Genomic DNA, 230,686 nt, shown 5'->3' with positions numbered 1-230,686 from the left:
AGATCATTCGGAGATCCATTCGGTTCCCGTGTCCTGTAAGGCTCCAAATCTTTTCCAAGTGTCTCTAGTATTTGGTTTTTCGATTCGCATTTCATATTGAACATAATATTCGAGACTTGCATCCATTTAACAGAGTGGTTAATGAAATAAATAAAGGCAGCAACAGCACTCAACATAAACAGAACCGTCATCGTCGGAATCGCAAAGTAATAATTGGTCACTTGCTGATCAAGCAGAAAAAACGAAAAAAGAATAAATACAAACACCAAATTAAAAATCCCCATTACATGTTGGGTACGCTTATCAGAAATAAACGTTGTCAGCATCCGCGGTGTAAACTGCCCAGAAAAATTCGTCAGGACAACTAAAATCGAGTTTAATGTAAATGCATTTAGCGTAATGATTCCAGCTACGAGTGAGCTGACGATTTGCCGCGTCAATTCATAGTCTGCCTGAAAAAAGTGGGGAACCGCTCCACCTAAAGACAGCTCCATGTCAAGCCAATAAGCAATTGCAACTAAGCAGACGCCTACGATTGCATACAACAAGCAAATGACCCAAACATTTGCTTTTATCTCGTAGCGAAATTGACGTATGGACAAATTTTTGAATTTTTTTAGCATGCGCGGAAAAAGGTGCAGAAAATGCATTTGTTTTTTCCTTTCATCTAGTTGATTATAGCAAGACAATGTCCTTTACCCCTGTTCGCCCCATATCAAACTAGCGAGAAGGCGCTTGATGGAGTCAAGAGGCAGAAAAGGACAACAAACAAAACGCCTTGAAAAGGCAAAGGCGTTTTGTTTGTCAACCGTGTTTTTGTTATAACCCAGCTTCATATTGCAGTCGCTTGGAGAGCTCTCTAAACTGTTCTTCATCAAAACCAGGTGCGTATTCTTCAGGCACAGGGTCTAAATCAGGAATCTTACCGCCTTCTGGTGTCCCATCGACGACTTCTAATTCACCTGGAGGGCCAATCGGTGTCGGGCCAGACCAAATGCGGTTAAGCAATTGATAATCATCATCGCTGAAACGATATAGCTTACGGTGCACGCCCATTGCTTCGTATTTATGGGCGTGGTCGAATTTGCTATTATCCAAGTCTGGGACAGGCAGCAATTTCGTCATGTTGACGCCTGTGACTTCTTCGAGCGCCCGTGCATAAGCAACCGCGTGGACACTTCCTCGTACGAGCAAATAACCGATTAACTCCCGTGCGGTTTCATTCTCTGTCATTTGATAAACACGCATTTTATGGGTGCGGGCGCCGCATTCCAAATAAAAATTGTGGAGGAGGTCATTGACTAAGTTGCCACTCGAAAATACATTGTCGCCTGTCCATGGTTTGCCGCTTGAATCTGTCGGCAGCGCATTTTGACCGCCAAGCAAAAAGTTAAATTTGTTGCCGATGCCTTGAACTTCTTTAAGCGGGGCATGGTCGGGATTGGTGCTGCCATTGCCAACAGACCCGTCCAAACAGAGGTTGATTGTATTGGCGACAAGCTCTACATGGCCAAATTCTTCTGCTGTAATGCTCGCAATCAACTCATAAAAAGGGCGAAGCTTTTTTTTGCTGCGGAAATTAAACGATTGGAACATATAGTTGTTCAGCGTCGACATTTCGCCAAAGCGGCCGCCTAACAATTCTTGCACCACGCCAGCTGATTCTGGATCAGGTTCATTTAGTTCAGGCAAATCAATTTGCAGTTTATCAATACGCTTAAACAATGATATCCCTCCCGGCGAATATGGTAGTGTTCTTGGACTACCTACCCGGTACAGAAAATTTTAAACAGAAATGGCTCTTTGGAAATGACAAAAAAAAGCGTCCGGCAATGCGTATTGCCAGACGCGGGAGCCCCTAAGTCACTGCACATACTTCCCATAATCAGGAACAGCGATGCGTTCAAATTGCTGGTCAAGGACAGCGAGGCTGTCGCGAAGCTCTTGGCCGAAAAGAGGCAATCCATGGCCAGGAACGAGGACGGCTGGATCTAATGACCGGAGCTTTTGGACGGAGCGATGTGCCGCTGTCCAATCGGTGGTCCAGTAGCGGGGCGGACCTTGAATTTGTTGATTTTGGGTGATGACGTCAAATAACTCGTCTTGCTTCACAGTAATAATCGCATCTGCTGATAGCAAAGCTTTGTCCCGCTCACGGAAAAAGGCAACTTGACCAGGGGAATGCCCAGGTACGTGTAGCCATGTCCATTCATTCTCAAGGCCGTCGAAATCAAGTTTGTCTGGGAGTGGCTTAACATAGTCGTCAAGCTGGATCGGTTCATTTGGAAAGAAGCGGGATAGCTTGGCTACTAACCCTCCTTCGACAGTGGCATCCGGTTTCGGATAAGCTTTTTCGCCTGTTACATAAGGCAGCTCGTCGGGATGAATGTAGATAGGGACATCCCAATTTTGTGCTAAATCAAAAGCGCCGCCTACGTGGTCAAAATGGCCATGTGTTAATAGAATCGCTGATGGCGGGTTGCTTTCGCCAAACTGCTTGATGAGCGCCTCTGTAATCATGTCGCTTTTTCCAGGCATGCCTGTATCAATTAACACCCAGCCATGTGCTTTTGTAGGGTCGCCGATAAAACAAACATTGACAATTTGTGTTGTTAAACAGAAAAGTTTTTCCGTCACTTTTTGCATAAGCCCGCTCGTTGCCGAAGTCATCGGCAGTTTGATCGTATTCGGGGCAGTATGATTCCAGTCAACGATATCCATTGCTTTCCCTCCACAATTGTGATGCCTCTAGTGTGTACAAGAAAACAAAAACCATGTATCAGACTGGAGGTAAACCCAGCGTATCTAGTCATGGTCTGCCCACCAAAAATCGTTGCTCACTTGGATGTGCCCCATCACTCCTCGTTTGTTGAGTGATGGGGCACATTCCTTACAATTTAAAAATCGTTTTAATGTTGCCGTCTTCTTTTTGGTCAAATATCCGATAAGCGTCTGGGGCATCTTCAATGCCCATTCGATGCGTAATGATATCAGTTGGGTCAATCGTTCCTCTTTCAATCATGGTGTAAAGGGTGGGCATTAAATGGACAACAGGAGCTTGCCCCATTTTTAAAGAAACATTGCGTGTGAAAAAATCATTAATTGGGAATTGATTGGCTTCGGAGCCGTATACGCCGGTAATTTGCACCGTCCCGAATTTCCGTACAGCTTCGCTGGCAGTTACAATTGGCTGGATTGTCCCGAATTGGTTGTCCCCGCTAGAGCCAAATGTTTCTCCTGGTGGAACGGTGCCATCCATGCCTACGCAATCAATGACAACGTCGGCGCCGCCCTCTGTGTCTTCATAGAGCTGTTTGCCTATGTCAGGCGTATTGCTGAAGTTATAGGTTTCCACTAAGTTGGTCCGTTTTCCATGTTCAAGGCGGTGTGCGACTTGGTCAACAGCAATAACACGTTTGGCGCCATGAAGCCAAGCAAATTTTTGTGCCATTAAGCCAATCGGCCCACAACCTAAAATAATAACCGTATCGCCTGTCGAAACCCCAGCATGTTTGACGCTCCAATAAGCAGTAGGGATCACATCCGATAATAAAACAACTTGCTCGTCATCCAATTCACTCTCGGCCGGTAGCTTAAACGACGTAAAATCGCCATAAGGCACGCGCAAATACTCGGCTTGCCCGCCTGGATAATTTCCAAACTGCTCAGCAAAACCAAATAAACCGCCTGCATCCGAATGAGGGTTTCCGTTAGAGTTGTCGCACTGGCTTTCCATTTGGTGTTGGCAAAAGAAACATTCTCCGCAGCTGACGTTAAAAGGAATGACGACGCGGTCGCCCTTTTTTAACGACTTGACCATTGGCCCGACTTCCTCGACGATGCCCATCGGTTCATGGCCCACTACATAATCGGTTTCAGGCACGATGCCGCCGTGATACAAATGCAAATCCGATCCGCAAATACCACTTGCGGTAATTCTTACGATAATGTCTGTGTCTTGTTGAATGGAAGGTGCAGGTACTTCCTTTGGTTCCATCTGCATTTTGCCTTGAAAGGTAACTGCTTTCATCTGTGAATGCCCCTCCTTGTTTAGTATGTAAGGGGCTATTCCTTCTCTAACGGAGATTAAAACTTCCTTGGACAATCTAATAATAAAAGCGCCGCTGCAACACGATGCAGCGGCGCTTTTATTATAGGGTTACGATTTTCCTTTTCGCATGTTGAGCATTTGAAAAATAAAAACGACTAAAGCAACAATTAGCAACAGGTTAATGAGACCTCCGCCAATGTCAGCAATCAAGCCTAGCAGCCACAATACTAAAATAATGACAATAATGGTCCACAGCATCTTTTTCACTCCCATTTTTAACGTGTTTCGTTTTTTTAATCTTTCCCTAATCGGTCATTGTTAAACATCGAAAGGGCGGTGTGGAACGAAGAGGCTATGGTATAGTGAAAATAGTTATGAGTAAAGGAGTGGCACAAATGGGAGGACTAGCAGGAAAACATGTGGCCTTAACTGCTTCGCGGAAAACGGAAGAAATGGAGGCGCTTTTACATAAGCAGGGGGCAACGAGTGCCGTCCGTTCGTTGCAAGGCACGGTCATTCAAGATCAAGAAACCGTGACAGAAGCGATAATCTCAGGGCTTGCTACACAGCCCGATTGGTTTATTTTTACGACTGGCATCGGTGTCCAGACGCTGCTCGCTTTTGCAGAGGAAGCAGGGGTAAAAGAGGCATTTATAAAGCAAGTTCGTTCTGCTCGCATTGCTGTGCGAGGCTACAAAGCGAAAAACGCGTTGTTGAAAGAAAATATACCTATGGATGTCGTGTCAGAGGATGGGACGACCGCACAATTAGTTGAGCAATTAAAGGAAATCGACTGGAACGGCCAAAAAGTTATTGTTCAGCAGTACGGTCTGCCTTCGCCAACGTTGGAACAGTTTTTAAAAGAGGGAAAGGCGATGGTGTCCGCATGGCTTCCCTATATCCACTATGCTCCGAAAGGAGAAACGATTGACTTGTTTTTAGAGGAGTTGCTCGAGAAAAAAGAATACGATGCCGTCTGCTTTACAACGGCATTACAAGCAAAGGCGCTATTTGCCAGAGCCAGTGAAACAGGAAGGCACGAGCAGCTTTTGCATATGTTTGCTGGACCGACAGTTGCATGCGCCGTTGGCAAAGTCACAGCCGAAGCTCTGTCAGAAGAAGGGGTCAGGCGTGTAATTTATCCTAAAAAAGAACGGATGGGCGCGATGATCATTGAACTAGGCAAGTTTTTAGAAGCGTGATGGTTGTGTATATGTTAAAGGGGGAGGACTATGTACGGGGATATTAAAGCCAGCATTGCTGCTGCTTATAACGAACATGTCCAAGAACGTGAAAAAGCCGTTATGGCAGGCTGGAAAATACAAGAACGAGAACGTTTTATGCAGCAATTAGCGAGCGAACATAAACAGGCATTGCTTGAGATTGGCTCTGGTCCCGGACACGATGGGCTGTTTTTCCAAACGCATGGAATGGACGTTTTTTGCGCAGATCTGTCTGAAGCCTCTGTTCGTCTTTGCAAAGCGAAAGGGCTTAAAGCTGAAGCGATGAGCTTTGAGCAGCTTAAGTTTGCTGACTGTTGCTTTGACGCCGTTTGGGCGATGAATTGTTTGCTCCATGTTCCAAAGCAAGAATTGCCCGCAATTTTGCTGGAAGTAAAGCGTGTGATGAAAAAGGATGCGTTGTTTTATGTAGGTGTTTACGGTGGTGAAGACTTTGAAGGTGTTTGGGAAGAGGACCATTATCAGCCAAAGCGGTTTTTTTCTTTTTATGAAGCTCAAGCGCTAAAAAACATACTTGCACGCTTTTTTTCTGTAGCAAGCTTCTCGGTTGTCACGCCTGAGATCATTGGCGGAAAGCTAGAATTTCAAGCGTTTGTCCTCCGTAAATAATAAGGTATAGCAGAAAATGAATAAAGTACGGTTTTGACCAGCTGTTCATGGCTGGTCTTTTTTGGGTAAAAAACAGGTTTACAAAAACAGGTGTTTACTGTATAGTTGATCACACGACTAATCAACCGATCAACAATAGGAGGAACGAGAATGTGAAGTCCATTTTTGATGATTCGAAGCCGATTTTTCAGCAAATATCAGAAATGATTGCCGACGATATTGTTGACGGCCAACTGCAAGAGGGAGATCAACTTCCTTCAACGACGGCCCTTTCTCAATTTTATCGCATCAACCGGGCGACTGCGCAAAAAGGATTGGCGGCGTTAGTGGACGGAGGATATGTATATAAACAACGTGGAGTTGGCATGTTCGTCGCAGAAGGAGCACGCGACAAACTTCTAGCTGAGCGTAAGCTTGACTTTCACCAACAGTACGTGCGCCCGATGCTGGAGGAAGCAAGGCGAATCCATTTACCAAAAAAAGAGATCATACGCTTGATTGAGGAGGATTATGATGATTGAAATGAACAATGTACACTTTTCCTATGGGGAGACCAAGGCGCTACAGAATGTAACAATCAACGAGAAAGAGCCGATTATTATTGGGCTTTGGGGCCGCAATGGCGCCGGGAAAACAACATTAATGAAGCTTCTGGCGGGATTAGAAAAGCCAGAGAGCGGCACGGTGCTTGTCAACGGAATTGCGCCTTACAATTATAGTGGGTCAATGAGGCATGTGGCCTATATGCATGAAAACCATCCGTTTTCAGAATTATGGAATGTCAGCGATGCTTTACGATTCGCTTCGTATTTTTATCAAAACTGGGACGGGGAATTAGCGAATGAACTAGTTGATTTATTTGAACTGCCACGCCACAAAAAAATCCGCAAGTTTTCAAAAGGGATGCAGACGTTGACGAAAATTGTCATCGGCTTGGCCTCAAAAACCCCTGTCACAATTATGGATGAACCAACGAATGGGCTAGATGCTGACATGCGAAAGCTTTTCTATGAAGTTTTGTTAGAAACGTATGAAGACCATCCACGGATGTTTCTGTTATCTACCCACCATATCGATGAATTAAAGCCTTTGTGCGAAAAAATCGCGATTGTCGATCAGAAAACGGTCATTCGTTATGAAGAAACCGAAATGTTAACGGTGCAAGGCATTTTGTTGACTGGGGAGAGAGCGGCCATTGAGGAACTAACAGCAGGATATAACATTTTAGAGGAACGCACTCTTGGAAATGTCGTGAATGTCATGCTTGATGATTCCTTTTCTGAAACATGGGCAGAGCGGGCAAAAGCAGCTCATGTGAATATTGAAAAGGCATCGCTTCAAGATTATCTTGTTTCTTTAACAAAAAATCAAAAGAAGGAAGTGCAGCAATGAACGCATTGAAAGGTCCTTTTCGTTTAATGTTTGAAGACATGCGAATGCAGTTTTATATTTTGACGAGTATAACTGTTGCATTGTGGTTGTTTTTTCTGGTGTTAGGAATGAGTGTAGACACATTTATGGGCACGTTGTTTGGCCCTTATTATGGCTTGTTTGCGATTTATCCGTTTTTAGTTTACAACAAAGGCTATGTTTACACGCTTGCACTCGGGGGGACAAGAAAGCAGTTTTTGTTTAGTATGCTAGCTGCCTCTGGCTTGTTTATTGTCATTTGCATGGCTGTGTTAAATGGTATTTACCAATTAAATGCGTTTTTGCTTAACCAAGGAGTAATCAATACACCCCTCTTTCATATGGGCGAATTAGTTGGTTCTGCCAATCCGTTGCTTTATTTCTGGGTTGATCTCCTTTGGTGTGTGTTTCTGTTTGGCGTTAGCTTTGGTATAAACTCTGTCTGGTTTTATTTTGGAACGGTGCGTTTTTTGTTAGGCTTAACTGGAGTTGCACTAGTTGTCATTACCTATTTGGCGTTTGCTGACCTTCGCACGTTGTTTACTTGGATTGTTGAAAACCATCTTGTCTTTTTACATGTTATTGGCGCAATTGGCTTCGCAGCTGCCGCTCTTTCCTATGTGATTATGAAAAATGGCCCACTTGAACGAGGCGGTGAGAGAAACTTCTTCTTTAAAAACAAAACCGTTCAAGACTAACGAGCTCGTATAGTGCAAAACATAAAATCCAAAGCGATTTGGCGAGTGCCTGCTTTGGATTTTATGTTCTCAACATGACAGCGATCAGGCTTTATGTTCGTAAAAAAAATGAAACCTATTCTCTTGTGGTTGCGTAAAGTTAATGGATGTCAAGCAGGTTAGCGGCACAATTGCACAATTCACGGAGCTCCTTAACGGTAGCCATTGTTGCCAACATGCCTTGAAAAATGATTTTCTTAGGCTCTTTTTTATCCAATTCAGCCTGCAATACAGATAGGGCGTCGAGGACTTCTTGCTTTTTTTCCTCTGAGATGTGCAAAGTCGGCAATCGTTTTCGAATCGCTGAAAGTGTTTGCTTAACTTGCTCCTTGGTGCTGCCTGAACAGGGCCAGTCTAACTGTTGAAGACTCTGTTCGGAGACGAACGGCTCTTCGCCCCCAGCAACCAGCCCTTCTGCCAAGTTATCGAGCCGCCTTAGCAAATAAGTTGCTGCCTTTTTAGGGCTAAGGGGATGTTTTGTAAGAAGCAGAAGCTTAAAAAGCGAATGACTCAGTCCTTCAAACAGCAGGATTAGGTCAGGAATATAGCGCTCCGCTTCCTGTCCGTAGATCGATAACAATGACCGCTTTTGCCAATTGTAGTGCTCGAGCTTTTTCTCGTACACAAACTGTCGCACCTCGTGGCTAATGGGCAGCACTTGTTCTTGAAAATGCATGATAATAAACTCTTTATGCTTCGAAACCTCGGCAAACAAAAATTCAATTTGTGTTTGAAATGCCCGCCTTGGCGTTAACTTTTTTTGTTCAATCCGGTCCAATAAAGTCGACATCTTTTCGTAATAGTAGCGGTAAATGTCGATAAGCAGCTTGTCTTTTGACTCAAAATGCAAATAAAAAGCACCTTTTGATATACCAGCCTCAGATGCGATTTCTTGAATAGACGTCGAAAAGTAGCCCTTTTCGGCAAATAAGTGAATCGCCGTTTCGATAATCGTTGTTTTTTTCTCGTTCATTCCTATTCCCATCCTCTCGGAGTTGCCATTATCGTAACAGATTAGATGGCCACAAAGCAATCAAAAATGACTGCTCAGTCATAAAAGGGGAATTCAAGCTGTGGTTCTGTAAATTTTTTTGTGTAAAATTGTTGGCACAGTTGTATTTTGACGTTTAATCAACTAAGATTAAGTGTATAAAATTGACCGGTCAGTCATGAGGCGACTGCAACATTTAGGAGGGGGAACATGAAACGAAAATATACATTGCTTATCGGCGGCCTCTGGACGAATCAAGCCACTACATATGTTCGAGAAATAACGAGAACACCACCCTATTCTTTAGAAGAAATTGTTTCACGTCTAAAATCAATCGGTGTCGACGCATCCGTTTGTGAAAGGCCGTTATAGAATAAGGGAGTGCAATTAGAGAGAAGGGGAGAATACGCTACATGAAATCGATTATTCAGTTTTCGATGAGTAATAAGTTTGCCGTCTGGCTGTTGACAGTTATGCTCATTGTCTTCGGTTTGTATGCAGGGATGACAATGAACAGGGAAGTGATCCCAGACATTGATGCACCAGTTGTTACGGTATCAGGCGCTTATCCTGGCGCTACGCCAGAAGAAGTTGCCAATGAGGTATCCATCCCGATTGAACAAGCGGTAGAAAATTTGGACGGCGTATCGGCCGTGAACTCGTCTTCTTTTGAAAACTTCGCTTCGATTCAAATTGAGTATGAATTTAGCAAGGAAATGGATGAGGCTGAAGCAGAGGCAAAAGAGGCGATTGAGCAACTTGAATTTGCAGATGGGGTTGAAGAACCAACTGTATCCCGTATCAACTTTGGTGCTTTTCCTATTTTAACGTTGAGCGTTTCTGAAGAAGGCGCATCGTTGACGGAGCTAACTGAGCGTGTTGAGCAGGACATCATTCCTGAGCTAGAGGGTTTACCTGGAATTGAATCTGTAACCGCTGCAGGCCAAGAAACAAAAGAAGTGCAGATTACTTTTGATGAAGAGGCACTTGCCGAACATGGCCTAGATGAAGAAACCGTTACACAATTGTTGGAAGCATCATCGATGCGATTCCCGTTGGGGCTTTATACATTTTCAGGTGAAGAACAGTCCGTTGTCATCGACGGCAAGGTGACTACACTTGATGACTTGCGGAATTTGCAGCTTCCGTCCATCCCTGCTGGTGGTGGGGCGCCAGAAATGGGGCAATTGCCTGAAGGCGGCATGCCTGAAAGTGAAATGCCACAAATGCCAGAGGGCGAAATGCCTGACGGAAGCGGGCCGATTGAAGGGCAACAAGGCATGGAAGGCGGAGAACTGACTGGAGAAATGCCTGAGCTTGCGCTTGAAACGATTGCGCTTGAAGATGTAGCTGACATTGAAGTTGTCAATGAGTCGAATTCGATTTCAAGAACGAACGGCCAAACGGCCATTGGGATCGAAATTGTTAAAGCTGGAGATGCCAACACAGTCGCAGTAGCGGACGAAGTAAAAGAAGCGATTGCTTCTTTTGAAGAAGACGGATTGTCACTATCCATTACAACAGACCAAGCGGAACCGATTGAAGAATCCGTTGCAACGATGGTAAACAAAGCGTTGTTTGGCGCGCTGTTTGCAGTCGCTATCATTCTGTTGTTTTTGCGGAATATCCGTACGACAGTCATTTCCGTTATTTCCATTCCAGTTTCGCTATTTATTGCTTTAATTGTGCTTCAGCAGTTGGACATTACTTTGAATATCATGACTCTTGGTGCGATGACCGTTGCCATTGGTCGGGTTATTGATGACTCCATTGTTGTTGTTGAAAATATTTTTAGGCGTATGGGATCAAAAGAAGAAAAACTGTCTGGCCGTGCATTAATCCAAGATGCAACGAAAGAAGTGTTTAAGCCAATTCTGTCCTCCACGATTGTCACAGCGGTTGTGTTCCTGCCGCTCGGGCTTGTCGAAGGAATGGTTGGAGAGTTGTTCCTTCCGTTTGGCTTAACGGTTATTTTCGCTTTATTTGCCTCTTTGCTTGTTGCTATTACAGTTGTGCCGATGATGGCAAATTCGCTCTTTAAAAATGGCGCACCTGAAAAACATAAAAAGCAAGAAGAAAAGCCAGGCAAGTTGGCATCTGGCTACCGGCGTCTACTGGAAGCGGCTCTTAACCATAAAATCATCACTTCGCTTATCGCTGTTGCCCTGTTAGTAGGCAGCTTGTTCCTTACACCTTTTGTCGGTGTAAGCTTTCTGCCAGAGGAAGAAGAGAAGCTTGTTTTTGCCACTTATTCGCCTAATGCAGGGACAACGTTTGAAGATGCAGAAAACGACGTCAATGCAGCCGAGGAAGTGCTCCTTGACAGAGAGGGAATTGACGTATTCCAACTTTCCCTTGGGGCGCAAAGCTCATCGATGGCCATGATGCAGGCAGGAGTTAATTCGGCGATTTTCTACATTCAATATGAAGATGATTTTGAAGGCTTTACACAAGAAAAAGAAGCCGTTGTCGAGGCGTTAGAAGAAGTAACGGAAAACGGCACATGGACTGGGCAAGACATTGCGACTGGAGGCGTAGGGTCAAGTGAATTTTCGGTAACGGTGTTTGGTGATTCGGAAGAAGACATTGAGCCGGCAGTTGAAGACATCAAAGCGCTTCTGGAGGAGCATGATGACTTGGCCGATCCTGAAACGTCTATTGCTGACCGTTACCAAGAGTACACGCTGAAAGTCGATCAAGAACGATTGAGTGAACTAGGCTTGACAACAGCACAGCTTGGCATGGCTCTGTACCAGGTCGATGACCATAACGCCGTAACGACAGTGGAAGCAGATGGGGAAGAGCTTGATGTGGTCATTGCGACAAATGAGGAAGAGTATGGCTCCCTTGAAGAACTAACAGATGTTGAAGTGGAAACGCAACTTGGTACACAAGTAGCGATTGCCGATCTGGTCTCAGTTGAAGAAGGTACATCTTCATCAACGATTACAAGAAGGGATGGGCAGATTTATGCGGAAGCATCGGCAAAAATTTTGTCTGATGATGTAGCTGGCGTCTCCACAACTGTTTTAAATGAAATTGAGAAATTAGAGCTTCCTGAAGGGGTTGACGTCCAAGTTGGAGGCGTAACCGCTGATATCGAAGAATCATTTACACAGTTAGGAATTGCCATGCTTGTAGCGATTGCGATCGTTTACTTTGTGTTAGTCGTAACTTTTGGCGGTGGACTTGCACCATTTGCGATTTTATTCTCACTGCCATTTATCGTGATTGGCGCCCTTGTTGGCTTGTTTGTGACAGGGGAAACCATTAGCATTTCAGTGTTGATTGGAATATTGATGTTAATTGGCATTGTCGTCACCAATGCAATCGTTCTGATTGACCGTGTAATCCATAAGGAAAAAGAAGGCCTTTCCACGAGAGACGCACTTTTGGAAGCCGGAACCGTTCGGCTGCGTCCAATTTTGATGACTGCCCTCGTTACGATTGGCGCGTTGATTCCACTTGCAATCGGTGCTGAAGGAGGCGGGCTCATTTCGAAAGGGCTAGGCATTACCGTCATTGGCGGTTTGACAAGCTCAACTTTGCTCACTTTGGTCATCGTTCCGATTGTTTACGAATTGTTAATGAAAATGCGCCGGAAACTTTTGCGCAAGTAGCACGATCGCCCTCTGGCTTATAAGCCAGAGGGTTTTTTCATCATGGTGCTTTTCCATATCATTCCTCGGATAGGCGTTTTTGCTGTTTGGCATTCTATAAGTACAAACCCAAGGAGGTGAAACGATATGGCAGACAACAGAAGCTCAAACAACTTGCTTGTTCCTGGTGTGGAACAAGCGCTTGACCAAATGAAGTATGAAATCGCGAGCGAGTTTGGCGTAAACCTTGGTGCTGATACCACTTCTCGTGCAAACGGTTCAGTAGGTGGAGAAATCACAAAACGCCTTGTGCAAATGGCTGAACAACAAATCGGTGGCAAGCAATTTTAATTCAATACACATGGCGTAGGCGGCTTACTAGCCGCCTTTTTATATAAGCATGACAAATGGATAAATAAGGATAAAAATACTCATACATAGTTCTTTAGCAAATGGTCATTCTAGTGTTATAGGGAGGTGAAACAACAATGGCAAACAACAGAAGTTCAAACAACTTGGTTGTACCTGGTGCTGAGCAAGCCCTTGAACAAATGAAAAACGAAATCGCAAGCGAATTTGGTGTAAACCTTGGCGCTGACACGACTTCCCGTGCAAACGGTTCTGTAGGCGGTGAAATCACAAAACGCCTCGTTCAAATGGCAGAGCAGCAAATGGGCGGACAACAACGTTAAACCCTATATGATGGCTTGAAAGGCGGCTTCATGCCGCCTTTCCTTTTTTCTTGGAGAAAAAAAGAAGGATAACGGTTTCCTGTTTGACACACACTGTTAAAAGAACCGATCTATGGAGGGATAGTGTGGGAGAACTACTTCAAACAAGTGTAGAACTGGCAATTGGCCTAGTTGCATTACTAATTTTAACAAGAGTGATGGGAAAAACATCGTTTGCGCAAATTACCCCATTTGATTTTATTTCAGCCCTCATTTTGGGGGAACTTGTAGGGAATGCCATCTATGATGAGAAAGTCAAAATTGGCGCGATTCTGTTCTCCATTTTTATATGGGGGCTTCTGCTTTATATTATAGAATGGCTCACACAGCAGTTTCGGAAGTCGCGAAAACTTCTTGAAGGCAGCCCATCCATTATTATTCAAAATGGCCATTTAAATCGCGCCGAGATGAAAAAGAATAAACTTGATATGAACCAACTTCAGCATTTGTTGCGTAAACAACAAGCTTTTTCCGTCAGAGAGGTCGAACACGCTATTTTAGAGACCGATGGAACCATTAGTGTTTTAAAGAAATCACAGTACGACCTACCAACTTACGAAGACTTAAACGTTCCTCAAAAACCGGTTTATTTGCCGGTAACGTTTATTAATGATGGCGCCGTTGACTGGGAAAACCTTCATAAAGCTGGCTTTAACGAAAACTGGCTCAAAAAACAGCTTGACCAGCAGCAGATCGACAAATTCGAGGACGTTTTTTATATGGAATGGAAGCAAGACGAGGGCGTTTATATTGAAAAAATGTAAGAATGAGAACATCGGTGTTCCATTCGCTTTAAAAACACATAACTACAAGCAAACGCCAATTGCCCTTATAAACACCGGCCACGCCACAAGTACAAAGCCCTTTTAGCGGACGTCTGTTTAGTTGTTGTCCACACTTAGGTAAGTACGGCAACTTGGCTTTTCATTTGACAGAAATGTGAAGATGGTTCAGGTCCCTTGCGTAACCAGCAAGACTGTACTATGATGAAAGCGATTTACATCATGTGCAGGATGAAAGGTTATCCGAGGTGAACTTATGACCAATAAACTATACTTGTCTGTATTGTCTTTTGCAGCACTTTTACTTTTGTCATCCTGTGGATGGATCTACCAGATTGGCGGAGCGCAAAGCGAATTTGACGCCACCGAAGCAGATTTGGAAGTTGCCGATTTTGCTTATACTAATCAAAATGGGGAGGAAGTATCGCTAAGCGATTTTGAAGGGGACTATTGGTTGGCTGACATGATTTTCACGTCTTGTCCGACCGTTTGTCCAATTATGACCCCTAATATGCGAGAGTTGCAAGATATGGCAATTGCCGAAAACTTGGATTTGTCGTTTGTTTCATTTTCAATTGACCCAGAGAACGATACGGTTGAGCATTTAAAAGGGTATACGGAAAACATTGGTGTAAACGATGCGTACTGGGATTTCCTAACAGGTTATGATTTAGAGGAGATTCAAGCATTTGCTTTGGATTCGTTTAAAGCACCTGTTGAAAAAACAGAAGACGATTTTCTGCATAGCACCCGGTTTTTTCTAATCGATGGGGAAGGGAAAGTTGTTCGGATCTATGATGGGTTGGCTTCTGACTTAAGTGACATTAAAGCAGACATCCAACGGACAGTGAAGTAACGGGATAAGAGGAAGGAAAGGCGATCGGGAAGTCGATTTCGCCTTTTTTTATGTTGGCTGGGTTTTCCGTTTTTTAACCACGACGCTTATTTATAGTATAGTAAATTGATAATATATACTTGAATAGTATGTTTTGTGAAGCTACTATATGATGTAAGGAGGGTGGTTATGGATTTAAGAAGCATTAAGACCTTTCAAACGATTATCAAGCATGGCAGCTTTCAAAAAGCTGCAGAAGAGCTGTCCTACGCACAATCGACGATTACGATGCAAATGAAAAAGCTGGAAAGTGAGCTAGGAGTGGTTCTTATTGAACGTGGAAAGCCGTTTCAATTAACAGAGGCTGGACGTCTCCTCGCTTTACAAGGTGATTTGCTCCTTCAAGAATTTGAACGATTACAAGAACGGATGGATGCATTAGTAAAAGGAGAAGCTGGGCATATCCGGGTTGGTGCAATGGAACCAGCAGCTAGCTATCGCTTGCCTTACGCCCTCGCACCGTTTTACAAAAAGTTTCCGAGGGTAAATGTCAGCGTCCAAATAGAAAGCAGCAGAAAGCTAATCGAGATGGTTGAGGCCGATGAGCTTGACTTGGCCATTTGTACAGCCGCGAATGTGCCGACGACAGTTGGCTTTTTGCCGCTATTTCCTGAAGAGGTCGCCATATTAATGCCAGATGCCCATCCCCTTGCTAATGAGAAGGACATTTCATTGCCCCAGTTGGAAAACGAGCCAATGTTAATTACAACAGCTGCGTGTCCATTCAGGAGAAACATTGAAAAGCAAATGCGGGATCGTGGACTGCGGCCAACTTATCGAATGGAGATAAGCAATATGTTGGCGCTAAAGCATTATGTTCAAGCCGGATATGGGATAGCAGCGGTTCCTATCCGTTGTGTGATGCCTCCTCCAAAAGGAACAGTCTTGAAGGCGATCCGCCTGTTTGAGGAAGATTTGTTAGTCGGTCTTGCGGAAAATAAAACAAAACCGTTTGGCAGAGTAGCGACATCGCTTAAAAGCATTCTTCAAAAAAACCTCCGATATGAAAAGGAACCAATTCAAAAATAATGAATAGAAACTTCATTTTTTTCAATTATACAAAAGCGTTATCTTTCGTTATAGTATTATTAATCCGATAGGTTCACTTTAATTTAAAGGGGGGATTGTGTGGGTAAGACTGTATTTATATATGGAGGAAACAGCAAACAGTCCAGGTTGATCGGTTTATGGCAAAAGGCTTCTTCTGTTTTCGCTGAGTACGGCGAAAAAGTGGAAACAATCTTTGTTCATGAGTTGCCTGGAAATGACTTATTGGCGGCAAACCCTAAAAGCGAAGCGGTACAACAGGCGAAGCAGAAGGTGGAACAAGCGAGCACCATTGTTGTGTTTACTCCGATTTATAAAGCGTCATTTAGTGGGATTTTAAAAACGTTCCTTGATTTGTTGCCTCAAAAAGCATGTTCCGAAAAAATCGTTTTGCCGATAGCTATTGGCGGTACTTTTGGCCATCTTCTTGCAATTGACTACGCACTTAAGCCTGTTTTAGCGGCCTTAGGCGCGACCACCATTCTTAGCGGTGTTTTTGTGCTCGATCAAGACGTAAAACAAGAAGAATCAGGCACATATGTGTTAATGGAACAAGCGAATGAACGACTCGAACAACAAGTGCGTCTCGCTCAAAAAACGGCGCAGTCGGCCTTTATAACCAACTAAATTTATGAGAAAAGAAGGAAACGTTATGAGCAATAAGATGAAGCTTGGAGTGTTTTTAATGGGGGCTGGCCACCACATTGGTGCTTGGCGCCACCCTAAAGCAGCAGCTGATGCCTACGAAAGCATCGACTTTTATAAACAAGTGGCTCTGTTAGCTGAAAAAGGGAAGCTTGATATGTTGTTCATTAGTGATGCCCTGTCTTTGACAGAAAAAAGCCATCCGTCTGAGTTGGTGCGATTCGAACCGCTTACGCTCGTGTCTGCCCTGGCAATGACGACAGCTAAAATTGGATTGGCCGCTACCGCAAGCACGACTTATAATGAACCGTTTCATATCGCCCGCAAGTTTGCATCAATCGACCATTTAAGTAATGGCCGTTCTGCTTGGAACATTGTTACCTCTTATTACGAAGAGGAAGCGCACAACTTCGGCGATTTGCCTCACCCGCCACATGCCGAGCGTTACGAACGAGCAGCTGAATTCGTCGAAGTGGCCAAAAAACTGTGGCGTAGCTGGGAAAGAGGGGCAGTCATCCGAAATCAACAAACAGGGGTTTACTTTGACGCAAACAAAGTCCATGCCGTCAATCATAAAGGCAAATATTTTTCAGTCAAAGGCCCCTTAAATGCATCGGCGCTGCCGCAAGGGGAGCCTGTTCTCATTCAAGCCGGTTCCTCTACTTATGGCACTAAGTTTGCAGCTCAATACGCAGAGGTTGTCTTTACAGCGCAACAGCATTTAAAAGGGGCGAAGCGATTCTACCGTAACGTAAAAGAGCAAGTCGCCGCCGCCGGGCGGCCGCCTGAAGAGGTTCTCGTGATGCCAGGCATTTCGCCGATAACAGCCAACTCAAAAGAAGAAGCGGAGGCGATTTACGAAGAGTTGCAGTCGCTGTTGGATGAGGAAACGAGTTTGGCTTTTTTATCAGACTACTTAGGTAAAGTATCTTTTTCGAGAAACCAGCTTCACCAACCGTTATCGATTGCTGACTTGCCACCTACAAATGGCAACCAAAGCAGGCGTGACCTAATTGTCGAGCTTGCTAGCCGCGAGCAATTGACTGTTTTGCAATTGGCACGGCGTGTTGCTGGGGCAAGAGGGCACCATATTGTTTGCGGTTCCCCTACACAAATTGCAGATGTCATGGAAACATGGTTTCGGGAAAAAGCAGCAGACGGCTTTAATTTGATGTTTCCTTATTACCCAGGCTTAATGGAAACATTTATCGAACAGGTTATTCCCATTTTGCAACAACGAGGGCTGTTCCGCCTTGATTATGAAGGGGAAACATTACGGTCTCATCTCGGTTTACATGAACATCAAGTTTAAAAGGAGGAGGAGCTATGAAAATCGCTTTTGTTTTAAATGAATCAGAAGACATTGTCCCGATTACAGAAGGGATCGTTCTGCGTGTTTATGATAGCTTGTCGAAGAGCTACAACGATTACTCTAATCCAGCTTTAGAACGAAAAGAGGGGAAACGGTCCGCTGCACTCCAATTTGCTATTAAACAGGGCGCCCATGCGTTGGCAGCTCCGCCTGAAACATTATGCGAACAGTCATACAAGTTTGCGCGTAAAGAGCAGCTATCGTTTATTTCTTTGCCTGGCCCGGTCCCATTCAACCAAATCATCAGCCAACCATTTGCCTTGACGGACCAGCTGCCCAAAAAAGAAATTATCCCAAGTGTTTAACAGAGGAAAGGGGTTTATAACGGATATGGCAACCGAATTGCAACACGGTGCGGCAATTGAGATCGATCAGCTCTACAAGCAATTTGGCAAAAAAAACGTTCTTCAAGGCATAGATGCAACCATACATGGGGGCGAATTTGTTGCTGTAGTAGGGAAAAGCGGCTGCGGCAAGAGCACATTGTTGCGGCACGTGGCGGGGCTTGAAACGGCGACTTCAGGAGAAGTGAGGCAGAATGGAGAACGGATCGACGGCATCAATCAGCAAGCATGTCTCATGTTCCAAGACTCGCGCCTTTTGCCGTGGCAAAATGTGCTAACCAATGTTGGCGTTGGGCTCCGCCTCGAAGGAGAGTGGCAACGGCAAGCAGCGGCGCTTCTCAAAGATGTCGGCTTGGATGGTCGGGGCAATGACTGGCCGGCTGTACTATCTGGTGGGCAAAAACAACGCGTTGCCCTAGCCCGTGCCCTTGCAGGCGGACCGAAACTGCTGTTGCTCGACGAACCTCTTGGAGCCTTAGACGCACTGACCCGAATGGAGATGCAGCAGTTGGTTGAAAGACTGTGGCTTATACATCGATTTACAGCGTTGCTCGTCACCCACGATGTCAGCGAAGCAGTCATGCTTGCTGATCGGATCATCGTGATTGAGGAGGGGAGAATTGTGATGACGAAAGACGTTTCATTGCCACGTCCCCGTGTACCAACGGCGCCAGGTTTTGCTGACATTCAGGAAACGATCTTAAATGAATTATTAGGCATTCAGGCGGAGAAACCGCTTTTGCAGCAAACGAATTAAAGGGGATGAGGAATTGGTTGAGTTTATTACAATGGCACCCACTTCAGGAGATGGCACTAGCATTTCCACTGGGAATGCTGGCTGGACAACGGCAAAAGGGACAACGCAGCGTGAGCCTTCTTTTTCCTATATAAAGGCAATTGCCGAAGCAGCTGAAGCTGGCGGCTTTACGTCGCTATTGCTTCCAACAGGCGCTGGCTGTTTAGATTCAGTAGCGGTAGCTGCTAATTTGATTAACTGCACCCAATCATTGAAATTTTTATTTGCCGTTCGACCTGGCGTCATGTCGCCAACGACGTTTGCTAAGCAATTTGCCACAATCGACAATTGGTCGGAAGGCAGGGCGCAAGTGAATATTGTCACAGGCGGTTCGCCAAAAGAACTGGCTGGCTATGGCGATTTTTTGCCTCATGATGACCGTTATCGTCGTACAGAAGAATATATCCATGTGTTGAAGCGTCTATTTTCAGAAAAAGAAGTTAGTCACGCAGGAGAATTTTATGAGTTAAAAAACGCTACGTTGTTTCCAGCATTAAAGCAAACAGGCAGTCCAAAAATTTTCTTTGGCGGGGCCTCGGAAACGGGAAAACAAGTAGCGGCAAATGTCGCTGATGTATATATGATGTGGGGCGAGCCGCTTGAAATAGCACGGGAGCGAATTAACGATATGAAAGCGCGTTACGCAAGAGCGGGCAGACAAGCAAGCTACAGCATTTCTTTTCAAGTTGTGCTCGGAAAAACGGAAGCAGAAGCATGGGCAAACGCGAATGCGCTCGTTCAACATTTAGCACCAGAAGCCCTTGAACAAAAACAGCAGGACAGGGCAAAAGGCGATTCTGTCGGTGTTAATCGCCTTCATGATTTGATGGAAGCGAGCCGTAAAGACAATTTTGTCATTGGCCCTAATTTGTGGGCAGGATTGACACAAGTACTGTCCGGCAATTCCATTGCCCTTGTCGGCACGGCAGATCAAATTGCTGACCGTGTTGTTGAATTTGTCAGTCTTGGCTTCGACAAAGTCCTTTTGCGCGGTTTTCCCCATTTGGAAGTGATAACGGAAATTGGCGCAGACGTGATCCCGCGTGTAAATGAGCGCCTATCCCACGCCGTACCACATTAAAGGGGGTGACATTGTTGAGAAAGATGGCAGTTTTTGGACTTTCGTTTGGGGTGGCGGTAGTGTTGGCGGCGTGCAATGACCCTGGCGCGGCAGCGGAGAAAGGCGAAACGGTGACAATTGGCTACCAGAAAGGAGCGTTAACGCTGTCTCTTAAAGAAGATGAGGCGTTCGCGAGGACAATGGCTGATTTGGGTTATTCCCTTGAATGGGCAGAATTTAATACAGGCAGCTCTACACTTGAAGCATTAGGGAGTGGGAGCACAGACCTTGCCAATGCCGGGGATACGCCTTCCATTTATGCCATTGCCAACAGGCAGCCGATCGATTACATTGCCGCTACGGATAATGCCCCTTACAGTGAAGGCATTTTAGTCCGCCCCGATTCAGGCATCGATCGCGTGGAAGATTTAGATGGGAAGCGGATCGCCTTTAACCGAGCATCAATCTCCCAATATTTGTTGTATAAAGCATTAGACTCGGTTGGGCTGACTTTTGCAGATATAGAGCCTGTGTATCTAGGGCCAGCCGATGCAAATTTGGCTTTTGAACAAGGGAATGTAGATGCATGGGTCACATGGGATCCGTATTTAGCTGTCTCTGAAGAAAAAGGCAATCATGTCATTGCGACGGCGGACGGCCTTGCTTCCTATCGATCCTTTTACTTTGCCAACAGTGATTTTGCCGATCAACATCCAGAAGCGGTACTGGCGTATGTCGAGGCTTTGCAACGGGTAGGGACTACGATTGAAAGCGACGCAAGCGAGGCGGCAGCGATTATGGAAAAAGCGACTGGATTGCCGCAAGATACGTGGATTGGCATTTTAAACCGTCTCGATCATGTTCCTGACTTTATTGATGAGGAGGCAGTATTTGACCTCCAAGAACAGGCGGATGATTTAATGGCCATCGGTTTGCTAGAAGATGAAGTGTCCATTGTTGATTATGTCTGGGATCGAGAGGAGGAAAGTGAATGAACAGTTGGCGACAATGGTACCAAGATGGAGTAGCGCCATGGATTGTGCCCCTCTTGTTACTCCTTTCTTGGCAGTTTATGAGCGTTTACGGTTTGTTCTCCCATTTACTTGCAAGCCCTTTGGAGGTCGTCCAAGCAGCGTGGCGGATGATTGCGAATGGGGAACTGGTTAGCCACATGGCAACCAGTTTTTATCGAGCGTTGGCAGGCTTTATCATAGGAGGCGGGCTTGGCCTTTTGCTTGGCATTGCCAATGGCTTATCCCCATTTTCAAGAAAGTATTTAGATAGTACCATCCAAATGTTGCGGAATGTGCCAAACCTTGCACTAATTCCACTTGTCGTCATTTACATGGGGGTAGGCGAAAGTGCCAAAATCTTTCTTGTGGCCGTCGGTGTGTTGTTCCCTGTATACATTAACACGTTCCATGGCATTCGCTCGATTGACCAAAATATGCTAGAAATGAGCAAAATGTATGGATTATCAAAATGGAAGTTATTCACTAAAGTGATTTTTCCTGGAGCACTGCCATCCATTTTAGTTGGCATTCGTTACGCTTTAGGCGTGATGTGGGTAACACTTATTGTTGCCGAAACGATTGCCGCCACTTCAGGAATCGGTTATATGTCGATGAACGCAAGAGAGTTTATGCAAGTGGATGTCATCATTTTAGCCATTCTCCTTTATGCGCTTTTAGGGAAGCTGGCAGATACGTTGGCAACGTTTGCCGAAAAGCGGCTGCTGCGCTGGAACCCAGCTTACCGTTGACCCATTTGACTAAAAATGGGTCTATCACACAAAGAGAAAAACGTCCAAAGTTTAAAACCAACAAGCAGCTCGTTTTTAATCAAAACAAGCTGCTTGTTTCGTTGGGCGTTTATGTGTTTATATTACTCCTTGTGCGATCATCGCATCGGCTACTTTAACAAAGCCAGCAATATTAGCGCCCACTACTAGGTTGCCAGGAGCATCGTTCTCTTTTGCCGCTTCTATACAATCTCTGTAAATGGTCTTCATAATGTCTTGGAGCTTCGCGTCGACTTCTTCGAACGTCCAAGAAAGCCGGGCGCTGTTTTGCGCCATTTCTAAAGCAGAGACAGAAACGCCGCCTGCGTTCGCCGCTTTTGCTGGAGCAAACAGAACACCATGTTCGTGAAACACGTTTACCGCTTCTAGCGTTGAAGGCATATTGGCTCCTTCGCCAATTGCTTTTACGCCGTTGGAGACTAAAACGGTCGCCGCGTTTTCGTCAATTTCATTTTGCGTGGCACAAGGAAGAGCAATATCACAAGGCACAGACCAAATGTCTGAGCAACCTTGGAAAAAGTGAGCTTGTGGGTGTTCGTTTACGTATTCGCTAATCCGTTTTTTCTCGCTTTCCTTCAAACGTTTGACCGTTTCCAAGTTAATGCCGCGTTTGTCGTAAATATAGCCTTCTGAGTCGCTACAGGCGACCACTTTCGCGCCAAGATGCATGGCTTTTTCCATCGCATAGATCGATACATTCCCTGACCCTGACACGACAACGGTGCTTCCTGCGAAACTATGGCCTTTTTCTTTAAGCATCTCTTCGACGAAATAAACCGTTCCATAACCTGTCGCTTCTTTTCTGGCAAGACTTCCGCCGTAAGCGATGTCTTTTCCGGTCAGGACGCCTGCTTCAAAACGACCGCGCATTTTTTTATATTGACCAAACATATAACCAATTTCCTTGGCACCTACACCAATGTCTCCTGCCGGAACATCGGTATCTGGTCCAATGTATTTGCTCAGTTCAGACATGAAACTTTGCGTAAAGCGCATGATTTCGCCATCGCTTTTTCCTTTTGGATCGAAGTCTGAACCGCCTTTTCCGCCACCGATCGGTTGGCCTGTCAGTGCATTTTTGAAGATTTGTTCAAACCCGAGGAATTTAATGATGCTTGTATTGACGGAAGGGTGAAACCGCAACCCGCCTTTATACGGGCCTAAAGCACTGTTGAACTGTACTCGGAAACCACGATTTACTTGGACATTTCCTTGGTCATCGACCCACGGAACGCGAAAAGAGATCATTCTTTCTGGCTCCACGATTCGTTCAAGTATAGCTTGTCTAATATACTGTGGGCGCTTAGCAAGGACAGGCAATAACGAGTCCAACACTTCCTTGACTGCTTGATGAAACTCGTTTTCATATGGGTTCCGCTGTTTTACTGTTTCGTAGACGTGTTGAACATATTCGTGCACGTCACTCGTATACGTTCCTTTCTCTTTTTCCAATACGTTCATTGATATGGCCTCCCCATTCAGTCTGAATCCAATCTATGGAAATGAAATCGTTTTCAAGGTCTTGGCATAGAAGACTGCCCTTTTGAAACAGGATTCGCTATCTGCTATCAAGTATTTTATAATTAAGTGAATCATCTAATCAATATTAATAACTGATGGATTTAATGCCTTTTTTAGATGAATGAAAGGGAGAGCTGCGATGGAAATCAGACAGTTGCTATATTTTATGGAAGTAGCGAAACGGGAGCATGTCACCGAAGCTGCAGCGGCCTTGCATGTCGCACAGTCTGCCGTCAGTAGACAGATCTTTAATTTAGAAAGCGAATTAGGCGTCGATTTGTTTATTCGAGAAGGCCGGAGGGTGAAATTGACACCAATCGGTAAAATTTTTTTAGAGCGAATTAAACATGCTATGAATGTGATTGATGATGCTAAACGGGAAGTTCAGGAGTATCTCGATCCGAAAAAGGGAACAATTCGCGTTGCTTTCCCTATCAGTTTGGCTGCTTATACATTGCCGACAGCGATCTATGCGTTTCGAAAGCAGTACCCAGAAGCGAAATTCCAGCTCAAACAGGGGCTTTATCGTGAATTAATAGACGGGGTTATTAAAGGGGATTACAATATGGCGCTGATTGGCCCAGTGCCGATGGAAGAAAAGAAAATCACCCCTCGAATTTTGTTTGCAGAAAGGATTGTCGCTCTTTTACCAATACACCATCCATTAGCGAAAAGCGCCGAAATCAATTTGCTTGATTTAAAAAATGATCCGTTTGTTTTGTTGCCAGAAGGGTTTGTTTTTCGGGACCTTGTCATTAATGCCTGTTCCGAAATAGGCTTCGTCCCGCAAATTGCTTTTGAAGGAGACGACATTGATGCGTTAAAAGGCTTAGTGTCGGCTGGTCTTGGCGTCACATTAATGCCGGAAGTCACACTCGTTGACAATACGCCGCGCTCAACTGTAAAAATCCCGTTAAGTGAACCGAATGTCACGCGAACCGTTGGAGTCATTACACCGACGGAGCGAGGGCTGTTGCCAACCGAAGAGTTGTTTTATGAATTTTTGCAGGAGTTTTTTACGAAGCTGAATCATTTTAAAGATTGAATGCTTGTTTTTTTGCCCCCAAAGTCCACGTTTATGGGAATATAGGTGTCCACAGTTGGATAGTAAAAAAAATAGGTTGAAAAAAAGACAATTAAATTATAATATGAACATATAATCATATATAGGGGGTATGGAGATGGAAAGCAACTATGTTGATTTAGATGAAGAAACGTTGTTTATAGTCTCGCAAACATTCAAAGCGCTTGGCGACCCAACACGGATACGAATCTTGCATTTGCTTGCTGAAAAAGAATGTGCTGTTGGCGAGATTGTAGAAGCGTTGGCGCTTGGCCAATCAAATGTGTCCCATCAGCTTCGTTTTCTTAAGAATTTGCGGTTGGTAAAGTCGCGGCGAGTAGGAACGGCCATGTATTATTCGCCAGAAGACGAGCATGTAATGGAAATACTAGAAAAGACGATCCAACATGCCAAACATGATTAGGAGGGGTTAGGATGGGACATTCCCATGATCACGGCCATTCTCATGGAGTTGGCCATAGCCACATTCACACGAACAATAAAAAAGTGCTACTGATTGCTTTTGTGCTTATTACCCTGTTTATGATTGTTGAAGTTATTGGCGGCATCCTCACAAATAGCTTGGCGCTTTTGGCTGATGCTGGCCATATGTTAAGCGATGCGGTTGCCTTAGGGCTTGCACTAGCCGCATTCAAATACGGGGAACGAGCAGCGAGCAACTCGAAAACATATGGCTACAAGCGCTTTGAAATTTTGGCAGCATTTATAAATGGCTTAACATTGATTGGCATTTCCGGTTATATCATCTACGAAGCAATAACACGCTTTGCCGAGCCACCAGAAGTGGCAAGTGTTGGTATGCTTGTTGTTGCTGTTTGCGGTTTGCTTATCAACATGATTGTCGCTTGGATTCTTATGCGCGGTTCTGATGTGAAAGGAAATCTGAATATGCGTGGCGCATTTCTCCACGTACTTGGTGATTTGCTCGGTTCTGTTGGCGCAATTGCCGCCGGCCTCCTGATGCTTTTTTTCGGCTGGTCAATAGCAGACCCAATTGCCAGCCTGCTTGTAGCGGCGTTGATTTTAGTCAGTGGCTTCAGAGTGACGAGGGATTCGGTCCATGTGCTTATGGAAGGCAAACCGGCATCTGTGGATGTTGACGAGGTGAAAAACGAATTGCAATCGCTGCCTGGCGTTTTAAGCATCCACGATTTGCATACATGGTCGATTACGTCTGATTTTCCAGCATTGACGGCACATGTAGTCGTTGGACACGGTATTGACCGCGACGACTTGTTGAAAACAGCAAAGCGTCTTCTCCATGACCGTTTCGGGATCCACCATACAACGCTTCAACTGGAAGGCGAAGAAAAGCAATGCAACCACTCGTGTAATTAATGGGAAGAAGGGGAGAATTTACGGACGAAATCTGCCAAAATGTAAAATTTGTTCGGATATTTATCTAAGCGCCCGTCATTTGTGTTACAATAGGAACGAATTATACCATGAATCTGTATGTGACTGGCGCGAAGTGGATAACCACAAGGGAGCATACGGATCAAAGCCGTGCGCCTGGGCAAAGGAAGAATAGGAAGTCTTCCTTATATGTTCCGAATAAAGAAAGGATGGTTTTAGGTGGCAGAGCCTATGATTTTGGATGGAAATGACGTTTCTAAACGAATAAAAGACAAACTAGCATTGCAAGTCGCAGCCTTAGAACAAAAAGGGGTACGCCCGTGCCTTGCGACCATTCTTGTTGGCGATGATCCCGCTTCTGCAACGTATGTACGGATGAAAGGCAATGCCTGCAAACGCCTCGGCATTGAATCGAAAAAAATCGAGCTTCCTAAAGAGACAACGACGAAGGAATTGCTTGCCGTCATCCGCGAGTTAAACAACGACAGCAGCGTCCACGGGATTTTACTGCAACATCCAGTCCCAAGCCAAATTGATGAACGTGCTGCATTTGATGAAATTGCGATCGAAAAAGATGTTGACGGCGTCACAACGCTAGGCTTTGCCCAAAATGCGTTTGGTTTTGCCCATTATCCCTCTTGCACACCGGCTGCGATTCTCGCTATTCTTGACCATTACCAGTTGCCAATCGAAGGCAAACATGCTGTTGTCGTTGGCCGCAGCCCGATTCTTGGAAAACCGGTTTCGCAAATGTTGTTGAACCGCAATGCAACGGTGACCATTTGCCATTCGCGCACGGAAAACGTAAGTGATTTTGTCGAGAAGGCTGACATCGTGGTTGCAGCTGTCGGCAAGCCCAACTTTATTCAAGGAGAATGGATAAAATCAGGGGCTGTTGTCCTCGATGCCGGTTACAATAAAGGCAATATTGGCGACTGTGAGTATGACGGATGCGCCCAACGCGCTTCAGCGATCACGCCTGTACCTGGCGGTGTAGGCCCTGTAACGATTTCAATGTTGCTGAAACATACGGTTGAGGCGGCTGAGCGATCTGTCTAACTTCATATAAACGGCAAACAAGCTCGAACTTGTATGCCAGCTGATGTATCGGTCATTTACACGAAAAGAACGCCCGTTGCGGGAAACGCAACGGGCGTTCAGACGATAGATAAAGTTCGAATGATGCCGCAATTGCCCTACGGTGCCTCACTGACAACGATGCCACATGCAATCCGATCACCAGCATCGCCGGTAGCTTCCGTATCTGCATCAGGGCCGCCTTCCTCTTCACCTTCGGCTACATAGCGTTCAGGAATGTGGCCAAAGTTGTCAGGATCGGCATGGACGATGACAGCCCGTTCATCTGCCAAATTAGTTGGAGTAAAGCGGTCGGTCGTAAACGATAAAAAGGCACTGCCATCTTCGCTTACATAGAGAGGTGGCATGTCGCCACTATGACCGCTATGCGCCCCGTCTTCATCATGGAAATGCCCACCTGCTGATTGAAAAGGCCCTTCGTTGTTATCCGCGTCACAGGCTGCTTCTTCATGGACGTGAAAGCCGTGGTATCCTGGAGGAAGCCCATCAACAGTCACATCGACCCTTGTTTTGTTTTCGCCTTGTTCAAAAAAAGACACATCGCCCACACGGCTTCCTTGCTCGTCGTTTAATTCAGCAAAGGCGTCGGCTTGTTCTTGCCCGCCATTGTCAGGAGCCATGCCATTGTCCCCTTCTTCTGGCAAGTCAATCTGGTCATTTCCGCACGCCACCAGCATTCCTGCTGCTGCGCATACCCCTACTGCTTTACGGAACTGCATGTTTTCGTCCCCCTCCTTGGAATGTTCATGTGCTACAGGACTATATCACAAATTCCTCTTTTTAAAACGTCGAAAACAAAAATGAGATCAGCCAATATCAGCATGGGCTTTTAAGGCTTGTTCGGCAATCATCCAAACGTGTTTTTTTAACTCGGTCGGGGAAATCATTTTCACCTTGTTTCCGAAGCCAACAATATAGGCTGCTGCCTCCTCTTTTGTATCAAAAGACAGCCTAGCAGTTAGCCAGCCGTCTTCGCCTGATTCATAGAGGTCGAGCACACGGACATAACGGCCTGAGTTGTGCAACATATCTTTTTGTTCATAGGCAATGAGAAGGTTAACTTCATAGGAAGGCAGTGTTCGAATAAACGCGTTTTTTGAGTCATGCCAGTAGCGGGCCAAATCGAAGTTTTCTGGCCGTTCAAACCGCTTTGGCAAAAGCTGCGCCGAACGAATCCGCGACGCCCTAAATGTTTTCAGTTCTTGTTGTTCAGCTGCGATCAAGTACCAAGTGCTGCCTTTGGCGACGAGCCCTAAAGGCTCCACTTCACGTTCTGATGCAGCAGACCCGTATTTTTCATAAGAGATAGACAGGGCGCGCTGTTCCCACAGCCCTTGGTTAAGCAAACTGAATGCCTCGACGGTTTCTTTTTTGCCACGCCAAGTGCTAGCGTCAATGTAGATGCGGTTTTGTGCGTCGGCAAAGTCAACAGAGGCGGCAGAGGATAAAGAAGCCAGCAATTTTTCGCGCGCTTCTTGCCAGTTTTTTGTGTAGCCTAAGTCGCCAAGCAAGTCGATTGGTGGGGAAAGAAACAGCGTTTTTACTTCCTCTTTTGTTAGACCAGTCAACTGTGTTCTGTAACCATCTAGAAGCTTCCAGCCTCCCGTTTTTCCACGCTCCGCATAAACAGGAATGCCTGCACTGCTTAATGCATCCATATCGCGGTGGACCGTCCGCTCTGAAACGCCAAGTTCCTCGGCTAATGCTTTTGTCGAAATGATTTTTCGGTTTTGCAACAACAATACGATTGATAAGAGTCTTTCAGCTCTCATTTCAACCACGCCTTTTTCTTTTTTATATATGACATTAGGTGTCAACTTTAGTGGATATAGTAAACATACATGAGGAAGGAGGAATATGCAAATGAATGCTCTATCAAACAAAGTAGCGCTCGTAGCTGGCGGTACGCGAGGGGCAGGGCGTGGGATTGCCATTGAGCTTGGCGCAGCCGGTGCAATCGTTTATGTGACTGGCCGGACAACAAGGACAGAAACGTCGGAATACAACCGGCCTGAGACGATTGAAGAGACAGCTGAACTAGTAACAAAAGCTGGTGGCAAAGGGATTGCTGTCCAAACCGATCACTTGGTGCCAGAGCAAGTGGAAGCGTTAGCGAATAAAATCAAGTCAGACCACGGCAAATTAGATATTCTTGTGAATGATATTTGGGGTGGGGAGTTACTGACGGAATGGCATGTTCCTATTTGGGAGCTGTCGCTTGAAAAAGGGTTTCGTCTGTTGCGACTAGCCATTGATACTCATTTAATCACAAACCATTATTTGCTCCCGTTGTTAATTAAACAAAAGGGCGGGCTTGTGGTCGAAGTAACAGACGGAACGAAAGCCTACAACGATACTCATTACCGCCTCTCGATGTTTTATGACTTGGCCAAAAGTTCCATTATCCGCATAGCCGAGGGTCTTGCTCACGAGCTTGCTCCGCACCATTGTACGGCTGTATCGCTCACTCCAGGATGGCTCCGATCAGAAATGATGCTTGAGGTGTTTGGTGTCACGGAAGAAACGTGGCGCGACGGCCTGAAAACAGATCCTCATTTCGCCATTTCAGAAACACCCCGTTTTATCGGCAGGGCGATCACGGCCCTCGCTGCCGATGGAGACAGGCACCGTTGGAATGGCAAGTCGCTTTCAAGTGGGGAATTAGCAAAAGTCTATCACTTTACCGATGTCGATGGCTCACAGCCAGATTGTTTTCGCTATTTGCTCGAAGTCCAAGAAGCTGGAAAGCCAGCAGATGTGAGCGGTTATCGTTAACCGTGTCATGGAAGCAAAGTTGTCCAGCGTTGCCGTTAGAGTGGACATTGGGTCAACTTAGGTATAAGCGGATTGACTTTTATGATTGTTTTCAATATAATCAAAAGAAATTTCATACGAAATTCAATGACGAGAACGAGTAGTGATGGGTCCCTTATCTCCAGAGAGTTGGCGTTTGCTGAGAGCCAATGGTAAGGCCATGATGAAAATCCTCTCCGAGAAGCAAAGCTGAACATGTTTTTAAGCTTTGACGGCATTCAACCGATATCCTGGACGCGTATGATGGTACGTAGTGAATCGATTTTAGCGATGTTTTTGCATGGCTTGTATGAGTGTATAATAATGGTATACAACTCGGTCCTACGTCAGGACCGAGTTTTTTTATTTTGAAAAAGAGGTGAGAACGGCATGAAGGAAAAGGTGGTTGAACAGGAACGACGGCTACGAAAGCGATGGACAAAAGAGGGAACATTCCAGAAATCAGTGGCTAACCGCGAAGGCCACAAAACATTTGTCTTTTATGAAGGGCCGCCAACTGCAAATGGACTGCCACACGCGGGCCATGCATTAGGAAGGACAGTTAAGGACTTCATTGCTCGTTATAAAACGATGCGAGGTTATCAAGTGTTGCGGAAAGCTGGCTGGGATACACATGGGTTGCCAGTAGAATTGGAAGTGGAAAAACAATTGAACATTCGCGGCAAAGATGAGATTGAAGCTTATGGAGTAGAAAACTTTATTCGCAAATGCAAGGAGAGCGTGTTTTCATACGAGCGCGAGTGGCGCCAATTTACGGAAGCCCTTGGCTACTGGGTGGACATGGATGACCCTTATATTACGTTAACAAATGATTATATCGAGTCCGTTTGGCATATTTTAGCTGCCATCCATAAAAAAGGGCTGTTGTACAAAGGACACCGGGTTGTTCCTTATTGCCCCCATTGTGAGACGTCACTTAGCTCTCATGAAGTCGCTCAAGGGTATAAACAAGTAATGGACTTATCGGCAACAGCCAAGTTTCCAATAAAGGGCAGAGAAAATCACTATTTGCTTGGTTGGACAACAACACCGTGGACACTGCCAGGAAATGTCGCAATTGCCGTTCATCCAGAACAAGAGTATGTGCAAGCAAGAAAAGGGAACGACGTGTATATTGTTGCCGCAGCACGTGCAAAGGCCGTACTTGGCAATGATTTTGATGTACAGAAACGCATATTAGGAGAAGAACTTGTTGGAACCGCCTATGAAGCGCCTTTTGCTGAAGCGGAAATTGAGAAAGGCCATCAAGTCATTGCCGCAAGTTTTGTGACAGAAGAAAGCGGAACAGGCTTAGTCCATATTGCCCCTGGTTACGGTGAGGAAGATTACAATGCCGTTTTGGAAAATGGCCTTGACTTCATTCATGTCGTCGATGAAAAAGGACGATATAAACAAGAATTTGGGCCGCTTGCAGGGCGGTTTGTGAAAGACGCAGACGTAGACATCATTAAAATGCTGGCCGCGAAGGGACGGTTGTATGCAAAAGAAAAATACGAGCACAGTTATCCCCACTGTTGGCGTTGTGACAGTCCGTTGCTCTATTACGCGATGGAAGGGTGGTTTATCCGCACAACGGCTGTAAAAGAACAAATGCAAGCAAATAACCAAGGAGTGGAATGGTATCCTGGCCATATAAAAGATGGGCGCTTTGGCCATTTCCTAGAGAACATGGTCGATTGGAACATCGGCCGAAATCGTTTTTGGGGCACGCCTTTAAATGTGTGGGTTTGCCAAACGTGTGGCCGCGAAAAAGCGCCTGGCTCACTACAAGAGCTGCGTCAATGGGCTATTACAGAGTTAGGAGAAGGGTTTGAACTCCATAAACCATATGTCGATGACGTTCAATTTGCTTGTACTTGCGGGGGACAAATGGAACGGACAAAAAAAGTGATCGATGTGTGGTTTGATAGTGGGGCGATGCCATTTGCCCAGTACCACTATCCTTTTGAGAATCAAGACTGTTATCACAAGCAGTTTCCGGCTGATGTTGTGATTGAAGGTGTAGATCAAACACGGGGCTGGTTTTACAGTCTTCTCGCTGTTTCCACTCTCTATAAAGGCGTTGCTCCGTACAAGCGAGTGTTGTCATTAGGTCACATTTTAGATGAACATGGCCAGAAGATGTCGAAAAGCAAAGGCAACGTTCTTCATCCTCTTGAGTTAATTGAGGAATATGGTGCAGATGCGTTGCGCTGGGCTTTGCTTGCCGATAGCGCTCCATGGCACAACAAACGGTTTTCGAAGCAGACTGTCAGCCAAGCAAAATCAAAAGTAATCGATACGTTGCGCCATGCACACGCTTTTTTCAACTTGTATGCAGAAATAGACGGTTTTGACCCAGATAAACATTGGTGTAAAGCTGATTCGTTGCTTGATTGTTGGATTGTATCTAGGCTGCATTCGCTCATAAAAGAAGTAACCTGCAGTTTAGAGACTTATGATTTAACAAAAGGGGCGCGTTTAACGGCAACTTTCCTTGATGAAATGAGCAACTGGTATATCCGTCGAACGCGCCAGCGGTTTTGGGCGAGCGGGATGAATGAAGACAAAAAGGCAGCTTACTCTACTTTGTATCATGTGCTTACAAAAACAGCTCAACTTATTGCCCCATTTGCCCCTTTTGTAGCAGATGAGGTATACAGCGAGTTGAAAGGGGACAGCGTCCATTTATCGGACTACCCGCAAGCTGACGACTCGCTAATCGATCAAGAGATGGAAGATGAAATGGCATGGGTGTTGCAAATTGTTGAAAGAGCCCGTTTTGCCCGCAATAAAGCAGCATTAAAAACAAAGCAACCGCTACAAACACTGGTCGTAATGGAAACGTCTGTATCCGTGTCACCCAAACTAGAGAAGTATGGGCCCATCATTCAAGAAGAAACAAACGTAAAAGAAGTGGTCTTTCATAAACAGACGAGCGGCTTAATGTCGATCCATTTAAACTTGAACTTTGCTGTAGCTGGACCGAAATTTGGGAAGAACATTGCTTTCGTGAAGCAGCAACTTGATCGGTTAACAGATGCTGAAAAGGCACGTTTTCTAGAAAAAGGAGAATGTCGTTTACAAGATGGGACGTTGCTAGAGCATGGAGATGTTCACATTGAAAGGCGGGCGCAAGAAGGTTATGTATTGGCTGAAGGAAACGACTTTACGGTGTTGCTTGATACAAGGATGACCACTGAATTGCTAGAAGAAGGGTTTGTCCGCGAACTGGTGCGCGCCGTGCAAGCATACCGTAAGGAGTTAGGTTTTTCTGTGAATCAACGTATCGATTTGTATTTAGACGTTCAGCCACCTGAACAAGCGATATTAGAGAAGTTCAAAGGCTTGCTCGATAAAGGCATTGTGTTGCGACAGGTTTATTTTGAGAGCAAGGAAGGGATGAAACCGTTAGACGTGGAAGGCCGCCCAATTGGGTTGTATATTGGAAGCTAAAAAACAGCACATGCAGCGATTGCATGTGCTGGGTGTCTTTTTTTAATTCACGGCTTGAATGCCATCGTTGCGTTAACGGCGTTTTTCCAGCCTTTGTATAACGCATCTCGCTCATCGGCGTTCATTTTTGGTTCAAATGACCGGTCCATATTCCATTTGCGGGCGATATCTTCTTTGCTTTTCCAGACGCCAACAGCGAGGCCAGCTAGATAGGCAGCACCAAGCGCCGTCGTCTCTGTAACGGAAGGAATTTCAACGGGTGCATCAAGGAGATCGCTTTGGAATTGCATTAAAAAGTCATTAGCAACAGCGCCTCCATCGGCACGAAGCTTTTTCGATTCCATGCCAGCGTCTTGTTCCATTGCTGCCATCACATCTTTTGTCTGATAAGCAAGTGATTCCAGCGTGGCACGGACAATATGAGCACGCTCTGTGCCACGGGTTAACCCAAACATGGCGCCTCTTGCTTCGCTGTCCCAATATGGGGTACCTAGGCCAACAAATGCAGGGACTAAGTAGACACCATCAGCGGACGTTACTCGTGTCGCTAACGCTTCACTTTGCGGGGCATTTTCAATAATTTTAAGGCCATCCCGTAACCATTGAATTGCCGAACCGGCAACAAATACACTGCCTTCAAGGGCGTACTCAACTTTTCCATCAATTCCCCATGCCAGTGTTGTCAAAAGCCCGTTTTTCGACTCAACCGCTTGTTCTCCTGTATTCATCAAAATAAAACAGCCAGTGCCGTAAGTGTTTTTAACCATTCCTTTTTCAAAACACGCTTGCCCGAACAAAGCCGCATGCTGGTCACCGGCGACGCCAGCAATTGGCACATTTTCCCCAAAGAAATGGTAGTCAACGGTTGTGGCGTATACTTCAGAAGAGGAGCGGACTTCCGGCAGCATTTGCTTTGGAACATCGAGCAGTTCGAGCAGGTCGTCGTCCCATTTCAACTCGTGGATATTGTACATAAGCGTCCGAGCTGCATTTGTATAATCGGTCACATGAGCTTTGCCGCCGCTTAGTTTCCAAATGAGCCATGAATCAATTGTGCCAAACAACAGGTCGCCTTTTTCAGCTTTTTCTCTTGCGCCATCTACATGGTCAAGAATCCATTTTACTTTTGTGCCAGAGAAATAAGGATCAAGCAATAAGCCCGTTTTTTTACGGAATGTCTCGTTCAACCCTTTTTCCCGCAAATCAGCGCAAATCTTTTCAGTTTGCCGTGATTGCCAAACCAAAGCATTGTATATCGGTTTTCCTGTGTGTTTATCCCATACGACTGTTGTTTCCCGTTGGTTTGTAATGCCAATTCCAGCCACATCTTTTGGCTCAACATCGGACTCGGAAAAGACTTCAGCGATGACGGCAAGAACGGATGTCCAAATTTCATTGGCATTATGCTCTACCCAGCCTGGATTTGGGAAGTATTGGGTGAATTCCCGTTGCGCCGTTTTTTTGATTTCTCCTTGGCTGTCAAATAAAATCGCGCGTGAACTAGTTGTTCCTTGATCGATGGATAAAATGTATGGGTTTTTCATCAATATCGTCTCCTTTGTTTAGAAAATAAGGGTATAAAAAACAGCGCCAACAATACCGCCAACAAATGGCCCGAGAATGGGCACCCATGCATAAGTCCAATCGGATGGCCCTTTTTTGTTAATTGGCAATAAAGCGTGGGCAAGGCGTGGCCCTAGGTCACGTGCTGGGTTAATGGCATAGCCAGTCGTGCCCCCGAGGGAAAGGCCAATCGCAATGATGAGCAAGCCAACGACAATTGGATTCAATCCTTCGCTGAATGTGTTGGCGCCAATAGCCAATAACCCGAATACCAATACAGCAGTGCCAATTAATTCGCTTAAGAAATTGGCTGGGAGGTGGCGAATCGCCGGACCAGTTGCAAATACGCCCAGTTTAACTCCTGCATCTTCCGTTGCCTTCCAGTGTGGATAATAATGAAGAAAGACAATAACGGCACCAAGAAAGGCTCCGGCTAACTGTCCGATTATATAGCCAGGTACTTGCGCCCAAGGAAACTGTCCGATGGCAGCAAATCCAAGCGTGACAGCAGGGTTCAAATGGGCGTCACTCACAGTGCCGGCCACATAAACGCCAAGCGCTACTGCAAAGCCCCAGCCTACCGAAATCGCAATCCAGCCTGCCCCTTCTCCTTTTGATTGTTTTAGCGTCACACCGGCGACAACGCCAGCACCAAAAATGATAAGAACCATAGTGCCGATAAGCTCTGCCATGATTTCTGCCATTTTTCGTACCTCCTTCATAGTGTCAAGCCGAAAGCCAAATTGGAAGAAACGAAACTGCATTTGCATAAAAAAGAGCAGCCTTAATCACAGGGTCGCGCAGGACGCTGTTATAAGGCTGCCTCTCATTTGCTCATCAGCTCTCACTTTAACTTGTCCCCGCATTATATCCTGTTTTAACAAATTTGTAAACGGATACATCGACAATTGGGAAAATCTACACAATGACTCTTTAAAATCGTATTCGCTCTTACAAAGGGTAGAACTATTTTTAGCTTTGGAATGCCTTTTTATTAGCCTATTGATGAGCGATGAAAGGTGAAAATGCCGTGTGGGAAAGGACGGAAAGAACGGATATAAGGTAGGGCTAGTGTCCTCGTCTGTACGTCTATTGAACAAGCGAGCCTGTGTAATGTTTAGACAACGTCGCCAATCTCAATGGTCATCTGTACTGCCTAATAGGAGGAAAAACGGCTAGGCGATAATGAATAGGAATTATACATTGACAAATGGAAAAGGAAGCGTTTACACTATTACCGAAACCGGTTTCGTTTGCGTTCTCTTAATGATTCGTACGTGAATGATTATGGTATGATAATGTCAGGCACGCTTTGGGCAACAGCTCCGCTCATTGCGATCTTTTTACTATTCAACCGTTTCTTTATTAATAGCTTGACGCAAGGCGCTGTGAAAGGATAGAGTCGTTTGAAAGAGAACCATGCAATTACGATTAGAGACATTGCTAAAAAAGCCGGTGTTTCCCAAGCGACCATTTCAAAAATCCTAAATGATTACCCTGATGTGAGTCAGAAAACAAAAGAACGGGTTTTTCGAATTATGGAAGAAGCAGGATACCGGCCTTCCCACTCTGCGCGCACATTGGCGCAAAAAACGTCAAAGCTCATTGGCGTTGTTTATGCAGGGCGGATAAATGCAGATTTTGACCACCCATTTTTTATTGAAGTGCTCAACGCGTTTAAACGGACGATTGGCATGCACGGGTACGACTTGTTGTTTTTTTCCGATGAAACATTCCAAAAGGAAGAAAATTTCTATGCCAGATGCCTTTATTATAAAGTGGATGGCTGCATTATTATTGCTGGGGAAGATGTCCAGCAATCGATTGAGGATTTAACAAAAAGTGAAATTCCCTGTATCGGTGTGGACATTCAATTAGATGGGCCAAAGTCAGGCTACGTGATGACCGATAACAAAAAAATTTCCCAATCGGTTGTCGACTATTTCTATTTGCAAGGCCACCGTGATATCGCTTACATTGGAGGGGCAAACGAATCGGCTGTTTCGAATATTCGGCTAAAAGGGTTTCGCGAAAGCATTCATGAATACGGGCTGACGCTCCGCCCAGAATGGGTAATTGAAGGGGATTTCTTTGAACAAAGTGGGTATGAGGCAGGTTTGTCCTTGTTTAAGGGAAACGCTCAGAAACCGACAGCTGTTTTTTCTTCCTCTGATTTGATGGCATTTGGCTTTATGAGGGCTATGCAAGAACTAGGAGTATCGATACCAGGCGATGTCTCGCTTGTTGGCTGTGACGACCAGCTAGCCGCAAGATACGTGCAGCCGCCACTTACAACGGTCCGCCAAAATAAAGAGAAAATAGGGAGACTCGCTGCGTTGATGTTGCTTGATTTTATTGCCGGCAGGGCAAGTACAGCCCGGATTTTAGTCGAACCTGAGTTAATTGGTCGTGAAACAACCGCTTCTCTTTTGCTGTAACGTAACATTCGTTTCATTTGTCGCTAGAATCGCGATCGAAAAAGAGTAGTGGTTTGTTTTTTTGGTCGATAACGAAACCGATTTCGTTTGCAATAATTCTAGGAGGCGTCATATGAAGAAACAATGGTCCGCAGTGGTATTGGGCATGTTGCTCATGGCTCCGATCGAGCAAATATCTGCTCAATCTGTCGTCGAGGAAGTGGGGAAAGGGAGCTATTCACTCGAATATCCACCGATTGATTTCGATTCAATTGCTGATCCAGGCTACGCTGAGCAACAACAAGAACCTCCTGAGCACATTTACCGTACGGAAAACGTGAACGGGCCAATGCCAACGAACCGTTGGTGGAGCTCTCTTTCAGTTGATCGGTTTTCAAACAACCACTATCCTCATCCGTTTAGCGTCAAGCATCAAGAAAATGGTTTAAATGTGTTTTATGATGCGCCTCATAATGTCGTTGTCCATGAAAATGCCGAGGCTGGCACGTGGCATATTACAGGCGCGATCTCAACGGACTTTACTATTGGCCATTCGGCTACCGCTTCGTTTGAAGATGCCAAAGTCGATGACTTTAGCGATTGGTATGTGAGTGGGTTGTTGCAAGACGGCGATGCCATGCTTCGCCTCACTTATGGCGTCGGTTCCCCCTATATATTTGCCGAGTATGAAGGGGGGCATGCGGAGATCGATTTCCCAATTGAGCCGCAGGTTTGGGCCAATCAAGGCAATGTCATTGGTTTTTCCACCCATGACAATAAGCATTATGCTGTCTATGCGCCAGATGGATTTGACTGGCAACTGCAAGGAAATAAATGGGAAAATGACGCGTCGTTTATCTCTGTGGCGAAACTGCCGGGAGCAACCGATGAGCTCCTCCACACATTTGAAGAATATGCCTTTTCCGTTGTACGTGACTCAAGGGCAGAATATAGCGTTGACCATGATACTGGGGAAGTCCGCACTGTTTATTCAGTAGAAACCGAAGCAAAGGTCCCAGGAGCGAAAGAAGGCACCATTTTTGCTTTATACCCCCATCAATACCGCCATTTAGCAGCAACTTCAGAAGGACAATTGTTGGAGCAAACGATTTTTACGATTCGCGGGGATATGAAACTGCTCCCAGGCAACGAATTTGAAACAACCCTTCAATATACAGGCGTATTGCCGAGCCTGCCAAATGTCGGGACCGATACGGATCGCCTGCACGGATATTTGCAAGAAGCACAAGCCGATTACCCAACAGGCCAAGATACGTATGAACTTGGCAAGTATTTAGGGAAGCTAGCTAACCTTGCGCCAATTGCCGACCAAGTAGGTGACGAAGCCCTTGGCGATTCTTTTCGAGATGAACTGCGAGTGCAGCTGGAAGATTGGCTTGTGGCCACCGACGAGGATGGACGGTTAAAGAGCAAGAATCTTTTCTACTATAACGAAAATTGGGGAACGTTGCTTGGGTATCATGCCGCCCATGGATCAGCGGTACGGATCAATGACCACCATTTCCATTACGGCTATTTTGTGAAAGCAGCTGCTGAAATTGCCCGGGTCGATCCAGAATGGGCAAACGATGAAGAGTGGGGCGCCATGATCGATTTGTTGATCCGTGACTTTGCTGGGGGGCGCGATGATGACATGTTTCCATACTTGCGCATGTTTGACCCTTACTCTGGGCACTCCTGGGCAGACGGCCTAGCCACGTTTGACTCAGGCAATAACCAAGAATCATCTTCTGAAGCCATGCATGCTTGGACCAATTTAATTTTATGGGCTGAGGCAACAAATGATTCGGAATTGCTTGACCGCGCTATTTACTTGTATACAACGGAAATGAGCGCCATTAATGAATACTTCTTTGATGTCTATGACGAAATCCATCCGGAAGCATACAAACCTGAAATTGTGACGATCAACTGGGGTGGCAAGATGGACCATGCGACATGGTGGCATTCTGGCATGGTCGAAAAATACGCGATCAATTGGCTCCCCCTGCATGGCGGCGCCTTATACTTAGGCCATCATCCTGATTATGTCGAGCGTGCCTATCAAGAATTGTATACGCGCAATGGCTCAACGGATTGGAACTTGTGGGCGAATATGGTGTGGGCGTATCGTGCTTTAACCAATCCAAGCGATGCCGTCTCGCAAATGAACGCCAAAATCGATGATTATGGCGAGTTTAATCCAGGGGATGAACGAATTATCGAAAGAGGCAGCACGAAAGCACAGACGTACCAATGGGTTACTAGCTTGCATGCCCTTGGCCAGGTGGACCCTACCGTACAAGCCGATACGCCAACATATGCTGTCTTTACCAAAAATGGCGAGCGTATATATGTCGCCTACAACTATCGTGATGTACCAACAACAGTGACGTTTACTGACGGCCACACCGCCCAAGTCGAGGCAAACAGCTTTTACACGAACGCCACCGATGTGGGGCCTCCGATTGAACAGCCAAACCCTGGCCCTAATCCAGAACCTAACGAGCCTGGGAACGGAGACCAACATGAGCATGACCATTATTCTGTTACAGTTGCACAAGATCATAACCAGACGGTCATTGCTTTTTCACCAACGGCACCAGCTCGTTACGTTGACTTTCATTATCGTTTAAATGGCGGCGACCAGCAAAATGTCCGCATGAATGAAGGAAACGGACAATGGCACTATTCCATTCAAGGTGTAAGCGGAGGAGATGAACTAACGTACCGGTTTACGTATGAACGAGAAGGGCCTCAATACGAGACAGAGTGGTACACATTTAGGCCATAGCGTGTAAATGCCAAGCTAGCCTGTTAACCGGAGCGACCAAACGGCGGTTAACAGGCTTTTTTTGTAAAACAAACGTGATTAGTATCGGTATGTTTGCGGTTGAGGGTGTTCTGTATAGTAATGCTTGTATGAGGCGGTTCCTTTCGGATGCTGCCCTTTCTCGTTGCACCATGTCGGCGGCCCTAGAATGACCGATTCCTGAATCGGTGCCACTACGTTTTCATAGGCGTTGCCATTGACGCAATAAGCAAGCTCCATCATGCTGCCCGGCGTAAAGCGAAGGAAATCAGAACCGTAGACAATATCAGGTGTCGGTTTATCAAAAATCGTCAGTAAATGAGTTCCATCTGTTAAAGCGACAATCCAATGAAACCACCCTTTTGGCAAGACGACCGCTTGCCCAGGAACAAGCTCGTATGTAAGCAGCTTTTGGGAGAATGGATTAAAAACGGATGCCTGTACTTTGCCGCAAATGACAAATACAAGCTCTGAGGCGTTCGTATGCCAATGTGGCGTGATGACAATGCCTGTGCTCATATGGACATTAAAAAATCCCGTGGGGATGGCGGGAAGTTGGGCAGCAAACAACTGAGTAATATAGTTTTGTGGATCTCGTTGGTAATTAAGTGTTCTTGTGGAGTCGCCTGCTAAATTCAATGAAGGTGACTGCAACACGGACGTATTCATGTACACTCCTCCCTTTTTTGTCATTGTATGCATAGAGGGAAAAGGTTAGCACACTTAGAGTTTGTTCCCACCGTGATCCTAGCTAAGTTAAACGCTTATTTCATTCACTCAAGAAAAGGCTTCTTGGCAAATGCCAAGAAGCCCTAAAGATTGCTTACGTTTCGACAGCAGTGATGTCATCGCAACAAATGGTTACGATTCTTGATTTTTTGTGGCAGTCACAATTTGCTAAGAACACTAAGTTTTTGCGGACATCAACAAACTCGCCACGGACGCAGCCTCCGCCTTTTAGAAAGACAACGACAAATTGGCCACGGGCAATGTGTTTAAAGAAAGAATGGCAATCGCATTTGTCCCTGTCATGTCGGTCGTGTCGCTCGTGTCGCTCATGTCGATCATGCTTATCGCACTTATCGTGCCTGTCACACTTATCGCACTTGTCGTGTCTGTCGTCCCTATCGTGCTTTTTGTGTTTCTTGTGTTTATGGGAAAAATCTTCAAAGTTGCTTGAGTAGCTGTAAAAGCTCATGTTTTATTCCCCCTTTCTGTTCTATGCTAGTACTATATGTACGATTCCGTTGTTTGCATAGGCAAGGCAAGCAGTACATTCGCACGTTTTGCCATAAACAAACAAATGCTGATAGATAGAAGTCTAATGGGGTTTTTGCCGAATGGCTCGATTCTTATCTAGTATGTGTTCATTTGCTTTCACACTGTGTGATTCCATACAGTGTTTTTTTCTGTCTCGTAAATGGGTGTCCTTAAAAAGTTGATTCGTGTCTCAGCCTCTAGTCGCAGACGAAGTTCAATCTGCCGCTCGTTTTGCCAAACGGCGCAACTGTCTACAATAAATGTATGGACGACAGAACTTACACCAAAGGAGGTGAACGACATTGACAAAACGTGGATGGATGGTCGTTGCAGCCATTGTGCTTGCAATCATAGTGCTATCATCGCTAGGGGCGATCATTGGCCTAGGCGCAGGCGCAGTATTGGCATACTTTGGTTGGCGCCAAGCTGCCCTAAACAACCAAACAATTATGAAAGTGCTCTGGTGGGTGATTTTGCTAATTGGCGTATGCCTTGCGGTTGGCAGCTTGCCAGGAATCATCGGTGTCGGTGCTCTTTATTTGCTAGTCAAGCTTTATGAGAAATGGAAAGAAATGAAGGAATATGATTTCGAGGTTTAATATAGAAAACAAAGGAGAGTTAAACGACATGTCTTTTCTAAAACAGCTAAAAGAACAAGTGCAAGCTGACATTGAACATGTGCTTGATCGTAACGACAAGCCTTTTCAAACAGATGATGGCAAGTATGAAGCTGAATCAAAAAAACTCGACAAGCAGTTGAAATTATGGAAACAATCGATTGAAAAGCAGCGTAAACTAGAACGTTACTTTTACCAAGAGTGGCAAGACGCCAAAAAGATGGCCAGCAAACGGGCGGAGCAATTAGAAATCGCTGAAACTGCCGGGGTGGAAGAATTAATCGCTCAAGCACAAAGTGAATTGGCAGCTTATCAAGAACTTGCAAGTGAATACAGTGATTCCTACGAAGAGCAAAAAGAAAGAGTGAAAAAATTAGAAGCACGAGGCCGGGAGTTGGAATTTCTCCGCAAAAAAATCCGCCGCATGCAGCTTGATTTTATTGCTCGCACGGAAGAAGCCAAGCTTGAAAAAAATGCGGCAAAATGGACGTATTATGCAGAGGAGAACGGCGATCTTGATGGGTATGAAGAAGACGAGAACGAGCAAACTGAAGAGAGTGAAGCGGCAGCACTGAAGAAACAACCTAGTTTTGATGCGCAAATTGAGGAATTAAAGCAGCAATTAGATAAAAAAAGCGATGTTGCACCGTAAAGCCTTATAGTATAATAGAGGTTGTCGACCAACGAAAGACGCGAACGAATGTCTACCGTCTTATAGCGTCATAAAACGAGCCCGCCTATATTTAGCAGGCGGGCCATTTTTTAGAAGGGAGAGCAAAGAAATGAAAAAGAATCGAACGGACATTATTGCTTATATATTCTTTGCCTTGCTGGTTGCTGCCCTTCTAGAATTGGTATTAAGTGTTGGACCACTCATTATGCTAATCATTGCAGCAGGCTTTATTTATTATGGGCAAAAGCGAATGAGCCGCAGAAAAGGGCGTTTTGCTTTTTATATCGGGATCATCATGTTTGTGTTCACGTTGTTCTCCTCTACGTTTTTTATCATTACACTATACGGCTTGCTCTTTTATTCACTTTATTTGTTTTGGGGAAAAATGCGTAAACCGCGACGGGTGAATGTCAACATTGGCGATCAACCAACGGGTGAAGCTGTGCGGCAAAAAAAAGCGCTGTTTTTTAAAAACTTGATCTTTGGCGATCAGCGTGCTGAAGATCAAGTTTTTAGCAGTGATAATATTAATATTCTTTCGGGCATTGGTACTACGAATGTCCATTTTGAAAATACCGTGTTGCCAGTAGGAGACACGATTGTGATCGTTCGCGGGTTTATCGGCCGTATTCAGCTGTATGTCCCTTATGATGCAGGCGTATCTGTTGAGCATTCCGCTATCTTCGGGCAAACGGTTGTATTTGACCACGAAGAAACGGGCTTTAACCAAAATGTCGTCATTAAAAATAGCCAATATGATGAGGCGCCGCGGAAGCTGCGGATTTACACATCCCTTGTCGCAGGAGATATTGAGGTGATTTACCGATGAAATCAATGCAAAAGGTAGGCGTCCTTACATTCTGCATCTTGGCTGTTTGTGCTGGGTTTATTAGCTGGTACTTTGTTACAATCGGGCTATTTCATTGGGAGTCATTTGTAAAAATTGACCCTATTTTTTACAATGTTCCCCCTGTATTGTGGCTTGTTGCTATTTTTACGTTGATTGCGATCCTTGTTTACGTTGTTGCTATGCTCATTTGGAAGCGGGGAATGAATGATATTCGCGGGGCATTGCAACAATTAAGTGATGGCCATATGGAAAAAGGGCGAGAACAAGCTGGTCAGATGTCTGCCGATTTTAAAGAGGCGAGCAGTTTGATTATTGACATGGAACGACGGATGAGCAAGCAGGCAGATCGCTCACAAAAATTGATGGAACAATGGGCTGAAAAAGAAAGCCAGTTAAAAAGCGAAATCGTATCACAAGAACGAAATAGGATCGCCCGTGAACTCCATGATTCGGTCTCGCAACAATTGTATGCGGCATCGATGCTCTTGTCGGCGGCTGTAAATGGGAAAAACCAAGATATAGAAGCACTGCAAAAACGGTGCGAGCAAATTGAAAAAGTGGTGAATGACGCCCAAAATGACATGCGCGCTTTGCTATTGCAACTACGGCCTATCCAATTGGAAGACCAATCCTTTAAAGAAGGCGTCGAACAGCTCGTAGACAGCCTTGCCGAAAAGCATCCGCTATCATTTTCTGTACGGATTGCCGACGCTCCCCTTTCACCAGGCATTGAGGATCAGCTCTTCCGTATTTCCCAAGAAGCGATTGCCAACGCCTTGCGGCATGCTGAGGCAAAAGAAATTAGCTTGTACTACGACAAGTTTGACCAATTTGCGCTTTTAAAGATTACAGACGATGGGGTAGGCTTTGACCGCAAAGAACACACAGGTGGCTATGGCCTAAACAGCATTGAAGAACGAGCGGAAGAAATTGGCGCGACAACGCGGATTGTTAGCGTTCCAGGCCAGGGCACAAGCGTCGAGGTCAAGGTGCCGATCGTAAAAGGAGGAGAAGAGGATGATCCAAGTGCTAATCGTTGATGACCATGAAACGGTGAGGATGGGGGTTTCGGCGTTCTTGTCGACCCAGGAAGACCTCCATGTCGCTGGAGAGGCGGCCAATGGCGAGGAAGGCGTTAAGTTGGCGCTTCAGTTAAAGCCAGATGTCATTTTAATGGATCTCGTTATGGATGGAATGGACGGGATCGAAGCCACCAAACAGATCAAAGCAAACTGGCCTCAGGCAAAAATCGTCGTAGTGACAAGTTTTGTGGACAGTGACAAGCTCCGTCCTGTACTGGAGGCAGGTGCTACGAGCTACGTGTTAAAAACGTCTAGTGCGATGCAAATTGCCGAAGCGATCCGAAAAACATACAATGGCGAGTCGGTGCTTGATGCCAAAGTACAAGGGCAAATGATCTCAGCTTTTACCGCCAATGTCCCGTTACACCAAGCCCTGACAAAACGGGAATTGGAAATTTTAAAGCTCATGTCGGAAGGGAAGACCAACCAACAAATTAGTGAAGAGCTTTACATAACGATTAAAACGGTCAAAACCCATGTTAGTCATATATTGGCCAAGTTAGAAGTGGAAGATAGGACGCAAGCTGTGATCTATGCGCTAAAAGAAAAATTGTTCGGCTCATAAAGCCTTGTCTACTGATGACCAAGGCTGAGCGAACCGTTCTTTTTTACTAGACTTCGGTGTGTGTTCTCATGAGACAGCATCGATAAGTGAAGAAGCACTAGACGATAATAACAAACTGGGATGAGGCTAACCGATCAATGGTTAGCTTTTTGCTTTTAACCGCTGTACTGCCGCCAACAGGCAAAACGCGAACACAATAATAGACGCAACCCAATAAAAGGCGAAAACCATATTTCCTGATTCTGTTGCTATGTAGATGCTTGTTGGAATCGTTCGTGTGACGCCTTCGATACTGCCGGCAAACATCATGGTAGCGCCGAACTCGCCAAGTGCTCTTGCAAGGCCGAGCATTCCCCCTGACACGACTGTTTTGCAAGATAAGGGAAACGTTACATTCCAAAAAACTTGCCATTCGCTTGCCCCCATTTGCCGGGCTGCCTCTTCTAAGTCGCTATCGACTGCTTCAAAGCCGTTGACGAACGTTTGATAAATTAACGGGAACGCGACAACGGCAGCAGCTATGACAGCTGCTAAATAAGTAAAGACGATGGGCTGGCCAAATAGTGATTCAAACCATGCGCCGATAAAGCTGCGGCGCCCAAACAAAACAAGCAGCAAAAAGCCAATCACTGTAGGCGGCAAGACGAGGGGCAGCATCAATGCTGTCTCTAAGGCAAGCTTGCCTGGAAAACGCCTTTTTTTAAGGAAAGCAGCTGCCACGAGCGCAGTCACAAAAGCAAGTGCTCCCGCCACTAATACGACACGAACGGAAACGAAAATCGGTGTCCAAAATGCTTCTGCAGCCATTAGGAAGCTCCTAAAAAGCCGAAGTCCTCGAAGACGGCGAGTGCTTCATCTGTTTGCAGCCATTCATAAAAATGGCGAGCTTTTTCATTGTCGTTGATGAGCCCGACTGGGTAATAGATCGGTTCGTGTGAGTGTTCAGGAGCTTCTGCCACAATCGTCACTTGATCCGATGTTTCCGCATCCGTTTGATAGACGAGGCCAGCATCGGCATTCCCGGTTTCAACATAGGTAAGCACTTGGCGGACATCGCTGCCAAAAATGAAGGATTCTTCGAGTTGATCCCACATTCCTAACGTTTCTAACGATTGTTTCGCATATTGACCGGCAGGGACTGTTTCCGTTTGTCCGATGGCAAGGCTCCGCAATTGAGCGCTCGTTAGGTCATCCCATTCGCTAAGGCTGTCGGCAACTTCAGGTGCAGCTACAAGGACGAGCTTGTTTTCAAGTAGATTCACTGAGTCAACAAGGTTGTCGGCATTGGCTACTTGTTCCATATCTGCAACAGAAGCCGACAGAAACACGTCCGCTGGTGCGCCTTCATTGATTTGCTGCCGCAGCTTTCCAGACGAACCATAGTTCATCACAAGTGTTTCCCCTGTTTGTTCTTCATACATAGACTCTAATTTTGTTAATGCATCCGTCAAACTCGCTGCCGCCATCACATGAATCCCATCATCTGCTTCCGGGCTTGTTCCAGAAGGGGTACAGCCTGCTAAAATCATAAATAACAGCGCACAGGCACAAGTAGGCAGTTGTCGTTTCATCATCGTTTCTCCTATCCGCTCATTCGAGTATCCTTTTTGATAAAAAGGCTAAGGCAATGCTTGGCGAAAGTCAATCCAAACGGCCTTGGGAACGATAGTAACAAAACGAACTAAAACGAATCTTATCCATATAAATTTGTAACATTCTTTTATCGAGTTATTGACGGTATTTTCACACACACTTAAACTAAAGATAAAATTGAATATTTTCCATAAAAAGTAAATAAAAAGGTGGCTAAAGGAATATGAACGTAAAGAGGTGTGAGGAGGTGCACTATTTTGTATTGTTCCGTAAAAGGGGAGGGAAAACGATAGGGCTGAACGGCTGTTTAAGGCCAAGTGTTTAAAATGGTGTGGAACATTTCTTTATGACAATGCTGCTGGCCGCTAGATTATTCGTACAAGTTTTTGAAAGCGGTGCCAAATGGCGGCGATTTCATCCATTATTGATAAAGTGAGGCTGAAAAACATGGAACGAGAAGTAAAAGTGTATACAGATTTACAACGAGGAACGATTAGCAAGCATATTTATGGCCATTTTTCAGAGCATTTAGGCCGTTGTATTTACGAAGGCCTCTGGGTTGGTGAGGACTCCTCCATCCCAAATACAGACGGAATTCGCACTGATGTGCTTGAAGCCTTGAAAGAGCTCAATATTCCGGTGTTGCGGTGGCCTGGGGGATGCTTTGCCGATGAATACCATTGGAAGGACGGCATCGGCCCAAGAGAAAGCCGCAAACGGATGGTCAACACCCATTGGGGCGGTGTCATTGAAAACAATCACTTTGGCACCCATGAATTTTTGCGGTTGTGTGAACTGCTCGGGGCTGAACCTTATATTTGCGGAAATGTTGGCAGCGGAACGGTCCAAGAAATGCAAGAATGGGTTGAATACATGACATTTGACGGCGAATCGCCAATGGCAAATTGGCGTGCAGAGAATGGCAAAAAGGAGCCGTGGCGTTTAACGTACTTTGGCGTTGGAAACGAAAACTGGGGCTGTGGCGGTCATATGAGAGCCGAATATTACGCTGACCTTTATCGTCGTTATCAAACGTATGTTAGGAATTACGGCAACAACAAGCTTTATAAAATTGCCGGTGGAGCCAATGTTGACGATTACCACTGGACGGAAGTGTTAATGCGGGAAGCGAGCCAGTTAATGGACGGGTTAAGCTTGCATTACTATACGGTGCCTGGTGATAACTGGAATGAAAAAGGCGCAGCCTTAGATAAGCATGAGTCGCAATGGTTTAAAACATTGAAAAAAGCCTTTCGTATGGATGATTTGCTGACGAGGCACTCAGCAATCATGGATCAATACGACCCCGAAAAGCGCGTAGGCTTAATCGTAGATGAATGGGGAACGTGGTTCGATGTAGAACCAGGGACAAATCCAGGTTTTTTATACCAGCAAAACACGATTCGTGATGCGTTGGTGGCGGGCGTCCATTTCCACATCTTCCACGAGCATAACGACCGCGTCCACATGGCAAATATCGCGCAAATGGTCAATGTGCTCCAAGCGATGGTTTTAACCGAAGGAGAGCGAATGCTACGCACGCCAACTTACCATGTGTTTCATATGTATAAAGTCCATCAAGATGCGACGAGGCTAGAAGTCAAAACAGATGCCGGTTTGTATCGCTACGATGAGCAAGAGCTGCCAGCCATTACAGCTACAGCCTCAAAAGATAGCAACGGAGCCATTCATATTAGTATTTGCCACCTTGATCCAAACCATGCTGCATCACTAGCGCTCAAACTTGAAGGAATAGAGAAGCCGCTGTCTGCTGCTAACGTTTCTGGCGAACTGCTAACAGCAAATGAGTTAAATGCGCATAACACATTTGAACAACCGAATAAAGTCGAGCCTGTGGCGTATGGGCCGACATCTGTCAGTGGACAGGAACTGAAGCTAGATGTTCCTCCTTCTTCTGTTTTGCGAGTAACAATCAGGCCGTAAATCTTTATAAATCAGGGCTTCCAATAAAGGGAAGCCCCTGATTTGAAAAAAGGCTATGAACATGCATGAAAGGGGGAGCCAATGATGAATGAACCGCCTTGTAAAGGCTGTATGGCAAGTGTGCGATTAACCGCAAGTGAATTGGAGCGGCTTATTGCAGAATATGGCGAGCGGGAAAACGAGCCTTTGGCCACAACAGCGGAGTATTTCCGGCGCCTCAGCCAATGCGGCCAATGTTCAGCGTTAGTGTACGAAACAACGTGCCGGCATAGTGGAATGTTGATCCAGTACGTTGCCAGGCTTCAAAACAAAGGTTGTCCCCATCCAGACGGCGGAAAATGGTAAGTTTTCACGTTCAATATGAAATTTCGTAATGAAGTCAGAAACGAAACGGTGCCGACCAATTTATTTGAGGAGGACTGCAAGTGAGAATGGGCAAACAGCGATTGTTCAGTAGCTTGCTAGCGTTTATGTTCATCTTGGCGATTGCCACTCCTGCACAAGCAGGTGACAGCCGACAGAACCAGGTGTTTCACAAACAACGACTAATAAGCGGTGCACCGACGTTTACAGAAGCGTCTGTCCATGACCCTTCCGTCATTCAAGCAGACGGGATGTATTATGTATTTGGTTCTCATTTGGCTTCAGCGAAAACAAGTGATTTACTGAATTGGCAGCAAATCTCCACTCATGTCCACAATGGCAATCCGTTAATCCCAAATGTTTATGAGGAACTAGCAGAAGCATTTGAATGGGCAAACAGCGATACGCTCTGGGCGGCCGATGTGATCCAGCTTGAAGATGGCCGTTATTATATGTATTACAATGCGTGCCAAGGGGACGCCCCAAGGTCTGCATTAGGGGTTGCCGTGGCCGATGACATTGAAGGGCCTTATAAAAATTTGGGCGTGTTTTTGAAGTCAGGAATGTGGGGAGAAGAAAGCCCAAACGGAACCATTTACGATGCCAATGTTCACCCAAATGCGATTGACCCCCACACATTCTTCGATCATGAAGGGAAGCTTTGGATGGTCTATGGCTCTTACTCGGGGGGAATTTTTATTTTGGAAATGGACGCGGACACGGGATTTCCGCTGCCTGGGCAAGGGTACGGCACTCACTTAACAGGCGGGAACCATAGCCGGATTGAGGCCCCTTACATCCATTATGACCACACAACTGGCTATTATTATCTGTATTTGACTTTTGGCGGGCTAGATGCGACGGGTGGCTATAATATGCGTGTAGCACGAGCAAAACAGCCGACGGGGCCTTATGTCGATGCAGAAGGGCGTTTCATGAGCGACGCGAAAGGGGCACCAGGCACATTTTTTGATGATGCTTCGATTGAGCCATTTGGCGCCAAACAAATGGGCAATTTCTTCTTTAAACGTGAGCCAGGTGAAATAGGTTCAAGTTTGGGAACAGGCTACGTTTCCCCTGGGCACAATTCTGTTTTCTATGATGAAGAAAAAGGAAAGGTCTTTCTCTTTTTCCATACCCGTTTCCCTGGGCGGGGAGAAGTACACGAAATTCGTGTACACCAAATGGTGATGAATGAAAAAGGTTGGCCAGTCATAGCTCCTTACCGTTATACAGGGGAATCATTGGCTAAAATAGAAGACGAAGACGTAGTTGGTGACTACAAGTTCATTAATCATGGCAAGGAGATCACGGCTGACATCAAGGAGTCCACAACCATCCGTTTAGAGACGAACAAGCAACTTTCAGGCGCTGTGACAGGAACGTGGGAAAAAACAGGCGATTACGATGTAGAGTTGCGAATCAATGGCGCTACCTATAACGGCGTTTTCATCCGCCAATGGGACCCAGTGTCCAATAGGGAAATGCTGACCTTTACGGCCTTATCTGATGAAGGTGTCGCGATTTGGGGCAGTCAAATCGAAAGAGATCGTTGATTCTCTTGCATGACCTCATCCCGACACCTAAGTGCTCGAAAAACCTGTTGCTGTCGCTTAACTCTAGGACTTACCTAGAGTTTTGCGACAGCGTTTTTGTGATCCGCTTTTCGATTTCTACGACAGTGAACACAAACAAACCCATTAAAATTGGAATCGCCCACTGCCCGACGGTTAGTGGCGTTGTTTGGAAGACCGTATTCATAAACGGAATGTACGTTAAGGCAAGCTGCAATAGAAGCAAGAGAAAGGCGACAGCGAATGCAACTTTGTTTTGAAAGAAGCTGCGATTGAAGGCAAAGTCCAATTCGCTGCGGCAGTTAAACATGTAAAAAAGTTGCGCCATGACAAACATTTGCAAAATAATCGTTTGTAGCGTGCTGCCTTCGTAGCCTCTCGTTTGCATAAAATGATTCATCCAAAGCGTGCCAATGCCAATCATGGCCGAAACGGCTGTAATCCGGAAAAGATAATAGGGGGAAAGCAACTTTGCTTTTGGATTTCGAGGCGGGCGTTGCATAGCGCCTCGTTCTAGTTGTTCAAAAGCAAGGCCAAGGGAAACGGTAATAGCGACAACCATATTGACCCAAAGGATTTGTACAGGGGTAAGCGGCATCGACATACCGAGAAAAATGCTCGCGACAATTAAAATCCCCCCTGCTCCATTCGTCGGCAAAATGAAGAGAATCGTTTTTTTGACATTGTCGTAGACGCGGCGTCCTTCTTCAACAGCATGGACAATCGTTTGGAAATTGTCGTCGGCAAGAACCATCTTTGCTGCATCCTTTGTCACTTCTGTGCCTTTGATGCCCATCGCTACCCCAATATCAGCCCGCTTTAAGGCAGCAGCATCATTGACGCCGTCTCCTGTCATTGCGCAAATATGCCCTTGCTTTTGCAGCGATTTGACAAGCCGTAATTTATTCTCCGGGCTTGTCCGCGCAAATATGTGGGTGTTCGTAGCCGCTTCGTCTAGTTCTTCATCACTCATTTGATCCAACTCTTTGCCTGTAAGGGCTTTTGCCCCGTCGCCGATGCCAAGTTGTTTGCCGATTGCTTTGGCCGTGTCTCCATGGTCACCTGTGATCATTTTGACTTGAATGCCTGCTTTTTTACATGCCTGGACGGCGGCTATTGCTTCTTCTCTTGGCGGATCGACAATACCGGCCAAACCTAAAAACGTCACTCCTTTAGCTAAATCATGATGGCCGATGGAGTCTGCCTGAGCAGGCATTTCTTTGTATCCTGCAGCAAGTACGCGCTCGCCAGAATTGGCACGGGCAGACATTTGTTTTTCCCAATGAACCCGGTCAAACGGAACGTCGCTGTTTTGTTCGGCCATGGCGAAAATTTGATCAGGAGCGCCTTTTACAAAGAGCACGCGCTTGCCGTTTGTTTCTGCTAATACGGCCATATATTTGTACTCAGAATCAAAGGGGATTTTCGAAACAACTGTATAACGAGGCAAGTCCAATGTCGTTTTACGTACAAGTGTTAAAAAACACCCGTCCGTTGGGTCGCCGTCAATTGTCCACTGCCCATCGTCGTCTTGGCGCAAACTGGCGTCGTTGCATGTTTGGACGCAAGCAAGAAAGCGCTCTAGCACAGGGCTCGCTTCATTGCCTGTCTCAGCGTTAGGGACAATCTTGCCTTCAGGGGCGTAGCCCGTTCCTGTCACCGAGTAACTGCCTGTGGTCGTTTCTACGGTTGTTACCGTCATTTCATTTTTTGTTAACGTCCCCGTCTTATCAGAACAGATGACAGACACAGAGCCTAGCGTTTCAACAGAAGGAAGGCTGCGTATAATCGCGTTTCGTCTAGCCATCCGTTTGACGCCGACAGCTAGAATGATTGATAAAATCGCAGGCAACCCCTCTGGAATCGCGGCGACTGCCAAGGCAATGACCGATAAGAGCAATTCCCCAGCAGCAAAGCCGCGGAATAGGTAGCCGAATAAAAACATGACGACGGCGATGCCAACGACAAAAAGAGCAATTGTTTTTCCAAACGCGGCGATTTGGCGCAAGAGCGGTGTCTGTGTGTATTCAACAGCAGCCATTGCTTCATTGATTTTTCCGAGCTCCGTTGCCGGGCCAGTCGCCGTGACAATGCCGACGCCACTTCCCGCGGCGACGGACGTGCCCGAGAATACCATATTGGTGCGGTCGTTTAACACAGTATCCGTATCAAGAACATCTGTTTGTTTATCAACAGCCGTCGATTCGCCTGTGAGCGCCGACTCCTCAACACGAAGGTTGTGTGCTTCTATTAAACGGATATCGGCTGGCACTTTATCGCCAGCGCTTAAGACAACGACATCGCCGACAACGACTTCCGCCGCTTCCATTTCAAGGCGCTCGCCGTTGCGGCGGACGTTCGCGCTTAAGCTAAGCATCGCTTTAATGCCAGATAGCGCTTTTTCCGCTTGGCTCTCTTGAATATAGCCAATAAAAGCATTAATGATCGTAACAAGGAGGATGACGCTTGTATCGATGTAATGGCCGAGCAAAGCAGTAATAAGGGCGGCGGCAAGAAGAACATAAATTAACACATCGTTAAAATGCAGGATAAACTTTTTCAGTTCTGAGTCTTTCTTTCTCTCTGGCAATTCATTGCGTCCATTTTCATGCAAGCGCCGATTTGCTTCTTTTGTTTCTAACCCAGTCGTTTGATTTGTATGTAACGCACTTTCTACATTGTCAATTGTCGTCGCATGCCATTGATTCTCCATTCGCTTCACCTCCCTAGTATTATGTAACGGCTGTCTTTTTTCATGCATGAGCAGGTAGGACAAAAACGCGTTTGGCAATGAGTTTGATCCAACTTATAGACTATTGGACTTTTTCTTATCGGATAAACGATTTTTCCTTATAATAGACAAAACGGTATGGGGAGGAAAAAGCGATGATTCGATTGTTAACACAAGACGATAAAGCACATTGTTTAACATTTTTAAAACAGCAAGCGGCCGAAAACTTATTTATCATTGGCGATATAGAGGCGTTTGGCTTTGAAACCGATTTCCAGCGTCTGTGGGGGGAATTTGATGAAACAGGCAAGCTAAACGCGGTTTTGCTAAAATACTATGAATCGTACATTCCTTATGGGAAAGAGCCGTTTGCGGCAGAAGCTTTCGCAAACATTATGATCAATGACGACTCGTTTAAACGGATGTCTGGGTTGAAATCTGTTTGTGAGGAAGTGGCAACTTATTTGCCTGCGTATAAACAAAAACGGCAAATGTATTATGCGAAATGCACACGTGTCGAATACAGCGAAGCGGATATTCCGGTTAAACTGGAAAAAGCGACGCCTGACGATGCAGAAGCCTTACAAACATTTTTAGATCAAATTCCTGAGTTTGCTGACTCTTTGCCTACGAATGTAGAGACAAAGCGCCAACATTTACAAACTGGTTTTGCAAGAGCGATTTATGTGAAAGACCAAGGGAAGATCGTCTCTAGCGCATCAACGACTGCGGAAAATTCCGCTTCAGCCATGATTGTTGGCGTGGCAACATTAAAGACGCACAAACAAAAAGGCTTTGCGAGTGCTTGCGTTGCCAGGCTTTGTAGCGACTTGATCGCTGAAGGCAAGGAGCCGTGCTTGTTCTATGACAATCCAGCTGCAGGCGCTATCTATAAGCGAATTGGTTTTTCTGACATTGGCTTGTGGATGATGTATGCTTATTGAACACAGGGAGATGCCGATAAAAAGGCTCGTTAACGGAACATGCAGCGAAGCGCTGCATTCGAAACAGTGCTATGTCAAAAGCACTGTTTTTTATGATTGTCCAAACTAGGCGCTTGTTTTCCGCAATTTTGTCGGATTTCAATAATGGCGCTCGAGATTTGTAGATGGTATGATATAGGGATGTGAAGACTATAAATATAGCGCACTGACAAACAGGCCAGAACATTGTTTTAAAGCTTGGCTGACGCGTTTTTGCTAAAAGTGCAGCTAATTTACCATCAAGGAGTACAAGCTATGAAGGCTGTTTTTCAATTGCTGAAAGAGCAATACGACAACAAACATCTTATTTTCCGCCTCGCTGCATTTGAGCAGAGGAGCAAGTTCCAGCTTCATTACTTAGGGGCGCTCTGGCAACTGTTTAGCCCACTCATGCAAGTCGTTGTCTTTTTCGTGATCTTTGGTTTAGGGATTCGCCAAGGGAAAGATGTGGGGGACACGCCGTTTTTTGTTTGGCTTTTATGCGGTTTAATCCCATGGTTTTTTATTAGTCCTACTGTACTGCAAGCGTCAAATAGCATACACAAAAAAATCAATATGGTGTCAAAAATGAAGTTTCCTGTCAGCGTGCTGCCGTCAATTGTTATTGTCGGTAATTCGATTAGCTTTTTTGTCATGCTTGGCGTTCTTGGCATTGTATTGGTGATTTACTCGGTTTTTTCGGGTGCTTATTTGTTGCAGCTGCCTTATTACTTGTTGTGCTTATACGCGTTCCTATATGTATTTACTTTGTTTAGTGCTACGATAGCGACGGTCATCCGTGATTACTATAATTTTTTACAAGCAGGCATGCGGATGCTGTTTTTCTTGTCGCCAATTGTTTGGGTGCCGGCGTCGATGCCAGAGAAGTTGTTGGCAATTTTGCAGATGAATCCATTTTATTACATTATGACAGGGTTCCGGGACACCTTTATCGGTGGGCGCTGGTTTTATGAAGATTTGACGTATATGGCCTTTTTCTGGTCTGGAATTTTGTTAATTGGCTTCATCGGTTCCCATGTGTTCTATAAATTTAAAAACAGCTTTGTTGACTATTTATAAAGGGGGCAGGCAAATATGAACCCGAAAATGATATTAACGGGCGTATCGAAGAAATATACGCTTTATCGGAACAACACCGAGAAGTTAAAGGCGATGTTCTTTCCGAAAACCCGTGAGCAGCACCGTGACTTCTATGCCCTCAAAGATATAAACCTTGAAGTCTATGAAGGCGAGACAATCGGTGTCATCGGCATAAATGGGTCAGGAAAATCGACGATATCCAACATTTTAGCTAGCGTCATCCCCCCAACGGAAGGCGAAATGACGGTGAATGGTGAAACATCATTGATCGCCATTAATGTCGGCTTAAACAAAAATTTGAATGGCTACGAAAACATTGAGCAAAAATGTTTAATGCATGGTTTCAGCAAAAAAGAAATTGAAGAGCTGATGCCAGCAATCGAAGAATTTGCCGATATTGGCGATTTTATTGACCAGCCAGTTAAAAGTTATTCGTCAGGGATGAAATCCCGTTTAGGGTTTGCCATTTCTGCTCATACAAACCCCGATATATTAATTGTCGATGAAGCATTGTCCGTTGGCGACAAAACGTTTTACCAAAAATGCAAAGACAAAATTGATGAGTTTAAAGCGCAAAACAAAACGATCGTGTTTATTAGCCACAATATAAAAGAGATCAAAAATCTCTCTGACCGGGTGTTATGGCTTCATAATGGCGAAGTCCGGGAGTTCGGCGACAAAAACGAAGTCATTAAACAGTACGAAGACTACATTAACTGGTTTAATAAGCTCTCCAAAGAAGAAAAAGAAGCACACAAGCAAGAATTGAAAGAAATGCGCTCCCTTGCCCCATCCTTATACGAGGAGCAAGAAAACGGAAAAGCAGGTTCTGGCGGCGATGGAACACAACCAATTGTACAGCCAAAGAGGGACAAACAAGCAGTCAAGAGCGCTGTTTGGTTTTTTAGCCAGCTTGTCGTGTTCGCAGTCATCTTTTTAACTGCTGCTTATTTTCTTGTGGTGCCTCAACTGACGGATGGTTCAGGCAGTGAGGAGTTGGAACAAGTAGCGGTTGGCGCTGAAGTGCAAGCAGGGACCAGCATGGGCGATATAGACAATTCCGATGTAAGTCTATGATCTTGTGCTCACACACGCCATCCTTTTACTAGAACGAAGTTGTCAATAATGGCACGACTACAGCCTGGACACTATATTTAGTGTTATAATGTGAGTTGTAATCTAAATATGGGGTGGTAGTGACGTGAATAGCAATGATTTTCAAAACTGGGTAGCGAACTATTATGAGAAACGAGGCTGGGCTGATTTCGGCATCTTTATTCGCATGGGGTTTTTAGCGGAAGAGACAGGAGAGCTTGCCCGTGCAATCCGAGCGCTGGAAATTGGCCGTGACAGGCCAGATGAAACAGTTGCGACCATGGAAGAGAACCGCCGCCAGCTTGCTGAGGAATTAGGGGATGTGCTTGGCAATATTAGCATGATTGCCAGCCATTACGACCTTACGTTGGAAGATGTATTCGCGGCTCATCAAAAAAAGCTAAGCAGACGCTACGCGCAAAGTTTGTAACAAAAAAAGGAGGGGGCCCCTCCTTTTTTTCGTACAGATAAAGTCCTTGCTAGCGGTCCACTGCAGCTTCAATGAGCAATATAATTGCGGTAATGACATGAAAGAGCCAGCCCAGAAACGGGATCCAGCCAATCACCGATGTCGCTATGCCAAAGATATGCCCTGCTTTGCCACGGTTCGAGGCAACGGCCAACAGAAGGCCGACAATATGAAAGACAAGCATGAACCATAAAGGCGAGTAACCTGACAATAGGATAAACAGTCCACCAAAAAAGGGGATGGCCAAAAGGCCTTCAAATACCCCGCCAAGACCTTTCATTACACGGCTTACCATACGTTCACCTCATCACGTAATTGTTCCACTGGTAGTATAGCACGTTATTCAACAAACGACTCACTAGATTTACGATTCGCCTATTCGCTTTTAACGTTCGCATTTAGTAAAATGAAAAAAGATCGTTATTTATTAGGAAGGAAGAGGCTTTCATGGAATCTTCAGCACAACAATTTTTACATCAGTTGCTATCCACGCCCTCCCCATCAGGGCTAGAAGCAGAAATTCAAAAGAAATGGCTTACCTATGTTGCGCCATTTGCTGATGCGTGTTATACGGACGAAGCTGGAAATGCAATTGCCGCGCTGAACACTGGGGCGCCATTTAATGTCCTGCTGGCAGGGCATTGCGATGAAATTGGCTTCTTAGTCAAAGCGATTGATGAAAATGGTTTTGTATACGTTGAAAAACTAGGGGGAATTAGCCATAAACCAGCACTTGGCATGGAAGTGACGATACTTGGCAGCAATGGCAACGTCACGGGCGTGTTTGGCACCAATGCAGAACACCATGGCGGCGCGGGCGATAACTTTTCATTCGATGACCTTTTCATTGATTGCGGGGCTACTTCGGCTGAAGAAATAAAAACCTATGTGCAAATTGGCGATTATGCCGTCTATAGCCATGGGGCGATGGATTTGCTTGGTGATCGCTTAAGCGCAAGGGGCCTGGATAACCGGAGCGGTGCCTTTATGGTTGCCGAAATATTGCGGCGCCTCCAACAAAAACGCCCTCAGGTCGGCGTGTATGCTGTCAGCACAGTTAACGAGGAAACCAATTTGGGCGGTGCTTACTTCGCCGCAGCAGGGATTAAGCCTAATCTCGCCATCGCCCTTGACGTCACTTTTGCGACGGACTATCCGACAGTGAATGCCAAAAAATACGGCGATGTGAAAGTCGGCGGCGGGCCAGTGTTGGCAAAAGGAGCGCCCATTAATCGCAACATCAATGCGCTGCTTGAACGTACAGCCAAAAAGGCAGGCATTGATGTCCAATACGAGCTGACCCCTAGAAACACAGGCACCGATGCTGACCGCATGCGCTTGACAGGCGAGGGTGTGCCGATTGCGCTCGTATCGTTGCCACTCCGGTATATGCACGCTCCCCGTGAAGTCGTTTCGAAACAAGATATGGAACAAGAAATTGAGTTGCTGGTTCAGTTTATTGCAAACTTAACGGGCAAAGAAGAACTGCGCCCAGTCGTTTGGCCGGCAACCTAGCAAAAAAAGAGGCGGACGCCTCTTTTTTTTGTTTTTGCTAAAACGAATGGCGCTTTTTCTGTTTATGCCAGTAAACGTACATAGCAAGTGGCCACCATAAAACGGCAAAAATCACAAACACCGCCCAAGGGGTAAGGGGTGTTGTCAACACATTGACGGCTACGAAAAACACAATGAGCAAGGCAGAGCCAGCCAGTGAGAAGGCGAATGGTTTTTTGTAGAGAGCGATGGACATCGGCCACCAAATAAGAGCAAAGATCGGGTAAATGGCCCAAATGGCTTCAGGTGTCGTGATCCAGTTCATAGCAATGAAAAAAACAGATGAAAGGAGCGTTCCCAGGACCCCGTAAGCAAGCGGGCGGCGGGCAACGCCTATAGACAAAGGCCACCATAGGAGGATGAATGCCGGGAAAAGAGCCCACGGAAAGCCGGTTTCCCAAAACATATTAAGGAGAATGTAATATAGGATCATGGAACTTGACGCCATGCTTGCGAAAAAGAGCGAGCGGCTCGCTTGGCCAAAAAAGGCGGAAAGGGGCCACCATAATAATGGGAAACAAATATACAAGATCCAAGGATAATCGGGCGTTTGTACCCAATTGACAAAACTTAAATAAACGATGAATGCAGTCGCCATTGTGAAGGCATAAAGCTTATAACCCAGTTTTCTATCTAGCATAATGCTGAGCGAGCTTAATAACAGTAGTCCGGCTGGATACAGGGCCCACCAATCTCCAGGGGTGGTCAAGAAATTAATAAGAAACAGAACGCCAATAAACACATGAGCCGCCAAATTAAAAAGAACGATCATTGGTGCCCGCCTTTCTGTTTGCGCCAATGGAAAAAGAGTGAGAGCGGCCACCACAGCACGGCAAACGTAGGGTAAACGAACCAGATGACAGTAGGGGTATAGTAATAATTAATGAAAGCGAACAGTGCAATAAGCAAGGCGCTTCCCCACAAAGAGAATTCAAGATTTAAGCGCGCTCGCGACTTTTTTAGCCAATGTGGAGCCGGTTTGCTTTCTTCTTCCTGAAAGGCTTGCTCGATTTCGGAAATATCGCCAAACTCCACAATCGCTTTATTGATGGCATCTTCTTGTGATTTTCCTTCCCGAATGAGGTCGTCGACTTTTTCTTCTAGATTTTCGATAATTTCTTCTTTCATTAACAAAGTTTCCTCGTTTTCTGGCACATCGCGGAATAAATGGTCAACGTGGTTGCGGATTGTTTTCATCACTAAACTCCCTTCAAAAATAGGTCAATGACTGACTTTAGTTCATTCCATTCCACCGTTATTTCGCGCAAATACGCTTTGCCTAACGTTGTTATGGAATAATATTTGCGCTTGCCTCCATGAGAGCGGGCGCCATAATAAGATACAATCAATTCTTTTTTCTCCAGCCGTTGGAAGACGGCGTAAAGCGTAGCTTCTTTTACTTCAAAGCGGCCATCGGTTTTACGGGCGATCTCTTTTGAAATTTCGTAGCCGTAACTATCCTTCGTTGCTAATAGGCTAAGCACGATTGAGTCGATATGGCCCCTCAATACATCACTGCGCATTTAGTTGGATCACCTCTTTTTAGCGAATCAATAAAAATGAAAATTACTCTTCTTCATAGAGTACTATCTGATGGAGTAATCGTACTATTAATTGCTCTGTCTGTCAAAGTAATTTTTTATAAAGAAAAACTTTTTTATAGGCACTTTTATATTTTCACTTGAAAAAGCGCTTACAAAACGTTAGAATGCAATTAAGTTTACTACTAAATCGGTTTAGTAAAGGAGGAATTGAATGGCCAGCGTCACAATGGCAGACGTAGCAAAGCTTGCAGGTGTATCAAAAAGCACCGTATCGCAATTTCTCAACAAACGCTACCACTATATGAGCGAAGAAACAAAGAGCCGAATCGAACAGGCGATTCATGAGTTAGGCTATAGCCCAAATGCGGTGGCGAGAAGTTTGCGGCAGAAAAAAACGCAAACGATTGGCGTCATTGTCGCCAATATACTCCATAGTTTTTCTACTGAAGTGATTCGTGCGATTGAAGATACATGTCATGCCTATGATGTCCATGTCATTGTCTGCAATGCAGATAACGACCCCCAGAAAGAGAAAAAGTACGTGGAGATGTTGCGGGCAAAGCAAGTTGATGGGTTGATCGTTTTTCCTACAAGCGACAATAAGGAGTTATTTAATGGACTCGTCGCTGCTCATTTTCCTCTTGTATTTATCGATAGACTCATTCACGGTGTCCCTGTAAATGCTGTGCTTGCCGATAATGAAGAAGCGATGCGTTTGGCAGTCAATGCATTAGCAGAAAGTGGTCGCCGCCGAATTGGTTTAGTGCTCCCACCGCTTTTAGAGGAAATTACCCCGCGAATGGAACGGCGGGACGGCTTTATGAAGGCAATTAGTGAAGCAGGGCTCGAATATGAGGAAGCGTATGTTGCGGCGGGGCAAGTAGAGGAAGCCCCCCATTTTCTTGCCGACATGCTGGCACTGCCAACTCCGCCTGAAGCCGTTATTGCCGGAAATGATCTAGTTTTGTATGAATTGCTGCGCTCGATCAAACAACAAAAAATCGATGTTCCTGAACAAATTGCACTAATTGGGATTGACGATGTGACGTTTGCTGACTTTTTTAATCCATCCATTACGACTGTAGCTCAGCCGACATTTGCGATGGGCCATAAAGCTGCTGAGCTACTGCTGCAAGAAATCAATGGAGGCAAAAAACATTCAGAAATTCGCACTCACCGCTTTCAGCCAACCTTAAAGTGCAGGCAATCTTGTTAATGAAGGAGAGTGGGCATTTGTGAGAAAACAGCTGTTTTTGTTGGCGACAGCCACCTTATTGCTTAGTGGCTGTGGAGCCGTAAAAGAGACGGCGGACAACGATCCAGGTGATCCGAAAAAGCTAATATTGGCGACGCAACTAGATGCGAATAGCCCATACGCAGTCGGTTTTCAAGCGTTTAAAGAAGCAGTTGAGGAAAAGACGGGAGGCGCTGTGACTGCAGAACTTCATACGAATGGCTCGCTAGGCGGCAATGAGGATATGCTGTTGCAAAGCATTGCCACAGGCGGGGTTGATATGGCTGTAATTTCGCCTGGGTTTATGACACAAGTATTGCGTGAAGTCGACTTATTTTCGCTGCCGTATTTGTTCACGAGCTATGAACATTGGGAGCGCGTTGTTGACGGCGAGATTGGCGTAGAAATGAGCGAGTTGATTGAAAGGGACACAAACTTGCAAGTGCTCGGCTATTGGACAGCGGGAGTACGACAATACTATGGGCCAGCACCACTTGCTCATATAGACGATTTGCGCAATGTTAGCATTCGAACGCAAGACTCGCCTGCAATCCAGGATAGTTGGACAGCATTAGGGGCACTGCCGACAAGTGTGGCCTGGGATGAGATGTACCAAGCATTGCAAAACCGGGTTGTCGATGCCTCGGAAAATGATTTTACAAATATTTATCAATCGAGCCATCATGAAGTGACGCCTTACTTGACGTTAACGAACCATGATTATACGACACGTTTCTTTTTAACATCGGACATTGTAATGGAGCGCTTCTCTAAAGAAGAGCAACAGGCGATCTATGAAGCGGCAGAGGAAGCGACTGTTGCTGCCCGCCACGCAGATAAGGAACTGGCAAAACAGTCCCTTGAGCGGCTGGAGGAGGAGGGGGCAATTGTCCAGGAAATCGACACCGACCCATTGATTGAACAGACAGAAGAAGTAAGAGAGAAAGCAGCAGCGCAATTAGGCGCGACCGAACTTTATGAAAGAATCCGCTCCTTGGCGGATTAGAAGGAGGGCGCAAATCATGAAGGCGTTTTTAAATAGTCTAGAATGGGTGCTGATGCGTGCTGCGGCGGTGTTCTTTGTCGGCTTTGTCGTGTGCATATTTTTACAGCTGCTATCGCGTTACGTACCGGGGATCACGATTTTATGGGCAGCGGAAATTGCTACATATGCATTTATTTGGACGGTATTTTTAGGTGCTGCTGTCATGGTCCGCCATCAAGAACATTTTAAAATTGATTATTTGTATGAAAAACTTGCCGGCTTGCCGTTGCTTTTAACCAAATTGGTCAGCCACGTGTTGATTGGTGCTTTCGGTGCTGCTATGGTCGTTTACGGCTCTAAGCTGACGCACTTGTTTTGGGAGTGGACAGTAAACACGCTGCCGGAGCTACAGCAAGGATACTTGTGGCTTGTCCTTCCTGTATCTGGATTTGCGATGTTGGCCTTTGCCATTGGCAATGCTGTGGAAGACATTGGCGCCCATTCTTTAAAAAAGGAAAGTGATGCGGCATGATCGGCCTCTTTTTAGTGCTGTTGTTTATTGTGCTCTTGTTTTTAGGGGTACCCATTGCGTTTACGCTTGGGATTGTCGCTTTTGTAGGCATCTGGCTTCTCGATGTCATGCCGTTGCAAATTGTTGTACAGACGATGTTTGCTGGTGTGGAATCGTTTATTCTACTGGCAGTGCCTCTCTTTATTTTAGCGGCAAACATTATGAACCAAGGGCAAATTTCAGAGCGTTTAATCCAATTGGCGGTTTCAATGGTCGGCCACATTCGCGGCGGTCTCGCTCAAGCTAATATTGTGGTGTCGATGTTTTTTGGCGGCATCTCTGGTTCTGCACAGGCAGACACAGCTGGCATCGGAAAAATTTTGATTCCAAGCATGATGAAGGAAGGCTATAGCAAGTCAACCGCCGTCGGTACAACAGCGGCATCTTCCACAATGGGCTTGCTGATTCCGCCAAGCATCCCAATGGTCGTGTATGGCAGTGTGACAAGTGTTTCTGTCGGGCAAATGTTTATCGGCGGCATTATTCCTGGCCTTTTAATGGGCGTGGCGATGATGGCTCTTGTTGCCTTCGTTTCTCATAGGCAAAACTATCCCCGCCATGAGCGTGTTAAACTGGCTGAAATTGGCCGGCAATTTCTAAAGTGCGTGCCGCCTTTATTGACGCCTTTGATTATTTTAGGGGGAATCGTCGGTGGGTTTGTTACGCCGACAGAAGCGGCCATTATTGCCTGCTTGTATGCGCTCATTTTAGCGATGTTCGTCTACAAAACCATTAAATGGAAGGACATGCCGGAAATTATATTTGATACGATCCGTCTAAGTTCTCTTACGCTGTTTGCGTTGGCGACAGCAAGCGCTCTTGGGCGGTTATTTAGCTACTACCGTGTACCTGATGCGATTGCCGGATTTTTTGATTCGACATTTTCAAGTGCCAGCCTGTTCTTGCTTGCGGTCATTTTATTGTTTCTCTTTGTCGGCATGTTTTTAGATGCCATTCCAGCAATGATTTTGTTTGTGCCAATCGTCCTTCCAGCGTCACAAACACTTGGCATCGATCCGATTCATTTTGGGATTGTCATCGTGATGTGCTTGGCCGTTGGCATGATTACGCCGCCTTATGGCCTATGTATGCTGTTGGCAAGTTCAATAGCGAAATTGTCTGTTAGCCGTTCAGTAGTTGCTTTATTGCCTTATGTAGCGGTCATCCTTGTGGCGATTTTAATTGTTGCGTTTGTGCCGGCTGTGGCGTTATGGCTGCCAAGTTTTTTAAATGAATACTAGGAGGAAGAACAAATGGACTCATTTAAAGAGACGGCCCAAGCATGCGTAGAGGAAATAAGTACGGTTATTTCCTGCACAAAGGAAGAAGAGCTGGCGGCGATTGCCCAAGGGTTTAAACACGCACGGCGCATCTTTATTAGCGGCGACGGCCGGTCTGGCCTAATGGGCAAAGCAATTGCTATGCGTTTAATGCATGGAGGCTACGAGGTGTACGTCGTCGGCGAAACGATTACACCAAGCATTGGTGAAGGCGATGTCCTGCTTCTCGTTTCTGGCTCGGCCTCAGGAGTCGCAGCTAGGCAGGTTATAAAAAAAGCAAAGCAAGCTGGCGCCAAGGTGATGCTTGTAACTGCAAACCGGGAAACAGAATTCGGCGATCTTTGCGAAACATGTTTGTTTGTACCGGCAGCAACAAAACAGCGAAAGCCCGACGAACCAAAAACGATTCAGCCTTTAGGTAACCAATTTGACCAAAGCATCCATCTGTTATTAGATGCCATTGTTGTTAAGCTGACAAAAGAAAAACAGGCAGAAATGAAAGCGCGTCACGCCAATTTGGAATAGGAGGGAGCGTCTTATTTGGATCAGCTGAAAAGAATGGCGGCGGAAGCTGCAGCAGAGTATGTGAAAGATGGCATGAAGATCGGGCTAGGTTCAGGTTCAACGGTGTTTGAATTTGTCCGTGTGTTAGGAGAAAAAGCAAAAGAAGGGCTGAACATACAAGCTGTGGCGGCCTCACGGAAAACGGAAGCACTTGCTAAAGCATGTGGCATACACATCATCGATTTTCCAACAAAGGAAAAGCTAGAGGTCGCTTTTGACGGAGCTGATGAAATTGCCCCTGGCCTTATGTTATTAAAAGGGGGCGGCGGGTCGCTTTTACGAGAAAAACTGGTAGCGGCAGCAGCGAAGCGTCTCGTCGTACTTGCCGATGAAAGCAAGCTTGTAGAGGAGTTGGGCGCTTTCAAACTACCAGTCGAGATCATTCCATTTGGGTGGGAAACAACAGCCCTGCGGATTGAAGCGCTAGGCGGTGTAGCGAGTTTGCGGCAAACGGGCCAAAGCCCATTTGTTTCAGATAACCATAATTGGATACTTGACTGTGATTTTGGCAACATTCGCGATCCTTATAGCTTGCATGAAAAGGTGAAAAAACTTGTCGGCGTCGTAGAAACAGGCCTATTTTTGGACATGGCTTGCGAAGCCATTGTAGCAAGCAAAAACGGTATCCATCATATAACAAAAGGAGACGAATTCAATGTTTGATGTCATTACACTAGGAGATGCAATGATCTCTTTTAGCCCAAATGCGACTGGGCCACTAAAATTTGTCCACTCGTTCGAGCGCCGTGTCGGCGGAGCTGAATTAAATGTGGCAATTGGCTGTTCACGACTAGGCTTAAAAACAGGCTGGATTAGCCGGCTTGGGAAAGATGAATTTGGCCAGCATATTCAAACATTTGCCCGAGGCGAAGGGGTAGACGTCAGCGAAACGAAATTAGTCGACGGCTATGCCACATCGCTTAACTTTAAAGAAATCATGGCAAACGGAGCGGGACGCACTCTTTATTATCGCAATCCGTCGCCAACAGAGACATTAAAGCCTGAGGATTTAAACCCGAGCTATTTCCAACAAGCGAAAATTCTCCATTTAACAGGGATTTACCCAGCAGTTGCCACTGGCAATATGGCAGTGACAAAGCAAGCAATCAAGCTTGCCAAAGAAAATGGCGTAAAAGTTGCGTTTGACCCCAATATTCGCCTGCGCCTTTGGAGCAAAGAGGAAGCGCGACTTGCTCTGTACCCGCTTTTGCAAGAAGTTGACATTCTCCTCACAGGCGATGAAGAGATGGAGATTATTCTCGGAACAAGCGACCCAGCTGAGATTATCGCTGAAACGACGAAGCTTGGGATAGACTTAGTAGCAATTAAACGAGGAGAGAATGGCTCGGTCGGCAGTTATCAAGGCAAAGTCGTCGAGGCAGCACCAGTGCAGGCGGCAAAAGTCGTCGACACAGTTGGCGCTGGAGACGGCTTTGATGCTGGACTGTTGTATGGGTATCTCCAAGGTTGGCCTCTTGAACGGATGCTGGCATTTGCTAACACAATAGGTTCGATGGTCGTCAGCATTGTCGGGGACAACGAAGGCTTGCCTTATTTAGAAGAAGTGCAAGCGCAGCTCGGCGAGCTTGAACGAATTGAACGCTAGTATGGAGGAAAGGGGAATCGACATGAAGTTGCAGCTTGCGCTCGACCGCCTTGATTGGGAAACGTGTTTTGCGCTAGTAGAAGATACAAGTGACGCTATTGATATAATTGAAATAGGCACTGGCGTTATCAAAGAATACGGCATGGAAATCGTAAGGCAAATGCGCAAAGCGTTCCCCCGCCACACGTTGCTTGCTGACATGAAAATTTGCGATGCCGGGAAACACGAGGCACGACAAGCGTTTGCAGCAGGCGCCGATATCGCAACGGTCATGGCATTCGCTCCAGCTGCCACCATTGCGGAGACGCTTTCAGTAGCCAGCCAAGAAGGCAAAGAAATGATGGTTGACCTCCTAGGCGTTGACAAAACCGAGCAAGTGAAGGCATTGAAAGAACAAGGCGTTTCATTTGTCGGGCTTCATCTCGGCAAGGACGAACAGCAGCATAAACAGCTTGGACAAGGGCTGTTTCAGTTAGTCGAAGGAACTGGACTAAAAACGGCTATTGCCGGTGGTGTTACCGTTGAATCGTTGCCAGTGATTCTCCCATACCGGCCAGACGTCATCATTGTCGGCAGCGGGGTCACTAAAGCCGAAAAGCCAAAGGAAGCGGCGATGCACATCAAAAAACGAATAGCGTCATCGGGGTAACGTTCTTCTTGACGATTGGATTGGCGTTACGTGCACACAATAGCTGGATTTCTTTCTAGGATGTTAAGAGCCGCTTTACACATCGTTCCCATTGTTGAACGAGTGTAGGCGGCTTTGTTTAACAAATCAGCATGATTTGCAATGCCGATATCAGCTAACGCTTCTTGAAAATAGCCGAGTTCTGCTTGATGGCTAGTTGGGCAATCTGCAGCTAATATCAGATGGCAGCGGGCAAACGTGGCAATGATCCAAAAAATGGCCTCACGGTGGTGGCCTTCGTCAATCAGTTTTTCTGTGCCATCTACTGCCAGTGGGCGTGCTTCTAGTGAAATGTCAGAGCTAAAAAAGAAAGCTGTTTTTTTCAGCTTTACCGTCATGTCAAACGTATGGGCCAGTGCCGTTAAATGGCGCTTGGCCTGTTTGGCATCCATGTGTTGGCAACCTAATTGGTGAAGCAAATACTCATATACGTCCTCCAGTTGGTAAGACGTGAGCACATCTTTTGCCGCTAAGTAACGAAGCCGTACAGTAGGGTTGCGTAAGGCGGCGACAAGAAAAAGATGGGCGACGACACCAGTCGGGAAAAGCCAGTTCATGACAAGCTCGTGAAACGGTTTTTCAACGTGAAGTTGTTCTAGCCCTCTCTCCGATTTTGAACGGACATCGGCAAGGCGGCGCTTGACCCATTGTTCTTGGCAAAAGTGGCGTGCGACTTCCTTTTGCAAAGGCTTGAGAAACCCTTCTTGGTCAACAATAATCGTGTCGTTCTGAAAGGCATGGGCGATATGGTAGTGTGACAAAACGGCTTCAACCGATGACAGCGCCTTTTCAGGAATAAAAGAAACTTCTAGTAAAACGCCTTTATAGCGAAATTTGCCGATTTTTAAAGGAGGCTCCTCAAAAGACGTGACGACCATGATGTCTAAATCTGAGTGAGGCGCCAAGTACGAATTATCTGCCTGTTCAGCGGCGGAACCACTAAAATAAGCTCCTTTGAACCACTTTTTTCCCTCGGCATACGTCCATACCCATTCATGAGCAATTTCCTTGGCTTTCCATACCTTCATCAAGCATTCCTCCCTTTCTGACTGCTAGGCTTCGCGAGAAAGTCATTTTTTCCTCTATGAGAGTTAAAACATACTCTCCCCGGCGGCATGTAAGTTGTTGTTTGCGACAGTCACACATTCTATATGCCTCTTCATTTGCCTCCCTTTATTTTTAAAATAGAATAACATCTTAATGATAATTATTATCATAAGAAAATCTTTATAATTATATGCTATACTTAGTTTGTAACGAATATAAAGCTGTTTTTAAGGACTTAAATGAAATAGAGAAAACGATATTAATTCTCAATTAGTTAAAATAATTGAAAAGAGAGGGGATTACAATGGCTGCCACTACAGAGAGACTTGTGATCAACAACCGGAGGAACCGGTTTGGGAAATGGAAGGACCATGCTGAACTACTTGCAGCACTTGTATCAGGTGTGCTGATTGTTGTTGGCTGGCTCCTTGAGAGCTACGGTCTGGCCGCTGCTGCTATTCCTGTATATTGCGGCGCTTTTATGATCGGCGGTTATGCAAAGGCAAGGGAAGGCATGGAAGAGACGTTTAAACACAAACAATTGAACGTGGAAATGTTGATGGTATTCGCAGCGGTTGGCGCAGCTATAATCGGTTACTGGGCAGAAGGAGCGATCTTGATTTTTATTTTTGCTTTAAGCGGTGCTCTAGAGACATATACAATGGACAAAAGCCATAAAGAAATTTCGGCGTTGATGAAATTGCAGCCAGAGGAAGCTGTCCTGCTTGAAAGCGGCCAAGAAACGATTGTGCCAGCCGCGAAGTTGCGAATTGGCGATTCGATTTTAATTCGGCCAGGGGAACGTGTACCAGCGGACGGAAACATCATAGAAGGAATGACTGCTTTAAATGAAGCGGCTATTACAGGGGAAGCAATCCCTGTTACGAAAGCAGTCGGGCAAGAGGTGTTTGCTGGAACATTGAATGTGCAAGGCTCGGTGGTCGTAATGATAACCAAACCGATGGAAGAAACAATGGTTCAAAAAATTATTCGCATGGTACAGACGGCGAAAGAAGAAAAATCGCCTTCGCAACTATTTATTGAGCGCTTTGAAGGCCTCTATGTGAAAGTGGTGTTAATCGCAGTGGCGCTTGTGGCGCTGTTGCCACCCTTGCTATTTGACTGGACTTGGCTGAATGCATGGTATCGAGCAATGATTTTGCTTGTGGTTGCCTCGCCTTGTGCGCTCGTCGCTTCTATTATGCCAGCGGTTTTATCGGCGATTTCGGCTAATGCGAAACGGGGCATTTTGTTTAAAGGCGGTGTCCATGTGGAGCATGCCGGCAAAATCAAAGCAATTGCATTTGATAAAACAGGAACGTTGACAAAAGGGAAACCAGAAGTATGTGATTTTATTTTACGAGAAGGCGCTAATAAAGATGATGTCCTCCTTCATGCGGTTTCAATCGAGCACCATTCTACCCACCCGTTGGCAGAAGCAATTGTTGCTTATGCGAAGGAAAAGGGCAGTACGAGGCTGTTAAATCCTATCCAAGTGCAAGATACGCCTGGAGTTGGCGTGAAAGGCCGATTTGATGATGGAGAATGGCGGGTAGGCCAGGCTGCATTTGTAGGCGAACAGGAAGCAGAACATTTTCAAAATGGCGTAGCGAAGAAGCTAGCGGCTGAAGGAAAAACGGTTGTGTTCATTCAAGACACTAACGGCATTGTCGGTGTGCTGGCGCTCAGGGATGAAATCCGCCCAGAAACGCTTGCTGCCATGAAAGCATTACAAAAACAGGGAATTCAACTTGTGATGTTGACAGGTGATGGAGAGGAAACGGCGCAGGCAATTGCAGAACAAAGCGGGGTGGACCGTTATGTGTCCCGTTGTATGCCAGACAAGAAAGCGGAGGAAATTAAACGTATACGTCAAGAAATAGGAACTGTTGCTATGGTAGGGGACGGCATTAACGATGCCCCTGCTTTAGCAGCGGCTGATTTAGGAGTCGCGATGGGCGGCGGCAGCGATGTAGCGTTAGAAACAGCTGATATGGTCTTAATGAAGAATGAATTGCCCAACATCGCTGACGCCATCAAACGGTCAAAAAAAATGAACCGTATTGTGAAGCAAAACATTGTTTTTTCGATTGCCGTTGTCCTTTTGCTCGTGCTTTCCAACTTTATGCAAGTGTTGGATTTGCCACTCGGTGTCATCGGCCACGAAGGAAGTACGATTTTAGTTATTTTAAATGGGCTTCGTTTGCTAAACGGGTAAAGGCGGCTGAGTTTTAAGCTGAAAAGAAGGGGTCGTATTGGGAGGGAAAAGCCGGTTCGCATAGAGAACCGGCTTTTGTGATGACGATGTACGCATCCAAACGTTGCACAATTTGTGCCCGTAAAGTTGTGATGAAAGCGCATACTTTTTAGGTTGCAACGATGATAGAATGGACGTTGAAAGGAGGGGCTGCATTGACACTTAATGGTCGAAGCCAGCAAATACTCAATGAAATCGCAAGCAATCGCCGAGTCACAAGCGCAACGATCGCCAAGAAATACGGACTTACCCGCAGGCAGATCAGCTACGCGATTGAAAAAATCAATGAGTGGCTGCAAAGGGAGCATATCCCTGAAATCGAGCGGACAAGGCAAGGCCATTTTATTGTTGATCAATCCGTTTTTTCAAAGATTACGGGGAAACAAGATTGCCTGCTTTCAGATGGACAAGGGTTTTTAACCGAGGAGCAGCGCGTCCACTTTATTTTATTAATGCTGTTAGCAAAAAAGGAAGAGCTGTCACTGCTCCATTTTCATTCCCAGTTAGGTTACAGCAAAAACACCATTTTAAATGACTTGAAAAAAGTGCAGGAGTTTGTAACGCCATTCCAATTGGTGGTTCGCTATTCGCGGAAATACGGTTACTTGTTGGAAGGCAAAGAACTGCAAATCCGCAAATTGCTGATTCACTTAACGGAAGTGGTCGTGCAAACACAGACAGGCAGACGGCAACTTGAAATCGGTACAGACATTGGAAAACATGAAATCAGCGAAGTCCATGCCTGCATTGAAAAAGTCGAACAGAAGCTAGGCATCCAATTTACAGATGAAAAACTGATGGCAATGCCTTATATTTTAACGCTCGTTTTAAAGCGAATTAGCATCGGACATGTGTTGCCGCCGTTTCCAATCGAATACGATGAACTCTCAGATACGAAAGAGTACCAGGCTACAGAGGAAATTTTCCGCCATCTAAAAGTCGTGCCAAAGCAGGAGCGGCTATTTATAACGCTTTACTTGCTGACGACAAGCCGTTATTGGACTGAATGGGTAAATGCGGAAGAGGAGCTGCCTGATTTAATGCCAGCATTGGCCGATGTGTTAAGGCTATTTGAAAAGAGCGCCTGTATTTATTTGCAGGAACGGGACTTGCTGTTGAAAAAGTTGATTCAGCATATTAAGCCCGCGTACTACCGCATGAAATATGAGTTGACAGCCGTCGAAGCCGCCAAACCAATCCTGCCTGACGAATATAAGGAATTGCACCATCTAGTCAAGCGTAGCCTTGGGCCGTTGGAACGGCAATTAGGGAAGCGGATGCCAGAGGCAGAGAAAATGTATGTGACGATGTTAATCGGCTCCTGGATGATGAGGCAAGGGGAGAGCATTAATAAAAAAATAAAAGCGATCGTTGTCTGTCCGCAAGGTGTTTCGGTGTCTGGCTTTATGTTAAAGGAGTTAAGCGAGCTTTTTCCTGAGTTTGTATTTTTGGATTCTTTATCGGTTCGTGAATTCCAAACGTGTGATTTGGCGTTTGATCTGGTGTTCTCGCAAACGCCTCTTGAAACAAACAAAAGGCTTTATATGACTAGCTCATTGTTAAGGAAAGAAGACAGGGCAAGACTACGGCGCCAAGTAATGGAGGACGTTTACGGCTATGCACCTGTTGAGTTCAATGTCAACGCAGTGATTGAGATTGTCCGAAACCATGCCTTGATTACAGATGAAAGCGGGCTGCAAAAACAATTGCAGCAATATTTCTTTCCTAATCGTGAAGAGCGAATGCCTGATGGCAAGGCAGAGGAAAAGCAGAATCTCCAATCGTTCATCAAACCAGATTCGATCACGTTTGCCCCTGAAGCCCCTTCATGGGAAGAGGCGTTGTCTTTAGCTGCCCAACCTTTGCTCGATCAAGGGAAAATTGAACAGAGATATGTGGAGGCGCTAATGTCAAATAAAGAACGGGACCCATACATCATTATTGGCCCCCACATCGCCATTCCCCATGCTTCCCCTGAGGAAGGCGCAATTGAGGCAGGGATGAGCTTACTGCATTTGCGAAAACCAGTTCTTTTTTCAGACGGTGAGTGGGTTCATGTCATGGTTGTGATTGCAGCCATTGATAAGCACCAACATATCCGAGCATTAAGGCAGTTGATTAAGCTTGCTGGTTCAAAAGAAGCGCGAGAGCGGCTGATCGCAGCAAAAACAGAGACAGAAATAATGGAGCTCGTATCTTTTTATTCAAAGGATTAGGAGAATAAGCAAATGGAGGTCACCATGCTAGTCGATGAGAGTACCATTTTAATCAATGTGCATGCGAAACATAAAGAAGAGGTTCTACAGCTCATGTCGGACAACCTCGTCGCCCACGGATTTGTAAACAAAAGTTTCACCGGCGCGGTGATAGCGAGAGAGCATGAGTTTCCCACAGGTTTGCCGATGGATGGGATGGCAGTAGCCATTCCCCATACGGATATTGAACATGTGCGCCAAAAGACGATTAGCATTGCCCAGTTAAACGAACCTGTAGAATTTGGCGTAATGGGCGGAACGGCTTCAGAAAGAGTAGCCGTGAAACTTGTCTTTATGTTGGCAATGGAAGAAGCCCATTCCCAGTTAACGATTTTGCAGCAACTGATGAAGTTATTTCAAAACAACAAAGCAATGACACAATTAGCGTATGCAACATCGAAACGAGAAATCAAAACGGTCGTTCTTGATCATTTAGGAACAGAAGCTAAAGGAGGAAGATGTTGATGAAAACAAAAAAAGTTCTAGTTGCTTGTGGTGCAGGAATTGCGACATCGACAGTGGTAAATAGCGCGATTGAAGAAATGGCAAAAGAGAACGGCTTAAAGGTCAACTTAGTGCAGATCAAGATTTCGGAAGTAGGCAGCCATAAGGATACTGCTGACTTGCTAGTAACAACAGCGATGACGCAAGCAGATTTTCCTTTCCCTGTGATCAATGCCCGCTCTTTTTTAACAGGCATCGGCACGGAGCAAACAAAAAAAGAAATTTTAGAAGCGCTTAAAGCTTAAGCGAAACTGAGTGTTTTCAAAAGAGGAGGAACGTCATGGATGGGTTTGTCAACTTTATTCAAGGGTTCTTAGATTTAGGCGCGACCGTTATTTTGCCCGTTGCTATCTTTTTATTAGGGTTGTTGTTTGGGCAAAAACCAGGTAAAGCGTTTCGGTCTGGATTAACGATTGGCATTGCCTTCGTCGGCATTTTTCTAGTCGTCGACTTGCTCGTCAACAATCTAGGGCCGGCTGCACAAGGGATGGTTGACCGGCTAGGTGTGGAACTGAATGTCATTGATGTAGGCTGGCCGGCATCTTCATCGATTGCTTGGGCTTCCATGGTGGCTGCTTTTATTATTCCGTTAGGTCTTTTGGTCAATGTGCTTATGCTTGTGACAAAAACGACAAAGACAATGAACGTCGATATATGGAATTTCTGGCACTATACGTTTACAGCAGCCATGGTATATGTGGCAACGTCCAATTTGTTTTTGTCTTTGCTGGCAGCCGTGATTTTTCAAGTTATCTGTTTAAAGATTGCCGATTGGACGGCGCCGATGGTGAGCGAATTTTATGACTTGCCTGGGGTCTCCATTGCCACAGGTAGCACGATTTCCTATGCACCAGGCATCTTTTTAGTAAAAGGGCTGCAAAAGCTCCCAGGCGTCAATAAATGGAACGCTGACCCAGCGACAATTGAAAAACGGTTTGGCATTTTAGGAGAATCGATGTTCATAGGCTTAGTTCTCGGTGCTGCCATTGGCTTGCTTGCTGGCTATGGCATTGGCGATGTGATTGATATTGGCATTGCTATGGCTGCAGTAATGGTGCTAATGCCGCGAATGGTTAAAATTTTAATGGAAGGGCTCTTGCCGATATCGGAATCGGCCCGCGAATGGCTGAATAAACGTTTTGGCGACCGGGAAATTTATATCGGTCTTGACGCAGCCGTCGCACTCGGGCATCCGTCTGTTATTTCAACTGCTCTTATTTTAGTGCCCATTACAGTCGCTTTAGCAATCATTCTTCCTGGCAATGCGCTTTTGCCTTTTGGCGATTTGGCTACAATTCCGTTTATTGTTGCGTTTATTGTTGGCGCTGCACGGGGCAATATCGTCCATTCAGTCATCGTAGGAACGATTATGATTGCGATTTCGCTTTATCTGGCCACAGATGTTGCCCCATTATTTACGCAAATGGCAATGGAAGGGAACTTTACAATGCCGGAAGATTCGGCACAAATATCAAGCATTGACCAAGGAGGCAACCTGATTAACTGGATAATCATTCGTTTATTCGGTATATTCAATTAATTTTACGAAAAGTAGGAGGGCTAGAATTGAAAGCATTAGTGAAAACAGCACCTGGATTTGGACATGTTGAACTCCAAAACAAGCCCGAACCTGCTCCAGGGGAAAAGCAAGTCAAAATTAAAGTCAAATATGCGGGCATTTGTGGGTCCGATATCCATACGTATGAAGGCCATTATAAAGTGGCCTTCCCGGTAACACTTGGCCATGAATTTGCAGGAGAAATTGTTGAAGTCGGGCCTGGCGTTCAGTCTTTTAAAGTAGGGGATCGGGTCACCTCTGAAACCACTTTCTCCATTTGTGGGCAATGTCCCTATTGCCAAACGAAAGACTACAACCTTTGCAGCGAGCGCAAAGGGCTTGGTACCCAGCAAGATGGCGGGTTCGCTGAGTATGTACTTGCCCGGGAAGAGAGTTTGCATCTTTTGCCAGACAATGTTGATTTTCGTTCAGCAGCGATGACAGAACCGTTAGCCTGCACGCACCATGCGCTAGCGAAAACAACAATCAACGCAGGCGATTTGTGTGTTGTCATTGGTCCTGGTCCGATTGGCTTGCTCGCTGCCCAAGCCGCGAAAAGCAAAGGTGCAAAAGTCATGATAACCGGCCTCAATCATGACAAGGTTCGCCTTGAGAAGGCGCGTGCCCTTGGGATTGATTATGTTGTCAATGGCGAAGAAACGGATGTCGGCGAAGTCGTAAATGAACTGACAAACGGCTACGGAGCCGATGTGGTGCTTGAATGTTCAGGCGCCGTAAAAGCAGCCAATCAAGGGCTAAAGTTATTGCGGAAAAAGGGGCAGTATAGCCAAGTCGGCATTTTTGCTGCATCAGAAATTCCCTTTGACCTCGAAACAATTATTCAGAAAGAAATACACGTCATTGGCAGCAGAAGTCAGAAGCCAGCTGATTGGGAACCTTCTCTGATGCTATTAAAAACAGGCAATGTCAACGCTCGTGATCTGGTCACCCATGAATACGAGCTTCATCAATGGGAGGAAGCTTATCAAGCGATAAAAAGCGGAGAAGCGATAAAAGTGCTTTTAAAACCAGAGTAAAGCAGAACTGCAACGGAGGGACAGAATGGTTGAACATTTGCTAGATTTTATGCTTGGACCGCTTAGAGGACTGGGGCGCTTTTACTTTGAACACCAACTCATCTTTAATACGCTTATTGTGGCTGTAGCGTTCGCTAACATCATCCGTCATAGAAAAAAGCCACAGCATAACGAGTAAAGCGATTTAGGAGGAAAGCGAGTGGAGGCTTTAAATTTATATGGTGCTGGCGACATCCGTTTTGAGCAATCGCCAAAGCCAACGATCATGAATGACAATGAAGTCATCGTCCGTGTAGAAACGGCAGGGATTTGCGGATCAGACTTATCCCGTTATAAAAAACTAGGGCCTTATATTCCCGGGACGACGTTTGGCCATGAATGTTCAGGTACGATTGAGGAAGTAGGCAGCAATGTCAGCCATTTAAAGGAGGGAATGCGAGTCGCCGTATGCCCTGCTCTCCCATGCGGCGACTGCACCCAATGTCGGCAAGGGGCTTATTCACGGTGCCCGTCGCTAACCGTTATCGGAGCTGTCCAGCCAGGGGCGTTTGCAGAATATGTGAAGTTGCCTGCTGAAAATGTCCTCCCATTGCCGAATGAAATTGATGCTGATACGGCAGCGTTCATTGAGCCGGCTGCTGTTGTGGCACACGGTTTTTACAAGACGGCGATTGAACCAGGAGCAGATGTGGCCATTATCGGCTGCGGAAGCATCGGCTTGCTTGCCATTCAATGGGCAAAATTGTTTGGTGCCAGATATGTATACGCAATTGATATCGATGAACAAAAATTAAAAGTGGCTAAAGAACTTGGCGCCGACCAGCGAGTGAATCCACTTGATGGCCCAGTGCATGAACAAATTCACGATTTCACTGCTGGAGAAGGGGTAGATGTGGCGATTGAAGCAGCGGGGACTCCGGTTACTTCTGCCCAAGCATTAGCATTGCCGAAGAAAGGCGGAGAAGTTGTTTTTCTTGGGATTCCATACGGGGACGTGACAATCGAGCGTTTTTACTTTGAAAAAATTGTACGGAACGAATTGCGTATCCATGGTTCTTGGAATGGGTTGTCCGCCCCATTTCCGGGCAAAGAATGGAAAACGGCGATTCATTCTTTGCAAACAGGAGCATTGCAAGTAAAGCCACTCATTACACACCGGTTGCCTTTATCCGATGGGCCATTTGTTTTTAAGGAAATGGCCAGCGGTTCCCCAGGGTATATAAAAACGTTGCTTTATCCAGGGAAAACAGGGCAAAAAGAACGAGCCATCACTCATCTGAAATAGCGTTTGTTCGCCAAAGTATGTCAAGACGGTTCGATTTCCCAGGAAATAAAGGCGAATTTTTAGAGATAAACAGTTTTGATGATGAACGAATGTAATGGCGTTGGAGTTAAGCCCTGGCTCTTATGCCTGTTAACAATTTTTTTCTTATTTTCATGTGGGCAGTTGACAGATTGGCTTTCATATGACATGATAACGTCAAATACGAAGAAAGGAAAAGGTACCTCAGCCAATGAAGCAGTAATTCTATCTACAAACAGTAATTAAACATCCATTGAACGAGCGTTTATGTCCGCTCCATGAATATGGCGATTAATTATGTTTAGAGATGGGATTCGTCTGCTTTTTTGATAGAGGTGCACGTATACTGCGATTTTTTCTGCCCGTATAGGCAAAAGTAGGTCGACGTATGCGCACATTCCTGCGGACGGACTCTCTCTAGCATATAGAGGGGGTTTTTTTATGTTGTTAATGAAAGCAAAAGAGATTAAGAAAAGCGTTGGTGCACGGGAACTGTTGAATATTAAGGGGCTCTATCTTTATAAAGGCGACCGTGTCGGGCTTGTCGGAAACAATGGCGCAGGCAAGTCGACGCTTTTGCGCATACTGGCCGGCGAGGGAAAGGCTGATTTGGCGACTGTGGAAACGTATGGCTCAGTCGCTTATGTGCCCCAGCTAGAAAACGAAAATGAGGCAGTGGCAGGAGAGTTGGCCAGCAAATGGCATGTCCCAGATGGAAGCGTCCAAACAATGAGTGGCGGGGAACAAACACGCAAAAAAATTGCCGCTGCTTTAGCATCCGATCCGCATATTTTTATTGCCGATGAGCCAACGAGCCATTTGGATATAGACGGAATCGAACAACTGGAGAAGGAGTTAACGGCTTTTAATGGTGCAGTGCTGTTAACTTCCCATGATAAAGTATTGGTTAATAAAGTGTGTACGACCATTTGGGAACTGGAAGATGGCTGCCTCACTGTATATGAGGGAAATTACGATCATTATCTTAAGCAAAAACAGGCCAACAAGCAAAAAGCACACAAAGAATACGAAGCATATGTCCAAGAAAAGAACAGGCTGGAGCAGGCAGCCAAACAGATCCAAGCAAAGTCTGCGAAAATTAAGAAAGCACCGAGCAGGATGGGCAATTCAGAAGCACGGTTGCATAAACGGAGTTCAGGTGTTCAGAAAGCAAAGCTAAACCGCGCTGCTGAAGCAATGCGGACGAGAATCGAGCAGCTTGAAGTGAAAGAAAAGCCGAAGGAGGTTGAGCCAATTCGTTTTGATATGGCCCAATTTCCTACTCTTCATAGCAAACGAGCGGTCCAATTCCAAGGCTGCCCTGTACAAATCGGCGCCAACATTCTAAAAGCAAACGTTCATGGAGAAGTGCCGACAGGGGCTAGGTTGGCGATTATTGGACCGAACGGATCGGGAAAAACAACGCTTGCCCGGCAAATTGTTGACCGCAGCGGCGGCTTGCATGTAGCAGCCCCAGCTAAGGTCGGATTTTTTCAACAGCAGCAAGAAAACTTGCACGAAGGAAAAACCGTTTTAGAAAATATGATCGAAGACAGCCCGTATACACAAACGTTTATCCGCACAGTCTTGTCAAGGTTGGCATTTTCCAGGGACGAAGTCGATAAGAAAGCGGCTGTGTTGAGCGGCGGTGAGCGAGTAAGGGCTTCCCTTGCCAAAGTCTTCCTTTCAAATTGCAATGTCCTTGTCCTTGATGAACCAACGAACTACTTGGATATCGCGACAAAGGACTCACTGTTAGAAGTGCTGAAGGCCTACCCTGGGACCATTTGTTTTGTTACCCATGAACGAGCACTGATTGACGATCTCGCGACCCATATCCTTTCCTTCGCTGACGAGGAACCGACCGTAAAAATGGTAGCGCAAGATGGAAAAGAGCATAAACGAGACGGTGCTGAAGAGGTGAAAGCAGCGCTATTGGCAGTTGAACTGAAGCTGTCGGAAACGCTCGGCCGCCTTTCGACAGCAGTCGATGAACACGAAAAGCAGGAACTGGACCAAACCTTTCAGCAGTTGCTTGCTGAAAAAAGGCGGCTTTTGCAGTGAGGAATCACAAGTTCACTCAAAACCGCTAAAAACAGAATAAGACATTTAAACTAAAATACAGGAAAGATCGAAACTGGGTGAACCAATGAACGGTTTGCCCGGTTTTATGTAGAAAAGGACCAGTCTAACTTCAAATTAAAACGTTGATAGGGTGCTAAGGAAGATCAATGATTGAATAAGTGGATTCTACGGCTTTTCATTATATGTAGAGAGGTTGCTCTTCAACCGAAATGTAGTGGTTTTTCATCGCCGTTTCAGCTGTTCATTTTGAACAGCTGAATGTTCGCTCGTTAGTTAGCTTCAGCCAAGAGGAGTCTAGCGGATGTTTTACGGCTGGCGGGCGGCAAAAACTATGCTACAATACGTGATAAGTGCCCACGATGTTCGCTACTCGCGGTGTACTTATTTTAACTGTAAGGCGGGACAACCGATGTATTCTTTTGTGCTTCTGCTCGTATTGATCGCCGTTTTGTGGTATGCCTATCAGAAAAACAAAGAAACGTTCAAACAGCTTTCAATTGGGCAAACTGCCGGTGTTTTCGTTGCGTATGGCGCTGCGGTCGCTATCATTGTGGCTGCGCTCTATTATGTGGTGCAGCCAGTAACGGAGCCGATTGCCAATGAGCTGCTAAAGCTAGCTGCTCGCTTTGGGTTGCTCATTATTGTATTGTTTGTTTGCATGTTTTTCCTAGAAAAAGTACTTAAAAAGATTACGAATGGCGCCTTTCCACCAAAAAGGAGATAAGCTACGTTCTACACGATTCATTCGTACATCGTAGGAAGGAAGAGTCGATTCCCCTCATTAAGGGGGCTGGCTTCCAAGTCTTGAGCAACCATAGCCCTTGCCAAGCAGCAATTAGGCTATGGTTGTGGTTCGTTAGACGATTACGGCGACCGCAATTCGTCTTCTGTTACCCATTTATGGTTTTGAACTGTTTCGCCATCTGCCTCAAAATCAACCATATAAACCGTTGTCTGTTCACTCGAATCAATGACTGCCTCGGCTCCAGCCATCCCTTCCATATGATCTGCGTTTAGCACGACAGTATCGCCAGGGGCATAAGCCTCATCTTCATAACCTTCCACCTCTTCGTGTATGACCCATTTATGGTTTTCGACAGGAGCTTCCCCCGTCGTTGGCGTATACGATACAGCATAAGCCGTTGTTGTATAGGCGCCGACAATGGTCGCTTCCGTTCCTTTCATTCCTGGCATATGGTTGGCTTCCATCGTTGCTTTGCTCCCGACTGGATAGGAAGGATTGTCTGCTTCCTTTAAGCCTTTAGGTACTTCACCAGAACTTGAATGATCCCCATGGTGGTGCTCGCTGTTGTGGTCGCCTGTCTCTTCATGAGCTGGTTGTTCAGGCTCTGGGTTGTCCGAACCAGCACCGCAACCTGCCAAACTAACGGCCAGTGCAGTACTTGTTATTAGTAATCGTTTCCTCATCAAAATGCCTCCTTTTCCATTCTCTTTTCATATTATACCCTAGTGGGGTATGTAAAAAACACCCTTTTTTCAGAGAGATCCTGTTTTAGATAGAGGCGGAAGTAGAGAAAGTGGAAAAAGAAGCTCGCCCCATTTTGAGGCATAAGCTTCCTTCAAACCATTTGTTGAAATGGGGATAGTTTAACTCACGGTATTTTCCAAAATCGTAATCCGCCCGTTTGTTCCGTCTACTTCTACTTCTGCTCCGATTGGCACACTGGCTTTGTAGTAACCATGTCCTGATTGAAGATTCGTGACAAGTGGTTTGCCTAAAGGCACAAGAAAACCGGAAATCAATTCGTCATAGCTTGTGTTGTAGGCGATCGGGCAGCTCGTGCATGTGCCCATAATAATCGCTTCGCAATCAGCGAATTTGCCAGCAGCTTCGAGGTGTGCCAAATAGCGGTAGACAGTATTGACTGGTTCATGCGTATCTTCTAAAAAAATGACTTTTCCGGCTGTATCAATTTCATAAGGCGTGCCAAGGCTGTCAACAAAAGAGGTGAGGTTGCCACCAACAAGCGGGCCTCTTCCTCTTCCATTAACGAGGCCGTTAAGCGGGAAGCCAGGTGGGTTTTCTAGAAGGCGTGGGCTTGATGGCATCATGGTTGACGAGAAGAACTGGTTGAAATTGTAGTCAGGCGTGCCGTTGTGAAAATCAAGCAAAAGCAAACTATGGAAGCCAATCAAGTCTGTTTCCTGGTAAAGCACGTTTAATAAAATCGTAATGTCGCTATAGCCTGAAATGATTTTTGGATTGGCGCGTATGGTATCAAAATCAAGGTATGGAAAAATGCCAGCAACGCCTACGCCGCCTCGTGTCGGCAAAATCCATTTAATCGAAGGGTCTTCGATCATCGTCATAAAATCACTGGCGCGGTCTTGTGGCGGACCAGCTAAAAATCCGGTACGGGCATAGACATGTTCGCCGAGCACAGGCTGGAAGCCGAGCCCCCTTAAGTAAGCAACATTCGCATTTATCGCATCAGCAGAGCGGGGGCTACCAAGAGCAACGATCCCAACTGCATCCCCTTGCTGTAAACGCGGTGGTTTTTGGGCCATAGTATACCTCCTTTGCGGCGTCCTTGCTTTTGCATGTATATGTAGAGGAGGCCTGCACAAAGAACAGCAAATCACGACCATTTACATTCCAATAAGCAAAAGCCCTGCACACTGATTAGTGCAGGGCTCAAGCGCACACGTTCATTTGTCTCGTGTATGCTTTGCAAATGTTGCTCAACAACTTCCTTTGAGCACAACATGTTCTGTATTTAGGCTGAGTCGATTTTAACGAGTGCGGATTTTCTCGATTTCGTCAGCGACAAATTGTACATGTGGGCCAATAATGACTTGAATATTATGGTTGGATACGACATTAATGCCAGGAATGCCGGTGCGTTTAATTTTTGTTTGGTCGACTTGAGCCATATTTTTGACTTCGACACGTAAGCGGGTGACACAGTTCTCAATTGAGACAACATTACGATCACCGCCTAGTCCATCATAGATCATGGCCGCCATCGCTGTATACTTGCTCTTGTCTTGAGCGTTTTCAGTATCCTCTGGCACTTTTTCTTCATCGTTCTCCTCTTCACGCCCAGGCGTCATCAAGTTAAATTTGACAATCGTAAAGCGGAATAGCGCGTAATAAACGACAGCAAAGCCAAGTCCTTGCACAAGCAGCATCCATGGCTGGTTCGCTAGCGGCAGCCTTGAGCTTAAAATAAAGTCAATTAGTCCGGCGCTAAAGCCGAATCCAGCTGTCCACTGAAAATAAGCGGCAATGGCCAACGATAAGCCGGTAAGCACCGCGTGGATTACATAAAGAACAGGTGCTACAAACATAAACGCGAATTCAAATGGCTCGGTCACACCTGTGAAAAACGAAGCAAATCCTGCAGCGAGTAGCAACGACGCTGTTTGTTTTTTGCGTTTCGTTTTCGCCGTATGGTACATTGCTAGCGCTGCGGCTGGAAGACCAAACATCATAACTGGAAAAAAGCCAGCTTGGTACATGCCTGTAATGCCTTTTTCACCGCTTCCAGACCAGAAATTCGCAATGTCATTGATGCCAGCAACGTCAAACCAAAAGACGGAATTTAAGGCATGGTGAAGACCAGTTGGGATGAGAAGGCGGTTAAAAAATCCATATACACCAGCGCCTACATAGTGCAAGTTGCTAATCCACGTTCCAAATGTGACAAGGCCAGAGTAAACAAATGGCCAAACGATAAAAAGAACGGCGGAAATGACCAACATAAAAGCTGCCGTCATAATCGGCACGAGCCGTTTTCCGCTGAAAAAAGCAAATGCGGCCGGAAGTTGGACATGGCTGAAACGGTTATACATCATAGCAGCGACAATACCGGATAAAATCCCAATAAATTGCGTCTGAATCGAACCAAACGCAGCATTTACATTTTCTGGGTCCGTGCTTGTCAGCAATGCAACTGAATCGGTAGACAACAAGTGGGTTACAACGAGGAAAGCAACGAGCCCGCTTAGTGCAGCTGATCCATCACGCTCCTTTGCCATGCCTAGGGCCACACCGATTGCAAACAAAAGGCCCATGCTCGGCCCGCTAACAAGAGATTCGCCTGCTGCAATCAAAAAGGCAGCGACCGGATTGCCTTCTCCCCAACCGCTCGGGTCCATCCAATAGCCGATTCCCATTAATATCGCAGCTGCAGGCAGCACGGCAACTGGCAACATCAATGAGCGCCCAATGCGCTGTAAGTAATTCATCATCAACGATCCATCCTTTTTTAAAGTAGTGTTTGTTGCAACCGTCTTTTCAACATCCTGATGGCAATAAGGAATGGCGGAGGTAGCACATGGAAACGTAATGGCTTAACGCCCTCTGCCAGCATGAACGGAATGATCGCCATAAAAAAATCCAAACAGCAGCATAAAACATGCTGCCATTTGGATAATGCCTGGTTTTTCCCAGTAACACGCCAATTGTCTATTACGTTCGTTTAATAAAGCAACCGCCAAATATGCAACGTTAAATAGAGCTCTTCATTGGAGGAGAGTTCCCAGCCGTACTGCTTATGAAGGATACGGCCAATTTTTGTTGCACATTGATAGGCTTTTTTGTATGTTCCTTGGATAAGTTCAATTAATTCAGGGTTAAATTGTTTGTATTCGACTTTCTCTTGGTGAAGCTGGCGTAAAACAAAGTACCGTAAATGCGTGAGCAGCCGCAAGTAATCAAATGATTCTTCATTTAGCTGGAGCTCGTAATCGAACTCAATGATTTTGACAATCCGGTTGATCACTTCTGTCATTTTTACCGTTTCTTTCATATGCCGTTGTTGCCCTTGGGCATTCACAAAATGGTACGTTAAAAACGACTCTTCGCTTTTCGGCAATAGCACATCTAATTCATCAAAGACAATCCGAACCGCTTCTTTTGCAGCCTTATGCTCTTTTGGGTAAAGGCGGTCAAGCTCCCACGGATGTGAATGGGGGTAATCGATGCCATCTAACGTGCGCTGAATCGCGTAATTGAGATGGTCGGCCAGCGCCAAAAACAAATGGTCGCTTAACTGGACGCCAATAATTGTTTCTGCTTTACGGATCATCATCGCTGCCACTTCGAAAACGGCAACGGGAATGTTGTCAATCAACTCTGAAAAGGGGTGAGTGCTAGAGCTTTCAGCTGAATATTTTTTAGTGACCAATGTTTCATCAATCGCATCGCCTTTTTTGCGGTTAAAGCCGACGCCTGTTCCAATCACAATCCATTCTAAGCCAGCAGCATCCTCCACCAAAGCAATATTGTTATTAAACGATTTGATGAGGTTCATGCGATGCCTCCTAGCCATAGAGCGGCCATAGCTGATGCCTGATCGGATCAGTAACACGTACGACCTTGTTTGTACGTATTATAGTATATGAAAGCATTTCCGTAAATAGCGAGAAGTGGAAGTGATGCTTGCCGGAGCGCAAAGGGAAGGCATTTCTTTCAGCCGCCACTATCGGGGTACTGTTCGCTGAATAGGCTAGCTAGGAACGTTTCGGCCAAACTGTATAGGACCATGAATAAATCGTGTCGATCAAGAAAATGACACCCCAAAGCATCGAAATCGAGTGGATCGTTTCATTCGGATAAGGGCTGTTAGCTGGATTGTAAGCTTCGCTGCTTAGCCAAGACAAATCGCGTACATAAGAAAGCGCGTCGTCCCAATTGCTCGTACCGAGTGCAAAAAACACCGTTTGCCCAATGAGAAACACCAGCAAATGGGCAAAGGAGGAACGACGGTACATCCGAGCTTGATAACTGGGGTCCTTTTGTTTTGCGATTTGCTCCCGGTCTTTGTCTGTAAGCAAATCAATGCCCCGCAAACGGCCAATTTTTTGTTTCATCCAACGGTCAAGCTTTTTAAAATCTTGGATGCCAAATGTGACAGCGTACAGGACAAAGACCGTAATAATGATTTGCAATGTTGATAATTCACCAGTTTCTTTGTACAACAACCAGCCAAGCCCGGCTTCCAACGCAGTAATGCCAATAAACAAAAAAATAAAGACCATGCTGGCCTTCCGTTTATCAAGGCCGTAACGGACCACGCCAAACAAAAGCAGGCAAACGAGCGAAGCAAGTTCCATCGCAATAAAAAGGGGTGCGGCAAATTCGATAATTCCTTCCATTGCATGCATGTCTTATATCCATCCTTTCTCTTCTGCGATCCGCAATGCGTCGTGGCGGTTAGTCGTTTCAAGTTTTTGCATCGCAGATGATAAATAGTTGCGGACTGTTCCGAGGGAAAGGTGCATGGCAGAGGCGATCGTTTCTGTGTTTTCGCCATTGCGCACTCGCCGGAGCATCTCTTGTTCACGGTCATTTAATGGGTTGGGCTGCAAACGAAACAACATGTTGCTAAGGGCCGGAGAGATGACGTGTTCGCCAGCTACAATGCGGCGGATCGCTACAATCAATTGATCAATCGGGTCATCTTTAAGCAAATAGCCGTCCACGCCAAGTTTCATCGCTTGTTCAATATAGCCTGGCCGCGAAAAGGTCGTCAACAGCGCAATTTTCCCTCTGAATCCATGCTGTTTCATGTATTTCGCTGTCTCGAGCCCTGTCCCATCAGGCATTTCGATATCCATGAGAAGCAAATCTAGCTCCCCAAGGCCGGGAAACGAGCGGACTGAAGCGCCGCTAGAAACGGCTCCGGCTACATGAATGTCTTTTTCTAAGTTAAGCAGTGACTCAAGCGCATTGCGCAAAATCGTTTGATCTTCAGCAATTAATATTTGAATCATTTTCCTTCTCCTTTTACGTGTCAAGTTGGCACGGCCAACGTAACCGTTGTGCCTGAGCTACCGCTTTCCCATAGACATGTGCCGCCAACGAGGCGCATGCGCTCTTTCATTGAGGCGATGCCGTCGCCTTTTTTTATGTCAGGTGATCCGATTCCCACTCCGTCATCGTGAATGTGGCAAACAAGCTCGCGCTCTGTATGAGAAAACGCCAATTCCACTCTATCAGCGCGGCTATGTTTATAACAATTTACAAGCGCTTCTCGAATCGACAACGCCACCATGGTTTCAACCACTTCCGTAAGTGTAGGGATTTGTTCTTCACCGCGGACCGAAAAGGTGGTGAACGTTCCTTTAAACAACGTTTTCGCATGGTCGATTTCAGGCTTGATTTCGATATGCTTTAAACCAGACACCACCTCGCGGACTTGCTTGGCAGCGGAACGTGCTGTATCAAGGACATCCTCCATTTCCCGTTTGGCTGCTACGGGATGGCTGTCTGCTAATCGAATCGCCAGTTCGCTTTTAAATTTGATGACGGCAAGTGTGTGGCCTAGCGTATCGTGCAAATCTCTAGCAATCCGGTTTCGTTCTTCTTCTTTCGCAAAGGCAGCGAGTTCCGATTGGGCACTAGCGAGATCTCGTTCGAGACTGTGGGCTCGTTTCATATAGCGAATCGTTACTGGCAAAATGAGTTGTAAGAATAAAAAAGGCGCATAAACAGTCGTCAAAAACGAAAGAGGCTTGCCTGTTGTGACCGTAAAGACAGCCAGATAACTGGACGCCAAGAACAACATCGACAGGCATAAGTAAGGCCAAAAACGGACTCTGCCACTTACATCGCTAAAAAGAAAAAGATAAATCAATAAGCTGTGATCAATCAATATTGCGGCAAATGCGAACAGACAAATGCCGGCGGCGCTCGCAGCGACAAAGCGCCAATCCTTCCACCATAGTGCTACATAATAAGCAGCTAAAATAGCCGCAAAACAAAACAAGCGTAGCAACAAAGGCACTTCGCTTTCTAACGTTAACAAATTAAAAAACAAAAAAGTAAACACGAAAATATCAACGAAAAGATAGCTTTTCATTTGTTCCCGGGGATAAAGTCGAATCATAGGGAGGCTCCTTTATAGGCAATCCCTTATATTATAGCGCCTTTATAGATTAAGCGATAACCGGCTAGAGTGCTATTCATAGATGTCATTGCTTTTTTGTGACAGGTGTCATACGTAAATTGATTTAAAAAAATGTTGTGATTTAAATTTTTAAATTGTATGATAGAACGTAAAGAAAAAGCTGTTGTGTGATCAAAAGAAGGGCGGTCTCGCTCGCTCTCTGCTTTGACAGTAACCTTAACCTCCACATTCCATTGATGCATGCATTATGTAACAGATGGGAGGAACAAAAAAGAATGATGAAGAGGGGACGTAAATGAAAACACGATCATTTTTACGTGAAAGAAATTTTATGATTTTGCTTTCTGGCGTGTTTATTAATGGAATTGGTGCAGGCGTTTATGCGGTTTCGGGTATGTTGCTTGTCCTCTATTTGAGCGGAAATGTCTTTTATTCAGGTCTCGCTTATTTCGCAGTAACATTGGCAAATGCGTTGGCTTTCTTAATCGCGCCATTTGCTCGATACGTCACGTACAAAAAAGGCTTAATCGTATGCGAAGTGTTGAAGTCAGCATTGCTATTTACACTACCACTGTTTTACGCAACGATTGGCCTGAACGTTTATTATGTCATCACATTGCTATTTGCTGTTTCTTTGCTAGCCAAGTTTACATACCCGATCGAATCAACGATTATGCCAATTATTGTTGGTAAAGAAAACATTATTAAAGCAAATGCGTACTTGCAAACGGTGAGGGAAGGAATGGGTATCGCTTTTGTTGCTGGGGCCGGTGTTCTTGTTGCTTTCATCGGCCCTGTTCAAGCCATTTTAATTACAGCGGTTTGCCATTTGTTGTCATCATTAACGTATACATTATTCCGCTTTAGACAAAACACTGTCCCTCAAGAAAGACAAGGCATGAAACAAAGCGTGGTCGCCTACAAAACAGATTTAAAGGCAGGGATGACGTATATTTCTCAATCGCTTATCCCAAAAATGATTGGGTCGATTATTTTTATTAATATGGCGCTGGGTGTAATGGTTCCGAATTTGCCTGCCTTTACATTAATGAAAGGCAATAGTGAAGCCATTTATGGTTTTTATTTGGCTGGGTTGTCACTTGGCGTCATGATTGGCACACTAGTGACTCCGAAAGTCAAAGAATGCCGTTTCGGGCTGCTAACGGTCATTGGTTTTTCTAGTACCGGCATTGCCTGGCTTGGTACTGCTTTTCTGCCCGTTTACTTTTCTTTGCCTTGCTTCTGTATCGGCAGTATCGCGATTGGCATCTTCAATATCCTCATTTTTTCGTCCATCCAACAACAAGTGGAAGAAGCGATGATTGGCCGTGTCGTGACAGTCCTATCCAGTGCAGCAGCAGTCGGTGTGCCGGTTGGTTCCCTTATAGGTGGGGCGCTTGGCTCTACCTTTACCCCCGTCTTGCCTGTAGCGTTTTGTGGGATAGCGATGTTGTTATTTAGTGCCAGCTGGTTGGTTCACCCAGTCCTTCGAAAGCTTCCGGCCATTGAAAAAGCCTCTTTGTTTGTTCAAAAACCAGTGCAAAGTCAGTCGGTGTAGGAAAAACATGATTGTAATTTAGGAGAGAGGAAAACGTCAAAACCCAAGGAGAGTTCCTTCTCCTTCGGTTTTGACGTTTGATTTTGGCGAAGAGGCATGATGGTCATAAATTCGATTTGTCCGGCTTACGGATGTTTTTTCATTTTTTTATAAGCAATGTTATGTTGGGAAAATGTAATTCCATTCCATTTAGAGGAGAAATCTTTTAAACTGAAGTATAAACGATTAGCAAAGGGTGGTGTTGAGATGAAGCGTATTATTGTGTGTGACCGTGACTTAAGCGAATGCTATGGAATGGAGTGGTTGATTCGTTCTTCTCATTTGCAAGTAGAGCGTGCCGGCATTGCGTGTTCGCCGGAAGAACTGTTTGAACAAATGGAAACAGAACGGCCTGATGTCATTTGCCTTGAATTGGATATGTTTCAGGGGCGTGAATGGGAACAATTAAAACATTATGCGGCCATCTTTACGCCTGCTCTTGTGGCGGTTTCTGCAGAAGGAACGTATGCAAAAGCAATGCAGGCGCTAGAACTTGGCTGTGTCGACTTGCTTATAAAACCACTTGATTCTGAGAAACTATTGCGGCATTTACACAAGTTACTGCGAGAAAAGCACTCTGTTGTCCAGAGCGAAAAAGAAGAGCCTGAGTGGCCCTGTCCATCGTACCGTGACCTTTTTTTGCCTGGTCGGACCGATTCGTTTTCAGGAGATGTGGTGCTCATCCAACATGAAGAGAAAGGCAAAACCGTGAAATTGCTTGAATTTGCCGAAGCTTTCCCATTTACAGATAAACCGGCTATTCTCCCGCTTAGTGACGTGGTGATGCTTGTGTTTCCTGATCGGGACCCTTGGCGGGAAAAACTGTGCCATAAGCTGCTTAATAGTTGGGGGGACGAAAACAACGGCTTAGCTGTCTTTGTTTTGGATCAAAAAGAAAATCGTACTTTGCAGGAAGCGTATCAGCGAGCGCTACTCCATTTGCAACGAGCATTTTTCATCGGTTTTGATCAAGTGATCGTAACTGGGAAAGCGTTTTCGTGGAAACGGATTGATCCACTTTTGACGCCAGATGAACAACGGATTTGGATCGAAATGTTGAGAGACAACAAACTCACTTCCCTTAAGCAATGGCTATACGGGGAATTTTATTATGCCAGCGGCGCTTTGCCCGATCCTGGCCTGCTGCGGATTAAATTGACAAGCATTCTTGCCCAAGTGCGCCGCTATATGCGTAATTGGAAAATGGCAGGAGAGGACGTGGAACGCGCCTATTACAATTTGTTTAATAGCGTATTAAATATGCCAGTTTTAGCAAGGATTGTCCAAGAGCTCATTTTGTTTATTCAATTTCTGTTTGAGCAAACGCGTCGTGTGGAAACGGTCCAAAAAACGGACGTTGTCCATGAAGCGCTCCGATATATGAACAAGCATTACCAAAACCCTAAGCTTAATTTAACCCGTGTAGCAGAGCATGTCGGCAGAAATCCTTCGTATTTAAGCCAGTTGTTTTCCATACGGCTCAAACAATCGTTTCGCCACGCGCTGCAAGACATTCGGATTGCGGCGGCCAAGGAGCTCCTTGCTGACCCTATGCTCGCCATCGGTGAGATTGCCGAACGGGTAGGCTATGCAAACCCAGCCTATTTTTCAAAGGCATTTAAAAAACAAACCGCGTACAGTCCGAACCAGTACCGCATTCGAGAACTAACTACAGAAAAGGATTAAACCTAAAAAAAGTGCAAATGAAAGGAAAATTTTCGGACAGAAATAAATGAAAAGTCGAATATATGAAATAAAAATCCAATCGAAATCAGCTAGGCGCAAATGATGTAGCTCCCTATACTGCTAAGTAAGACATGTAAAGGGGGAAATGCCACAGTGAATCTGAACAATGAACCGATTCGTGCGAAAAGAGGCACTGCCTTAACGGCCAAAGGGTGGGTGCAGGAAGCAGCGCTCCGTATGCTTATGAATAATTTAGATGAAGAAGTAGCAGAGCATCCAGATCAATTAGTTGTCTACGGCGGGATTGGCAAGGCTGCGCGCAATTGGCCGTCTTATCATAGTATTGTTTCATCGTTAACAACGCTTGATAACGATGAAACGTTGCTCATTCAATCTGGGAAACCGGTTGCTGTCTTTAAAACACATGAAGATGCTCCGCGGGTGTTGCTTGCCAATTCCAACCTTGTCCCTGCTTGGGCGAATTGGGAAACCTTTCATGAGCTTGATAAGAAAGGCTTAACCATGTACGGGCAAATGACAGCTGGAAGTTGGATTTATATTGGTAGTCAAGGCATTGTTCAAGGGACTTACGAGACGTTTGCCGAATGTGCACGACAACATTTTGGCGGCTCATTAAAAGGGACGATTACCGTAACAGCTGGATTAGGAGGCATGGGCGGCGCCCAACCGTTAGCGGTCACGATGGCAAATGGGGTGGCTATTTGCGTTGACGTGGACCGTTCCCGGATCGACAAACGTATGGAGACCAACTATTTGGATATTGTCGCCCATACGCTAACAGAGGCCATTGAGGAAGCAGAACTCGCGAAAAAGGAAGGCATCCCCCTTTCAATCGGCTTAGTCGGCAATGCGGCTGAAGTGTTGCCAGAAATGCTTGATCGCGGGTTTGTTCCAGACATTGTCACTGATCAAACGTCTGCGCATGATCCTTTGAATGGCTATCTGCCAAAAGGGTTCCCCCTTGAACAAGGGCAAGTGCTGCGAAGGGAAGATCCCCAAGCTTACATTAGCCTTGCTAAAAAGAGTATGGCCGAGCATGTTGAAGCGATGCTTGAGTTAAAAAAGCGTGGCGCGATCGTGTTCGATTATGGCAATAATATTCGCCAAGTTGCTTTTGATGAAGGGATTCGTGACGCCTTTTCATTTCCTGGTTTTGTTCCTGCATATATCCGCCCGCAATTTTGCGAAGGCAAAGGGCCTTTCCGCTGGGTGGCCCTTTCTGGCGATCCAGCAGATATTGATAAAACGGATGAAGTGATCTTGCAAGAGTTTGCCGACAATGAACCGTTATGCCAGTGGATCCGCATGGCACGTCGCCATATTTCTTTCCAAGGCCTTCCGGCAAGGATTTGCTGGCTCGGCTATGGGGAACGTGCCCGTTTTGGCAAACGGATTAATGAAATGGTCGCTTCTGGAGAATTGTCCGCCCCCATTGTGATCGGACGTGACCACCTTGATGCAGGCTCGGTCGCCTCGCCGAATCGGGAAACAGAAGCAATGAAAGACGGCAGTGACGCCGTTGCTGATTGGCCAATTTTAAATGCACTTGTGAATACAGCTGCAGGGGCAAGCTGGGTATCTGTCCATCATGGTGGCGGCGTCGGTATGGGCTACTCCCTTCACGCTGGCATGGTTGTCGTCGCAGATGGGACAGCGGAAGCGGCACGGCGTTTGGAGCGTGTGCTGACAACGGACCCAGGCCTAGGCGTCGTTCGCCATGCCGATGCTGGTTATCAAAAAGCTATCGAAACGGCAAAAGCAACAGGCATTGTCATTCCGGCCCTTGCAAGGGAGGGAAAAGAAAATGGCTGAACTTTTATATCTCAAGGAAGCTGAACAAGTTGTCACTGTTGCCGGAGCAAGCGACAAACCAAAAGTAGGAGAGGACTTATCTGAAATTGGCGTCATTGAACGGGGGAGTGTCATCGTTGAGGGAGAGAAGATTGCCTTTGCCGGTACAGACGCAGATGCTCGTCATTACTTGCAAAAACGTTCTGGGAAGGTGAAAACGATTGAGGCAACGGGGAAAATCCTCACGCCTGGACTCGTCGACCCTCATACACATCTCGTCTTTGCTGGCAGCCGTGAACAAGAATTGACGATGCGTTTGAAAGGCAAGTCGTATATGAGCATTTTACAGGCAGGCGGCGGCATTTTAAGCACAACAAAAAGCACGAGAGCAGCCACTGCTGACCAGTTGGCCCATGAATCGCGGCTGCGGCTTGACCGTTTTTTGCAGCACGGGGTGACAACCGTTGAGGCGAAAAGCGGCTACGGGTTAGCGACAGACGCTGAACTAAAACAGCTCCGTGTCGCTCAACAATTAAACAATGAACACCCAGTAGACGTCGTCTCGACTTTTATGGGGGCACATGCGATTCCGCCTGAGTGGAAACAGGATCCTGATGGGTTTGTACAATTAGTGGCAGAAGAAATGATTCCCCAAGTCGCAGCTGAAAACTTAGCTGAGTTTTGTGATGTCTTTTGTGAAGAGGGCGTCTTTACGGTCGCCCAATCGCAATACATTTTGGAGGAAGGGAAAAAGCATGGGCTAAAGCCGAAAATCCACGCCGATGAGTTGGTTTCCTTTGGAGGGGCTGAGCTTGCCGCAAAAGTCGGGGCAGTCAGTGCAGACCATTTGTTAAAGGCCTCACCAACAGGCATCGAACAAATGGCCGAGGCAGGCGTTATCGCCGTGCTGCTGCCAGGAACAGCCTTTTTTCTAATGACCGAGCCCGCCAATGCTCGGGCGATGATCGAAGCAGGAGTACCAGTTGCCTTATCGACAGACCGTAACCCAGGTTCATCGCCGACTGAGTCATTGCCATTCATAATGAATTTGGCTTGCCTGACAATGAAAATGACGCCAGAAGAGGTGCTTGCCGCTTCCACGATCAATGCCGCACACGCCATTGGCCGAGCGAAGGACATCGGCAGCATTGAAGCAGGCAAAAACGCTGATCTCGTGCTATTTGACGCGCCCAACTATCAAACATTGCAGTATAACTATGCTGTTAATCGAGTCGATACAGTCATGAAAGCAGGGAAAATCGTTGTGGAAGGCGGTGTGTTACTTGAAAAAACCGACAATCAACGATGCTCGCTTGCAACGGAAGATTGAGGAACTCGGCCAATTTGGCAAAAATGAGAAAGGCGGGTTAGATCGGACAACGTTCACGTCTGCGGAACTCGCTGCTAGGGAATGGTTGCAAACACAATGTGTCAGCCTTGGGCTTGATGTTAAGTGCGATCCCGCCGCCAATATATGGGCTTTTCGTAACGGGCGACAACCTCTTCCTGCTATTTCGTTTGGCTCCCATATGGATACGGTGCCAAACGGTGGCATGTATGATGGCGCGCTCGGTGTTCTCATTGCCATAGAAGTAATGGAACGACTGAACGAAGAAAGAATCGAAACACGCCATCCATTCGCACTCGTTTCCTTTACGGCAGAGGAGCCGAACCCGTTTGGCTTATCGACATTTGGCAGCCGGGCAGTAGCAGGAAAGTTAACAAAGCAAGACTTAGAGGGTGTGACAGATGACAATGAGCTGTTGTTGACGGAAGCGCTTAGGCAAGCAGGGGGAGATCCCGATCGCTTTGAGGACACGCACGCGTTAGCGCCGCCTTTATCTGCTTACCTTGAAGTCCATATTGAACAAGGGAAACGCTTAGTCACAAGCAGTATTCCTGTTGGCATTGTTTCTGGAATTACGGGCATTTACAGAGAGCGTGTAACTGTAACAGGTGATGCCAATCATGCGGGGACGACTGTCATGGTCGAACGTAAGGATGCACTCGCCGCTGCGGCAGAAGTGGTTGTAGCTGTCGAACAGGCGGCCGCGGAAATGCAGGCAGAAGAAGTAGTCGCAACAGTTGGCACACTTGACGTGCGCCCGAACGCCGCCAATATTATCCCTGGCCAAGTGGAAATGGTTGTCGAAATTCGTGGCAAAACAAGCGCAGAAATCGATGCTGTCCGCCATGCATTAAACAGCCAAATTGCAGAACTCGCAAGGAGACGTGGCGTTTCGATAAAGCAAGAAACGTTTTTATCGCAACGGCCTGTGCCAATGGACAAATTACTAATCGACACATTGGCGGAGCAAGCCGATTCACTTGGCTACAAGACGCTGACACTCGGGAGCATGGCTGGACATGATGCAGCCCATATGGCGGCAGTGACAAGAAGTGGCATGTTGTTTGTGCCTAGCATTGGCGGCAAAAGCCATTGCCCTGAAGAAGCAAGTGCACTCTGTGACATTGAGGCAGCTGCGAATGTGTTGTTCCATGCGCTGCTGAAACTTGACCAAAACCTTGACCAGAAAGGGACGGATAACAGATGAGGACGCTTTATTCAGCTGATTTGATATATACAGATGGCGCGTTTCAACAAAGCTATGCGATGTGTGTAAACAACGGGGAAATTGAAGCCATTGGCCCGCAAGAAAACATGTCACGCTTATATAGCCATGTGCCTCTTGTGGCCATGGATGGCAAAGCGATTGTGCCTGGCACAGTGAATGCCCATAACCATTCTTTCCAAAGCTTGCTAAGAGGCATTGCCGCCGATCAGCCGTTTTTAGAGTGGCGCGACAAGGCACTGTACCGATACACGCCTTTCTTGGATGAGGATGCAATTTATACAGGGGCACTATTTGCTTTTGGTGAAATGTTGAAGTACGGCGCGACGACAGTCAGTGACTTTTTCTACGTCCATCGTGGCGGCGTGGAAACCGATGAAGCGGTGATTCAAGCTGCGAAAGATGTCGGGATACGCCTCGTTTTTGCACGGACAATGTATGATTGGGCTGGGGCGCCAGAAGCATACCAAGAATCAGTCGACGAAGCTGTTGCACGGACACGGAAATTGGCGGCCAAATACGAGAGTGATCCGATGGTGTCGATCCAGCCAGCCCCTCATAGCCCACATGCTGCCTCGCCAGAAATGATCAAGGCTGGCCACCGTCTTGCCCAAGAGCTAGGCACGCCATTCCATATCCATGTAGCAGAAGAGCCGTTTGAAGTCGACGAAACGTTGAATGCATATGGCTTGCGGCCCGTTCATTATTTGGACTCATTAGGCGTCGTTGATGAAAGCATGATTGCGATCCACCTTGTCTGGCTTGACGATTCGGAAGTAACTCTGCTTGGCAACAAAGGGGCAGGATTGGCCTATTGCCCATCAAGCAACATGTTTCTTTCAGATGGCGTGACGCGCATTCCCGATCTCCAGCAAGCGGGCGTGCGCATTGGCCTCGGTTCAGATGGAGCTTGCAGCAATAACCGCATTAGCGTGTTTGAAGAAATGCGGATGTGCTCATTGCTGCAAAAAGTCACGCGTCTGGACGGCACATGCATCACTGGGAAACAAGTATTTGAAATGGGCACACAAACAGGAGCTGCTTTGCTAAAGCTGCAAACTGGTGAATTGAAAAAAGGCTTCCGCGCGGATTTTATTGCACTCGATTTGAATGACTTCTCTTTATCGCCACGAACCGATTTGTTGGCAAATCTCGTGTATGCGATGCAGCCAACAGCGATTGCCGACGTATTTGTGGACGGCAAGCATGTAGTGGCGAACAAACAGCTCGTCACGCAATCTGAAAAAGCAATTGTCGAGAAAGTGGGACGTCTCCATCAAACATGGGCTCATGCCCTAGCTGCCCAGTAAGGGGGCGCCATGGAGCCCTTGAAGCAACAGCCACGATTAGAGGCTAAGCAAGGAAACGGTTCTTCCCCTCGAGCGCTGATCCGTTTCTTGCTTTATAGCAGCATTGGCGTGTTTATGTTTTTCGTGCCCATGCCAATCAACGGTACATCTTCCATTATGCTTGACCATATCGTGACCGCAATGAGGCAGGCTTTCCCTGCAATTGTGCCGTATTATGCGTTGCTTGTGATTTTTCTTGGCGCGCTTTATCCGTTTTACAAGGGGACATGGCGGCAGACAAAGACCGATTTGCTTTTGGCTGTTTTTAAACTTGCTGGTTTAGCAATTACTGTCATGGTGCTATTCGGCATTGGCCCGCAATGGATGTTGGCAGAGGACATGGGCCCATTTCTTTTTGATCGCCTTGTTGTCGCTGTAGGTCTTCTTGTCCCAATTGGGGCTGTATTTTTGGCCATGTTAACAGGATATGGTTTGCTTGAGCTTGCCGGTGTATGGATGCAGCCCATTATGAGGAAAGGTTGGAACCTGCCAGGGCGTTCTGCGATTGATGTTATTGCTTCGTTTGTCGGCAGTTATTCACTTGGATTGCTGATTACGAACAGGCTTTTTCGCGAGGGGCGCTATTCGGTAAAAGAAGCAACGATCATTGCCACTGGCTTTTCCACCGTTTCCGTTACTTTTATGGTGGTCGTTGCCAATACACTCGATTTAATGGCGAACTGGAACGTGTATTTTTGGTCTTGTTTAGTCGTTACATTTACAGTGACGGCGGTAACGGCTAGAGTCTGGCCATTAAAACAAACAACGGAAAGCTATTATAACGGGATGACAGGCAAGCCTGAAGCAGAGCAGCAAGGGCGCCGACTCCAACGTGGCTGGGCGCAGGCGATGGCACAAGCGCAAGGGAGCCTGAGCCTATCTGCCAATATTTGCGCAAACGTCCGTGATGGGTTCCGCATGACGATGAACATTTTGCCATCGATTATGTCCATTGGCCTTTTCGGGTTAGCGCTGGCTAAGTATACGCCTCTGTTTGCGTGGCTTGGAGTGTTATTTTTCCCAGTAACAGCACTCGTCCAATTGCCTGATCCTGCCTTTGCTGCAAGTGCTGCTGCAACTTCCATTGCTGAAATGTTTTTGCCAGCAGCTATTGCTGCCGACGCTGATCTCATCACCCGTTTTACGATTGGAGTTGTTTGTGTGTCTTCCGTGCTGTTTTTTTCCGCGGTCATTCCGACGATCTTGGCGACCGACATTCCTGTCAGTGTGCCGAAATTGCTTGTCATTTGGTTTGAACGGGTGGTGTTAAGCATCTTGTTGGCTGCGCCAATTGCTCATTTGTTTTTATAAGGAGTAAAAACTGGCGCACATGTCAAAACCCCTCTTCCAGTGCAACGAGTTGGAGAGAGGGGTTTTTCCTGTTAAGTGAAATAGCGGGCTTCCACAATTTGTGGCTCATATTTTTTAAAGGTCCGGTCAAGAAAGTTTAACACACGTTCCTCGTACTCAGCTTTGTAATGAAAATAGCTTCTTATATGGCCGCCTTTTTCAGGTAGCCAAAGCTCACTGCCAGCGGCGTGACTGTGTATCGCTTCTGACTCTGTGTAAGGAATCGCTCCATCTTTGCGGCTATGGATTAAAAACAAGCCTTTTTCTTGATTGTACTGGGTTGCTGCATAAATGGGCCTTACGTCTTCTAAGTTAAACGTTGGGACAATTGCTTCAACTGCCCGGGCTGTTCCTGCCGCAAGGGACTTCGGCAGCCCGGTCCAATAGTGGAAACTGTTTTTAGCGTATTCGTTTAGATCGGAAAATGGACTGTCGGCAACCACTGCTTTGACTTCATCGGCTTCTGCTCCTGCCATGATAGAAGTGGCCGCACCCATCGACCAACCTACCAAGGCAATGTTTTCAATCCCTTGTTGATCATGTACATAGCGGATCGCGCTAAGCAAATCGCTTTTTTCGTTTCCGCCAAATGTTGTAGGTGCTTTTTCAGACATGCCAGAATTGCGGAAGTCAAACATGAAAACATGATAGCCAGCTTCATGCATGGCCGCCGCCAATTCAAGACTGGAAAACGGCATTTCGGTACGGTTGTAGCCATAACCATGTGAAAATATAACCGCTTTTTCATTTTGAAAAAGCGATTGCTGGTCGGAAGGAATCCACCAGCCACTTAACGATATATTGTCAACGATGTTTGAGAATGAGACATCTTCATAGTCAAGGCCCACGTTATTTGGGTTTGTATGAAGCAAGCGGATCGTTGGGTTCGTTACTTTATAGCCAATAAATACAGTTAATGCAGCAAGGAGAACCACAATAGCCATAAGGGTGGTCAAAACAATGAAAAGCCATTTCTTAAAGCTGAATGTGTTTCCCATCACATCAACTCCTTCATAACAAGGTCCGGATCATAAGTTTGAAAATTTAGATACTTTTATTTAGTATATGAAAAAAATGAATCATTGTGTGTACAGTCAAGCAATTGCAGTTAATAAAGAACGAGGACGAGCTATTCTTATCATAAGAAACGAGCATGTACTTGAATCGTTGTTCTTATCTTTTATTATATGAATAAATTGTTGCGAACGCAAGAGATTTGTCTGGTTTTCTCTCATAATAACACACATTTATACATAATGTCGAAACAGCTCGTCTCTTTTACTACCTCTGCACGCAAATAGGCTACAGATTGAATCATATACTTTTTTTCTAAATCAATGTTTAGGAAACTTTGCGTAAGAACATGGGGAGCGAAGCCAAACAAAAGGAAACATAGAAGACGCGCCTAGCAGGAATTGAACCTGCAACCCTCAGCTTAGGAGGCTGATGCTCTATCCGATTGAGCTATAGGCGCATAAAAAGTTCCGACTTGATTAGATTATCGCAACAAAGCGTGAGAAGCAAGCCCTTGACGGGAAAATTTTTGCCAAAAACGTTGCGAATGATAAAATAATTGAAAGAAGCCTATTTCACGAGAAAACAACCTAAATCGGCTCCCGGTTTTCGCAAGGTTTGCTGAAAGGAAACTGACGAAAATACGAGTAAATGGCAATGACGCGAATGTGATTCATACGTCCTGTTGTAAGTCAAAAAAGAGGAGGCACTTATGGACCAACAAAAAATCGACGCCCTTTTTACGGTAGCAAGCAAGTTAAAAGCAAATCAGATTGCTTTTTCATTAGGGGGGAGCGGCCTGCTGTATGCATTAGGGTTGACGGAAACGGTAAACGATTGGGACATTATGACAAACGCTAACAAGAACGCTGTGACGCAAGCCCTTTTCCCAATAAAAGCGTTCGAAACAGGAAAAACGGGTGACCACTTATTTACGAGTAGTTATAAGCTATTTGTCGAAAAAAACGGCCAAGAAGTTGAAATCATCGGCGGTTTTGCGCTTCGCTCAGAAGCAGGCATTTGCCACATTCCTGCGGATGCTGCTTTTCATTGGCAAGGCATACCAGTAGGAAGCCCTGAAGCTTGGCTTGTTGCCTACGTCTTAATGGGACGAGAGAAAAAGGCAGCGATGCTCGAGTCGTACTTGCAAATGCATGGGGCAAATCCGGCTATGCTTGAACGGTTAAAGCAACAACCGCTTGGCGATAAGCTCAAAGCAATAAAGTGGTTTGCTTAATGTTGCTAGACTGTTCCGAAAATGGAAATCACTCTATGCAAAAAGTGAAAACATTGGGCGTGAGGGTTTCAGTAATAATTTCCCTTTTTTGCGAGACAATCCGATATAATAATAAATAAGAGGAGGGGAGAGTGTGAATGCAGTACGCAATAGTGAAATCGGCAAAAAAGTCGCCCAGTTGTACCGTTGTATTGTCAAACGCCAAGTCCAACAAGCAGCCATCTTAAAAGAAGAGCTTGATGTGTGCTTCAAAGAACTGCTTCGCGATGACAAAATGGTTGCGTATTACAATCTCGTTTGTTTTCGCTATCAAATGATGCTTGAACAGTTGCAAGAACCCCATCAGCTAGAGGCACTCGTCAATTGTTTGCAGTCGGATTTTTTGTTGAATTATTACTATTATTTCTTCAGTGGCCAATATGCCTTCTACAAAGAACGGTTTACGGAAGCTGTCGATTTATATGAACAAGCGGAAAAAGAATTAGCGCATATTCAAGACGAAATGGAGCATGGAGAATTTTATTACCGTGCGGGCGTTTGTTATTATAAAATTGACCGATTTGACCGGGCCATGCCTTATTTAGACAAGGCAAGACGCTTTTTCGCCCTTGATCCAATGTACGTGGAAAAGGAATTGCAGGCGGAAATGATACTCGGCAACATCTTATCGGAAACGGGCCAATACGAGAAGGCAGAAGCGCATTTTTTAAATTTGCTAGAACGGGCTGCAGGCCTTGAGGAAACGGAAGGGCTCATTTTACGCTCTCTTGGACAAAACGCTGTTCGCAATCATCATTTTTATAAAGCAGAAACGTATTATCAGCAAGCGTTGGCTCATTCAGGCCATCGCACTAGTCGCTATTCGACAAAAACGAAAGCAGAACTGGCAAATGCGTTATTTAGGCAACAGCCGCCAAATGTAGAAAAGGGGAGCAAGTTGTTAAAGGAAGCTTTAAGGGCAAGTGGAGGCGGTTTATCGACAAACTTACTAAAACGCTTTTCGGGCGAGGAGAGATTTCGAATACGAATAGGACAGGCGTGGTCGTTCCAGAGTATTTGGGCGGGGTAAACGACCCGCATGCAAGCGTTAGGCACAGTCTGCTGCGGGCAAGATTGCCTGCATTTTTTAATTGGAGTGATAAAAACGATGATGTTGGAAGACAAGCTTTATGGTTCAATGGAAGTTGAGCCGGTACTACGCGATTTAGTGAACAGCAGGCCGCTTCAGCGATTAAAAGGTGTCCATCAGGCTGGAGCGGCTTATCTTGTTTGTCCGGAGTGGAATGTAACTCGCTATGAGCACTCGATTGGAGTCATGTTGTTAATACGCCGATTAGGAGGTTCGTTAAAAGAACAGGCCGCTGGCTTGCTACACGATGTTTCTCACACAGCTTTTTCCCATGTATCTGACTATGTGTTTAAGAATGAAAAGGAAGATTATCATGAACAACTGTTTCATAAACGAATTGCCGAATCGGACATTCCTGCCATTTTGAAAAAGCACCAAGTCGATGTAAACGAGATTATCAATGAGATCGAGAAATGGCCGTTGCTTGAACAGCCTGCTCCACATTTATGTGCGGACCGAATCGACTATACATTGCGGGATTTATATGCTTATCGATTTATTTCCCTTCAGGAAGCCCATCGTTTCTTAGAACAGCTTATTGTAAAAAAAGGGAAAATGGTTGTTCAATCGTTGGCTGCGGCAGAATGGTTTATCGAAGCCTACTATAAAGAAACAATCAAATTTTTCATGGAACCGCGAAATGTGTATGCCAACTGGAAAATCTCCGAGGCATTGCGATTAGCCCTTGAGCGCGGCGCAATAAACGAATGGGATCTATTAGCTGAGGATGAAGAACTCGTAAAAAAACTGAACGAAAGTGGGGATGAACAGGTCCGGCGCCTTCTGGCCGAGATTTATTCTGGCGTGTGTGTAAAGGAAGCAACAGGCGCATACGATCATTACCATAAAAACAAAGTCCGTATCGTTGACCCGTTGATAGATGTAGGTGGCGCGTTCGTGCCTGTGTCAAAATGCTCTAGAAAAGCGGCTGACCTAATCAGCAAAGCGAGAGAGAAGGCAGAAAAAGGCATTTATTTGAAAGTCATGCATAATTAATTCCGTGGCACACCTGTATACTTGACGGGTGAATATACGAACTAGAAAGTAGGAATATACGATGAAGACAGAAGACTTTTATTGTGAAGAAGTGTTAAGTGGCAAAACAGCAGTGAAAAAAGTAATGGAAACAGAAAATGTCCTTGCTTATCACCATACAAATCCTTATTACCCTGTACATATTGTCGCGATCCCCAAAAAGCATATTCCCTCATTATTGTCGTTAGAGGAAGAAGACGATGCCCTTTTGCTTGAACTGTTTTCTGTTATCAAAACAGTCGCTGCACAAGTCAAGGCCGAGCATGGCGCCTGCCGTGTGTTGACAAACCTTGGCACCTACCAAGATTCTAAACACTTGCATTGGCATATTGCGTTTGGCAAGCCACTTAAATGAGTAATAGACAAGTCAGAAAACGCTAGAGAAGGAGATCTGTCTATGGTCATACAAACACTAGGAAGCAAGAGCATTTCATTAAAAGAAGCACATGAGTTTGATTGGCTTTCAGAACTAGGGGATATCTTTGCTGTTTTTGACCAACAAGACTCTGGAAATGTAAGTTTTGGGGTAGCGGATGGGGACAAGAAGTGGTTTGTCAAATATGCAGGTGCTAAGACGCTTTACTATGAGGGGGATATTCAACAGGCAGTTGAGCGTATAAAAGAAGCGGTTGCTGTTTATGAACATCTTGCTCATCCAAACTTGGTTATATTGCATAACCATTTCGCCACTAATGGGGGCTATGCCCTTGTGTTTCCTTGGGCAGAGGGCGAATGTTTGCATGCCCATTGGTTGTTTCCGCCGCCTGCCAAGTATACCGATCCAAACTCGCCGACCTATAAGCATAAACGGTTGCCTGTAGCGAAGCGGTTAGATACGCTTGATCGTATTTATTCCTTTCACGAACACGTCGAACGTAACGGTTACGTCGCGATTGACTTTTATGATGGCAGCATTTTGTATGACTTTTCAACAGGGGTAACGACGATATGCGACATCGATTTGTATCGGAAAAAACCTTATGTCAATACAATGGGAAGAATGTGGGGGTCAAAGCGATTTATGGCCCCGGAAGAATTCCAACTTGGCGCAGCGATTGATGCACAGACGAATGTCTACACAATGGGGGCCGTTGCTTTTGCCTTGTTAGGGAATGAAAACAAGTGGACGGAGGAAAACTGGGACGCTAGCAACGCTTTATTCGAAGTGGCAAAACAGGCAACAGCAGCAGAGCGAGAAGCGCGTTTTCCGACTGTTGCTGCTTTCGTTGCAGCATGGCAAGAGGCAAAAAAACGTTAAAGAGACAAAGGCGCAAACCACATCAACAGCGCTTAAATGAAAAATCTAGTATGTATCGAGGCATCGTTTGTCCAAACTAGGAATACACGTAAAACAAAAAGAGTTTTAGGAGGTTCCTAGATGGACAAGCGTGTGGTGCTAAGTGTTGCTGCTGCTTTGCTGCTTATTGGACAGCCAGCAGGCGATCAAAAGAAAGCAGAAACAAAAAAAGAGCAGCCAGCGATAACAGAAGTAGTCGATCAAAATGAAGAACCCCATTTGCACTATAAAATCCAGGAAGAGGGCATTTCTTATTCGGAGAGCACACTCATCTACGATCAACAACCGATTGCCCGCGTGTGGATGAAAGTGAATGGCGAAGCGGACAATTACAAGCAACAAGTCGCCGTCGCACAAGCGCTTCATGACGAATTGGAAGAGGCTTACCCAGGTTTGAGCAGAGGGGTTTTGGCTGATGTTGCTCAGGCAGCAACAGCGGATCCAAACTCAGTGTCTGTCTATGTAGGTGGACAGGAAAATGGCAAGGAAGAAATAGACATGGCGATTGTCCTCGTTCAGGAAATGGCAGAAAAGCTTAAGATCAAACAAGTCCAGGAACGGAGTGGAAGAATCGTCGATTTTGATTAGCGGGGGAGGGGTTATGATCATTACGAAACCGGCGTTCGTGGATCGTTTGGAAGAGGCCGAGACGAACATGCTCAGTTCACGCTTGAGAGCAATAGAAACGATAGACGGCAATTCGCTCGGAGTAGCGATTGAAACATTTGGACAGGCATACGCGTTTTCTGCAAAGCGTATGCCAGGACCCGCGTTTAATACAGTCCGAGGCTTGCACAAGGAAGAGGAAAGACAAATTGGCGAAATCATTTCGTTTTATGAAAAGAAAGAACTAGAACCACAAATTCAATTAGTGCCTGGCGCCGCTGGGAGCAAAGTGATGCAAGCTCTGTGTCGACAGGGCTTTTGCCAAACCGGTTTTCATTCCGTTCTTGCAGGACGTTGTAGCAGACAAGTAGAGGAGAGGCACGAAAGGATAGCGATTCGGACGTTAAAACTGGAAGACTATCGTCTTTATGGCCATATTTATACAGAAAGTTTCGGCATGCCTGCTTTTTTTAAGGAAAGTGTAGCGACAAACAACGCCGTATTGCATGAAGAACGAAATTGGACATTTTATTTGGCTGAAGTCGAGGAAGAACCAGCAGGGGTTGCCGCTTTATTCACTAGTGGCACCATTGCTGTACTTGCTGTTTGCGCCGTGCTTGCTCGATTTCGAACGCAAGGTGTACAGCAAGCGCTCATTGCTAGGCGACAGGCAGACGCCACAGCTGCTGGATGTACATACATTTGTGGCCAAGCCGGATTTGCGACAACAAGCCAGCGCAATATGGAGCGCTCAGGCTTGCAAACCATTTATACGAAAGCGCTTTGGCAGCGTGTTTCATAAGAGCTGTGCCGTAATGGGCAGCTCTTTTTTGCGCAGTGGCAGTGCATAAATATTCCTTTTCGTTAATTTACATAAATTTGTGCTTGCTTTTTAAGAGGAAGGGGACTAAACTGTTGCTAACTAATATTCGTTAGGTGGATGGCGATGACAAAAGAAAAAATCAAACAAGCGGCATTGGTTGCGTTTGCCAAAGGCGGCTACGAGGGAATGAGCCTGGCGGAAGTCGCCAGTGCAGTTGGGATCAAAACACCTTCAATTTACGCGTTTTTTAAAAGCAAGCAAGACTTGTTTATGACCATTTATCACGAACTGCTTGATGAGCATGCTGCTCAATTAGTTCAGCAAACTAATGTGATGGAGATCGAAGGAAGTGAACAGCGGCTCCGCAAAGTGGTGGAAGCCATGCTTGATTATCATCTCCGAGAGCAAACAAAAACGGAATTTTTAACACGTGTCAATTTGTTTCCTCCTGATTTTCTTAAGGATGAGATGCGCAGCCGGTTTGCTGCTAATGAACAACAGATCCGTTCCTCTTTAGTTGCTATTTTTTCGGAAGGGATTGAACAAGGAGATATTCAGAGCGAACCGTTGCATGAGCTGGTCGATTCTTTTCTTTGCTTATTGGATGGATTGTTTTTACAAACGTTTTACTATAACAAAGAAACGTTGGAAACCTCCTTTTTTCATGCGTGGAAATTTTATTGGCAAGGCATATCTAATCGTACGGCCAATTGTTAACAAGGAAGTGAGCGAGAGATGGAAGAAGCATATAAAACAATCAATGACTTTGAAAGGGAGCCTGTGCCAAAAGAAGTGCGAAAAGGCTGGCTGCCGATGGCGACTGTTTGGTTTGCCATCGGCATCGATTTATCAGGCATGTTGTTAGGCGCACAACTTGGAGCGGGGATCCCATTTGTTGAGGCGTTGCTGGCAGTTGCCGTCGGCTCTCTTTTTCTTGGCGTGCTAGGCGCAATTTGTGCCAATATTGGCGCTGCAACCGGCCTGTCCACAACGATGATTTCCAATTTTGTTTTTGGCGCGGCTGGAGCAAAAGTGATTTCAGTCATTATATCAATTTCGATGATCGGATGGTTCGGCGTCCAAGCTGGATTTTTTGCCGAAAATACGGTATCTGTTGTTGAACATTTAACAGGCTGGGCCCTGCCCCTTCCGGTAGTTGCCTTTGTTGGCGGACTACTGATGATGACGACCGCATTTGCGTTTAGATGGTTCGAAAAGCTAACGAATTGGACAAGCCCACTGCTTGTTGTCTTAATTTTAGCAGCGTTGGTATTAGCATTTACGCAAAGAGATGCTAGCGCCGTGTTGGCACCAGTAGAAGCGAAGTTTTCATTCGGAGTCGCTGTTTCTTTAGTGGTAGGCATTTATGTACTTGGCACGATTCTTTCTCCTGATATTTCTAGATGGGCAAAATCAAAGAAAGATGCGATGATTGCTGCTTTCTTAGGCTTTTTCTTTGGAAATAGCTTTATGGTCGTTATTGCCGTGCTGTTGTCGAAATTGTTAAACACAGAAGATTTGGCGCAAGTATTTATCCTGCTTGGTTTAAGTTTACCGGCGTTAATTGTCCTTACTTTTTCCCAGTGGACGACGAATACAAATAATCTCTATTCTGCTTCTTTAAGCATGTCGGTGCTAATTCCAAAAGCAAAGCGTCCCGTGTTGACACTTGTAATGGGAATAGCCGCTTCGGCATTAGCGTTTATAGGCATATTTGACCACTTTATTACGTTTTTATCATTGATGACGATGTTAATCGCTCCAGTTGGAGGAGTGTATGCTGCTGAATATTATGTTGTCGACAAACAGAAATTCTCGTTTCAAGCCCTTCACAGCCGTAAGCTGATCGGCCGTTCGCTGGCCGTATGGCTAGTCACGTCATTGTTTTGTTGGCTGACAACGCCGGCGCCAGATGGGTTGGGCCTGCTCGTTTTCACAACCATTCCAGCACTTGATGGCTTTATCGTCGCATTTGTTTTGCAAGCGCTAATTGGAAAAGCTGTGTTCGCACGCAAGAACAGATAAACAGGAAAAGGAGAACAAAGTATGAGATGGCTAACGGAAGAATCGATTGAACATATCGCCTTGGGGGCGGCCGTTCTAGGTACTGGAGGAGGGGGAGATCCATACCTAGGTAAATTGATGGCGCTTGAGGCGATCAAAACATATGGACCGATTAAGTTGCTGTCGATTGAAGAATTGGCAGACGATGCCTTAATTGTGCCTCTATCGATGATGGGTTCACCGACGATAGGCGTTGAAAAAATTCCTTCGATTGAAGAATTGGTGGCTCCACTTGAAAAAATCGAGGAGACGCTTGGCCAAAAAGCAGCTGCCTTGATGCCAATTGAGGTCGGAGGCGTCAATTCACTTGTGCCTGTACTAGCTGCTGCGGCAAAAGGTTTGCCTCTTGTGGACGCAGACGCGATGGGGCGTGCTTTTCCAGAGAGTCAAATGGTCACTTTTTACTTGGATGGCCATTCGGCTGATCCGACCGTGTTAGCTGATGAAAAAGGCAATACGGTTGTGATTACGCCAAAGGACGGCCACTGGGGCGAAAAGCTTGCCCGGGCCATCACTGTGCAAATGGGTGGGTCTAGTACGGTGTGCGACTATGCACTTCCTGGTTCTGTTGTAAAAAAGAGCGCCATTCCAGGCACGTTGACAAAATCAGAAGAAATAGGGCGGCTGTTGCTTCATAAAAGCGGAGATGGCACACATCCGATTAAACGGCTGCTTGCCGTCCTTAACGGCTACGAGCTGTTAACTGGCAAACTTACTGACATCCAGCGCACACTAACGGGCGGTTTTACTCGGGGAATTTGTGAAGTCGAAGGCATCCATGACGATGCAGGACGGATGGTTACACTCCATTTTCAAAATGAACAATTGTTAGCGACAGAAGGGGAAAAACCACTGGCCATGACGCCTGATTTGATTGCGATCCTTGATGTTGAAACGGGGCAGCCCATTACGACTGAAGGATTGCGCTACGGCATGCGGGTGACGGTCATTGCATTTCCGTGCGACCCGAAATGGCGTACAAAGAAAGGTATTGAAACGGCAGGACCTCGTTATTTTGGCTATCCTGTCGAGTATGAGCCTGTAGAAAAGTTGCAGGAAGGTGGAGGCAAATGAGCTATCGGATTGGAATTGATGTAGGCGGCACAAACACAGATGCCGTCCTACTTGATCACACATTGCACGTAATAGCGAAAGCAAAACAGCCAACTACTGAGGATGTCATGACTGGTATTTGGAAAGTGTTAACTGCCATTCTAGAGGAATCAGCTATATCGCCTGGCGAAATTGGCTATGCAATGCTTGGCACTACCCATTGCACAAATGCCATTGTTGAGCGGAAACAGCTAAATAAAGTTGGCATCATTCGCCTTTGCAAACCGGCAGCAACGGCTGTGCCCCCTTTAGCGGCTTGGCCTGATGACTTAAAAGCGGCAGTGGGCGAGCACCACTATTTAGTAGCTGGCGGGTATGAGTACGATGGCGCGTTGATTTCAGAACTAGACGAAAATGAAATCCGTTCTGCACTGGAGGATATGAAAGAAAACGTTAAATCCATTGCGGTTACAGGCATATTTTCGCCAGCCCGAGCCGAGCAAGAACTGAAAGTAGCGCGCCTTGCCCATGATATCATGCCTGGCGTGCCGATTTCGCTGTCCCATCAAATTGGCAGCATTGGTTTGTTGGAACGGGAGAATGCAACGATTTTAAATGCAGCACTGCAAACGACGATACGTACCGTCGTTTCCGGGTTCCGTGAAGCACTTAGCAAACTTGGCATCCCTGCGCAAATCTTTATTGGCCAAAATGACGGCACATTAATGGAAGCCGATTATGCAATCCGTTACCCGATTTTGACAATTGGCTGCGGGCCAACGAATTCGATTCGCGGGGCCTCGTTTTTGTCTGGTTTAAAAGACGCCCTTGTTCTAGACATCGGTGGAACGACTTCTGATATCGGTGTTCTATCAAATGGGTTTCCACGCCAGTCAGCCATTGCCGTTGATGTCGGCGGCATCCGCACCAACTTCCGCATGCCGGACATTCTCTCAGTTGGCTTAGGAGGCGGAACAATTATCCGTACAGACGAACAGGGCGCAATCACGGTTGGCCCTGATTCAGTCGGTTATCGTTTATTACAAGAAGCGCGCTCTTTTGGAGGCGAGACATTGACAGCAACGGATGTGGTGTTAGCTGTGACAGACAAAACGATTGCTGGCGCTGATACAAGCGATTTAGACAGCGACGCCTGTCAACAGGCGTACAAACAAATGATCGAAAAGCTTGAGGTTGCGATTGACCAAATGAAAACGTCAAAAGAGCCTGTTCCTGTCATTTTAACAGGCGGTGGCAGCATTCTAGTCAACAGTCGATTAACGGGGGCTTCAGAAGTAATAAAGCCAGACCATCATGATGTCGCAAATGCAATTGGGGCTGCATTGGGGACTATTTCCGGCGAAGCGGAAAACATCTATGCGTTGGAAGGGCGGACGTATGAAGATGCAGTCGAAGAAGCAAAACAAAATGCAATTGGGAATGCGGTCGAGGCAGGAGCGGTTCCGGACACAGTCAAAATTGTCTCTGTTGAGGACGTCCCACTTGCATACATGCCAGGAAACTCCGTTTTTATTAAAGTAAAGGCAGTCGGAGAGCTGGATACAAAATAAAGCCCACTTGGTCACTAGCGAACGAAGTGAAATTCACATTTAACCGGTATATGAGCCAGTGCCATCGTGCACTGGCTCATCTGCCTACATGTCGTTATTGTTTCTCGTCATCTTGTTTTTCCAATCGGTCTAGTTTGGCCAACACTTGATCCAGTTTTTTGTCGATATCTTCAATTTCTGGGCCAAAGCCTTGGCGCATTTCTAGTTCTCGTAAACGAGAGCGGCTCTCAAGATACTTGGTAATGACTGGTACTAAAATTGCGGCAAGGGGGATGAGTATCCACCATGGAATTGTCATTGTTTCGCCTCCTCATAAAACACAGTTGACTTAGTTACGGGTGGTAGCTAGTAAAAGATTCGGTTACTTGATAAAATAGGAAAAATTGTGCTACATCCATGAGGAGGCCATTATGGGGGAACAGGAAAAAAAGCAAACAGTTAAATCAACGGCTGATTGGGTGAGGGACCAATTATTAACAGAGTCAACGGGCCATGATTGGTACCATATTGAGCGCGTCACAGAAATGGCTAAAGCGATTGCCGCAGAAGAGGGCGCTGACCTGTTTGTGGTAGAAATGGCAGCACTGCTTCATGATTTAGCAGACGACAAACTTGTGGCGAGTGAAGAGGAAGGCATACAGGAAATCAATAACTGGCTTGTAGATAGGTCAGTGGAAAAAGCCGATTCAGCTCATATTATTGAAATCATTGAGACGATTTCTTTTAGCAAAGGCAAGCCGTTGCGTACGTTAGAAGCAAAAGTCGTCCAAGATGCAGACCGCCTTGATGCGATTGGTGCAATCGGCATTGCCCGTACGTTCCAATATGCAGGCGCAAAAGGGCATGTTCTATATGACCCAAAAGCAAACGTGCGGACAGAGATGACGAAAGCCGAATATCGGAGTGGACAGGGATCAGCCATTCACCATTTTTATGAAAAACTGCTTTTGTTGAAAGACCGAATGAATACACATACAGGTAAGAAACTGGCTGAATCACGGCACGCGTTTATGGAACAGTTTTTAAAACGCTTTTATGCAGAATGGGATGGAAACGGCTAAGAAAGGTCTTTTCAGCAACGTGTATTTATGTTAGTGTGTTTGTACTAGGAGAGATGCCGTATGTTTTCCACTGTCGCTAATCAAAACAAACAACATCATATGAATTAGCCTTGCTAGTTGATTTTTAAAAAATCATACATAGGAAGGCTATTTTGCATAACCGCATGGATTCGTTTTGAAAGTTGGATCCCATGCGGTTTTTTTGTTTTAAAAAAAGGAGGCAAATTAAATGAAGAAATGGGATTATCAAAATGTACGTGGCACACAGGATTATTTGCCTGAGGATGAAAGTGTCCGTGTTTGGCTGCGCAGAGAGCTGGAAGAAGTGTTTCAGCAGTATGGATGCAAGCCAATGGAAACGCCAATGATCAATTATACCGACTTGCTTGCTTCAAAATACGGCGGAGGGGCAGAAATTAAAAAAGAAATGTATACGTTGACAGATCGCGGCAAACGAGCATTGGCGCTCCGCTATGATTTAACAATTCCGTTTGCAAAAGTTATGGCGATGAATCCGGACATTCGCAAGCCGTTTAAACGCTACGAGATCGGCAAAGTGTTTCGAGATGGCCCGATTAAAGCAGGGCGTTTCCGTGAGTTTACTCAGTGCGATGTTGACGTAGCTGGTGTCGATTCTCCATTGGCAGAAGCAGAACTATTAGAGATGGCGACCGAAGTGTTCCGGCGGATCGGGCTAAACATGACCATCCAGTACAATAATCGCAAGCTGCTGACAGGGATGTTGGACATTTGCGGAGTTAGCAAAGATCAACATAGTGCTGTTATATTGATACTTGATAAACGAGAAAAAATCGGTGATAAACAAGTGGTAAACGAATTAAAGGAAATGGGCGTTGACGGGAAAGCGATTAGCAAAATTGCACAATGGTTAAAGCAAATGAGCCAAAGTGGAATTGTCGATTTTGCCACTGACCGTCCCACTACACCGATAATGGCTGAAGGGATAGCGGAGCTGCAAGAGTTAGAAGAAGCGCTTCGCTACTTAAACATTGATAGCCAATGTACGTTTAATCCTTTTTTAGCTAGAGGCCTTGAAATTTATACAGGCACTGTATATGAATTGTTTTTGACAGAGGGGGCGATCCAATCAAGTGTGGGCAGCGGCGGCCGTTATGACCAAGCGATCAGCGGTTTAACTGGCGAGGAACAGCCTATGCCGACAGTCGGGATCTCGTTTGGCATTGATGTCATTTACACAGCTTTAAAGATGGAGGGGCGTATTAACCAAAAGCCGTTACTCGATTACTACGTTATTCCATTGCAGAAACAAAAAGAAGCGCTTGCTGTCGCTTCTTCGTTGCGGAAACAAGGCTTTCGTGTAGACGTAGAGTTCAAAAACAAAAAACTTACTAAAGCGCTGGATAGAGCAAACAAAGAAAAGATTCCATTTGTGATTCTTATTGGAGAAGAGGAAGTGGCTTCGGGCCGTTATAAGCTTAAAAACATGGAGACTGGCGCCGAACAACACGTTCCTTTCTCTTTTTAAAAACACTGGTTGCCGTTGCTTTTGTTCGGTTTCGCTATAAAAATCTTTGCTGGGGGATTGGCATCGGTGCTCGGCTTTACCCGGTCCCTTTCCCTTCTTTTGATCCCTTCCTGTTGCTTTGCTGTCTGTTCGTCTGCTCCCGTTCCTTTAAATAATCAGAGCGTTCACCATAATAGAGTAAATCGAAAATGGCACGCCCATTGGTCGGTTGCCCATCAGGCAAATAAACAGGGATCACATCGAAAAAGACAAAATAGAAAATGTAGAATAAAAATGTTTGGAAAAACATATTGTTTGGCAAAACCTCAGCAGCAATAAAGGCATTGATTGAAAAGCCAACTATGATACATGTCAGGATTGGCGACGCATACATAAAGCCATGCCAAAAACGTCTGTTTGTTTTTAGTTCGTCGTACTCCATCCAACTGTACATGAAAAAATAGCGGCGGACTTCAATCGTAGACAAGGAAAAAAGTTTAGGGCCGTTACCAATGACTAGTTTTTTCTTGGTAGCGCCAAGGAGAATGGCTACGAGGTAATAGCCTGATTCACGAATAATGGTCGCCAGAGGCAAAATGATCAGCACCGACATCAAAAGTTGCAGGAAGTCGGACAAGCCAAACATAGACAGTCCTCCTTTCATATAGATCCATACCCGTTTTCATCCAGATTGAACGTCCGACTTTCGCTAATTGAAAAAAACGCGGTGAACACACTTGGCGTTCACCGCGTTTGATCTTGTCTTTATTTTCTGAAGAGGCGAAGGATAAGACTAACAATCGCCACTAAGATGATAGCGCCTAATAACGCTGGCAAAATCGCAAAGTTGCCAAGCGTAGGGCCCCAACTACCAAAAATGGCAGCTCCGATATTTGCGCCAATAAAGCCGGCAATAATGTTGCCGATAATACCGAATGGTATGTCTCTTCCTGTAATGGCTCCAGCTGCCCAGCCAATTAAACCACCGACAATTAAGTTCCAAATAATACTCATGCGATTCACTCCAATCATTAGCAGTACGGTTTTAGTATTCCCGGCTTTTTAAAAATAAAACCTATGCTATCATGAAAAGAAGCAAGGCTGGGCGGCATCGATAAAGAATGGACGACAACGAGGAAACATATATGGTAGTTGGAAACGCTTTCTCAAAAAGGCGAGACACGTCAGGGCTATCGTTTAGTCGCGTTGTGAAAGATAAACGGTGCAGAGGAAGGCGATAAAGCTGTCTTGCCTGCCACCATTGTGAAAACGCGTATACGATTACATGTTCAAGTGATGAATTCATGGGCAAAACTGGGAGGAATAAGGCATCTCTTTCTTTTCCTCTTTCGCCATCATTTCTTGGAGCAATATGCTTTCTTGTGCGGTCAATTCGCGGCATAGGCGTTTTTCAAAATCCTGTTTTAAGGCGAGAAAACGTGCTGCTAAATCTTCAGACATAATGGAACCCCTTTTCTCATAGCCGTGTTCCTCTCCTATTTTACCATTAACAAAGTGTTAAGACAATTAGTGAACGAAAGCTTTTAAGAAAGAGAAGGGCCCAATTAAGAAAAAAGATGCCTAAAGTATAAGCCGCGATACGAGAAAACTCGCTGTAAAGATTGTTTCGATGTCTCTATGCCGATTCATGCACGGTGCCCATGAGGCAAGCTTTGTCTGTAGCAAAACTTAAAAAGGAGGAACTATGCAAATTCGTGCTGCTTGTAAAAACGATATAGAAGGAATCGCCAAAGTCCATGTAGACAGTTGGCAAGAAACGTATAAAGGCATCATTCCAGATCAGTTCTTAGAAAGCCTCACGTACGAATCAAGGGAAAAAGGATGGAAAGAGCTTGTTGCTGATCCAAGGCAAGATATTTTAGTGGTGGAAAATAACGAGGGTAAGATCGTTGGTTTTGTTAGTGGCGCGATACAGGAAGACAAACGCCCTCTTGTCGGGGAATTGAAGGCGATTTATTTGTTGAAAAAAGACTGCGGGAAAGGGATTGGTCGGCAGTTAGTTAGGCTGCTTTTCAGCCGATTGAAGGCAAAAGGCTGTGAAACGATATATGTGGAAGTCCTTGCCGAAAATGATGCTTGCCGTTTTTATGAAAAACTCAACGCGAAATGGCATGCAACGACTTCAATTGCCATTGCCGGCAAACTTCTGCGCTTATATGTGTATAAATGGGAGAGCGCCGATTTGGAGATTTAGTGCTCTTTTTTTATGGAGTGTTCATGCATATGCAACTAACCTGAAGCTGGCCAGATGATTGATGGCCAGCTTTTGGCGTTAAAGAAGGGAGTAAGAAATGAGAAAATGGAGCACAGCTGTCTCTTTTCCTAGATTGATGTAAGCATGAGGGCGGTCGCCTTTGAAATGGATCGAGTCATAGGCTGACAAATGGTGGCTTTCCCCCTCGACTTCAATCGTCAGTTGTCCAGCCATAACCGTTACCGTTTCGACTACGCCAAGGCGGTGCGCTTCTGATTCATAGCGGCATTGAGGCTGCAAATAACCACGATAGCATTCCATCAGCCCTTGTGAGCGAAACAACGGCTCAACGATGAACTCGTCATTTGAGCTGGAGAGTTTCATCGCCTTGTTGGCCCGAGCGATAGCCACATCAGCTTCAAATGAGAGCAAGGCAGTAATCGGAATATGAAGGCCGTTGGCGATTTTCCAAATGACAGATAGAGTCGGGTTGCCTTCCCCTTGTTCAATTTTTAGCAATGTCAGTTTGCTAACACCAATTTGTTTGGCAAGTGCCTCGATGCTTATTCCTTTGCTTGTCCGCAATTGCCGTAGGTTTTTCCCAATTTGTTTGCCGGCTTCTTGATTTTCGGCAAGCTCTTCTTTCGCCAATTGGATCACTCCTTTCTCAAACATGTAATAGATAACGAATGAATAATATGGTATATTATAATATACCATATTGTAATTTTAAATATACATGGGGGTGTGACAATGGTTGGCCGAAAACAAATAACGCAAGCAGCGATCACCGAAGCGTTTCCTCTTGCGCTTGCAATTGCTGCGTACGGCATTTCTTATGGAGTGCTTGCTACGCAAGGTGGGTTTACATTCGGGCAAACAGTGACGATGTCGATGTTTGTTTTTTCCGGATCGGCGCAACTAGTAACAGCTGGTATGATGACAGGCGGCGCAAGTGCGATCAGCATACTAGCTGCAGTGTTGCTATTAAATCTACGCAATTTGTTATATGGCGCTGCCTTAGCCAACACGGTATCATTAGCAGGAAAATGGCGCTTTGCTCTTGCTTTTGGTGTGTCAGACGAACCGTTTGTGCTTGCAAGCGCCAGGGAACAAAAACATGGGCCGGACCCTTTTTATTTTGCGATCGTGTTTGTTTGCTTTTACTTGTCTTGGGTATTTGCTTCTTTGGCTGGCGCACTTCTCGGCGCCCAAGTCGATCCACTCACCTGGGGGCTCGATTTCGTTTTTCCTGTAACGTTTACAGCATTGCTTGTCCCTTCGTTAAAGGGCCGTCCAGCGATTGCCACAGCCCTTGCGGCGATTGGCATTTGCCTGCTGTTCCACTATTCTGGCTTCCGCGAAGAACTAATCGTGATTGCGGCGGGCATGCTCGCTCCCCTCGCAGGGCTAATGGCTGGGGGGAGGAAGAGCGATGGACAATAACTGGCCGTTAATTATAGGAATCGCTGTCATTACTTATCTGTCTCGCATTGCTGGCATCGAACTGATGGCCAAGCGTCCGTTGCCGCCAAAATTACAAACGTTTTTTCGTTATGTCCCTATTGCGATGATGGCAGCGTTAATTGCCAACCAAATCGTTTCCTCAGAAGTCGGACGGATGAGCCTGTCTTATCCAATGCTATTTGGTTGTATTGCTTGTGCCGTTGTTCTTCAATTGAGGAAGCGCTTTTTGCTTGCAGTCGTGGCTGGCGTCCTAGTCGGGATGGCTGCCCGTTATCTGCTACATCATTTATAGCATCCAAATTTTGCTTTTGCAAAGCATTAGGTAAGCGCCATCGTTTCAGGCACTGGAGGCTTCATAACGGATGCTTAATTCCTTTTTAAAAAAGGACAACATTTGACGGCCATAATTGAAAGCGTTATCATCGTGGTGCAACTTTCTTATTATTTACCAAAAAGGAGTGGACGCCATGCAGAGAATAGTCATGCCGCTAGGAATGGCTTTACTGATTGCTCTAGGAGGATGCAGTCAGGAGACAGACCAGGCGGTGGATAAGCCTTCAGAAGAAATCACTGTCTGGGCTTGGAATTTAGAAGCGGAATATTTAAAAGATATCGTCCCAGCTTTTGAAGAAAAGTATCCTGATATTAAGGTAAATGTGTTAAAGTTGAGCGCTGACCAAGTTTACCAACGGCTGACGACAGGGCTGGCTGCAGGAATAGAAAGCCAATTGCCTGACTTGGTCCAGGTCGAAAACCAGCGCATTGATTTGTATATGGACCGGTTTCGTGAAAGTTTTGTCGATTTATCAGAAATGGGCTTTGATGAACATCGCGATAAATTTGTTGAAGGAAAAATCGCGCCATTAATGAACGAGGATGACGGCGTCATGGCGTTTCCCCGGGATATAGGACCGATGGCTGTCTTTTATCGCGCTGATTTGTTTGAAGAAGCAGGCATTGACCCAGCCGACATAAAAACATGGAATGATTATGTAGAAGCGGGCGTGACCATGCGTGAACAAACGGGGACGCTGATGACAGGCATCCAGCTTAATCACGACACGTCGTTTTACCGTGCGATGCTCCAGCAGCATGAACTGTTCTATTTTGACTTAGAAGGCAATGTTGCTGCCAATACCGAGGCGGCGCACCGCTCAATGGAAATGCTCAAAAAAATGGACGACGCAGGTATTTTGCTTCATGCTGCTACAGCAGAAGAAATTAACGCAGCCATTAAAAACGACGCGGTCGCTTCGGTCATAAGTGGTTCTTGGCAAAAGGGAATCATTGAGGCTCAAATGCCTGAGCAAGAAGGGTTATGGCGGGTCATGAAAATGCCTGCTTTTGTAGAAGATGGTTTGACCGCTGCTAATGACGGTGGTTCCAACTTGGCGATCACATCGGTGTCAAGCAACAAAGAGGCGGCCTATTTATTTGGCGAATTTGCTTCTGTCGATGTCGAAAATCAGCTTTATGGCGCAATGGAATACGGAGCTTATCCTGCCTTAATAGATGCGATTGAGCGGCCTGAACTGGATGAGGGCATCCCGTTTTACGGTGGGCAAAAAATCTTTTCGATTTTTGCGGAAGAGGCGGTTGATTTGCCTGTTGTCAATTTTACAAGCGACTTTTTACGTGCCAGGGAAACGTATAACGATGCGATCGGGCGTGTCGTCCTCCAAGATGTGCCTGTTGAGGAAGCGCTTGAGACAGCAGCCAACAGGCTTGAAGCCAGCACAGGACGGGGGGCTAGCAATGAGTAATCCAGCATTGTCAAAAGGAACAAAGCACATAAAAGGGAAAAAGGCATCAACAGGACTAGCGCCTTATGTTTTCATTGCGCCCGCTGCGATTTTGTTTATCATCTTTACCGGCTACCCGGTTATTTACTCGTTTGTGCTCAGTTTTACGGTAAACGAGAACGGCGTTAACACGTTTGCTGGTCTTAGCAATTACATTCGCTTGTTCCAAGATAGTTTGTTTTATGAAGCGCTTTTTAATACGTTTATTATTTTGCTTGTACAAGTGCCTGTAATGATTTGTATGGCCGTTATACTGGCGAACGTGCTCCACAGTGGTATCCGCCGTTTTAAAGGGCCTCTCCGCGTAGCGTTTTTTACGCCGACAGTCACATCGTTAGTAGCGACAGCGGTTATTTTTCTGCTGATTTTAAACCAAGACTTCGGCATCATCAACTATGTGCTAACAAGTGTCGGTATAGAGCGGATCCCTTGGCTAAACGATCCGTTTTGGGCCAAAGTATCTGTCATTCTTACGATTCTTTGGCGGTGGACCGGTTATAATATGGTAATTATTCTTGCTGGGCTGCAAGTCATTCCGAAAGACCTGTATGAAGCCGCCGAAATAGATGGGGCAAGCACCATAAAAAAGTTCTTCTCGATTACCGTTCCCCAATTGAAACCGGTGCTTTTGTTTGCTTTTGTCATGTCGACGATCGGAACATTCCAACTGTTTGATGAAGTGTTTATTTTGACTGGAGGCGGTCCGATAAATGCAACGATGACGGTGACGATGTATTTATACGAAAATGGCTTTGAGTATTTTGACTTTGGCTATGCATCAGCAATTGCCTACGTCATTGTCATTATTATTGCCTTCTTGTCCTTCATCCAGTTTAAAGTGGCAGGTGATCGTGAATGAAATGGATCGGAAAACTAGGCAAATATGTAGTGCTGGCAGCTGGCTTGTTTATTACGCTTGGACCATTCTACTGGATGGTTGTAGGAGCGACCAATTCATCTGGGGCATTGCTATCGGTGCCACCGAACGTGATACCAGGGACACATTTGCTAGAAAACGCACGCAATCTCTTAAACAACATCGATATGTTCCGAGCCTTGTGGAACTCGATTTTCATAACGGTCACATTTACAGTTATCGCTGGGCTGTTTAGTGCAGCGGCAGGGTATGCATTTGCCAAATATGAATTTAAAGGCAAGAATGCTATATTTTCGATGTTTCTTGTATCAATGATGATTCCGTATCAAGCATTGATCATCCCGCAATTCGAGCTGTTTGCGCGAATGGGTATCCTTAATTCCTATAGCGCGATCATCCTGCCCCAGCTTGCCTATCCGTTTGCGATCTTTTTAATGCGGCAAAGCATGAAGTCGATCCCTGATTCGGTACTGGAATCGGCACGAATCGACGGGTGCGGCGAGTACCGGATGTTTTTCCAAATCGCGTTGCCGACGATGTTGCCTGCCATTGGCGCTGTAGGTATTTTCTTGTTCACCCATCAATGGAACAACTTTCTGTGGCCTTTAGTCGTCATTGTCACTGAAGATATGTATACGCTACCAATCGTCTTGTCGATTTTAGGCGGACAAGACAACTTGGATTATGGCCAACTTATGCTCGCCGCTACTATTTCTGTTTTGCCGATTTTTATCATGTTCTTGTTTTTGCAACGGTACTTCATTGCAGGAATATCAAGTGGGGCTGTAAAAGAGTAACTTATAGAAGCAAGCGGGGATTCGGGGAACGGGTGCCCGCTTTTTTGAAGCGCTTTGCCGAAAAAGTCGATGGTGTATTCACGGAACGAACGTTCTATTTATGATATGCTGAACAGAACATAAGGAGATGGTAGCCAAAATGTCGAATTTAGTACAAGGCCCGTAGGAGCTTAATTCCCAGCTACGCAAAAAGGAGTGAGCAAAATGCCAATGAAGTTAAAAGCGCCGACTTTGCCGGTGCAGTTTGAGGAAAGTGACTTTGCAACACAACTTGAAGAAGAAGAACCGTTTTTAATGAATAGGGCCTTTAATGGGGAAGAAAAGGCTGCTTTGCACGTAGAGAAACTAACCGTTTCGAAATCGATCGTTAAGCAAAGCAAATTTTTACATAGTGCTTTCCCAAAAGCCGATTTTACAGATGTTGTGTTCGAACGGTGTGATTTTTCCAATTGTACGTTTCATGGGGCAATTTTTCATCGTGTCCAATTTATAGGCTGCAAATTGACTGGGGCAGCCTTTTCTGAAGCGAATCTTGGCCATGTGGCGTTTCAAGATTGCTTAGTAAATTTAACAGATTTTGTTGAAGCCCGTTTAAAACATGTCGCTTTTCGCCAGTGTTCCCTGGAAGCGGCCAACTTTTCCGATTGCCTGTTAAAGCCAGTCGAACTGAATGAATGCAGTATTGACGACATTCATTTTGGGCAAACACTGTTAGACGGGTTGGACATAAGTACGTGTACATACAACCGCATTCAAACGTCTCTTGCGCAACTGGATGGCCTTACCATCTCAAAAGCGCAAGCAGTTGGATTTGCGAAATTGCTTGGCTTAAAAATCAAAGACGAGTAGGTGGGAGAAATGCTCAGAAAAAGGAGCACAGCGCAAAAAAACGCCTAATTGGCTCTTTAGTTTGCTTACAATCACTGGTACACTAAAAAGGTCAAATGAATTTTAATGTTGGAGGGGTAGAATGGGGAAACGTATCCTTTTGTTTATCGGGACAAATATCTTGGTCTTGACGACAATTATGGTCGTTTGGACGTTGGTTACATCGTTTACAGGCATAGACGGTTCGTTTGTAAGCAGCAGTGGCGCAATTCAATTTGTTCCGATCCTAATCTTTAGTCTCATTGTCGGGTTCTCAGGCTCGTTTATTTCGCTAGCGATGTCGCGCTGGATTGCGAAAAAAATGATGAAAGTCCAGGTGCTTGATCCAGATGGGCCGCTCAATGCTGAACAGAAAGCGATTGTTGAAAAAGTGCACCGTTTGTCGAGGGCGGCAGGGCTGACACATATGCCGGAAGTCGGGATTTACCAATCGGCGGAAGTCAATGCTTTTGCAACAGGCCCATCTAAAAAACGTTCTCTTGTCGCCGTATCCACTGGCTTGTTAGACGTGATGGATGACGATGCAGTCGAAGGGGTCATCGCCCATGAAGTCGCCCACGTCGCCAATGGAGATATGGTGACGATGACGTTGCTGCAAGGGATTGTGAACACATTTGTTGTCTTTTTGTCCCGTGTTTTAGCGATCGTTGTCTCACGGTTTGTGAAGCCTGAACTTCAGTTTATTGTGCAATTCCTGGCCATTATTATATTGCAAATCTTGTTCTCTATCCTTGGCAGCCTTGTTGTCAACGCATACTCACGTTATCGTGAATATCACGCAGACAGAGGCGGCGCTGATTTGGCTGGGAAAGATAAAATGGTTCATGCCTTACAGGCGCTAAAAAATTATGTGGACCGAGCGAAAGCCAATGACCACACAGATGATACAGCTGTACAGACGATGAAAATTAGTGGCGGTAACTCCATGCTAAAACTATTTTCAACACACCCTGATTTAAATGACCGAATCGCCCGTCTACAAGAGCGGTAGGTGAAAAAAGCCCATTTGGGCTTTTTTATTTATCGGTATTCGATTATCGTATAGAATTACCTAATATTAACCATAAACCGGATGACAGGATGAAATCCGATAGAAACCTCTCCTCATTCAAAACTTGTCTAAACCCCATTTATATAAAAATAATATGCGTTAACGATTGACGTTTACGTTGCGTAATGCTTTATAGTAGCAGCTGAAGGAGGTGCAAAAAAGGTGGATATGAAAAAACGATTAAACCTATGGTTTGAGGAGAAAGAGGTCGGCAACTGTTGAGGAGATCAACCTGTCAACAAAATGAAGTCTAAATTAGAGAGCATGACTAAAGATGAACATAAATATTTATCTGAAAAGTGGGAAAACATTTTTGGTAAACTTGGGAATCCTTCGTAAATCTCCCAAGTCTAAAGAAGGACAAACAACCATTCAAGAATGGCATGACTTTTTAAATGAAACCCTGATGCCTTTTGTGGATTGGGTCAACTCTATATGAACGATTTACCAAAAACATTGATCAATATAGTTATCGATTAGCTCATTTTACGAGCGAGCAATGAACGTCTATTTAGATAATCAAAAATAACAAAGGTGGTAGCAATGAAAATAGTCATTGAAAATACAATCGAGCAATATGAAAAGTTGTTCTCTATGAAGGAAGAAAAAGAAAACTACTTTCGATACTCCATGATGGCGCCTTTCGAAAAAATGTGGAATGCCATTAATGTTCCTTTAAAAGCCAATCAACCAAATGGATATGACGTAATCATGGCTACAAAAATGCTTGGGTATCTTGATATAACGGAAACCGAAATGGGAAAGGGCGCGTTAGAGCATTTAAGGGAGGTTCAAGCTCTTCAAACGGCATATGATACCTTGAATCACTGTGTAGAGTTTATACAGGAGAATAAGTTAAAAATAACTACTGACGAATTGAAATTTGGAATGTATATAGCTGATCCGAAAAAGCTCGAATTACAAAAAGGTTATTGTGGCTTTGGGGGAATTCCAGGATTTATTCAAGTCTCAATTTTCCCTAGCTCCTATAATGTTCCTAAAATCCCTGCTGTGATTGCCCATGAATTTCATCATAATCTCCGTTTTTCTTATTTTGATTGGGATCATGGGAACGTTACAGTTGGAGATTACCTAATTATAGAGGGTTTAGCAGAGTCATTTGCAAAAGAGCTTTATGGAGAAGACCTTTTAGGTCCTTGGGTTACTTCTTTTGATAAAGAGGACTTAGAATACTCAACTGAAATAATAAAAGATGCATTAACTGTTAAAGGATTTGCAGAGGTCAGCAGTTATATGTTTGGCGACACCATTGCAAAAGAACAGGGGTATCAACCTGTTGGGTTATCACCATTTGCGGGATATGCAGTAGGATACCAAGCAGTACAGTCCTTCATGAAAGCCAATAATGTGGGGATAGGAGAAGCTACCTTACTAAGTGCAGAGGAAATACTAAACAATTGTGGACTGTTTTCCTAACTATGAATGGTTTAACAGCAATTCCTAAATTCTTATTGGAAAATAATTGATACCATAAAGGAAATGAAATAATGACTCCCAATATGCTTTAACCTACCAAGTTTTAAGATTCTTGATGAATATGATGATATGAATATTTACTTCCTGGCCTATTGGGATACTTTCAACAATGTTAATAGGACGCATTTGTCCGATGAAGTCGACGACAACGATGACACACTGCACTGAGTAGTCCGTTGATTGTTATTGTCGCCGACACAGCAGTATACGGGTACTAGCCATCGATAACGCTGTTCGCAATCGCTTCTGCCACTGTTTGTCGATAATTGGCATCCGCAAGTTGGCTCGCGTCGTCAGCATTCGACACAAACCCTGTTTCCACCAGAATAGCTGGCATGGTTGTATGGCTAATGACATAAAAGCTTTCCTCAAAAATGCCACGGTCGGTTCGATCTGTGTGTTCAACTAATTGGTTTTGGACATTAGCGGCCATATGCTTGCCTGCTGCACTTCCCGGGAAATAATAAGTTTCGACACCATTTGCAGCTGGGTTAGAGAACCCATTTGCATGTATGCTAATAAACTGGTCAGCTCCCCAAGCGTTTGCCATTGCTGTTCTCTCTTCTAAGCTGACAAATACATCTTCGTCTCGTGTCATCAATACGGCAAAGCCAGCATTTTCTAAAATATCACGTGTTCGTTTACCGATATCCAATACAATTTCTTTTTCCATTAAACCGTTCGCTACAGCTCCGCTATCTTTCCCCCCGTGCCCAGGGTCCAACACAATCCGTTCATTGTTTAACGGGACACTGTCATGTTTGGCGCTGCTCCGGTCGACAGGTTCTCCATCGTGATTGGTAATATAATGAAGGCTGATATAACCACTGCCGTCGACTAGCTCGCCCCAGCCATCGCCGTTGTCGGTATACGCCACTTGTTCGCCAGGTGTCAGCGATCCGACAACTTCGTGGCTCGTGCTCGGTCCGCTACGGACATTTAAAGAAGTTTGTGTATCGACTTCTCCTGTTTTTGCTGCTATTGCATGCACATCTTCAGAAATCACAACTGAAGAAAGCGCGAATACGATAAAAAAGAAAAGACAAAGTGTCATTTGATTGCATTTCATAAAAAATACCTCCTTTCTAAGTCACCCTGCCTTAGCAGTCTAGCCATCTAGTAGAAAAAATAAACAGATTCATAGAAAGAAAGCGCAGGAAGTTGGCTAAAAATACGCTTTTTATGGGTAAAACAGCGCGTATCGGGCAGAATGAAAAAATAAAGGAAAGGGAAGAGTGCCCATGGAACCATCATTGCGAATGATTACATTGCCTGTCTGCAACTTAAAACGGGCACTAAGTTTTTATGAAAAGGCATTGCCGTTTCAACCAGTAAAAAAGACAATTCAGCCAGATACTACGCATGTGGCGCTCAAAGTAAAAGATGGCCTAGGCCTTGTCCTCATGCTTAGATCGGAAGTTTCCCGAATTTACGGCATAACCGAAAAAGCGAACAATAGCACGATTTTAACGATGGCCTGCGAGTCAGATGAAGAAGTCGATGCTGCTTTTGCCAATGTCGCCGCAACCTCTGCACACTTCATTCACCCGCTCCAGCGCGATGAATGGTGTTACTCATTTGTTTTTTCAGATCCAGACGGAAACTTATGGGAAGTGATTCATATAGAGCACCTTTAGCCCGCTAAGCAAGCGGGCTTTTTTTGTGGAGTGAAGATAGAAAAAACACGGCCAATGGCCGTGTATAATAATTAGTCAAGAAAGCGGAGTAGATCGCCAAGTAAAATTTCATCAGAGAGCGACAACTGCTCTCGGACAATTTCTTGATCTTTGGCACAGTATGTTTCCTCTACAGGCTGTTCGGTTTTACGGTCATAACAAGTATGGTCTGCATACAAATACTCCTCAGACACAAATCGGCCATCGCGAAAGATAATCGGCACGTCGCTAGGGCGGGTGAACAAGTCGTAGCTAAACGTTAAGTTTTCATTGGCAGAAAGGCCTAAGAGTTGAAGCAGTGTCGCATGAATATCGATTTGTCCACCTTCGGTTTCAATCGTTTGTCCAGTTTGCCCAGGAATATGGATAATGAGTGGTACTTTTTGCAAGTCCAAATGAGTTAGTGTGTTTTCTTCTTGGTCAAGCAATGTGTGAACGCCGCTTTCATATTGGCGGGAAATCCCGTAATGGTCGCCGTATAACAAGAAGATGGTATCTTCATAATGGCCTTCTTTTTTGAGATCGGCAAAAAATTGCTCAATCGCTTCATCTTGATAGCGAATGGTCGTCACATAGCGATTGACGACATCGACTCCTGTATCAGCAGGATCAATTGATTGGTCCTCTTGTTCAAGCAAGAACGGGAAATGGTTCGTCAAAGGGATAAATTTAGCCATATATGGCGATTCCAACGTGTTAAGATGGTCAATCGATTGGGCAAAAAAGGGTTTGTCTTTCAGCCCATAGTTGACACTCAACTCATCTGTTACCTCATAATCGTCTTTTGAGAAAAACTCGTCATATCCTAGCGTTTCATACATCGCTTCACGGTTCCAAAAAGTCGCGTCATTGGCGTGGAAAGCGGCCGATGTATACCCTTGTTCTTTCAAGATCTGAGGAAGGGAGCGAAATGTATTTTCATAACGGCGCACAAAGGCCGAGCCACTGGAAAGCGGGTAAAAGCCGGTATCGAGCATAAACTCCATATCCGATGACTTGCCTTGTGCGGTTTGGTCATAAATGTTTGGAAAATAAAAGCTCTCTTCAATCAATTGGTTTAAGAACGGCGTCAGTTCTTCGCCATTTACCGTTTGCCCGATAACGAAATTTTGCGTGGACTCAAGGCTAATCATTACGATATTTTTTCCTTGGGCGAGCCCAAAAACATCCACGTCAGGAGAAGGTTTTTCCTGCATTTCCGCTTTTATGTCAGAAGCGGTTGCTTCGTTGGCCCACGATTCTTTCAGCGGCGCACTAATGCCTTGAGCGAGATTGACCAATTGATAATTATAAAGGCCAAGAGACGCGACAAGTTCATCTCTAGCGTAGTCGGTCTTAAGCAAATACGGATTTTGAATATGGCTGACACCTAGTGCCACCACGAGCGCCACCAATCCTGACCAGGCAAATCCTTTTCCGCGTGGGCGCTCGATTGAGCGTCGTTCTATTTTGGCACTAATGGTGAACCAAGCAACGACAAATAAGTCGATGAGCAATAACAAATCATAAGGTGAAACGAGCTCGGCTGTACTGGATCCGAGTCCACCCACATTGCTGAATTGCAGGAAGACGGACACGGTCAGAAAATCAATGTAAAACCGGTAGTATAAAAGCGTCCCAAACAACAACGCTGTGCATAAGAGATAAACAAGCAAAAACACGAGCGGGCGAACATGCTTGCTAAAGTAAAAACTAAAGCCAAGCAAGAGCATAAGCGAACCGAGAGGGCCGATCAGCAACAAAAAGACGTCGGCGCCATTTTGGATAGGCAACGAAAAAGCCGTTGCCGACACAATCACGGTTTTCAACCAAAGTGCAACAACACCTAAAGGAATAAGATGTTTTGCTAAAAAATGTTTAAGTTCATTCATAACTGCGGACCGCCTGTTCTTGTTTCATTTTTGCATAAATGGTAGTAATGGTTTGAACTGCTTTTTTGGCAAGGCGAGCGTCGATGTGGCCCATTAATGCTAGCTGGAACCAATTGCGTTCAAGTAAATAGGCGCTTTCATAACTGACATGAATGCCGTGTTGTTTGAGACGGTCGCCAAATGCCCTTGCAGACAAGTGGCCAGAAAGATCAACTGTAATGATAGCAGGAGAAAAAGACTCGCCGCGCACTACTGTAAAGCCATTCGCTTCTAGTATAGCCAATATGGACTCACATAAAGAAACATATGGCGGAGCCGGATGGTTTAGTGCTTCATTTAATGCATACAAGCCATTTGAACAATGGGTAAACGGTACACTTTCTGCTTGTTCATATGTGCCAATGTCAAGGTAGGCAGGCAACGAATCATTGGCGAAAGCTGGCTCGTCATGGAAGACAAGGGCAAGTCCGGGATAAGCTGCCAATCCTTTGCCGCTGACTGAACTAGCAAGCCAGACGCCAGATAAGTCAACTGGGACAGAGCCGATGCTGCTGCATGCGTCAAGGCATAAACGAACGCCATGTTTGCCGCAAATCTCTTTAAGGCGGTCAAGAGCATAAAGGCGGCCCGTCGACGTTTCACAATGGACAGTCCAAAGCCAGCCAATCTCAGAATCGGCCTCTAGCCATTTCTCAATGTTTTCGTAAGGGACCGGGCCAGTTTGGGAATGGGCCAATTGGTCAAATGATAATCCCCACCGCTCTGCTTGTTTGACTAATCGCTCGCCAAATTCACCGCTTGTGAGAATGACACCTTTTTGATGTAGCGTTGACAGTTGAGCTGCTACCATCTCATTGGCAAGTGTCCCTGTCCCGACCGCAAGTTCCACATAACGGCCATTTGTTAGCTGGAGCAACTTTTCTTTCGTTTGTGCCATCGCGTGATGGAATTCTTCGGCCCGGTGGGATACAGGAGCCTTTGCCCAAGCCTCTTGCACGGCTTTCAGTTGTGTGACGGGCCCCGGCAAAAACAACTGCTGGATAGGCGCTTGCTGCCGTTCCATTAACTTTTGAAACGCTTTGGTTGAAGCTTTAAAATTTTCTTCTGTTAAATACATCGGTTGGTAACGGGCTTCCCCAGACCCGACAAGGGGTCCAAACGGCACAAAACCAATCCGCTTATAAAGCTTTAATTGCCGTGTTGTTCCTGAGATAAGGGCCATCGTATATCCTTGTTTTAGACAATAAGAAACGAGTTGCTCGCAGAGGCGGTAAAAAACAACCCCTTTGCGGTATGCTTGTTTAATGGAAAGCAGCCTAATTTCGCATAGCTTTTCATCGCTGTTTATGTAAGAGTCAAGGTTCTCTAATTTACTGTCTAACGAAAATGGGCGCGTGTCCCGAACGGAAATCATGCCGATAATTTCTTGGCCGCGCTTGGCAATTATATAAATGTTTTCGTCATTAAAGCGGTCAATGAGCCTCTTATCTGTATTTGGGCGATGCTGTGGGATCTCTTCGACAAATGTGTCGTAATTTAGCGTATGAATTTGATCGAATTCTTCATCTAAATCAGCAATCTTGTATGTAATGGCAGATGTGTCCATCTCAATGCCCCTTTCTGTGAGCAACTAGCACAATCATGAGCAAAAGCGCAAACAAGCCAGCAAGGCTGTATGCAGTTTGGCAAAGCAATGTGAGTGGGATTGTACAAATGGCAATGAAGCCCGCCTCCGTAAACGATCGTTTGCAAGCGCGCAAAACAGCAAGTGCTAGGCCGCATACGACTAAAGCAAGGGGGGCAAGCACAAGCGCAGCCGCCAAATAAACGACGACTCCTTTTCCACCTGAGCGCTGCAACTGCAGCGGCCAAATATGGCCAATGAGTATGGCCAAAGCCATTGCACCAATAACGATCTCAGAAACGTCTAGCCATATTCGCCCTATGGCCAATGGAATGATTGTTTTGAACGCATCGATGACGACTGTGCCAATAAACGCTTTTTTTCCAAAAATACGTCCAGCATTTCGAGCCCCAGCGTTCGTGCTCCCCAAAGTGCGAATATCTTGTTTGTATTTCATATGTCCGATATAGTAAGCCCCGTTTATACAGCCACATGCATAAGATACGGCAACGAGTAGGAAAAATGACATGGAATCGCCCTTTTATAGAGAAGATAGTAATTTTTACCGTTTTATCATATCACACTCTATGAAAAGGATTAAGAACCTTTCTAAAAGATAGAAGGATTTTCGGAAGCAGAAAAGGAAGATGGTCCCCTTGCAAAAAGTTTCAAAAGAAATACCAAACGACGAAAATGGGTCCTTAATGGTTTGAAAGAAAAGACAACCAATTAGCTCAACGGATATGTTACACTTGAGCAAAGGAGGGAGCTTTTAATGCTATACTTAAGCGTAAGACTGAAATGAACCTAACCCTAAATGATCACATTTGTTGACAACATCAATTAAGATCATTTAGGAGGACATGAATATGATGGAAACGATCAAACAAGTAGCGAAAGAAACGGCAAAAGCGGAAACGTTTGCTGGCACGTATTATGTAGTGACTCCAGAAGGTATCGTCACAGACAGTTTTGGCTTTGCCAACCGAGCCGAACGAATCCCGAACCAAACAAATACACGCTATGGCATTGCATCAGGCACAAAGTTGCTAACGGCGATGGCGATTTGCCAACTAGCGGACTCAGGAAAGTTATCGTTGCATGCGAAATTGGCTGATTGTTTAGAAATCGATTTTTTAGCGATAGACCCTGAAATAACGGTGCACCAGCTGTTAACTCATACTTCTGGCATTGCGGATTATTTTGATGAAGAGGTCATGGACGACTACGAGGAGCTTTGGCAGCAAACGCCTGTTTACCAGATGAGGAAGGGGAAAGACTTTTTGCCGCTTTTCCAACAACAAGAAATGAAAGAGAAGCCAGGAACGACATTCCGGTACAACAATTCTGGCTACATTGTTCTTGGCCTTGTCGTTGAACAGGCAAGCGGGCTTTCCTTTAGCGACTATGTGGAAAAGGCGATTTTTCAAAAAGCAGGCATGCCAAGATCCGGTTTTTTCGAAATGGATGCTTTGCCAGAAGGCGCTGCGCTTGGTTACATTGACGAAGAAAATGGCAAATGGCGCACAAATGTATTTTCTGTTCCGGCTAAAGGAGGCGCCGACGGGGGCGCTTTTGTGACAGCACCAGAAATGGCGAGGCTGTGGCAAGAGTTAAGCGCAGGCAAGCTAATGTCTAAGGAAATGGTCGCGTCGCTATTAGCGCCCCATGTACAAGTCGAAGATGATCTTTTTTACGGCTATGGCGGATACATGAAGGGCGAAGCTGGCCGCGTATACAAACATATCTTTATGGGCTATGATCCAGGAGTCAATTTCCGAATGGCTTGTTACCCTGAAACAGGGCATGTACTCGTTGTATGTTCGAACAACTCTGACGGTGCATTCGAGCTGCAAACGGCGATTGAAACCGCGCTCTTCACATAAGAGCCAATGAGGTTCTCTCCGTGTTCAGGCATTGTTTGAAAGCGACAAAAAGCCAACGGCTGAAGCTCGCTTGCAATATGCAACAAACATAGATTTTCGAAAAAACCCCTTCCCGCTAAATAGGGGGAGGGTTTCTTAGGTAGCGGGAGGAAGAAAGATGAAACAGGTACAAGTATGGCATTATGAAGCATTCAGTAGACACAAAGGGAAAGGAAATCCAGCTGGCGTTGTTTTTGAAGGAGATGCGTTAGCAGAAAGAAACATGCAAGAAATTGCTAAGAAAGTTGGCTTTAACGAGACAGCTTTTGTTCTTCACTCTGATGTGGCAGATTTACGCTTGCGCTATTTCACGCCAGGACATGAAATGGATTTGTGCGGCCACGGTACGGTTGCCGCATTGCAAGCACTCGTCGAGGCGGGAACGATTGATAAGCAAACAAAACTTACGCTCGAAACAAAAGCCGGCATTTTGAACATTGAGCTGGAAACTAAGGAAGGGCAGTTAATGATTGCAATGGAACAGGCAGCCCCTCAATTTGAACGCTTCAATGGCTCAGCTGCTAAACTAGCGGAAGCACTTGGCTTGTCTTCATCTGATTTGGACGACCAACTGCCGATTATGTATGGCAGCACAGGCACTTGGACGCTTCTTGTGCCGATAAAAAGCATTCACGCTTTTTCGCAAATGAAGCCACAAAACCGTGAATTTCCAGCGATTTTAACAGAAAAGCCCCGTTGTTCAGTCCACCCCTTCTGCGTGGAAACGATAGACCCAGACGCCGATCTCCATGGCCGCCACTTTTCATCCCCATATTCAGGCACGACCGAAGACCCAGTCACGGGGACGGCATCTGGTGTAATGGGCGCTTACGCCACAATGTATATTTACAGCGGCAAACAAGAGTGGCTTGTCGAACAAGGGCAAGAAATCGGCAAAGATGGCCGCGTTCTTGTCGTGGTTCAGACGGACAACAACGGCAAGCCTCATGTCTCGATTAAAGGGGAAGGCGTTTATGTCGGCAGCTTAATGGTGGAAATAGGCGAATAGCGCTAAACAAGGGAACTTCGCTCTATTCAACTAACGTTCTCGCCGACACTACCACGTTTTCTGCTCATCCTTTCATCTCGGCAGCGCTTGATCAAGCGAAAGTCGTCCAAACCATTGATGGCGATGGCTGGAAATGAAGCGGTAAGTTGCCGATCCAGCTATTTCTACCAAGGAAAAGGAAAGCAACGGAGTGAGCCAGGCTAGTGCTGGCAGGCGGGAGAGGATTTGGCGTATAGCTTGGAAACCAATCCAGACTTGGCCTTCTTTTGACAGGACATAGATTTCGTCATACATATCTACATAGTGTGCTGCTTTTTGTCGTGTTGTTTCGCTTACGGACTGGACAGGAAACCAGCGAAGTTCCCTGTTCCAGTCTAATTTCATAATGACTTTTTTCATGGCTCGGCACAACGGGCATTGGGCGTCATAAAAGACAATATCAGTTTTCATGTCCACTCACCTCAACAACCGTATTGCCGAAAACTGTCCAAGTTAAACACATTAGACGGGTTGCGCGCTTTTTAAGAAAACACGGCGCCCTTCTGTGGCCGATTGCAGCGCAGCTTGATTGATTTGTGTTAAGCGGAGCATATCCTCTCGTGTAATATGCGGCTTTTTGCCATCTTTGATTTCGGCAACCCATTGGGCGATGGCGCTTGGTCCAGGCTCTGGTAGTGTCGGCGTTTGCCAAGATCCGTCGCCAAGTTGGCTGGAGCGGATGCGGACCGAGTGGTCTTCAACGAGCAAACTGCCTTCTGTGCCATGCAACTCAAGCAAAAATGGGCTGGAACTGCCAATAAAGCCGGCTTCGATGATACCGCTGGCGCCAGAATCATAACGGACGATGACTGAGGCATGGTCATCGACTTCACGCCCGGTGAACGAAACCATTTCGCACATGACAGACGCTGCTTTGCCAGCAAGGCGGTTTGTTAAATAAATCGGATGGGCGCCTAAGTCAATTAAGGCGCCGCCTCCGCATTGGTTTTTGTCATAGAAGTGAGGAGGCAGCCACCCGTCTGGATGCGTGTCTGTTGGCAAGGCGCCGCCATGTTCAAGCCGGCAACGGATCGACGTCAACTGGCCAAGCCAGCCGTTGTCAAGTGCTTGTTGCGCATAAATGTAAGACGGGTCATTTAAACGAGGCAATGACAGCATTAACGAGACATTGTTTTTATCTACAGCTTCAAAGATAGCGATACAGTCTTCTTCTGTAAGCGCTAACACTTTTTCAGAAAAAATGTGCTTTTTTGCAGCGGCACAAGCAAGAATCACATCTTTGTGCATAGAAGTAGGCGTGTCGACAATCACCCCGTCGATTTGATCTTGGGCAAGCAATTCATTTAAGTCTTCAAAAAAATCAACCTCTAACGCCTTCGCCCACTGCCTTCCCCGTTCTCGTTCTTCATCCCAGACAGCAACGACAGACAAATTAGGGTTCTCCAGTGCTTGGCTGGCATAATCATTGGCATGAACATGCCAGCGGCTTAACAATGCAACTTGAATCATTGTACTCCTCCTCAGCAGTTATTAAAGTCCATACTAGAGAGTGAGTGAATTGCTGTCAAGACAAAAAAGTTTCATTTTTATCAAACACGCTTTGTTGGAGACGTTTTTTAAAGCGTAAAGGTGAGAGGTGCTTAGCTTGTTTAAAATGCTGGATAAAATAGCTTGTGCTCGAATAGCCGACGCTTACCGCTACCTCTGTAATGCTTAAATCGGTCGTCGTTAACAGTTTCTCCGCTTCTGTGATTCGAATGTAGTTTAGCAGTTCAGTGAACGAACGCCCGGTAATGCTTTTAATTTTTCGAGAAAAATAGCTGTAGCTTAAATTGCAAGTAGCTGCTGCTTGTTTTGCTGTCAACGCTGTAGCGTAGTGGCTTTCTAACAACTGGAACACTTGCCGCATGAGCTGAAAATCGCTATCATTGATCGATTCCGTCCCAACAGAAATGCCTGATTGGCGCCAATGGCGTAAAACCGCTAAAAAAATCGTGCAGATGTGAATCCGGATCGCAAAGTCATAGCCGTAATCTTTGTGTGAAAATTCGTCATTGATTTTTGCAATCGTTGCTGGAATGACAGTGCTCGCCATTTCCCCGCTTTTTAGCAGTGTTTGTGGGCTAGACTTTGACATCGTAAAAGGAAACACGTACTTAGATTCAAAAATGGAGCGAGATGTAGAATACAAGACTTCGGGATCCAATTTAATTACAAGGTACTCGACCTTTTCCCCGCTCTCTCCCCATATTGCATGGACTTCGTTAGAGTTGATTATCACTAAGTCGCCTTTCTCCATCAGGAACGGTTGCCCGCTCACGAAAACACGGGCGCGCCCTGAAAACGAATAGAGCAGTTCAATTGCGTCATGGAAATGGGGACTAGCAATCCGTCGGTTTGGTTCGCTTGTTTGCATATGGCAGTGGATCGGCTCCCGAATGTCATTTCCACTTGGCAATTGTTCTTTGTAAGCATCTAATTGCGTGAACATGCTATCTCTCCTTATGACAAACATTTAATATAATTGAATAGTTCTAGTATATAATCAATTGAGGGGAACATGGTACGATTTTTTTGAAAGAATTCAGAAAACGGTAAAGGTGGTGTGCGAACATGGCTCGAATTGGCTTGCAATTGTATTCCGTTAAAGAACGGTGTGCGGCTGATTTTTTTGGCACATTAGACGAGGTCGCGAGGTCAGGGTATGAAGGCGTTGAATTTGCCGGATATTTTGGCAAAAGCAGCAAGGAGTTAAAAAAGAGGTTAGCAGATAACCAACTCGTGGCGGCGGGGAGCCATATATCGATCGAACAACTAACAGGTCAGTTGGATGAAGTGATTGCTTATGCAAGCGAAATTGAAAGCCCTTACATTATTTGCCCTGGCTTGCCTGAGTCTTATCGGGACAGCGCCGATGCTTATAAACGTACAGGGGAGCTGTTGACGAAAATCGGCGAAAAGGCAGCAGCGGCCAATATTGCGTTCGGCTATCACAACCATGACATCGAACTTACCCAATTTGAAGGCGAATACGGACTTGATCTGTTATTTGCCGCTGCGGACCCACGTTATCTGTTTATGGAGCTTGATACGTTTTGGTTGGAAGCAACGGGGCAGAAGTCGATTGACTGGATTCACCGTTACAAAGACCGGATTAAAATTTTGCATATGAAAGATATGAACAACCTACAGGAATTGCGCAATGTCGAAGTCGGCAGCGGCCTCATGGATTTCCACGGGATTCATGCAGCCGCAAAGCAACACGGTGTTGACTGGTACACGGTTGAACAAGAGCAGTTTGATAAAGATGAGTTTGACTCGATTAAAGAAAGCGCCCAATTTTTGCATTCATTACGATAAAAGGAGCGATTGAAATGGAAGAGCGGACAGTAAGAATTGGCATTATAGGCTGCGGAGGCATTGCCAATGGCAAACAAATGCCGAGTTTGGCTAAAGTGAAAGGCGTTGAAATGGTGGCGTTTTGTGACATTGTTAAAGAAAGGGCAGAGAAAGCGGCGGAAACGTACGGCAGCGAAGGCGCGAATGTGTATACCGATTACACCGAGCTGTTGAAGGATTCATCGATTGAAGTCATCCATGTGTGTACCCCGAATAAGTCCCATGCGCCGATTAGCATTGCAGCGATGGAAGCAGGCAAGCATGTGCTGTGCGAGAAGCCAATGGCGAAAACGGCTGCTGAAGCACGGCAAATGGTAGAGACAGCAAAGCGCACAGGCAAAAAGCTGACAATCGGCTATGACAACCGTTACCGCAATGACTCCCTTTATTTAAAGGAGCTTGTGGAACAAGGCGAGCTAGGCGACATTTACTTTGCGAAAGCACATGCCGTGCGGCGCCGTGCGGTACCGACTTGGGGCGTTTTTTTAAACGAGGAGGAACAAGGGGGCGGCCCGTTAATTGACATCGGTACCCATGCCCTTGATTTGACGTTATGGACGATGAATAACTACAACGTTAAAAGCGTTGTCGGCAATGTTTACTACAAGCTGTCGAATACAGAAAATGCGGCCAATGCTTTTGGCCCGTGGGATCCAAAAGAGTTTACAGTTGAAGATTCGGCATTTGCCTTTATTACGATGGAAAATGGCGCAACGATTACATTAGAGGCAAGCTGGGCCCTCAATACGCTTGATGTCGATGAAGCGAAAACGACGTTGTGTGGCACGAAAGCAGGCGCAGATATGCGTGACGGCTTGCGGATTAACGGTGAAAAATTAAGCCGCCTATACGTAACAAAGCCGGACTTAAACGCTGGCGGAGTCGCCTATTATGAAGGCGGGGCGGAAAGCCAAGCAGACAAGGAAGCGCGCCTTTGGATTGAGGCGATTCGCAACGGCACGGAGCCACTCGTGAAAGCGGAACAAGCGCTTGTTGTCAGTGAAATTTTGGAAGCGATTTATCAATCAGCGAAAACAGGCAAAACCATTTATTTTGATGAGGCCAATGTACCTGCGACGACCAATTAATGGAGGTGCCAATCATGTCTATTCGTTTTCGTTCCTTGAAATGGGTCGGTCTTTTGGCGGCAGTCGCGACTGTTCAAACGGCATGCAGCAGCACAGACACGGGTACAGAAGAGCTTGAGGAAGAAGTGATTACCGTCGAAGGACGGACGACGGTCACTTATTGGCACAATTATACTGGAAAAGGACTGGAAGCCATCGAACAGGTGGCTTCTGACTTTAATGAAAGCCAGGACGACATTTTTGTGCAACCGATTTATAGCGCCTCTTCTGAAGGAGACGACCAGCGGCTTTTGACAGCAATTGCTGGCGGCAATCCACCTGATCTTGCCCATTTCGACCGTTTCAAAGTCGCCCAATATGCGGCAGAGAATTCCCTTGAACCGCTGACGCCTTTTATTGAAGCCGATCAATACGATATGGGGATTTATTATGACTATGCTGTTGAAGAATCGACTTACGAGGGCGACATTTATGCCATGCCGCTCACAACCGATTCAAGGCTGCTTTTTTACAATAAAGACCGCTTTATGGAAGTGGGGCTAGATCCTTATCATCCGCCATCAACGATTGATGAATTAGAAGAGGCGATTGAAAAGCTCTCAACGATTGAAGATGGGCGCGTCCAGGAGCTTGGTATGGTGCCATGGACGGCGCAAGGGTGGTTTTACACGTGGGCGTGGGCATTCGGCGGCGATTTTTACGAACCTGAGACAGGCGAGTTGACGATCAATCATCCGAAAAATGTCGAAGCGCTGGAATGGCTCGTTTCAATTGCCGACAAGTATGACGCAGCGACAGTCACAAGTTTTGACACGGCCCAAGGAAGCAATGAGATGGACCCCTTTATTCAAGAAATTTATAGCATGAAAGTCGATGGCCCGTTCTCGATCTCTACCATTAATCAATACAATCCTGATTTAAATTACGGGGTGACCCCTGTCCCTACGCCAACAGGCGACAATTTTGCGACCTGGTCAGGAGGGATGTCGCTGATCATTCCGAAAGGAGCCAAACACGCTGAAGAGGCGTGGGAATTTATGAAATATTTTGGCAGCGAACAAGGACAGCGTACGTTCAACGAAATGGATCACCAAATGTCGGTGATTGATACGGTCAATGAAGAACTGTATGGCGATGATCCGATTATGAAAGAATTTATTGATATTTTGCCGGATTCGAATTCGCGGCCTCCGATTGCAAGCGGGCAATTGCTATGGAACGAGCTCGACAGGGCAGTGGAGTATGCGATCCACGGCAGAGATGAGCCCCAGGCGTTGCTTGACAAAGTCGCTAAAAAAGTGGCCGAAGAGGAAAATTAGGAGGGTGGAAGATGGCAAAATTGGAAACGGGAAAGGCACCGAGAGTACGGGTAAGCCGCAAGCGTTCGAATGAAAGTTTAGCTGGTTGGCTGTTTGCGTTGCCTTGGATCATTGGGCTTTTGCTTTTTTTCGCATACCCTTTGATTTCTTCAATATATTACAGTTTTACGGATTACAGCATTTTGCAAAGCGGCAAATTTATTGGCTTGGCTAATTACCGCGAGTTGTTTCAAGACGAGTTGTTTTGGATTTCGATTTACAATACCATTTATTTTGCTGTTTTATTCGTGCCCCTGAGCATTATTTTTGGCGTAGCTTTGGCGATGGTGCTGAATATGCGGGTGCGTGGCATGGCTGTGTACCGGACGATTTTCTTTTTGCCGACTCTTGTTCCACATGTTGCATTGGCAATCTTATGGATTTGGCTGTTAAATCCACAATTCGGGTTGGTCAACGCTGTTCTAGACTGGTTCGGCATACAAGGGCCGCCTTGGCTTGGCAGCACATTTTGGTCAAAACCGGCATTGATCTTGATGTCGCTCTGGGGGATTGGACAAGCGGTTATCATTTACTTGGCTGGCCTAAGCGATATTTCGCAAGAGTACTATGAAGCAGCGGAAGTCGATGGTGCAAGCTTTCTGCAAAAGACGTTTTATATTACGCTGCCGTTGTTGACGCCTGTCATTTTCTTCAATTTGGTGATGGGCTTTATCGGCGCGTTTCAACAATTCACACTGCCTTATACGATGACACAAGGTTCTGGAAGCCCTGCTGATTCATTGACATTTTACGTCATGTATTTGTATGACAACGCGTTTAGTTATTTCCGGATGGGCTATGCATCGGCAATGGCATGGATTTTGTTTGTCATCATTATGGCGTTGACGGCCATCGTTTTTTGGAGTTCAAAACGATGGGTCCATTACCAAGGCGATTAGGAGGTGCCGCATGAACACATTGGCAAAAAAACGATTAAAAAGCATCTACGCTCATACCATTTTAATTCTTGCATCGATTTTGTTTTTAGTTCCGTTTGTGTGGATGGTGTCTACTTCTTTTAAGCCGATTACGCAAGTCTTTACGTTTCCGCCAGAATTTTTGCCGCGGCCTTTCCAATGGGAGAATTATATTGAAGCAACGAAATATATTCCGTTTTGGACATACACATGGAACACCGCCGTTATTACAGGATTAAGCACACTCGGAGTTGTTCTTTCCTGCCCGCTTGTAGCCTATAGTTTTGCAAAGCTCCGGTGGCGTGGCCGCAATACGTTGTTTGCGATTACGATTGGCGTCATGATGATTCCGACACAGGTGACGATGATTCCACTTTTCTTGCTTTTTAACCAGTTAGGTTGGGTGGGAACAAACTTGCCATTGATTGTGCCAGCTTTTTTCGGTATCCCTTTTTCGATTTTTCTGTTGCGGCAATTTTTTAAAGGCCTTCCTGACACATTACGGGAAGCTGCAAAAATTGATGGGGCCAGCGAATGGCGCATTTATTGGCAAATCATGTTTCCATTAGCCAAGCCTGCTGTGTTAGCAGTCGCGCTGTTCCAATTTATGGCGGCGTGGACCGATTTTCTTGGACCGCTTATTTACTTGACTGATGAAGCGGCCTATACATTGTCGCTTGGACTCCAGCAATTCCAAAACCAGCAAGGTTCTCAGTGGCATATGATGATGGCCGTTTCGACGCTGATGACGTTGCCGATTATCGTGTTATTCTTCTTTATGCAAAAAACGTTTATTCGCGGGATCACGTTTACAGGCATCAAAGGCTAAACCACAATGAGGGAAAAACAAAAAGCGGTTTTACACAACGAAGAACAAGTGCGTGTGGCTAGAATCGCCTATAGTAGAAGCATAGGGGGCGATACGGGTGAACGAAAAACTTGCAGTAACGGTATTTACTGTTCGTGAACAGTTAAAAACAGTCGGCATTGGCCCAGTTTTTAAAGAGCTTGCACAAATGGGCTATAAAGGGCTGCAATTGTCAGGGTTGCCAGCAGGCTATGACCAAGATGAAGTCGCTTACCATTTAAAGGCTAACAATGTGGTTGCTGCCGGAATGCATGTGCCGTTTGCTCGCTTGACGAATGAGCTTGACCTTGTGCTGAAAGAGGCACAGAAATACGGGACAAACGCTTTGTTCTGCCCATATTTGCCTGAAGAGCTGCGGACGGAGGAAGGGTACCGGGCCGTTAAGGAAGGACTAAATAACGTGGCGCAACAGGCACCTGATTTTCAAATCGGTTTCCATAACCATGCTTTCGAGTTTGAGACAACGATCGATGGGCAAGATGCGCTTAGCTATTTGCTTGAACCGAGCCAAGATAACCGCATTCTAGCTGAAATTGACGTCTACTGGGTAAAAAAAGGCGGTCGCGATCCATATACATTTATTCAGACGTACAGCGGGCGAATGCCAATGATCCACTTGAAGGATATGACGAAAGATGAGGAAGAGACATTTGCCGAAGTCGGAGAAGGGTCGATTCCCTTTTTGCCGATCTTGCAATGGGGCGAACAAAATGGAGTAGAGTGGTATGTTGTCGAACAAGATGTATGCAAAAGGGACCCGATGGACAGCTTGCGCATAAGCCTCGCCAACTTACAGCATTTGGCGACACAGCTTTAACGACGAGTGTATTCTGGCTAAGCCAATGCTTAGCCAGACATGCTTTGGCGCTTGTATTGAGCAGGCGTGATGCCTGTAAATTGTTTAAACACTTTTGTAAAATGGGACGGATAATGAAAGCCAACTTGGTAGCAAATATCAGTAATGCTGGCGTCGCTTACGAGAAGTTCAATTTTCGCTTGGTTGACTCGCCGCTGATACAAATATTTAAAAATCGTTACGCCTGTCATTTCTTTGAACACTTTCGACAGATGGTATTTGCTAACGTGAAGTGCCTCTTCTATCGTTTCAAGGCCGAGATGTTCATGATAATGGCTTTCAATAAAGGAGACGACCGCTTGGACGGTCTTTTCTTTTTGGCTCATTTCCCCCTGAGGGAGCTCGTTCTGTGACGTGCCCCAATAGGAGCAAAGATAAAGAAGCAGATCCATAAAAGCTAACTGGAAGCGGGGCGCAGCCATAGGGCCGCCCCGCTTTTGGCTATCATGTAACTGGGCTAGATGCTGTTCCAATTGCTGGCGGCTGCCCCCAGTAAAAGAGAGGCGCACTGGCTTCACTTGGGCGAATGGCAAAAGGGCGTGGTCGTCACCCAATGCTTGAAACACCTCCTGAAAAAAACGGTGGTCAAAGTGAATCGTTGAGCGGACATAAGGATGGCCGTGATACAGCTTTGGGCAATGAAGTGTCAAGCCATTCATTAAAATGATATCGCCAGGGGCAAGGGAAAAAATTTGATCGCCAATTAAGTACGTGCATTTGCCTTCATGAAAATAAAAGATTTCTGCTTGTTCGTGAGAGTGAAAGGAAAGCGTCCGTTCATTTTTATGGTCTTCTTTGTAGTTGAAATTCAATGTTGGCGTTTGCACAAGTGCGCCGCTCATGTTGTTTGCTCCGATGGCATCATACGCTCAGCTTGTGCTTGGGCGCGCAAGCACAGCTCCGCTGCTTTAAAAGCATGGGCTTGCGTCATCGCGTGTTCCGTCCGGTTTAAGCAATCCAAAATCAATTCGCCAAAAAACGGAAACCCGACTTTCCCCGATAAAGCAAAATGCTGTTCGCCATCTTTGTTAACCAGATAGAGATGGTCGCCACCATTGTCACGAGCGACATCGACATACTTGCGCAGTTCGATTGTCCCCTCTGTCCCTGTAATAAACGTCCGCCCATCTCCCCATGTGCTTAACCCGTCTGGCGTGTGCCAATCTACTTTAAAAAAGTGTGTCGCGCCATTGTCACCGACGAGCGTCGCATCGCCGTAATCCTCAAGTTCAGGGTAATCAGGATTGGCATAATTGGCGACTTTGCTGTGAAGCACAGTCGCGTCGCGGGCCCCGGAAAAATACAGGAATTGCTCGATCTGATGGCTGCCGATGTCGCAAAGAATGCCGCCATACTTCTCTTTTTGGAAAAACCATTTTGGACGGCTTGGGGCGTTAAGCCGATGCGGTCCAAACCCGGTTACTTGCAAAACGCGGCCAATCGCTCCTTGCTGGATTAAATCGCCTGCAAATACTGCCGATTCGACATGCAAGCGCTCGCTGTAATAAACCATGTATTTTTGTTTAGTCCGCTCAACGGTTGCTTTTGCCTGTTCAAGCTGCTCAAGCGATGTAAACGGCGTTTTGTCTGTAAAATAGTCTTTACCGCTTTCCATTACTTGAATGCCAAGGGCGGCCCGCTCAGATGGGATCGCTGCCGCGGCAACTAAAGCGATTGTTTCATCGCTAAGAATATCGGCAACGCTACCAGCCACTTGCACATTTGGATAAGTGTCAACAAAAGCAGCGACTTTTTTAGGATCAGGGTCGTACACAGACACAAGCGTTGCCCCCGCTTCAAGCAAGCCATTGCACATACCGTATATATGTCCATGGTCAAGCCCGATTGCAGAAAAGCGAAATTCGTCTTTATTGACGACTTTGTTTGGTTTTCCTTTTGGCGCATAATTCATCCCATTTTGCTTGTTCATCGTTTTCCTCCTCAGTAGCTTTTTCGTACATCCAACGTTTGATTGGTTGTGACCGTTTTTCCTGGAGAGTTGCGGATTCGTTCGTTTAAGTTTTGCTCATAAAGGGCTTCATTTAATGGGAGTTCGACCCAATTGTCGATCCACGTTGATAAATGCATGGCATTGGATAACGTCAGGCCTTGAATGCCTTCCTCGCCTGGGGCGATTAGTGGAACGCCATGTAAAATCGCATCGACAAAATTTTGGGTAATGCCTTGGTGCCCCGTTTCGGCGCCAGCGACAGGGATATCAATTTTCCAATGTTCTGGAGCACCAAAACCACCTTTATAGGATGCATTAAACGCGGGCTCTGGCGTCCGCAACTGCCAAAAAGACAGCGTTTCGCCTTCAATAACCGCTTTTCCTTTTGTGCCAGTCACTTCAAGGCGGTTGGTCCCTGGAGCTTCTGCTGTTGTCGTAATAAACACACCGGTCGCACCGCTTTCGTACTCCATATAAGCGGTCACTTCATCCTCCACTTCAATATCGCGGTATTTTCCAAATGAGCAAAAAGCACGGATTCGTTTCGGTTCCATGCCAATTAGCCAGCCCCATAAATCTAATTGGTGTGGGCACTGGTTGATGAGAACGCCGCCGCCCTCGCCTGGCCAGGTGGCGCGCCAACTGCTTGAGTCATAATAGCTTTGGGAGCGGTACCAATCGGTAATGATCCAGTTCATTCGCCGAATCGTCCCTAGTTCGCCCGATTGGATCAAATCTTTAAGCTTTAGATAAATCGGCTTTGTCCGTTGATTGTACATTAAAGAATACACACGTCCGCTTTTTTGAGCTGCTTCATTCATTTCTCGTACTTGGCGCGTGTATACGCCCGCAGGCTTCTCGCACAGGACGTGCAGGCCTGCGGCAAAGGCTTGTTCAGCAAGGCGTGAGTGGCTGTAGTGTGGCGTGGCAATCAGGACGGCATCAACGACATTGGCGTGAAAGAAATCGCTTTCATTTGTAAATACAGGCACGTTGGCGCCAAAATGTTGTTGCACGGCACTGGCTCGCTCTCCATCTTCTTCCAATAATGCGCCAAGACATGCGCCTTTTATGCTTCCCTCTACTAAGTAAGCAGCGTGGGCGCTACCCATATTGCCAACGCCAATCACACCGATCCGCACTTGATCCATTAAACCCTCTCCTTTTGTTTGCGCTTACAAACAGTGTAGTCTTCATGGGTAGGTTTAGCTGATCTATTGTTGGGGATTTTCGATTCTTACTTATACGTGGTTGTTGTCTGTATTCATAGACAAGCGGTATTGGTGCGGCGTTGCATTGGTTTTGCGCTTGAACATTTGGATGAAATACGAGACATTCGTTAAACCGATACGCTGGCTAATTTCGTCGATAGGCAAGCTCGTCGTTTGCAAAAGGTGGCACGCTTCTTTCATGCGCCGCGCTGTTAAATAGTCGGTAATGCTACTTCCCGTCTCACGGCGAAACACTTTAGAAACATATGACTTGGACAAATACAAGTCCTGTGCCAGTAGCGACAGATTAAATGGTTCCGTTAAATGGTCTTCAATCCAGCCCATAATCCGTTCGGCGTAATGAATGTGGCGGAGCTTCTTTGTAGGAGGCCGTCCCTTTAGCTGATGCTGCATGTAACTGAGCAGTTGAATCAAGAGCAACTCTTCCCGTTCAGCCCGTTCGTTGATCGAAGCTGCTTCAGCCATTTTGTCATGCATGTCGCATAAAGAGCGAATGTAAAAGTAGTCTTCAGAAAAATCAATAAACGGATCTTGGTTGTAGCCGTTTTTCAATTGACGGAAAAATTGGACCATCGCCGGATAAGCTGTTAGGCGCTTTTCGGCATGCAATGGATCGAAATGTAGCGTTGCCCGTTCATATGGAGCAGCGGAAGCAGGCGCAACATGGTGCAATTGAAAGGGCTGGAAGAAAAAAAGCATGCCTTTTTTGATTGGCGACATTTGCTGGTTCACAACGACACTGCCGGCTCCGTCAAATACAATGAGCAATTCACAACCTTGGTGCCAATGGTAATAGCCATTGTAATCAGTCGGATAAAACAGCTTCTTATGATGCCAATCAAGCGCTTCGGAGCTTTGGGGACATTGCTGGAACAACGGCTTTTTTGTCATCACTGCCGCACTCCTTTTGTGCAACAAAACAATATTTCTTTCCATTGTATCATGATTTTTTCATTGGTGGAAGCGCTATCATGTGTATCAAAAGGAGGGAGTCAGATGGAAACAGTACAACACATCATCACCATCGATGAATTGGAACAACGCATCACAAGGATGGTCAAGCAAATGGAGAATCGTTCACCACATGCATCAGATAGCAGCGGGCGGTACGACGATATGCCTGTTAGCTGGTGGACTTCTGGCTTTTACCCTGGTTTGCTTTGGCTGATGCATGATGTGACAGGCAATGCTTTCTTTAAAAATCAAGCAGAAGGTTGGTCACGGAAAATCGAGGAAGCATTCCAAGAACATCCAATCATCTTGCACCACGATGTGGGCTTTCAATTTTTATTGACGGCGGTGATGGAGTACGAACAAACGGGAAGCGAAGACGGGCTCCGAATCGGCTTGAAGGCAGCAAATTATTTGGCAGGGCGGTTCAATCCAATTGGCGGTTTTATTAAAGCGTGGAATGGCGACGACAAAAAAGGCTGGGCCATTATTGACTGCATGATGAACATTTCTTTGCTTTATTGGGCCAGCCGCGTCACCAATGATCCGAGCTACGGACAGATCGCCTCAGCACACGCTAATACAACGTTGCAATGGGGCGTCCGCGACGATGGCAGCACAAGCCATATCCTTTCTTTTAACTCCCATACAGGGGAATTTATCGAGTCCATTGGCGGCCAAGGATACGGACCTGACTCAGCATGGAGCCGGGGGAACGCCTGGGCGTTGTATGGCTTTGCCAACGCCTGTCGCCACACAGGGAAGCGTGCCTATTTGCATGCAGCTAAACGAATTGCCCACTTTTTTCTTGCAGCACTGCCAGAAGACAATGTACCGTACTGGGATTTTCGCTGTGGCGGGGAAGAAGAGGAGCCACGTGACAGTTCCGCCGCAGCCATCGCCGCTTCTGGCTTACTTGAAATCGAAGCACAAGTGCCACAGCGAGAAAAACGAATGTACCGGCGGGCGGCAGAAAAGATATTGCAATCGCTGAGCACCCACTATTTGGCGAGTGACGAGAGCGAGGCGATCTTGACGAAGGCAACAGGCAATGCCCCACAAGGCCGCGACATAAACGTCTCTCTCATTTATGGTGATTATTTCTTTGCTGAAGCGATTGCAAAACGAAACGGTTGGCAACGGCGGATTTTCTAATTGAAAGAAAAGGAGGCCAGAAATGGATGAAAGCGAAAATGGGGGAGAGTGTTCAACTACAGACACGCCGAAATAAAGCCGCAAAATCAACGCTCACATGGTATTTGTTTTTATTGCCAACGTTATTAGGGATTGCTTGTTTTATTCTTTATCCCGTGTTTGAATCATTCCGTTTGAGTTTTTACCGCTCAAACGGGACGATCGAGACATGGATCGGTTTAGGCAATTATCAGCGTGTCCTAGGCTCAAGTGCATTTTGGAATGCGGTTTACAATACGTTTTATATTGCTTTTTTTCAGCTGCTGCTAGCGATTCCAGCCGGGTTTGTCCTCGCCTGCATGATCAATCGCATTAAACGATTTCAAAGCATGTTTAAAGTGTTGTTTTTCTTGCCCAATGTCACGTCAATCGTTGCTGCTGCGATGATTTTTATGTTTGTGCTCCAACCGGAAGTCGGCCTCATTAACCATTTCTTAGACATGTTCGGCTTGCCAACTTCCCCATGGCTATCTGATCCATCAACCTCAAAAGCAGGCGTCATTTTGCTGGCTGTTTGGCATTGGCTCGGCTTTGTCATTATTATTTGTTTGGCCAATTTGCAGGCGATTTCACCGGAATTGTATGAAGCTGCTGAAATCGACGGCGCCTCCAGTTTGCAACAATGGCTGTTTATCACGATTCCGAACATGGCAGGCACGTTCGCTTTTCTGTTTATTATGGGCTGGATTTCTGGGTTACAGCGGTTCCAAGAAGTGTTTGTCCTTGGCGGTCCAGGGGGCAGCCCCAGCCGTTCCTTGCAGACAATGGTCGCCCTCATTTATGAGCGGGGCTTTGGCGGGTTTGAATTTGGCATTGCCTCTGCCATCACGGTATTGCTGTTTCTCATCATTCTTGCATTTACAGTACTGAACCTCAAGCTGACGCGCTTGAAACTATAGGAGGGGATGAAATTGGCCCAAAGCCAACAAACAAACCGGCGTGTTGCTCAAATCGTGATCTATGTCTTTCTTTTTGTTTGCGCGCTGCTCGTCATCGCTCCTTTTGTATGGATGGTGAGCATTAGCTTTGACCGAATGGCGAATATTCAAGTACCGTTCCCGCCAAGCTTCATTCCTGATTTGTTTTCGATCTTTAACTATGAATTGGTATTTGAAAATGGCCGCATTTTCCGTGCTTATCTTAATTCAGGATTGGTGACGTTTGGTTCTGTCGTGTTACAAGTATCGGCCGCGCTATTAGGGGGCTATGCCTTTTCAAAAGGGCGCTTTAAAGGGAAAAAGCTGCTGTTTCTTGTCGTGCTTGCGACGATGATGGTGCCCATTGAAGCGCGGCTTATCCCGCTGTATTCAATGTTTAATCATGTTGGCTTGCTCGATACATTTTGGCCAGTCATTTTGCCTTCGATTTTGTATGGCCTAGGCGTGTTTCTTACCAAACAATTTTTTGACCAAATTCCTGACAGTTTGCGGGAAGCCGCGTCGATTGACGGCGCTAGTGAATTCAGAACATTTTTTCAAATTTACGCGCCGCTGGCCGGCCCGATTACAGCGACACTCCTCATCTTGTCATTTATGGGCAACTGGAATGAATTTGTGTGGCCGCTCGTTGTCTTAAATTCGGAACAACTCCAGACGATTCCCCTCTTTCTCGCCAGCTTTTCGTTAGAGAACGGAACGGCATTGGCGGGGATGACGATGGCGCTGGCTACGATGAGCGTTGTGCCTATTATTATCGTATTTGTTTGCTTGCAGCGCTATATTATCCAAAGCATTGCCCTTAGTGGATTAAAAGAATAGGGGGACTGCAAAAATGAAGCGATTGATTACACATGTGGCAGCCTGTTCGTTGGTGATGCTCGCCAGTTGTGCGCCGCAAACGGAAACAGAAAATGCCCCGAGTGAAAACGCAGACTTGACCGTCGCGATGATTGGCGATTTTAAGATGCAAGATACAACAGATCCGATTACAGGCCAAAAAGCGACCGGTTTCCATGCTGCAAAAGCAGAATTTGAACGGCTTCATCCAGGCGTTACGATTGAATTCATCATGATGCCATGGAGCAACTATGTCGCCAATACACAAGCAATGATTGCCGGGAGCCAGGCCGACGTCTACCAAATGCCAGGCGTCAACGATTTTGCCGCCCAAGGTTTGGTAGAACCACTCGAACCATTCATTGAAGAAGACGACGATTTTGATTTAGGCGTCTATAACGACAACTTGGTCGAAGGCTGGAAAGTATTCGGTCCAGACGATGACACACCACAAATTTACTCCCTGCCAGTACTTGGGGACGGCCGTTTCATCCAATACGACAAGCTATTGTTTGAACAATGGGGCGTCGAGCCACTTTCCGATTACCCGACAGTGGAAGAAGTGATCGACAAAGCGAAGCAAATGACAGGCGAAAATCCAGTCACAGGTGAACAAAACTACGGCATTTACTTTCCCGGCACAAACGACACTGCTTTAACGCTCGCCAATCTTATGGAAGGCTTTGGCGGCGAATGGGGCACAGGCCAACGCTGGGAAGACATTGAGCTGCACTTCGACTCGCTTGAAATGAAACAGGCGCTCGAAGCGATGGTTGAGCTCGCCGACTACATGCCAAAAAGCTTTATTAACGGCCAAGGCAATGAACGCTGGCTGACGCCTAGCAACAATATCGCCATTGGCATCAACCAAGGAAACGGCAACTTAAAAACCATTTACGCTCAAAGTTTGCAAGACCGCTTCCCGATTGTGCAAAACTTTAAAAATGAAAACGGCGTCGGCGGCATGTTCTCCGGCAGCCCGCTCGCAATCGGAAAAACGAGCAAAAACAAAGACCTAGCTTGGGAATTTATTAAGTTCAGCGCAAGCGAATACTTCCAGCGCTTTCTATGGGAAGAATGGGGGGCTACCCCTGTCATCAAACAGGCAGCCGAATGGGAAAGCATCCAGGAGATGGAGCTAATGGAACCCGTCCTTGAAGCGATGACCAACGCCGTCACACCCCGCTATCCATGGGCCTCCTCCCAGCCACGCTACATTTTGCAAGCAAAAACCGAAGGCGCCTTAACCGGCGCGATGTCGGTAGAACAAGCCTTGGAAGAAGCGCAACAGGAAAGCGTGGAGTGGATTGAGGGGCGGTAAGGAAGAGTAGGGATGTAAGGATACTAAGAGCGTCGGGGGGCGCTCTTTTTTGGGGAGGTTCATTCGTTCTTGGAGTCTTTTCTTCCACTTCTTTTAACGTGCGATGGAGAAGTACGATGGGATAAACACAGAATTAGACAGTTTCATAAGATGCCAACCCCCGGTGTTAAGTAATTAAGAGACCAGTAAATTAACAAATGATTAAACCAATACATAAAATCAAATAAAGCTAACTTTGTACCCGTATGCTGTATTGCTGACAAACTTGAAAGCATGGCTGGACTGCACAATCATTCCCTGAGGCAGTAGACATTTTTTCATGATCGAAACTGTGATATCCATACTGATCCTTCCAATTGTTGTCGTTCTTCACTATTACCTTTGTTTGGCGAAGACTTGTTTATAAGATATCAATTACAAGTTCAACTTGGTTTAAAATCAATTCTATTATAATTGTCTGTTCTTGGGTTATGATTAATTTAGCTCTTGTATCTGTCCTTATGGTGCACCTATAGCATCACTTGATTTTCTTGCTGATGGTTGGAACACGATGGCTAAATATTTTAATTATTGGTATATTATTATTGAGTTTATAATTTTTTAGTAAGAGCAAACGTAATCATAAAGAGGATGAGTAAAATAATAAGTCTATTAAAAAAGAATTTTAGTACTTTTGATTCTGCGATATAGGGAGGGTGATGGTATGTATAACAAGGAAGCAACTATATCAAAACATGATAATGGTCCCGGTATAACTGGATCTCTTCCTTTTACTGGGAAATGGATGGTGGGCAATACTCCGGCACAACGAATACCGAGTCATGGCACAGATATGTTTGGGGTAGGTTACGCAATTGACTTTATTGCAGTTGATGACCAGAATCGAACAAGTTCATCAAGAAGTTGGAATACACTTTTGGGATCCGAGTCTCCTGAAATCTTCTATGCATTTGGTAAGCCAGTTATCTCACCTGTTTCTGGAAAAGTAGTAAGCATTCATAATGGCGAACCTGATCATGAAGCACGGCGCTCACTACTTACATTGTTACCATATATGTTGACTCAAGCCAATAGAATTCGTAAAGGGCCGGAAGCAATAGCTGGAAATTACGTAATAATTGCTCCAGATAATTCTGATTTATATATTGCAATTGTTCATCTACAGTTAGATTCAATTGTAGTGGAAGAAGGGCAGAATATTTCAGAAGGGGAATATCTCGCTAATTGCGGGAATTCTGGAAATTCAACTCAACCTCATATCCATATACAAGCAATGGATAGTTTGGACTTTTCTAAAACTCAAGGTGTCCCATTATACTTTCGAGAATTTTCTCAATGGAACAAAGGAGAAAGTGAGCTAAAAACTCGTGTGAAAGCATTTCCGGATGCTAACACTGTTATTAGTCCCAAGTAATCCATCAGAATAATGAAATTTATTATCAGCTATTGGAGAAGGAGACATAGTTATGTCAAAACAATATTGACTTCTGTTTCCGTCAATCGAGCATTTGAGATGGTGGAGTGGGCAGCAGCACAGTTGGCATCTGGTCAAATTGAGCGATGAATAGAAGTCCTTCTTTCTCACGTAAATGTTAAATATTCAGCCATGTCTAGCATCTTTTTTCCCACCTTTAGATTTCGTTACTCACAAAGATACAGGGAGATTGGGTACTTTCTCTTGGTCTTCCCCCGGTTCCGAATGCATGCCTGGTTGTTTACGACGCCTGCTTAAGAACCTTGAATTTCTGAGATGATGGAGCTGAGAAACTTTTGCTGCTCGACACTAGCTTTTTCACATAGCCCCCATAGCAACTGATTCTCATGCTCAGTCAAATCCCGTTTGAGTGTTGAACTCATTCGTTGTTTCAAGTCGAAATAGACGCCCCTTTCTTCAACTGCGCGAATATAGTGCCCGTCCGGGTCATAAAAGGTGAAATAACCGAAATCATTAGTAAATATAGGTTCTTTATCAATAGGGGTTCCAGCTTGTTTAATCCGTTCATGCAACGCAAGCAAGTCATTCGTTAATATCTCAACCATCGTCACATGTCCGGTGCTGCTTGTGATAAAGAATGAATGAGGAAAGACAAACTTCAATTGTGTGACATCTTCAGGTTTAGTTTCCATCAAAAAAATACCTGGACCATTTCTGTTTTTCAATGCAATATGTGCTTCTCCAAACGAATAATCTGTTGAAACCAATTCATAGCCCAAGACAGTACAATAAAAGTCGACTGATTTTTTCAAATTTGTGACTGGAAATCGCATGCTACAGTACCCAATCGCATCCGCATTATTCTGTTCTTTGTTCATATCCTCTACTCCTTTCTAGTTACTTCCAATTCTTTGTCGCTGATCGCCATTGCCGGTTTTAAAATCAAATTGGGGTACTTATTCGTTAGAAAAGTTTATAATCCTGCTTGTGACTTTAGGCGATTATTGAAATTTCCCGCGCATTACTGTCCTACATAAAATTAAAAGGCTTGATGAGTGGATGATGAATCTAGCGCGTTAAATATACGAATAAAGGAGACGAAAATGATTATACAGGAACAACTAAACAATAAAAGTGTACCTTGTCCAAATATCATTCAAATGGTGTTATCAAATGTTCCACCAGCAACTCATTTAGTCACCGCAGTCCATTGTCTATTATTTTTTGAAGAACGGTTAGTACTAACGAGGTTAGAGAATAGAGGCTGGGAAATTCCAGGAGGACATATGGAAGAAGGTGAAACGATCGTCGAAGCTCTAAAAAGAGAGGTATTGGAAGAGGCGGGAGGTTATATAAGTTCGGAAACCTTAATAGGGTATGAGAAAATTACGTTATTAGGCAGTAAACTAGATGGTTACCCTTATCCTTACCCATCAAGTTATCAGTTATTTTTCGCAGCATTAGCGGAGAAGTTTGTTAAGATAAATGACCCAACAGGACAAGCGAAAGAAAGGTGCTTCTTCGATTTGAACAATGAGCATGACAAAAGGAGTCAATGGGTAGTTGACCATTATCCCCTTTGTCTAGCCGCTTATAATCGTTTATTTCACACAAAGAAGGATGATTAAATGAAATTCCGGTTATTTCGCTTCAAGGCCAGCACCAACGCCTGCTCGCTTCGTTGGTGCTGGCCATTACGAATTCGTGGCACGCGTATAGTTGGTGTGATTTTAGTTGGTGCATGAAGGAGCCATTGCAGGATTCTACTCTATCGGGTTGTTTTATAGTTTCTAAATTCAGTTCAAATCAGAATGCAGATCATTCCCGGTCTCTGTTTGATAGACTGCGAAATCATCAAACTCTTCATTCTTCCATATCCAATACGCTTGATTTTTGCTGCTATAGTGATTATAGTCGACGCTATTTCCTTCATTTTCGGGGAACTCGTTTGTAATCATTAATCCGTCTTCATTCGCTTTGATGTAGTTGTTATGCAATTCATTGTTTCTAGTGTCGAAGGCTAGATTGATTTCACCGTAACCAAGATGCTTCGCGTTATTTTCTGTTAACTCATTTTCTTTAATAATGCAATTTTCCGTTCTTCCACGGTCTTCGTCATAGCCGCCAAGGGTAATGCCTGCTCCATGATTGTTATAAATGCGGTTCGTTGATACTTCCACATTTGAAGTGGCACCGCCGGCATGCTCACTTGCCAGTTCAATTCCAAAATCATTGTGGTGAACGTCATTATCGATAATTTTTACAGCTTTGCCTCCATCCACGTAGATACCGGCGGCTGAGTAATCTTCCCCATAGGCGGGGTTGCCAAAAGAGGAACTATTGTATACATGATTTTCTTGAATTACACCATTTCTAGCCTGATCTTGCGAAGGATTCGGCGCGGTCCCTTCAAAGCCGATGATGTCGATGCCGATATTGTTGTTATCGTGCACGATATTCTGCGCAATACGAAAGCCGTCTACATTTCCATTAATCGCCATCGCTTCGCTCGCCCCTAGCTTCAGGTTATACAACTCATTTTCGATAATAGCAAGCTGTTCCAATGAAGTTGCCGAGTTACCATAAACGGCAATGCCATGTGCATTACCGCCTCCTATTCGCTGATCTGCGTTCGTTCCCATATCGTGGATGCGATTCCCTATCATTTCAATATTTCTGCCGCTACCGCTCACATGAATGCCAACGGGCGTGACATCGGCGGATGATGTATAAAAATGGCGTATTTCAATGCCTTCGACACGTACATAGCTGGCATTGTCAATACGAATGACGCCATCTTCAACGTACTTTACGCCCTTGCCGTCTATTATTGCCGTTTGTCCCTGTACATTGCGCAATGATATATAACCTTGGTCAGGGGATCCTGATTTATTGATGCTCACCGTTTGGTGATAGACTCCTTCCAAAAGAAACACAGTGCCGCCTGGTTTGACTAATTCGATTGCTTTCTGGATACTGGCAAACGGGGCATTCATTGTTCCAGGATTCGTATCTTTGCCTTGTGGTGAGACGTAGTAATCTCTTGTTTCCGTTTCGGCTGTTGCTGGCAGCCTCGCCTCCGAAGTTATTGTGTCATTAGGAAATAGTTTGGTGCTGAAGTAAGCGGCACTTCCTACTAACAATACGAGGAAGCAAGTCCAAAGAATAATCGATTTCATTTTTTTGTTCATGATAACCACATCCGTGATTTTTGAATTTTTTTCCTTCTATTTCATACCTTTACGCGTTACTCGGTCTTTCTATTGAGCTGCTGTATATGTGTTTTTTCAAAAGCGTTCAGGTTCGGGAGCGAGTCATAATCTCTTGTTCCTGTTTTCACTAGCCGGTTCACGAGGAACAAAGGTGCAAGCTCTTTTTCTTTTGTATTAGAATAGACTAGTTCTCTGTCATTGTATAGAAAGGTGCTTTAAGCTATTGAAGGTGATTGCTTTTGCTACTTAAAGTGCAGGGAGAACACGTAGTTTGAGAAGTTCTCATAGGAAGCCAATTAGAATCCTGTCACTTATAGAACAAAAAGATTTGAACGATTTTATAGTCTGGAGTGAACTATATAGAAAAAGTAAGGAAAAAAATTAGATTTGTTCTTGTACTAAGGCACCTTAGAAGCGTAATAAATTTAGGACAGCCATTAATGGACTTTCCTATAATTAAAAAGTAAAAGGGGATGTTTATATGACCATTCAAATCATATTATTTCAAGGTTAAGCAGTAATTCAACAAAAAACCAAAGTGAACGTGCCAATGTAAGAGGTGCAACCCTCTCAAAGAACCAATCAAAAGAAGAAACAGCGGCAAGAAGAAAAAGGCCGAAGTCTAGTATACCTTGTGCTCTTCATAGGCTTAACTTCTTCCCCCGTTTTGGGGACCAACTAAAGAGGACTTAAGTTTCTTTTCCAAAATTGCGACACTAAAGAAAGGCCCACCTATAAAGAAGGCGGACCTTACTATTATCCTATTCGATCTCCATTCTTTACAAGGCGTTGTGGTGAAATTAATACAATCCCTTGTTCGGAATAAGAACCCGTAACTAGGACTTCTAACTGAAAATCGAAAATCAGCAACTTTCATTGGAGGGAAATCGATGATACCTACTACTTGTTTGCCGACAAGCTCTTCCTAGTTATAGCAATTTGTAATTTGGGCACTAGATTGTTTCACATCTATCTATTCTCCAAAATCAACCCAAAGCTTGTAAGCTGGTTTTCTTGCTTTAGAAATGATTCGGTCCGAATGATTTCTCTGACCCTCATGTCTAGTTATTGAAAATCATTAAATGTTGCCATATCTTTTCCTCCTATGATTAAGCGCGTTTTGTTTCTTCCATGTGTAATGTTTGTTTTTCTTGTTGGTTGTCTTTGATCACCAACAACACACCTATGATTATAAGAAGAGAACCAAGCCAAAAGGTTATGTTAATAGTCTCTCCTAATATGAGCCAGCCTAATAAGGCTCCAACCACGGGCTGAAAGAAAAAGAACACACCTCCACTAGAGGCATTAAGCATTTGTAGTCCACGATTCCATAATAAAAATGCTAGTGAAGTCGAAATAACTCCTAAATAGATTAATCCACCCCAAATCGTAGGATTCGTGAGTTGAGCTACATCCAATTGAAGCAATCTTGGTATCACGTAAGGCGTTAACACAACAACGGCTAATAAAGTCGCGTATGTTGTGACAACAATTTGTGAGTAGTCGCTAGGTAAACATTTAATAAGGACTGACATTAAAGCCCATGTTAACGCAGCGATGACTAACGAAATGCCACCAAGTGTGCTGGAGACATTGAGGTTATCAACGCCAACAATAATAATAACCCCTAACGTAGCCAAGCATACAGACATCGCTTTTTTGAAAGTTAATCGCTCCTTTAGTATGACACTAGCAAACAACACCATAAAAGCGGGTGTCGTAGCTGTAATAATCGCTCCCATTTGTGCCGTTGAAAGCATCGTTCCTGTTTCTTGTGCAATAATGGAAACCACGTATCCTACAAGCGCGATAGCCACGATAATCCTAAAGTGTTTTTTTCGGATGGACCAATTTTGTTTGGTCACAAACCCTAAAATGACTAACGCTACAAGTGCAATGACATAGCGCATCCAAACAAGCTCAACCGGAGGAATAACCTCCACTAAAATTTTCACTACAACGTACATGCCACCCCAAATGCTTGAAGCTAACACCAAAAACAAAGACCCTAGTAATGTATGTTTCATTTTTTGTACCCTCCGTTTTTTTAGGCTTATTATGCCTCACGGAGAGAGTAGCTTTTCAGTATCTCTCCGCTAGCGGGAGATTGCTACTGGTACATCGTTCTCAAATAATGGTGCATAAAACATTCTGTTTCAACTCCTTACTTAGTTATGGTCCTTAACAGTTTAACAAATTTATCTGATAAGGACTGAAAACAATACGAGAAAACAAGCCCAGAGAGTAATCGATTTCATTTTTTTGTTCATGCCCACATCCAGGATTTGAATTTTTCCTTTTATTTCATACCTTTACGCTTTACTCGCTTTCTATTGAGCTGCTGTAAAATTAGTAATCAATTTACGTATTTTATAAGCGTCCAGGTTCGGGGAGCGAGTCAAAATCTCTTCACCAGCCGGTTCGTGAGGAGCCGACCGCCCAAAGGTACAAGATCATTTTTCTTTTGTATTAGAATAGCCTAGTTCTTGGTCATTGTATAGAAAGCAGCTTTAAGCTATTGAAGGAGGAGATTGCTTTTGTTACTCAAAGTGTGGGCGAGGCACGTAACTTGAGAAGTTCTCTCCTGTTTCTGGCTATTTGAGTAATCCAGTAATGGTCGAATTTTCGAGTGGATGGAACTTCCTGGGCTACTCTCCTCATAACCCAATGAAGGATATCATTTTAAAAATCGTACATAAGAATTGACAATGTTCCAAGGATGCTCCTATACTATGAACGGAACAGAATAACTTACCTAAAACCTATTTGGGAAGTTGTGGACTTTTCTAGAGAGCAATTTCTATTTTCGCCACACAAAGGCCGTACGGTCATTGTGTGGTTTTTTGCGTTCAATAAAGGAGGAAACTGGCGCGATGAAATTATGGCACTATGCATTGATTGTTTTTTTAGGAGGCTGCAGTTACGGGGTATTGTCTACTTTTGTTAAATTGGCGTATGCAGCAGGTTTTACCGTGTCAGCAGTAACCGGAGGGCAATATCTCTCCGGGGTTGTGCTTATTTGGCTTGCAGTGTTCTTTACGAAAAAGAAAAAACCGACACGTCTACAATTTTTAAAGCTTATCGTATCTGGTATTCCATTCGGGTTAACAGGAATATTTTATTACCAAGCCTTGCAAACTTTAAACGCTTCTCTAGCGATCGTGTTTTTGTTCCAATTTGTTTGGATCGGGGCCTTGTTAGAGTGGGGATTCCATAAGAAAAAGCCGACCAAGAGGAAACTTATTTCCATCGCGTTGCTTCTGGTTGGCTCCATGTTGGCAGCCAATATTCTATTTCAGGAGCACTTGGCGTTATCATGGCAAGGAAGCTTTTGGGGAATGCTTGCAGCATCATCCTTTTCCACATTCATTTTTTTGAGTGGTTCGGTTGAAAAGGACACGCCTCCCGTTTTAAAAAGCGCTCTTCTTTGCACAGGAGGCGTATTGACCGTATTTATTGTATTTCCACCAACGTTTTTATTTGACTTAGATGTATTAATGGGGATCCTTCCTTATGGATTCGCACTGGGCATATTCGGCGTTGTCCTTCCGCCGCTTCTCTTTTCGATTGGAATGCCGCATGTCGGTCCGGGATTAGGAACCATTCTAACGTCATCTGAATTGCCGGTTGTGATTATCATGTCTTCTTTAGTGCTGGGAGAAGCGATAAGCTGGGCTCAGTGGGTTGGAGTGCTCATTATTCTCGGTGGGATCGTTTACAGCAACGCTCGATTTGATAGTTGGAAAAAATTGTCTTTAAATAAGGCTGACAGCCAGAACGTGAGCTAAAAGTGTGTGATAAAAGAGCCTGCTAAACCCAGAGGTTAGTAGGCTTTTCTATGGCTTTCCGGTTGTTGTGTTTAATCCTATCGAATCAATGTCAGTCAAGGCATCAACCGATTCATTTTTTAATTGTAGCTATCGTTGACACGGTAGCTGCCTACATATATCATTTAGTTAGTCATATAACTAACTAAATAGTGGTGGTGAACGAAAATGGCTGAACCTAATGTGGTTACGAAGCAAGATTTAATTGAATCGGCTAAAACGTGCATTATCGAGAATGGGGTCAATCAGTTAACGCTTAAGGCTGTTGCAGAGGGAGCGGGAGTGACGCAAGGAACGGTTTACTACCATTTTAAAACGAAAGAGCAGCTTATGATTGAAGTGGTAGAGGATATGTGCAAAACCTCTTGGGGGAGGTTGGAACAGATGAAAGAGGATTCGGGCCAACAAGGGATAGAGTGGATGAAAGCAGGTCTTGAAGCTGCTTATGAAAGGAATTCAAGCGATGCTTCTTATCACTCGTTATTTTTCTCATTGGTTGCGGCTGGATTGCACAATCATAACATTCGTGAGCGAATTGGCGGATTACTGGCCTATGAGAATGATGTTCTCCAAAAACAAATTCAAGCATTAGCAGGAGACGAATGTTGCGGCATGCCGCCAGACGTCTGCAGTGTGTTCGTGAATGCGCTCATAGATGGTTTGGCGGTACAGTCTTTAATGAGATCAGATTTCGATGGCAAAAAAGTGTTCGACTATCTGGAAAGGTTGCTGGCTAAACAATTGGGAAGCCGTTAGTCTTTTCACATTCATTCGCTGCCAAAGGATGTGATATAGTTTGTTTTTTCTTGTATGGGGTTTTTTAGTATGGTTAGGAGCGACAGCGGTTTTTCGTTTTTTCGGACAGTTTTTCTTCTCTCTGGAACAGCCGCTGTTGTTGGTTGCTGCGTATGTAGTTGTGATTCCGTTGATTTTGAGTCTGACTTATCCTGTTTATCGCTATAAAAAATTGGAGCGGAGGGAACGCCAAAAAGCCGCTGTTTTCATTGCTTTGCCGGGGATGGCGTTCGATGTCGTCGTGTTGTTGTTTTTTGCTAATATCTTCGTAAACTTAGATCCGGAAATGGATCGCATGTTTGCCTCATGGCTGTTATGGGCCTACTCAGCGATACTCCTTACAGGGTTAGTGCCAAGGAAAAGGAATGTTACTAAAGGTTATTAAAGGGACGAGACAGGGAAGCGTCTTGTCCAATCGGACTAATTTTATAAAAACCGATTTGACTTATAAAAAAGTGCTTCCGAACGATGCGATAAACCGAGCAACGTTTTGGGATGACACGAGTTAGTATGAAGCTGCATTAAGCAGTTCTGTTTCATACGCCCCTGCTTGGCGAAGACCTATGAAGGCGACTATCTGGAATCGATGTCGATCTGGAAATCTGGTCGTATCAAGGGGGAGTTGCTGGCAGAACTATCAACCAAGACACCCGATCAAGCAGAAGCAGATGCGCTTGAAGCTGCCTGGCTCCATGGTTTAACAGAATCCGGTTGGTTAAGCGCTGAGCAAACGTCAAAAACAAGTTTTGTGATGGATCGCTAAATAAGACCCGTAGATGTAAATATCCATTACACAAATTTCTTTAAATAAAAACAGCTACAAGAGAGAGTAGCTGTTTTTTTAACGCTTCCATTTTTTCGTGCTGTCTCGCCTGATCAACTCAGTCCCTTCAACGACCGTGCCTTTTTTGTGATTTTCATCAATAAGGGAGACTAGCTGCTTAACTGCGGTTTCCCCCATCTCGTAAAGGGGGAGTTTGACAGTCGTTAAAGCAGGTGTCATCATCGCTGCAATTTCGGCATCGTGCAAAGTGACAATGGACAAGTCATCTGGGACGCGAATGTTATGTTCGTTGCAAGCTTTTAATGCCCCAATTGCGACAAGGAGGTTTGAAGCAAATAAAGCTGTTGGCTGAACCGGAGCTTTGAAAAGCTCGTTCATGGCGTTATAGCCGCCAACCAGGCTGTACGGAGCCTCCACCATTAACGCAGGATGAAACGGGATATCCTTTTCATTTAAAGCCGCTCGGTACCCTTGAAAACGGTTAAGCCCCGTTCCCGTATAAAGAGGGCCACTAATATGGGCAATCTGTGTGTGGCCAAGCTCCAATAAGTGAGCCACAGCCTTCTTGGCGCCACCACTATCGTCGGCGACAACATATGAGTCAATGCCTTTTGAAAGACGGTTAACGAGGACGAGTGGAAGCTCATCCATCAAAGCGAGCACATCGGAATCGTCAATGTCAGAGCTGGCAATGAGGATGCCGTCAATTTGTTGTTTGATGCTCCTCGGCAAGTAATCGTCTTGCAGCTCTTTTTGCTTTAAGCTGTACACAAAAAGAGTGTACTCCAATTGGGCGGCCATATTTTCGGCACCATGGATAATTTCCGCATAAACTGTGTTGAAGAAGTCGGGAACTACCATACCAATCGCGCGGTTGGAGCCTTTTTTTAAATTTTGGGCGGCTTTATTTGGTTGGTAGTTTAGTTCTTTTAGTAGCGCTAGAATTCTGTTTCGTGTGTCATCTCGAATACTGACCGGCTTTCCATTGACAACCTTAGAAATTACAGAAGGGTGGACACCCGCTTTTTCAGCGATTTCTTTTAACGTCACCATTTTGCTGCACCTCAATTATTATTCTTGTTCCAGTATACCAATGCCTGTAGCTAATGGGAAACGCTTTAGTCGTGAGTTGTTATTTGTAGATCAAGTATCGCATCCACTATTCAGAAAAAGAAACGCTTGACATTGAAAGCGTTTTTATAATAGGATCTTTTTAAGGAAAACGTTTGACTATGTTTATCCTTTTAATAAGCGATTATAAAAATAAAACGTTTGACTAGAAAGGATGATTGAAATGCCTTCCAATCCGATCGATTCTCATTTATTAAAGGACCAATTTGGTACAGAAGCGATGCGGGCCATTTTTTCGGATGAAAAGTTGTTGCAAAACTGGCTTGATGCTGAAGTCGCTTTAGCACGAGCAGAAGCGAACCTTAAGCTTATTCCGCAAGAAGCAGCTGATGAAATCAGTCAAAAAGCGGTTGTCGCCAATATGGATTTTGAAACAATTCGTAAAGGAATAAAAGAAACCTCACACCCGCTCATTACCGTTATTCGCGAGCTAGAAAAAGTATGTGAAGGGGATGCTGGTGGTTATGTGCACTGGGGGGCAACTACCCAAGACATCATCGACACCGGGTTGGCCTTGCAGGTCAAAGAAGCCCATCAATTACTGTTAGACCAAGCAAACGCATTGTTAAACGTTTGTCTAAAGTTGAGTGAAGAACATAAGAGCACAATGATGCCAGGACGTACACACGGCCAACATGCGCTTCCGATTACGTTTGGCTATAAAGTTTCTATTTGGGCAGATGAAATAGGGCGGCATATTGAGAGGATGGAACAAGCAGGCGAGCGTTATTTGGTTGGTCAGTTTGGCGGAGCAGCCGGTACATTGGCTTCTTTAGGGGATAAGGGATTGGACGTCCAAAAGGAGTACAATCGTCTTTTGGGGCTAAAGCAGCCTACCGTTACTTGGCACGCGGCAAGAGATCATTATGCCGAGTTTAGTATGATTGTCGCCATGCTGTCTGCGACCACGGCAAAAATAGCGAACGAAATCATTAATTTGCAACGGACGGAAATTGGCGAGCTAGAAGAAGGATTTGAAATGGGTAAAGTTGGAAGCAGCACCATGCCCCACAAACGAAACCCGATGATATGCGAATACATTGTTAGTTTATCCCACGTGGTACGTAGAAAGGCATCACTTGGTCTCGACTGTATGATTCAAGAACATGAACGGGATATGGCATTTTGGCAGACAGAATGGTCGTATTTGCCGGAAGTATGCATTCTTACAAGTGGCGGGTTGGAACAACTGCAAGGCGTGTTAGAGAATTTAATTGTCCATAAAAGCCGTATGGAAAAGAACGTCTATATAACAAAAGGGTTGATTGTTTCTGAAAATGTCATGCTTGGCCTTGGAAAGTATGTAGGAAGACAGAAAGCACATGATATTATTTACGAGGCTTCAATGAGAGCATATGAAGAAGATAGGCCGCTTGAAGCGATTTTGCTGGAAAACGAAGAGCTATTAGCCTATATGGATGAAAAAACAATTCAAACTTATACCAATCCAGCTACTTACCTTGGGTTATGTGAAACATTTGTGGAACGGGTACTGCAAAAGTGGCGTACCGTTTCTTGTTAATTGATGGACCATAAAAGCAGGCGGCAAAGCCGTCTGCGCAAGGAGGAATGCAAGAATGGCGTCTATATATGTCCGTAGAGTATGGGCTTGGCTTTGGGCCAAACATGATCAAGTAAAGGATCTATTTAATAGCCTTTTGAAACCGTTGTCATTTGTGTTAAAGCTTTCTGAAGGAAAAACAACCAATCCTTCTCCTGTGGCTTCCGCGCAGCCTCCTGAGCCTCGAAAGCGTGCTTATTCGACTAGGCAACGAATTGGCTTACTATTAGGACCAGCTTTATTTGCGGCGATACAGCTTTTCTTTCGTCCGGAAAACTTGGAGATGGCCGCCATTTCAACACTGGCGATAACGAGCTGGGTCGCGACCTGGTGGGTTACAGAAGCAGTTCCTATTCCATTGGCTTCCCTATTGCCAATTGTATTGTATCCGCTGACTGGTGCGTTGGAGACGGAAACGGCCTATGCTCCTTATGCAAATAATATTATTTTCCTCATAATGGGCGGGTTTGTGCTTGCGCTTGCAATGGAAAAATGGGGATTGCATAAGCGAGTTGCGCTTTACATTGTTGGGATATGCGGCACGAGCACCAACCAGATTATTTTAGGGTTTATGGCCGCGACAGGCTTTCTTGCCATGTGGATTTCCAACACTGCCGCAACGATGTTAATGGTTCCAATGGCGCTTGCCTTAATCCAACATGTGCAATCAAAAATGGCAAAGGATAAGTCAATAGATATAGACTCTAAAGATAATGTATTTGGCAAAGTTTTGTTGCTGGCTATCGCCTACGCTGCTTCTGTAGGAGGTATCAGTACAATGGTAGCCACGCCCAGCAACGCTATCTTTGTGGCGATTGCAGATCAGCTATACGGGGCACAGATCTCGTATGGTCAATGGATGTTGTTTGGTGTGCCGACAGCCATATTATTTTCGGCGATTATTTGGTTGTTTCTAACCCGGGTCGCTTTTAAGTTGCCATTTAAAGAACTTCCTGGGGGACAAGAGCTGTTGACAAGTGAACGAAAAGCATTGGGCCGTATGTCGCCCGAAGAGAAGATTGTCCTTGTAGTTTTTATTTTGACTGCTTTTCTGTGGGTTACGCGCTCATTTATTTGGGTGCAATTTATTCCTACGTTGACTGATGCCATCATTGCCATTGCTGCAGCGCTTGCGCTTTGTTTACTGCCAGCGCCAAGCAAGCCGGGTGAAAGGATGTTTGACTGGGAGACGGGCAAAAACTTGCCTTGGGGTATCTTTTTATTATACGGGTGTGGATTATCGCTCGCTGCAGGTTTCACCCAAACTGGGTTATCAGACTATTTAGGCAGTCAATTAACTGGTTTAAACGTATTGCCAACATTTGTCGTTCTAGTTGTTGTCGTTGCGATTACTGTCTTTATGACAGAGCTTATGTCGAACGGTGCTTCTGCCACCATGTTGTATCCAATTATGGGTTCCCTTGCTTTTGCTCTTGACGCTGACCCATTTGTCTTCATGATGGCAGCTTGTCTAGCAACTTCAGCTGCATTTATGTTGCCTGTTAGCACACCGCCAAATGCGGTTGTATTCGGTACTGGCTACATCCGAATGGGGGATATGGTTCGTACAGGCTTTTTCTTAAACGTCTTTATCATTGCGTTTGTGCCGTTACTGGTTTATTTTATTTTGCCGATTTTATGGGGATTGAATGTTCATTCCTTTCCTTTCTAATTGCTGAAAGAAAGGGTGGGCCATATGGTAAAAAAAGAAAGCAGTGCACTATGAATGAACTGCTTTCTTTACCCTACTGTCAGCTTTTTTCAGCCCGTATAAATAAGTGATGATTTCGGAGGCAAAGATAAAGAAGGGCCCAATTTTTGATCAATTGCTATCCCATTCGAATACAACTGCGGGAATATGTTTTATAAATGTTTCCAGTTTGATATGAAAATACGCTTTAATCTCTCGCTTTAAGTCTTTCTCCAATGTGATGAATGCTTGAATCAAGTAATTTAAGTCAAATACAGGATAAAGCGCTTGTTCTGCCCAAATCGATTTCAGTCTAGCGTTATCGCCAAAAGGAATGATAGAGAGAATCGCCCCGTCTTCGTATTCATCAAACTCCAACGTATAGTAATGAAACTCCTGCGCTCTTTTAGACTGATCGATTGCCTTCTTCCAATTATACAAGTATGTATAAAACTCGAGAATCGGGAACTCTGCTTGATCAAAGTAAAGGTCGTCATTGATAAAAATTTTAAATCGGGCACTGACATCTAAAATCGCAGAAACGTCTTTTCTCTGTTTATCAGAAATCGCGTTTCTGTCACTAGTGAACTGATATTCAATTTTTATTTGAGTGGATTGGCTGTCCATAGCATTCATAAATTTCCACCACTCCTTTATATAGATAAAATGATGATGCGAAAAGGAAGAAGACGAATAAGAATTATTATAATCGGATATTGAATGACTTGCATCACTTTCTCATGCATGAAACCGTTCTTACTGAAACAACTAGAATAATCTCAACAACAAAAGGCACGATCCTCAACCCATAGCAGCCAGCTGTCCTAAGCAGGCTGCTATGGCTATTCAATAGCTTTTTTCACACACTACCGTTTAAACGCCTTGGCTTCCCCTTTGCCATCCGTTTTTCAACCGGTATAAACAAAGCAATGATGCCAATCGCGGCGAAAAGGATAAAGGCAAACGGATAGGAAGTTAGTTCGATTGTTTTACCTGCGAAAAAAGAGCCGATCGATTGTCCGATGCCTAAAGCAAGAAACGATAAACTAACCCCAAGTGAGGGAAAGCTTTGGAAAATACGGGTTGCCAACACAATAAACAACCCAGTTAAAAAAATATAGGAGCTGCCAAACATACTGGCAGAAGCATAAATAGCAATCCGGCTCGGCAAGAGAAGGATGATGAGGGGGGCGAGCATAATCAGTAAGGCTAATCGGTGAGACCAAGTTAAACCGATTTTTTGAATAACCCCTCCAGCAAGTCCCCCTAAAATGCCGGCAATTCCCATGACCATCCAAAAGACAATATTTTCGTTTGCGGTTGTAAACGGGACCGATGTTAGGTAGCTTTTTGAAAAGGTCCAGTAAATCGAGGAACTTGAGCCAATGATGAAAGATGAAACTAGCAAATACTTGGCACTAGCAAGTACAGAACCCCAATTTGAAATTTGCGTTGCTTGGTTCATTTTGTTTTGGTCAGAGGAAATCGAACGGGCTGCCCATATTAAGACAATGATCCCAATAATCGTGAAGATAAGATACGACAATCGCCAATGTTCGGAAAACAATAATACAACAGGCCCAGTTATGATGAGGCCAATACTTGTGCCGCTATTGATCCAAGTGTTGGCTTGATCTAACTGGTTGGAAGGCAGTTTGGCGTATGCAACTTGACTTAATACAGGCGAAGCGAGACCGCTTCCTAACCCAGCGATAAATACGGCGATGGCCAAATAAGGGAAGCTTGGCGAAAACGCAATGCCAAGCATGCCGACGATAGCGCTTGTGCCAGCAGCCAACATAATGTTGTATTGCCCGAAATAACGGATTAAACGATAAGATGCAAATAATGCAAGTGTGTAGGAAGCAAACGCAAGTGCGCCAATAAATCCGCCATTTGCTGCGCTTAGATCGAGAGAAGCAGCAATGTCTGGCAAGAATAACCCGAAGCTGAAACGAGCCAGTGCGTACGTCACTGCAATCATCGCGAGACTTGGCAAAACAATGGACCACATGTTCTCAACTCCTTTTAGATAGAACGATCATTACATTTATGGGCAAGTAAGCAATCCGCTTACTTTTCAAACAAACGCTCGGCAGAATAATGAAGTTCTTGGGCAACATCCTCCATATCTAGTACCTCTGCAAGTGCGGTTGCTCCTTCAAACAATAAGACAAGGCGTATTGCTTCTTGCTTTGTAAGTCCTTGCTCGACCATAAATGCCATTAACTGTTTTTTATGTTTGTCGGCATAATCAATAATGTCGCTTTGATCAGGATGCAATGAATATTCTTCCTTTGCCCGAAGAAACATACAGCCATTTGCATCATTGGCCCGCAGCCAATCCATATGGGCAGTGGCCAAGGCAACGGCAATGGAAGAGCTATTTTTCATGTGTCTTTTTAAAGAAGCCATATACCTTTCTTCCCGCCTTTTCAACACTTCGACAATTAAATGCTCTTTTGATTGAAAGTGATTGTAGACAGTCATTAAAGCTACGTCAGCCTCTTCAATGATTTGTTTCATTCCTACAGCATGAAATCCATGTTTATCAAATAAACGCTCTGCTGTTTCTAAAATCGCTTTCTTCTTTTCGCTCATTTTCATACCTCATTTATATAGAACGATCATTATATTTTTACCATATCATAAGCAATGATTCAAATGATTTTGGGACACTTTTTGTTGGAATGAAAAAAATGAGCAACAAGGCCTGATCTTTCCTGTTTAACTACCCAAAATAAGAAATATTCTGTATGATATAGCTAAATGAAAGGGGGAGTTCATACAGATGGAACAGGTGTTGCAAGCACCGCAAAGCTATAATGTAGCGGCTACAATTGAACGGGAAGCGATCAGAACACAAAAAGCGATTATTTGGCAAAACGAGTCCGGTGACAAACTAGAATGGACGTACGACGAGTTAATCCAAAAGATGAACCAGCTCGCAAATGCCTTAAGCCGAAGCGGCCTGAAAAAAGGCGACCCAGTGTTGTTGCTTTTTCCACGCGTGCCAGAGGCGTATGCGGCTTACCTTGCTTGTTTGAAAGGCGGCTTTGTCATCATTCCGTGTTCAGGGATGTTGCGAGCAAAGGATCTGGCTTACCGGCTTAGCCATTCGCAGGCGAAAGGCGTCCTTGCTTACAAAGGATTTACAGCTGAAATCGACCAAATTTCTGATGGCAGCACCGACGGCCTAATTGCAAAATGGGTGTTTGGCGAAGCGCCGAGCGGCTGGGAAAATGCGGATAATCGAATGAAAAATGAAAGCGCTTCCTTTGAGCGAGAAATGGATAAAGAGGAAATCGCGTTTTTGCCCTATACGTCTGGCACGACTGGAAATCCAAAAGCCGTTGTCCATACCCAAGCTTGGGCCTTTGCCCATTTGCAAACCGCTGCAACCGAATGGCTCGGTGTGGAAACAGGAGACCTTGTTTGGGCGACTGCGGCCCCAGGCTGGCAAAAGTGGGTGTGGAGTCCCTTTTTATCTGTAGTCGGCAAGCAGGCGACTGCCTTTGTTTACGATGGCCCTTTTCAGGCAAAAACGTATTTACAATTAATCGATGAATATGGCATTGGTGTGTTTTGCGCGACGCCGACTGAATACCGAATGTTGGCGAAAGAAGAGGCGCTTTCCTCTTTTAAACTTAGCAGCATCAAACATGCTGTTTCAGCAGGAGAACCCCTTAATCGAGCAGTGATTGCCACATTTCAAGAACAATTTGATATTACGGTGCGCGATGGATACGGGCAAACGGAGAACACGTTGTTAATTGGCACGATGATTGGCATGGAAGCGCGACCTGGTTCAATGGGCAAGCCAACGTCTGGAAACGGTGTTGTTATATTGAATGAAGCTGGAGAGGAGGCAGGCATTGGCGAGGTTGGCGATATTGCCGTCCATAAAGATGCGCCTGCATTGTTCCGGGAATATTACAGAGATCCCGAAAGGACAAAAGCAGCTTATCGCGGTTCGTATTATTTAACAGGCGACCGTGCTTATCGGGACGAAGAAGGCTATTTTTGGTTTGAAGGACGAAGTGACGATATTATTATTTCATCAGGGTACACGATTGGGCCATTCGAAGTCGAGGATGCATTAACGAAACATCCAGCTGTCAAAGAATGTGCCGTTGTCGCTAGCCCAGATGAAATTCGCGGCCATATTGTCAAAGCGTTTGTCGTGCTCAATCGGCCAACGGACGATCAAAACAAGCTAACAAAAGAACTGCAAGAATTTGTCAAACGTGAAACGGCCCCATACAAATACCCACGGGCAATTGAATATGTAGCCGGACTACCAAAAACGATTTCTGGAAAGATAAGAAGGATCGAGCTCCGGCAGTTAAGCGAATCTTGAATGGTTTAGGTGTGTTGATTAATGGGAACAGGCTTCCGGCTAACATTGTTGGCTGGAAGTTTGTTCGTTGTAAGCTAAATGAAAAACATTTATACAAATCCAAAGGAGTACTAAAGCAAGGAGTGGGAACGGTGAAACCAATAACAATCGCTGTGTTTGCTTTTTTACTGCTTGCTGGCTGTGAGCAGAGATTTGATAGCTTTGCCGAAACAAGAGCGTATCTCAACGAGTTAGATGAGTTTCAAGAAGCGCAACTGCTTAAAAGTGAACAAATATCAGATAAGCAGGAGATGAGCGCTTATCGAAGAGGTTCAGGGATTTTGTTTGTTTCAATTAAAAAAGAAGAGGATGAGTATGTTTGGGAGAGCAGTGACAGCGATTGGGATTTTGCTGGTGATGGCGACTTCTCTTATGAGCTGCTTGCTATCGATGGCGTTCATGTGCTGTTTGGAAAAGTGCTAAGCGAACACGAGATTAAGTCAATTTCGTTAGATGGGCAGCCGCTTCAATATGATCCAGATTCCAATTTCTTTTTTGCCTTTCGTGAAGAACCGTTTGTGATTGAAGAAGAAAATGTGGACATAACCGTTGCAATGGAATAAATCTCTTCCACCGTTCAAAGCCAACAACCATTTCTTCATGGGTGCTGGCTTTTTGTGTGGCTATCGTTTCAATTAAAAATAGCGCTAATCGACAAGGACTTATCTTCGCTACAAAGATGTTTTATACTAGAGGGGCGATACATAACATCAAGGCGGAAAAGGGGAAAATGTATGGAACATGCCAAAACGGAACCGATTTTTTTAGAGCCTGTTTTGCAAGAACGGATTTGGGGCGGACAGAAGCTAGCGGCGTACGGCTATCATCTGCCCTATGAGCGGACTGGGGAATGTTGGGGAATTTCCGCCCACCCTCATGGACAAAGCAAAGTGGCAAGAGGGCTGCTAAAAGGCAAGACGTTGGCAGAGCTATGGGATCAGCAAGGCGACTTGTTTGGCGGCAAAACGAGCGAAACGTTTCCGTTGCTCGTGAAACTATTAGATGCAAGAGAAGATTTATCTGTACAAGTCCATCCAAATGACGAACAAGCGAAGCGATTGGAGGATCATGAAGCATACGGAAAGACTGAGTGCTGGTATGTAGTCGAAGCGGAACAAGGGGCGGAATTGATTTTAGGCCATACGGCAAAATCAAAAGCGGAGTTTGCAGAAATGGTTGAAGCGGGAAGATGGGACGAGCTCCTTCGCCGCATTCCTATTCAAACAGGCGACTTTTTCCACGTGCCGAGTGGAACGATCCATGCCCTTGGCGCTGGAAGTGTGATTTTGGAAACGCAGCAAAGTTCAGATACGACTTACCGCGTTTATGACTTTGACCGGAAAGGGGCAGATGGGAAACAGCGGGAGCTGCATTTAGACAAGGCACAGGAAGTCGCGATGATTCCACACGCGCCATACCAAGCAAACACTGAAACGGTTGAAAAAAGCAATAGCCACACACTCACTCGTCTCGTCGCAACGGAATTTTTTACAGTGTATAAAGCAGTTGTGCAGGAAAAATGGGAGGCGGCGTTTCAAGCCCCTTATGTACTCGTAAGCGTCATCAGTGGCGAGGGAGAGCTAGTCGTTAACGGAAAAAACTACACGCTTGGCAAAGGCGACCATTTCATTTTGCCTGTACAAGCGACATCATTTGAAATCAACGGTCACATTGAGGCGATTTTAAGCCACACGTAAAAAAACGAGGACTTTTCATGAGTTTGTTAACAGTGTATAAAGCCCGCTAGATCTCGACTGGCCATTGCTTGGCCGGTTTTTTTGTTGGGAAAATCGCAGAAAAGGTTTCTTTTATTTTCCTTTTTTGTAACAATGGATAATAATGTCTTTGGAAGGATGATGCCCCTATGTCAACTGACATTGCTCCTGAAATGCTTGGTGCAAAAATTGTTGAATGGTATCGCTGTATTGTTGCTCGTGATATGGAACAAGTCATTACCCTCAAAAACGAAGTGGAACGCTTTGTCGAAACAACTGAAATACATGATGAAAAAGTGTTATCATTTTACTCTTTGGTCATGTTCCGATACCAGCTTCTAATGGAAGATTTTCAAAAAAGAAAGGTAGCATTTCCTGACTTGGAAATTATCCGCGATAAAGACTTTTATAATGATAAACTGTTAAAATTCCTCTACTATTTTGTCCATGGACAAGCAGAGTTTTACCAAGGCCGTTACAAATCAGCCATTCGTCTCTATCATATTGCCGAAGGTCTTGTTAATCACATACAAGATAAAGCCGAAAAAGCCGAGTTTTTCTATCGTTTAGGAGAAAGTTACTATCGTATTGATCAATATACTTTTGCGGTCGCCTATATTGAGCAAGCGATTGATTTGTTTGAACAGCAACAGTTTAATAAGGAAAAATTTTTAAACTGCAAATTGTTGTTAGCCGCAATCAATACCGAGCTTTCTTTATTTGACAAGGCTGAATTTGTTTACCAATCAGTGCTTTCTGAAGCAAAAGCTTTTCCTACTACACATGCTCTTGTTCTCCGTAGCTTAGGGATGAATCGTACACGCCAACACAAGCTTGAAGAAGCGAGGCAGTACTTTATTCAAGCACTTAATACGGGCGATCATCGGGAAAGCGTTGCCGGAATGAAGTCAAGCTGGGATCTAGCAAATATCCTTTTTAGATTACAACGAGATTATAAATATGCTCTATCTTTATTACAAGAAGCAAAAGCGAAAGCAGAGTCCTTAAATAATGAAGAGTATATAGTACGGTGTTCAATTACCGAAACCTTATTTGTAAAGGGTGGCGTAGATGAGACACTACTTCAACTAATGAAAACATTGGAGGAACATGAACTTTATTTTGAGTATGATGAGATGATAGAAGAAATTATATTATACTATCAGGAAAGAGATGATCTGCATAAAGCCATCTCTTTTACTATACTTAAAAAGTTACAAACACTAAAACGATCCTATCTTCAAACCTTTTCAGATGAACTGTAAAACCGCCTTTTAACCAGACAAGCGTCGGAAAGGTCGTTATCTCGTATAGTGAATCGATTTTCGGCAAAGCAAAGCAAGCGAATGCCTAAACGCATTCGCTTGCTTACGACTTCTACCAAAATAAAAACAACAGCAGCAATCCAAGGGCAATCCGGTACAGCGCGAACGGGACAAGCTTGATTTTGTTAATTAGCTTTAAAAAGAACCGGACTACCACAAGGGAAACGAGAAAGGCACTAATAAAGCCGGTGGCGTAAAAGGGCAGCAAGCTTATCTCAAGGGCGTCCCAATTCTTGATCAGTGACAGCGCACTAGCGCCAACCATAATTGGGATCGCCATAATAAAGGTGAAGTTTGCTGCTGCTCGGTGCGTTAAGCCAAGCATGACACCGCCTGATATCGTTGAGCCAGAACGGGAAAAGCCTGGCCAAAGGGCAAGGCATTGGAATAGCCCAATTGCCAGTGCTTGTTTGTAAGAAATGTCGTCTACTTGCTGTTTCTTCTTATTGTTCCGTTTGTTTATAAAATCGGCGGCAATCATGAGAAAAGCACCAGCAATTAAAGCAAATGCGACCGTGCGAACATGGAAAATCGACTCCATTTTATCCTCAAATAATAAACCGAGCACTGCAGCTGGCAACAAGCCGACGGCAACTTTTCCTAACGTCAAACCCCGTCCTTCGCTCTGTGTTGCTGCTTGTTTTTTAAAGCCTGCTAATTGCAAGAGGCGGTCCTTGAACAAAAGCGCCACTGCTAAGATCGATCCTAGCTGGATCACAATTTTAAACACGTAGGCATTTTGTGACCCGACCAACTCGCTTGATTTGAGCCATAAATCATCCACTATGATCATATGCCCTGTTGATGACACTGGCGCATATTCCGTCAATCCTTCGACTAGGCCAAGGATAGCGGCAACAACCCATTCCCAAACATCCATCGCAAGTCTCCATTCTATCGATTCTGTTCAAGCTAAATCATACACGTTTTATAAGAAGAAGGCGTGTTTATTCTTGTCGATTTCTGATGGGAGATTGTCAAATTGCTTCATCTTTTTAAACGTAGTTAACTAGCGTATGAATGGCGCTGTTCGTCTTTCGGTTCAGGCACTTTTGCTAGCAAAGCAAAGCCGATTAAAAACAATGCGATCAGGCTAAAGACACCTGCATTGGTATTGCCTGTCAATTGCGTCGTGAGTCCGAGCAAGAGGGGGCCCATCACGGCGGCGAATTTGCCAAACACGTTATAAAAGCCAAAAAACTCATTTGCTTTCTGTTTAGGAACGAGCTTCGCAAAATACGATCGGCTTAATGCTTGGATGCCCCCTTGTGAAGTGGCAACTAGCATCGCCAAAATCCAAAAATCAAGTGTGGTCCGTAAGAAAAACGCATACACGCAAACAACAATATAGACGCAAATGCCGGCATAAAGCATTTTTTTGCCTGTAAAGCGCTGTGACAGCCTGCCGTAAAGAATTGAACAAGGGGCAGCGACGATTTGCGTGACAAATAAGACAATTAACAAATCGGTTGCGCTAATTCCGAGATCACTGCCATAAGCAGTAGACATGCGAATAATCGTGCCTACCCCGTCAATGTAAAAGAAATAGGCCAATAAAAATAAAAACAACGGTTTGTATTGGCGCACTTCTTTGAATGTTTGCCCAAGCTGTTTAAAACTATTGGCAATCGGTCTCGCTTCCCGTTTTTTGTAGTAACGTTGCGTCACATGCTTAAGCATCGGAATCGTGAAAGCAGCCCACCACAAGGCCGTAATCAAAAATGCAATTTTGCTTGCGGCATAAAAAGAGAGTGGGATGATTTCCAACTGTGCCAATACAATCAAAGCAATGCTAATGAGAAAGGGGATGCAGCTGCCGATATAGCCGAGCCCGTAGCCCCGTGCAGAGATATCATGCATCCGTTTTTCTTCGGTTATATCGACTAAAAAAGCATCGTAGAATACATTGGCGCCAGCAAAGCCAACTGCCGTCACTGTATAGAGGATCAGGAGAATGATCCAATGATCGCCAGGCACAAACGCTAGCAAAGCGGTAGAACCAGCGCCGAGTGAAAAAAAGAAAACAAAAAAGCGTTTTTTCAAGCCTTCGTAGTCAGCAATCGTCCCTAAAATCGGGCTTAGCATCGCCAAAATGAATGTGGCAATCGCAATCGTGTAGCCGAGATACGCCGTTGACGTAGCGTCACTCAATCCTGAGTCTGTTGCAACCGCTTTAAAAAAGAGTGGAAACACTGCTGTCGTAACAATAATCGAATAGGCCGAGTTCGCCCAGTCGTAAAGCATCCAGCTTTTTTCTTGTTTACTAAACCGTCTTGTTTTCATTGGTTATCCTCCTGGCATAGTCGTTTATCGTTTAGCTGTGGCGGCAAAGAAAAATATGTTTTTGCGTACATGCTATAAGTATATACAGTGATTGTAAAGACATGTTGGCTTCTATTTAAAAAGTTTGACCAAGCAGATGGGCTGTAGGGTTTAACAAATAGGCCAAACATCGTTGGGCATGATAAACTGTAAGGATAACTATGACAAAAGGGGGCGGCGATTTTTGCTGACTGATGTGCTTGCACAAAAAATTATAGCTGAAGCGTCGCAATTGATAAAAGAAGATCTCATCATTGTTAATAGAGACGGCTACATTATTGCCAGCACCGACCCGAACCGAGTCGGCACTTTTCATGAAGGCGCCAGCCTATGCATGGCCGAACGGCGTAAACGTCTTATTACAGCCAATGACGCAACCCATTTAAAAGGAGTCAAACCAGGGCTTAATTTGCCGATTGTCGTGTTTCAGCAAGTAGCAGGGGTGATTGGCATAACGGGAGAACCTGAGCAAATGGAGCCGTACGGCGAATTGTTAAGGCGGATGACAGAATTGCTCATTCAGGAAGCCCATATGATGGAACAAATGCAATGGCAAACTCGTGCTCTGCAAGGGTTTGTACAAGAGTGGCTTGAAGCAGGGGCGCTGACCGAACCTTTAAAACGGCAAGCGGCGGCCCATTCCCTTGATGTGCAAACCGAAAAACAAATTGTCCTGATTGAGACAGGATTGGAGGAATCGATCCACTGGCGCGGTTTGGCGCAGTGGCGTGAACAGAGAAAAGGGATGATTGCCATCCCGTGGGAAAGAAAGAAGGTTCTGCTTGTATGCTCGCCGCAGACAGAAACTGCGCTTAAAGCGACTGTCCATACATTGGCGGAAACGCTGGCCATTGGCGGGAGCTGGTGGGGAGGAGCCGGAAGGGCGTTGCCGCCTGATGAGATTAAGAAGAGTTACGCGGAAGCGCAAGCGGCCTTAGCGGCAGCAAGAAAAACAAACCGTTTCGTATTTGAACATGAGTTGAAGTTGGAACTTTGTGTAGAGGCAATTCCTGCTGACACAAAAGCACGCTTTGTTGAACGGGTTTTAAAAAAAGTCGGCGATGAACAAGAGCTTTTAGGGACATTGGCTGCTTTTTTAGAGAACGACCAATCGTTGAAACGGACAGCAGAAGCCCTTCATGTTCATATCAACACACTCCATTACCGTTTTCACAAGCTTAAACAGCATACAGGTTTAGATGTACGAAAGAGTGAGGATTTTGTTCTTTTTTATTTGGCCCATTTGTTTTTGGAGGATTCTACAAAGAAAGCGGATTCGAACGGCGATAATTTTGCATGAGCTCCTATAGAAAAGCGATTTCCGATTTTGTAAGCTTAAGAGATTAAGAACAAAAGAGGAAGAGGGATGAGAGCATGCTGTCTCAAGCAATAACAGAAGAATTGGAGAACATTGTCGGCAACGGCAATGTGCAAACGTCTCAGGCGAGCCGCCTTGTCTATTCCTATGATGCCACCCCAAATTTTCAAGCCCTTCCTGACGCCGTGGTCGCGCCGCGCTCGACCGAGGAAGTTGCTGAGGTGGTCAAAGTGTGCAACCGGGAAAAGATCCCGATTGTGCCAAGAGGGTCAGGCACGAATTTATGCGCAGGGACAGTGCCGACAGAAGGCGGCATTGTTCTGCTGTTCAAACATATGAACAAAATCCTTGAAATTGATGAGGACAATTTGACAGTAACCGTACAACCAGGTGTTATCACATTGGATATGATTGAGGCGGTTGAAAAAAAGCAGCTTTTCTACCCGCCTGACCCAAGTTCGATGAAAATTTCTACAATTGGCGGCAACATTAATGAAAACTCCGGTGGTTTGCGTGGGTTAAAATACGGGGTGACCCGCGATTATGTGTTGGCGCTTGAAGCGGTGTTGCCCAATGGTGATATTATCCGGACCGGCGGGAAATTGGCGAAGGACGTTGCCGGCTACGACTTAACGCGCTTGCTTGTTGGAGCGGAAGGAACGCTTGGCGTTATTACGGAAGCGACATTAAAACTTGTGCCGATGCCGGAGACGAAACAGACGATGCTTGCTTTGTTTTCTGATATGGAAGCAGCAGCACGGTCCGTTTCTTCCATTATTGCCAACCGCATTATTCCCGTTACGCTTGAGTTTCTGGACCAGCCAACATTAAAAGCGGTGGAAGATTTTGCGAAAATCGGGCTCCCGACTGATGCTGAGGCCGTATTGCTCATTGAGCAAGATGGAGCAAAAGAAGTGGTGGAACGGGACATTCAGCGTATAGCTGAGATTTGTTTGAATGAAGGAGCGCTTTCGGCTGAAGTCGCATCATCAAAAGAAGAAGCGCTCGAACTGACGGCAGCCCGCCGTGCAGCATTGTCTGCGCTGGCAAGGCTACGGCCGACAACGATTTTAGAGGATGCAACAGTGCCACGCTCAGAAGTAGCGAATATGGTCCGGGCCATTAACGAGATTGCGAAAGAATACAACGTAACGATTTGTACGTTTGGGCATGCTGGAGATGGCAACTTGCACCCGACGTGCTTAACGGATGTCCGTGATGAAGAGGAGATGCACCGAGTCGAGGAAGCATTTGCTGCTATTTTTGCAAAGGCGATCGAACTTGGCGGCACGATTACGGGCGAGCATGGCGTCGGCATGATGAAAGCCCCTTATTTGGAATGGAAGCTAGGAGAGGAAGGGATTGCGTTAATGCGCGCGATCAAACAAGCGATTGATCCAAACCATATTATGAACCCGGCAAAACTGTTTGCGAAGGAAACAAGAAAACGGGTGGTGGTGAGCCAATGAGCCAAGTGGAGATGACGGCACGGGAGCAGGCGATTCAAGCTGATTTTGCAAAACGGATGGATGAAACCGAACTCCTTAACTGCATGCAATGTGGGTTTTGTTTGCCACACTGCCCAACGTATTTGGAGACTGGTTATCAAGAAGCACACTCGCCTCGGGGCCGCATTGCCCTGATGAAAGCGGTCCATGACGGTTTGATCGCCCCAGATGAGGAAGTCAAACGTTCCTTAGACTTATGCTTGGGCTGTCGCGCGTGCGAACCTGTTTGTCCTGCAGGCGTGAACTATGGCCATATGCTTGAAGAAGCCCGTGACATTTTTGAAGACCATTCCACCCATTCTGCTGGTGTCAAAACGGTGCGCAAAACCGTGTTTGAAGGGTTGTTTCCCCACCAAAACCGAATGGAAAAAGCGATGAGCCTTGTTGGCTTTTACCAGCGTAGCGGACTGCAACACATTACCCGGAAAATAGGGTTTATGAAGTTGTTTCCAGAGAGCATGCAGGCAATGGAAAGGGCGATGCCAAACGTCCTTCCTCAAAAAGAGCGGAAGGCACACAAACGTGTATATGAAGCAGAGCAAGCGCCTGTTGCTACAGTTGCTTTTTTCAAAGGCTGTTTAATGGATACGATGTTTTATGAAACCAACAAAAACACGATTATGCTATTGCAAAAGGCTGGTTGCCGTATTGTCGTCCCAGATAGCCAAGGATGCTGCGGCGCCCTCCATGGCCATAGCGGCGAGAAGGCAAAGGCGCAAGAAATGGCGCGCAAAAACATTGATGCCTTTGAGGATAGCGGCGCCGATTTTATTATTTCAAATGCTGGCGGTTGTGGCGCTTTTCTCCAAGACTATAGTCATTTGCTTAGCAAAGACCGTGATTACGCTGAGCGTGCCGCTGATTTTACAGCCAAGATGAAAGACATCTCGCAAATTTTAGTAGAAGTCGGCTTTCATGAGCGCGTGCCGCTGAAATTGGCTTCCAAGCGGATCACATACCAAGACTCGTGCCATTTACGCAATGTCATGAAAACAGCCTCTGCTCCCCGGCAGTTGCTCCAGGCAATTGAAGGGGTCGAAGTGATCGAAATGGAAAAAGCCGATAGTTGTTGCGGGTCAGCAGGTATTTACAACATCATTGAGTCAGAAATGTCGATGCAAATTCTTGACCGGAAAATGGAATATACAAAAGCGACGGACGCAACGACAGTTGTCACAGCGAACCCTGGCTGCCTTTTGCAAATGAAGCTTGGCATTGAACGCGAAGGCTTACAACAAAAAATGGAGGCTGTCCATATCGTCGACTTACTTGCAGAAGCGGTTCAATAAAAAAGCCTTGCTAGGTTGTCCTAGCAAGGTTTTTTTGCGTTTACGGCGATAATGAGGGGAATGAAACCGTTGACGGTGAAAGCGCGCTCGATTAAAATGAATAAATGTTACTATCCTTATTAATAATGTTGGTTTTATAGGTTAAAGGGGGGATCGCGATGCAAGTGAAAATTAGCCATGTGGAAAAGACATTTGCCAAAGGCAAAAACGATACGCTCCACGTTTTAAACGATATTGACATGACGATTAACGAAGGCGACTTTGTTTCGCTTCTCGGCCCTTCAGGCTGCGGAAAATCGACGATTCTCAACTTAATTGCTGGGCTTGACTCGCCGACAAGCGGTGGCGTGTTCGTTAATGGGAAGCAAGTAAACAAACCTGGCAACGATCGTGTAGTTGTTTTCCAAGAAGCAGGTTTGTTTCCATGGATGAATGTGCTCGAAAATGTCGCGTATGGACTAAAATTAAAAGGTTTTTCCAATCAAAAAAGTGCGGAAAAGGCACGTGAAGGTTTGAAAATGGTGCATCTTGGCAACTTTTCCACTGCTTATCCCCATGAGCTATCAGGAGGGATGAAGCAACGTGTCGCGATTGCACGGGCACTTGTGATGGATCCTGATATTTTGCTCATGGATGAACCTTTTGCCGCTCTTGATGAGCAAACGAGAATGGTCCTCCATAAAGAACTGTTGGAAATATGGGCAGAGACAGGCAAAACGATTTTATTCATTACTCATAATATCCGTGAAGCGGTCATGCTTTCCAATCGAATTGTGTTAATGGGGACAAGACCTGGGCGTATAAAAAAAGAGTTTATCGTTCAAGCGGCGCTGCCTCGTGATCCAGCAGATAGTTACCTAGTTGATTTGGAAAGAAGGATCATGAAAGAACTTGAAGACGAGATGGAAAAAGTGTTAAAGGAGGAGTTTGGAGATGGTTACAGCTATAAGACGGACCGTATTCGTCGCGGCGATCATAGCTATATGGGAGATCATATCTAAAAGCGGCTTCTTTCCAACCTTCCTTTTTCCTCCGTTGATTTTGCCGAATGATCCAGGCGGTGTTACCGTAGTTGGAACGCTTATCAATGGCATTGCGGACGGACGCATGTTAACAGCAACGGGCCTCACGCTCGGACGGTTGTTGATCGGTTTTGCCATTGCGATTTCTCTTGGCCTTTTGTTCGGTTATTTGATTGCCCGCTACAAATGGGTAGATGATACACTCGGCTTTTTGGTAACGGCGTTGCAGTCGATTCCAAGCATTGTCTGGTTCCCGCTAGCGATTGTGTGGTTTGGCTTAGGCAATGCATCGATTTTATTTATTGTAACGATCGGGGCGACCTGGACAATGACGGTAAGTGCCAGCACTGGTTTTAAAAACGTGCCTAGCTTGTATTTGAATGTAGCACGGACGCTTGGCTCATCAGGCACTCATCTCGTGCGGACTGTTGTGTTGCCCGCTTCTGTCCCACACTTGATTTCCGGTTTGCGGATGGCCTGGGCTTTCGCTTGGCGGGCCATTATGGCTGGTGAGCTGCTAGGTGGTTCAGGCGGGTTAGGGTATTTGCTTAATATGGGGCGTTCGCTCCAGCAAATGGATCTTGTCTTGTCTGTCATGATCATCATCGGCATTATTGGCACGTTAATGGATAATCTCGTGTTCTTGCGTGCTGAACGATCTGTCCAGAAAAAGTGGGGCTTAAAGCCAAGCCTATAAACAAAGTATATACGATAAAGAAGGGGAGAGTGGAATGAAAGGAATCATAAAAGCAGGCGCGTTTGCCTGTGTGGCAACGCTTGCCTTAGCAGGATGCGGCCAAGGCGCAACAGAAGGGGAAGTTCGGATTGGTTACTTTCCGAATCTCACCCATATTGCCACCATTATTGCGTTGGAGAATGGCTATTTTGATGAAGAATTTGGCGAAGAGACGACGATTGAAACGATGACTGTTCCAGACGGCAGCGCTTTTATGGAGGCAATGTCGACAAATGAGATTGACATCGGCACAGTCGGGCCAGGTCCAGCAATGAATACGTATACGTCCAATCCGGCCCATTCGATTATTGCTGGTGCAGTCAATGGCGGTGCTGTATTAATGGTTCGTGAGGATGCTGAAGTCGAGACAGTTGCCGATTTAGCTGGGGAACGGGTAGCAGTGCCGACACTAGGTTCGACGCAGGATGTCATGCTCCGTAAAGCCTTAGCGGATGCAGGCGTTGATGCCGAGGAGGTAGAACTCATTCCACAAGCGCCAGCGGATACGTCGACGTTGTTTAACCAAGGGGACGTATCAGCGGCAGCGACCCAGGAACCGTGGGGCAGCTATTTGGAGGAACAAACAGGGGCTCGTTTTTTGTTGGACGCTGATGCGTTTGCTTGGGGAGAGGAATCTACCAACACGGTTGTTGTAGCGACGCATGATTTTCTTGATGTCAATGAGGAGTTAGCACGGGCCTATTTGCGCGCACATAAAAAAGCGGTTGAGTTTGTCCAAGAGCAACCTGAAGAAGCAGCCGGCATTTTTGTCAGCCATATCAAGGAAGAAACAGGGAACGAGCTGAACATAGCAGAAATAGAGCAATCAATGGAGCGGTTGTTCCCAACCGTTGACGTTAATGAACAAGTATTGCAAGAGATGGCCGAAATTGCCCATGAGGCAGGTAATATGAGCTCAACGGATATTGACGGCTTGGTTGATTTAAGCTTCCTAGAAAAATAAAAACAATTGCTGGAAAGGAAAGTTTTCTTATTTGAGGCAGCCAAGCGAAACGGACTGAATCGTGAAATCTATTTTTTTAGGATTCAGTCCGTTTTGAAACAGCGGCCATATTAGAGCGAGAGAGCACTTGACGCCTGCGCTTAGCTCCGCTATTTCCTATAGATGGTTTGTCCTTCGATCGTTGATTCAAACGTGTACATGACCATATTCAGTGACGTACTGTCCTCATTAAGAAAGCGATCGTCTTATGTTTAACGGGGATCGATCACAGGGCCAGTGTCTTGCTCATGATGAAATCGATTTGTTCGTCATCTCCCATATAAAATGAGTGTGCTCCTGTTTGCACAAACCCCATTTTCTTATAAAAAGAAAGAGCATTGTCATTCTTTTCCCATACGCCGAGCCAGATGTTCTTCTTCTTCTGTTCGATTGCCATTTCGATCGCTTGATTTAACAAATATTTACCAAGCCCAAGCTTTTGGTAGTTGGTCTTTATATAGATCCTTTGGATTTCAAGTGATTCAGCCCCCATATCTTCAGACTGGGCATCATTCATATTAACTTTTAAATATCCAGCAACGTCATTGTTAAAGTAAACAAAAAAGAAATGCGAGGAACGGTTGGCTAACTCTTTTTCTAACTGTTTTTCGTTAAATGCTTTTTTCAAATAGGCATTCATATTTTCAGGTGTATTATGATCCTTAAATGTCTCATTATATGTTTCATAACTAATGTCTTGAAGTAATCGCAAGTCAGCTAATGTGCACTTTTTAATCGTGATAGTCAATTATTTGTCCACCCTTTACGAATCAATAATGTCTCTTGTTGCCCTTTTTGACAAATTCCCAATCCTTCTCTACATTTTTACTGACTCTTTGTAGCAGTTGAAATAGGGTATCTGCTTCATTTTCAGAAAATCCTGTTAAGGCAACGGTATTGGAATAGTCATTTTCTTTCCTGATAAAAGGATACACACGCTCCCCTTTTTGTGTAGGGAAGAGTTTTTTAATTTTTTTGTTATGTGCATCTTCCTTCTTTTCAATAAAACCGTTCTTTTCCAGTTTCTTTATCGCACGAGCTGCCGTTGTACGATCTACTTTTATCATCTCGGCTAGTTTTTCTTGAATGATGCCTGGGTGTTCACAGATCCTCACAAGGTATAAATACTGTCCTTTTGTAAGGTCATATTCTTTAAACTCGATATTGCTAATAGAATCTAATGCCCTTGCTATCATTCCAATCTCACGGAGAATGTCCTTCATTATTGAAACTCCTTAGTATTATTTTGTTGTAAATGCAACAAAAACAATGTGTTTATTTTACTCGAATTTTATTGTATTTGCAATAAAAAATGATCATAAAGTAGTCAAGGGTACGAGCAAAGCTTCCGAGTCACACACGGGCATTAAGTTAAGCGGGATGATTCATCACCAAAACAAAATGAACATCATTAGACAGTTTCCCGATATTTTTCACGCCATTGCCTCGTGATTTTAGGCTATAATGGGGCAACGACATTAGATCGGTTGTTTGCCTAGAGAGAAAGGAACGTCCAGCAAACGTGAAAGGAGAGGCCATGTCGCGTTTTGTTAAAATTGCCGTTGTTGTTATGCTGCTAGCCGCAGCTATTGGCATTATTGCGTATTCAAGCTCCACCCCATACGCCAACCAAGACATGAGAGGCATCCTTAGCAGGCTGCCGCTGTCGTGGCTGGAACAGACATTTATCGGCCAGATTTCTTTTGTCTATGGCGGAAGGCCAGTTGGCATTGCTCATACAGGCGTAGAAGCGTTTGTTGAATTTTTCTTGCGCAAAGGGGCCCATTTTGTTTCTTTCTTCGTGATTGGCGCTTTGGCTTGCCGGTTGTTTGCGTACATCTTCCGTCTGCGCTTTGCAAGTTTTTTCGCCCTCCTATTCGTTATGGGTTATGCTTCCTTCGATGAGTACAGACAATCGCTTGTACCAGATCGAACGCCATTAGTGGAAGATGTTTTATTGGATACAGTAGGTGGAATAACAGGCATTCTCCTTGTAGTCGTATGGGTGTCTGTTCGAAAAATGAGGCAAAGCCGAACGCTTCCTCCAGTAAGCCAAGAGCCGCGGACGAGAATGGAACGCAGGCAACGGCAACGCGCTTAGCAAAGACACAGAAAGAAGCGGCAGCCCAGCGATATCGCGGGCTGCCGCTTTGTTTTATTGTGCCGTTGGATTTGCTGATTCGTTCGTGTGTGCTGCCGTGTAAAGCCGTTCATGTGAGTAATTGTTGTCTTTATCTTTTAATCAATGGTTGTTCTTCAGGTTTTGCACAAGCGCAGCGGTTTTTTTGTGCTTTTCAAAGTGGAGCGCTTTTTCAAAAACACGGTATGCTTTTTTCTCGCCATGAAACCGGAACATGGCGTATTGATGGAGTTCAAATGTCTTTTCTATTTCAAATAGGTTAATGGCTTCTTTCAGGTTGTCTGCCCGCTGGTAAAGGAAATACGTTTTAAATTTTTGGATAGCATAGGGCTTTAAATAGTAAGGTGGAATATCGGTTTCGGAAAGAAGCTGTTGAAGTGTTTCTCTGGCAGCCGCTTTGGCCGAATCGAACTGTTGCTTTGCGTGTTCTAGTTTTTGCTTATACAAACGGCTGTGTTTAATGAGTCGGTTCATACCATACATTCCTGCAAAGTAAAGGAAAAGAGGTGTTAAAATGAAAAGGGCCAAAAACAGCAACGCCTTGTATAAAAAGAAAGGCAAAGAAAGGAGTTGGAATACAGCGATCAGCCTATTGCCAAATAACGTGTGAAAGAAAAAAAGGAATAGAATGATCGCGCAAGCAAACCAAGTGTTCAGATAGCGTGGGAGAAAAAAGTGACGCAGCGGCCCGCTTGTCAGTTGCTGAATCTGTTCCAGGCACTGCCCCTCATCTCCTTGTGCTCGTTCGTTTTGTTCAACGAGCACTTCCAGAGACTGAATATGGGCAAGCCATTGCTTTTGGTTCATACGATCCCGCCTTTCCTTGTTCTTGTCCAGTTGTTTTATTTTTATGATGTCCGTTTGGCAACAATGACTGTTTTCGCAAGAAGTTCTTGTTCCTCGGTATTTTCGAGTGAAGCCTGCATATAGATGATTCCAGAAGAAAGGAGAGAGGTAAAGATGGAAAAAACGGTTACGGTCGGACTCGAACATGGCCTCCATGCGAATGCTGCTTCGGCATTTGTACATGAAGCAGGGCAGTACAAAGCGGATGTCTACCTTAAGAAAGGAAATTCAACGATTAACGCCAAAAGCATTCTTGGCTTAATGAGCATCGTTGTCCAAAAGGGAGATGACGTGTTGTTGACTGCCGAAGGTGCAGATGAGGAAGCTGCGATTGAACGATTAAGCAGATTTTTAGAAGGAAAATAACGGAGAAGCCGATGCCGCGTGCATCGGTTTTTTTATTTAAAGAACGATTCCCTTCCTTGTAGTAAGCAAAAGTCTTGTGGCCACTTTGCCACAGCTAGAGAAAAGAGCATCATGTCCTTTTTCTGAAAAAAGATTTGACAACGCTTTCTCGAGAGAATACAATAACAAATAAGTTTATATCATATGATATAGATTGTAACATATGTTACGTAATCTAAACTAATACCATGATGTGTAACATATGTAAAAGGTGATTCGTTCTAAAAACGAGGAGGAAGATGTATGTCCATTTATCGGGAATTACAAGAGCGTGATAAACAACAACAGCCAATCAAAGTGGGAGTAATCGGTGCCGGTCAAATGGGATTCGGTTTAATTTCTCAAATCTCTCGGATCCCAGGAATGGTCGTTGGTGGGATTTGCGATGTCCATATTGAAAATGCAGAAAAAGCCCGTGATTTTTACCGTTCTCAAGAAAATAGAAAAGTGGAGACGGTTGTTTCTTCTGATTACCGGGCAGTTATCCAATCAAATACAGTAGAGGTGGTCGTCGATGCAACGGGCGTCCCAGAAGTCGGTGCCAATATTGCCTTGGAGGCGCTTCGTTCAAGAAAGCATCTTGTGCTGCTAAATGTTGAAGTAGACATTACGATCGGATCATATATGCATAGCATGTTCGATGCGGCTGGTCTTGTCTATTCTGGTTCAGCAGGGGACGAGCCGGCAGCAATTGTAGAACTTTATGAATTCGCGAAAACAATGGGACTAGAAGTAGTCGTAGCAGGAAAAGGTAAAAACAACCCACTTAAGCCAACAGCCAATCCTGACACATGTGCAGAGGAAGCCAAACAGAAACATATGAGCGCACATATGCTGGCAGCATTCCAGGATGGCACGAAGACAATGGCTGAGATGAATTTATTGAGCAATGCGATTGGGCTGGTGCCAGATAAAGTCGGGATGCATGGAGTCGACGCTAACTTAGATAATGTCGCTAAGAAGCTAGATTTGAAAGAACACGGTGGCGTCCTTGATTCACTTGGTGTTGTAGAATATGTAAACGGTTTAGCACCTGGGGTGTTTGTCATTGTCAAAAGTGAGTTGGAACCTGTAGATGAAGAACTGCGCTACTTGTTAAAAGTTAACGCCAACCATGGCCCGCATTACACGTTATACCGTCCGTACCATCTGGCAAGCTTAGAAACACCCATTACAATTGCTAAGGCAGTGCTTCATCATGATACGTCGATTCATCCCCTTGGTGCACCGGTTTCTGAAACCGTAGCAGTTGCAAAACGCATGATTCAGCCAGGTGAGAGACTAGATGGAATTGGCGGCTATAGCGTAAGAGGCATGTTGGAAACACATCAGGATATGAAGCGGAATGGCCATATACCGATTGGCCTAATTAGTGGCAATGTCGTCGCAAAACGAGCCATTGAAGAAGGGCAGTTTTTAACGATGGATGATGTCGAACTCGACACAATGACGACCGTTTGGAAACTGCGTGCATTGCAAGACCATTTATTTGCTGAATAACAAGGAGAAGGTGGATATGAAGCTTGTACTAATTGCTTGCTGTCTGTTGCTCATTCAATCAGCGTTGACTGCAATCCAAGTTCGCTATTACCAAAAATCGATGAAAGCACTAGTTGGAAAATATAAAGGGGAAAAGGGGTACCACCTTTTCTCAGGACAATCCCGCCGTCGAATCGGGCCTGGTTCTATCGTTCTCTTAGTAGTAGATGAGTCTTACATCATCCAAGAGTGCCAGTGTATGCGAGGGGTAAGCATTCTGTCTACGTTTAAAGAGATGGAAGAATACGAAGGAATGCACTTGGGCGAGCTGTTGGACAGGCTTCACACTTCAGAAAAAAAACGCAAGTCTCCTGCATTGCAAACGGCCTTACAGGCGGCTGGCGAGCAAGCACTCACGGCGATTTCAAAGACGAGGAGAACGACCTCGATTTCTTAAAAAGGAGTGAAAAAGATGGACTGGATTGAATGGTTCGGCGAGCACTTTATCGGCATGTTTAATGCAGGTGGAGAACAATTCATGAATCTCCTTACTGGCATTGTCCCAACGCTAGTCGTTTTACTAACTTTCACTTACGCACTCATTAAATTTATCGGGGAGGAACGGGTCACGAAAGCGATTCGTTTCACTTCAAAATATGCACTACTACGTTACACCCTTATGCCAATTCTATCGATTCTATTGCTTACCAATCCAATGGCTTACACGTTTGGGCGTTTTGTCGAAGAGCGCCAAAAACCTGCTTTCTTTGATTCGCTCGTGTCATTTTTGCATCCGGTTACAGCCTTATTTCCATACGCAAACGCTGGGGAGCTGTTTGTCTATCTCGGCATAGCGAATGGATTGACACAAGCAGGGTACTCGACGTCAGAGTTAGCAGTGCGGTTTTTCCTGGTCGGTATTCTGGTTATGCTGATCAGAGGGTTACTGACGGAGCAAATCACAAAATACCTGATGAAGAGAATGTGACAGGAGGGGAAACGGCATGGCATATAAAGCCGTATTTATCAGCAAAGGTTCAGGCGGGTGGGGGACTGGCCTCCGCATTGAACCGAAAGGGAAAAAGACGAAAGTCGTGTCAATCACAGGCGGGGGAATTCACCCTGTCGCCCAATGCATTGCTGAATTGACTGGGGCAGAAGCAGTCGATGGCTTCAAAAATTCAGTCCCAGAAGATGAAATGATGTGTGTCGTGATTGACTGCGGCGGAACCGCCAGGATTGGACTATACCCAATGAAACGAATTCCTACAGTTGATATTCTCGCTTCTTCTCCATCAGGCCCATTGGCAAAACATATCAAAGAAGACATTTTCGTCTCTGGTGTTACACCGAAAGAAGTGTCCTTGGCAGAAGCAACAGAGGAGAAGCACGATTCAGCCCCTGCAGAGGAAGAAAGTCGTTTCAACCCAGCAAATAAAGAAGAATTTAAGGAAGAGTACGAAAAAGTCAAAAATGAGCATCGTTCCCAAAATGATAACTGGCTCATGCGTTTTTCAAAGGGGATCGGAAAAGTCACTGGTGTATTTTATCAGGCCGGACGTGATTCAATTGACATGCTTATTAAAAATATCATCCCGTTCATGGCTTTTGTAAGCATGTTGATTGGCATTATCAATTACACGGGTATCGGTGATTTGATTGCCAATACGATGTCGCCGCTTGCTAGCTCGATTTGGGGCTTAATCATCATTGTGATGATCTGCACGCTGCCGTTTTTATCGCCAGTGCTAGGTCCAGGGGCGGTCATTGCCCAGGTAATTGGTGTCTTGATCGGTAGCCAAATTGCGCTTGGGAATATTCCGCCGCAATTTGCGTTACCAGCCTTATTTGCGATTAATGGCCAAGTGGGAGCTGATTTCGTACCAGTTGGGTTATCATTAGGAGAAGCGAAGCCAGAAACAGTGCAGTATGGCGTGCCTGCCGTCCTGTATAGCCGCTTGATTACAGGCGTGTTGGCTGTTGTCATTGCCTACGTAGCTAGTTTTGGCATGTATTAAGGAGGAAAAAGAATGTATCAAACAATCGTAAAAGAAATTGGACAGATGGCCCCCTCTTTTGCAGACGACAAAATCGTCATTCTTTTTGGGATGGAAGCGCCAGCAGAACTTAAGGAAATTTCATTCCTCCACCAAGTAGACGGGGAATTTGAAGACAACCCTATTAAAGAAGGCGGTACACTCGTTATTGATGAACAGGAATTTGTAATCGAAAAAGTCGGTTCGGCTGCAAATGAAAATTTACGGACATTGGGCCACATCTCGATTTACTTTACAGAACCGCAAGAAGAAGTATTGCCTGGTGCCGTGTTTGCCAGTCCGCATACATTTCCTGTTATAGAAAAGGGTAGCAAAATCACATTTAAGTAGTACAATAATAGTTGGAAATCTTGTAATGTAAAACTGCAGGATAGGGTGGTCAAATGTCACTTTTGGGAGATCGAAGACTTTTAGTAAAAATCGCCCAAATGTATTACGAGGAAGGGGCGACACAATCAGAAATTGCCCAGGCCATTGGTGTAAGTCGGCCGCTTATTTCAAAGTATTTAGCGAAAGCAAGGGAGTTGGGTGTGGTAGAGATTATTATTCATGATCACGACACACATCCATTTACCGGATTGGAATCGAAAGTAGAGAAACGCTATGGATTACGGGAAGTTGTTTGTGTAGAATCCAACGAAAATGATGCTTCTAAAGCGCGGATGGGACAAGCAGCAAGCCATTATTTGTTGCGGATGATTCGCGATGGCCAAACAATTGGCATGAGCTCTGGGACGACTTTGCATGAAGTGGCGATGGCATTGTCATCTAGCCAGCACTTTCCAAACGTGCAATTCATCCCTCTCGTCGGTGGAATGGGCCATGAAAGAGTTGACATTCATGCCAACCAAATTGTTGCCAAGCTGGCTGATGTCCTTAAAGCGAAGTGCAAGTTGTTGCATGCTCCCGTACTAGTCGATTCAAAGGAAGCAAAGGAGATCATAGTCAATCAGTCTTCGATTAGAGAGGTTTTTGAGATTGGCGCAAAAGCGGATATTGCCATGGTCGGCATAGGGGGAACACCAGAGCACTCGACAATGGTGAAGTCTTATCTCCAGCAGACAAAAGGCGTAATCGAGTATGAGAACATCGTAGGCGATATTTGCTACAATTTTATCGGAGAAGACGGTTGTACGATTGATAATGATTGGAATGCCAGAGTCATTTCGATGGATTTAGACCATGTAAAACAAATTCCTCTTGTGATTGGTGTAGCAAGTGGGAAGGAAAAGGTCAAAGCGATTAAAGCCGCACTTCGTGCAAAGTTAATACACGTGCTTATAACGGATGATCTGACTGCACGAATGCTATTGGATCATTAAAACGGATGAAGGCTGTTGAAAAATGAATTTCAACAGCCTTTTTTCTTTTTTGTCGATGTTCAGCTAGCTACTGTGAGATGAAACAGAAACAAGTCTGCTTTGGCCATCAGATTTAGCGAGAAACGCCGTCCGCAAACGATTGGTTAATCGTTTTACGGGTACAAAAGTAAAGGACGAGGTTGATACACCCTAAAACGATAAAGCCAGCAACGCCGGTAATCCCGTTGATTAGCTCTGGGTTTCCGCCTGCGACAAGAATGAGTCCAATTCCAGCTGTCGCATTCATGACACCATGAAAGAAAGCGGCGGGGTAGATCGTTTTTGCTTTTATCGTTATAAAACACAAAAGCGGGGACAATAGCATACAAAAAACCGTCATCATCAAAATTCCCAATAAAGGCGTACTTGGGTAATTGTGTCCAGCCAGTGTTAATGGAGCATGCCATGGCCCCCACAGCAAGCCAATCGTAAAAGACGCTTTCCAAAAGCCAAGGCTTTTTAATTCAGTCAACAACAAGCCGCGCCAAGCTGTTTCTTCACCAAAAGCAAAGAGTGCATTGAGTGTGATACCGGCAAGCACGGCATTAATGGCCATCATCCATAGTGGATGAAATGGCAACGCTTCAAAAGCAGATTCAGTGGCATTCCTCGTGGTCTCATCCATTGCGGCATAATAGGCTTCCATCGTTAAGGAAAGGCTCGTTCCTGGGAAAACGAGTGCGACTAAAAGTGTTGCCGAAACGAGGAAGAATGGCAAAAAGGCGGCGAGAACCCACCAAAGAGAAAAGCGCCCTTTTAATAGCAAAGCAGGTGCAAGTGGTTGTTTGAAGACGGCTTTTTGCGTTATCACGGCACTGACAAACGGGAAGAGCATATAAACCATCGCAAATAATTGAAAAACTAGAGGGTTTTTATAGGCACCGCTCAGCAAAAATACCGCCCCTGTGCCAAAGCTGATTCCAAAAAGAATACAAATAAACACAATCAGTTTCTTTTTATTCATAACTTTCACGTCCTTGTTTTTTTCTGTCTATATGATGTACGTATAGAAGGAAGAAAAGATTCATTTCTCTTGATATACCCCTATAGGGTATGTTATCGTTTAGACAGATACTTCATTTTAGCCGAGAAGGTGAAATAGATGAGTGAGAAAAAAGCAGCGATTTCGATTACCGGGATGACGTGTGCCGCCTGTGCAACGAGAATTGAAAAAGGACTCAACAAGATCGAAGGCGTCTCACAGGCGACGGTTAATTTAGCGAATGAGAAAGCAACCATTACCTATGACAGCAACAAAACCGAGCCGAGCGCCTTTACCGAGAAAATCGACAAGCTTGGCTACGGCGTTCGTCTTGAAAAAGCGGTTTTCAATGTAAAAGGGATGACGTGTGCTGCTTGTGCAACGAGAATTGAAAAACGGCTCAAAAAAATGCCCGGTGTCAAAGAGGCAAACGTCAACTTAGCGATAGAACGGGCAACGGTTGTTTACAATGAGGCAGAAACAAACGAACAGGAAATGATTCGCGTTGTTGACAAGCTTGGCTACCAACTTGAGCGCGAAGCGGCTAGTTCAGGAAACACTAAAGAAGAAGAAAGCCAAAAGCGTTTCGGATTGTTTCTTTTTTCAGCGATCTTGTCATTGCCACTTCTTTGGACGATGGTGACCCATTTCGAATTTACATCATTTTTATATGTGCCTGATATGTTCATGAATCCGTGGGTGCAATTAGCGCTGGCGACACCCGTACAACTAATTGTCGGAGCCCCCTTTTATAAAGGTGCGTACAAGGCGTTGGCAAATAAAAGCGCCAATATGGACGTCCTTGTTGCCCTTGGAACGTCGGTCGCCTACGTTTACAGCATTTTTCTTGGTTGGGAATGGTACCAGAATGGGCAAGTTGGCATGCCTGAATTGTACTTTGAAGCAGCCGCTGTCATTCTTACATTAATTGTGCTAGGCAAATGGTTTGAAGCAAGAGCCAAAGGAAGAACAAGCAAAGCGATTTCTACTTTGATAGGATTGCAGGCGAAAACGGCTCGAGTGATCCGTAATGGCAATGAAGTCGAGTTGCCGATTGAAGAAGTAAAGGCAGGAGATGAACTCATCATTCGCCCGGGAGAAAAAATTCCCGTCGACGGCTACGTAAAAAGCGGGACCTCTTCCGTCGATGAATCGATGATTACAGGAGAAGCGCTCCCAGTCAGCAAGAAAGCAGACGATTCGCTAATCGGAGCAACGCTGAACAAGCAAGGATCGCTGCGAATGATTGCCACAAAAGTCGGCAAAGATACAGCCCTTGCGCAAATTGTCAAAGTGGTCGAAGAGGCGCAAGGGTCGAAAGCGGATATTCAACGTATCGCCGATAGGGTGTCTGGCGTTTTTGTCCCTGTTGTCGTTCTCCTAGCGGCAGCTACTTTTCTGATTTGGTATACACTCATTGATCCAGGCAATATTCGCGCAGCGATTGTTCCTTTTATCACGATTTTAGTGATTGCCTGCCCATGTGCGCTAGGTTTGGCGACGCCGACTTCGATCATGGCTGGATCTGGCCGAGCGGCTGAACTAGGGCTGTTGTTTAGAGGCGGCGAACATTTGGAAAATACACGATCCATTACAACGGTTGTCCTCGACAAAACGGGCACGGTGACGAAAGGGACGCCGCAATTAACGGACATTGTGCCTGCAGAAGGAATAGACGAGAATGAGCTACTTGCTATCGTGGCAAGTGCTGAATTTGAATCGGAACATCCATTAGCGAATGCCATTGTGCAAGGTGCTGCTGATCGTGCCATATCCTTAAGGGAGGCTGAGGCGTTTGAAGCATTAACGGGCTATGGCATACGCGCAAAAGTAGACGGTGTTGTTATTCATATTGGCACACGAAAGTTGATGGAACAGGCAACAATCGAATACGCTATATTAGAAGAGCGCATGGAAGAATTAGAGCAGCAAGGGAAAACAGCGATGTTGGTAAGCATCGGTACAGACATTGCTGGATTGGTTGCAGTAGCCGATACAGTGAAGGAAACCTCTAAGGAAGCGGTGGAACGCCTCCACGAACTTGGGCTTGAAGTGATTATGCTCACTGGTGATAATGAGCGAACGGCAAAAGCAATTGCAGCCGAAGTTGGGATCAACCATGTGATAGCTGGTGTGTTGCCAGAGGAAAAAAGCAATGAAGTGAAACGTCTCCAAGAAGACGGCAAACGAGTAGCAATGGTGGGCGACGGCATTAACGATGCCCCTGCTCTTGCAGTAGCGGATGTAGGAATGGCGATGGGAACGGGCGCTGATGTAGCAATTGAAACAGCCGATGTCACGCTCATGCGTGGCGATGTAAACAGTGTCGCTGATGCGTTTCTCATGAGCAAAAAAACGATGCGCAACATTAAACAAAATTTGTTTTTTGCCTTTTTCTACAATTCGGCGGCAATACCAATTGCGGCAGCTGGACTCCTCGCCCCATGGGTAGCAGGAGCAGCGATGGCCTTTTCTTCTGTCTCCGTTGTCGCAAATGCCCTGCGGTTGCAACGAATCCGTATGCCACAGAGAGGAGCTGCCAGTCAATGACGACTAAACGCTGGATACTAGCAGCTGTATGCTACTTGATCCTTGTAGTAGGAGGCTACGGTTTGCTAACTGGAACCAATCCGTTCGAAAGCACGGACGTTCATGAGAGCGAGCATCACGAGTGATAAATTCAATGAGCAAAGCTCAAGCCCCTGGCGAATGGCCAGGGGCTTGTTGTGCAAGTTTTTAGTTGAGAGCGGCACGGAAGTAAAGCAGTCTCGTGATCAAAAAGTAAATCAATTGCAAGGCAGCATAAATGGAAATGACCAAGATCGCGTTTAGTACGAGATTGACATCGAGCATGTTGCTGAGCATCACATAGGCAAAGCTGGCATGGACGCTGCCGACAAGCACAGGTACAAAGAAAAGGAAACCCATTTGTTTATCCAAGATCCTGCGCTTTTCTTTGTCTGTTAAGCCAATCCGGCTTAAGGCAAACAATTGTTTTTTCGTATCGGCCAAATCGGTAAACAATTTCAAATAGAGCATGCTTCCTTGGACAATGAAGAATAGCAAGCTGACAAACAAGCCAATAAACAGAACTAAGGAGTACATTTGCAGCAGCATATGGTATTGATACGGCTTAGCTTGCAATATATAACCATGTTCTCCTGTTGCTTCCATAATTGCCTCGGATACGTCCGTTTCATTTTGCCAATCGTCGAGTTCATAGGCAATGAAACGTTCGGTTTGAATGCCAGGGGCCTGCTCCGCTTTGGCAAACGCTTCGTCTGAAAGGATAAAGGTGCTATTGCTACTAAACAGAACCTCATTGTGTACTTCAAGATCCGTAAAGGTTTGCTCAGACTCGCCAAACGTAATTGTCAGTTCATCAAATTGAGCGGGGGCAAATAGATCTTCTTGACTAAAAGCAATAATGTCATTGCCTGCTAATGAAACAGGTTCTAAACCGATGTCTTCGCTGAGCCGGTTAAAGGTGCTTTCCGAGATGACTGAACCAGACAATACCGTCTCCTCGTTCAAATAGCTCGGCGTGCCTGTAAACTCAACGTCAAGCATTTGCTCATCAATTTTAAACAGGACTTCAGAGCCGTATTCTGCCAGCAATGATTCAACCTTTTCGGTCGTAATAATATCGGCCTCATCGTCCGTTTCTTCAACCGTCCAGAAAATCGAGTACGGCATATTCCCCATTCCTTCGTTGAGGATCGCATTAAAAAACATATAAACGGTTCCCGAGGCTGTCAGGACGACGGCGCTAATGACAGATGTCAAAAACAACATGCGTGCGTAATCTTTTAAGCGAAACAAAATGTTTGTCCGCGTAATTAAAGTCGTGCCTGAGTATAAAGAGCGTTTGTTGCGGTAAAGGCGATTGTAAAGCGCTACTGTGCCTTGGGTAAAGAGAAAATAAGTGCCGACTACCACAAGCCCTAATACTGGAAACATGGTTAGCATGACGGTCATCATGTTGGTGGTGACAGCTAGCCCATAGCCAGCTGCAAGGCAAATCACCGTAAGCACGGTGAGCCAAATGGATGTCTTTGGCATCATCTTTGGCTTGCTTGCTTCTTTCAGCATTTGAATCACTTCTTGGTTGCGAAGTTTCCAAAATGAAAGGAGCGAGAGAACCTGGAATAATAAGAAAAAGCCAACGCCTGTTACAAGATAAGCTACAGGCACGAACTTGAACGTAATCGGCGCGTCGACAGCAAGCAACATGGTCATGAACATCAAAAATAATTTCGAGAAAAGCGTGCCAAGCAGAAGTCCGCAGATGATGGCAACAATCGAGATAATCGTTTGCTCATAATAGACAAGAGAGCGCAACTGGCTTCTATTCATGCCAAAAAGCGTTAAAAGCCCAAATTCCTGTGAGCGAACTTGCAAAAAGACATTGTTCGAATAGGCGATAAAAAAGATCGAAAATAAGACAATGATTACTTGTGCTGCCACCATGCCGTTTTTGACGACCTGGTGCATGCTTTCCTCGGCGACGTCTGGGTGAAAAATAAACTGAGCATAGATAAAAAAGATCATGACGGTGAACACGCAACTTAGAAAATAAGCAGCATAGCGTTGGGCGTGGCCAGTAATGTTTCTACGGGCGAGTGTGCGTAGATTCATGGAAATCGCCCCCTAAAACGCTAAGCGTGTCTAAGATGTTTTGGTAAAATGTTTGTTGGCGGTCACCTTTGCGAATTTCGGAGAAAAAGGCGCCATCTTTGATAAAAATGATCCTGTCGCAATAGCTGGCCGCTGTAGGGTCGTGTGTAACCATTAAAATGGTCGCGTCCCGTTCTTTATTCATTGCCGTAAGCGTATCGAGCACTTGCCTTGCTGCTTTTGAGTCAAGGTTTCCTGTCGGCTCGTCGGCTAACACCATTGCCGGTTGGTGGATAAAGGCCCGTGCACATGCCGTACGTTGTTTCTGGCCTCCTGAAATTTCAGACGTACGCTTATCCAAAATGGAAGCAATGCTAAGCAATTCTGCAATATTGGCAAGGCGTTTTTCCATTTCTTTGTATGGCACTTTGTCCAATGCCAATGGGAGCAAAATATTTTCACGAACCGTTAAAGTGTCGAGCAAGTTAAAATCCTGGAACACAAAGCCGAGTTCTTTGCGGCGAAAAAGTGCTAATTTGTTGTTTGACAGCGTTGCCGGATTGGTGCCGTTAATGATGATTTCGCCCGCTGTTGGTTTGTCAATCGTTGCTAACATATTGAGCAAAGTCGTTTTTCCGCTGCCAGATGGACCCATGACACCAACAAATTCGCCTTTATCTACTTGAAGTTGGAAAGGGAGCAATGCCTTATAGGCGAGCCCTTCCTTTTTCGGATAATAGGTTTTCGTTAAATTTTTGACTTGAAGAATGGACATCGTGCGTTCCTCCTATCACAACGTTTGTGTAATCAGTATAGAAAAGAACGCCTGCGTTTCCCATTGAATCAGCTTTCAAAATTCTATGTTTAGCTTACATTTTTGTCATGTTTGATGAAGTGTCTTTGAAGAAAAAACAAGTGTAGCCGTCGTGCCTTTGCCAGGATCAGAATGTAAATAGAGCCTGTGGCCGAGCTCCCGGGCGATCGTTTGCGCCAAATAGAGTCCCATTCCTGTAGACTCTTGGTAGCGTCTGCCATTTTCGCCAGTGAAAAACGGGTCAAACACACGGGGCAAATCTTTTGCTGGGATGCCTACACCTGAATCGGCTATTGAAAATTCAAGTTGATGATGCTGTTTTTTAAATGAAAAACGGATGCGTGCTTGTTGCTTTTGCGGTGAATATTTTAAGGCGTTATGCAAAAGTTGGGCGATGACAACGCGCAGCCACTTGCTGTCGCTAGCGACGGGTTCAGCTTCCTCAGCATCAAGTTCTGGAAAAATGCCACGACGAATGAACTGGCGCTTTTCCTCATTAATGAGCTCCCGAGCAATTGCTGCAGGATCGACGAGCTCCGCCTTTAAGTCGAGAGAAAAGTGGTCGAGCCGAGCAAGGTGAAGCATCAGTTCAAGACCATGGCGGAAGCGGTCATTTTCGGCACTTATGTCGTCAAGCCATTCTTTGTCAGTTAGTGTTTGTTTTCCCTCTTGAATGAGCAAAGATATGACGGAAACAGGCGTTTTCATATGGTGAACCCACTGATTAATAAACATTTGGTGCCGCTTTTGCGCTTGTTCAAGCCTCTCCACTTCTCGTTGAATGTCTTCTTGTGCTCGCTTATGAAGACGAAGCCATGCTTGCGCTTCACGAGAAGGAGGATTGGCGGCCTCCAATTCATAGCTTGAATCAAGAGCTATCGTTTTTTGATGAGCGAGCCGATGCAATTTCTTTAAATACGTTTTTTGGTGGAGATAATCGACCGCCAGCCATACAATTAAGAAAAAGCTAGTCAACAACAACAAATAAAAGGCAATTGGCGCGTTGATCTGTTCATTGCTTATATGCATATACAACGATGCCGCCAAGATGAGCAACCCTGTGTTCATGTAAAAAAACAAAATCATCGCTAGACGGTCTTTTAAAAACGTACGAATCATGAGGATCGCCCACCCCAATTGACGTCCAGCCGATATCCTTGCCCGCGGATCGTTTGGATCGCATTAGTGATGCCAAGTTCTTGCAGGCGCTTTCGCAGTCGTGTCACATTTACAGATAACGTATTGTCATCGACAAAATCAACTTCATCCCACAGCGTTTCCAAGAGCTCGTCCCGACTAACAATCACATTTGGCGATTCCGCTAAACGTTGGAACAATAAAAACTCTTTCTTCGTTAATTCCAATTTGGCATCGTTATAGACGAGTTCATTTCGGTCAGGGTAAAAATAAAGGTTGTCTAGTTCTCTTACCGTTTGCTGGATGTCACGGGCATGGGCGTACTCCCCGTAGGATCGGCGCAAGGCGCTTTTTACTTTAGCCAGTAGCACTTCTAAATGAAATGGTTTCGTAATGTAATCATCGCCGCCATTCTCAATCGCCATCACTTGGTTCATGTCGTCAGTCCGGGCAGAGATAAACAACACCGGCGCATTGGAAACAGTACGGATTTGCCTACACCAATAAAAGCCATCATAAAGGGGCAAATTAATATCGAGTAAGACAAGATCAGGCTGAATCGCCACAAATTCCTGTTTGATCGTTTCGAAATTCTCCGCCCATGTAACTCGATAGCCGTACCGTTCTAAATGGTCAGCCATAATCCGGCGAATTTGCTGGTCATCCTCGACTATATAAATATGGTACATATAAACCATCCTTTTCTTACACTTTTCACTCTCTAGCATAGCATGTCCACCTGCAAAAGGGGACAATCATCCGTAGGTGTTTAAAATCTAGGAAACCGAGAATCATAAAGTCGCGAAAAACGTGATAAGGGTTCTTAGCGTCGAGCCAATAGCCATGGATGAACCCATCCGTGTGGAAAGAAGTCGTTTGTCCTCCTTTTTCAATTGACGTGTGGCTGGTACACTGTAAGTGGAGGTAGGATAAATGATGAACTCAGTTGCAGAAACACTCATTAGCCAGATCCAAGCACAGGGGAAGGAATTTATTAGCGAGTGGCAGTTTGAAGGCTACATTCCGATGGACGAAGGCGTGCTTTTGTATGTAAAAACCCGTCAAGGCCAGCCGGTTGTCATTAGCCTTAAACAAGAGAATGAAGACCGCTATCATGTGGAAATGGTGCGAAATAATGATAAGTTTGACCGCATCGTTCTAGGCGGCGACTATGACGTGCCGGAATCTGAGTTGGCTATGCGTATTGATATGTTGCTTGGCGCTGCGAAACATTAAAAGCAGCGCCTTTTTCGTTTCTACTGTATGGATTGGGTAGCATCGGTTCGTTTCACTTGCGTCTTTTGTTGGGGGAAAGCGCCGTTCGTTTTTCTGAGATGCAATCTTTTCACTGCGAGTCTGGCAAGGGAATGGTATACTAACAGAAAAAGCTCTAGTGCAGGGGGAACGAAAGTGGAACAAGTACGATATGGTGGTTTAGAAGCAGGGGGAACAAAAATGGTGTGTGGCGTCGCCAACGAAAAAGGCGAGTGGTTGGCGAAGCTGACGATTCCTACCAAACATCCACAAGAAACAATGCCGGAGATTATCGCGTTTTTTGAAGAACAACAAATTGATAGTTTAGGGATTGGCAGTTTTGGGCCACTAGATCTTGTAAAAGGATCTTCTACATACGGCTCATTGGCAAGTACGCCTAAAAAAGGATGGCCAGGTTATTCGCTTCTTGGTGCTTTTGCTCATTTGAACATCCCTATCTCAATTACAACTGATGTAAATGGAGCTGCGCTTGCTGAAGCGGCAGTCGGTGCTGCCAAAGGGCTCGACAGTTGCGTCTATATTACAGTCGGTACTGGTATTGGCGCTGGCGCAGTCGTAAATGGGACGATTTTGGAAGGGCTTAGCCATCCAGAAATGGGGCATATCCCTGTTGTGCGCCATAAAGATGACCGCTATGAAGGCAATTGCCCGTACCACGGTGATTGTCTTGAGGGGCTTGCTGCGGGTCCCGCTATTCAAGGACGATGGGGCAAAGCCGGTGTAGAGCTTGCCGAAGTGAGCGAAGTATGGGAAATGGAAGCATACTATTTAGCCCAAGCAATCGCTACCTACACATACGTACTGTCGCCAAAGCGAGTTATTTTAGGAGGAGGCGTCATGAAACAACGCCACTTGTATCCGCTAATTCGCCAAGCGTTGGCTACGCAAATCAATGGCTATGTAAAAATAGGCGATCTTGAGGAATATGTGGTGCCTCCAGGACTCGGCGATGACGCGGGCCTTACAGGAGCTGTTTTACTTGCTAAGCAAGCATTGGTACAAAAGGGGCTTAAGTCGACAAACCTATAGCCAAGCAAGGCAAATGACAGAGAAAAACGCTTAGCGGAAGACCGCTTTGCGTTTTTTCTACAAACCAAAATAGAGGAAGCGGGGATGGCGATGTCAGAACGGTACCCACATGCAAAGCGTGTCTATCAATTGACGCTGGAGCTAATGAAGCAGCCTAGCATTTCTGGAACGACACAAGAACGGGAAATGGCTGACCGCATTGTTGCGGTGCTAGAGCGGATTCCTTATTTTCAAGCCTACCCGCAGCACATTAAACGCGTTCCTTTAAGAGGCGACTCTCTTGGCCGGGAAGCGGTTGTCGCGCTATTGGCGAAGGCGCCTACGACAAAAAAAGCGACGATGTTGTTAAGCCATTTTGACGTTGTTGGCGTCGATGATTTTGGGATGTATAAAGAGGATGCGTTTACCCCTGATTTGTTAAGAGAAAAGCTTTTGGCCGAGCAAGAGGGCTATCTTGACAAGGACGCCCGCCATGATTTGGAATCTGGCCATTACTTGTTTGGGCGCGGCAGTATGGACATGAAGGCAGGACTTGCGATGCAGCTGTCCGTTTTGCAAGATATCGCTGATGATAAAGACGCTAAAGCCAATGTGTGTCTAGTCGCCGTGCCCGATGAAGAAAAGCTGTCGATGGGCATGTTTGCCGCTATCCATGAATTGAGAGCGATGCAGGAAGACGGCTGGAACTTCCACGCATGCATTTGTTCGGAGCCGAATTTTTCTGCTTATCCGAATGATTGGAACAAATACATTTATACGGGATCAACAGGAAAGCTGCTTCCCTTCATTTACTGTATCGGCAAGGAAACGCATGTTGGCCAGCCGTTGGAAGGCATTAACGCTGCTGTCATGGCTGCCCAACTCGCCGTTGAAATGGAATGGTCAGAGCGTTTTTCGAATCAAGTCGATGGGGAAGTTTCTCCGTCGCCAACATGTTTGCGCATTCGAGACCTAAAGGAAACGTACGATGTGCAAACGCCAAACGAATCTTATTTATTTTACAATGTGTTGACGCTAGACTCAGGACCCCAGGAAGTTATGGAGCGCGTAAAAGAGGCTTGCAACCTGGCCAGCACGCTCATTTATGAGCGTCTTCTCCGCCATCGCCAAGCATTTGGCGATGAATCACTGACAGCACTAGTGAAACAGCCGCAAGTCTATACGTTAACTGATCTTTATCAGCTCGGAGTCCAAAAGTATGGAAAGGATGCATTTAAGGACGTTTACGAAGAAGCGTTATCAGAAAGTGTAGCGGAAACGGCTGATTACACGACGCAAACACTTGCCTTTGCACGGCGAATGTCAGCCCATTTTTTAGACAGGGCGCCTTTTTATCTTTTGTTGCTTGCTCCGCCTTATTATCCACATGTGCGCCTAGACCAGAAACAAGATCAACGTTTGTTGGCACTTGTAGATGAGCTTAAGCAAATTTGCGCCGATCAGTTTGGCGAGCGCCTTGTGCAAAAAACTTTTTTCCCAGGCCTCTCTGATGTAAGTTATTGCCGGGTAACGAAAGAGGCAGCTGCTCCAGATACAGGCTTAAAAGAACATATGCCATTATACGAACGAAGTTATCACATTCCTTTAAGGGAAATCGCTGGGCTTGATATTCCAACAATAAACTTGGGGCCTTTTGGCAAAGACGCCCATAAGCGGACTGAACGGTTAGAATTGACATACTCAACGGAAGTCGCCCCAGCGTTGCTCCTTCACGCTGTGAAGCGGCTAGCGGAGCAAACAGAATAGCAAAAAAGAGCGATGTCCTCTGTTAAAGAGGGACACGAGAGGGCGCCACTTATTCAGGCGCCTTTTACAGGCTGTAGGAAGGAAGTAGAAGAACCCGGCTATTTGTCGTAAATTGTGATAAGCTAGGCGTAGTGTACTGGTTTTATTGAGGAGATTATACATATGAAGAAAACAAATTCGACTTCCTTTGTAACAGCAGGTTTGCTACTAGGCATTTTTATGGCCGCGATCGACAACACGATTGTAGCAACAGCAATGGGTACGATTGTTGGTGACCTTGGCAATTACGAACAATTTGTATGGGTAACGGCTGGCTATATGGTCGCGATGATGGCTGGTATGCCGATATACGGGAAATTATCTGACATGTATGGCCGAAAACGTTTTTTCGTATTTGGCTTGTTGATGTTTTTGCTTGGCTCTGTTTTATGTGGCCTGTCGCAAACAATGAATCAATTAATTGCCTTTCGCATTATTCAAGGGGTTGGCGGCGGAGCTCTAATGCCTATTGCCTTTACGATTATTTTCGACCTCTTCCCGCCAGAAAAACGGGGAAAGATGACTGGGCTTATTGGCGCGGTGTTTGGCCTTTCCAGTGTCCTAGGGCCTCTATTAGGTGCGTTTATAACGGAAGCGTTAAGCTGGCATTGGATTTTTTATATTAATGTGCCGATCGGGGCCGTTGCGCTTTTTTTAATTGCCCGGTATTACAAAGAAACGATGGAAGCGTCGAAACAAAAAATAGACTGGCTTGGTGCGGGATCCCTTGTTCTTGCAGTGAGTTGCTTAATGTTTGCCTTAGAACTTGGGGGCGGTACGTACAGCTGGGGTTCTCCAACAATTCTTTTGCTGTTTGCGGCTGCAGCGGTTCTGTTTACCTTGTTTACGTTCGCAGAACGGAAAGCAGAGGAACCGATTATTTCGTTTTGGATGTTTAAAAAACGTCTGTTTGCCACGTCTCAGCTAATTGCCTTTGCTTACGGCGGCACATTTGTGCTTTTGGCTGTGTTTATTCCGATCTTTGTCCAGGCCGTATTTGGCGGTACTGCATCTGATGCTGGGACAACGTTAATGCCGATGATGCTTGGCTCTGTGGTTGGAAGCATGATTGGTGGAGCGCTGCAGACGAAAATTTCGTTTCGGGCCATGATGGTATTTTCAGGCGTCTGCTTTTTTACAGGTATGGCACTGCTAGCGACAATGGGGACGGATGTCACAAGAATTGCATTGGCGTTTTATATCGCTTTAGCCGGGCTAGGCGTTGGCTTTTCGTTTTCGCTATTGCCTGCTGCTTCCATTAATCAATTATCGCCACGGTTCAGAGGTTCAGCCAACTCAACCAATTCGTTTTTGCGCTCATTTGGTATGACGGTCGGTCTCGCCGTTTTCGGTACGGTTCAAACGCTTTCCTTTACCAACCGATTAAACGGAGCATTTAAGGAAGCGCCAATTCAAGTGGAAAATCAAAACTTACAAGAATTGTTTACCCCAGAAGGCAGAGCGCAAATACCACCTGACGTGCTTAGTACGATTACAGAAGCGATGTCCGATTCGATTACATTTATCTTTTCCCTTGCTCTCATCCCGATCGCGATTGCACTAGTAGCGGCCTTCTTTATGGGCAATGACAAGGTGGAGACAAGCAAAAGCATGAAACGGAACCCGTCCTCGTCGGAAACATAGCATAAGGAGAATGAAGCAAGGAGACTGCACGAATGTATGGTGTTGTCTTCTTGTCTATTTATTAGGGAAGTCATTGTTAGCTGTTGGCACCTCGGCAAATCCAGAAGTTATAACTTGACAAAAAAATTTGTTTATGCTATAATTGAATATTATTGTTTTTGTTGTATAATAGGATTCTCCTGGCCAGGGGAATCCTATTTTTTTTGAAAACGAAGGAGCGTGTATGGCTTGCAAAAGGGGAGTCCTAGTTTAACTTCTATTATTTCAGCATTTGGAAGGGCCTATCATAGTCGCTTTGATCAACCGAAGGTTTTTGATGATTATTTAGCGGAACGTTTGATCTCCGAAGACGAATATGAGGAGATCAAGGCCAACATGATTCAGGGGATTGGTTTTTTTAACGAAGAATTAGCCCAAAAATGGAAAGGGCATTCGGAACAGATATTAAAATGGATTACCCAAGTACAACTATCTCCGACGCCTTTAGCGCGTGCCGCCTATTGTGAAGGTGTGCTCCTGAATGAAGTGCGGCTAGGGGCCAAACAGTACGTCATCCTTGGTGCTGGCTTGGACACATTTTGTTTTAGGCATCCTGAGCTGCAGGATACGTTAGACATTTTTGAAGTTGATTCTCCTATGACGCAGGAATTTAAGAAGAAAAAGCTAGAGCAAGCTGGTTTTGAGATTCCAAGCCACCTTCATTTCGTTCCTATGGACTTCAGCAAGGCATTTTCTGGGCAACCATTAATCGAGGCGGGATTTACTGGCAAGAAGACGTTTTTTAGCCTTTTAGGCGTTTCCTACTATTTGACGAAGGACGAGCTTTCAAGCTTGCTAGCACATTTGTTTGCCCTTGTGCCAACGGGGAGTTCGATTGTGTTTGATTATGCAGATGAGACGCTTTTTGAAGCAAAAGGGGTTTCAAATCGCGTCGAAAACATGGTGAAAATGGCTGCTGCTAGTGGAGAGCCGATGAAGTCCTGTTATTCCTATAGTGAAATGGAAAGGCTATTGGAACAATGCGGTTTGCTTATCTATGAGACGCTGACGCCTGAGAAAATCAACGAACGGTACTTTTCCAACAGGCAAGATCATTTGTCGGCATTTGAAACGATTCATTATGTTCATGCTGTCAAAAAATAAAAGTGAATGGCTTATAAAAGTAAGTGAATGGCTTATAAAAGTAGCGAATGAGAGAAAACCCATGGCGATTGCCATGGGTTTTTTATATCAAATCTGATTTTTTGAGAAAACGGATGAAACCAGCCTCTCCTGAGTCGGTATCTTTAAAGACGCCAGCATGGGAGAGGACAGATGTAAACAACCGACCCACTTCTTGCTTAAGGAGCGCTTCCACATTCGCTGTTGTAAGGTTCGGCTTTTGCTCTTTTAGTGAAAGCGCCCACTCTTTGTGTTTTGCAATGGCTTCATTTTGCTCAATTTGTTCTGCCGCGTTAGCACTTGGTAGGACAGTCGCTAGCTCAGCTAGTTCTTGTTTTAAGCGCCCAGGCAATACGGCTAAGCCCATTACTTCAATCAAGCCAATGTTTTCTTTTTTGATAGCGTGCACATCTGCATGTGGATGAAATAACCCAAGCGGATGGGCTTTTGTCGTCCGGTTATTGCGAAGGACGAGATCCAGTTCAAACATGCCGCTCTTGTTGCGGGCAATTGGCGTAATCGTATTATGAGGAGTTCCGTCACTATTTGCATAAATGTCGAGCGATGGGTCGCTGTACGTTTTCCAAGCCGAAAGGATAGCAGTAGCCGCTGCTTGCAATGATGCTGGGTCTGCGCTAGCGAGACGAATGACAGACATAGGCCATTTGACAATGCCAGCTTTTATGGTTGGATATCCTTTTAGAGTAAAAGCCTTTTTCAACGGCGCTTTCGCCATTGGAAATGTATGTTTTCCGCCTTGGTAATGGTCGTGGTTTAAAATTGAACCGCCGACTATTGGCAAATCGGCATTGGAGCCAATAAAATAATGAGTGTATTGTTGGACAAATTCGAGCAGCCTTGTAAACGTGTCGGCGGTAATCTGCATAGGCCGCTGTTTTTCGAAAAGCACAATGGCGTGTTCTTCATAATAGACGTAAGGAGAAAACTGCATATACCACTGTTCGTTGCCAAGTGTTACCGGAATTAAGCGCAAGTTTTGCCGGGCTGGATGGGTAGCCCGACCGGCAAAGCCAACATTTTCTTTGGCAAGAAGCCCTTTGGGATAGTCGGACGGAGCTACCTTTTTGGCAGCGGCAATGGCAACAGGGTCTTTTTCCGGCTTGGATAGATTGATCGTGATTTCAAGGTCGCCATAAGGGGTAGGTGCAAGCCAACTTTCATTTAAGGCGATCCTGTCTGTGCGAATGTAATGGGCATCTTTGCAAAACTGATAAAACGCAGCAGTAGCCGCTTGTGGGCCTTGTTGTTCGCACATAAAAAAAAAATGATCAATGACCGTACTTGGACGCGGCAAAAGCGCATCGATCAATTTTGTGTCAAATAAGTCCCGGTATGTGACCGTATTTGCTTCAAGGAGACCATTTTCTGCCGCCCAATCAAGAATCGGGGCAAGGATGTCGTAAATGGGCTCATTGGTCTCAGGGAGCGTTTCTTGGATCATTGGCGCATCGAGGCCAAGGCGGTCTAGTAGCTGGTTTCGGCTATAGTCCACATCAGCAAGAGGGAGCAGTTTTTTTTGAACGCCGTAAGCAAGCAATTTTTCAATTTGTGTGTAAATCTGTTTTTTCATCTGGTTGAACCTCAATCTGCCGCAGTGGCCAAAGGCAGTTCGGTTACGCCATCACCGGCGCGGCTAATGTAGAAGCTTGGTTGAAAGCCAAATTCGCTTTCGTAGCCTTTTTTAACATGTGCTTGAAACGCTTCCATTTTGTCTGTTTGTACAAGGCTGACAGTACAGCCGCCAAATCCTGCTCCAGTCATTCGTGTGCCGATGCAGCCAGGGGCTCGGTGTTGCAACTGATATAACGCATCAAGCTCTAAGCCAGTCACTTCGTAATCGTTTGCCAGCGATTGATGAGATTCATTCATCAGATGCCCGAAGTCACGGAGGTTTCCTGCTTTTAGCGCCGTTACGGCTTCAAGCACACGTTGGTTTTCGCTGACAACATGGCTAGCTCGTTTGGCAACTGTCGCCGTCGAGAAAGCGTGGTGGTGTTTTGCGAGCAACACTGGTGTGACATCACTTAATGTACGAATGCTAAGACCAGTTGCTTGAAGGTCAGCGAGCGCTTGTTCACACTCGGCCCGTCGTTCATTGTATTTGGAGTCAGCTAGCCCTCTGCGTTTATTTGAATTGGTAATCACGATATCGTAATTGCCCAATGTTAATGGCACAAGTTCGTACTGCAACGAGTCCGTTTGTAAAAAAAGCGCATGGTCAGCTTTGCCCATGCCCACAGCAAATTGGTCCATAATGCCGCTGTTCACACCGATAAAGTTGTTTTCAACATGCTGGCACGCTTTTACAAGGTCGAGGCGATCCCAATTGGCGCCTGTAAGGGAAGAGATCATATAGGCTGTCACCATCTCGATCGAGGCTGAAGAAGACAATCCTGCCCCATTGGGGATGTTTCCAAAAAAATAAAGATCGGCCCCGTCTAAATCAAAACCATGATGTTGAAAATAAGCGATCACGCCTTTAGGATAATTGCCCCAATCATCTTCTTTATTGTACGAAAGTTCTTTGTTTGGGAAAGCAACCCGTTGGCTAAAATTTTGGCTCGCTAAACGAAATTCATTGGTGTTTGTGCGGCGGACTGCTAAGTAAGTGCCCATTGTTAAAGCGGCAGGAAAGACAAAACCACCATTGTAATCGGTATGTTCGCCAATCAAGTTCACACGTCCTGGCGCGAAAAAAAGCTGGTCTGGCAAAGAGCCAAAAATCGTTTCAAATTCAGCGGCAAGCTCATTCGTGTTCATAGAGTCACTCCTTTTAACGTAAAAAGACAGATAAGCAAGTGTGATTTGACAGCGGTTGCAAAACTTTCTATGATTATATCAACAAAAACGAACAATAACAAACACTTTTTAACATAATAGAGGTGCAAGCAATGTTAAAAGAAGAAAGACTGCAACGGATAGTAAAAATGCTTGAACAGAGTGACATGATTAAAGTGGCAGATATAATGAAAGAGCTGCAAGTGGCAGATATGACAGTGCGCCGTGATTTGCAGGCGCTTGAAGAAGCAGGATTGCTTGTACGTTTACATGGGGGAGCGACAAAAGCAGGCTACAAAGAGCGATCTAATACAGAAAAGCAGAGTTTAAACCAAAAAGAAAAAAAGGCGATTGCGAAACAAGCAGCTTCACTCATTCATGACCATGACACAGTCTTTCTCGGGCCTGGTACAACAAATGAATCGATGCATGGGTATATTCAGGCTAGGGACGTAAAAATTGTGACGACTTCGTTGCCGATTTTTATGAAATTTAAAGGCGATCCTCGGTTTGAGCTATTGTTGGCGGGAGGAGAATACCGTGAACGGACTGGCTCATTCATTGGCGCTCTAGCAAGGCAGTTGTTAGGGGCACTGCGGTTCAATAAAGCATTTATTGGCACGAATGGCATTCATGGAAGTGAAGTAACGGCGGCTAATGAAGAAGAGGGGGAAGGCCATCGGATCATTTGCCATCGGACTGAACAGTTATATATTACAGCAGACCATAGCAAATTTGGAGTAAGCGCGTTTTATACATTTTGCCATCTGCAAGAGACGACGGCGGTTATTACCGATAGCATGCTTGATAAAAACACGTTGAACCAGCTGAAAAATCACACACAAGTGTTTACAGCTCAAATGCGAGAGTAAGCAAAAAAGGATAGGGACAAGGATTTTGGCAATCTTACACAATGCTTTAAAAAGTGGCTAACCCCCTTTGTTAGCTGCTTTAAAGACAAAAGGTGCTGTTATTATAATCCAATTTATTTCCAATTTCCGTTGCTAGAAAACGATTTTCCGAATATAATAGTTGACTAGTTATGAGTGTTTTATGCGATCGAAATAAGGAAATTCTATTGGAAAGAAGAGATGCCCAATGTCAAATTTAAAAAGATTGGCTTCCAAGAAGCTGATGTTTTTTTGGCTTGCTCTATTTTTATATTGGCTCAAAACATATGTGACGTATAAAACAGAATTTAATTTAGGGGTCAAAGGGCCATACCAGGAATTGTTGCTCGCCTTGAACCCATTAAGCATGGGTGTTTTATTGTTTGGGTTGGCCTTGTTTGCAAAAGGACGACGTTCCAACGTATGGATCATTATTTTTGCTTCCTTGCTTGGCGCCATTCTTTATGCAAATGTGTTGTTCTACCGCTTTTTCGATGACTTTATTACGCTGCCTAACGTGATGCAGGCATCCAATTTAAGCACGATGTCTGGAAATGTGTTTGCTGCCATGCGTTGGTATGATCTATGGTTCTTTTTCGATGTAGCGGTTTTAATTGCCCTCTATTTATGGAAAAGGGAAGTTCCTGAGATACGCTTTCGCAAAAGCGTGGCCACAACTGCGATTGTGACAGCAATTGCCCTATTCGTCGCCAATTTGGCTATGGCAGAAATCGATCGTCCACAGTTGCTTGCACGGACGTTTGACCGCAACTATATTGTGAAGTATTTAGGTTTGTATAATTACACCATTTATGATGGAATACAAACCGTGCAAGCGGAATCGCAACGTGCATATGCAAGCAGCGATGATTTAACGGAAATTGAAAATTACACGGTTTCCCGTTTCGCCAAGCCGAATGAGGACTACTTTGGCATCGCTGAGGGCAAAAATATTATTAAAATCCACTTAGAGAGCTTTCAGTCGTTTCTAATTGATTATGAGCTGAACGGCGAGGAAGTTACGCCATTTTTGAATTCATTAGCCGCCGGGGCTGAGGATATGACGTATTTTGATAACTTTTTCCATCAAACAGGACAAGGGAAGACAGCGGACGCGGAGTTGATGCTAGATACTGGTTTATTTGGTTTGCCGCAAGGTTCTGCCTTTGTAACGAAAGCGCAAAATACGTACCAGTCGCTTCCTGCCATTTTAAACCAGGAGCGCGGCCACGAGAGTGCGGTTTTACACGGTGACTACAAATCGTTTTGGAATCGCGATACGATGTATAAACAGCTTGGTATCGATCAATTTTTTGATGCAAGCTATTATGATATGAGCGAAGAAAATACTGTGAACTTAGGCTTAAAAGACAAGCCATTTTTCGAAGAATCGATTCCAATGCTTCAGTCATTGGAAACGCCGTTTTACGCTCATTTGATTTCGCTCACGAATCACTATCCGTTTAACTTGGGTCCAGAAGACGCAACAATTGAACGGGCCACTACCGGAGACAATACAGTCGATAACTACTTTCAGACGGCCCGTTATTTGGATGAAGCCCTTGAGCAATTTTTTGCTGACTTAAAAGCGTCAGGTTTGTATGAGGACTCAGTCATCATGATTTACGGAGATCATAACGGCATTTCCGAAAACCATAACCGGGCGATGGCTGAAATTCTAGGCACAGAAATCACGCCTCACCAAAATGCTCAAAACCAACGAGTGCCGTTATTGATTCGTGTTCCTGGCATGGAAGGCGGTGTGAACCACACATATGGCGGGGAAATTGATGTGATGGCGACACTCCTCCATTTACAAGGCATTAACGCCAAACCATATGTGCAATTTGGGACAGACTTGTTTTCTGAAGAGCATGATGAAATCGTTTCGTTTCGCAGTGGCGACTATATAACGCCAGCGTATACGTCCGTCAATGGCGTTCTTTACGATACAGAGACAGGCGAAATTCTAGAACCGACAGAAAAAACAACTGAAATTCAGGAAAAAGTCGACCAGCAATTAGATTACTCAGACCGCGTGCTTTACGAAGATTTGCTTCGTTTCCATGCGATCGATGGCTTTGAGCCAATTGAACCGACTGATTATCATTATGGCAATCCAAATAAAGAACCGGCAAACGAAGATCAATAAAAGAACCAGCGGAAGCTGGTTCTTTTCATCGTTTGACAAGCGTTTTCTACCAGTCTGAGGGCGGTTTCGACTTTGTCGACATACCTGCTCTTTTTTAGAACAACAACGATAAACAGTAAAATGAGCGTTTTCTGTCTAAATAAACTTTGACAACGGTTCCGCGATCATGTATATTACCCTATGGGCGAATGATTTTTGTTCTTTTATTCTATAACATTCGTTTTTAGGGGTGTGAATGATGGAAAACGTTTTTGACTATGAAGATATTCAACTCATTCCAGCAAAATGCATTGTAGGAAGTCGGGCTGAATGCGATACAAGTGTAGAACTTGGAGGCCGTACGTTCAAGCTTCCAGTTGTTCCAGCAAATATGCAAACGATTATCGATGAAAACATTGCTCGTTACCTTGCCGAAAATGATTATTTTTATATTATGCATCGGTTCCAGCCAGAAACACGTCTTGCGTTTGTCAAAGACATGCATGAACGGGGATTGTACGCATCCATTAGTGTTGGCGTAAAAGAAGAAGAATACACCTTTGTGCAACAATTGGCTGACCAACATGTAGTGCCCGAATATGTGACGATTGATATAGCCCATGGCCATTCTGAAGCGGTTATCAACATGATCCGCCATATTAAAACACACTTGCCGGATAGTTTCGTTATTGCTGGCAATGTTGGCACGCCAGAAGCTGTGCGCGAACTTGAACATGCCGGTGCAGACGCGACAAAAGTCGGCATTGGGCCTGGAAAGGTGTGCATTACTAAAATCAAAACAGGCTTCGGCACTGGAGGCTGGCAACTTGCGGCGCTGCGCTGGTGCGCAAAAGCTGCAAGTAAACCAATAATTGCTGACGGTGGCATTCGCACCCACGGCGATATTGCCAAGTCGGTCCGTTTTGGCGCCACAATGGTGATGATTGGTTCCTTGTTTGCAGGCCATGAAGAATCTCCTGGTGACACGATCGAAAAAGACGGCAAGCTGTATAAAGAGTATTTTGGTTCTGCATCAGAATACCAAAAAGGCGAGCGGAAAAATGTCGAAGGCAAGAAAATGTACGTCGAGCATAAAGGTTCGTTAGCGGAAACACTATTAGAAATGGAACAAGATCTCCAGTCTTCAATTTCCTATGCAGGAGGCAAAAGGCTAGACGCAATCCGCAATGTCGATTATGTCGTCGTGAAGAATTCTATTTTTAATGGCGACAAAATTTATTGATAAAAAAACAACCGTCTTGGGGATGTTCATAAAGAGGATAGAAAGAATGGGAGTCTGTCTTTAGGCAGGCTCGTTTTTTATAAATAAAGTTTTAGAAGAGATCTAAAAATTAGAATAGGACAAAACTGAGTTATTTTTCACTTGACAAGAAAAAAGATCGTTGGAATAATAAATTTGGAAGCGCTTTCTTTGGAGGGGAGTTATTCTTTAAAAAAAGGGACATTCTTGCCAACTTAGTTTATTTCATAAACAAACAAAGTGGATCACATAATTGGAGGAGGGGTATGTATGGGAAAAAGAGTAATGATTTTGGCTGTAGCTTTGAGTTTCTGTTTAATAGGATGCAGCGCGGAAGAAGAAGAAAAAGAGATTACGATTTGGAGCTTTACGGATGAAGGTGAGTACGCCGTTGAAGCATTTGTGGAAGAACACCCAGACGTAAAAGTTAATTTTCAGTTTATTCCTTCAAGTCAATATGAAACAAAGCTCCGCTCTGCTTTGTCAACAGGAATACGGGCACCTGATGTATTTGCACTAGAAGCCCAATATGTGCGAAAGTTCATTGACCATCCATCACTAGAATCGTTATCTGAAGCTCCGTATGACGCTGAGGCATTGATTGACAGCCATTACGAGTATATTCAAGGCATGGAAAGGGATTCAAATGGGGATGTTCGCGCAGTTGGTTATCAAGGCACGACAGGTGGTGTTTATTTTCGCAGAGATTTGGCGAAAGAATATTTAGGAACAGATGATCCAAAAGAGGTTAGTGAAATGATCGAAACATGGGATGATGTGTTTTCGATTAGCAAGCGCGTTTATGAAGAAAGCGGTGGGACAGTCCATGGGTTGCCAAATTGGAATTCAATTGGGCAAGTGCAGGACGCACTCGTTAACCAAGCATGGGTTGTTGATGATAAATTAATCATCGATCAAGCAAAGAGGGACGTGCTGGATTTAGTGGATCAAGCGATTGAAGCGGACGCATTGGCAATGTTGGATGATTGGTCTCCTGGATGGACTGCTTCTATGCAACAAGGCTCCGTCTTGTTTTATCCAGGGCCATCTTGGTATTTGCAACATGTCTTGCAATCAAATGCTCCTGAAACAAGTGGGTTATGGGGACTGGCGAGTGGTCCTGCTGCTTTTAGTGGAGGCGGGACGTTTTATTCCGTTTATTCTGGCAGTGATAACAAAGACTTGGCTTGGGAATTTGTGAAAATGTATGGATTTGATGTTGACTTCTTACAGAACTTAGCTGTAGATGAACAGTATTATACAAGTCATCGCGGAGCAAATGAAGGCGTAGCGGATGAGATTACGAGCGATTTCCTAGCGGGCCAAAATTATTTTGAATTTTTTAATGAGGAGTCAGAAAATGTGCAGGCAGTTGTCCGTTCATCATTTGATGGCGACATTAATGACATTTTCAATGAACTTATGGGTTCATACGCCAAGGGAAATTTTCGTTCGCAAGAAGAGTTTTGGCAACGGTTTAAACGTGATGTGCAAACGTATTTTCCAGAACTTACGATTGAATAACCTTACTGGCTCCTAAAGCTATAATCCGAGGAGGGTTAACATGTTCATTAACCGCATTAATAAGGGAAATTGCGGATACTTTTTTATTGCCCCGTTTTTTATCGTATTCTTATTGTTTGGTCTATATCCAATTCTCTATTCTTTTTATTTAAGCTTAACCAATTGGGATGGGCTCAACGATCCAGAATTCATCGGCTTTGCGAACTACACCCGGGCGATAATCGATCCGTTGTTTCTTCAATCACTGTTTAATACATTCTTTATTTGGATTGTATCAGTGATACCTCAACTTACTGTCAGTCTAGTGCTTGCAGTCATTTTGACGAACAAATTCTTAAAAGGCAAAGATTTTTTTAGAGCGGTGTATTTCTTTCCAAACATTGTAACGGCTGCTTCCCTCGGCTTGCTCGTCAGTCTCATGTTTGACTGGCAAACGGGCAGTGTCAATCAGTTGCTTATGTCGATTGGTTTCTTGGACCAGGCCATTGATTGGAAAAACAACCCCTTGTTTATGCAAATGCTTGTGTCCGCCATTCTGTTTTTCCAGTACTTTGGCTACTCCATGCTTATCTATATCGCGGGCTTGCAAGGAATTTCGCCAGAGTATGCCGAAGCTGCCAAAGTAGATGGAGCGTCGAAAACCCAGATTTTCTTTAAAATAACCGTTCCGCTATTAAAACCGATTATTATTTTCCAAGTGATCACTTCATTAATTGGTGGAGTGCAAATCTTTGACCAGCCATACATGTTAACGGAAGGATCGGGTTCGCCTAACCATGCGACGTTGACGAGTGTCATGTATTTGTATCGGACTGCTTTTGAACAAGGCCGGTTTGGATATGGTGCAACCATTGCGTTTTGTTTATTTGTTGTCATTGTCAGCTTATCTGTCATTTCCTATTTGGTTTCAAGAAATAGAAGCAAAATCGCTTAAAGGGGGAGTTAGCGTGAGCAAAGGGGCATTGCCTGTAAACGATGGAAAACTGTCTATGGAAGGACGCAGAAGAAAGCGGGCTCATCTCTCACTTTATACAGGATTGATTGGTCTTGCCATTCTCTGTTTGTTTCCGTTTTACTTAATGATCATGTATTCGACTCATGCAAACGCGGATATTGCCTCAACGTTTTTGTTTTTCCCGGGCGGGGAATTGGTTAACAATTTCACACGCATGGTGGAAAACGTTGATATTTTACGTGGGTTTATGAATAGTTTCATCATTGCCGGCGGTTCAACCCTATTAACGCTTTATTTCGGCGGCATGACGGCTTACGGGTTTTCGAAATTTAAGTTTCGTTTTAATACGATCTTGTTTTTGCTTATGCTGGCGACAATGATGATTCCCGCCCAGCTTGCATTAATTGGCAGCTATCGTTGGCTTGGTATGATTGGCTTGCTTGATTCCCATGCAGCTATTATTCTTCCAGCTGCGGCCAACACATTTGCCGTCTTTTTTATTAAACAGTTTTTAGACGGCAGCATTCCTGATGATGTGCTGGAATCCGCTCGAATTGACGGGGCGGGAGAGTTGAAGATTTTTCACCGGATTATTTTGCCGATGATCGTCCCTGCTCTTGCTGCGATTGGCATCTTTACCTTTATAGGAGCTTGGAACAATTTCATTGGCCCATTAGTCTTATTATTTTCCGAAGAGAAATACCCATTGCCCGTCATGGTGGCATTGATACAAGGTTACTATAATACAGATTACGGCTTAATGTACTTAGGTGTGGCCTTGTCCGTTTTACCAATTATTATCGTGTTTTCGCTATTTTCTAAACGGATTATGGGCAGTGTGGCAATTGGCGCTGTGAAAGGGTAAACGGTCTATTTCCTTCCTTTTCTTAATCACTTTTGGCTGTTTTCCATTTGTTTACGTGTAATAAAATCATCGCAGAACCAATTGACGAACCGTTTTTATTCTGGTGAAATAAAGACATGACAATAGCAAAAGCGTGTTATGAAAGGAAAAGATAGGGGAAGAGAGTGGTTCAACAATGGTTCACTATGACGGTAAGCAATTTGTGGCAAAGGAAAACAGTGAAAATGGCGAAGTTTCTTCAGCTACAGTCTTTCAATACAAACAGGAAGGCCGGATTTTGACTGGAACGTATAGCGGAGGCGAGATCCTTACAGGCACTTTAATAGGTTTAGTTGATGATCAAGCCCATTTGCGATTTCGCTATAACCATGTAAACGTCGATTATGAAATACGCGGTGGGGAATGCTACTCTATACCAGAACAATTGGCAGATGGACGAATCCGTTTGCATGAAAAATGGAAGTGGAATGATGATAGCAGAAGCGAAGGGACATCGATAGTAGAAGAAATTTTACGTTGATAGATGTTAAACACGAAAAGAACGCCTTGGGCAACAGCCCAAAGCGTTTCTTGACACTTTAAATCCAACTCCAGCCGCGGCGCCGGCCTCCATAGCCTCCGCCGTTATTCCCATTGCCATTCTCGACAACCGATTCGTATTCTGTCCGCTCTTCGACTGATTCGGTTTGCGGAAAACTGTACTCACGGCGTACGACTTGGTTATTGACATAAGTCGTATGGGTCGGATACACTTCTGGGATAATGACGACTTCCGTTTGTTCTACAACGCGGTGCTTTGTAGGGTGAATGATCGGATCACATCTTTTCACCTTTGTCGGAAGTGTTTCGTAGCAAGGACGCTCAGTCTTTTTACAATCGCATGAGCATTTCTTATGGTCGCAGCTCATTTCTTACCTCCATGAAGAATTATTTAAAGCGCAAAGCTTTATACGATAACGTATGGAAAAAGCTGAATGCTCGTACTGGTTGGCTTTCCCATTTACGGGAAAATGGCTAAAACGTGGATCAGCGAATAGGAAGCTTGTTAAGAATTGTAAAGAAACGACTATGTGTTTCGAAAGTTTCGTAAAGTTCGCTCTTTTTTGGCCGGTGTATGTTTGCCATTTGCTATACTAATCGTAAAGCAGTTCATTTCTTATTAGGAGGGACAGTATGAAAAGAGTGACTCAAAAAAGGACGATTCAGTCGGTTATCATTTTTGCTAGTTTTACAGTAGGCGTTCCGGCATTGGCAGAAAGCATTAGCGATCCTCCACCTGTATTGGAACCAAGTGACCCGAATGGAAAACGTGTATTGTTTGATAACAGCCATGGGCAAACAGCTGGTCAATCCGATTGGGTCATAGACGGAGCTTTTTCGGACTTTGCGGATGCACTAGTGGAAAACGGGTACTATGTCAAGGAACACCGTAGTGCAGAACCGCTAACTAACGCCGATTTAGACGGGTACGATGTGTTTATTATTCCTGAAGCGCAAATCCCATTTAAGGCGATTGAGCAAGAGGCGATTGCCTCGTTTGCAGGAGAAGGGGGCGGCGTGTTTTTTATTGCTGACCATTACAATGCCGACCGCAATTTTAACCGGCTTGATTCAAATGAAATTATGAACGGATGGCGCCGAGGGGCTTATGATGACATAACAAAAGGGATGAGCAACGAGGAAAAAGAAGCACTTGAAGGGGTTGTAAGTTCAGACTGGCTTGCTGAAGAATTCGGCGTTCGGTTTCGTTACAATGCCATTGACCATACAGTAGCCGATTCGATTGTCAGCCCTGAAGAGGCGTTCGGGATTACAGAAAACATTAGCGCGCTCTCCATCCATGCTGGATCAACGCTTGCGATTATTGATCCAAACGTTGCTAAAGGCGTTGCTTATTTGCCAGATGGCCTGACGCCGGAAGCGAATAAGTGGAACAACGCAGTTGACCAAGGTGTTTATCATGGCGGCGGAATGGAGGAAGGTCCTTATGCGGCTATCGGAAAAAAGGGATTAGGCAAAGCAGCCTTTATTGGTGATTCGTCACCAGTCGAGGATGCGACCCCAAAATACCGCAACGAAGAACATGGCGGGATGAAGCGGACGTATGATGGATTTATCGATCAAGACAATGGTGCTTTCCTCGTACAGGTAGTCGACTGGCTTGCTGAACAAGAATCCTATACCAACTTTGCTGAAGCAGGAATTCCTTTAGACGAACCGTCTCCACTTCTGGAAATGGAGCAGCCTGAAAAAACAACAGAACCACAGGCTGAGCCATGGCGACAGCCGCAAGGGGATTATCGATGGTATGACCGTTCTACTTTTGCAGCCGGATCGTTTGGCAGTGGACAGGAAGCACCGCTAGAAGTGGAATATGATTTGGAAACGCCAGAGGCGCTCCCACTAGGAGGGCAGACGTTTTCTGTGAGCGTAGAGCTCCGTCATTTGGCGCCGAACCAAACGGTCAACAGCCTTGACATGCAAGTATACTTACCAGGGGGACGTTCGATCTCGCAAATTCAAGGGGAGGATGGCAGTTGGCCTAGCTCTTACGGCTACCACCAAATCGGTACGTTGACTGCAGACGCTACAGGGACAGCAACGAAAACGGTCACGATGCGTCTGAACCCGTCTGTAGAGGCCGATTCGGCGATGATTCGCTTGCGCAATGACCGCCAAAATGTCGTGACGCAAACAGTTGCTCTTACTGCTGCCAGCGAAAAGGTGACGAAACTCCCGACGATTCAAAAGAGCTTAAAACGAAAAAGCGTACCAGTGGCACTAGCAGGAAGCTAGGGGATTTTTCCCCTAGCTTTTCTCGTTTACAAACAATGGAACGACTTTGCCGTTATTCACATCAATTAACCCGAAATCGGTAATTTTTAGGGCAGGGCTAACGGGCAAAGACAGCGTCGACAATGACATAATCGGATTGTAATGCTTATAACCTAATGCCGTTAGCGCTTTAACGAACGATTCGACTTTTGGCGCAAGCTCGGCTAGGGGCGCTTCAGAAAGAATACCGCCAACTGGCAGTTCCAGCATCGCTTTCACTTCCCCGTTCTCTACTACCGCACAGCCCCCTTGTGCTTGGATGACTGCGTTTGCTGCACAAACCATGTCTGGGATGTTTGCGCCGACAACGAGCAAGTTATGGTTATCGTGGGAATACGTGGTGGCCACGGCTCCGCGCTGTAGAATGTCTCCGGCGATCAGGCCGTGGGCCCGCCCGCCCGTTTTCCCGTAGCGTTCAAATGTGGCAATAAGACGAAAGTCGCTGTCTTGCCATTGAAGGAGGCCGTTTGCGACAGGCACCCTTTCTTGAGTTTCCTTCGTAAAGGTCGAGCCATCTGCCACATTCATCACCCGGCAAACATGGATGCCGTCTTGGCGGTCGGCAATCACGTGAAAATCCTCCTCTTGCAAAGGAGCAAGCTTGACGCTTTCGTAAAAATGTGGTGGAAACTGCCTTGGCTTTGGCGTTTGTTTGTGTGGGCTTGCTGCATCATAAGCGAGCATTCCATCTTTATAAACAGCGGAAAAAACAAATTGGCCGTCTTCTGCAAGAAGAATGAAGTCAGCGATTTTTCCCGGAGCAATGGCGCCCCGGTCTTCAAGCTTCATTCGCTTGGCAGGTGCCATTGTACAAGCATAAATGACGTCCTCAAACTTCATTCCTGCAGCGAGCGCTTTGTTTGCAAGAACGTTTAAGTGGCCGCGTTTATAAAGGGAATCAGCCATGACATCGTCAGTAACAAAGCAAAAATGTTCCCGAGCGTCGTTTTCAATCAAATAGGAAAGCACGTCGTCGGTCATCGATTTTTCTTGGATTTCTAAAAACATGCCAGCTTTAATGCGTGCTTCCATTCCTTCTCTCGTTTGGTGTGTATGGTCAGACCCAATTCCAGCAGCAACGATTTGATGAAGGTCGAGCCCTGTCAGCTTAGGCACATGCCCTTCGATAGGAAGCGCAGGATAGGAACGCCGGAAATGCTTGAGGATTTGGTTTGTTTTTGAATCAGGCTTTGAAAGGACATCGACATAGTTCATGATTTCTCCTAAGCATTGGATGTCCTCTGTGTCCATTAATTCATCCATTTCTGCGATTCCGATGGCGCCGCCAGTCGTTTCCAAGCTAGTAGCGGGAACAGAACTAGGGATCGCATATTTCATATCAACCGTACAGGCGGCGCTTGCCTCAATCATGGCTTTAATGCCTTCAATTCCAAACACATTGGCCATTTCATGAGGCTCTGCAACGATCGTTGTCACGCCATTTCGCAATAGTGCCCACGAAAAAGTTTCTGGTGTGACCATCGAGCTCTCGATATGCAAATGGATATCAATCAAGCCAGGAATCATTTGCTGGCCTTGGCCATCAATAATTGTATTGGCTTGTATCGATTCAAGTTCGTCGCTGTGACCGATTGCCACAAATCGGCCTTCGTCAATCGCGACGTCACTGGAGATAAATTGCTGTGTATAGGCGTTATAGACGCGTACGTTTTTCACTAAAGTATCTACATGCATAATAAAGTCCTCCAACTTCGCAATGGACAATGGTTGTATGTTGCTTTCGTATAGGGCATAACGCAGGAAGCATTATTGGGTAATAATGATTTTATTGCTTGGAAAATGAAGGACGACAGGCGTGCCAATGTCAAGAGGCGTCGCCATGTCCGTATGGACGGTAAACGTGCCAGCTGCCGTTTCTACGATACATTGGTAACTTCGGCCGAGAAAGGTGCAGACAAGCACTTTTCCAGCTATGTGGTTGGCAGCGTCCCCTTGGTTTAAATCGAGAACAAGCTCAATGTCGTCAGGGCGGATCGCTCCTGTCATGCCTAAATCCGAGGCGGCATGTTTGGCGACTGAAAAGCGTTGTGCGCCAGAGGCAAATGTCCAATAAGTCCCGTTGTCTTCCCTGTCTGAGAATGGCAAGAAGTTTTTAAAGCCGATAAATTCAGCAACAAAGCGCGTTTTTGGATAGCTATAAATATGGGATGGGGCATCGAGCTGTTCAATGATCCCTTTATTCATAATCGCGACATTGTCGGAAATGGAAAAGCATTCCTCCTGGTCATGGGAGACGTATACAGCTGTAATGCCGAGTTCTTGTTGAATGCGGCGAATCTCCACGCGCATTGTTTCACGCAAGTTTGCGTCCAAGTTGCTTAACGGTTCATCAAACAACAACAGGTCAGGTTCAATCACTAATGCCCGGGCGATCGCGACACGCTGGCGTTGCCCGCCAGACAGTTCTTTTGGAAAACGATTTTCAAACCCTGTTAAATTAACGACATCGAGGACATGGGCAATCCGTTTTTTCATTTCGCTTTGCGTTTGTTTGCGCATTTTTAAGCCAAAGGCGATGTTGTTATACACAGACAAATGAGGAAAAAGCGCATAGTTTTGGAAAACAAAGCCGAAGTTCCGTTTCGAAACGGGGACACGTGTGTAATCTTTGTCATTAAATAGAAAGCGGCCAGATTTCGATTCGAGAAAACCAGCAATGAGGCGCAATGTCGTCGTCTTTCCACAGCCACTTGGTCCTAGTAAGGAAAGGAGCTCGCCTTTCTCGATTTTTAAATCAAACTGTTTTAAAATGTCTTGTTTTTGGTAAGCGACCGTCACTTGGTCTAATGTTAGTAAAGCCATGAGAGACCTCCATTCTTTTGCAAAAGTTGCCATCAAGCATAGGAGAAACGGGAATCGGTTTCGTTATCGTTTCGTAAAATACGACAAGCCGACTAGCCTTTCAATCGCAAACATCAATATAGCTGTTAATGCCATTAACATCACCGAAATAGCCGCAACCGTTGGGTCAAAATAATGTTCAACGTACGTCAGCATTTGGATAGGCAGCGTTGAGAGCCCTGGCCCGGTAAGAAAGACGGAAATATCAACGTTGTTGAATGACTCTAGAAACGCAATGAGCACTGCCGCAATAATGCCAGATTTAATATTAGGCAAAATGACTTTGAAAAACGCGCCAAAGCGGCTTGCCCCGAGGCTCATCGCTGCTTCTTCAATCGAGAAGTCAAACGTGGCCATACTAGAAGCAATCACACGGATAATAAAGGGCAGCATCAAAATCGTATGCCCTACAAATAGCGCGACTTCAAGCGGAAGCTGATAAGCGACAATCAAATAGCGTAAAAATGTAAAACCGAGCACGGTGCCAGGAATGAGTATCGGCGATACGAACAACACATTCAAGAGCGCTTTTCCTGGAAACTCGTAGCGGCTTAATGCATAGGCAGCAGGAATCCCAAGCAACAATGCACACAGGTTGCCTAACAAACTAACAAGCATTGAGAGCTTGAACGTGTCCATGAAAGCCGACACAGCAAAAATATTTGCGTACCATTCAAGGGAAAAGCCACTTGGCGGAAACTGAAGCACTGTACTAGGCTCAAAAGAAGCAACCGAAATAATAACGAGTGGCCCGAGCAAAAACAAAAATATGAGAAAGGAAACAAACCCAAGGCCGATATGTTTTGATTGGTTCATCTGTTTACCCCCTTGGATTTAAAATCGCTGCGATTTTTTGGAAAAGACCGGTCACGACAAACGTGATGACAATCATAATTGTTGCAATCATCGCAGCAGCATGCCAATCATTTAACGTAATCGCATTTTGATATAAAAATGTCGAAATGACCCGTTGTTGGCCGCCTAGAAGCGCTGGCGTCGTGTAGGCAGTAAAACTGCCAACAAATACGAGCGTGCTGCCAATTACAAGGCCAGGTACACAAAGGGGCACCATCACTTTTAAGAATGCTTTTGCTTTTGAGGCACCAAGGCTTTCGGCAGCTAAAAACAAATCAGCATCAATGTTCTCCATTACGCCAACTAATGTAACGATCATGAGTGGCAAAAATAAATGGATGAGGCCGATTGCGACAGCGGCTGGCGTATATAAAATTGATAATGGCTCGTTTATTAGACCAGTCGCCAAAAGAAACTCGTTAAGCAAACCATTGCGGCCGAGAATAATCATCCAGCTAAAAGACCGAACAACTGGGCTGACGAGTAATGGGAAAATGGCGAGCATGAGCATGATTGCTTTTTTGCCGCCATTTAACTTAGAAATGTAATAAGCGGCGGGAAAAGCAAGAATAACGCAGCAAAAAGTCGTTAATAGAGCGACAAAAAGAGTTGTCCATAAAATTTCTAAAAAGTAGGCATCACCTAAAAAACGAAAATAACCGTCTAAAGAAAAGCTGCCGTTTTCGACGAATGTCGAGCTGATGGTGAGCACGAGTGGAATAAGCATAAAAACAGTTAAAAACAGCAGCCCTGGAATGAGCAAAAGCATGCGCATTGACCGGTTCACGAACAAATCACCTCACAGAAAAGAATGGCCCGGCTTCAAGACGCCTAAGGCCATGTTCAGTTTTGAATTGAATGCAAGAAGTACGATAAAAATGCATCGCTGTCGATCTCAGTGGCAACGTTAACGTTTGCCGGTTTTCCTAAGCGGTGTTGCCTGTCGCATACCGTCTGCCCATCGCAAAATTGGCTGTTTGTTTCTACTTCCACAAACATCTCTTCCAAATGGAGCAATTCGGGTTTTAAGGCATAAGCAACGGCAAGAGGATCGTGGAGGGCACAAGCTGCCACGTTGTTGCGCGCTTCATACAGTTTTATATAGTCTGCGGTGCACGTTTTGATAAACTGCTTGATAGGCGAGTCAACGAGCGATCCAATGTTTTCCCTAGTGAGAAGTGCTTTGCGGGTAACATCTAATCCGACTTGCACAAGGGGGGCGAAGCCGGAATGGATCACCTTGCGCGCTGCTTCAGGATCGACATACATGTTGTACTCAGCCACAGGGGTGACATTGCCATGTGTAAAGGCGGCACCACCCATATAGACGACGCCCGCCACGAGTTTTGGCAAATCAGGGCATTTTTCAAGCGCTAACGCCAAGTTCGTCAGCGGCCCTGTCATGACAAGCGTGAGTTCGCCTGGATAACGGTTTGCCTGTTCGATTATATAATCAGGAGCATAACCGTCGGCAGGCTGTGCCGTTGGCTCAAAATGAGGCAAAGCACCGCCAAGGCCGTCATTGCCGTGGACGCTATGTTCAAAAAAGCACGGGCGCCGAAGTGGCGCATGAGCCCCTTGGATAACGGGAATGTCGCCCTCTTTATGAAGAAGTGTCAACACTTTTAACGTGTTAACAGTCGCTTTTTCTAAAGAGACATTTCCGTTCACTGTCGTAATTGCAAGCAGTTGTGCGTCCGTGCTTTTGGAGGCAAGGATAATGGCGAGGGCATCATCTACGCCTGTATCAACATCAAGTAAGATTTTTCTGGCCACTCCAATGCCTCCTTAGTTGGCAATTTCTTTATTCCAGCGGTCAATCCATTCGGCTGATTCGCTGTTTACGTATTCCATGTCAAGCAGGTTTAGCGCCTCAATTGTTTCTTCCCCATAAGTGACGCCTTCCGCTTCCTGTTCAGACAACTCAACATCGATGTTCACAGGGGAGTCGACTTTCGCTTTAGCTGACGCTTCCTGGACTTCTTTGCTCAAATGCCAATTGATAAAAGCTTCCGCTAATTCTTTGTTGTCACTGTCTTTAACGACATTGACTGTATTCATGACTGCGTAGCCACCTTCTGTCGGGGTAACGAACTCAGCTTCAGGGACAGCGGCTTGCAAATCATGAAAATACATTTCCATAAATGGCCCAGCAGCAATCTCGCCTTGGGTAAACATGTTGACGAAGTCGGATGATTTATCATACTCTTTAACAATATTTCCTTTCAGGTCGGCAATGGCTGCAAATGCTGCATCGGCATTAAATTCTTCCTGTCCGGCTACGATGGAAGCTGCATCTAAAAACATTGGCCCTGTTGTCGATGTAATAGAAGGAATCGTTAAATTGCCTGCAAGAGAGTCATCCCATAAGTCGCTCCAGCTTTCGATTGGGCCTTTCGTTTGCTCAGGATTGTAAGCAATCCCGAATTGGCCAATCGTATAGGCTGGTCCGTATTCTTCGCCAAGAGGGGCTTTAGCTATATCATAAAGGTTGTCAATATTTTCGATGTTGCTGCGATCGATTTCAGCAAATAAACCTTCCTCGATGCCTTGCTGGGCGTAATAATCAGATAAATAAACGACATCTACATTAGCAGTTCCTTGGCGAATTTTGTTAAGACGTTCTGCGTTGTTGCCGATATCGACAACAATATTAACGTTGTATTCTTCTTCAAATGGCTTGTAAACTTCTTCCTTAAAAAAATCCTCTGCAAATCCCCAAGTGGAAATGACAAGGTCTGTTGGTTTTTCATTGCCGTCCCCTGAAGCGGAGCATGCGCTAACAGCGACCAAGCTTGACGTGATTACAAATAAGCAAGAAAGATGTTTTTTCATTTAGAAAGTCCTCCTAGTACACATTTTTAATAAGAAAAAAAGAAGACACACCTGTAGCAGCATTTGCCATCTACAGGTGCATCTTCCTTATGTAAACATAAGCAAAAGCAACCGTATTGAAAAGAATCGCAAATCCTCAACCAGACATGTCCAGTCTGCATTTACGAAGTGGAAAAAAGAATGTTTGTAAAAGCCCATTGCGTTTTTGCATCATAATCACGCAGCACAACCTCGATCGGGTCGTGGAAGTGCGTCGCTAATTGTTCTGCAAGTTTCCGTTTATAGAGAAGGGAAAGATGAAAATCAACTTCCATTTTTAAAGAAGGCACTTCTCCTTCAAGCGCAGTTGAACGGGCTGCCCGTTTATGCTTCGCTTGAATCGTTACAAGTGCCCCGGAGATGGAAACCTTTAATAAAGTTGTGCCAACGCCGAACATTTCTTTTGAAACATCGTTATATAGATGAGCCAATATTTTTTTATTTTCGTTTGTATCGCCTATCATCCCATCACCTTTAAACGAAAAACAAATGATGTAAACTATTGTACATAAATTGCTATTGATATGCAATAAAATGTTCGGATTTAATTGAGTGTAATTTTCTTGAAGTCGAAAAAGGATGTCAAAAACAAGCAAACGACGAACATTGATGATAAAAAACGAGATACTCTTATTTTCTATTTAGATTTTCATCTAATTAGATTATAATAAAATCACTAAGTGGAAAGGAGAATGTGAACATGAAAATCAGCCAACTAGAGAAGGAAAACATCATACGTCATTTTATAGGGAAAGATGGCCGCTTAAAGACGATACCGGCTAAATTCAAGAAAAAGCTCATTCTTTTAGAACATATGTTAACAGGATTAGAGGAGAATGTCGTTTATGAAGAACGGGAGATTAATGCTCATATTCAGTCTTTTCATGATGACTTTGCCACGATCCGCAGAGCATGGGTAGAGACGGGGTTTATGGAAAGAAAAGAGGGACGTTATACACTTGTGTCGCCAGCGAAGCGGCCAGCTTTTTTTAATGAAACTAATTAGATGGATGTCTAATTCGTTCTTTTGATCTTTTTTCATGGCAACAGGCAGCGTAATCCTAAATGAGACGATGACGTGGCAGCAGCAAACAAAGTCGTGATTTTAGGTCGGTATGACTAGTAGCATCTGAGCCTTTTAGAGCGCTCAGATGCTTTTTTATAGTCGTATTTAAAATACAAATTCAGTAGTTTTGTCAAAATTGGTACAATTGTTTTAATCTATGATGAAGGAAGTGAGTTGTATGGTTGGAGAAAAAGAGGAACCGTTTGTCGATCTGTGCCTTGAATGGCTAGGTTGCATTCGAACAGGAAATCCTGCGCAAATGACGAATTTGCAATCAAGAGCAAGGAGGCTTTTGGCCGCTGAAAGGAATGTCGATGACGCAGTCATCTCTCTTTACTTGCTCAATTCACACCTCCATTCTGAACAGTTAAAAGGCAATGGGAACACGTCTGAATTCATTAAGCTTGCTAACATTACCTATTTTTTAAGCCATTTCATCAGTGGAAGGATCAAACAGAGCAAAGCGGATTCGAATGGAGCTTTGCGAAATTATTTAAAGGCCGAACATGTGCTTACCTTTATTGAAGACAGCTGTGAAAAAGCAAAATTTTACGAAGCGGTAGCGGCTGCTTATAAAAATCTTCAGGAGGAAATCGCGGCAAACGCCTATTCGAAAAAACATAAGGAAGAGGCGGCAAAGTGCATAGTAGTGACGTAGCAGCAAATGTGGCTGCTTAGAGTTTTTCTAAGAATGTTCATAACATGAAGGCGGTAGGCGTTGCCATAGCTGTTATAATAAAAGAGAAGGATGCTTTTAAAGTCTCTAATCAGGAGGGAGTTGGAAGCATGTATAAACGAATTCTTGTTGGTGTCGATGGATCGAACCAGTCTGACCACGCCTTTTCGAAAGCGCTTTCCATCGCCGGAGAATGTAGGGCAACACTTATCATTGGCCATGTTTTGGACATTCGCAATTTTCCCAATGAGCATATGCTTTATGCAGGAGAGTTGTGGGATGAGTGGAAAGGCAAGGCCGACGCCATGCTTGCTCGTTATAAAGAACAAGCAGAGGCAGCAGGCATCAAAACGGAAATCGCGTTTGCCTCAGGGAATCCGCGCATTCAAGTCGCAAAAACATTGACAAAGGAGCATGGAGCGGATCTACTCATTACGTCAGCGACAGGGCGGAACCGAATGGAACGGTTTTTTACCGGCAGTGTCGCTGAAGCGTCCATTCGTCATGCGCCATGTGACTACTTGATGGTCAAAGACTATGAAACAGCTTCTCCGTACTATAAGACGATTCTTGTCGGCGTGGATGGCTCCGACCAAGCGGAAGATGCTTTGTCGGAAGCGGCATGGTTGGCCAAACAATATGAGGCAGCACTGACGATTGTTCATGTCGAGCCGATTGGCATTTATACAGGGGGAGCGATGGCTGCCGCTCCGTTATCCTATGAAGATAACCATCGACTAGAAGCTGAGCGCATGTTGACATCATATAAACAACAGGCAAAGGAGTCTGGAGTTTCAACTGTAAAAACGGAATACGTGCATGGGAATCCCCGTGCCAAACTTTCCACTGATCTACCGGAATCGCTTCAAGCGGATTTGCTCGTTTGCGGCGCAACTGGAACAAATACAGTCACCCGCCTTATGATTGGTAGTGTGGCAGAGGCAGCGATGCGCCATGCGCCATGCGATGTGCTAATGGTGAAGCGGGACAACAGCCGTTAGGCTGCAAGGAGCCGTCTTCAAAGAGGACGGCTCCTATTAGTGGAGTGAGAGAAAGGTACAGCCAAAGGGGACAAGCATTTGCCTTACGACACAGTATTGGACGCGCCTCAGCTATTTAGCGAAACGTGGCTACTACGTGTACACTTGGAAATAATAAAGAGTGACATAAAAAAAGAGGACGATAAACACAAAGCTTGGTAAGCCTAGCGCGAATAATATGGATAAGAGTGGTGCATATGAGCAAACCGTTATTTAACATTCCTTATAATACATTTGAACGACTTAGTGACACAGAGCGTTATTTGTTAACTTACATTCATGACCATCTGGATGAAATTGCGACGATGTCGATTGTTACATTAAGCGAACGGGCGGCAGTCTCTACTGCCACTGTTGTCCGGCTGATGAAAAAAATTGGTTTTAAAGGCTATACGTCGTTTAAATACAAGCTTGAACAGGATAAGCAAATGATAGACAAAGAAGGAAGTTTGAGCGATATTGGCAACGAAATAAAGCAAGCGCTGCAAAAAAACGAAGAGGAAGTGCGCCGTACCATTCAACTGCAAAGCATTGGCCAAATTGAGGACGCGGTCCAAAAAATGCATGACGCCAACAAAATTTACATCTTTGCCCGTGGCTTTTCGCAAATGATTGCCAAAGAGATGGCCGTTAAGTTGCAAGTTCTTGACAAGACGTGTGAGATGCATGATGATCCGAATATTATCCGCATCAAATCGCAAAAAATGCATCACGATACGGACTTGGCGATTTTTGTTTCATTAAATGGAGAGACGAAAGAACTTGTGGAAGCTTGCCAAAACTTGAGCATCCGCCAAGTGACGACCATTACGTTAACGACCAAAGTGAACTCGACACTGAATAAGTTGTCTGATATGACGTTGATCGGATACAAAAGTGAACACTCGTTAATCCCAGATTATGAAGTTCGCTCACGCCTTTCCTTAAATGTGATCGCGAGAGTGCTCCTAGACGCCTATGTCATCCGTACAAAAGAATCTGTAAAGCCGCCCCATTGAACTAGAGGGCGGTTTTTTTCTTATGAAATCAACGCTGAAGGCGCTTTTACCAAATATTGTTTTTCAAGATGCGAAAACATTTTCATGTACGCCAATGGGATAATAAAGACATCAAGGATCGCATTTCTGAGACATTAAACGAAGTTGGTGAGGGCAAAATGATTTATACATGCACGATGAACACAGCAATCGACTTATATGTACAGTTGGAAAAGCTTATGCCCGACAAAGTCAACCGCACGATGGATGAAGACTACCAGCCAAACGGCAAAGGCGTCAATGTGTCGATTATGCTAAAACGCTATGGAATTGAAAGCGTCGCCACAGGCTTTATAGCTGGTTTTACAGGGGAATTTATTCAGGACTCTTTACAGAAGCTAAACATTAAGACTGACTTTGTGCACGTCGATGGCATTACACGGATTAACGTGTTTATGAATGCAGACAAGGAATACAAAATCGTCAATCAAGGGCCGTCCATTAGTAAAGAAAAGCAACGCTTGCTAATAGAAAAAATTGGCCAATTGGAAGCAGGCAGTACGTTAATTGTTTCAGGAAGTTTGCCTGTAGGCGTGTCAGAAGCCATTCTCGCCGAGATTGGCGCCATTTGTAAAATGAATGGCGTCCATTATGTCCTTGATACGAGCATTTCTTCTTTAGATGGCGTGTTGGCCTCTCAACCTTATTTATTGAAGCCGAATGAAGAAGAGTTAGCAGGTTTCTTTCAAGTGAAACATCGATTGAGTGAGAAGGAGCTTGTCTACTATGGGTATGAACTGATCAAACGTGGAGCGCAACAAGTACTCATTTCTCGCGGAAAAGACGGCAGCATTTATTTGAATAAGGACACTTGCTTGTTTGCGACGTCTCCTAAAGGCAAAGTACTGAACACGGCTTGTGCTGGCGATGCTTTGTTGGCCACGTTCATTGGCCATATCCAGCAAGGCACACCTGTGGAAGACGCACTAGCGAAAGCAACAGCAACAGGGGCTTCTACTGCCTTTTCTAAGGGGTTAAGCGATTTAAAAGATGTTCCAATGCTTCTCGATCAAGTACAAATTACACGGAGGGGATTCACATGGCAAAAGTAAAGATTGTCGCTGCAACGGGCTGTCCTACAGGCATTGCTCATACTTTTATGGCAGCGGAAGCGCTGAAAAAAGCAGCGAAACACATGGATGTAGAGATCAAAGTTGAAACGCATGGCCAAGCCGGAATCGAAAATGCGTTAACAAAAGAAGAAATTGAAGCGGCAGACGGTGTTATTGTCGCTGCCGACAAAGATGTCAATACGGAACGCTTTCATGGCAAGCGGCTCGTGGATGTCCCAGTAGCGAAGGCATTGCGAGGCGCCGAAGAACTAATCCAACAAATTATCGATAAAAGCGCGCCGGTTTATCGAGCCAAAGGCGAAGTGTTGCCAGAAGAAGCGACTGGCGAAGACAATCAGCCAACTGGCAAAAAGAACATTGGTCGTTCACTGTATAAGTCACTGATGAATGGTGTTTCCCACATGCTGCCATTTGTAGTTGGCGGCGGCGTGTTGATCGCAATTTCCTTTTTGTTCGGCATTTATTCTGCTGATCCGAACCATGAATCGTACAATGCCTTTGCCGCATTTCTAAATAAGGTTGGCGGCTTGAGTTTTAGTGTGATGGTACCCATTTTAGCGGCATTTATTGCCGAAGCGATCGGCAAACGTTCTGGCATGGTTGCCGGTTTTATCGGCGGTTTGCTCGCGGTTGAATCGGGGGCTGGTTTTCTTGGCGGCATCATTGCTGGTTTTGCGGCTGGCTATTTAATTGTGCTGTTGCAATACCTATTCAAAAAATTACCTCGGTCATTAGACGGGCTTAAAACAATCTTCCTTTTTCCGGTACTTGGCATCTTTCTAATTGGCGCGGTCATGTATCCATTGATGTCGCCAGTCGCCGCTCTAAACGAAGCAATGATGGCGTTTTTAGCTTCCGTTCAATCATCAAGTCCGCTGCTGCTCGGCTTAATTGTAGGCGCCATGTGCGCATTTGACATGGGCGGGCCTGTTAACAAAGCCGCATACGTAACAGGGACATTGTTGCTATCTGAAGGAAATTTGTACTTCATGGCTGGCGTGTCCGCAGCGTGTATAGCGCCACCGCTTATCACCGCATTTGCGGTCTTGTTCTTCGGAAAGTACTTCAATAAAGAAGAGCGAAACTCAGGAATGGTGAACTTTATTTTAGGATCCACCCATATTACAGAAGGGGCAATTCCGTTTGCTGCCAAAAACCCGATTGTCGTCTTGCCGATATTGATGATTGGTTCAGCGATTGCAGCAATCATGACGTATATGTTTGGCGTGCAAGTGCCAGCACCCCATGGTGGCTTTCTTGTACTGCCGGTTGTGACTGGAGCGGTTAAGTGGGTGATAGCAATTTTAACAGGATCGGTTATTGGCGGGGTCTTGTTCGGGCTCTACCGTAAAAAAATAGCGAATGGCAAACCAATCGAAGGGTAAAAGGAGAGACAGACATGATTACAGAAAAGCAAATTCAATTGCACTCAAGCGCATCAACACAGGAAGGCGTTTTTCAGGCGATTGCAGATTTGGCTGTGGAAAATGGCATTGCTGTAGACAACGCTAGTGTTGTTGCTGGATTAAAAGAGCGGGAGTCCTTAAGTACAACGGGCTTCCAAGATGGTTTTGCGATTCCACATACACAGTCTGACTCGATCACAAGACCAGCAATTATAATCGTCCGCACGGAAACAGGAATTGAGTGGGAATCATTTGATGGGAAGCCAGCATTCTTTTTTATTTCATTGCTCGTGCCACATGAAGAAGCAGGAACAACGCATTTGCAGGCGTTAGCGGCTCTGTCTCGAGCCTTAATGGATGATGAGTCGCGCCAAGCGTTCCTTACTGCGCAATCCAGTGAGCAACTTGCACATTTAATTAAAAATGCCATCCAAGGAGATGAGTAATTTGGGAATTGTATCGACTACACCAATGCTAAAAAGAGCAAAAGCAAATAAACATGGGGTGGTGGCATTTAACGTCCACTCTTTCGACAGCATTTTTTGGGTGCTGGAAGCTGCGGCAGATTTGAGATCACCGGTTATTTTGCAAACAACGGTCGGCACTGTAAAAGCGCTTGGCGCTAAAAACATTGTGGAAGTTGCCCGAGTCGCATCTGAGCATTTTCAAGTGCCAACAGGCCTACATTTAGACCACTGTACCGATTACCGAGTGATTAAAGAAGCAATCCGGGCAGGCTATTCCTCGGTGATGATTGATGCTTCTATGTACCCGTTTGAAGAGAATGTGGCCCGTACAAATGAAGTCATGGCTCTTGCCCAATCGTTAGAGGTAAATGTGGAAGCAGAACTCGGCAAAGTGGGCGGTGTGGAAGAGGATATTGTCGTTGCTGAAGAGGATGCCAAAAAGGCGGTACCCGAGGAATGCAAACGGTTTGTTGAGTTGACAGGCGTACCAACGCTTGCACCTGCAATCGGAACCGCCCACGGCATCTACAAAGGCAAACCTAATATTGATTTTAAACGGATTGCCCGTATTGCTGAACTAGTTGACGTCCCGCTTGTGCTCCACGGCGGTTCCGCTGTCCCTGATGAAGATATTCGCCGCTGTGTTTCATTAGGAATGGCGAAAGTCAACGTATCCACCGAATTAAAAAATGCTTACTCTGCGGCGATCCGTGACCATTTCGCCTCCCATCCAAATAGCCTTGACCCACGCGCCTACTTGCAAAAAGCGAAAGAGGCAGCTATCGAAATGGCAAAAGCCAAAATCAGATTGGTAGGAAGCGAAAATACTGTTGTCCCAGCGTTTGCTTAAAAGCGATGCCTCCCTTCTTACATAGTAAGGAGGGATTTTTTTGCAAAGAAAGAAAATGAATCCGTACGTGCCAAGCACTAGGCGCATACACTGGTTTTGAATGAAAGGAGTGAAGGCAATGAAGCCTACAAATGAAGACATTCAACACCAATACGGGGTAGACCAAAATGCCCAACCGAGCCAACCACTCGAGGCGGATACGGTCTACAGAAATAGTCACGGGGCGGCAAATCAGATGGGAAATATGGCTCAACAAATGAACTGGCATCAGCCTGTTCAACAATTCGCGATGAACCAAAACATGCAACATACTCTTGAATATGGCAGTAACACACAGCCATTTGCATCACAAGAATATGGCAGTAACACACAGCCATTTGCATCACAAGAATATGGCAGTAACACACAGCCATTTGCATCACAAGAATATGGCAATAACACACAGCCATTTGCATCACAGGAATATGGCAATAACACACAACCATTTGCACAGGCAGAAGCCAATCAGTTTTCACAGCAGGGGGCGATGAAAGAGAAGTGCCGCCAAATGAAAGACCATCATGTCGAAGTAAAGATGGCAAACGGCCAATCGGTTGACGGAATTTTAACAGAAGTGAGAGAAGACGGCATTACCGTTTTAGTCGGTGAGGATGTTCATCAAGAAGAATCCCGCCAATTTGGTTGGCGGTATCGCCGCTATCGCCGCCGCTTTTTTCCTTTCGGTGGATTTACGGGGCTTGGCTTTTTTCCATATTTCTTTCCGCCGTTTTTCTTCTATTGATGCAATTAGTAAAAGAGAGAGTGTGTCGAAGCTTGGCGACACACTCTTTCTTTTGGTAGTAGGCAGTCGCGCTTTTAGTTGTTGCGAATCAATCTCTTACGCCTGCACCTTCTCGGGAATGGGCGAGCCGGCTGGAAGCAGCGGCAGCGATCGCGCCGACAATATCATCAAGGAATGTATGGCATTTTCCGCCTTTATGTTTGTTTAACTTACCGAGAATGCCAGGTTTGATTTTATCGACATAGCCAAAATTCGTCAGCCCAATTGAGCCATAAATGTTAACGATCGAAAGGGCAACAATTTCATCAATGCCATAAAGGCCTTCATCTGATTGCACTATTTCTTGAAGAGGGGAGCTGAGCTTGCCTTGTTCGGCGAGGCGGTCAAGCTCGATTCCTGTTAATAACGCATTTTGCACTTCTCGCTTAGCCAGCACTTTCATTACATGAGGCCGGCACATTTCCTTCGTCAAGTCTGGAACATACGTGCTTTGCAATTCATAAACAAGATCCATAATTTCTTCAATCGTAACCCCTCGATCTTCCAATGCTTCCAACGCTAATTCAATTGTGATTTTATGTATCATCGAAACAATCCCCTTTCAAAGCTCTACCTATAAAGATACCCTATTTTTCATTGAAATACACGTTTAGCTTAAAAGGGAAGGGATTCCGGATTAGGGAACAGAAAGAGGGTGAAATGGGCTGCATCTGTTTGGATTGCTGCTTTAGTTATTGTGAAAAGGGAGGAAAATAGATGTTAAAGGATGATGGGGCTTATAGTAGGAGCATTCGCAAAAAAGAGGAGTCGTTGGATCAAAGCAGCAATCCAAGATGCAGAGATGAAACGGGAAAAGTCCGAAAACAATTGGAAAAGCGAAAAAAGTGAAGATGAGAGACAGCTAGCCGGAATTAAAGATAATTTTTCTTTAAGGAGAACACTTCTTGCTCTAGTGAGACCATTTTTGACATAAGAAAATCATGAACGGTATCTGCCCGCTTTTTGTCTTCTAACCGTTCGGCAGTGCTATGTTCAAGTAGATAGCCGACCCCATTCAATCTTTTCTCCATTCGTTCAAGCCTGTTCTCTGTGTTCTGTTGAAAAGCCTCGAATGTTTGGTTGAATTTGGTTTGTTGGTTGTTAAACTTGCGCTGATTCTCGTTGAAAGCAAGCTGCTCCTTTTGGAAATGACGCATTTCATTATTGAAAGCAAGTTGTTCCTTTTGAAAATGACGCATTTCATC

224 protein-coding genes, 1 tRNA gene, 1 pseudogene and 1 riboswitch (2 of these 227 running past the window's edge) are annotated in these 230,686 nt (G+C 45.2%); of the genes and pseudogenes, 152 read left to right on the top strand and 74 right to left on the bottom strand.

What is annotated here, in order from left to right:
• From V5G21_RS05690 to V5G21_RS05670, 5 genes are all read right to left on the bottom strand, one after another.
• A protein-coding gene (locus tag V5G21_RS05690; RefSeq protein WP_338465341.1) for a DUF2254 domain-containing protein crosses the window boundary here: on the bottom strand, positions 1–650 show its beginning. 748 nt of this gene lie to the left of the window's left edge; the window shows 650 of its 1,398 coding nt (coding positions 1–650); it begins with the start codon at positions 648–650; its stop codon lies off the left edge, out of view.
• 169 nt (positions 651–819) lie between these two features.
• Entirely contained in the window at positions 820–1,725 is a 906-nt protein-coding gene (locus V5G21_RS05685; protein WP_011248254.1) for a manganese catalase family protein, read from the bottom strand.
• 138 nt (positions 1,726–1,863) lie between these two features.
• Positions 1,864–2,721, bottom strand: a complete 858-nt coding sequence (locus V5G21_RS05680) for an MBL fold metallo-hydrolase (RefSeq protein WP_095236579.1) — start codon at positions 2,719–2,721, stop codon at positions 1,864–1,866.
• Positions 2,722–2,890: 169 nt separating this feature from the next.
• Positions 2,891–4,030: an alcohol dehydrogenase catalytic domain-containing protein gene (locus V5G21_RS05675; protein ID WP_095317172.1), complete on the bottom strand. Its 1,140-nt coding sequence runs from the start codon at positions 4,028–4,030 to the stop codon at positions 2,891–2,893.
• Between the two features lie 129 nt (positions 4,031–4,159).
• The gene (locus V5G21_RS05670) at positions 4,160–4,309 is read right to left on the bottom strand and encodes a lmo0937 family membrane protein (RefSeq protein WP_153020492.1); all 150 of its coding nucleotides are present in this window, start codon (positions 4,307–4,309) and stop codon (positions 4,160–4,162) included.
• Between the two features lie 137 nt (positions 4,310–4,446).
• Here V5G21_RS05670 and V5G21_RS05665 point away from each other — a divergent pair, with 137 nt between their 5' ends.
• The 5 genes from V5G21_RS05665 to V5G21_RS05645 all read left to right on the top strand — a co-directional run bounded on the left by V5G21_RS05665 (position 4,447) and on the right by V5G21_RS05645 (position 8,009).
• Positions 4,447–5,253: a uroporphyrinogen-III synthase gene (locus V5G21_RS05665; protein ID WP_179291622.1), complete on the top strand. Its 807-nt coding sequence runs from the start codon at positions 4,447–4,449 to the stop codon at positions 5,251–5,253.
• Positions 5,254–5,283: 30 nt separating this feature from the next.
• Entirely contained in the window at positions 5,284–5,901 is a 618-nt protein-coding gene (locus tag V5G21_RS05660; protein WP_212929689.1) for a class I SAM-dependent methyltransferase, read from the top strand.
• 152 nt (positions 5,902–6,053) lie between these two features.
• Entirely contained in the window at positions 6,054–6,422 is a 369-nt protein-coding gene (locus V5G21_RS05655; protein WP_212929690.1) for a GntR family transcriptional regulator, read from the top strand.
• Positions 6,415–7,293, top strand: a complete 879-nt coding sequence (locus tag V5G21_RS05650; protein WP_011248247.1) for an ATP-binding cassette domain-containing protein — start codon at positions 6,415–6,417, stop codon at positions 7,291–7,293. The genes V5G21_RS05655 and V5G21_RS05650 overlap by 8 nt, the downstream gene beginning before the upstream one ends.
• Positions 7,290–8,009: a hypothetical protein gene (locus V5G21_RS05645; RefSeq protein WP_212929691.1), complete on the top strand. Its 720-nt coding sequence runs from the start codon at positions 7,290–7,292 to the stop codon at positions 8,007–8,009. Before V5G21_RS05650 ends, V5G21_RS05645 begins: the two co-directional genes overlap by 4 nt.
• Before the next feature lie 139 nt (positions 8,010–8,148).
• Here V5G21_RS05645 and V5G21_RS05640 read toward each other — a convergent pair whose 3' ends face one another.
• Positions 8,149–9,021: a TetR/AcrR family transcriptional regulator gene (locus tag V5G21_RS05640; protein WP_011248245.1), complete on the bottom strand. Its 873-nt coding sequence runs from the start codon at positions 9,019–9,021 to the stop codon at positions 8,149–8,151.
• A gap of 228 nt (positions 9,022–9,249) precedes the next feature.
• Here V5G21_RS05640 and V5G21_RS05635 point away from each other — a divergent pair, with 228 nt between their 5' ends.
• The 14 genes from V5G21_RS05635 to V5G21_RS05570 all read left to right on the top strand — a co-directional run bounded on the left by V5G21_RS05635 (position 9,250) and on the right by V5G21_RS05570 (position 22,072).
• Positions 9,250–9,411, top strand: a complete 162-nt coding sequence (locus V5G21_RS05635; RefSeq protein ID WP_156323118.1) for a hypothetical protein — start codon at positions 9,250–9,252, stop codon at positions 9,409–9,411.
• A 41-nt stretch (positions 9,412–9,452) separates the two neighbouring features.
• Positions 9,453–12,659 (top strand): efflux RND transporter permease subunit, encoded by a 3,207-nt coding sequence (locus V5G21_RS05630; RefSeq protein WP_338465338.1) that lies wholly within the window; start codon positions 9,453–9,455, stop codon positions 12,657–12,659.
• A 126-nt stretch (positions 12,660–12,785) separates the two neighbouring features.
• Positions 12,786–12,989, top strand: a complete 204-nt coding sequence (locus V5G21_RS05625) for an alpha/beta-type small acid-soluble spore protein (RefSeq protein WP_035203155.1) — start codon at positions 12,786–12,788, stop codon at positions 12,987–12,989.
• A gap of 137 nt (positions 12,990–13,126) precedes the next feature.
• Complete coding sequence (locus V5G21_RS05620) at positions 13,127–13,330, top strand: alpha/beta-type small acid-soluble spore protein (RefSeq protein WP_011248242.1); 204 nt, start codon at positions 13,127–13,129, stop codon at positions 13,328–13,330.
• A gap of 125 nt (positions 13,331–13,455) precedes the next feature.
• Positions 13,456–14,133, top strand: a complete 678-nt coding sequence (locus V5G21_RS05615) for a DUF421 domain-containing protein (RefSeq protein ID WP_063608520.1) — start codon at positions 13,456–13,458, stop codon at positions 14,131–14,133.
• Positions 14,134–14,407: 274 nt separating this feature from the next.
• Positions 14,408–15,007 (top strand): SCO family protein, encoded by a 600-nt coding sequence (locus V5G21_RS05610; protein ID WP_063608519.1) that lies wholly within the window; start codon positions 14,408–14,410, stop codon positions 15,005–15,007.
• Between the two features lie 168 nt (positions 15,008–15,175).
• Positions 15,176–16,075: a LysR family transcriptional regulator gene (locus tag V5G21_RS05605; RefSeq protein WP_063608518.1), complete on the top strand. Its 900-nt coding sequence runs from the start codon at positions 15,176–15,178 to the stop codon at positions 16,073–16,075.
• Positions 16,076–16,174: 99 nt separating this feature from the next.
• Positions 16,175–16,720 carry an NADPH-dependent FMN reductase gene (gene ssuE, locus V5G21_RS05600; protein ID WP_035203148.1) on the top strand — a complete coding sequence of 182 codons (546 nt, stop codon included), beginning with the start codon at positions 16,175–16,177 and terminating at the stop codon, positions 16,718–16,720.
• A gap of 25 nt (positions 16,721–16,745) precedes the next feature.
• Positions 16,746–18,050: an LLM class flavin-dependent oxidoreductase gene (locus tag V5G21_RS05595; RefSeq protein WP_035203146.1), complete on the top strand. Its 1,305-nt coding sequence runs from the start codon at positions 16,746–16,748 to the stop codon at positions 18,048–18,050.
• A 14-nt stretch (positions 18,051–18,064) separates the two neighbouring features.
• A complete protein-coding gene (locus tag V5G21_RS05590; RefSeq protein WP_095236587.1) occupies positions 18,065–18,415 on the top strand; it encodes a hypothetical protein in 351 nt (116 codons plus the stop codon).
• A gap of 25 nt (positions 18,416–18,440) precedes the next feature.
• Positions 18,441–19,211 (top strand): ABC transporter ATP-binding protein, encoded by a 771-nt coding sequence (locus V5G21_RS05585; RefSeq protein WP_035203143.1) that lies wholly within the window; start codon positions 18,441–18,443, stop codon positions 19,209–19,211.
• 13 nt (positions 19,212–19,224) lie between these two features.
• Positions 19,225–20,331 (top strand): LLM class flavin-dependent oxidoreductase, encoded by a 1,107-nt coding sequence (locus V5G21_RS05580; protein WP_035203140.1) that lies wholly within the window; start codon positions 19,225–19,227, stop codon positions 20,329–20,331.
• A gap of 23 nt (positions 20,332–20,354) precedes the next feature.
• Positions 20,355–21,305 (top strand): aliphatic sulfonate ABC transporter substrate-binding protein, encoded by a 951-nt coding sequence (locus V5G21_RS05575; RefSeq protein ID WP_035203668.1) that lies wholly within the window; start codon positions 20,355–20,357, stop codon positions 21,303–21,305.
• Positions 21,302–22,072: an ABC transporter permease subunit gene (locus V5G21_RS05570; protein WP_011248232.1), complete on the top strand. Its 771-nt coding sequence runs from the start codon at positions 21,302–21,304 to the stop codon at positions 22,070–22,072. Before V5G21_RS05575 ends, V5G21_RS05570 begins: the two co-directional genes overlap by 4 nt.
• 117 nt (positions 22,073–22,189) lie before the next feature.
• On the opposite strand, the gene gdhA is transcribed toward V5G21_RS05570, so the two are convergent.
• Positions 22,190–23,572 (bottom strand): NADP-specific glutamate dehydrogenase, encoded by a 1,383-nt coding sequence (gene gdhA, locus V5G21_RS05565; protein ID WP_051881171.1) that lies wholly within the window; start codon positions 23,570–23,572, stop codon positions 22,190–22,192.
• Positions 23,573–23,771: 199 nt separating this feature from the next.
• Here gdhA and V5G21_RS05560 point away from each other — a divergent pair, with 199 nt between their 5' ends.
• The 4 genes from V5G21_RS05560 to folD all read left to right on the top strand — a co-directional run bounded on the left by V5G21_RS05560 (position 23,772) and on the right by folD (position 27,131).
• Entirely contained in the window at positions 23,772–24,677 is a 906-nt protein-coding gene (locus V5G21_RS05560; protein ID WP_011248230.1) for a LysR family transcriptional regulator, read from the top strand.
• A gap of 136 nt (positions 24,678–24,813) precedes the next feature.
• A complete protein-coding gene (locus tag V5G21_RS05555; protein ID WP_035203133.1) occupies positions 24,814–25,119 on the top strand; it encodes an ArsR/SmtB family transcription factor in 306 nt (101 codons plus the stop codon).
• Positions 25,120–25,130: 11 nt separating this feature from the next.
• Complete coding sequence (locus V5G21_RS05550) at positions 25,131–26,054, top strand: cation diffusion facilitator family transporter (RefSeq protein WP_011248228.1); 924 nt, start codon at positions 25,131–25,133, stop codon at positions 26,052–26,054.
• 109 nt (positions 26,055–26,163) lie between these two features.
• A riboswitch (ZMP/ZTP riboswitch) is annotated at positions 26,164–26,241 on the top strand.
• Positions 26,242–26,291: 50 nt separating this feature from the next.
• Positions 26,292–27,131, top strand: a complete 840-nt coding sequence (gene folD, locus V5G21_RS05545; RefSeq protein ID WP_011248227.1) for a bifunctional methylenetetrahydrofolate dehydrogenase/methenyltetrahydrofolate cyclohydrolase FolD — start codon at positions 26,292–26,294, stop codon at positions 27,129–27,131.
• A gap of 137 nt (positions 27,132–27,268) precedes the next feature.
• Here folD and V5G21_RS05540 read toward each other — a convergent pair whose 3' ends face one another.
• Together V5G21_RS05540 and V5G21_RS05535 are read right to left on the bottom strand one after the other, a co-directional pair.
• Positions 27,269–27,889, bottom strand: coding sequence for a superoxide dismutase family protein (locus tag V5G21_RS05540; protein WP_338465336.1), 621 nt, complete (start codon positions 27,887–27,889; stop codon positions 27,269–27,271).
• Positions 27,890–27,976: 87 nt separating this feature from the next.
• Positions 27,977–28,942, bottom strand: a complete 966-nt coding sequence (locus V5G21_RS05535) for a helix-turn-helix transcriptional regulator (RefSeq protein ID WP_338465335.1) — start codon at positions 28,940–28,942, stop codon at positions 27,977–27,979.
• A gap of 91 nt (positions 28,943–29,033) precedes the next feature.
• Here V5G21_RS05535 and V5G21_RS05530 point away from each other — a divergent pair, with 91 nt between their 5' ends.
• Together V5G21_RS05530 and ileS are read left to right on the top strand one after the other, a co-directional pair.
• Positions 29,034–29,945 (top strand): SDR family oxidoreductase, encoded by a 912-nt coding sequence (locus tag V5G21_RS05530; protein WP_338465334.1) that lies wholly within the window; start codon positions 29,034–29,036, stop codon positions 29,943–29,945.
• A gap of 408 nt (positions 29,946–30,353) precedes the next feature.
• Entirely contained in the window at positions 30,354–33,419 is a 3,066-nt protein-coding gene (gene ileS, locus V5G21_RS05525) for an isoleucine--tRNA ligase (protein WP_338465333.1), read from the top strand.
• A 47-nt stretch (positions 33,420–33,466) separates the two neighbouring features.
• Here the strand turns inward: ileS and glpK are convergent, their stop codons facing one another.
• Together glpK and V5G21_RS05515 are read right to left on the bottom strand one after the other, a co-directional pair.
• On the bottom strand, positions 33,467–34,963 hold the full coding sequence (glpK, locus tag V5G21_RS05520; protein ID WP_095317177.1) for a glycerol kinase GlpK: 1,497 nt from the start codon (positions 34,961–34,963) through the stop codon (positions 33,467–33,469).
• An 18-nt stretch (positions 34,964–34,981) separates the two neighbouring features.
• Positions 34,982–35,686 (bottom strand): MIP/aquaporin family protein, encoded by a 705-nt coding sequence (locus tag V5G21_RS05515; protein WP_338465331.1) that lies wholly within the window; start codon positions 35,684–35,686, stop codon positions 34,982–34,984.
• A gap of 549 nt (positions 35,687–36,235) precedes the next feature.
• Between V5G21_RS05515 and V5G21_RS05510 the strand changes: the two are divergent.
• The 3 genes and pseudogenes from V5G21_RS05510 to V5G21_RS05500 all read left to right on the top strand — a co-directional run.
• Positions 36,236–36,382, top strand: a pseudogene (locus tag V5G21_RS05510) (carbohydrate ABC transporter permease); the annotation flags it as partial.
• Between the two features lie 6 nt (positions 36,383–36,388).
• Positions 36,389–37,420 (top strand): LacI family DNA-binding transcriptional regulator, encoded by a 1,032-nt coding sequence (locus V5G21_RS05505; RefSeq protein WP_338465329.1) that lies wholly within the window; start codon positions 36,389–36,391, stop codon positions 37,418–37,420.
• 112 nt (positions 37,421–37,532) lie between these two features.
• Complete coding sequence (locus tag V5G21_RS05500; protein ID WP_338465328.1) at positions 37,533–40,193, top strand: glycosyl hydrolase; 2,661 nt, start codon at positions 37,533–37,535, stop codon at positions 40,191–40,193.
• A 78-nt stretch (positions 40,194–40,271) separates the two neighbouring features.
• Here the strand turns inward: V5G21_RS05500 and V5G21_RS05495 are convergent, their stop codons facing one another.
• Positions 40,272–40,880: a cupin domain-containing protein gene (locus tag V5G21_RS05495; RefSeq protein ID WP_035203126.1), complete on the bottom strand. Its 609-nt coding sequence runs from the start codon at positions 40,878–40,880 to the stop codon at positions 40,272–40,274.
• 307 nt (positions 40,881–41,187) lie between these two features.
• On the opposite strand from V5G21_RS05495, the gene V5G21_RS05490 reads away from it, so the two are divergent.
• The 6 genes from V5G21_RS05490 (at position 41,188) to V5G21_RS05465 (ending at position 45,258) form a co-directional block, all read left to right on the top strand.
• Complete coding sequence (locus V5G21_RS05490; RefSeq protein WP_035203124.1) at positions 41,188–41,391, top strand: hypothetical protein; 204 nt, start codon at positions 41,188–41,190, stop codon at positions 41,389–41,391.
• A 382-nt stretch (positions 41,392–41,773) separates the two neighbouring features.
• A complete protein-coding gene (locus V5G21_RS05485; protein ID WP_011248217.1) occupies positions 41,774–42,070 on the top strand; it encodes a hypothetical protein in 297 nt (98 codons plus the stop codon).
• Positions 42,071–42,098: 28 nt separating this feature from the next.
• Positions 42,099–42,740, top strand: coding sequence for a hypothetical protein (locus V5G21_RS05480; protein WP_063608509.1), 642 nt, complete (start codon positions 42,099–42,101; stop codon positions 42,738–42,740).
• A 130-nt stretch (positions 42,741–42,870) separates the two neighbouring features.
• Entirely contained in the window at positions 42,871–43,590 is a 720-nt protein-coding gene (gene liaF, locus V5G21_RS05475) for a cell wall-active antibiotics response protein LiaF (protein WP_011248215.1), read from the top strand.
• Positions 43,587–44,651: a sensor histidine kinase gene (locus V5G21_RS05470; RefSeq protein WP_011248214.1), complete on the top strand. Its 1,065-nt coding sequence runs from the start codon at positions 43,587–43,589 to the stop codon at positions 44,649–44,651. The genes liaF and V5G21_RS05470 overlap by 4 nt, the downstream gene beginning before the upstream one ends.
• On the top strand, positions 44,629–45,258 hold the full coding sequence (locus V5G21_RS05465) for a response regulator (RefSeq protein ID WP_011248213.1): 630 nt from the start codon (positions 44,629–44,631) through the stop codon (positions 45,256–45,258). Before V5G21_RS05470 ends, V5G21_RS05465 begins: the two co-directional genes overlap by 23 nt.
• A 141-nt stretch (positions 45,259–45,399) precedes the next feature.
• Here V5G21_RS05465 and modB read toward each other — a convergent pair whose 3' ends face one another.
• Positions 45,400–46,065 carry a molybdate ABC transporter permease subunit gene (gene modB / locus V5G21_RS05460; RefSeq protein WP_338465327.1) on the bottom strand — a complete coding sequence of 222 codons (666 nt, stop codon included), beginning with the start codon at positions 46,063–46,065 and terminating at the stop codon, positions 45,400–45,402.
• Entirely contained in the window at positions 46,065–46,829 is a 765-nt protein-coding gene (modA, locus tag V5G21_RS05455; protein ID WP_035203118.1) for a molybdate ABC transporter substrate-binding protein, read from the bottom strand. Before modA ends, modB begins: the two co-directional genes overlap by 1 nt.
• A gap of 469 nt (positions 46,830–47,298) precedes the next feature.
• Between modA and V5G21_RS05450 the strand changes: the two genes are divergently transcribed.
• The 3 genes from V5G21_RS05450 (at position 47,299) to V5G21_RS05440 (ending at position 50,714) form a co-directional block, all read left to right on the top strand.
• Positions 47,299–48,795: an alpha-N-arabinofuranosidase gene (locus V5G21_RS05450; RefSeq protein WP_338465515.1), complete on the top strand. Its 1,497-nt coding sequence runs from the start codon at positions 47,299–47,301 to the stop codon at positions 48,793–48,795.
• 81 nt (positions 48,796–48,876) lie between these two features.
• The gene (locus V5G21_RS05445) at positions 48,877–49,140 is read left to right on the top strand and encodes a hypothetical protein (protein WP_011248209.1); all 264 of its coding nucleotides are present in this window, start codon (positions 48,877–48,879) and stop codon (positions 49,138–49,140) included.
• An 86-nt stretch (positions 49,141–49,226) separates the two neighbouring features.
• Positions 49,227–50,714, top strand: a complete 1,488-nt coding sequence (locus tag V5G21_RS05440; RefSeq protein ID WP_338465514.1) for a glycoside hydrolase family 43 protein — start codon at positions 49,227–49,229, stop codon at positions 50,712–50,714.
• 70 nt (positions 50,715–50,784) lie between these two features.
• Here V5G21_RS05440 and V5G21_RS05435 read toward each other — a convergent pair whose 3' ends face one another.
• Positions 50,785–53,445 (bottom strand): cation-transporting P-type ATPase, encoded by a 2,661-nt coding sequence (locus V5G21_RS05435; RefSeq protein WP_338465325.1) that lies wholly within the window; start codon positions 53,443–53,445, stop codon positions 50,785–50,787.
• Between the two features lie 173 nt (positions 53,446–53,618).
• On the opposite strand from V5G21_RS05435, the gene V5G21_RS05430 reads away from it, so the two are divergent.
• From V5G21_RS05430 to V5G21_RS05415, 4 genes are all read left to right on the top strand, one after another.
• The gene (locus tag V5G21_RS05430; RefSeq protein ID WP_212929698.1) at positions 53,619–54,407 is read left to right on the top strand and encodes a GNAT family N-acetyltransferase; all 789 of its coding nucleotides are present in this window, start codon (positions 53,619–53,621) and stop codon (positions 54,405–54,407) included.
• 294 nt (positions 54,408–54,701) lie between these two features.
• Positions 54,702–55,505, top strand: a complete 804-nt coding sequence (locus V5G21_RS05425) for an ABC transporter permease (protein WP_011248205.1) — start codon at positions 54,702–54,704, stop codon at positions 55,503–55,505.
• A gap of 15 nt (positions 55,506–55,520) precedes the next feature.
• The gene (gene tagH, locus V5G21_RS05420) at positions 55,521–56,603 is read left to right on the top strand and encodes a teichoic acids export ABC transporter ATP-binding subunit TagH (protein WP_011248204.1); all 1,083 of its coding nucleotides are present in this window, start codon (positions 55,521–55,523) and stop codon (positions 56,601–56,603) included.
• A gap of 124 nt (positions 56,604–56,727) precedes the next feature.
• Complete coding sequence (locus V5G21_RS05415; protein WP_011248203.1) at positions 56,728–57,051, top strand: MazG nucleotide pyrophosphohydrolase domain-containing protein; 324 nt, start codon at positions 56,728–56,730, stop codon at positions 57,049–57,051.
• 49 nt (positions 57,052–57,100) lie between these two features.
• Here V5G21_RS05415 and V5G21_RS05410 read toward each other — a convergent pair whose 3' ends face one another.
• Positions 57,101–57,385, bottom strand: a complete 285-nt coding sequence (locus V5G21_RS05410) for a hypothetical protein (protein WP_011248202.1) — start codon at positions 57,383–57,385, stop codon at positions 57,101–57,103.
• A gap of 152 nt (positions 57,386–57,537) precedes the next feature.
• On the opposite strand from V5G21_RS05410, the gene V5G21_RS05405 reads away from it, so the two are divergent.
• On the top strand, positions 57,538–58,605 hold the full coding sequence (locus V5G21_RS05405) for a M20/M25/M40 family metallo-hydrolase (RefSeq protein WP_011248201.1): 1,068 nt from the start codon (positions 57,538–57,540) through the stop codon (positions 58,603–58,605).
• A gap of 37 nt (positions 58,606–58,642) precedes the next feature.
• Here V5G21_RS05405 and V5G21_RS05400 read toward each other — a convergent pair whose 3' ends face one another.
• Genes V5G21_RS05400 through V5G21_RS05390 form a run of 3 tightly spaced genes read right to left on the bottom strand, consistent with a single transcriptional unit; the run spans position 58,643 to position 60,167 of the window.
• A complete protein-coding gene (locus V5G21_RS05400; RefSeq protein WP_050748995.1) occupies positions 58,643–59,416 on the bottom strand; it encodes a hypothetical protein in 774 nt (257 codons plus the stop codon).
• Complete coding sequence (locus V5G21_RS05395) at positions 59,413–59,841, bottom strand: permease prefix domain 1-containing protein (RefSeq protein WP_035203098.1); 429 nt, start codon at positions 59,839–59,841, stop codon at positions 59,413–59,415. Before V5G21_RS05395 ends, V5G21_RS05400 begins: the two co-directional genes overlap by 4 nt.
• Positions 59,842–59,843: 2 nt before the next feature.
• Complete coding sequence (locus V5G21_RS05390) at positions 59,844–60,167, bottom strand: PadR family transcriptional regulator (protein ID WP_011248198.1); 324 nt, start codon at positions 60,165–60,167, stop codon at positions 59,844–59,846.
• A 232-nt stretch (positions 60,168–60,399) separates the two neighbouring features.
• Here V5G21_RS05390 and V5G21_RS05385 point away from each other — a divergent pair, with 232 nt between their 5' ends.
• The 8 genes from V5G21_RS05385 to hxlA are packed head-to-tail and all read left to right on the top strand — an operon-like array spanning position 60,400 to position 67,077.
• Positions 60,400–61,404 (top strand): LacI family DNA-binding transcriptional regulator, encoded by a 1,005-nt coding sequence (locus V5G21_RS05385; protein ID WP_338465323.1) that lies wholly within the window; start codon positions 60,400–60,402, stop codon positions 61,402–61,404.
• A 19-nt stretch (positions 61,405–61,423) separates the two neighbouring features.
• Positions 61,424–62,428, top strand: coding sequence for a TRAP transporter substrate-binding protein (locus tag V5G21_RS05380; protein WP_338465322.1), 1,005 nt, complete (start codon positions 61,424–61,426; stop codon positions 62,426–62,428).
• A 16-nt stretch (positions 62,429–62,444) separates the two neighbouring features.
• Positions 62,445–62,939 (top strand): TRAP transporter small permease, encoded by a 495-nt coding sequence (locus tag V5G21_RS05375; protein ID WP_011248195.1) that lies wholly within the window; start codon positions 62,445–62,447, stop codon positions 62,937–62,939.
• Positions 62,936–64,219 carry a TRAP transporter large permease gene (locus tag V5G21_RS05370; protein WP_338465321.1) on the top strand — a complete coding sequence of 428 codons (1,284 nt, stop codon included), beginning with the start codon at positions 62,936–62,938 and terminating at the stop codon, positions 64,217–64,219. The genes V5G21_RS05375 and V5G21_RS05370 overlap by 4 nt, the downstream gene beginning before the upstream one ends.
• 12 nt (positions 64,220–64,231) lie before the next feature.
• Positions 64,232–64,783, top strand: a complete 552-nt coding sequence (hxlB, locus tag V5G21_RS05365; protein ID WP_304527232.1) for a 6-phospho-3-hexuloisomerase — start codon at positions 64,232–64,234, stop codon at positions 64,781–64,783.
• A gap of 15 nt (positions 64,784–64,798) precedes the next feature.
• A complete protein-coding gene (gene rpiA, locus V5G21_RS05360) occupies positions 64,799–65,485 on the top strand; it encodes a ribose-5-phosphate isomerase RpiA (protein WP_095236608.1) in 687 nt (228 codons plus the stop codon).
• Positions 65,478–66,428 (top strand): sugar kinase, encoded by a 951-nt coding sequence (locus tag V5G21_RS05355; RefSeq protein WP_338465320.1) that lies wholly within the window; start codon positions 65,478–65,480, stop codon positions 66,426–66,428. The genes rpiA and V5G21_RS05355 overlap by 8 nt, the downstream gene beginning before the upstream one ends.
• A gap of 22 nt (positions 66,429–66,450) precedes the next feature.
• Positions 66,451–67,077: a 3-hexulose-6-phosphate synthase gene (hxlA, locus tag V5G21_RS05350; RefSeq protein ID WP_011248190.1), complete on the top strand. Its 627-nt coding sequence runs from the start codon at positions 66,451–66,453 to the stop codon at positions 67,075–67,077.
• Between the two features lie 26 nt (positions 67,078–67,103).
• On the opposite strand, the gene V5G21_RS05345 is transcribed toward hxlA, so the two are convergent.
• Entirely contained in the window at positions 67,104–68,144 is a 1,041-nt protein-coding gene (locus tag V5G21_RS05345) for a hypothetical protein (protein WP_338465319.1), read from the bottom strand.
• Positions 68,145–68,467: 323 nt separating this feature from the next.
• Between V5G21_RS05345 and V5G21_RS05340 the strand changes: the two genes are divergently transcribed.
• From V5G21_RS05340 to V5G21_RS05295, 10 genes are all read left to right on the top strand, one after another.
• The gene (locus tag V5G21_RS05340) at positions 68,468–70,381 is read left to right on the top strand and encodes a heavy metal translocating P-type ATPase (RefSeq protein WP_338465318.1); all 1,914 of its coding nucleotides are present in this window, start codon (positions 68,468–68,470) and stop codon (positions 70,379–70,381) included.
• 194 nt (positions 70,382–70,575) lie between these two features.
• Positions 70,576–72,636: a BglG family transcription antiterminator gene (locus V5G21_RS05335; protein ID WP_095326423.1), complete on the top strand. Its 2,061-nt coding sequence runs from the start codon at positions 70,576–70,578 to the stop codon at positions 72,634–72,636.
• Between the two features lie 12 nt (positions 72,637–72,648).
• The gene (locus V5G21_RS05330; RefSeq protein ID WP_095238959.1) at positions 72,649–73,140 is read left to right on the top strand and encodes a PTS sugar transporter subunit IIA; all 492 of its coding nucleotides are present in this window, start codon (positions 72,649–72,651) and stop codon (positions 73,138–73,140) included.
• Positions 73,140–73,424, top strand: a complete 285-nt coding sequence (locus V5G21_RS05325; protein WP_035203081.1) for a PTS sugar transporter subunit IIB — start codon at positions 73,140–73,142, stop codon at positions 73,422–73,424. The genes V5G21_RS05330 and V5G21_RS05325 overlap by 1 nt, the downstream gene beginning before the upstream one ends.
• 35 nt (positions 73,425–73,459) lie before the next feature.
• Positions 73,460–74,719 (top strand): galactitol-specific PTS transporter subunit IIC, encoded by a 1,260-nt coding sequence (locus V5G21_RS05320; protein ID WP_338465317.1) that lies wholly within the window; start codon positions 73,460–73,462, stop codon positions 74,717–74,719.
• A 26-nt stretch (positions 74,720–74,745) separates the two neighbouring features.
• A complete protein-coding gene (locus V5G21_RS05315; RefSeq protein WP_338465316.1) occupies positions 74,746–75,774 on the top strand; it encodes a zinc-binding dehydrogenase in 1,029 nt (342 codons plus the stop codon).
• Between the two features lie 25 nt (positions 75,775–75,799).
• Entirely contained in the window at positions 75,800–75,952 is a 153-nt protein-coding gene (locus tag V5G21_RS05310) for a hypothetical protein (RefSeq protein WP_011248182.1), read from the top strand.
• A 21-nt stretch (positions 75,953–75,973) separates the two neighbouring features.
• The gene (locus tag V5G21_RS05305; protein ID WP_338465314.1) at positions 75,974–77,059 is read left to right on the top strand and encodes a galactitol-1-phosphate 5-dehydrogenase; all 1,086 of its coding nucleotides are present in this window, start codon (positions 75,974–75,976) and stop codon (positions 77,057–77,059) included.
• Positions 77,060–77,518: 459 nt separating this feature from the next.
• A complete protein-coding gene (abc-f, locus tag V5G21_RS05300; protein WP_338465313.1) occupies positions 77,519–79,141 on the top strand; it encodes a ribosomal protection-like ABC-F family protein in 1,623 nt (540 codons plus the stop codon).
• 430 nt (positions 79,142–79,571) lie between these two features.
• Positions 79,572–79,886 carry a hypothetical protein gene (locus V5G21_RS05295; protein ID WP_035203069.1) on the top strand — a complete coding sequence of 105 codons (315 nt, stop codon included), beginning with the start codon at positions 79,572–79,574 and terminating at the stop codon, positions 79,884–79,886.
• Between the two features lie 140 nt (positions 79,887–80,026).
• Here the strand turns inward: V5G21_RS05295 and V5G21_RS05290 are convergent, their stop codons facing one another.
• The 7 genes from V5G21_RS05290 to V5G21_RS05260 form a co-directional block, all read right to left on the bottom strand.
• Positions 80,027–80,590 carry a YdhK family protein gene (locus V5G21_RS05290; RefSeq protein WP_338465311.1) on the bottom strand — a complete coding sequence of 188 codons (564 nt, stop codon included), beginning with the start codon at positions 80,588–80,590 and terminating at the stop codon, positions 80,027–80,029.
• Between the two features lie 180 nt (positions 80,591–80,770).
• The gene (locus V5G21_RS05285; RefSeq protein WP_095238953.1) at positions 80,771–81,691 is read right to left on the bottom strand and encodes a S66 peptidase family protein; all 921 of its coding nucleotides are present in this window, start codon (positions 81,689–81,691) and stop codon (positions 80,771–80,773) included.
• Between the two features lie 225 nt (positions 81,692–81,916).
• Positions 81,917–83,377: an N-acetylglucosamine-specific PTS transporter subunit IIBC gene (gene nagE, locus V5G21_RS05280; protein WP_035203060.1), complete on the bottom strand. Its 1,461-nt coding sequence runs from the start codon at positions 83,375–83,377 to the stop codon at positions 81,917–81,919.
• A 230-nt stretch (positions 83,378–83,607) separates the two neighbouring features.
• Positions 83,608–84,441: a PRD domain-containing protein gene (locus tag V5G21_RS05275; protein WP_338465308.1), complete on the bottom strand. Its 834-nt coding sequence runs from the start codon at positions 84,439–84,441 to the stop codon at positions 83,608–83,610.
• A 199-nt stretch (positions 84,442–84,640) separates the two neighbouring features.
• Positions 84,641–85,294 carry a hypothetical protein gene (locus V5G21_RS05270; RefSeq protein WP_082369183.1) on the bottom strand — a complete coding sequence of 218 codons (654 nt, stop codon included), beginning with the start codon at positions 85,292–85,294 and terminating at the stop codon, positions 84,641–84,643.
• A 3-nt stretch (positions 85,295–85,297) separates the two neighbouring features.
• Complete coding sequence (locus tag V5G21_RS05265; protein WP_338465307.1) at positions 85,298–85,903, bottom strand: response regulator transcription factor; 606 nt, start codon at positions 85,901–85,903, stop codon at positions 85,298–85,300.
• Between the two features lie 20 nt (positions 85,904–85,923).
• Complete coding sequence (locus tag V5G21_RS05260) at positions 85,924–87,018, bottom strand: sensor histidine kinase (protein WP_338465306.1); 1,095 nt, start codon at positions 87,016–87,018, stop codon at positions 85,924–85,926.
• Between the two features lie 316 nt (positions 87,019–87,334).
• On the opposite strand from V5G21_RS05260, the gene V5G21_RS05255 reads away from it, so the two are divergent.
• From V5G21_RS05255 to V5G21_RS05225, 7 genes are all read left to right on the top strand, one after another.
• Positions 87,335–88,597, top strand: a complete 1,263-nt coding sequence (locus V5G21_RS05255) for an MFS transporter (RefSeq protein ID WP_011248171.1) — start codon at positions 87,335–87,337, stop codon at positions 88,595–88,597.
• A gap of 246 nt (positions 88,598–88,843) precedes the next feature.
• Positions 88,844–90,322 (top strand): DNA-binding response regulator, encoded by a 1,479-nt coding sequence (locus tag V5G21_RS05250; RefSeq protein WP_338465305.1) that lies wholly within the window; start codon positions 88,844–88,846, stop codon positions 90,320–90,322.
• A 153-nt stretch (positions 90,323–90,475) separates the two neighbouring features.
• Entirely contained in the window at positions 90,476–92,155 is a 1,680-nt protein-coding gene (gene hutU, locus V5G21_RS05245; RefSeq protein ID WP_338465304.1) for a urocanate hydratase, read from the top strand.
• The gene (gene hutI, locus V5G21_RS05240; RefSeq protein ID WP_338465302.1) at positions 92,148–93,464 is read left to right on the top strand and encodes an imidazolonepropionase; all 1,317 of its coding nucleotides are present in this window, start codon (positions 92,148–92,150) and stop codon (positions 93,462–93,464) included. Before hutU ends, hutI begins: the two co-directional genes overlap by 8 nt.
• Positions 93,409–94,689: a Zn-dependent hydrolase gene (locus V5G21_RS05235; RefSeq protein WP_338465513.1), complete on the top strand. Its 1,281-nt coding sequence runs from the start codon at positions 93,409–93,411 to the stop codon at positions 94,687–94,689. The genes hutI and V5G21_RS05235 overlap by 56 nt, the downstream gene beginning before the upstream one ends.
• Positions 94,686–96,017 carry an amidohydrolase family protein gene (locus V5G21_RS05230; RefSeq protein ID WP_035203042.1) on the top strand — a complete coding sequence of 444 codons (1,332 nt, stop codon included), beginning with the start codon at positions 94,686–94,688 and terminating at the stop codon, positions 96,015–96,017. Before V5G21_RS05235 ends, V5G21_RS05230 begins: the two co-directional genes overlap by 4 nt.
• Before the next feature lie 9 nt (positions 96,018–96,026).
• A complete protein-coding gene (locus V5G21_RS05225) occupies positions 96,027–97,367 on the top strand; it encodes a YjiH family protein (RefSeq protein ID WP_338465301.1) in 1,341 nt (446 codons plus the stop codon).
• 71 nt (positions 97,368–97,438) lie between these two features.
• Here the strand turns inward: V5G21_RS05225 and V5G21_RS05220 are convergent, their stop codons facing one another.
• Both V5G21_RS05220 and V5G21_RS05215 read right to left on the bottom strand, forming a co-directional pair.
• Positions 97,439–98,404 (bottom strand): alpha/beta hydrolase, encoded by a 966-nt coding sequence (locus V5G21_RS05220; RefSeq protein WP_211182978.1) that lies wholly within the window; start codon positions 98,402–98,404, stop codon positions 97,439–97,441.
• Positions 98,405–98,806: 402 nt separating this feature from the next.
• Positions 98,807–98,880, bottom strand: a tRNA-Arg gene (locus V5G21_RS05215).
• A 252-nt stretch (positions 98,881–99,132) separates the two neighbouring features.
• On the opposite strand from V5G21_RS05215, the gene V5G21_RS05210 reads away from it, so the two are divergent.
• From V5G21_RS05210 to V5G21_RS05160, 11 genes are all read left to right on the top strand, one after another.
• Positions 99,133–99,657 (top strand): hypothetical protein, encoded by a 525-nt coding sequence (locus tag V5G21_RS05210; RefSeq protein WP_095254939.1) that lies wholly within the window; start codon positions 99,133–99,135, stop codon positions 99,655–99,657.
• Between the two features lie 133 nt (positions 99,658–99,790).
• Positions 99,791–100,726: a Rap family tetratricopeptide repeat protein gene (locus V5G21_RS05205; protein ID WP_338465300.1), complete on the top strand. Its 936-nt coding sequence runs from the start codon at positions 99,791–99,793 to the stop codon at positions 100,724–100,726.
• A 78-nt stretch (positions 100,727–100,804) separates the two neighbouring features.
• A complete protein-coding gene (locus V5G21_RS05200; RefSeq protein WP_338465298.1) occupies positions 100,805–101,782 on the top strand; it encodes an HD domain-containing protein in 978 nt (325 codons plus the stop codon).
• Between the two features lie 61 nt (positions 101,783–101,843).
• A complete protein-coding gene (locus V5G21_RS05195; RefSeq protein ID WP_011248159.1) occupies positions 101,844–102,176 on the top strand; it encodes an HIT domain-containing protein in 333 nt (110 codons plus the stop codon).
• A 42-nt stretch (positions 102,177–102,218) separates the two neighbouring features.
• The gene (locus V5G21_RS05190) at positions 102,219–103,079 is read left to right on the top strand and encodes a protein kinase domain-containing protein (protein ID WP_095254937.1); all 861 of its coding nucleotides are present in this window, start codon (positions 102,219–102,221) and stop codon (positions 103,077–103,079) included.
• Between the two features lie 120 nt (positions 103,080–103,199).
• Positions 103,200–103,706: a stage II sporulation protein P gene (locus V5G21_RS05185; protein ID WP_095254936.1), complete on the top strand. Its 507-nt coding sequence runs from the start codon at positions 103,200–103,202 to the stop codon at positions 103,704–103,706.
• 13 nt (positions 103,707–103,719) lie between these two features.
• Positions 103,720–104,526, top strand: coding sequence for a GNAT family N-acetyltransferase (locus V5G21_RS05180; protein ID WP_095326415.1), 807 nt, complete (start codon positions 103,720–103,722; stop codon positions 104,524–104,526).
• 144 nt (positions 104,527–104,670) lie between these two features.
• A complete protein-coding gene (locus V5G21_RS05175) occupies positions 104,671–105,264 on the top strand; it encodes a TetR/AcrR family transcriptional regulator (RefSeq protein ID WP_179290717.1) in 594 nt (197 codons plus the stop codon).
• A gap of 18 nt (positions 105,265–105,282) precedes the next feature.
• Positions 105,283–106,572 (top strand): cytosine permease, encoded by a 1,290-nt coding sequence (locus tag V5G21_RS05170; protein WP_011248154.1) that lies wholly within the window; start codon positions 105,283–105,285, stop codon positions 106,570–106,572.
• A 21-nt stretch (positions 106,573–106,593) separates the two neighbouring features.
• The gene (locus tag V5G21_RS05165; protein WP_338465297.1) at positions 106,594–107,685 is read left to right on the top strand and encodes a DUF917 domain-containing protein; all 1,092 of its coding nucleotides are present in this window, start codon (positions 106,594–106,596) and stop codon (positions 107,683–107,685) included.
• Positions 107,682–109,235 (top strand): hydantoinase/oxoprolinase N-terminal domain-containing protein, encoded by a 1,554-nt coding sequence (locus V5G21_RS05160; protein WP_011248152.1) that lies wholly within the window; start codon positions 107,682–107,684, stop codon positions 109,233–109,235. The genes V5G21_RS05165 and V5G21_RS05160 overlap by 4 nt, the downstream gene beginning before the upstream one ends.
• 94 nt (positions 109,236–109,329) lie before the next feature.
• Here V5G21_RS05160 and V5G21_RS05155 read toward each other — a convergent pair whose 3' ends face one another.
• Positions 109,330–109,533, bottom strand: coding sequence for a hypothetical protein (locus V5G21_RS05155; RefSeq protein ID WP_011248151.1), 204 nt, complete (start codon positions 109,531–109,533; stop codon positions 109,330–109,332).
• A 112-nt stretch (positions 109,534–109,645) separates the two neighbouring features.
• Between V5G21_RS05155 and V5G21_RS05150 the strand changes: the two genes are divergently transcribed.
• Positions 109,646–110,296: an HD domain-containing protein gene (locus V5G21_RS05150; RefSeq protein WP_011248150.1), complete on the top strand. Its 651-nt coding sequence runs from the start codon at positions 109,646–109,648 to the stop codon at positions 110,294–110,296.
• Between the two features lie 229 nt (positions 110,297–110,525).
• On the top strand, positions 110,526–111,803 hold the full coding sequence (locus tag V5G21_RS05145; RefSeq protein ID WP_011248149.1) for a histidine--tRNA ligase: 1,278 nt from the start codon (positions 110,526–110,528) through the stop codon (positions 111,801–111,803).
• A 76-nt stretch (positions 111,804–111,879) separates the two neighbouring features.
• On the opposite strand, the gene V5G21_RS05140 is transcribed toward V5G21_RS05145, so the two are convergent.
• From V5G21_RS05140 to V5G21_RS05130, 3 genes are all read right to left on the bottom strand, one after another.
• Positions 111,880–112,428, bottom strand: a complete 549-nt coding sequence (locus V5G21_RS05140) for a hypothetical protein (protein ID WP_011248148.1) — start codon at positions 112,426–112,428, stop codon at positions 111,880–111,882.
• A gap of 119 nt (positions 112,429–112,547) precedes the next feature.
• Positions 112,548–112,796 carry a GlsB/YeaQ/YmgE family stress response membrane protein gene (locus tag V5G21_RS05135; RefSeq protein ID WP_011248147.1) on the bottom strand — a complete coding sequence of 83 codons (249 nt, stop codon included), beginning with the start codon at positions 112,794–112,796 and terminating at the stop codon, positions 112,548–112,550.
• Positions 112,797–113,084: 288 nt separating this feature from the next.
• On the bottom strand, positions 113,085–113,243 hold the full coding sequence (locus V5G21_RS05130) for a hypothetical protein (protein WP_011248146.1): 159 nt from the start codon (positions 113,241–113,243) through the stop codon (positions 113,085–113,087).
• A 244-nt stretch (positions 113,244–113,487) separates the two neighbouring features.
• Between V5G21_RS05130 and V5G21_RS05125 the strand changes: the two genes are divergently transcribed.
• Positions 113,488–113,997 (top strand): GNAT family N-acetyltransferase, encoded by a 510-nt coding sequence (locus V5G21_RS05125; RefSeq protein ID WP_095254934.1) that lies wholly within the window; start codon positions 113,488–113,490, stop codon positions 113,995–113,997.
• 78 nt (positions 113,998–114,075) lie between these two features.
• Here the strand turns inward: V5G21_RS05125 and V5G21_RS05120 are convergent, their stop codons facing one another.
• Entirely contained in the window at positions 114,076–114,657 is a 582-nt protein-coding gene (locus V5G21_RS05120; protein WP_338465296.1) for an XRE family transcriptional regulator, read from the bottom strand.
• A 93-nt stretch (positions 114,658–114,750) separates the two neighbouring features.
• On the opposite strand from V5G21_RS05120, the gene V5G21_RS05115 reads away from it, so the two are divergent.
• From V5G21_RS05115 to V5G21_RS05080, 8 genes are all read left to right on the top strand, one after another.
• Positions 114,751–115,443, top strand: a complete 693-nt coding sequence (locus V5G21_RS05115) for an AzlC family ABC transporter permease (RefSeq protein ID WP_338465295.1) — start codon at positions 114,751–114,753, stop codon at positions 115,441–115,443.
• Positions 115,433–115,756 (top strand): AzlD domain-containing protein, encoded by a 324-nt coding sequence (locus V5G21_RS05110; protein ID WP_011248141.1) that lies wholly within the window; start codon positions 115,433–115,435, stop codon positions 115,754–115,756. Before V5G21_RS05115 ends, V5G21_RS05110 begins: the two co-directional genes overlap by 11 nt.
• 175 nt (positions 115,757–115,931) lie before the next feature.
• Positions 115,932–117,227, top strand: coding sequence for an ABC transporter substrate-binding protein (locus tag V5G21_RS05105; protein ID WP_338465294.1), 1,296 nt, complete (start codon positions 115,932–115,934; stop codon positions 117,225–117,227).
• Positions 117,220–118,125 carry a carbohydrate ABC transporter permease gene (locus V5G21_RS05100; RefSeq protein ID WP_035203001.1) on the top strand — a complete coding sequence of 302 codons (906 nt, stop codon included), beginning with the start codon at positions 117,220–117,222 and terminating at the stop codon, positions 118,123–118,125. The genes V5G21_RS05105 and V5G21_RS05100 overlap by 8 nt, the downstream gene beginning before the upstream one ends.
• Positions 118,122–118,940 carry a carbohydrate ABC transporter permease gene (locus tag V5G21_RS05095; RefSeq protein ID WP_095316262.1) on the top strand — a complete coding sequence of 273 codons (819 nt, stop codon included), beginning with the start codon at positions 118,122–118,124 and terminating at the stop codon, positions 118,938–118,940. The genes V5G21_RS05100 and V5G21_RS05095 overlap by 4 nt, the downstream gene beginning before the upstream one ends.
• 204 nt (positions 118,941–119,144) lie before the next feature.
• The gene (locus tag V5G21_RS05090) at positions 119,145–119,789 is read left to right on the top strand and encodes a pentapeptide repeat-containing protein (RefSeq protein ID WP_035202998.1); all 645 of its coding nucleotides are present in this window, start codon (positions 119,145–119,147) and stop codon (positions 119,787–119,789) included.
• Positions 119,790–119,910: 121 nt separating this feature from the next.
• Entirely contained in the window at positions 119,911–120,819 is a 909-nt protein-coding gene (htpX, locus tag V5G21_RS05085; protein ID WP_035202996.1) for a protease HtpX, read from the top strand.
• 603 nt (positions 120,820–121,422) lie between these two features.
• Positions 121,423–122,316, top strand: coding sequence for a DUF2268 domain-containing protein (locus V5G21_RS05080; protein ID WP_095254931.1), 894 nt, complete (start codon positions 121,423–121,425; stop codon positions 122,314–122,316).
• A gap of 274 nt (positions 122,317–122,590) precedes the next feature.
• Here the strand turns inward: V5G21_RS05080 and V5G21_RS05075 are convergent, their stop codons facing one another.
• Positions 122,591–123,445 (bottom strand): N-acetylmuramoyl-L-alanine amidase, encoded by an 855-nt coding sequence (locus tag V5G21_RS05075; RefSeq protein WP_095236631.1) that lies wholly within the window; start codon positions 123,443–123,445, stop codon positions 122,591–122,593.
• Between the two features lie 172 nt (positions 123,446–123,617).
• On the opposite strand from V5G21_RS05075, the gene V5G21_RS05070 reads away from it, so the two are divergent.
• Positions 123,618–124,013 (top strand): VOC family protein, encoded by a 396-nt coding sequence (locus V5G21_RS05070; RefSeq protein ID WP_095236632.1) that lies wholly within the window; start codon positions 123,618–123,620, stop codon positions 124,011–124,013.
• A gap of 71 nt (positions 124,014–124,084) precedes the next feature.
• Here the strand turns inward: V5G21_RS05070 and V5G21_RS05065 are convergent, their stop codons facing one another.
• The 3 genes from V5G21_RS05065 to V5G21_RS05055 are packed head-to-tail and all read right to left on the bottom strand — an operon-like array spanning position 124,085 to position 128,076.
• Positions 124,085–125,923 carry an LTA synthase family protein gene (locus V5G21_RS05065; RefSeq protein ID WP_095236633.1) on the bottom strand — a complete coding sequence of 613 codons (1,839 nt, stop codon included), beginning with the start codon at positions 125,921–125,923 and terminating at the stop codon, positions 124,085–124,087.
• Entirely contained in the window at positions 125,916–127,529 is a 1,614-nt protein-coding gene (locus V5G21_RS05060; RefSeq protein WP_095236634.1) for an aminotransferase class V-fold PLP-dependent enzyme, read from the bottom strand. The genes V5G21_RS05065 and V5G21_RS05060 overlap by 8 nt, the downstream gene beginning before the upstream one ends.
• 1 nt (position 127,530) lies before the next feature.
• Positions 127,531–128,076 (bottom strand): glycerol-3-phosphate acyltransferase, encoded by a 546-nt coding sequence (locus V5G21_RS05055; RefSeq protein ID WP_011248130.1) that lies wholly within the window; start codon positions 128,074–128,076, stop codon positions 127,531–127,533.
• Between the two features lie 340 nt (positions 128,077–128,416).
• Between V5G21_RS05055 and V5G21_RS05050 the strand changes: the two genes are divergently transcribed.
• Positions 128,417–129,433 (top strand): serine hydrolase domain-containing protein, encoded by a 1,017-nt coding sequence (locus tag V5G21_RS05050; protein WP_244835512.1) that lies wholly within the window; start codon positions 128,417–128,419, stop codon positions 129,431–129,433.
• Positions 129,434–129,590: 157 nt separating this feature from the next.
• Complete coding sequence (locus V5G21_RS05045; protein ID WP_011248129.1) at positions 129,591–130,481, top strand: PhzF family phenazine biosynthesis isomerase; 891 nt, start codon at positions 129,591–129,593, stop codon at positions 130,479–130,481.
• 72 nt (positions 130,482–130,553) lie between these two features.
• On the opposite strand, the gene V5G21_RS05040 is transcribed toward V5G21_RS05045, so the two are convergent.
• From V5G21_RS05040 to V5G21_RS05030, 3 genes are read right to left on the bottom strand one after another with little or no spacing between them, the layout of a single operon-like run.
• The gene (locus tag V5G21_RS05040) at positions 130,554–130,931 is read right to left on the bottom strand and encodes a thiol-disulfide oxidoreductase DCC family protein (RefSeq protein WP_095236636.1); all 378 of its coding nucleotides are present in this window, start codon (positions 130,929–130,931) and stop codon (positions 130,554–130,556) included.
• A 51-nt stretch (positions 130,932–130,982) separates the two neighbouring features.
• Complete coding sequence (locus tag V5G21_RS05035) at positions 130,983–131,990, bottom strand: Gfo/Idh/MocA family protein (RefSeq protein ID WP_095236637.1); 1,008 nt, start codon at positions 131,988–131,990, stop codon at positions 130,983–130,985.
• A 55-nt stretch (positions 131,991–132,045) separates the two neighbouring features.
• Positions 132,046–132,972, bottom strand: a complete 927-nt coding sequence (locus tag V5G21_RS05030) for a helix-turn-helix domain-containing protein (protein WP_011248126.1) — start codon at positions 132,970–132,972, stop codon at positions 132,046–132,048.
• A gap of 122 nt (positions 132,973–133,094) precedes the next feature.
• Here V5G21_RS05030 and V5G21_RS05025 point away from each other — a divergent pair, with 122 nt between their 5' ends.
• From V5G21_RS05025 to V5G21_RS05000, 6 genes are all read left to right on the top strand, one after another.
• Complete coding sequence (locus tag V5G21_RS05025; protein ID WP_095236638.1) at positions 133,095–133,841, top strand: sugar phosphate isomerase/epimerase family protein; 747 nt, start codon at positions 133,095–133,097, stop codon at positions 133,839–133,841.
• A 14-nt stretch (positions 133,842–133,855) separates the two neighbouring features.
• A complete protein-coding gene (locus V5G21_RS05020; protein ID WP_011248124.1) occupies positions 133,856–134,968 on the top strand; it encodes a Gfo/Idh/MocA family protein in 1,113 nt (370 codons plus the stop codon).
• Between the two features lie 14 nt (positions 134,969–134,982).
• Positions 134,983–136,287, top strand: coding sequence for an ABC transporter substrate-binding protein (locus V5G21_RS05015; RefSeq protein WP_095236639.1), 1,305 nt, complete (start codon positions 134,983–134,985; stop codon positions 136,285–136,287).
• Between the two features lie 11 nt (positions 136,288–136,298).
• Entirely contained in the window at positions 136,299–137,225 is a 927-nt protein-coding gene (locus tag V5G21_RS05010; protein ID WP_094425771.1) for a carbohydrate ABC transporter permease, read from the top strand.
• 10 nt (positions 137,226–137,235) lie between these two features.
• A complete protein-coding gene (locus tag V5G21_RS05005) occupies positions 137,236–138,072 on the top strand; it encodes a carbohydrate ABC transporter permease (RefSeq protein ID WP_035202970.1) in 837 nt (278 codons plus the stop codon).
• Between the two features lie 97 nt (positions 138,073–138,169).
• Positions 138,170–138,928 carry a sugar phosphate isomerase/epimerase family protein gene (locus V5G21_RS05000; protein WP_095236640.1) on the top strand — a complete coding sequence of 253 codons (759 nt, stop codon included), beginning with the start codon at positions 138,170–138,172 and terminating at the stop codon, positions 138,926–138,928.
• A 29-nt stretch (positions 138,929–138,957) separates the two neighbouring features.
• Here the strand turns inward: V5G21_RS05000 and V5G21_RS04995 are convergent, their stop codons facing one another.
• The 4 genes from V5G21_RS04995 to V5G21_RS04980 all read right to left on the bottom strand — a co-directional run bounded on the left by V5G21_RS04995 (position 138,958) and on the right by V5G21_RS04980 (position 143,041).
• On the bottom strand, positions 138,958–139,809 hold the full coding sequence (locus V5G21_RS04995) for an AraC family transcriptional regulator (RefSeq protein WP_095236641.1): 852 nt from the start codon (positions 139,807–139,809) through the stop codon (positions 138,958–138,960).
• The gene (locus V5G21_RS04990) at positions 139,806–140,897 is read right to left on the bottom strand and encodes a Gfo/Idh/MocA family protein (RefSeq protein WP_011248118.1); all 1,092 of its coding nucleotides are present in this window, start codon (positions 140,895–140,897) and stop codon (positions 139,806–139,808) included. Before V5G21_RS04990 ends, V5G21_RS04995 begins: the two co-directional genes overlap by 4 nt.
• Before the next feature lie 11 nt (positions 140,898–140,908).
• A complete protein-coding gene (locus tag V5G21_RS04985; RefSeq protein WP_338465289.1) occupies positions 140,909–142,069 on the bottom strand; it encodes a Gfo/Idh/MocA family oxidoreductase in 1,161 nt (386 codons plus the stop codon).
• Between the two features lie 90 nt (positions 142,070–142,159).
• A complete protein-coding gene (locus tag V5G21_RS04980; protein WP_244835513.1) occupies positions 142,160–143,041 on the bottom strand; it encodes an AraC family transcriptional regulator in 882 nt (293 codons plus the stop codon).
• A 105-nt stretch (positions 143,042–143,146) separates the two neighbouring features.
• On the opposite strand from V5G21_RS04980, the gene V5G21_RS04975 reads away from it, so the two are divergent.
• The 5 genes from V5G21_RS04975 to V5G21_RS04955 all read left to right on the top strand — a co-directional run bounded on the left by V5G21_RS04975 (position 143,147) and on the right by V5G21_RS04955 (position 148,805).
• Positions 143,147–144,256: a glycoside hydrolase family 88 protein gene (locus tag V5G21_RS04975; RefSeq protein WP_338465288.1), complete on the top strand. Its 1,110-nt coding sequence runs from the start codon at positions 143,147–143,149 to the stop codon at positions 144,254–144,256.
• A gap of 26 nt (positions 144,257–144,282) precedes the next feature.
• On the top strand, positions 144,283–145,194 hold the full coding sequence (locus tag V5G21_RS04970) for a carbohydrate ABC transporter permease (protein ID WP_095239250.1): 912 nt from the start codon (positions 144,283–144,285) through the stop codon (positions 145,192–145,194).
• 12 nt (positions 145,195–145,206) lie between these two features.
• Positions 145,207–146,052, top strand: coding sequence for a carbohydrate ABC transporter permease (locus tag V5G21_RS04965; protein WP_338465287.1), 846 nt, complete (start codon positions 145,207–145,209; stop codon positions 146,050–146,052).
• Between the two features lie 13 nt (positions 146,053–146,065).
• Positions 146,066–147,391, top strand: coding sequence for an ABC transporter substrate-binding protein (locus V5G21_RS04960; RefSeq protein ID WP_338465286.1), 1,326 nt, complete (start codon positions 146,066–146,068; stop codon positions 147,389–147,391).
• A gap of 703 nt (positions 147,392–148,094) precedes the next feature.
• On the top strand, positions 148,095–148,805 hold the full coding sequence (locus V5G21_RS04955) for a M23 family metallopeptidase (RefSeq protein WP_338465284.1): 711 nt from the start codon (positions 148,095–148,097) through the stop codon (positions 148,803–148,805).
• 314 nt (positions 148,806–149,119) lie between these two features.
• Here the strand turns inward: V5G21_RS04955 and V5G21_RS04950 are convergent, their stop codons facing one another.
• Positions 149,120–149,704: a VOC family protein gene (locus tag V5G21_RS04950; RefSeq protein WP_035202954.1), complete on the bottom strand. Its 585-nt coding sequence runs from the start codon at positions 149,702–149,704 to the stop codon at positions 149,120–149,122.
• A 225-nt stretch (positions 149,705–149,929) separates the two neighbouring features.
• Between V5G21_RS04950 and V5G21_RS04945 the strand changes: the two genes are divergently transcribed.
• Complete coding sequence (locus V5G21_RS04945) at positions 149,930–150,454, top strand: NUDIX hydrolase (protein WP_095316268.1); 525 nt, start codon at positions 149,930–149,932, stop codon at positions 150,452–150,454.
• A gap of 168 nt (positions 150,455–150,622) precedes the next feature.
• Here V5G21_RS04945 and V5G21_RS04940 read toward each other — a convergent pair whose 3' ends face one another.
• Both V5G21_RS04940 and V5G21_RS04935 read right to left on the bottom strand, forming a co-directional pair.
• Positions 150,623–152,017, bottom strand: coding sequence for a right-handed parallel beta-helix repeat-containing protein (locus V5G21_RS04940; protein ID WP_338465282.1), 1,395 nt, complete (start codon positions 152,015–152,017; stop codon positions 150,623–150,625).
• A gap of 1,130 nt (positions 152,018–153,147) precedes the next feature.
• Positions 153,148–154,065 carry a DMT family transporter gene (locus V5G21_RS04935; protein ID WP_095236652.1) on the bottom strand — a complete coding sequence of 306 codons (918 nt, stop codon included), beginning with the start codon at positions 154,063–154,065 and terminating at the stop codon, positions 153,148–153,150.
• Between the two features lie 846 nt (positions 154,066–154,911).
• On the opposite strand from V5G21_RS04935, the gene V5G21_RS04930 reads away from it, so the two are divergent.
• From V5G21_RS04930 to V5G21_RS04915, 4 genes are all read left to right on the top strand, one after another.
• The gene (locus tag V5G21_RS04930; RefSeq protein ID WP_338465281.1) at positions 154,912–155,826 is read left to right on the top strand and encodes a DMT family transporter; all 915 of its coding nucleotides are present in this window, start codon (positions 154,912–154,914) and stop codon (positions 155,824–155,826) included.
• Positions 155,827–156,033: 207 nt separating this feature from the next.
• Positions 156,034–156,621: a TetR/AcrR family transcriptional regulator gene (locus tag V5G21_RS04925; RefSeq protein WP_338465280.1), complete on the top strand. Its 588-nt coding sequence runs from the start codon at positions 156,034–156,036 to the stop codon at positions 156,619–156,621.
• Positions 156,622–156,661: 40 nt separating this feature from the next.
• A complete protein-coding gene (locus V5G21_RS04920; RefSeq protein WP_338465279.1) occupies positions 156,662–157,045 on the top strand; it encodes a DUF5367 domain-containing protein in 384 nt (127 codons plus the stop codon).
• Positions 157,046–157,246: 201 nt separating this feature from the next.
• Positions 157,247–157,423 carry a hypothetical protein gene (locus tag V5G21_RS04915; RefSeq protein ID WP_338465278.1) on the top strand — a complete coding sequence of 59 codons (177 nt, stop codon included), beginning with the start codon at positions 157,247–157,249 and terminating at the stop codon, positions 157,421–157,423.
• A 78-nt stretch (positions 157,424–157,501) separates the two neighbouring features.
• Here the strand turns inward: V5G21_RS04915 and V5G21_RS04910 are convergent, their stop codons facing one another.
• Positions 157,502–158,497 (bottom strand): LacI family DNA-binding transcriptional regulator, encoded by a 996-nt coding sequence (locus V5G21_RS04910; RefSeq protein ID WP_338465277.1) that lies wholly within the window; start codon positions 158,495–158,497, stop codon positions 157,502–157,504.
• A 241-nt stretch (positions 158,498–158,738) separates the two neighbouring features.
• Here V5G21_RS04910 and purB point away from each other — a divergent pair, with 241 nt between their 5' ends.
• The gene (gene purB / locus V5G21_RS04905) at positions 158,739–160,097 is read left to right on the top strand and encodes an adenylosuccinate lyase (protein ID WP_095236657.1); all 1,359 of its coding nucleotides are present in this window, start codon (positions 158,739–158,741) and stop codon (positions 160,095–160,097) included.
• Positions 160,098–160,152: 55 nt separating this feature from the next.
• Positions 160,153–161,808, top strand: coding sequence for an SLC13 family permease (locus tag V5G21_RS04900; protein WP_338465276.1), 1,656 nt, complete (start codon positions 160,153–160,155; stop codon positions 161,806–161,808).
• 150 nt (positions 161,809–161,958) lie between these two features.
• Here V5G21_RS04900 and V5G21_RS04895 read toward each other — a convergent pair whose 3' ends face one another.
• The 3 genes from V5G21_RS04895 to V5G21_RS04885 all read right to left on the bottom strand — a co-directional run bounded on the left by V5G21_RS04895 (position 161,959) and on the right by V5G21_RS04885 (position 164,427).
• Positions 161,959–162,462, bottom strand: coding sequence for a hypothetical protein (locus tag V5G21_RS04895; protein WP_338465275.1), 504 nt, complete (start codon positions 162,460–162,462; stop codon positions 161,959–161,961).
• A gap of 223 nt (positions 162,463–162,685) precedes the next feature.
• Positions 162,686–163,840 (bottom strand): MFS transporter, encoded by a 1,155-nt coding sequence (locus V5G21_RS04890; RefSeq protein ID WP_338465274.1) that lies wholly within the window; start codon positions 163,838–163,840, stop codon positions 162,686–162,688.
• Positions 163,841–163,899: 59 nt separating this feature from the next.
• A complete protein-coding gene (locus V5G21_RS04885; RefSeq protein ID WP_338465272.1) occupies positions 163,900–164,427 on the bottom strand; it encodes a TetR/AcrR family transcriptional regulator in 528 nt (175 codons plus the stop codon).
• Between the two features lie 190 nt (positions 164,428–164,617).
• Between V5G21_RS04885 and V5G21_RS04880 the strand changes: the two genes are divergently transcribed.
• The 4 genes from V5G21_RS04880 (at position 164,618) to V5G21_RS04865 (ending at position 169,205) form a co-directional block, all read left to right on the top strand.
• Positions 164,618–166,186 carry an acyl--CoA ligase gene (locus V5G21_RS04880; RefSeq protein ID WP_338465271.1) on the top strand — a complete coding sequence of 523 codons (1,569 nt, stop codon included), beginning with the start codon at positions 164,618–164,620 and terminating at the stop codon, positions 166,184–166,186.
• A 131-nt stretch (positions 166,187–166,317) separates the two neighbouring features.
• Complete coding sequence (locus tag V5G21_RS04875) at positions 166,318–166,788, top strand: hypothetical protein (RefSeq protein ID WP_142299202.1); 471 nt, start codon at positions 166,318–166,320, stop codon at positions 166,786–166,788.
• A gap of 171 nt (positions 166,789–166,959) precedes the next feature.
• A complete protein-coding gene (gene manA / locus V5G21_RS04870; RefSeq protein ID WP_035202942.1) occupies positions 166,960–167,922 on the top strand; it encodes a mannose-6-phosphate isomerase, class I in 963 nt (320 codons plus the stop codon).
• 167 nt (positions 167,923–168,089) lie between these two features.
• Positions 168,090–169,205: a hypothetical protein gene (locus tag V5G21_RS04865; RefSeq protein ID WP_035202939.1), complete on the top strand. Its 1,116-nt coding sequence runs from the start codon at positions 168,090–168,092 to the stop codon at positions 169,203–169,205.
• A 112-nt stretch (positions 169,206–169,317) separates the two neighbouring features.
• Here V5G21_RS04865 and V5G21_RS04860 read toward each other — a convergent pair whose 3' ends face one another.
• Together V5G21_RS04860 and V5G21_RS04855 are read right to left on the bottom strand one after the other, a co-directional pair.
• Complete coding sequence (locus V5G21_RS04860) at positions 169,318–170,145, bottom strand: undecaprenyl-diphosphate phosphatase (protein WP_035202935.1); 828 nt, start codon at positions 170,143–170,145, stop codon at positions 169,318–169,320.
• A 125-nt stretch (positions 170,146–170,270) separates the two neighbouring features.
• Positions 170,271–171,548: an MFS transporter gene (locus V5G21_RS04855; RefSeq protein WP_338465269.1), complete on the bottom strand. Its 1,278-nt coding sequence runs from the start codon at positions 171,546–171,548 to the stop codon at positions 170,271–170,273.
• Between the two features lie 223 nt (positions 171,549–171,771).
• Between V5G21_RS04855 and V5G21_RS04850 the strand changes: the two genes are divergently transcribed.
• From V5G21_RS04850 to V5G21_RS04825, 6 genes are all read left to right on the top strand, one after another.
• The gene (locus V5G21_RS04850) at positions 171,772–172,887 is read left to right on the top strand and encodes a CdaR family transcriptional regulator (RefSeq protein ID WP_338465268.1); all 1,116 of its coding nucleotides are present in this window, start codon (positions 171,772–171,774) and stop codon (positions 172,885–172,887) included.
• 74 nt (positions 172,888–172,961) lie between these two features.
• Positions 172,962–174,374, top strand: coding sequence for a glycolate oxidase subunit GlcD (gene glcD / locus V5G21_RS04845; protein ID WP_095236665.1), 1,413 nt, complete (start codon positions 172,962–172,964; stop codon positions 174,372–174,374).
• On the top strand, positions 174,371–175,702 hold the full coding sequence (locus V5G21_RS04840) for a (Fe-S)-binding protein (RefSeq protein ID WP_244153317.1): 1,332 nt from the start codon (positions 174,371–174,373) through the stop codon (positions 175,700–175,702). The genes glcD and V5G21_RS04840 overlap by 4 nt, the downstream gene beginning before the upstream one ends.
• Before the next feature lie 158 nt (positions 175,703–175,860).
• Complete coding sequence (locus V5G21_RS04835; RefSeq protein WP_073305208.1) at positions 175,861–176,703, top strand: ABC transporter ATP-binding protein; 843 nt, start codon at positions 175,861–175,863, stop codon at positions 176,701–176,703.
• Positions 176,636–177,421 (top strand): ABC transporter permease, encoded by a 786-nt coding sequence (locus V5G21_RS04830; RefSeq protein ID WP_011248087.1) that lies wholly within the window; start codon positions 176,636–176,638, stop codon positions 177,419–177,421. The genes V5G21_RS04835 and V5G21_RS04830 overlap by 68 nt, the downstream gene beginning before the upstream one ends.
• 34 nt (positions 177,422–177,455) lie before the next feature.
• A complete protein-coding gene (locus V5G21_RS04825) occupies positions 177,456–178,424 on the top strand; it encodes an ABC transporter substrate-binding protein (protein ID WP_073305206.1) in 969 nt (322 codons plus the stop codon).
• A gap of 265 nt (positions 178,425–178,689) precedes the next feature.
• On the opposite strand, the gene V5G21_RS04820 is transcribed toward V5G21_RS04825, so the two are convergent.
• Both V5G21_RS04820 and V5G21_RS04815 read right to left on the bottom strand, forming a co-directional pair.
• On the bottom strand, positions 178,690–179,211 hold the full coding sequence (locus tag V5G21_RS04820; RefSeq protein WP_073305204.1) for a GNAT family N-acetyltransferase: 522 nt from the start codon (positions 179,209–179,211) through the stop codon (positions 178,690–178,692).
• Positions 179,212–179,233: 22 nt separating this feature from the next.
• A complete protein-coding gene (locus tag V5G21_RS04815) occupies positions 179,234–179,686 on the bottom strand; it encodes a MarR family winged helix-turn-helix transcriptional regulator (RefSeq protein WP_073305202.1) in 453 nt (150 codons plus the stop codon).
• Between the two features lie 314 nt (positions 179,687–180,000).
• Between V5G21_RS04815 and V5G21_RS04810 the strand changes: the two genes are divergently transcribed.
• Complete coding sequence (locus tag V5G21_RS04810; RefSeq protein ID WP_095254907.1) at positions 180,001–180,564, top strand: VanZ family protein; 564 nt, start codon at positions 180,001–180,003, stop codon at positions 180,562–180,564.
• Between the two features lie 141 nt (positions 180,565–180,705).
• Here the strand turns inward: V5G21_RS04810 and V5G21_RS04805 are convergent, their stop codons facing one another.
• Entirely contained in the window at positions 180,706–181,410 is a 705-nt protein-coding gene (locus tag V5G21_RS04805) for a hypothetical protein (RefSeq protein ID WP_095236669.1), read from the bottom strand.
• A 153-nt stretch (positions 181,411–181,563) separates the two neighbouring features.
• Here V5G21_RS04805 and V5G21_RS04800 point away from each other — a divergent pair, with 153 nt between their 5' ends.
• The 7 genes from V5G21_RS04800 (at position 181,564) to V5G21_RS04770 (ending at position 186,712) form a co-directional block, all read left to right on the top strand.
• Positions 181,564–181,815, top strand: a complete 252-nt coding sequence (locus tag V5G21_RS04800; RefSeq protein WP_095254906.1) for an HPr family phosphocarrier protein — start codon at positions 181,564–181,566, stop codon at positions 181,813–181,815.
• A gap of 282 nt (positions 181,816–182,097) precedes the next feature.
• Positions 182,098–183,354 carry an NAD(P)H-dependent oxidoreductase gene (locus V5G21_RS04795; RefSeq protein WP_338465266.1) on the top strand — a complete coding sequence of 419 codons (1,257 nt, stop codon included), beginning with the start codon at positions 182,098–182,100 and terminating at the stop codon, positions 183,352–183,354.
• A gap of 16 nt (positions 183,355–183,370) precedes the next feature.
• Entirely contained in the window at positions 183,371–183,790 is a 420-nt protein-coding gene (locus V5G21_RS04790; protein WP_011248079.1) for a transcriptional regulator GutM, read from the top strand.
• Positions 183,791–183,805: 15 nt separating this feature from the next.
• Complete coding sequence (srlA, locus tag V5G21_RS04785) at positions 183,806–184,321, top strand: PTS glucitol/sorbitol transporter subunit IIC (protein ID WP_011248078.1); 516 nt, start codon at positions 183,806–183,808, stop codon at positions 184,319–184,321.
• A 16-nt stretch (positions 184,322–184,337) separates the two neighbouring features.
• On the top strand, positions 184,338–185,351 hold the full coding sequence (srlE, locus tag V5G21_RS04780; RefSeq protein ID WP_095254904.1) for a PTS glucitol/sorbitol transporter subunit IIB: 1,014 nt from the start codon (positions 184,338–184,340) through the stop codon (positions 185,349–185,351).
• A gap of 12 nt (positions 185,352–185,363) precedes the next feature.
• Positions 185,364–185,720: a PTS glucitol/sorbitol transporter subunit IIA gene (locus V5G21_RS04775; RefSeq protein ID WP_011248076.1), complete on the top strand. Its 357-nt coding sequence runs from the start codon at positions 185,364–185,366 to the stop codon at positions 185,718–185,720.
• 53 nt (positions 185,721–185,773) lie between these two features.
• Positions 185,774–186,712, top strand: coding sequence for a sugar-binding transcriptional regulator (locus tag V5G21_RS04770; RefSeq protein WP_338465265.1), 939 nt, complete (start codon positions 185,774–185,776; stop codon positions 186,710–186,712).
• A 112-nt stretch (positions 186,713–186,824) separates the two neighbouring features.
• On the opposite strand, the gene V5G21_RS04765 is transcribed toward V5G21_RS04770, so the two are convergent.
• Entirely contained in the window at positions 186,825–187,715 is an 891-nt protein-coding gene (locus V5G21_RS04765) for a CPBP family intramembrane glutamic endopeptidase (protein WP_338465264.1), read from the bottom strand.
• A gap of 138 nt (positions 187,716–187,853) precedes the next feature.
• Here V5G21_RS04765 and V5G21_RS04760 point away from each other — a divergent pair, with 138 nt between their 5' ends.
• Together V5G21_RS04760 and V5G21_RS04755 are read left to right on the top strand one after the other, a co-directional pair.
• Positions 187,854–190,283 carry a heavy metal translocating P-type ATPase gene (locus V5G21_RS04760; protein ID WP_338465262.1) on the top strand — a complete coding sequence of 810 codons (2,430 nt, stop codon included), beginning with the start codon at positions 187,854–187,856 and terminating at the stop codon, positions 190,281–190,283.
• Positions 190,280–190,408, top strand: coding sequence for a hypothetical protein (locus tag V5G21_RS04755; RefSeq protein ID WP_257006172.1), 129 nt, complete (start codon positions 190,280–190,282; stop codon positions 190,406–190,408). The genes V5G21_RS04760 and V5G21_RS04755 overlap by 4 nt, the downstream gene beginning before the upstream one ends.
• A 61-nt stretch (positions 190,409–190,469) precedes the next feature.
• On the opposite strand, the gene V5G21_RS04750 is transcribed toward V5G21_RS04755, so the two are convergent.
• From V5G21_RS04750 to V5G21_RS04735, 4 genes are all read right to left on the bottom strand, one after another.
• Entirely contained in the window at positions 190,470–192,371 is a 1,902-nt protein-coding gene (locus V5G21_RS04750; RefSeq protein ID WP_011248072.1) for an FtsX-like permease family protein, read from the bottom strand.
• Complete coding sequence (locus tag V5G21_RS04745) at positions 192,346–193,125, bottom strand: ABC transporter ATP-binding protein (protein ID WP_011248071.1); 780 nt, start codon at positions 193,123–193,125, stop codon at positions 192,346–192,348. The genes V5G21_RS04750 and V5G21_RS04745 overlap by 26 nt, the downstream gene beginning before the upstream one ends.
• A 105-nt stretch (positions 193,126–193,230) precedes the next feature.
• Positions 193,231–194,283, bottom strand: a complete 1,053-nt coding sequence (locus tag V5G21_RS04740; RefSeq protein ID WP_011248070.1) for a sensor histidine kinase — start codon at positions 194,281–194,283, stop codon at positions 193,231–193,233.
• Positions 194,280–194,990 carry a response regulator transcription factor gene (locus tag V5G21_RS04735; RefSeq protein WP_011248069.1) on the bottom strand — a complete coding sequence of 237 codons (711 nt, stop codon included), beginning with the start codon at positions 194,988–194,990 and terminating at the stop codon, positions 194,280–194,282. Before V5G21_RS04735 ends, V5G21_RS04740 begins: the two co-directional genes overlap by 4 nt.
• A gap of 244 nt (positions 194,991–195,234) precedes the next feature.
• Between V5G21_RS04735 and V5G21_RS04730 the strand changes: the two genes are divergently transcribed.
• From V5G21_RS04730 to V5G21_RS04710, 5 genes are all read left to right on the top strand, one after another.
• Positions 195,235–195,537, top strand: coding sequence for a hypothetical protein (locus V5G21_RS04730; RefSeq protein ID WP_095236671.1), 303 nt, complete (start codon positions 195,235–195,237; stop codon positions 195,535–195,537).
• A gap of 219 nt (positions 195,538–195,756) precedes the next feature.
• Complete coding sequence (locus tag V5G21_RS04725) at positions 195,757–196,605, top strand: ROK family protein (protein WP_142237578.1); 849 nt, start codon at positions 195,757–195,759, stop codon at positions 196,603–196,605.
• A 90-nt stretch (positions 196,606–196,695) separates the two neighbouring features.
• On the top strand, positions 196,696–198,351 hold the full coding sequence (locus V5G21_RS04720) for a M20/M25/M40 family metallo-hydrolase (RefSeq protein WP_179289591.1): 1,656 nt from the start codon (positions 196,696–196,698) through the stop codon (positions 198,349–198,351).
• A 162-nt stretch (positions 198,352–198,513) separates the two neighbouring features.
• Entirely contained in the window at positions 198,514–200,034 is a 1,521-nt protein-coding gene (locus V5G21_RS04715) for an MDR family MFS transporter (protein WP_095236674.1), read from the top strand.
• Positions 200,035–200,262: 228 nt separating this feature from the next.
• Positions 200,263–201,177: a class I SAM-dependent methyltransferase gene (locus tag V5G21_RS04710; RefSeq protein WP_041824036.1), complete on the top strand. Its 915-nt coding sequence runs from the start codon at positions 200,263–200,265 to the stop codon at positions 201,175–201,177.
• A gap of 82 nt (positions 201,178–201,259) precedes the next feature.
• Here V5G21_RS04710 and galT read toward each other — a convergent pair whose 3' ends face one another.
• Together galT and V5G21_RS04700 are read right to left on the bottom strand one after the other, a co-directional pair.
• Complete coding sequence (gene galT, locus V5G21_RS04705) at positions 201,260–202,786, bottom strand: UDP-glucose--hexose-1-phosphate uridylyltransferase (RefSeq protein ID WP_338465260.1); 1,527 nt, start codon at positions 202,784–202,786, stop codon at positions 201,260–201,262.
• 11 nt (positions 202,787–202,797) lie between these two features.
• Positions 202,798–203,976: a galactokinase gene (locus V5G21_RS04700; RefSeq protein ID WP_338465259.1), complete on the bottom strand. Its 1,179-nt coding sequence runs from the start codon at positions 203,974–203,976 to the stop codon at positions 202,798–202,800.
• Positions 203,977–204,107: 131 nt separating this feature from the next.
• On the opposite strand from V5G21_RS04700, the gene V5G21_RS04695 reads away from it, so the two are divergent.
• The 7 genes from V5G21_RS04695 to V5G21_RS04665 all read left to right on the top strand — a co-directional run bounded on the left by V5G21_RS04695 (position 204,108) and on the right by V5G21_RS04665 (position 212,140).
• On the top strand, positions 204,108–204,866 hold the full coding sequence (locus V5G21_RS04695; protein WP_011248060.1) for a DeoR/GlpR family DNA-binding transcription regulator: 759 nt from the start codon (positions 204,108–204,110) through the stop codon (positions 204,864–204,866).
• Between the two features lie 226 nt (positions 204,867–205,092).
• Positions 205,093–207,036 (top strand): LTA synthase family protein, encoded by a 1,944-nt coding sequence (locus tag V5G21_RS04690; protein ID WP_338465258.1) that lies wholly within the window; start codon positions 205,093–205,095, stop codon positions 207,034–207,036.
• 238 nt (positions 207,037–207,274) lie between these two features.
• Positions 207,275–208,258: a GMP reductase gene (gene guaC / locus V5G21_RS04685; protein WP_035202909.1), complete on the top strand. Its 984-nt coding sequence runs from the start codon at positions 207,275–207,277 to the stop codon at positions 208,256–208,258.
• A gap of 288 nt (positions 208,259–208,546) precedes the next feature.
• Positions 208,547–209,800 carry an ABC transporter substrate-binding protein gene (locus tag V5G21_RS04680; protein ID WP_011248057.1) on the top strand — a complete coding sequence of 418 codons (1,254 nt, stop codon included), beginning with the start codon at positions 208,547–208,549 and terminating at the stop codon, positions 209,798–209,800.
• 40 nt (positions 209,801–209,840) lie between these two features.
• Positions 209,841–210,734 carry a carbohydrate ABC transporter permease gene (locus V5G21_RS04675; protein WP_011248056.1) on the top strand — a complete coding sequence of 298 codons (894 nt, stop codon included), beginning with the start codon at positions 209,841–209,843 and terminating at the stop codon, positions 210,732–210,734.
• A 13-nt stretch (positions 210,735–210,747) separates the two neighbouring features.
• On the top strand, positions 210,748–211,620 hold the full coding sequence (locus tag V5G21_RS04670) for a carbohydrate ABC transporter permease (protein WP_011248055.1): 873 nt from the start codon (positions 210,748–210,750) through the stop codon (positions 211,618–211,620).
• A gap of 175 nt (positions 211,621–211,795) precedes the next feature.
• A complete protein-coding gene (locus V5G21_RS04665) occupies positions 211,796–212,140 on the top strand; it encodes a n-acetylglutamate synthase (RefSeq protein ID WP_338465256.1) in 345 nt (114 codons plus the stop codon).
• 58 nt (positions 212,141–212,198) lie between these two features.
• On the opposite strand, the gene V5G21_RS04660 is transcribed toward V5G21_RS04665, so the two are convergent.
• A complete protein-coding gene (locus V5G21_RS04660) occupies positions 212,199–212,528 on the bottom strand; it encodes a CotD family spore coat protein (RefSeq protein ID WP_011248053.1) in 330 nt (109 codons plus the stop codon).
• A 265-nt stretch (positions 212,529–212,793) separates the two neighbouring features.
• Between V5G21_RS04660 and V5G21_RS04655 the strand changes: the two genes are divergently transcribed.
• Positions 212,794–214,416, top strand: coding sequence for a DNA-binding protein (locus V5G21_RS04655; protein WP_338465255.1), 1,623 nt, complete (start codon positions 212,794–212,796; stop codon positions 214,414–214,416).
• A gap of 12 nt (positions 214,417–214,428) precedes the next feature.
• On the opposite strand, the gene V5G21_RS04650 is transcribed toward V5G21_RS04655, so the two are convergent.
• The 7 genes from V5G21_RS04650 to V5G21_RS04620 all read right to left on the bottom strand — a co-directional run bounded on the left by V5G21_RS04650 (position 214,429) and on the right by V5G21_RS04620 (position 221,510).
• Complete coding sequence (locus V5G21_RS04650) at positions 214,429–216,150, bottom strand: adenine deaminase C-terminal domain-containing protein (RefSeq protein WP_338465254.1); 1,722 nt, start codon at positions 216,148–216,150, stop codon at positions 214,429–214,431.
• A gap of 72 nt (positions 216,151–216,222) precedes the next feature.
• Positions 216,223–217,278, bottom strand: a complete 1,056-nt coding sequence (locus V5G21_RS04645) for an ABC transporter ATP-binding protein (RefSeq protein WP_095327341.1) — start codon at positions 217,276–217,278, stop codon at positions 216,223–216,225.
• 63 nt (positions 217,279–217,341) lie between these two features.
• Positions 217,342–218,133 carry an ABC transporter permease gene (locus V5G21_RS04640; RefSeq protein WP_011248049.1) on the bottom strand — a complete coding sequence of 264 codons (792 nt, stop codon included), beginning with the start codon at positions 218,131–218,133 and terminating at the stop codon, positions 217,342–217,344.
• Positions 218,134–218,137: 4 nt separating this feature from the next.
• A complete protein-coding gene (locus V5G21_RS04635) occupies positions 218,138–218,947 on the bottom strand; it encodes an ABC transporter permease (protein WP_041824752.1) in 810 nt (269 codons plus the stop codon).
• A gap of 68 nt (positions 218,948–219,015) precedes the next feature.
• The gene (locus tag V5G21_RS04630) at positions 219,016–219,948 is read right to left on the bottom strand and encodes a nucleoside hydrolase (RefSeq protein WP_338465253.1); all 933 of its coding nucleotides are present in this window, start codon (positions 219,946–219,948) and stop codon (positions 219,016–219,018) included.
• Between the two features lie 12 nt (positions 219,949–219,960).
• Positions 219,961–221,007, bottom strand: coding sequence for an ABC transporter substrate-binding protein (locus V5G21_RS04625; RefSeq protein WP_035202896.1), 1,047 nt, complete (start codon positions 221,005–221,007; stop codon positions 219,961–219,963).
• A 161-nt stretch (positions 221,008–221,168) separates the two neighbouring features.
• A complete protein-coding gene (locus V5G21_RS04620) occupies positions 221,169–221,510 on the bottom strand; it encodes a hypothetical protein (protein ID WP_050749060.1) in 342 nt (113 codons plus the stop codon).
• Between the two features lie 236 nt (positions 221,511–221,746).
• Here V5G21_RS04620 and V5G21_RS04615 point away from each other — a divergent pair, with 236 nt between their 5' ends.
• The 9 genes from V5G21_RS04615 to V5G21_RS04575 all read left to right on the top strand — a co-directional run bounded on the left by V5G21_RS04615 (position 221,747) and on the right by V5G21_RS04575 (position 229,442).
• Positions 221,747–222,052 carry a DUF2087 domain-containing protein gene (locus V5G21_RS04615; RefSeq protein WP_063608576.1) on the top strand — a complete coding sequence of 102 codons (306 nt, stop codon included), beginning with the start codon at positions 221,747–221,749 and terminating at the stop codon, positions 222,050–222,052.
• A gap of 238 nt (positions 222,053–222,290) precedes the next feature.
• Positions 222,291–222,770: a hypothetical protein gene (locus V5G21_RS04610; protein ID WP_011248043.1), complete on the top strand. Its 480-nt coding sequence runs from the start codon at positions 222,291–222,293 to the stop codon at positions 222,768–222,770.
• Positions 222,771–222,898: 128 nt separating this feature from the next.
• Positions 222,899–223,789, top strand: coding sequence for a universal stress protein (locus V5G21_RS04605; protein WP_011248042.1), 891 nt, complete (start codon positions 222,899–222,901; stop codon positions 223,787–223,789).
• A 236-nt stretch (positions 223,790–224,025) separates the two neighbouring features.
• On the top strand, positions 224,026–224,826 hold the full coding sequence (locus tag V5G21_RS04600; protein WP_011248041.1) for a MurR/RpiR family transcriptional regulator: 801 nt from the start codon (positions 224,026–224,028) through the stop codon (positions 224,824–224,826).
• Between the two features lie 158 nt (positions 224,827–224,984).
• On the top strand, positions 224,985–225,917 hold the full coding sequence (pfkB, locus tag V5G21_RS04595; RefSeq protein ID WP_011248040.1) for a 1-phosphofructokinase: 933 nt from the start codon (positions 224,985–224,987) through the stop codon (positions 225,915–225,917).
• Positions 225,905–227,323 carry a PTS fructose transporter subunit IIC gene (locus tag V5G21_RS04590; RefSeq protein ID WP_095254891.1) on the top strand — a complete coding sequence of 473 codons (1,419 nt, stop codon included), beginning with the start codon at positions 225,905–225,907 and terminating at the stop codon, positions 227,321–227,323. The genes pfkB and V5G21_RS04590 overlap by 13 nt, the downstream gene beginning before the upstream one ends.
• Positions 227,324–227,337: 14 nt before the next feature.
• Positions 227,338–227,790: a PTS sugar transporter subunit IIA gene (locus V5G21_RS04585; protein WP_011248038.1), complete on the top strand. Its 453-nt coding sequence runs from the start codon at positions 227,338–227,340 to the stop codon at positions 227,788–227,790.
• 1 nt (position 227,791) lies between these two features.
• Complete coding sequence (locus V5G21_RS04580; RefSeq protein ID WP_095236687.1) at positions 227,792–228,661, top strand: class II fructose-bisphosphate aldolase; 870 nt, start codon at positions 227,792–227,794, stop codon at positions 228,659–228,661.
• A 118-nt stretch (positions 228,662–228,779) separates the two neighbouring features.
• Positions 228,780–229,442, top strand: coding sequence for a hypothetical protein (locus tag V5G21_RS04575; protein ID WP_051881161.1), 663 nt, complete (start codon positions 228,780–228,782; stop codon positions 229,440–229,442).
• 88 nt (positions 229,443–229,530) lie between these two features.
• On the opposite strand, the gene V5G21_RS04570 is transcribed toward V5G21_RS04575, so the two are convergent.
• Positions 229,531–230,028, bottom strand: coding sequence for a phosphatidylglycerophosphatase A family protein (locus tag V5G21_RS04570; RefSeq protein ID WP_011248035.1), 498 nt, complete (start codon positions 230,026–230,028; stop codon positions 229,531–229,533).
• A 325-nt stretch (positions 230,029–230,353) separates the two neighbouring features.
• A protein-coding gene (locus V5G21_RS04565; RefSeq protein ID WP_035202892.1) for a hypothetical protein crosses the window boundary here: on the bottom strand, positions 230,354–230,686 show its 3' portion. The gene runs 273 nt beyond the window's last position; 333 of the gene's 606 nt are visible here — the last part of the coding sequence; its start codon lies beyond the right edge, outside the window; the stop codon is at positions 230,354–230,356.

Source organism: Shouchella rhizosphaerae, assembly GCF_036700015.1.
In the GTDB taxonomy this organism is placed as follows: domain Bacteria; phylum Bacillota; class Bacilli; order Bacillales; family Bacillaceae_D; genus Shouchella; species Shouchella rhizosphaerae.
This window is presented reverse-complemented; position numbering and strand designations above follow the sequence as displayed.

Coding starts and splice junctions, on each gene's coding strand:
- V5G21_RS04890 (WP_338465274.1), bottom strand. CDS start 163,840: ATGTGGTCCATTGTTTTGCCAAGTCTCGCGATGATTGCAGTGACGTAC.
- V5G21_RS05210 (WP_095254939.1), top strand. CDS start 99,133: ATGGACCAACAAAAAATCGACGCCCTTTTTACGGTAGCAAGCAAGTTA.
- V5G21_RS05135 (WP_011248147.1), bottom strand. CDS start 112,796: ATGAGTATTATTTGGAACTTAATTGTCGGTGGTTTAATTGGCTGGGCA.
- V5G21_RS05265 (WP_338465307.1), bottom strand. CDS start 85,903: ATGATTCAAATATTAATTGCTGAAGATCAAACGATTTTGCGCAATGCG.
- V5G21_RS04750 (WP_011248072.1), bottom strand. CDS start 192,371: ATGAATCTACGCACACTCGCCCGTAGAAACATTACTGGCCACGCCCAA.
- V5G21_RS04895 (WP_338465275.1), bottom strand. CDS start 162,462: ATGAATGCTATGGACAGCCAATCCACTCAAATAAAAATTGAATATCAG.
- V5G21_RS05625 (WP_035203155.1), top strand. CDS start 12,786: ATGGCAGACAACAGAAGCTCAAACAACTTGCTTGTTCCTGGTGTGGAA.
- abc-f (WP_338465313.1), top strand. CDS start 77,519: ATGTTGTTAATGAAAGCAAAAGAGATTAAGAAAAGCGTTGGTGCACGG.
- V5G21_RS05230 (WP_035203042.1), top strand. CDS start 94,686: ATGAGGACGCTTTATTCAGCTGATTTGATATATACAGATGGCGCGTTT.
- srlE (WP_095254904.1), top strand. CDS start 184,338: ATGGCATATAAAGCCGTATTTATCAGCAAAGGTTCAGGCGGGTGGGGG.
- V5G21_RS05320 (WP_338465317.1), top strand. CDS start 73,460: ATGGATGGGTTTGTCAACTTTATTCAAGGGTTCTTAGATTTAGGCGCG.
- V5G21_RS05290 (WP_338465311.1), bottom strand. CDS start 80,590: ATGAGGAAACGATTACTAATAACAAGTACTGCACTGGCCGTTAGTTTG.
- V5G21_RS05660 (WP_212929689.1), top strand. CDS start 5,284: ATGTACGGGGATATTAAAGCCAGCATTGCTGCTGCTTATAACGAACAT.
- V5G21_RS05100 (WP_035203001.1), top strand. CDS start 117,220: ATGAGTAATCCAGCATTGTCAAAAGGAACAAAGCACATAAAAGGGAAA.
- V5G21_RS05110 (WP_011248141.1), top strand. CDS start 115,433: ATGGACAATAACTGGCCGTTAATTATAGGAATCGCTGTCATTACTTAT.
- V5G21_RS05020 (WP_011248124.1), top strand. CDS start 133,856: ATGGAAGAGCGGACAGTAAGAATTGGCATTATAGGCTGCGGAGGCATT.
- V5G21_RS05225 (WP_338465301.1), top strand. CDS start 96,027: ATGGAGCCCTTGAAGCAACAGCCACGATTAGAGGCTAAGCAAGGAAAC.
- V5G21_RS05665 (WP_179291622.1), top strand. CDS start 4,447: ATGGGAGGACTAGCAGGAAAACATGTGGCCTTAACTGCTTCGCGGAAA.
- V5G21_RS04575 (WP_051881161.1), top strand. CDS start 228,780: ATGAAGCCTACAAATGAAGACATTCAACACCAATACGGGGTAGACCAA.
- V5G21_RS05295 (WP_035203069.1), top strand. CDS start 79,572: ATGTATTCTTTTGTGCTTCTGCTCGTATTGATCGCCGTTTTGTGGTAT.
- hutI (WP_338465302.1), top strand. CDS start 92,148: ATGGCTGAACTTTTATATCTCAAGGAAGCTGAACAAGTTGTCACTGTT.
- V5G21_RS04915 (WP_338465278.1), top strand. CDS start 157,247: ATGTCGATCTGGAAATCTGGTCGTATCAAGGGGGAGTTGCTGGCAGAA.
- V5G21_RS04900 (WP_338465276.1), top strand. CDS start 160,153: ATGGCGTCTATATATGTCCGTAGAGTATGGGCTTGGCTTTGGGCCAAA.
- V5G21_RS04975 (WP_338465288.1), top strand. CDS start 143,147: ATGGAAACAGTACAACACATCATCACCATCGATGAATTGGAACAACGC.
- V5G21_RS05195 (WP_011248159.1), top strand. CDS start 101,844: ATGAAGACAGAAGACTTTTATTGTGAAGAAGTGTTAAGTGGCAAAACA.
- V5G21_RS04625 (WP_035202896.1), bottom strand. CDS start 221,007: ATGAAAAAACATCTTTCTTGCTTATTTGTAATCACGTCAAGCTTGGTC.
- V5G21_RS04860 (WP_035202935.1), bottom strand. CDS start 170,145: ATGGATGTTTGGGAATGGGTTGTTGCCGCTATCCTTGGCCTAGTCGAA.
- glpK (WP_095317177.1), bottom strand. CDS start 34,963: ATGAAAAACCCATACATTTTATCCATCGATCAAGGAACAACTAGTTCA.
- V5G21_RS05395 (WP_035203098.1), bottom strand. CDS start 59,841: ATGAAAACAATCCGCAACCACGTTGACCATTTATTCCGCGATGTGCCA.
- V5G21_RS05540 (WP_338465336.1), bottom strand. CDS start 27,889: ATGCAGTTCCGTAAAGCAGTAGGGGTATGCGCAGCAGCAGGAATGCTG.
- V5G21_RS05675 (WP_095317172.1), bottom strand. CDS start 4,030: ATGAAAGCAGTTACCTTTCAAGGCAAAATGCAGATGGAACCAAAGGAA.
- V5G21_RS04615 (WP_063608576.1), top strand. CDS start 221,747: ATGAAAATCAGCCAACTAGAGAAGGAAAACATCATACGTCATTTTATA.
- V5G21_RS04645 (WP_095327341.1), bottom strand. CDS start 217,278: ATGGCTTTACTAACATTAGACCAAGTGACGGTCGCTTACCAAAAACAA.
- V5G21_RS05330 (WP_095238959.1), top strand. CDS start 72,649: ATGGAGGTCACCATGCTAGTCGATGAGAGTACCATTTTAATCAATGTG.
- V5G21_RS04985 (WP_338465289.1), bottom strand. CDS start 142,069: ATGGATCAAGTGCGGATCGGTGTGATTGGCGTTGGCAATATGGGTAGC.
- V5G21_RS05125 (WP_095254934.1), top strand. CDS start 113,488: ATGCAAATTCGTGCTGCTTGTAAAAACGATATAGAAGGAATCGCCAAA.
- V5G21_RS05435 (WP_338465325.1), bottom strand. CDS start 53,445: ATGGAGAATCAATGGCATGCGACGACAATTGACAATGTAGAAAGTGCG.
- V5G21_RS04605 (WP_011248042.1), top strand. CDS start 222,899: ATGTATAAACGAATTCTTGTTGGTGTCGATGGATCGAACCAGTCTGAC.
- hxlA (WP_011248190.1), top strand. CDS start 66,451: ATGAAGTTGCAGCTTGCGCTCGACCGCCTTGATTGGGAAACGTGTTTT.
- V5G21_RS04830 (WP_011248087.1), top strand. CDS start 176,636: ATGGTTACAGCTATAAGACGGACCGTATTCGTCGCGGCGATCATAGCT.
- V5G21_RS04910 (WP_338465277.1), bottom strand. CDS start 158,497: ATGGTGACGTTAAAAGAAATCGCTGAAAAAGCGGGTGTCCACCCTTCT.
- V5G21_RS05255 (WP_011248171.1), top strand. CDS start 87,335: ATGAAAACACGATCATTTTTACGTGAAAGAAATTTTATGATTTTGCTT.
- V5G21_RS05450 (WP_338465515.1), top strand. CDS start 47,299: ATGGAACGAGAAGTAAAAGTGTATACAGATTTACAACGAGGAACGATT.
- V5G21_RS05185 (WP_095254936.1), top strand. CDS start 103,200: ATGGACAAGCGTGTGGTGCTAAGTGTTGCTGCTGCTTTGCTGCTTATT.
- galT (WP_338465260.1), bottom strand. CDS start 202,786: ATGAAAAAACAGATTTACACACAAATTGAAAAATTGCTTGCTTACGGC.
- V5G21_RS05155 (WP_011248151.1), bottom strand. CDS start 109,533: ATGACAATTCCATGGTGGATACTCATCCCCCTTGCCGCAATTTTAGTA.
- V5G21_RS05055 (WP_011248130.1), bottom strand. CDS start 128,076: ATGTCATTTTTCCTACTCGTTGCCGTATCTTATGCATGTGGCTGTATA.
- purB (WP_095236657.1), top strand. CDS start 158,739: ATGCCTTCCAATCCGATCGATTCTCATTTATTAAAGGACCAATTTGGT.
- V5G21_RS05515 (WP_338465331.1), bottom strand. CDS start 35,686: ATGGCAGAAATCATGGCAGAGCTTATCGGCACTATGGTTCTTATCATT.
- V5G21_RS05465 (WP_011248213.1), top strand. CDS start 44,629: ATGATCCAAGTGCTAATCGTTGATGACCATGAAACGGTGAGGATGGGG.
- hxlB (WP_304527232.1), top strand. CDS start 64,232: ATGGACTCATTTAAAGAGACGGCCCAAGCATGCGTAGAGGAAATAAGT.
- V5G21_RS05370 (WP_338465321.1), top strand. CDS start 62,936: ATGATCGGCCTCTTTTTAGTGCTGTTGTTTATTGTGCTCTTGTTTTTA.
- V5G21_RS05285 (WP_095238953.1), bottom strand. CDS start 81,691: ATGGCCCAAAAACCACCGCGTTTACAGCAAGGGGATGCAGTTGGGATC.
- V5G21_RS04585 (WP_011248038.1), top strand. CDS start 227,338: ATGATTACAGAAAAGCAAATTCAATTGCACTCAAGCGCATCAACACAG.
- V5G21_RS05345 (WP_338465319.1), bottom strand. CDS start 68,144: ATGAAGGTATGGAAAGCCAAGGAAATTGCTCATGAATGGGTATGGACG.
- V5G21_RS04885 (WP_338465272.1), bottom strand. CDS start 164,427: ATGAGCGAAAAGAAGAAAGCGATTTTAGAAACAGCAGAGCGTTTATTT.
- V5G21_RS04960 (WP_338465286.1), top strand. CDS start 146,066: ATGAAGCGATTGATTACACATGTGGCAGCCTGTTCGTTGGTGATGCTC.
- V5G21_RS05050 (WP_244835512.1), top strand. CDS start 128,417: ATGATGGAAACGATCAAACAAGTAGCGAAAGAAACGGCAAAAGCGGAA.
- V5G21_RS05645 (WP_212929691.1), top strand. CDS start 7,290: ATGAACGCATTGAAAGGTCCTTTTCGTTTAATGTTTGAAGACATGCGA.
- liaF (WP_011248215.1), top strand. CDS start 42,871: ATGAAAAAGAATCGAACGGACATTATTGCTTATATATTCTTTGCCTTG.
- V5G21_RS04865 (WP_035202939.1), top strand. CDS start 168,090: ATGTCAACTGACATTGCTCCTGAAATGCTTGGTGCAAAAATTGTTGAA.
- V5G21_RS04945 (WP_095316268.1), top strand. CDS start 149,930: ATGATTATACAGGAACAACTAAACAATAAAAGTGTACCTTGTCCAAAT.
- pfkB (WP_011248040.1), top strand. CDS start 224,985: ATGATTTATACATGCACGATGAACACAGCAATCGACTTATATGTACAG.
- V5G21_RS05325 (WP_035203081.1), top strand. CDS start 73,140: ATGAAAACAAAAAAAGTTCTAGTTGCTTGTGGTGCAGGAATTGCGACA.
- glcD (WP_095236665.1), top strand. CDS start 172,962: ATGCTGTCTCAAGCAATAACAGAAGAATTGGAGAACATTGTCGGCAAC.
- V5G21_RS05015 (WP_095236639.1), top strand. CDS start 134,983: ATGTCTATTCGTTTTCGTTCCTTGAAATGGGTCGGTCTTTTGGCGGCA.
- V5G21_RS05590 (WP_095236587.1), top strand. CDS start 18,065: ATGAAAATCGCTTTTGTTTTAAATGAATCAGAAGACATTGTCCCGATT.
- V5G21_RS04770 (WP_338465265.1), top strand. CDS start 185,774: ATGTCACTTTTGGGAGATCGAAGACTTTTAGTAAAAATCGCCCAAATG.
- V5G21_RS05150 (WP_011248150.1), top strand. CDS start 109,646: ATGGGGGAACAGGAAAAAAAGCAAACAGTTAAATCAACGGCTGATTGG.
- V5G21_RS04990 (WP_011248118.1), bottom strand. CDS start 140,897: ATGAACAAGCAAAATGGGATGAATTATGCGCCAAAAGGAAAACCAAAC.
- V5G21_RS05030 (WP_011248126.1), bottom strand. CDS start 132,972: ATGTTCACGCAATTAGATGCTTACAAAGAACAATTGCCAAGTGGAAAT.
- V5G21_RS04825 (WP_073305206.1), top strand. CDS start 177,456: ATGAAAGGAATCATAAAAGCAGGCGCGTTTGCCTGTGTGGCAACGCTT.
- V5G21_RS05605 (WP_063608518.1), top strand. CDS start 15,176: ATGGATTTAAGAAGCATTAAGACCTTTCAAACGATTATCAAGCATGGC.
- V5G21_RS05170 (WP_011248154.1), top strand. CDS start 105,283: ATGGAAGAAGCATATAAAACAATCAATGACTTTGAAAGGGAGCCTGTG.
- V5G21_RS05440 (WP_338465514.1), top strand. CDS start 49,227: ATGGGCAAACAGCGATTGTTCAGTAGCTTGCTAGCGTTTATGTTCATC.
- V5G21_RS05035 (WP_095236637.1), bottom strand. CDS start 131,990: ATGATTCAAGTTGCATTGTTAAGCCGCTGGCATGTTCATGCCAATGAT.
- V5G21_RS04740 (WP_011248070.1), bottom strand. CDS start 194,283: ATGATTCGTACGTTTTTAAAAGACCGTCTAGCGATGATTTTGTTTTTT.
- modB (WP_338465327.1), bottom strand. CDS start 46,065: ATGGCTGCAGAAGCATTTTGGACACCGATTTTCGTTTCCGTTCGTGTC.
- manA (WP_035202942.1), top strand. CDS start 166,960: ATGGAACATGCCAAAACGGAACCGATTTTTTTAGAGCCTGTTTTGCAA.
- V5G21_RS04790 (WP_011248079.1), top strand. CDS start 183,371: ATGAAGCTTGTACTAATTGCTTGCTGTCTGTTGCTCATTCAATCAGCG.
- V5G21_RS04590 (WP_095254891.1), top strand. CDS start 225,905: ATGGCAAAAGTAAAGATTGTCGCTGCAACGGGCTGTCCTACAGGCATT.
- V5G21_RS05445 (WP_011248209.1), top strand. CDS start 48,877: ATGATGAATGAACCGCCTTGTAAAGGCTGTATGGCAAGTGTGCGATTA.
- V5G21_RS05425 (WP_011248205.1), top strand. CDS start 54,702: ATGAAGGCTGTTTTTCAATTGCTGAAAGAGCAATACGACAACAAACAT.
- V5G21_RS04775 (WP_011248076.1), top strand. CDS start 185,364: ATGTATCAAACAATCGTAAAAGAAATTGGACAGATGGCCCCCTCTTTT.
- V5G21_RS04700 (WP_338465259.1), bottom strand. CDS start 203,976: ATGAACACGAATGAGCTTGCCGCTGAATTTGAAACGATTTTTGGCTCT.
- V5G21_RS05585 (WP_035203143.1), top strand. CDS start 18,441: ATGGCAACCGAATTGCAACACGGTGCGGCAATTGAGATCGATCAGCTC.
- V5G21_RS05005 (WP_035202970.1), top strand. CDS start 137,236: ATGAACACATTGGCAAAAAAACGATTAAAAAGCATCTACGCTCATACC.
- V5G21_RS05495 (WP_035203126.1), bottom strand. CDS start 40,880: ATGAATACGTCCGTGTTGCAGTCACCTTCATTGAATTTAGCAGGCGAC.
- V5G21_RS05220 (WP_211182978.1), bottom strand. CDS start 98,404: ATGGGAAACACATTCAGCTTTAAGAAATGGCTTTTCATTGTTTTGACC.
- V5G21_RS05630 (WP_338465338.1), top strand. CDS start 9,453: ATGAAATCGATTATTCAGTTTTCGATGAGTAATAAGTTTGCCGTCTGG.
- V5G21_RS05130 (WP_011248146.1), bottom strand. CDS start 113,243: ATGTCTGAAGATTTAGCAGCACGTTTTCTCGCCTTAAAACAGGATTTT.
- V5G21_RS05160 (WP_011248152.1), top strand. CDS start 107,682: ATGAGCTATCGGATTGGAATTGATGTAGGCGGCACAAACACAGATGCC.
- V5G21_RS04930 (WP_338465281.1), top strand. CDS start 154,912: ATGAAATTATGGCACTATGCATTGATTGTTTTTTTAGGAGGCTGCAGT.
- V5G21_RS05535 (WP_338465335.1), bottom strand. CDS start 28,942: ATGAGAGCTGAAAGACTCTTATCAATCGTATTGTTGTTGCAAAACCGA.
- V5G21_RS05040 (WP_095236636.1), bottom strand. CDS start 130,931: ATGAAAACTGATATTGTCTTTTATGACGCCCAATGCCCGTTGTGCCGA.
- V5G21_RS05390 (WP_011248198.1), bottom strand. CDS start 60,167: ATGCGCAGTGATGTATTGAGGGGCCATATCGACTCAATCGTGCTTAGC.
- V5G21_RS04950 (WP_035202954.1), bottom strand. CDS start 149,704: ATGAACAAAGAACAGAATAATGCGGATGCGATTGGGTACTGTAGCATG.
- V5G21_RS05555 (WP_035203133.1), top strand. CDS start 24,814: ATGGAAAGCAACTATGTTGATTTAGATGAAGAAACGTTGTTTATAGTC.
- srlA (WP_011248078.1), top strand. CDS start 183,806: ATGGACTGGATTGAATGGTTCGGCGAGCACTTTATCGGCATGTTTAAT.
- V5G21_RS05010 (WP_094425771.1), top strand. CDS start 136,299: ATGGCAAAATTGGAAACGGGAAAGGCACCGAGAGTACGGGTAAGCCGC.
- V5G21_RS04735 (WP_011248069.1), bottom strand. CDS start 194,990: ATGTACCATATTTATATAGTCGAGGATGACCAGCAAATTCGCCGGATT.
- V5G21_RS05400 (WP_050748995.1), bottom strand. CDS start 59,416: ATGATCGTTCTTTTTAATTTGGCGGCTCATGTGTTTATTGGCGTTCTG.
- tagH (WP_011248204.1), top strand. CDS start 55,521: ATGAACCCGAAAATGATATTAACGGGCGTATCGAAGAAATATACGCTT.
- V5G21_RS04695 (WP_011248060.1), top strand. CDS start 204,108: ATGTTAAAAGAAGAAAGACTGCAACGGATAGTAAAAATGCTTGAACAG.
- V5G21_RS05620 (WP_011248242.1), top strand. CDS start 13,127: ATGGCAAACAACAGAAGTTCAAACAACTTGGTTGTACCTGGTGCTGAG.
- V5G21_RS05075 (WP_095236631.1), bottom strand. CDS start 123,445: ATGAAATGCAATCAAATGACACTTTGTCTTTTCTTTTTTATCGTATTC.
- V5G21_RS04795 (WP_338465266.1), top strand. CDS start 182,098: ATGTCCATTTATCGGGAATTACAAGAGCGTGATAAACAACAACAGCCA.
- V5G21_RS04800 (WP_095254906.1), top strand. CDS start 181,564: ATGGAAAAAACGGTTACGGTCGGACTCGAACATGGCCTCCATGCGAAT.
- V5G21_RS05410 (WP_011248202.1), bottom strand. CDS start 57,385: ATGGTAAGCCGTGTAATGAAAGGTCTTGGCGGGGTATTTGAAGGCCTT.
- modA (WP_035203118.1), bottom strand. CDS start 46,829: ATGAAACGACAACTGCCTACTTGTGCCTGTGCGCTGTTATTTATGATT.
- V5G21_RS04665 (WP_338465256.1), top strand. CDS start 211,796: ATGGTTCACTATGACGGTAAGCAATTTGTGGCAAAGGAAAACAGTGAA.
- V5G21_RS05270 (WP_082369183.1), bottom strand. CDS start 85,294: ATGCATGCAATGGAAGGAATTATCGAATTTGCCGCACCCCTTTTTATT.
- guaC (WP_035202909.1), top strand. CDS start 207,275: ATGGAAAACGTTTTTGACTATGAAGATATTCAACTCATTCCAGCAAAA.
- V5G21_RS05680 (WP_095236579.1), bottom strand. CDS start 2,721: ATGGATATCGTTGACTGGAATCATACTGCCCCGAATACGATCAAACTG.
- V5G21_RS05175 (WP_179290717.1), top strand. CDS start 104,671: ATGACAAAAGAAAAAATCAAACAAGCGGCATTGGTTGCGTTTGCCAAA.
- V5G21_RS04655 (WP_338465255.1), top strand. CDS start 212,794: ATGAAAAGAGTGACTCAAAAAAGGACGATTCAGTCGGTTATCATTTTT.
- V5G21_RS04805 (WP_095236669.1), bottom strand. CDS start 181,410: ATGAACCAAAAGCAATGGCTTGCCCATATTCAGTCTCTGGAAGTGCTC.
- V5G21_RS04765 (WP_338465264.1), bottom strand. CDS start 187,715: ATGAATAAAAAGAAACTGATTGTGTTTATTTGTATTCTTTTTGGAATC.
- V5G21_RS04840 (WP_244153317.1), top strand. CDS start 174,371: ATGAGCCAAGTGGAGATGACGGCACGGGAGCAGGCGATTCAAGCTGAT.
- V5G21_RS05045 (WP_011248129.1), top strand. CDS start 129,591: ATGAAACAGGTACAAGTATGGCATTATGAAGCATTCAGTAGACACAAA.
- V5G21_RS04680 (WP_011248057.1), top strand. CDS start 208,547: ATGGGAAAAAGAGTAATGATTTTGGCTGTAGCTTTGAGTTTCTGTTTA.
- V5G21_RS05405 (WP_011248201.1), top strand. CDS start 57,538: ATGGAATCTTCAGCACAACAATTTTTACATCAGTTGCTATCCACGCCC.
- V5G21_RS05650 (WP_011248247.1), top strand. CDS start 6,415: ATGATTGAAATGAACAATGTACACTTTTCCTATGGGGAGACCAAGGCG.
- nagE (WP_035203060.1), bottom strand. CDS start 83,377: ATGATGAATTACTTACAGCGCATTGGGCGCTCATTGATGTTGCCAGTT.
- V5G21_RS05570 (WP_011248232.1), top strand. CDS start 21,302: ATGAACAGTTGGCGACAATGGTACCAAGATGGAGTAGCGCCATGGATT.
- V5G21_RS05500 (WP_338465328.1), top strand. CDS start 37,533: ATGAAGAAACAATGGTCCGCAGTGGTATTGGGCATGTTGCTCATGGCT.
- V5G21_RS04980 (WP_244835513.1), bottom strand. CDS start 143,041: ATGACAAAAAAGCCGTTGTTCCAGCAATGTCCCCAAAGCTCCGAAGCG.
- V5G21_RS05140 (WP_011248148.1), bottom strand. CDS start 112,428: ATGTTTGGCTTGTCCGACTTCCTGCAACTTTTGATGTCGGTGCTGATC.
- V5G21_RS04660 (WP_011248053.1), bottom strand. CDS start 212,528: ATGAGCTGCGACCATAAGAAATGCTCATGCGATTGTAAAAAGACTGAG.
- V5G21_RS05385 (WP_338465323.1), top strand. CDS start 60,400: ATGGCCAGCGTCACAATGGCAGACGTAGCAAAGCTTGCAGGTGTATCA.
- V5G21_RS04815 (WP_073305202.1), bottom strand. CDS start 179,686: ATGAAGGACATTCTCCGTGAGATTGGAATGATAGCAAGGGCATTAGAT.
- V5G21_RS05105 (WP_338465294.1), top strand. CDS start 115,932: ATGCAGAGAATAGTCATGCCGCTAGGAATGGCTTTACTGATTGCTCTA.
- V5G21_RS05095 (WP_095316262.1), top strand. CDS start 118,122: ATGAAATGGATCGGAAAACTAGGCAAATATGTAGTGCTGGCAGCTGGC.
- V5G21_RS05310 (WP_011248182.1), top strand. CDS start 75,800: ATGGTTGAACATTTGCTAGATTTTATGCTTGGACCGCTTAGAGGACTG.
- htpX (WP_035202996.1), top strand. CDS start 119,911: ATGGGGAAACGTATCCTTTTGTTTATCGGGACAAATATCTTGGTCTTG.
- V5G21_RS04600 (WP_011248041.1), top strand. CDS start 224,026: ATGAGCAAACCGTTATTTAACATTCCTTATAATACATTTGAACGACTT.
- V5G21_RS04715 (WP_095236674.1), top strand. CDS start 198,514: ATGAAGAAAACAAATTCGACTTCCTTTGTAACAGCAGGTTTGCTACTA.
- V5G21_RS05375 (WP_011248195.1), top strand. CDS start 62,445: ATGAAGGCGTTTTTAAATAGTCTAGAATGGGTGCTGATGCGTGCTGCG.
- V5G21_RS04855 (WP_338465269.1), bottom strand. CDS start 171,548: ATGAAAACAAGACGGTTTAGTAAACAAGAAAAAAGCTGGATGCTTTAC.
- V5G21_RS04940 (WP_338465282.1), bottom strand. CDS start 152,017: ATGAACAAAAAAATGAAATCGATTATTCTTTGGACTTGCTTCCTCGTA.
- V5G21_RS04725 (WP_142237578.1), top strand. CDS start 195,757: ATGGTGTGTGGCGTCGCCAACGAAAAAGGCGAGTGGTTGGCGAAGCTG.
- V5G21_RS05115 (WP_338465295.1), top strand. CDS start 114,751: ATGGTTGGCCGAAAACAAATAACGCAAGCAGCGATCACCGAAGCGTTT.
- V5G21_RS05575 (WP_035203668.1), top strand. CDS start 20,355: ATGGCAGTTTTTGGACTTTCGTTTGGGGTGGCGGTAGTGTTGGCGGCG.
- V5G21_RS05260 (WP_338465306.1), bottom strand. CDS start 87,018: ATGATTCGACTTTATCCCCGGGAACAAATGAAAAGCTATCTTTTCGTT.
- V5G21_RS04835 (WP_073305208.1), top strand. CDS start 175,861: ATGCAAGTGAAAATTAGCCATGTGGAAAAGACATTTGCCAAAGGCAAA.
- gdhA (WP_051881171.1), bottom strand. CDS start 23,572: ATGAACGTATTGGAAAAAGAGAAAGGAACGTATACGAGTGACGTGCAC.
- V5G21_RS04690 (WP_338465258.1), top strand. CDS start 205,093: ATGTCAAATTTAAAAAGATTGGCTTCCAAGAAGCTGATGTTTTTTTGG.
- V5G21_RS05145 (WP_011248149.1), top strand. CDS start 110,526: ATGAAGAAATGGGATTATCAAAATGTACGTGGCACACAGGATTATTTG.
- V5G21_RS04675 (WP_011248056.1), top strand. CDS start 209,841: ATGTTCATTAACCGCATTAATAAGGGAAATTGCGGATACTTTTTTATT.
- V5G21_RS05635 (WP_156323118.1), top strand. CDS start 9,250: ATGAAACGAAAATATACATTGCTTATCGGCGGCCTCTGGACGAATCAA.
- V5G21_RS04970 (WP_095239250.1), top strand. CDS start 144,283: ATGAAAGCGAAAATGGGGGAGAGTGTTCAACTACAGACACGCCGAAAT.
- V5G21_RS04760 (WP_338465262.1), top strand. CDS start 187,854: ATGAGTGAGAAAAAAGCAGCGATTTCGATTACCGGGATGACGTGTGCC.
- V5G21_RS05355 (WP_338465320.1), top strand. CDS start 65,478: ATGTTTGATGTCATTACACTAGGAGATGCAATGATCTCTTTTAGCCCA.
- V5G21_RS05470 (WP_011248214.1), top strand. CDS start 43,587: ATGAAATCAATGCAAAAGGTAGGCGTCCTTACATTCTGCATCTTGGCT.
- V5G21_RS04635 (WP_041824752.1), bottom strand. CDS start 218,947: ATGCGCATGCTTTTGCTCATTCCAGGGCTGCTGTTTTTAACTGTTTTT.
- V5G21_RS05065 (WP_095236633.1), bottom strand. CDS start 125,923: ATGAATGAACTTAAACATTTTTTAGCAAAACATCTTATTCCTTTAGGT.
- V5G21_RS04880 (WP_338465271.1), top strand. CDS start 164,618: ATGGAACAGGTGTTGCAAGCACCGCAAAGCTATAATGTAGCGGCTACA.
- V5G21_RS04620 (WP_050749060.1), bottom strand. CDS start 221,510: ATGATAGGCGATACAAACGAAAATAAAAAAATATTGGCTCATCTATAT.
- V5G21_RS05480 (WP_063608509.1), top strand. CDS start 42,099: ATGTCTTTTCTAAAACAGCTAAAAGAACAAGTGCAAGCTGACATTGAA.
- V5G21_RS05275 (WP_338465308.1), bottom strand. CDS start 84,441: ATGAACCTCATCAAATCGTTTAATAACAATATTGCTTTGGTGGAGGAT.
- V5G21_RS05640 (WP_011248245.1), bottom strand. CDS start 9,021: ATGAACGAGAAAAAAACAACGATTATCGAAACGGCGATTCACTTATTT.
- V5G21_RS04955 (WP_338465284.1), top strand. CDS start 148,095: ATGTATAACAAGGAAGCAACTATATCAAAACATGATAATGGTCCCGGT.
- V5G21_RS05090 (WP_035202998.1), top strand. CDS start 119,145: ATGCCAATGAAGTTAAAAGCGCCGACTTTGCCGGTGCAGTTTGAGGAA.
- V5G21_RS05430 (WP_212929698.1), top strand. CDS start 53,619: ATGATTCGATTGTTAACACAAGACGATAAAGCACATTGTTTAACATTT.
- V5G21_RS05560 (WP_011248230.1), top strand. CDS start 23,772: ATGGAAATCAGACAGTTGCTATATTTTATGGAAGTAGCGAAACGGGAG.
- V5G21_RS04730 (WP_095236671.1), top strand. CDS start 195,235: ATGATGAACTCAGTTGCAGAAACACTCATTAGCCAGATCCAAGCACAG.
- V5G21_RS04755 (WP_257006172.1), top strand. CDS start 190,280: ATGACGACTAAACGCTGGATACTAGCAGCTGTATGCTACTTGATCCTT.
- V5G21_RS04610 (WP_011248043.1), top strand. CDS start 222,291: ATGGTTGGAGAAAAAGAGGAACCGTTTGTCGATCTGTGCCTTGAATGG.
- ileS (WP_338465333.1), top strand. CDS start 30,354: ATGAAGGAAAAGGTGGTTGAACAGGAACGACGGCTACGAAAGCGATGG.
- V5G21_RS04570 (WP_011248035.1), bottom strand. CDS start 230,028: ATGATACATAAAATCACAATTGAATTAGCGTTGGAAGCATTGGAAGAT.
- V5G21_RS04720 (WP_179289591.1), top strand. CDS start 196,696: ATGTCAGAACGGTACCCACATGCAAAGCGTGTCTATCAATTGACGCTG.
- V5G21_RS04745 (WP_011248071.1), bottom strand. CDS start 193,125: ATGTCCATTCTTCAAGTCAAAAATTTAACGAAAACCTATTATCCGAAA.
- V5G21_RS05180 (WP_095326415.1), top strand. CDS start 103,720: ATGATCATTACGAAACCGGCGTTCGTGGATCGTTTGGAAGAGGCCGAG.
- V5G21_RS05670 (WP_153020492.1), bottom strand. CDS start 4,309: ATGCTGTGGACCATTATTGTCATTATTTTAGTATTGTGGCTGCTAGGC.
- V5G21_RS05060 (WP_095236634.1), bottom strand. CDS start 127,529: ATGGACACATCTGCCATTACATACAAGATTGCTGATTTAGATGAAGAA.
- V5G21_RS05190 (WP_095254937.1), top strand. CDS start 102,219: ATGGTCATACAAACACTAGGAAGCAAGAGCATTTCATTAAAAGAAGCA.
- V5G21_RS05070 (WP_095236632.1), top strand. CDS start 123,618: ATGGAACCATCATTGCGAATGATTACATTGCCTGTCTGCAACTTAAAA.
- V5G21_RS04935 (WP_095236652.1), bottom strand. CDS start 154,065: ATGAAACATACATTACTAGGGTCTTTGTTTTTGGTGTTAGCTTCAAGC.
- V5G21_RS04650 (WP_338465254.1), bottom strand. CDS start 216,150: ATGCATGTAGATACTTTAGTGAAAAACGTACGCGTCTATAACGCCTAT.
- V5G21_RS04810 (WP_095254907.1), top strand. CDS start 180,001: ATGTCGCGTTTTGTTAAAATTGCCGTTGTTGTTATGCTGCTAGCCGCA.
- V5G21_RS05025 (WP_095236638.1), top strand. CDS start 133,095: ATGGCTCGAATTGGCTTGCAATTGTATTCCGTTAAAGAACGGTGTGCG.
- V5G21_RS05550 (WP_011248228.1), top strand. CDS start 25,131: ATGGGACATTCCCATGATCACGGCCATTCTCATGGAGTTGGCCATAGC.
- V5G21_RS05595 (WP_035203146.1), top strand. CDS start 16,746: ATGAGCAATAAGATGAAGCTTGGAGTGTTTTTAATGGGGGCTGGCCAC.
- V5G21_RS05340 (WP_338465318.1), top strand. CDS start 68,468: ATGGCTGCCACTACAGAGAGACTTGTGATCAACAACCGGAGGAACCGG.
- V5G21_RS05530 (WP_338465334.1), top strand. CDS start 29,034: ATGAATGCTCTATCAAACAAAGTAGCGCTCGTAGCTGGCGGTACGCGA.
- V5G21_RS04640 (WP_011248049.1), bottom strand. CDS start 218,133: ATGAACCAATCAAAACATATCGGCCTTGGGTTTGTTTCCTTTCTCATA.
- V5G21_RS05610 (WP_063608519.1), top strand. CDS start 14,408: ATGACCAATAAACTATACTTGTCTGTATTGTCTTTTGCAGCACTTTTA.
- V5G21_RS04925 (WP_338465280.1), top strand. CDS start 156,034: ATGGCTGAACCTAATGTGGTTACGAAGCAAGATTTAATTGAATCGGCT.
- V5G21_RS05080 (WP_095254931.1), top strand. CDS start 121,423: ATGAAAATAGTCATTGAAAATACAATCGAGCAATATGAAAAGTTGTTC.
- V5G21_RS05250 (WP_338465305.1), top strand. CDS start 88,844: ATGAAGCGTATTATTGTGTGTGACCGTGACTTAAGCGAATGCTATGGA.
- V5G21_RS04995 (WP_095236641.1), bottom strand. CDS start 139,809: ATGAGCGGCGCACTTGTGCAAACGCCAACATTGAATTTCAACTACAAA.
- V5G21_RS05165 (WP_338465297.1), top strand. CDS start 106,594: ATGAGATGGCTAACGGAAGAATCGATTGAACATATCGCCTTGGGGGCG.
- V5G21_RS05200 (WP_338465298.1), top strand. CDS start 100,805: ATGATGTTGGAAGACAAGCTTTATGGTTCAATGGAAGTTGAGCCGGTA.